202 protein-coding genes, 7 tRNA genes and 3 pseudogenes (1 of these 212 only partly in view) are annotated in these 228249 nt (G+C 70.9%); 65 read left to right on the forward strand and 147 right to left on the reverse strand.

The features are described 5' to 3' along the window. Window positions 1-218 precede the first annotated feature (218 nt). From nusB to ACFYWX_RS20405, 20 genes and pseudogenes are all read right to left on the reverse strand, one after another. Entirely contained in the window at window positions 219-653 is a 435-nt protein-coding gene (nusB, locus tag ACFYWX_RS20310) for a transcription antitermination factor NusB (protein WP_389425443.1), read from the reverse strand. A 2-nt stretch (window positions 654-655) separates the two neighbouring features. Next, window positions 656-1222, reverse strand: coding sequence for an elongation factor P (efp, locus tag ACFYWX_RS20315; protein ID WP_033532566.1), 567 nt, complete (start codon window positions 1220-1222; stop codon window positions 656-658). A 51-nt stretch (window positions 1223-1273) separates the two neighbouring features. Continuing rightward, complete coding sequence (locus ACFYWX_RS20320; RefSeq protein WP_389425444.1) at window positions 1274-2380, reverse strand: aminopeptidase P family protein; 1107 nt, start codon at window positions 2378-2380, stop codon at window positions 1274-1276. A gap of 135 nt (window positions 2381-2515) precedes the next feature. Then, on the reverse strand, window positions 2516-3370 hold the full coding sequence (locus tag ACFYWX_RS20325) for a Pro-rich N-terminal domain-containing protein (RefSeq protein WP_389425445.1): 855 nt from the start codon (window positions 3368-3370) through the stop codon (window positions 2516-2518). Between the two features lie 215 nt (window positions 3371-3585). Beyond that, the gene (gene aroB / locus ACFYWX_RS20330; protein WP_389425446.1) at window positions 3586-5232 is read right to left on the reverse strand and encodes a 3-dehydroquinate synthase; all 1647 of its coding nucleotides are present in this window, start codon (window positions 5230-5232) and stop codon (window positions 3586-3588) included. Continuing rightward, the gene (gene aroC, locus ACFYWX_RS20335) at window positions 5229-6413 is read right to left on the reverse strand and encodes a chorismate synthase (protein WP_389425447.1); all 1185 of its coding nucleotides are present in this window, start codon (window positions 6411-6413) and stop codon (window positions 5229-5231) included. Before aroC ends, aroB begins: the two co-directional genes overlap by 4 nt. Before the next feature lie 207 nt (window positions 6414-6620). Further along, window positions 6621-6974, reverse strand: a complete 354-nt coding sequence (locus tag ACFYWX_RS20340) for a hypothetical protein (protein ID WP_389425448.1) — start codon at window positions 6972-6974, stop codon at window positions 6621-6623. Window positions 6975-7063: 89 nt separating this feature from the next. Beyond that, window positions 7064-7170, reverse strand: a pseudogene (locus tag ACFYWX_RS20345) (IS5/IS1182 family transposase); the annotation flags it as partial. 1118 nt (window positions 7171-8288) lie between these two features. Then, window positions 8289-9137, reverse strand: coding sequence for a shikimate dehydrogenase (locus tag ACFYWX_RS20350; RefSeq protein ID WP_389425449.1), 849 nt, complete (start codon window positions 9135-9137; stop codon window positions 8289-8291). 18 nt (window positions 9138-9155) lie between these two features. Beyond that, window positions 9156-9350: a hypothetical protein gene (locus ACFYWX_RS20355; protein ID WP_389425450.1), complete on the reverse strand. Its 195-nt coding sequence runs from the start codon at window positions 9348-9350 to the stop codon at window positions 9156-9158. Window positions 9351-9369: 19 nt separating this feature from the next. After that, window positions 9370-11097: an endolytic transglycosylase MltG gene (gene mltG, locus ACFYWX_RS20360; RefSeq protein ID WP_389425669.1), complete on the reverse strand. Its 1728-nt coding sequence runs from the start codon at window positions 11095-11097 to the stop codon at window positions 9370-9372. Window positions 11098-11220: 123 nt separating this feature from the next. Next, complete coding sequence (gene ruvX, locus ACFYWX_RS20365; RefSeq protein ID WP_389425451.1) at window positions 11221-11685, reverse strand: Holliday junction resolvase RuvX; 465 nt, start codon at window positions 11683-11685, stop codon at window positions 11221-11223. A gap of 8 nt (window positions 11686-11693) precedes the next feature. After that, window positions 11694-14366, reverse strand: coding sequence for an alanine--tRNA ligase (gene alaS, locus ACFYWX_RS20370; RefSeq protein WP_389425452.1), 2673 nt, complete (start codon window positions 14364-14366; stop codon window positions 11694-11696). Continuing rightward, the gene (locus tag ACFYWX_RS20375) at window positions 14366-14710 is read right to left on the reverse strand and encodes a hypothetical protein (protein WP_389425453.1); all 345 of its coding nucleotides are present in this window, start codon (window positions 14708-14710) and stop codon (window positions 14366-14368) included. Before ACFYWX_RS20375 ends, alaS begins: the two co-directional genes overlap by 1 nt. An 8-nt stretch (window positions 14711-14718) precedes the next feature. Next, window positions 14719-15153 (reverse strand): DUF948 domain-containing protein, encoded by a 435-nt coding sequence (locus tag ACFYWX_RS20380; protein WP_389425454.1) that lies wholly within the window; start codon window positions 15151-15153, stop codon window positions 14719-14721. Between the two features lie 203 nt (window positions 15154-15356). After that, window positions 15357-15971, reverse strand: a complete 615-nt coding sequence (gene rpsD, locus ACFYWX_RS20385; protein WP_351919125.1) for a 30S ribosomal protein S4 — start codon at window positions 15969-15971, stop codon at window positions 15357-15359. A gap of 302 nt (window positions 15972-16273) precedes the next feature. Beyond that, a complete protein-coding gene (locus ACFYWX_RS20390; protein WP_389425455.1) occupies window positions 16274-17629 on the reverse strand; it encodes a replication-associated recombination protein A in 1356 nt (451 codons plus the stop codon). Window positions 17630-17703: 74 nt separating this feature from the next. Next, window positions 17704-18360: a vitamin K epoxide reductase family protein gene (locus ACFYWX_RS20395; protein ID WP_389425456.1), complete on the reverse strand. Its 657-nt coding sequence runs from the start codon at window positions 18358-18360 to the stop codon at window positions 17704-17706. A gap of 163 nt (window positions 18361-18523) precedes the next feature. Next, the gene (gene hisS / locus ACFYWX_RS20400; RefSeq protein ID WP_389425457.1) at window positions 18524-19786 is read right to left on the reverse strand and encodes a histidine--tRNA ligase; all 1263 of its coding nucleotides are present in this window, start codon (window positions 19784-19786) and stop codon (window positions 18524-18526) included. Window positions 19787-19797: 11 nt separating this feature from the next. Further along, on the reverse strand, window positions 19798-20511 hold the full coding sequence (locus ACFYWX_RS20405) for an MBL fold metallo-hydrolase (RefSeq protein WP_389425458.1): 714 nt from the start codon (window positions 20509-20511) through the stop codon (window positions 19798-19800). A 200-nt stretch (window positions 20512-20711) separates the two neighbouring features. On the opposite strand from ACFYWX_RS20405, the gene ACFYWX_RS20410 reads away from it, so the two are divergent. Further along, window positions 20712-21539 (forward strand): peptidylprolyl isomerase, encoded by an 828-nt coding sequence (locus ACFYWX_RS20410; RefSeq protein ID WP_389425459.1) that lies wholly within the window; start codon window positions 20712-20714, stop codon window positions 21537-21539. Between the two features lie 144 nt (window positions 21540-21683). After that, window positions 21684-22913 (forward strand): DUF349 domain-containing protein, encoded by a 1230-nt coding sequence (locus ACFYWX_RS20415; RefSeq protein ID WP_389425460.1) that lies wholly within the window; start codon window positions 21684-21686, stop codon window positions 22911-22913. Window positions 22914-22991: 78 nt separating this feature from the next. Here the strand turns inward: ACFYWX_RS20415 and relA are convergent, their stop codons facing one another. From relA to pgsA, 15 genes are all read right to left on the reverse strand, one after another. Continuing rightward, on the reverse strand, window positions 22992-25535 hold the full coding sequence (gene relA, locus ACFYWX_RS20420) for a GTP pyrophosphokinase (RefSeq protein WP_389425461.1): 2544 nt from the start codon (window positions 25533-25535) through the stop codon (window positions 22992-22994). 172 nt (window positions 25536-25707) lie between these two features. Then, window positions 25708-26247, reverse strand: coding sequence for an adenine phosphoribosyltransferase (locus ACFYWX_RS20425; RefSeq protein ID WP_389425462.1), 540 nt, complete (start codon window positions 26245-26247; stop codon window positions 25708-25710). Next, window positions 26244-27347: a protein translocase subunit SecF gene (secF, locus tag ACFYWX_RS20430; protein ID WP_389425670.1), complete on the reverse strand. Its 1104-nt coding sequence runs from the start codon at window positions 27345-27347 to the stop codon at window positions 26244-26246. Before secF ends, ACFYWX_RS20425 begins: the two co-directional genes overlap by 4 nt. Window positions 27348-27349: 2 nt before the next feature. Then, window positions 27350-29125, reverse strand: a complete 1776-nt coding sequence (secD, locus tag ACFYWX_RS20435; RefSeq protein WP_389425463.1) for a protein translocase subunit SecD — start codon at window positions 29123-29125, stop codon at window positions 27350-27352. A gap of 130 nt (window positions 29126-29255) precedes the next feature. Then, window positions 29256-29744 carry a preprotein translocase subunit YajC gene (gene yajC, locus ACFYWX_RS20440; RefSeq protein WP_389425464.1) on the reverse strand — a complete coding sequence of 163 codons (489 nt, stop codon included), beginning with the start codon at window positions 29742-29744 and terminating at the stop codon, window positions 29256-29258. Between the two features lie 244 nt (window positions 29745-29988). Beyond that, window positions 29989-31059 (reverse strand): Holliday junction branch migration DNA helicase RuvB, encoded by a 1071-nt coding sequence (ruvB, locus tag ACFYWX_RS20445; RefSeq protein WP_389425465.1) that lies wholly within the window; start codon window positions 31057-31059, stop codon window positions 29989-29991. Between the two features lie 25 nt (window positions 31060-31084). Further along, window positions 31085-31690: a Holliday junction branch migration protein RuvA gene (ruvA, locus tag ACFYWX_RS20450; RefSeq protein WP_389425466.1), complete on the reverse strand. Its 606-nt coding sequence runs from the start codon at window positions 31688-31690 to the stop codon at window positions 31085-31087. Next, entirely contained in the window at window positions 31687-32226 is a 540-nt protein-coding gene (gene ruvC / locus ACFYWX_RS20455; protein ID WP_389425467.1) for a crossover junction endodeoxyribonuclease RuvC, read from the reverse strand. Before ruvC ends, ruvA begins: the two co-directional genes overlap by 4 nt. A gap of 204 nt (window positions 32227-32430) precedes the next feature. Continuing rightward, complete coding sequence (locus ACFYWX_RS20460; protein WP_389425468.1) at window positions 32431-33183, reverse strand: YebC/PmpR family DNA-binding transcriptional regulator; 753 nt, start codon at window positions 33181-33183, stop codon at window positions 32431-32433. 48 nt (window positions 33184-33231) lie between these two features. Next, a complete protein-coding gene (gene pdxT / locus ACFYWX_RS20465; protein WP_389425469.1) occupies window positions 33232-33840 on the reverse strand; it encodes a pyridoxal 5'-phosphate synthase glutaminase subunit PdxT in 609 nt (202 codons plus the stop codon). Between the two features lie 14 nt (window positions 33841-33854). Beyond that, window positions 33855-34766 carry a pyridoxal 5'-phosphate synthase lyase subunit PdxS gene (gene pdxS, locus ACFYWX_RS20470; RefSeq protein ID WP_389425470.1) on the reverse strand — a complete coding sequence of 304 codons (912 nt, stop codon included), beginning with the start codon at window positions 34764-34766 and terminating at the stop codon, window positions 33855-33857. Window positions 34767-34927: 161 nt separating this feature from the next. After that, window positions 34928-35470: a hypothetical protein gene (locus tag ACFYWX_RS20475; RefSeq protein ID WP_389425471.1), complete on the reverse strand. Its 543-nt coding sequence runs from the start codon at window positions 35468-35470 to the stop codon at window positions 34928-34930. A 172-nt stretch (window positions 35471-35642) separates the two neighbouring features. Further along, a complete protein-coding gene (locus tag ACFYWX_RS20480; RefSeq protein ID WP_389425472.1) occupies window positions 35643-36812 on the reverse strand; it encodes a glycosyltransferase family 4 protein in 1170 nt (389 codons plus the stop codon). Next, entirely contained in the window at window positions 36809-37717 is a 909-nt protein-coding gene (locus ACFYWX_RS20485; RefSeq protein WP_389425473.1) for a phosphatidylinositol mannoside acyltransferase, read from the reverse strand. The genes ACFYWX_RS20480 and ACFYWX_RS20485 overlap by 4 nt, the downstream gene beginning before the upstream one ends. Beyond that, on the reverse strand, window positions 37714-38538 hold the full coding sequence (gene pgsA / locus ACFYWX_RS20490) for a phosphatidylinositol phosphate synthase (RefSeq protein ID WP_389425671.1): 825 nt from the start codon (window positions 38536-38538) through the stop codon (window positions 37714-37716). Before pgsA ends, ACFYWX_RS20485 begins: the two co-directional genes overlap by 4 nt. Window positions 38539-38783: 245 nt before the next feature. Here pgsA and ACFYWX_RS20495 point away from each other — a divergent pair, with 245 nt between their 5' ends. Continuing rightward, complete coding sequence (locus ACFYWX_RS20495; protein ID WP_389425474.1) at window positions 38784-40982, forward strand: elongation factor G-like protein EF-G2; 2199 nt, start codon at window positions 38784-38786, stop codon at window positions 40980-40982. A 240-nt stretch (window positions 40983-41222) separates the two neighbouring features. Next, window positions 41223-42884 (forward strand): hypothetical protein, encoded by a 1662-nt coding sequence (locus tag ACFYWX_RS20500; RefSeq protein ID WP_389425475.1) that lies wholly within the window; start codon window positions 41223-41225, stop codon window positions 42882-42884. Window positions 42885-42902: 18 nt separating this feature from the next. On the opposite strand, the gene ACFYWX_RS20505 is transcribed toward ACFYWX_RS20500, so the two are convergent. The 4 genes from ACFYWX_RS20505 to ACFYWX_RS20520 form a co-directional block, all read right to left on the reverse strand. After that, a complete protein-coding gene (locus tag ACFYWX_RS20505) occupies window positions 42903-43448 on the reverse strand; it encodes an HIT family protein (protein ID WP_389425476.1) in 546 nt (181 codons plus the stop codon). A 126-nt stretch (window positions 43449-43574) separates the two neighbouring features. Further along, window positions 43575-45551, reverse strand: coding sequence for a threonine--tRNA ligase (gene thrS / locus ACFYWX_RS20510; RefSeq protein ID WP_389425477.1), 1977 nt, complete (start codon window positions 45549-45551; stop codon window positions 43575-43577). A 91-nt stretch (window positions 45552-45642) separates the two neighbouring features. After that, window positions 45643-46869 carry a hypothetical protein gene (locus tag ACFYWX_RS20515; RefSeq protein WP_389425478.1) on the reverse strand — a complete coding sequence of 409 codons (1227 nt, stop codon included), beginning with the start codon at window positions 46867-46869 and terminating at the stop codon, window positions 45643-45645. After that, on the reverse strand, window positions 46866-47489 hold the full coding sequence (locus tag ACFYWX_RS20520; protein ID WP_389425479.1) for a DUF4365 domain-containing protein: 624 nt from the start codon (window positions 47487-47489) through the stop codon (window positions 46866-46868). Before ACFYWX_RS20520 ends, ACFYWX_RS20515 begins: the two co-directional genes overlap by 4 nt. A gap of 170 nt (window positions 47490-47659) precedes the next feature. Between ACFYWX_RS20520 and ACFYWX_RS20525 the strand changes: the two genes are divergently transcribed. Then, a complete protein-coding gene (locus ACFYWX_RS20525) occupies window positions 47660-48385 on the forward strand; it encodes an exonuclease domain-containing protein (RefSeq protein ID WP_389425480.1) in 726 nt (241 codons plus the stop codon). Window positions 48386-48474: 89 nt separating this feature from the next. Here ACFYWX_RS20525 and ACFYWX_RS20530 read toward each other — a convergent pair whose 3' ends face one another. From ACFYWX_RS20530 to ACFYWX_RS20540, 3 genes are all read right to left on the reverse strand, one after another. After that, the gene (locus ACFYWX_RS20530) at window positions 48475-48849 is read right to left on the reverse strand and encodes a hypothetical protein (RefSeq protein WP_389425481.1); all 375 of its coding nucleotides are present in this window, start codon (window positions 48847-48849) and stop codon (window positions 48475-48477) included. Window positions 48850-48899: 50 nt separating this feature from the next. Next, window positions 48900-48971: transfer RNA gene (locus ACFYWX_RS20535), tRNA-Val, on the reverse strand. A 39-nt stretch (window positions 48972-49010) separates the two neighbouring features. Further along, a complete protein-coding gene (locus ACFYWX_RS20540; RefSeq protein ID WP_389425482.1) occupies window positions 49011-49457 on the reverse strand; it encodes an SRPBCC family protein in 447 nt (148 codons plus the stop codon). A gap of 94 nt (window positions 49458-49551) precedes the next feature. Between ACFYWX_RS20540 and ACFYWX_RS20545 the strand changes: the two genes are divergently transcribed. From ACFYWX_RS20545 to ACFYWX_RS20560, 4 genes are all read left to right on the forward strand, one after another. Further along, window positions 49552-51954, forward strand: a complete 2403-nt coding sequence (locus ACFYWX_RS20545) for an SCO7613 C-terminal domain-containing membrane protein (RefSeq protein ID WP_389425483.1) — start codon at window positions 49552-49554, stop codon at window positions 51952-51954. Between the two features lie 302 nt (window positions 51955-52256). Further along, entirely contained in the window at window positions 52257-53918 is a 1662-nt protein-coding gene (locus ACFYWX_RS20550; protein WP_389425484.1) for a helix-turn-helix domain-containing protein, read from the forward strand. A gap of 225 nt (window positions 53919-54143) precedes the next feature. Continuing rightward, window positions 54144-55460: a diaminopimelate decarboxylase gene (locus ACFYWX_RS20555; RefSeq protein WP_389425485.1), complete on the forward strand. Its 1317-nt coding sequence runs from the start codon at window positions 54144-54146 to the stop codon at window positions 55458-55460. Between the two features lie 11 nt (window positions 55461-55471). Continuing rightward, a complete protein-coding gene (locus ACFYWX_RS20560; RefSeq protein ID WP_389425486.1) occupies window positions 55472-55678 on the forward strand; it encodes a hypothetical protein in 207 nt (68 codons plus the stop codon). 58 nt (window positions 55679-55736) lie between these two features. Here the strand turns inward: ACFYWX_RS20560 and ACFYWX_RS20565 are convergent, their stop codons facing one another. The 7 genes from ACFYWX_RS20565 to ACFYWX_RS20595 form a co-directional block, all read right to left on the reverse strand. After that, window positions 55737-58472, reverse strand: a complete 2736-nt coding sequence (locus ACFYWX_RS20565) for a Tat pathway signal sequence domain protein (RefSeq protein ID WP_389425487.1) — start codon at window positions 58470-58472, stop codon at window positions 55737-55739. A gap of 106 nt (window positions 58473-58578) precedes the next feature. Then, window positions 58579-59169 (reverse strand): hypothetical protein, encoded by a 591-nt coding sequence (locus tag ACFYWX_RS20570; protein ID WP_389425488.1) that lies wholly within the window; start codon window positions 59167-59169, stop codon window positions 58579-58581. A 10-nt stretch (window positions 59170-59179) separates the two neighbouring features. Continuing rightward, the gene (locus ACFYWX_RS20575; protein WP_389425489.1) at window positions 59180-60073 is read right to left on the reverse strand and encodes a carbohydrate ABC transporter permease; all 894 of its coding nucleotides are present in this window, start codon (window positions 60071-60073) and stop codon (window positions 59180-59182) included. Beyond that, window positions 60073-61068: a carbohydrate ABC transporter permease gene (locus ACFYWX_RS20580; RefSeq protein ID WP_389425490.1), complete on the reverse strand. Its 996-nt coding sequence runs from the start codon at window positions 61066-61068 to the stop codon at window positions 60073-60075. Before ACFYWX_RS20580 ends, ACFYWX_RS20575 begins: the two co-directional genes overlap by 1 nt. After that, window positions 61068-62357, reverse strand: a complete 1290-nt coding sequence (locus ACFYWX_RS20585) for an ABC transporter substrate-binding protein (protein WP_389425491.1) — start codon at window positions 62355-62357, stop codon at window positions 61068-61070. Before ACFYWX_RS20585 ends, ACFYWX_RS20580 begins: the two co-directional genes overlap by 1 nt. 672 nt (window positions 62358-63029) lie before the next feature. Next, window positions 63030-63101 (reverse strand) — tRNA-Val (locus tag ACFYWX_RS20590). 88 nt (window positions 63102-63189) lie between these two features. Next, window positions 63190-63648 carry a TIGR02611 family protein gene (locus ACFYWX_RS20595; protein ID WP_389425492.1) on the reverse strand — a complete coding sequence of 153 codons (459 nt, stop codon included), beginning with the start codon at window positions 63646-63648 and terminating at the stop codon, window positions 63190-63192. Window positions 63649-63839: 191 nt separating this feature from the next. On the opposite strand from ACFYWX_RS20595, the gene ACFYWX_RS20600 reads away from it, so the two are divergent. Both ACFYWX_RS20600 and ACFYWX_RS20605 read left to right on the forward strand, forming a co-directional pair. Further along, a complete protein-coding gene (locus ACFYWX_RS20600; RefSeq protein WP_004002642.1) occupies window positions 63840-64253 on the forward strand; it encodes an SsgA family sporulation/cell division regulator in 414 nt (137 codons plus the stop codon). Between the two features lie 251 nt (window positions 64254-64504). After that, window positions 64505-65065, forward strand: coding sequence for a CGNR zinc finger domain-containing protein (locus ACFYWX_RS20605; RefSeq protein WP_389425493.1), 561 nt, complete (start codon window positions 64505-64507; stop codon window positions 65063-65065). 98 nt (window positions 65066-65163) lie between these two features. Here the strand turns inward: ACFYWX_RS20605 and ACFYWX_RS20610 are convergent, their stop codons facing one another. Beyond that, window positions 65164-65316 (reverse strand): hypothetical protein, encoded by a 153-nt coding sequence (locus tag ACFYWX_RS20610; protein WP_166662397.1) that lies wholly within the window; start codon window positions 65314-65316, stop codon window positions 65164-65166. A gap of 152 nt (window positions 65317-65468) precedes the next feature. Continuing rightward, entirely contained in the window at window positions 65469-65915 is a 447-nt protein-coding gene (locus ACFYWX_RS20615; protein ID WP_389425672.1) for a hypothetical protein, read from the reverse strand. Window positions 65916-66137: 222 nt separating this feature from the next. Here ACFYWX_RS20615 and ACFYWX_RS20620 point away from each other — a divergent pair, with 222 nt between their 5' ends. Beyond that, window positions 66138-66665 carry a DsbA family protein gene (locus ACFYWX_RS20620; protein WP_389425494.1) on the forward strand — a complete coding sequence of 176 codons (528 nt, stop codon included), beginning with the start codon at window positions 66138-66140 and terminating at the stop codon, window positions 66663-66665. Window positions 66666-66831: 166 nt separating this feature from the next. Here ACFYWX_RS20620 and ACFYWX_RS20625 read toward each other — a convergent pair whose 3' ends face one another. Genes ACFYWX_RS20625 through ACFYWX_RS20635 form a run of 3 tightly spaced genes read right to left on the reverse strand, consistent with a single transcriptional unit; the run spans window position 66832 to window position 69652 of the window. Further along, on the reverse strand, window positions 66832-67656 hold the full coding sequence (locus ACFYWX_RS20625) for a GNAT family N-acetyltransferase (RefSeq protein ID WP_389425495.1): 825 nt from the start codon (window positions 67654-67656) through the stop codon (window positions 66832-66834). Window positions 67657-67709: 53 nt separating this feature from the next. Continuing rightward, complete coding sequence (locus ACFYWX_RS20630; protein WP_389425496.1) at window positions 67710-68531, reverse strand: aminotransferase class IV; 822 nt, start codon at window positions 68529-68531, stop codon at window positions 67710-67712. Beyond that, window positions 68528-69652, reverse strand: a complete 1125-nt coding sequence (locus tag ACFYWX_RS20635; protein ID WP_389425497.1) for a chorismate-binding protein — start codon at window positions 69650-69652, stop codon at window positions 68528-68530. Before ACFYWX_RS20635 ends, ACFYWX_RS20630 begins: the two co-directional genes overlap by 4 nt. A 222-nt stretch (window positions 69653-69874) precedes the next feature. Here ACFYWX_RS20635 and ACFYWX_RS20640 point away from each other — a divergent pair. From ACFYWX_RS20640 to ACFYWX_RS20660, 5 genes are all read left to right on the forward strand, one after another. Beyond that, window positions 69875-69947: transfer RNA gene (locus ACFYWX_RS20640), tRNA-Gly, on the forward strand. Window positions 69948-69987: 40 nt separating this feature from the next. Continuing rightward, window positions 69988-70061: transfer RNA gene (locus ACFYWX_RS20645), tRNA-Cys, on the forward strand. 1 nt (window position 70062) lies between these two features. Next, window positions 70063-70134, forward strand: a tRNA-Val gene (locus ACFYWX_RS20650). A gap of 23 nt (window positions 70135-70157) precedes the next feature. Beyond that, a tRNA-Val gene (locus ACFYWX_RS20655) sits at window positions 70158-70229 on the forward strand. Window positions 70230-70240: 11 nt separating this feature from the next. Continuing rightward, window positions 70241-70312, forward strand: a tRNA-Val gene (locus ACFYWX_RS20660). 54 nt (window positions 70313-70366) lie between these two features. Here the strand turns inward: ACFYWX_RS20660 and ACFYWX_RS20665 are convergent. The 3 genes from ACFYWX_RS20665 to ACFYWX_RS20675 all read right to left on the reverse strand — a co-directional run bounded on the left by ACFYWX_RS20665 (window position 70367) and on the right by ACFYWX_RS20675 (window position 72165). After that, window positions 70367-70672, reverse strand: a complete 306-nt coding sequence (locus ACFYWX_RS20665) for a zf-TFIIB domain-containing protein (protein ID WP_389425498.1) — start codon at window positions 70670-70672, stop codon at window positions 70367-70369. Between the two features lie 80 nt (window positions 70673-70752). Then, complete coding sequence (locus tag ACFYWX_RS20670) at window positions 70753-71748, reverse strand: phosphotransferase (RefSeq protein ID WP_389425499.1); 996 nt, start codon at window positions 71746-71748, stop codon at window positions 70753-70755. A 291-nt stretch (window positions 71749-72039) separates the two neighbouring features. Continuing rightward, entirely contained in the window at window positions 72040-72165 is a 126-nt protein-coding gene (locus tag ACFYWX_RS20675) for a hypothetical protein (RefSeq protein ID WP_389425500.1), read from the reverse strand. A gap of 127 nt (window positions 72166-72292) precedes the next feature. Between ACFYWX_RS20675 and ACFYWX_RS20680 the strand changes: the two genes are divergently transcribed. Further along, a complete protein-coding gene (locus ACFYWX_RS20680) occupies window positions 72293-74806 on the forward strand; it encodes an NACHT domain-containing protein (RefSeq protein WP_389425501.1) in 2514 nt (837 codons plus the stop codon). A 174-nt stretch (window positions 74807-74980) separates the two neighbouring features. On the opposite strand, the gene ACFYWX_RS20685 is transcribed toward ACFYWX_RS20680, so the two are convergent. Both ACFYWX_RS20685 and ACFYWX_RS20690 read right to left on the reverse strand, forming a co-directional pair. Further along, the gene (locus ACFYWX_RS20685) at window positions 74981-75172 is read right to left on the reverse strand and encodes a hypothetical protein (RefSeq protein WP_389425502.1); all 192 of its coding nucleotides are present in this window, start codon (window positions 75170-75172) and stop codon (window positions 74981-74983) included. Window positions 75173-75371: 199 nt separating this feature from the next. Beyond that, on the reverse strand, window positions 75372-75647 hold the full coding sequence (locus tag ACFYWX_RS20690; RefSeq protein WP_389425503.1) for a hypothetical protein: 276 nt from the start codon (window positions 75645-75647) through the stop codon (window positions 75372-75374). A 196-nt stretch (window positions 75648-75843) separates the two neighbouring features. On the opposite strand from ACFYWX_RS20690, the gene ACFYWX_RS20695 reads away from it, so the two are divergent. After that, on the forward strand, window positions 75844-77346 hold the full coding sequence (locus ACFYWX_RS20695) for a protein kinase (RefSeq protein ID WP_389425673.1): 1503 nt from the start codon (window positions 75844-75846) through the stop codon (window positions 77344-77346). A gap of 221 nt (window positions 77347-77567) precedes the next feature. On the opposite strand, the gene ACFYWX_RS20700 is transcribed toward ACFYWX_RS20695, so the two are convergent. From ACFYWX_RS20700 to ACFYWX_RS20735, 8 genes are all read right to left on the reverse strand, one after another. Continuing rightward, window positions 77568-78386, reverse strand: a complete 819-nt coding sequence (locus ACFYWX_RS20700; protein WP_389425504.1) for a TrmH family RNA methyltransferase — start codon at window positions 78384-78386, stop codon at window positions 77568-77570. Window positions 78387-78449: 63 nt separating this feature from the next. Further along, a complete protein-coding gene (cobA, locus tag ACFYWX_RS20705) occupies window positions 78450-79682 on the reverse strand; it encodes a uroporphyrinogen-III C-methyltransferase (protein WP_389425505.1) in 1233 nt (410 codons plus the stop codon). A 173-nt stretch (window positions 79683-79855) separates the two neighbouring features. Further along, window positions 79856-84367 (reverse strand): nicotinate-nucleotide--dimethylbenzimidazole phosphoribosyltransferase, encoded by a 4512-nt coding sequence (gene cobT, locus ACFYWX_RS20710; protein ID WP_389425506.1) that lies wholly within the window; start codon window positions 84365-84367, stop codon window positions 79856-79858. Between the two features lie 345 nt (window positions 84368-84712). After that, window positions 84713-85924, reverse strand: coding sequence for a precorrin-6y C5,15-methyltransferase (decarboxylating) subunit CbiE (gene cbiE, locus ACFYWX_RS20715; RefSeq protein WP_389425507.1), 1212 nt, complete (start codon window positions 85922-85924; stop codon window positions 84713-84715). A gap of 129 nt (window positions 85925-86053) precedes the next feature. Beyond that, window positions 86054-86692 (reverse strand): GNAT family N-acetyltransferase, encoded by a 639-nt coding sequence (locus ACFYWX_RS20720; protein ID WP_389425508.1) that lies wholly within the window; start codon window positions 86690-86692, stop codon window positions 86054-86056. A gap of 140 nt (window positions 86693-86832) precedes the next feature. After that, the gene (locus ACFYWX_RS20725) at window positions 86833-87657 is read right to left on the reverse strand and encodes a MetQ/NlpA family ABC transporter substrate-binding protein (RefSeq protein WP_389425509.1); all 825 of its coding nucleotides are present in this window, start codon (window positions 87655-87657) and stop codon (window positions 86833-86835) included. Between the two features lie 95 nt (window positions 87658-87752). Next, window positions 87753-88490, reverse strand: coding sequence for a methionine ABC transporter permease (locus tag ACFYWX_RS20730; protein ID WP_389425510.1), 738 nt, complete (start codon window positions 88488-88490; stop codon window positions 87753-87755). Beyond that, window positions 88487-89530, reverse strand: a complete 1044-nt coding sequence (locus ACFYWX_RS20735; RefSeq protein WP_389425511.1) for a methionine ABC transporter ATP-binding protein — start codon at window positions 89528-89530, stop codon at window positions 88487-88489. The genes ACFYWX_RS20730 and ACFYWX_RS20735 overlap by 4 nt, the downstream gene beginning before the upstream one ends. Before the next feature lie 535 nt (window positions 89531-90065). On the opposite strand from ACFYWX_RS20735, the gene ACFYWX_RS20740 reads away from it, so the two are divergent. Further along, window positions 90066-90425, forward strand: a complete 360-nt coding sequence (locus ACFYWX_RS20740; RefSeq protein ID WP_389425512.1) for a hypothetical protein — start codon at window positions 90066-90068, stop codon at window positions 90423-90425. Next, a complete protein-coding gene (locus tag ACFYWX_RS20745) occupies window positions 90406-90840 on the forward strand; it encodes a hypothetical protein (RefSeq protein ID WP_389425513.1) in 435 nt (144 codons plus the stop codon). Before ACFYWX_RS20740 ends, ACFYWX_RS20745 begins: the two co-directional genes overlap by 20 nt. Window positions 90841-90938: 98 nt before the next feature. On the opposite strand, the gene ACFYWX_RS20750 is transcribed toward ACFYWX_RS20745, so the two are convergent. The 3 genes from ACFYWX_RS20750 to ACFYWX_RS20760 form a co-directional block, all read right to left on the reverse strand. Next, window positions 90939-91436: a GNAT family N-acetyltransferase gene (locus ACFYWX_RS20750; protein ID WP_389425514.1), complete on the reverse strand. Its 498-nt coding sequence runs from the start codon at window positions 91434-91436 to the stop codon at window positions 90939-90941. Between the two features lie 45 nt (window positions 91437-91481). Then, window positions 91482-91988, reverse strand: coding sequence for an RNA polymerase sigma factor (locus ACFYWX_RS20755; protein ID WP_389425515.1), 507 nt, complete (start codon window positions 91986-91988; stop codon window positions 91482-91484). Window positions 91989-92056: 68 nt separating this feature from the next. Further along, entirely contained in the window at window positions 92057-93223 is a 1167-nt protein-coding gene (locus ACFYWX_RS20760) for a glycerophosphodiester phosphodiesterase (protein ID WP_389425516.1), read from the reverse strand. 367 nt (window positions 93224-93590) lie between these two features. Here ACFYWX_RS20760 and ACFYWX_RS20765 point away from each other — a divergent pair, with 367 nt between their 5' ends. Then, window positions 93591-94262: a lysophospholipid acyltransferase family protein gene (locus tag ACFYWX_RS20765; protein ID WP_389425517.1), complete on the forward strand. Its 672-nt coding sequence runs from the start codon at window positions 93591-93593 to the stop codon at window positions 94260-94262. A gap of 81 nt (window positions 94263-94343) precedes the next feature. On the opposite strand, the gene ACFYWX_RS20770 is transcribed toward ACFYWX_RS20765, so the two are convergent. From ACFYWX_RS20770 to argH, 4 genes are all read right to left on the reverse strand, one after another. Further along, window positions 94344-95867: an MFS transporter gene (locus ACFYWX_RS20770; RefSeq protein WP_389425518.1), complete on the reverse strand. Its 1524-nt coding sequence runs from the start codon at window positions 95865-95867 to the stop codon at window positions 94344-94346. Beyond that, window positions 95864-96415, reverse strand: coding sequence for a TetR/AcrR family transcriptional regulator (locus ACFYWX_RS20775; protein ID WP_389425519.1), 552 nt, complete (start codon window positions 96413-96415; stop codon window positions 95864-95866). The genes ACFYWX_RS20770 and ACFYWX_RS20775 overlap by 4 nt, the downstream gene beginning before the upstream one ends. 112 nt (window positions 96416-96527) lie before the next feature. After that, window positions 96528-97499 carry an aldo/keto reductase gene (locus ACFYWX_RS20780; RefSeq protein WP_389425520.1) on the reverse strand — a complete coding sequence of 324 codons (972 nt, stop codon included), beginning with the start codon at window positions 97497-97499 and terminating at the stop codon, window positions 96528-96530. A 245-nt stretch (window positions 97500-97744) separates the two neighbouring features. After that, entirely contained in the window at window positions 97745-99178 is a 1434-nt protein-coding gene (gene argH, locus ACFYWX_RS20785) for an argininosuccinate lyase (RefSeq protein ID WP_389425521.1), read from the reverse strand. A 284-nt stretch (window positions 99179-99462) separates the two neighbouring features. Between argH and ACFYWX_RS20790 the strand changes: the two genes are divergently transcribed. From ACFYWX_RS20790 to ACFYWX_RS20835, 10 genes are all read left to right on the forward strand, one after another. Beyond that, window positions 99463-100395, forward strand: a complete 933-nt coding sequence (locus ACFYWX_RS20790) for a hypothetical protein (protein ID WP_389425522.1) — start codon at window positions 99463-99465, stop codon at window positions 100393-100395. Window positions 100396-100503: 108 nt separating this feature from the next. Continuing rightward, window positions 100504-101094 (forward strand): pyridoxamine 5'-phosphate oxidase family protein, encoded by a 591-nt coding sequence (locus tag ACFYWX_RS20795; RefSeq protein WP_389425523.1) that lies wholly within the window; start codon window positions 100504-100506, stop codon window positions 101092-101094. After that, window positions 101091-101798 (forward strand): hypothetical protein, encoded by a 708-nt coding sequence (locus ACFYWX_RS20800; RefSeq protein ID WP_389425524.1) that lies wholly within the window; start codon window positions 101091-101093, stop codon window positions 101796-101798. The genes ACFYWX_RS20795 and ACFYWX_RS20800 overlap by 4 nt, the downstream gene beginning before the upstream one ends. A gap of 289 nt (window positions 101799-102087) precedes the next feature. Then, entirely contained in the window at window positions 102088-102786 is a 699-nt protein-coding gene (locus tag ACFYWX_RS20805) for a L,D-transpeptidase (RefSeq protein ID WP_389425525.1), read from the forward strand. A 120-nt stretch (window positions 102787-102906) separates the two neighbouring features. After that, complete coding sequence (locus ACFYWX_RS20810) at window positions 102907-107838, forward strand: caspase family protein (RefSeq protein ID WP_389425526.1); 4932 nt, start codon at window positions 102907-102909, stop codon at window positions 107836-107838. After that, entirely contained in the window at window positions 107831-108214 is a 384-nt protein-coding gene (locus ACFYWX_RS20815; RefSeq protein WP_389425527.1) for a hypothetical protein, read from the forward strand. Before ACFYWX_RS20810 ends, ACFYWX_RS20815 begins: the two co-directional genes overlap by 8 nt. Then, a complete protein-coding gene (locus ACFYWX_RS20820; protein WP_389425528.1) occupies window positions 108211-108810 on the forward strand; it encodes a hypothetical protein in 600 nt (199 codons plus the stop codon). The genes ACFYWX_RS20815 and ACFYWX_RS20820 overlap by 4 nt, the downstream gene beginning before the upstream one ends. A gap of 108 nt (window positions 108811-108918) precedes the next feature. Beyond that, the gene (locus ACFYWX_RS20825; RefSeq protein WP_389425529.1) at window positions 108919-110301 is read left to right on the forward strand and encodes a ferric reductase-like transmembrane domain-containing protein; all 1383 of its coding nucleotides are present in this window, start codon (window positions 108919-108921) and stop codon (window positions 110299-110301) included. A 48-nt stretch (window positions 110302-110349) separates the two neighbouring features. Continuing rightward, window positions 110350-111447, forward strand: coding sequence for an FMN-binding protein (locus ACFYWX_RS20830; protein ID WP_389425530.1), 1098 nt, complete (start codon window positions 110350-110352; stop codon window positions 111445-111447). Beyond that, window positions 111440-112243, forward strand: coding sequence for an FAD:protein FMN transferase (locus tag ACFYWX_RS20835; RefSeq protein ID WP_389425531.1), 804 nt, complete (start codon window positions 111440-111442; stop codon window positions 112241-112243). Before ACFYWX_RS20830 ends, ACFYWX_RS20835 begins: the two co-directional genes overlap by 8 nt. On the opposite strand, the gene ACFYWX_RS20840 is transcribed toward ACFYWX_RS20835, so the two are convergent. From ACFYWX_RS20840 to argC, 7 genes are all read right to left on the reverse strand, one after another. After that, window positions 112188-112520 carry a hypothetical protein gene (locus tag ACFYWX_RS20840; protein ID WP_389425532.1) on the reverse strand — a complete coding sequence of 111 codons (333 nt, stop codon included), beginning with the start codon at window positions 112518-112520 and terminating at the stop codon, window positions 112188-112190. The genes ACFYWX_RS20835 and ACFYWX_RS20840 overlap by 56 nt on opposite strands. Before the next feature lie 26 nt (window positions 112521-112546). Then, a complete protein-coding gene (locus ACFYWX_RS20845; RefSeq protein ID WP_389425533.1) occupies window positions 112547-112858 on the reverse strand; it encodes a hypothetical protein in 312 nt (103 codons plus the stop codon). A gap of 94 nt (window positions 112859-112952) precedes the next feature. Next, window positions 112953-113498 (reverse strand): arginine repressor, encoded by a 546-nt coding sequence (locus ACFYWX_RS20850; RefSeq protein WP_389425534.1) that lies wholly within the window; start codon window positions 113496-113498, stop codon window positions 112953-112955. Between the two features lie 7 nt (window positions 113499-113505). Beyond that, entirely contained in the window at window positions 113506-114705 is a 1200-nt protein-coding gene (locus ACFYWX_RS20855) for an acetylornithine transaminase (RefSeq protein WP_389425535.1), read from the reverse strand. Then, window positions 114702-115613, reverse strand: coding sequence for an acetylglutamate kinase (argB, locus tag ACFYWX_RS20860; RefSeq protein WP_389425536.1), 912 nt, complete (start codon window positions 115611-115613; stop codon window positions 114702-114704). Before argB ends, ACFYWX_RS20855 begins: the two co-directional genes overlap by 4 nt. Beyond that, window positions 115610-116761: a bifunctional glutamate N-acetyltransferase/amino-acid acetyltransferase ArgJ gene (argJ, locus tag ACFYWX_RS20865; RefSeq protein WP_389425537.1), complete on the reverse strand. Its 1152-nt coding sequence runs from the start codon at window positions 116759-116761 to the stop codon at window positions 115610-115612. The genes argB and argJ overlap by 4 nt, the downstream gene beginning before the upstream one ends. After that, a complete protein-coding gene (gene argC / locus ACFYWX_RS20870) occupies window positions 116758-117786 on the reverse strand; it encodes an N-acetyl-gamma-glutamyl-phosphate reductase (protein WP_389425538.1) in 1029 nt (342 codons plus the stop codon). The genes argJ and argC overlap by 4 nt, the downstream gene beginning before the upstream one ends. 158 nt (window positions 117787-117944) lie before the next feature. Between argC and ACFYWX_RS20875 the strand changes: the two genes are divergently transcribed. After that, complete coding sequence (locus ACFYWX_RS20875; RefSeq protein WP_389425539.1) at window positions 117945-118382, forward strand: ATP-binding protein; 438 nt, start codon at window positions 117945-117947, stop codon at window positions 118380-118382. Window positions 118383-118439: 57 nt separating this feature from the next. Here the strand turns inward: ACFYWX_RS20875 and ACFYWX_RS20880 are convergent, their stop codons facing one another. The 4 genes from ACFYWX_RS20880 to ACFYWX_RS20895 form a co-directional block, all read right to left on the reverse strand. Then, a complete protein-coding gene (locus ACFYWX_RS20880) occupies window positions 118440-121112 on the reverse strand; it encodes a YfhO family protein (protein ID WP_389425540.1) in 2673 nt (890 codons plus the stop codon). A gap of 135 nt (window positions 121113-121247) precedes the next feature. Continuing rightward, entirely contained in the window at window positions 121248-121700 is a 453-nt protein-coding gene (locus ACFYWX_RS20885) for a hypothetical protein (protein WP_389425541.1), read from the reverse strand. A gap of 82 nt (window positions 121701-121782) precedes the next feature. Beyond that, window positions 121783-122994 (reverse strand): DUF6745 domain-containing protein, encoded by a 1212-nt coding sequence (locus tag ACFYWX_RS20890; RefSeq protein ID WP_389425542.1) that lies wholly within the window; start codon window positions 122992-122994, stop codon window positions 121783-121785. Window positions 122995-123144: 150 nt separating this feature from the next. Next, window positions 123145-125637, reverse strand: coding sequence for an alpha-L-arabinofuranosidase C-terminal domain-containing protein (locus ACFYWX_RS20895; RefSeq protein WP_389425543.1), 2493 nt, complete (start codon window positions 125635-125637; stop codon window positions 123145-123147). Window positions 125638-125782: 145 nt separating this feature from the next. Between ACFYWX_RS20895 and ACFYWX_RS20900 the strand changes: the two genes are divergently transcribed. Then, window positions 125783-126226, forward strand: coding sequence for a DUF6314 family protein (locus ACFYWX_RS20900; RefSeq protein WP_389425544.1), 444 nt, complete (start codon window positions 125783-125785; stop codon window positions 126224-126226). Here the strand turns inward: ACFYWX_RS20900 and ACFYWX_RS20905 are convergent. The 3 genes from ACFYWX_RS20905 to ACFYWX_RS20915 all read right to left on the reverse strand — a co-directional run bounded on the left by ACFYWX_RS20905 (window position 126208) and on the right by ACFYWX_RS20915 (window position 128821). Then, a complete protein-coding gene (locus ACFYWX_RS20905) occupies window positions 126208-126801 on the reverse strand; it encodes a histidine phosphatase family protein (protein WP_389425545.1) in 594 nt (197 codons plus the stop codon). The two genes, ACFYWX_RS20900 and ACFYWX_RS20905, sit on opposite strands and share 19 nt — an antisense overlap. A 104-nt stretch (window positions 126802-126905) precedes the next feature. Continuing rightward, the gene (locus tag ACFYWX_RS20910; protein WP_389425546.1) at window positions 126906-127343 is read right to left on the reverse strand and encodes a GNAT family N-acetyltransferase; all 438 of its coding nucleotides are present in this window, start codon (window positions 127341-127343) and stop codon (window positions 126906-126908) included. Between the two features lie 26 nt (window positions 127344-127369). Further along, entirely contained in the window at window positions 127370-128821 is a 1452-nt protein-coding gene (locus ACFYWX_RS20915) for a PLP-dependent aminotransferase family protein (protein WP_389425547.1), read from the reverse strand. On the opposite strand from ACFYWX_RS20915, the gene ACFYWX_RS20920 reads away from it, so the two are divergent. Next, window positions 128820-129761, forward strand: coding sequence for a DMT family transporter (locus tag ACFYWX_RS20920; protein WP_389425548.1), 942 nt, complete (start codon window positions 128820-128822; stop codon window positions 129759-129761). The two genes, ACFYWX_RS20915 and ACFYWX_RS20920, sit on opposite strands and share 2 nt — an antisense overlap. Window positions 129762-129852: 91 nt before the next feature. Then, window positions 129853-130059, forward strand: coding sequence for a DUF1918 domain-containing protein (locus ACFYWX_RS20925; protein ID WP_389425549.1), 207 nt, complete (start codon window positions 129853-129855; stop codon window positions 130057-130059). 22 nt (window positions 130060-130081) lie between these two features. Here the strand turns inward: ACFYWX_RS20925 and ACFYWX_RS20930 are convergent, their stop codons facing one another. Then, window positions 130082-131296 carry a glycoside hydrolase family 10 protein gene (locus ACFYWX_RS20930; protein ID WP_389425550.1) on the reverse strand — a complete coding sequence of 405 codons (1215 nt, stop codon included), beginning with the start codon at window positions 131294-131296 and terminating at the stop codon, window positions 130082-130084. Window positions 131297-131473: 177 nt separating this feature from the next. On the opposite strand from ACFYWX_RS20930, the gene ACFYWX_RS20935 reads away from it, so the two are divergent. Continuing rightward, window positions 131474-132349 carry a 3-hydroxybutyryl-CoA dehydrogenase gene (locus ACFYWX_RS20935; RefSeq protein ID WP_389425551.1) on the forward strand — a complete coding sequence of 292 codons (876 nt, stop codon included), beginning with the start codon at window positions 131474-131476 and terminating at the stop codon, window positions 132347-132349. Between the two features lie 183 nt (window positions 132350-132532). Next, window positions 132533-132790: a hypothetical protein gene (locus ACFYWX_RS20940; protein WP_389425552.1), complete on the forward strand. Its 258-nt coding sequence runs from the start codon at window positions 132533-132535 to the stop codon at window positions 132788-132790. Between the two features lie 31 nt (window positions 132791-132821). Here the strand turns inward: ACFYWX_RS20940 and ACFYWX_RS20945 are convergent, their stop codons facing one another. From ACFYWX_RS20945 to infC, 10 genes and pseudogenes are all read right to left on the reverse strand, one after another. Next, window positions 132822-133367 carry an NUDIX hydrolase gene (locus tag ACFYWX_RS20945; protein WP_389425553.1) on the reverse strand — a complete coding sequence of 182 codons (546 nt, stop codon included), beginning with the start codon at window positions 133365-133367 and terminating at the stop codon, window positions 132822-132824. A 76-nt stretch (window positions 133368-133443) separates the two neighbouring features. Next, entirely contained in the window at window positions 133444-134784 is a 1341-nt protein-coding gene (locus ACFYWX_RS20950; protein WP_389425554.1) for a transcriptional regulator, read from the reverse strand. A gap of 215 nt (window positions 134785-134999) precedes the next feature. Continuing rightward, window positions 135000-136079, reverse strand: a complete 1080-nt coding sequence (locus ACFYWX_RS20955; RefSeq protein WP_389425555.1) for a PP2C family protein-serine/threonine phosphatase — start codon at window positions 136077-136079, stop codon at window positions 135000-135002. A 187-nt stretch (window positions 136080-136266) separates the two neighbouring features. Continuing rightward, window positions 136267-138780, reverse strand: coding sequence for a phenylalanine--tRNA ligase subunit beta (pheT, locus tag ACFYWX_RS20960; protein ID WP_389425556.1), 2514 nt, complete (start codon window positions 138778-138780; stop codon window positions 136267-136269). After that, the gene (gene pheS / locus ACFYWX_RS20965) at window positions 138780-139901 is read right to left on the reverse strand and encodes a phenylalanine--tRNA ligase subunit alpha (RefSeq protein ID WP_389425557.1); all 1122 of its coding nucleotides are present in this window, start codon (window positions 139899-139901) and stop codon (window positions 138780-138782) included. Before pheS ends, pheT begins: the two co-directional genes overlap by 1 nt. 140 nt (window positions 139902-140041) lie before the next feature. After that, window positions 140042-141181, reverse strand: a complete 1140-nt coding sequence (locus ACFYWX_RS20970) for an ATP-binding protein (RefSeq protein WP_389425558.1) — start codon at window positions 141179-141181, stop codon at window positions 140042-140044. Window positions 141182-141234: 53 nt separating this feature from the next. After that, the gene (locus ACFYWX_RS20975; RefSeq protein WP_389425559.1) at window positions 141235-142083 is read right to left on the reverse strand and encodes a TrmH family RNA methyltransferase; all 849 of its coding nucleotides are present in this window, start codon (window positions 142081-142083) and stop codon (window positions 141235-141237) included. 95 nt (window positions 142084-142178) lie between these two features. Next, on the reverse strand, window positions 142179-142562 hold the full coding sequence (gene rplT, locus ACFYWX_RS20980) for a 50S ribosomal protein L20 (RefSeq protein WP_007380809.1): 384 nt from the start codon (window positions 142560-142562) through the stop codon (window positions 142179-142181). A 111-nt stretch (window positions 142563-142673) separates the two neighbouring features. Next, window positions 142674-142868, reverse strand: coding sequence for a 50S ribosomal protein L35 (gene rpmI, locus ACFYWX_RS20985; protein ID WP_004933563.1), 195 nt, complete (start codon window positions 142866-142868; stop codon window positions 142674-142676). Between the two features lie 110 nt (window positions 142869-142978). After that, a pseudogene (infC, locus tag ACFYWX_RS20990) lies at window positions 142979-143687 on the reverse strand (translation initiation factor IF-3). A 349-nt stretch (window positions 143688-144036) separates the two neighbouring features. Here infC and ACFYWX_RS20995 point away from each other — a divergent pair. Further along, entirely contained in the window at window positions 144037-144393 is a 357-nt protein-coding gene (locus ACFYWX_RS20995) for a DUF1844 domain-containing protein (protein WP_389425560.1), read from the forward strand. Between the two features lie 15 nt (window positions 144394-144408). On the opposite strand, the gene ACFYWX_RS21000 is transcribed toward ACFYWX_RS20995, so the two are convergent. Then, window positions 144409-145137, reverse strand: a complete 729-nt coding sequence (locus ACFYWX_RS21000) for an SseB family protein (RefSeq protein ID WP_389425561.1) — start codon at window positions 145135-145137, stop codon at window positions 144409-144411. 150 nt (window positions 145138-145287) lie between these two features. On the opposite strand from ACFYWX_RS21000, the gene ACFYWX_RS21005 reads away from it, so the two are divergent. Then, the gene (locus ACFYWX_RS21005; RefSeq protein WP_389425562.1) at window positions 145288-146409 is read left to right on the forward strand and encodes a serine hydrolase; all 1122 of its coding nucleotides are present in this window, start codon (window positions 145288-145290) and stop codon (window positions 146407-146409) included. A 14-nt stretch (window positions 146410-146423) separates the two neighbouring features. On the opposite strand, the gene mycP is transcribed toward ACFYWX_RS21005, so the two are convergent. Continuing rightward, on the reverse strand, window positions 146424-147731 hold the full coding sequence (mycP, locus tag ACFYWX_RS21010) for a type VII secretion-associated serine protease mycosin (RefSeq protein ID WP_389425563.1): 1308 nt from the start codon (window positions 147729-147731) through the stop codon (window positions 146424-146426). Next, the gene (locus ACFYWX_RS21015; RefSeq protein ID WP_389425564.1) at window positions 147728-148555 is read right to left on the reverse strand and encodes a hypothetical protein; all 828 of its coding nucleotides are present in this window, start codon (window positions 148553-148555) and stop codon (window positions 147728-147730) included. Before ACFYWX_RS21015 ends, mycP begins: the two co-directional genes overlap by 4 nt. Before the next feature lie 1920 nt (window positions 148556-150475). Here ACFYWX_RS21015 and ACFYWX_RS21020 point away from each other — a divergent pair. Next, window positions 150476-151678, forward strand: a complete 1203-nt coding sequence (locus ACFYWX_RS21020; protein ID WP_389425565.1) for an amino acid deaminase/aldolase — start codon at window positions 150476-150478, stop codon at window positions 151676-151678. A gap of 110 nt (window positions 151679-151788) precedes the next feature. Here ACFYWX_RS21020 and ACFYWX_RS21025 read toward each other — a convergent pair whose 3' ends face one another. Genes ACFYWX_RS21025 through ACFYWX_RS21035 form a run of 3 tightly spaced genes read right to left on the reverse strand, consistent with a single transcriptional unit; the run spans window position 151789 to window position 155349 of the window. Next, window positions 151789-152568, reverse strand: a complete 780-nt coding sequence (locus tag ACFYWX_RS21025) for a 3-oxoacyl-ACP reductase (RefSeq protein ID WP_389425566.1) — start codon at window positions 152566-152568, stop codon at window positions 151789-151791. A gap of 7 nt (window positions 152569-152575) precedes the next feature. Beyond that, window positions 152576-153973, reverse strand: a complete 1398-nt coding sequence (locus tag ACFYWX_RS21030) for an aldehyde dehydrogenase family protein (protein ID WP_389425567.1) — start codon at window positions 153971-153973, stop codon at window positions 152576-152578. A gap of 8 nt (window positions 153974-153981) precedes the next feature. After that, a complete protein-coding gene (locus ACFYWX_RS21035) occupies window positions 153982-155349 on the reverse strand; it encodes a glutamine synthetase family protein (RefSeq protein ID WP_389425568.1) in 1368 nt (455 codons plus the stop codon). Window positions 155350-155434: 85 nt separating this feature from the next. Between ACFYWX_RS21035 and ACFYWX_RS21040 the strand changes: the two genes are divergently transcribed. Together ACFYWX_RS21040 and ACFYWX_RS21045 are read left to right on the forward strand one after the other, a co-directional pair. Next, on the forward strand, window positions 155435-156169 hold the full coding sequence (locus ACFYWX_RS21040; RefSeq protein ID WP_389425569.1) for a FadR/GntR family transcriptional regulator: 735 nt from the start codon (window positions 155435-155437) through the stop codon (window positions 156167-156169). Between the two features lie 61 nt (window positions 156170-156230). After that, the gene (locus tag ACFYWX_RS21045; RefSeq protein WP_389425570.1) at window positions 156231-156929 is read left to right on the forward strand and encodes a gamma-glutamyl-gamma-aminobutyrate hydrolase family protein; all 699 of its coding nucleotides are present in this window, start codon (window positions 156231-156233) and stop codon (window positions 156927-156929) included. Window positions 156930-156978: 49 nt separating this feature from the next. Here the strand turns inward: ACFYWX_RS21045 and ACFYWX_RS21050 are convergent, their stop codons facing one another. After that, the gene (locus ACFYWX_RS21050) at window positions 156979-157824 is read right to left on the reverse strand and encodes a siderophore-interacting protein (RefSeq protein ID WP_389425571.1); all 846 of its coding nucleotides are present in this window, start codon (window positions 157822-157824) and stop codon (window positions 156979-156981) included. A 124-nt stretch (window positions 157825-157948) separates the two neighbouring features. After that, window positions 157949-158878 (reverse strand): 5'-3' exonuclease H3TH domain-containing protein, encoded by a 930-nt coding sequence (locus tag ACFYWX_RS21055; RefSeq protein ID WP_389425674.1) that lies wholly within the window; start codon window positions 158876-158878, stop codon window positions 157949-157951. Between the two features lie 218 nt (window positions 158879-159096). Here ACFYWX_RS21055 and ACFYWX_RS21060 point away from each other — a divergent pair, with 218 nt between their 5' ends. From ACFYWX_RS21060 to ACFYWX_RS21075, 4 genes are all read left to right on the forward strand, one after another. Further along, window positions 159097-160179 carry a glycine betaine/L-proline ABC transporter ATP-binding protein gene (locus ACFYWX_RS21060; RefSeq protein WP_389425572.1) on the forward strand — a complete coding sequence of 361 codons (1083 nt, stop codon included), beginning with the start codon at window positions 159097-159099 and terminating at the stop codon, window positions 160177-160179. Next, complete coding sequence (locus tag ACFYWX_RS21065) at window positions 160172-161998, forward strand: ABC transporter permease/substrate binding protein (protein ID WP_389425573.1); 1827 nt, start codon at window positions 160172-160174, stop codon at window positions 161996-161998. Before ACFYWX_RS21060 ends, ACFYWX_RS21065 begins: the two co-directional genes overlap by 8 nt. Before the next feature lie 489 nt (window positions 161999-162487). Further along, complete coding sequence (locus ACFYWX_RS21070) at window positions 162488-163057, forward strand: helix-turn-helix domain-containing protein (protein ID WP_389425574.1); 570 nt, start codon at window positions 162488-162490, stop codon at window positions 163055-163057. 49 nt (window positions 163058-163106) lie between these two features. Further along, complete coding sequence (locus ACFYWX_RS21075) at window positions 163107-163826, forward strand: helical backbone metal receptor (protein WP_389425575.1); 720 nt, start codon at window positions 163107-163109, stop codon at window positions 163824-163826. On the opposite strand, the gene ACFYWX_RS21080 is transcribed toward ACFYWX_RS21075, so the two are convergent. Then, on the reverse strand, window positions 163738-164889 hold the full coding sequence (locus ACFYWX_RS21080) for a TDT family transporter (RefSeq protein ID WP_389425576.1): 1152 nt from the start codon (window positions 164887-164889) through the stop codon (window positions 163738-163740). The genes ACFYWX_RS21075 and ACFYWX_RS21080 overlap by 89 nt on opposite strands. A 70-nt stretch (window positions 164890-164959) precedes the next feature. On the opposite strand from ACFYWX_RS21080, the gene ACFYWX_RS21085 reads away from it, so the two are divergent. Together ACFYWX_RS21085 and ACFYWX_RS21090 are read left to right on the forward strand one after the other, a co-directional pair. Then, window positions 164960-165895, forward strand: a complete 936-nt coding sequence (locus ACFYWX_RS21085) for a LysR family transcriptional regulator (RefSeq protein ID WP_389425577.1) — start codon at window positions 164960-164962, stop codon at window positions 165893-165895. A 59-nt stretch (window positions 165896-165954) separates the two neighbouring features. Continuing rightward, the gene (locus ACFYWX_RS21090; RefSeq protein WP_389425578.1) at window positions 165955-166455 is read left to right on the forward strand and encodes a GNAT family N-acetyltransferase; all 501 of its coding nucleotides are present in this window, start codon (window positions 165955-165957) and stop codon (window positions 166453-166455) included. Between the two features lies 1 nt (window position 166456). Here ACFYWX_RS21090 and ACFYWX_RS21095 read toward each other — a convergent pair whose 3' ends face one another. Continuing rightward, a complete protein-coding gene (locus ACFYWX_RS21095) occupies window positions 166457-167038 on the reverse strand; it encodes a GNAT family N-acetyltransferase (RefSeq protein ID WP_389425579.1) in 582 nt (193 codons plus the stop codon). Window positions 167039-167124: 86 nt separating this feature from the next. Between ACFYWX_RS21095 and ACFYWX_RS21100 the strand changes: the two genes are divergently transcribed. Continuing rightward, window positions 167125-168075 carry an RluA family pseudouridine synthase gene (locus tag ACFYWX_RS21100; protein WP_389425580.1) on the forward strand — a complete coding sequence of 317 codons (951 nt, stop codon included), beginning with the start codon at window positions 167125-167127 and terminating at the stop codon, window positions 168073-168075. Here ACFYWX_RS21100 and ACFYWX_RS21105 read toward each other — a convergent pair. From ACFYWX_RS21105 to ACFYWX_RS21180, 16 genes are all read right to left on the reverse strand, one after another. After that, complete coding sequence (locus ACFYWX_RS21105) at window positions 168069-169592, reverse strand: cytochrome P450 (RefSeq protein WP_389425581.1); 1524 nt, start codon at window positions 169590-169592, stop codon at window positions 168069-168071. The genes ACFYWX_RS21100 and ACFYWX_RS21105 overlap by 7 nt on opposite strands. 49 nt (window positions 169593-169641) lie before the next feature. Continuing rightward, window positions 169642-170262: an ATP/GTP-binding protein gene (locus tag ACFYWX_RS21110; protein WP_389425582.1), complete on the reverse strand. Its 621-nt coding sequence runs from the start codon at window positions 170260-170262 to the stop codon at window positions 169642-169644. Further along, window positions 170243-170638 (reverse strand): DUF742 domain-containing protein, encoded by a 396-nt coding sequence (locus ACFYWX_RS21115; protein WP_389425583.1) that lies wholly within the window; start codon window positions 170636-170638, stop codon window positions 170243-170245. The genes ACFYWX_RS21110 and ACFYWX_RS21115 overlap by 20 nt, the downstream gene beginning before the upstream one ends. Further along, window positions 170635-171042 carry a roadblock/LC7 domain-containing protein gene (locus ACFYWX_RS21120; protein WP_389425584.1) on the reverse strand — a complete coding sequence of 136 codons (408 nt, stop codon included), beginning with the start codon at window positions 171040-171042 and terminating at the stop codon, window positions 170635-170637. Before ACFYWX_RS21120 ends, ACFYWX_RS21115 begins: the two co-directional genes overlap by 4 nt. Continuing rightward, window positions 171039-172673, reverse strand: a complete 1635-nt coding sequence (locus ACFYWX_RS21125) for an ATP-binding protein (protein WP_389425585.1) — start codon at window positions 172671-172673, stop codon at window positions 171039-171041. The genes ACFYWX_RS21120 and ACFYWX_RS21125 overlap by 4 nt, the downstream gene beginning before the upstream one ends. Before the next feature lie 340 nt (window positions 172674-173013). Next, entirely contained in the window at window positions 173014-175869 is a 2856-nt protein-coding gene (locus ACFYWX_RS21130; protein WP_389425586.1) for a DEAD/DEAH box helicase, read from the reverse strand. 187 nt (window positions 175870-176056) lie between these two features. Beyond that, window positions 176057-177016 carry a twin-arginine translocase subunit TatC gene (gene tatC, locus ACFYWX_RS21135; protein ID WP_389425587.1) on the reverse strand — a complete coding sequence of 320 codons (960 nt, stop codon included), beginning with the start codon at window positions 177014-177016 and terminating at the stop codon, window positions 176057-176059. Window positions 177017-177063: 47 nt separating this feature from the next. Beyond that, window positions 177064-177351 carry a Sec-independent protein translocase subunit TatA gene (gene tatA, locus ACFYWX_RS21140; RefSeq protein WP_133929367.1) on the reverse strand — a complete coding sequence of 96 codons (288 nt, stop codon included), beginning with the start codon at window positions 177349-177351 and terminating at the stop codon, window positions 177064-177066. A gap of 259 nt (window positions 177352-177610) precedes the next feature. Then, the gene (locus ACFYWX_RS21145) at window positions 177611-177805 is read right to left on the reverse strand and encodes a hypothetical protein (protein WP_389425588.1); all 195 of its coding nucleotides are present in this window, start codon (window positions 177803-177805) and stop codon (window positions 177611-177613) included. Between the two features lie 20 nt (window positions 177806-177825). Then, window positions 177826-178116: a hypothetical protein gene (locus tag ACFYWX_RS21150; protein WP_389425589.1), complete on the reverse strand. Its 291-nt coding sequence runs from the start codon at window positions 178114-178116 to the stop codon at window positions 177826-177828. After that, window positions 178113-179189: a helix-turn-helix transcriptional regulator gene (locus tag ACFYWX_RS21155; protein WP_389425590.1), complete on the reverse strand. Its 1077-nt coding sequence runs from the start codon at window positions 179187-179189 to the stop codon at window positions 178113-178115. The genes ACFYWX_RS21150 and ACFYWX_RS21155 overlap by 4 nt, the downstream gene beginning before the upstream one ends. Window positions 179190-179207: 18 nt before the next feature. Next, window positions 179208-180161, reverse strand: a complete 954-nt coding sequence (locus ACFYWX_RS21160) for a helix-turn-helix transcriptional regulator (RefSeq protein WP_389425591.1) — start codon at window positions 180159-180161, stop codon at window positions 179208-179210. Between the two features lie 130 nt (window positions 180162-180291). Next, entirely contained in the window at window positions 180292-180663 is a 372-nt protein-coding gene (locus tag ACFYWX_RS21165) for an FKBP-type peptidyl-prolyl cis-trans isomerase (RefSeq protein ID WP_142150777.1), read from the reverse strand. A gap of 60 nt (window positions 180664-180723) precedes the next feature. Beyond that, window positions 180724-181734 carry an FKBP-type peptidyl-prolyl cis-trans isomerase gene (locus ACFYWX_RS21170; RefSeq protein ID WP_389425592.1) on the reverse strand — a complete coding sequence of 337 codons (1011 nt, stop codon included), beginning with the start codon at window positions 181732-181734 and terminating at the stop codon, window positions 180724-180726. 129 nt (window positions 181735-181863) lie between these two features. Continuing rightward, window positions 181864-183225, reverse strand: coding sequence for a Pup--protein ligase (gene pafA, locus ACFYWX_RS21175; RefSeq protein WP_028801611.1), 1362 nt, complete (start codon window positions 183223-183225; stop codon window positions 181864-181866). A 9-nt stretch (window positions 183226-183234) separates the two neighbouring features. Then, window positions 183235-184494, reverse strand: coding sequence for an MFS transporter (locus tag ACFYWX_RS21180; protein WP_389425593.1), 1260 nt, complete (start codon window positions 184492-184494; stop codon window positions 183235-183237). Between the two features lie 121 nt (window positions 184495-184615). Here ACFYWX_RS21180 and ACFYWX_RS21185 point away from each other — a divergent pair, with 121 nt between their 5' ends. After that, window positions 184616-185632: a LacI family DNA-binding transcriptional regulator gene (locus ACFYWX_RS21185; protein ID WP_389425594.1), complete on the forward strand. Its 1017-nt coding sequence runs from the start codon at window positions 184616-184618 to the stop codon at window positions 185630-185632. Window positions 185633-185970: 338 nt separating this feature from the next. Here the strand turns inward: ACFYWX_RS21185 and prcA are convergent, their stop codons facing one another. From prcA to arc, 6 genes and pseudogenes are all read right to left on the reverse strand, one after another. Next, window positions 185971-186729, reverse strand: a complete 759-nt coding sequence (gene prcA, locus ACFYWX_RS21190) for a proteasome subunit alpha (RefSeq protein ID WP_389425595.1) — start codon at window positions 186727-186729, stop codon at window positions 185971-185973. A gap of 60 nt (window positions 186730-186789) precedes the next feature. Further along, the gene (gene prcB, locus ACFYWX_RS21195; protein WP_389425596.1) at window positions 186790-187635 is read right to left on the reverse strand and encodes a proteasome subunit beta; all 846 of its coding nucleotides are present in this window, start codon (window positions 187633-187635) and stop codon (window positions 186790-186792) included. After that, window positions 187587-188100: pseudogene (locus tag ACFYWX_RS21200) on the reverse strand (endonuclease VII domain-containing protein). Before ACFYWX_RS21200 ends, prcB begins: the two are co-directional and overlap by 49 nt. A 114-nt stretch (window positions 188101-188214) precedes the next feature. Continuing rightward, the gene (locus tag ACFYWX_RS21205; RefSeq protein ID WP_389147815.1) at window positions 188215-188433 is read right to left on the reverse strand and encodes a ubiquitin-like protein Pup; all 219 of its coding nucleotides are present in this window, start codon (window positions 188431-188433) and stop codon (window positions 188215-188217) included. A 186-nt stretch (window positions 188434-188619) separates the two neighbouring features. Beyond that, the gene (dop, locus tag ACFYWX_RS21210; RefSeq protein WP_389425597.1) at window positions 188620-190131 is read right to left on the reverse strand and encodes a depupylase/deamidase Dop; all 1512 of its coding nucleotides are present in this window, start codon (window positions 190129-190131) and stop codon (window positions 188620-188622) included. 233 nt (window positions 190132-190364) lie between these two features. After that, window positions 190365-192131 (reverse strand): proteasome ATPase, encoded by a 1767-nt coding sequence (gene arc, locus ACFYWX_RS21215; protein WP_389425598.1) that lies wholly within the window; start codon window positions 192129-192131, stop codon window positions 190365-190367. Between the two features lie 405 nt (window positions 192132-192536). Between arc and ACFYWX_RS21220 the strand changes: the two genes are divergently transcribed. Then, on the forward strand, window positions 192537-192842 hold the full coding sequence (locus tag ACFYWX_RS21220; protein WP_389425599.1) for a ferredoxin: 306 nt from the start codon (window positions 192537-192539) through the stop codon (window positions 192840-192842). 40 nt (window positions 192843-192882) lie between these two features. Here ACFYWX_RS21220 and ACFYWX_RS21225 read toward each other — a convergent pair whose 3' ends face one another. The 3 genes from ACFYWX_RS21225 to ACFYWX_RS21235 form a co-directional block, all read right to left on the reverse strand. Beyond that, window positions 192883-193461: a hypothetical protein gene (locus ACFYWX_RS21225; protein WP_389425600.1), complete on the reverse strand. Its 579-nt coding sequence runs from the start codon at window positions 193459-193461 to the stop codon at window positions 192883-192885. Between the two features lie 265 nt (window positions 193462-193726). Further along, entirely contained in the window at window positions 193727-194629 is a 903-nt protein-coding gene (locus tag ACFYWX_RS21230) for a tRNA (adenine-N1)-methyltransferase (RefSeq protein ID WP_389425601.1), read from the reverse strand. Between the two features lie 53 nt (window positions 194630-194682). Next, the gene (locus ACFYWX_RS21235) at window positions 194683-196350 is read right to left on the reverse strand and encodes a site-2 protease family protein (protein ID WP_389425602.1); all 1668 of its coding nucleotides are present in this window, start codon (window positions 196348-196350) and stop codon (window positions 194683-194685) included. 175 nt (window positions 196351-196525) lie between these two features. On the opposite strand from ACFYWX_RS21235, the gene ACFYWX_RS21240 reads away from it, so the two are divergent. Both ACFYWX_RS21240 and ACFYWX_RS21245 read left to right on the forward strand, forming a co-directional pair. Continuing rightward, window positions 196526-197470 carry a RecB family exonuclease gene (locus ACFYWX_RS21240; RefSeq protein ID WP_389425603.1) on the forward strand — a complete coding sequence of 315 codons (945 nt, stop codon included), beginning with the start codon at window positions 196526-196528 and terminating at the stop codon, window positions 197468-197470. Window positions 197471-197484: 14 nt separating this feature from the next. Beyond that, the gene (locus ACFYWX_RS21245) at window positions 197485-198156 is read left to right on the forward strand and encodes a response regulator transcription factor (protein WP_037670515.1); all 672 of its coding nucleotides are present in this window, start codon (window positions 197485-197487) and stop codon (window positions 198154-198156) included. 116 nt (window positions 198157-198272) lie between these two features. Here the strand turns inward: ACFYWX_RS21245 and ACFYWX_RS21250 are convergent, their stop codons facing one another. The 4 genes from ACFYWX_RS21250 to metH form a co-directional block, all read right to left on the reverse strand. Beyond that, entirely contained in the window at window positions 198273-199859 is a 1587-nt protein-coding gene (locus ACFYWX_RS21250; protein WP_389425604.1) for an ABC transporter substrate-binding protein, read from the reverse strand. A gap of 73 nt (window positions 199860-199932) precedes the next feature. After that, window positions 199933-201534 carry an ABC transporter substrate-binding protein gene (locus ACFYWX_RS21255; RefSeq protein WP_389425605.1) on the reverse strand — a complete coding sequence of 534 codons (1602 nt, stop codon included), beginning with the start codon at window positions 201532-201534 and terminating at the stop codon, window positions 199933-199935. Between the two features lie 434 nt (window positions 201535-201968). Beyond that, the gene (locus ACFYWX_RS21260; RefSeq protein WP_389425606.1) at window positions 201969-202664 is read right to left on the reverse strand and encodes an HAD family hydrolase; all 696 of its coding nucleotides are present in this window, start codon (window positions 202662-202664) and stop codon (window positions 201969-201971) included. 143 nt (window positions 202665-202807) lie between these two features. Then, complete coding sequence (metH, locus tag ACFYWX_RS21265) at window positions 202808-206326, reverse strand: methionine synthase (RefSeq protein ID WP_389425607.1); 3519 nt, start codon at window positions 206324-206326, stop codon at window positions 202808-202810. A gap of 366 nt (window positions 206327-206692) precedes the next feature. Between metH and ACFYWX_RS21270 the strand changes: the two genes are divergently transcribed. From ACFYWX_RS21270 to ACFYWX_RS21300, 7 genes are all read left to right on the forward strand, one after another. Beyond that, window positions 206693-207457: an IclR family transcriptional regulator gene (locus tag ACFYWX_RS21270; RefSeq protein WP_389425608.1), complete on the forward strand. Its 765-nt coding sequence runs from the start codon at window positions 206693-206695 to the stop codon at window positions 207455-207457. A 359-nt stretch (window positions 207458-207816) separates the two neighbouring features. Continuing rightward, complete coding sequence (locus ACFYWX_RS21275; RefSeq protein ID WP_389425609.1) at window positions 207817-208611, forward strand: MIP/aquaporin family protein; 795 nt, start codon at window positions 207817-207819, stop codon at window positions 208609-208611. A 98-nt stretch (window positions 208612-208709) separates the two neighbouring features. After that, window positions 208710-210248, forward strand: coding sequence for a glycerol kinase GlpK (gene glpK, locus ACFYWX_RS21280; protein ID WP_389425610.1), 1539 nt, complete (start codon window positions 208710-208712; stop codon window positions 210246-210248). An 8-nt stretch (window positions 210249-210256) separates the two neighbouring features. Further along, window positions 210257-211873 carry an FAD-dependent oxidoreductase gene (locus tag ACFYWX_RS21285; RefSeq protein WP_389425611.1) on the forward strand — a complete coding sequence of 539 codons (1617 nt, stop codon included), beginning with the start codon at window positions 210257-210259 and terminating at the stop codon, window positions 211871-211873. A 156-nt stretch (window positions 211874-212029) separates the two neighbouring features. After that, the gene (locus ACFYWX_RS21290) at window positions 212030-212590 is read left to right on the forward strand and encodes an SMI1/KNR4 family protein (protein WP_389425612.1); all 561 of its coding nucleotides are present in this window, start codon (window positions 212030-212032) and stop codon (window positions 212588-212590) included. Window positions 212591-212751: 161 nt separating this feature from the next. Continuing rightward, window positions 212752-213423: a FadR/GntR family transcriptional regulator gene (locus ACFYWX_RS21295; protein WP_389425613.1), complete on the forward strand. Its 672-nt coding sequence runs from the start codon at window positions 212752-212754 to the stop codon at window positions 213421-213423. Window positions 213424-213604: 181 nt separating this feature from the next. Then, a complete protein-coding gene (locus tag ACFYWX_RS21300) occupies window positions 213605-214579 on the forward strand; it encodes a PAC2 family protein (RefSeq protein ID WP_389425614.1) in 975 nt (324 codons plus the stop codon). A 56-nt stretch (window positions 214580-214635) separates the two neighbouring features. On the opposite strand, the gene ACFYWX_RS21305 is transcribed toward ACFYWX_RS21300, so the two are convergent. From ACFYWX_RS21305 to ACFYWX_RS21325, 5 genes are all read right to left on the reverse strand, one after another. Further along, a complete protein-coding gene (locus tag ACFYWX_RS21305; RefSeq protein WP_389425615.1) occupies window positions 214636-215586 on the reverse strand; it encodes an SMP-30/gluconolactonase/LRE family protein in 951 nt (316 codons plus the stop codon). 182 nt (window positions 215587-215768) lie between these two features. Further along, complete coding sequence (mshC, locus tag ACFYWX_RS21310; protein WP_389425616.1) at window positions 215769-216998, reverse strand: cysteine--1-D-myo-inosityl 2-amino-2-deoxy-alpha-D-glucopyranoside ligase; 1230 nt, start codon at window positions 216996-216998, stop codon at window positions 215769-215771. A 102-nt stretch (window positions 216999-217100) separates the two neighbouring features. Continuing rightward, window positions 217101-217931, reverse strand: a complete 831-nt coding sequence (locus tag ACFYWX_RS21315) for an SCO1664 family protein (protein ID WP_389425617.1) — start codon at window positions 217929-217931, stop codon at window positions 217101-217103. Continuing rightward, complete coding sequence (locus tag ACFYWX_RS21320; RefSeq protein WP_389425618.1) at window positions 217895-218485, reverse strand: DUF3090 domain-containing protein; 591 nt, start codon at window positions 218483-218485, stop codon at window positions 217895-217897. Before ACFYWX_RS21320 ends, ACFYWX_RS21315 begins: the two co-directional genes overlap by 37 nt. 112 nt (window positions 218486-218597) lie before the next feature. Then, a complete protein-coding gene (locus tag ACFYWX_RS21325; protein ID WP_389425619.1) occupies window positions 218598-219284 on the reverse strand; it encodes a histidine phosphatase family protein in 687 nt (228 codons plus the stop codon). A gap of 62 nt (window positions 219285-219346) precedes the next feature. On the opposite strand from ACFYWX_RS21325, the gene corA reads away from it, so the two are divergent. Beyond that, on the forward strand, window positions 219347-220342 hold the full coding sequence (gene corA / locus ACFYWX_RS21330; protein ID WP_389425675.1) for a magnesium/cobalt transporter CorA: 996 nt from the start codon (window positions 219347-219349) through the stop codon (window positions 220340-220342). A 2-nt stretch (window positions 220343-220344) separates the two neighbouring features. On the opposite strand, the gene ACFYWX_RS21335 is transcribed toward corA, so the two are convergent. Together ACFYWX_RS21335 and ACFYWX_RS21340 are read right to left on the reverse strand one after the other, a co-directional pair. After that, window positions 220345-221133 carry a ferritin-like domain-containing protein gene (locus ACFYWX_RS21335; protein WP_389425620.1) on the reverse strand — a complete coding sequence of 263 codons (789 nt, stop codon included), beginning with the start codon at window positions 221131-221133 and terminating at the stop codon, window positions 220345-220347. A gap of 227 nt (window positions 221134-221360) precedes the next feature. Beyond that, window positions 221361-222416, reverse strand: a complete 1056-nt coding sequence (locus ACFYWX_RS21340) for an LLM class F420-dependent oxidoreductase (RefSeq protein WP_389425621.1) — start codon at window positions 222414-222416, stop codon at window positions 221361-221363. Between the two features lie 141 nt (window positions 222417-222557). On the opposite strand from ACFYWX_RS21340, the gene ACFYWX_RS21345 reads away from it, so the two are divergent. After that, the gene (locus ACFYWX_RS21345) at window positions 222558-223541 is read left to right on the forward strand and encodes an aldo/keto reductase (protein WP_389425622.1); all 984 of its coding nucleotides are present in this window, start codon (window positions 222558-222560) and stop codon (window positions 223539-223541) included. Then, entirely contained in the window at window positions 223538-226192 is a 2655-nt protein-coding gene (locus tag ACFYWX_RS21350; protein ID WP_389425623.1) for a helix-hairpin-helix domain-containing protein, read from the forward strand. Before ACFYWX_RS21345 ends, ACFYWX_RS21350 begins: the two co-directional genes overlap by 4 nt. A gap of 104 nt (window positions 226193-226296) precedes the next feature. On the opposite strand, the gene ACFYWX_RS21355 is transcribed toward ACFYWX_RS21350, so the two are convergent. After that, window positions 226297-227007 (reverse strand): hypothetical protein, encoded by a 711-nt coding sequence (locus ACFYWX_RS21355; RefSeq protein WP_389425624.1) that lies wholly within the window; start codon window positions 227005-227007, stop codon window positions 226297-226299. A 47-nt stretch (window positions 227008-227054) separates the two neighbouring features. Between ACFYWX_RS21355 and ACFYWX_RS21360 the strand changes: the two genes are divergently transcribed. Beyond that, a complete protein-coding gene (locus ACFYWX_RS21360) occupies window positions 227055-227243 on the forward strand; it encodes a DUF5703 family protein (RefSeq protein ID WP_389425625.1) in 189 nt (62 codons plus the stop codon). A 99-nt stretch (window positions 227244-227342) separates the two neighbouring features. Here ACFYWX_RS21360 and ACFYWX_RS21365 read toward each other — a convergent pair whose 3' ends face one another. Then, window positions 227343-228249, reverse strand: the 3' portion of a protein-coding gene (locus ACFYWX_RS21365) for a chaplin (protein WP_389425626.1). It continues 131 nt past the right edge of the window; the window shows 907 of its 1038 coding nt (coding positions 132-1038); its start codon lies off the right edge, out of view; it ends in the stop codon at window positions 227343-227345.

Below are 228249 nucleotides of genomic sequence, written 5' to 3' on the forward strand. Positions count from 1 at the left end.
CCCGCCGCGCCCCCCCCCCCCACCCCCCCCCCCCCCCCCCCCCCCGGCCGCGGGGCCCCCCCCCCCCCCCCCCCCCCCCCCCCCCCCCCGGCGGCGTTCTGCGGGCCTGTGGGGCCCCAGGGGTACGGGAGTGACACGGGAACACCGGAGGGCCCGCAGACGTGACGCTGCGGGCCCTCCGGCATTCTTGTCGTACCGCTGGGCTGCTGTACCGCTACCTATGCCTCATCTCGGCGCAGCGAGGGCTTGAGCTCCTTGAGACGGCCGAGCAGGCCGTTGACGAACGAGGGCGACTCGTCCGTGGAGAACTCCTTCGCCAGCTGCACCATCTCGTCGAGGACGACGGCGTCCGGGGTCTCGTCGGCCCAGATCAGCTCGTAGGCGCCCAGGCGCAGGATGTTGCGGTCGACGACCGGCATCCGGTCGAGCGTCCAGCCGACCGAGTACTGCGCGATCAGCTCGTCGATGCGCTTCGCGTGTGCCGCGTAGCCCTCGACCAGCTGCATCGTGTACTCGCTCACGGGCGGCTGCCGGGTGTCGGCCCGGGAGAGCCGGATCCAGTCCGCGAGGACCGTCAGGACGTCGGCCCCGCGCTGGTCGCCCTCGAAAAGGATCTGGAAGGCACGCTTGCGGGCCGTGTTGCGGGCAGCCACGGTTAGCTGTTCACCCGGCCGAGGTAGTCGCTCGTGCGGGTGTCGACCTTGATCTTCTCACCGGTGGTGATGAAGAGCGGGACCTGGATCTGGTGGCCGGTCTCCAGGGTGGCGGGCTTGGTGCCACCGGTGGAGCGGTCGCCCTGGACACCCGGCTCGGTCTCCTGGATCACGAGCTCGACGGCGGCGGGCAGCTCGACGAAGAGCACCTCGCCCTCGTGCTGCGCGACGGTGGCCGTGAAGCCCTCGATAAGGAAGTTGGCGGCGTCGCCCACGGCCTTGCGGTCGACCATGAGCTGGTCGTAGGTCTCCATGTCCATGAAGACGAAGTACTCGCCGTCCATGTACGAGAACTGCATGTCGCGCTTGTCGACAGTGGCCGTCTCGACCTTGACGCCGGCGTTGAACGTCTTGTCGACGACCTTGCCGGAAAGCACGTTCTTCAGCTTGGTGCGCACGAAGGCCGGGCCCTTGCCGGGCTTGACGTGCTGGAACTCGACGACGGACCAGAGCTGGCCGCCTTCGAGCTTGAGCACCAGGCCGTTCTTGAGGTCGTTCGTGGAAGCCACGGTTGCGGAATCTCCTGGACTGACGTGGACGACCCCGGGGCACGCACCTGCCTATAGTGCGAGCAGCTCCTTGGTCGTGATGGTGAGTAGCTCGGGTCCGCCGTCCGCCTCGGGGCGTACGACGAGCGTGTCATCGATCCGGACACCGCCCCGGCCCGGGAGGTGGACTCCCGGTTCGACGGTGACAGGCACGCAAGCGTCCAGTTTACCCATGGCCGCGGGACCCAACTGCGGGTCCTCGTCGATTTCGAGTCCGACGCCGTGACCAGTCAGTTCGGGGAGGCCCTCCACGTACCCCGCCGAGTCCAGCACCTGGCGCGCCGCGCGGTCCACGTCACGGTAGGCGGCGCCGGGTGCGAGGGACTCCCGTCCGGCGCGCTGGGCAGCGAAGACGAGGTCGTACAGCTCGATCTGCCAGTCCGCGGGCGACGTACCGATGACGAAGGTACGGCCGATCTCGCAGCGGTAGCCGCGATAGGTCGCCCCCAGGCAGACGGAGAGAAAGTCGCCCTCCTCGACCCGGCGGTCGGTGGGGCGGTGGCCCCGGCGGCCGGAGTTCGGGCCGGTCGCGACGGAGGTGGGGAAGGCGGGCCCGTCGGCGCCGTGGTCGACGAGACGGCGCTCCAGTTCCAGGGCGAGGTGCCGTTCGGTACGGCCGACGAGGATGGATTCGAGCAGCTCCCCGAGGGCCTGGTCGGCGATCTCGGCGCCGATGCGCAGGCAGGAGATCTCCTCCTCGTCCTTCACCACCCTCAGCTGCTCGGCCGCACCGCCCAGGTCGGCGAGACGCAGCCCGGGGACGACGGAGCGGATGGCCCGGTGGCGGGCCACCGTCAGGTGGTGTTCCTCCAGGGCCAGGGAGTCGGCGCCCTGGGCCACGACGAGGTCGGCGGCCGCGACGGCCGCGTCACCTCCGGCTCGGGGCAGGCTGTGGACTCGTAGCGCCTCGTCGAGGCGACCTTCGGCGGGCCGGTCGTTCGGCGGGCCCGCGCTCACCAGCAGATCCTCGCGCTTTCCCAGCAGCAGGACGGCACCGCGCGGGGCAATGCCCGCGAGGTACCGCACGTTGGCGGGACGGGAGACCAGCGCCGCCGCGCTGCCGCCCGCGTTGCAGCGCTCCCGTAGCCGCGTCCGGCGGGCCGCGTACACCTCTGACATGAGCCGAGCGTATGAGCTCCGCGGGGGAAGCGCCGGTCGAGGGGGCCGAGTGGGGCAACTGTTGATCGTCGGCTGTCCGCCGGTGGGGGCGTTCGCGCAGTTCCCCGCGCCCCTGGGGGCTGCAGTTCCCTGTGCCTACCAGTTTGGGGGGCTTGCGATCGATCTTGCCAGGACGTCGTTCAGGATCTGGGCCGTTTGTGGGACGTCCAGCTGGGAGTTGTCGATGATGGGGAGGCCGGAGCCGTACCAGCCGGCCATGCGGCCGTGGATGCGGGCGACCTCCTCGTCGGTGAGGCGGCGGTTGCCGGAGCGTTCCGCGTTGCGTTCCAGGACGATTTCGAGGCCCGGCAGGAGGACGACGGGGAGGAGGCCGGGGCCGACGTGTCGCTTCCAGCCGCCGAGGCCGACCACGGGGCGGTCGGGGAAGACGGCGTCGTCGAGGATGCAGGAGATGCCGTTGGCGAGGAAGTTGCGGGCGGCGAAGCCGCAGGTGCGGCGGGCGAGGCGGTACTGCGCCTCGGAGTGGTCGTTCCAGCCCGTCTGGGGGTCGGCGAAGCCGGAGCGGACCCATTCGCGGACGTCGTCGAGGCTGATGTGCGCGGTGGGGACGCGTCGGTGGTCGGCCCAGTACTTGGCGACGCTCGTCTTGCCGGCGCCCGCGGGGCCGATCAGGAGGACGGCCAGGGTGGTGGTCGTCGGGTCGGGCGCGGCCGGGGTGGGCGGTGCGCTGGGCGCTGCCACCGGGCCGCCCGGCGGGAGCGGGACGTGGCCCGTGGTGTCGGGGGCCGGGGGGTGCGGGGCGGGGGGCACGGGCGGCGCGGTGGGCGGCGGTCCGGTGAAGCCCGGGGGCGGCGGGGGCACGGGGGCGGGCCCTTGGGGCGGGCCCGGGTGGTGCGAACCCGGGTGGTGTGCGGCCGGCGACCAACCGGCGGCCGGACCGTGCCCCGGCTGAGGGGGCTGCGGCAGCGGAGACCCCACTGCGTGCTGCATCCGGTGCCACTCCGTCTCGTTCTTCTGGGCTCGGTTCGCCGCAGGCCATTGACGCCGGCAGCGGGGGTGAACCCGCTTGCTGCCACACCCTAAAGGGCGTGGCAGGGGCCTCGTCCGAACGGTACCGCCCCCGGCCGTTGTTTTGAGAACGGTCGAGGGCGGCACCAAGTGCCCGTGGTGGGAGGCGAGTCGGGCGGAAGCCCGCGTGAGGGGACTTACTGGCCGACTTCGCCGTAGGCGGCCAGCAGGACCGCCGGGTCGGGGCCCTCCAGGACGGTCGGCTTGGCGAGACCGTCGAGGACGATGAAGCGGAGCATGTTGCCGCGGGACTTCTTGTCGACCTTCATGGCCTCCAGGAGCTTGGGCCACTGGTCGTAGCGGTAGTGCAGGGGCAGGCCCACCGACTCCAGGACCGTGCGGTGGCGGTCGGCCGTGGCGTCGTCCAACCGACCCGCGAGGCGGCCCAGTTCGGCGGCGAAGTGCATCCCGACCGAGACCGCGGCGCCGTGCCGCCACTGGTAGCGCTCGTTCTTCTCGATGGCGTGGGCGAGCGTGTGGCCGTAGTTGAGGATCTCCCGCAGGCCGGACTCCTTCAGGTCGGAGGAGACGACGTCCGCCTTGACCTTGATGGAGCGCTCGATGAGCTCGGCGGTGTGCCGGCCGGCCGGGGTGCGGGCGGCCTCGGGGTCGGCCTCGATGAGGTCGAGGATCACCGGGTCGGCGATGAAGCCGGCCTTGATGATCTCCGCCAGACCGGACACGTAGTCGTTGACCGGCAGCGACTCCAGCGCGGCCAGGTCGCACAGCACGCCGGCGGGCGGGTGGAAGGCGCCCACCAGGTTCTTGCCCTCGGCGGTGTTGATACCGGTCTTGCCACCGACGGCCGCGTCGACCATGGCCAGGACGGTGGTGGGGACGGCGATCCAGCGCACGCCCCGCAGCCAGGTCGCGGCGACGAAGCCGGCGAGGTCTGTGGTCGCACCGCCGCCGACGCCCACGACGACGTCCGTGCGCGTGAAGCCGGACTGGCCGAGCGCCTTCCAGCAGTAGGCGGCGACCTCGGCGGTCTTGGCCTCCTCCGCGTTCGGCACCTGGATGGCGACGGCCTCGTAGCCCTGCTCGGCCAGGTCGGCGCGGAGCGCGTCGCCGGTCTCCGCGAGCGACTCCGGGTGGATGACGGCGACCCGCTGGGCCTTGTCACCGATCAGCCCGCCGAGTTCACCGAGCAGCTGACGGCCGACCAGAACCTCGTAGGGCTCGGAGCCCGCGCTGCCGCCTACCCTGATCCTTGTCACCTGCTGAGCCATGATGTCCTCCGGCCGGGGGTCCGGGGGTTGTCCCCCGGGAAATGCAGTCTTCAACTCCAGTGCGTCCAGGGCGGCTTGGGTGACCTCTTCGGGCGTCCGGCCATCCGTCGGTACGACAGCCGTGGCGACCTCCTCGTAGAGGTGCCGCCTCGCCTCCATCAGCTCGCGCCACTGCTTGCGCGGGTTGACGGCGAGCAGCGGCCGGGCCGCGTTGAGGCCGGTGCGCTTGACCGCCTCCTCGACGTCCATCGAGAGGTAGACGACGCGCCGGCCGACGAGCAACTCCCGCGTGTCGGCGTCGAGGATGGCACCGCCGCCGAGGGCGAGGACGCCGTCGTGCCCGGCGAGGGCCTGCCGTACGGCCTCCTTCTCCAGCGCGCGGAAGGCGGGCTCGCCCTCCTCGACGAAGATGTCGGCGATGGGCCGGCCCTGCGCGGCGACGATGTCGGCGTCGCTGTCCCGGTAGCCGACGCCGAGCCGCTCGGCCAGCAGCTCGCCCACGGTGGACTTGCCGACCCCCATGGGGCCGACCAGCACGACCAGGGGAGCGCTCATCGGACGGTGAGGTTGTCGAGGTAGGACCGTACGTTGCGGCCGGTCTCGGTGACGCTGTCACCGCCGAACTTCTCCGCGACCGCGTCGGCGAGGACGAGGGCGACCATGGCCTCGGCGACGATCCCGGCCGCGGGCACGGCGCAGACGTCGGAGCGCTGGTGGTGGGCCTGCGCGGGCTCGCCCGTGGCGACGTCGACCGTCTGCAGGGCGCGGGGCACGGTGGCGATCGGCTTCATCGCGGCCCGGACGCGCAGCAGCTCACCGGTGGTGAGTCCGCCCTCGGTGCCGCCGGAGCGGCCGGTCGCCCGCTTGATGCCCTCGGGTGTGGTGAGGATCTCGTCGTGGGCCTTCGAGCCGGGCACCCGCGCCAGGCCGAAGCCGTCGCCGAGTTCGACGCCCTTGATCGCCTGGATGCCCATGAGGGCGGCGGCCAGCCGGGCGTCCAGCTTCCGGTCCCAGTGCACGTGCGAGCCGAGGCCCACCGGCACGCCGTACGCCAGCACCTCGACCACGCCGCCGAGGGTGTCGCCGTCCTTGTGGGCCTGGTCGATCTCCGCGACCATCGCCTTCGACGCGTCGGCGTCCAGGCAGCGCACCGGGTCGGCGTCGAGCTTCTCGACGTCGGCGGGGGTCGGGTACACGCCGTACGGCGCCTTCGCGGCAGCCAGTTCGACGACGTGCGAGACGATCTCGATCCCGGCCGTCTCCTTCAGGTACGAACGGGCCACCGCGCCGAGCGCCACCCGGGCCGCGGTCTCCCGGGCCGAGGCGCGCTCGAGGATCGGCCGGGCCTCGTCGAAGCCGTACTTCTGCATACCGGCGAGGTCGGCGTGGCCGGGCCGGGGCCGGGTCAGCGGCGCGTTGCGGGCGAGGCCCGCGAGCACGTCGGGGTCGACGGGGTCGGCCGCCATGACCTGCTCCCACTTGGGCCACTCGGTGTTGCCCACCATGATCGCGACCGGCGATCCCATGGTGAGGCCGTGCCGCACCCCGCCGAGGAAGGTGACCTCGTCCTGCTCGAACTTCATCCGCGCACCGCGACCGTAGCCGAGCCGCCGCCGTGCCAGATGGTCGGCGACCATCTCCGTGGTGATCGGCACGCCGGCGGGAAGGCCCTCCAGCGTCGCCACGAGTGCGGGACCGTGGGACTCCCCCGCGGTCAGCCAGCGCAACCTGCTCAACGGTGCTCCTCAGTATCCGCGCCCTGCTGCTGCCCTGCGTACGCGCGTCATCGCGTACGGCGACGGCGCGACCGGGTGCGCGACCCTGGCCCGCCACCTCCGATCCTCCCACGTCCGTCCCGCGGAACCGGCCGCCGGTCCACAGGGCGGACGCGCGGACGGACACGAGGGGCTCACGGCGGGACGACTGCGAGCCGGTCACGCGGATCAGGCGGAACCGTCGCGCTGGGGCTGCTGCTGCGGCGCGTACGAGCCGAGGAAGTCGGCACCACTCGGCTCCCGAGACTGCTGGGGCTGCTGGGGCTGCTGCGGGGCGTACTGGCCGAGATAGTCCGCGCCCCGTCCCTGTCCGTGCCCCTGCTGCGCCACCGCGACGGCCGACGCACCGGACCGCACCGCGCGCCGGCGGGAGATCCAGCGCTTCAGCTTGAGGAGCCACGACAGGACGACGATCCCGATGATCAGGCACAGCACGGGCACCTGAATCCAGTCCGGCATGAATTTCAGGACGATCTCGAAGATCTCGCCCTTTCCGGACGCGAGTGGCACAGCTGTGGTCATGAGTGGTTACCCCCCTGGTATGGCCCCCGCTACAGTTCCGCCCCCTGCGGAACAGCAGCGGATCCTACCGGGCCTCGAGCGCGTGTTCGCCCGGTGTGCAGCACATACAGGATCCCGCACAGCACCTCCCGGTTCGGCAACGGCTTCCGGCCCAATACCGGAAGCGTCGTTCACGCCGTGGTAGCAGCGGCTCGAGCGCGGTGAACCCGCGCCCTGGACACGGCCCCCCAGAACCAACCCACCTCATTGCGTGAGGCGGCTGCAAGACCGCGTCCCCTCTAGTGAAGCGGAGGAGTCACTTGTAGCAGCACAGGACTGCAGCGAGACCCGTGGTAGCCAGACATCCACGGGATCGTGCACTCGATCACCCGCGGCGGCGGCCCAATCGTTGGGCGACGACGGCATCAATCCCGCGCCGCACGCCTTCCACCGCAACTGGACCGCGGTTACGGCGGCAAAATTGCGACGAACTGCACCTTAAGCACCGAACTAACTATTTCATCACCCATAACCCCAATGCCTCGATAAAGCACAGACGCAATAGAGTCCTTATGTACGAGACGCAAATCTGACGTTGCAGAGCAGGAAGCCATCATTTAGGGTTACATATGACCGTCCACCGACAGAACCGAGGAAGTTCACATGAATTTGTCCCGCAAGGTCACCCACGCCGCCATAGCCTCATTCATCTCCGTAACTGGGATCGTCGCCCTAAGCGCTCCCGCCAGCGCCTACGATGTACAGAAGTGCGGATCTACGCAGCATTTAAGTCCCGACACTCCTGGTGTCAATGTTGACCTCTGGGTGACGCCCTGCGTACAGCGTACCGGTAGCTCCAGCCGTGCGGTGCTCACTTTTGAATGGCTTCACGGGAACGGAGAGGTTAATGACTACGACTGGCTCGAGGTAATTGCGCGACTTGAGAGAAATGACGCATGGATCGAAACAAGTGCCTGCAATATCACAGGGCCAGTTAACAATAATTACAGCGGGACATATAACTGCATCACCGCATACCACTCCGGCACCGGATACACGGCCGACGGAAAAGTAAACTATGACATCAATAACGACGGTAAGGGAATGCGGAGCCCTTGGGAGCTGTCAGGATCGCCGACGCTCTAACTATCGCGTGAGGGCTGGGGAGAGGAGTGTCCACTCCTCTCCCCAGCCCATAAAAATGCAAGACAATATTTCGCGCTAGAGAATTCCTGCCTGGCTTACATGCACCGATACGCTACTGATCGGCAAGAGAGACCCCACTCACCTGACGCTCCGCCGAGAAGTCTATTGCCCTGTGTTGGGCTTACCCCCTCAGCCCTTTTCGTTCAGTCGCAATGCACGGCGCATGGCTGTCGACGAAACCGACGGACATCCCGTCATCTGCTCGACCTGCAGCACCGCCTGGTGCACCAGCAGGTCGAAGCCGCTGATGACGGCCCCGCCAGTCATCGACCAGCGAGCGGCGAGCTCGGTCGGCCAGGGGTCGTATAGCACGTCGAAGAGCGCCGCGGGCTTCTCAGGCACGACACGGGCTAGCGCGTCTGTCGTACCGGCAGGAGTGGTGGCAACGACAAGTGGGAAGTTCAAGGCCTCGGCCGCGTCTGCCCAGTCAGCCATGCTCACCTCGACCTCGAGCCGCTCGCCCCACTGCCGCATCTCGGCGGCGCGGGCCTCGCTGCGGACGTAGGCGACAACCTCGCCGGTGCAGATCCTGGCCAGCGCGGCCAGGGCTGAGGAGGCGGTGGCGCCGGCGCCGAGGATCGCCGCCGTGTCGACCTGTTCGATGCCGCGCTCGCGCAGGGCGGCCACCATGCCGGGGATGTCGGTGTTGTCTCCGACGCGGCGGCCGTCCTCGGTGAACACGACCGTGTTGACCGCCTCGACGGAGGTCGCCGTCTCACTGATCTCGTCGAGCAGCGGAATCACGGCCCGCTTCAGAGGCATCGTCAGCGACAGTCCCGCCCACGTGTCGTCCAGCCGCTCGAAGAACCCGGGCAGGGCAGCCTCGTCGACTTCGAAGCGGTCGTACGACCAGTCCACGAGCCCCAGTTCCCGGTACGCGGCACGGTGCAGCACCGGGGAGAGGGAGTGGGCGATGGGGCTGCCGAGCACGGCGGCCCGGCGCCGCCCGGCACGCTCCATGTGCGCTGTGTCGCTCATTGATTCTCACCCTTCGTCTCAGGGCGACGCGGGCGGCGGCGAAGCGCTCCGCGTCGCGCCCGGTGTGGTCCGCGAGGGCTTGCTCCCCGGTATCGTGCCCTCCGGCGAGCCGATTTCGATCATCGCCCACACGACCAACGCCAGCGCCGCGAACGCCACCACGGCCAGGACTTTCGCCCAGGTCGCGGTGGTCCCTCGGTGTTCGGATGTCATGATCGCAGACCGGCTGGACTCAGTTCGCGGCCGCTTCGTTGAACTTGTCCTTGAGCCGCTGGAATTCCGCGTACGTCTTGGCGAATTCGGTCTTGTTCTCGCCGTCGGTTGCCACGAAGTAGATCCAGCCGTCGTTCGTCGGATTCAGTGTCGCCTTCAGCGCGTCGTCACCGGGATTGCCGATGGGCCCGGGCGGGAGCCCCTTCTGCGTGTACGTGTTGTACGGGTCCTGATTGCTGTTGATCTCGGACTCGCTGATGTTGATGTTGCTCTCGTTCTTCAGGTAGTTGAAGGTCGAGTCGAACTGCAGCTTCTGGTTGGTCTCGGTGTTCGTGGGCTTGAGCCGGTTGTAGACCACCTCCGCCATCTTGCGGAAGTCGTCGTGGGTCTTACCCTCGGCCTGGACGAGGCTGGCGACCGTGATGACCTGCAGCGGACTCTCCAGCTTGAGTTCCCGGGCCTTCGCCTCAAGGTCGTACTTGCCGTACGCCTCGTTGGCACGCGACACCATCTCCTTCAGGACCGTCTCGGGCTTCATTCCCTTGGCGGCGGGATAGGTGCCCGGGCAGAGGAAGCCCTCCAGCGGCTCCTTTATGTCCTTGTTGTCGTTCGCCCAATTCGGCAGACCGAGGCTTTTGTACTCCTTCTCGGCGACCTTCTGGGTGGTGCCCGAGGCAAGTTCGAGTTTCTCGTCGATCACCTTGTACACCTGAACGTTGCGCCACCCCGGAGCGACCAGCACATTGGCCTGGCTCTTACCGTCGAGCATCATTGCGACGGCACTGGCGGCGGACATGTGCTTCTTGAGGATATAGGCACCCGCCTGAATCTTGTCCCCATCGGGATTCTGCGACTGCGCGGAAACGAAGGCGTCGACGCTCTTGACGACGCCAGCCGCCTTCAACTTCCGGCCGATTACAGAGCCAAAAGCGCCTTCCGGAATGTTGATCGTCACCTTTTCGCCGGTACCGGTGCCCGCGTAGTCGGGCGCCGGGGCAAAACGATTTTTGTAGAACTGGTAGCCGAAGTAGCCGACGCCGGCGATGCCGCCGCCGAAGACGAGCACGACCACCAGGCAGGCAACCCCGTTGCGACCCTTCTTGCCCTTGCCCTTGCCCTTCCCTTTGCCGCCTTTGCCGGCCTTGTCACCGCGACCGCGCCGGTCGCCGCGCCCTCGGCGGTCCCCCGGCTCGTCGCTCTCGTCGTCCTCGTCGCCGCCCGCGAAGAAGGCGTGCTCGCCCTGGTCGGGCCCCGGGTCCCAGTCGGTCTCGGGCTCCGGCTCGGCGCGGCGGCGGCCGGGCGGCTCCGGCGGTGGATACGCGTCCTGTGTGCCGTAGAAGTCGGACTGCTCGGCGCCGTGGCCGACGGGCTGCTGTCCGTAGGGGTCCACCGGGTCGGCGGGGTACGGGACGTGCGGCTGCGCGCCGGTGCCGTCACCCCAGCCACCCTGGTCGTAGGGCTGCTGTCCCTGTCCCTGAGCCGCGTAGTGCTGGGGGTCGTAGTGCTGCTGGTGGTGCTGCGGGTCGTACTGGTGCTGCTGCGCCTGACCGTAGGCGGCCTGCTGGCCGTCGCCCCAGTCGCCGTATCCCGGCTGCTGCGGCTGCTGCGGATAGTGGTGCTGCTGCTGGCCGCCGTAGGCAGGCTGTTGACCCATGTGGGCCTGCTGCCCTTCCCATCCGCCGTCCCCGTACAACGGGTCCTCCGGATGCCACGGTTCGGAGCCTGGGCCCCGGCCATACTCAGTCATCGATCCCCTAGAGCCGCGAGGCGGCGGTCGCTCGGCATTCACGCCCCGGCTCCCGTCTCGCCTCTCTTTGTGCGGCGGCTGTTCGAACACCACCGCATCGCGCGGAACGTTACCGTATCGCGATCAGATGACCACTTCGACGCCCTCTCCGGGTGCTTTACCTGACACCCGTTCGGATTCGAGCGCCTGCTGAAGGATGATCACAGCGGCTGCCTGGTCGATGACCGACCGGCCCTTCTTCGTCTTCACCCCTGAGGCGCGCAGTCCCTGACTGGCCGTCACGGTCGTCATCCGCTCGTCGACGAGGCGGACCGGGACCGGTGCGATGCCCCTCGCCAGCTCCTGCGCGAAGCCACGAACCTTTACCGCGGCCGGGCCCTCGCCCCCCTTGAGGGAGCGAGGCAGACCGACGACGACCTCGATCGGCTCGTACTCCTCGACGAGCTGCTTCAGCCGACGGTGAGCAGCGGGAACGTCCCGTCCCGGGACCGTCTCCACCGGGGTGGCGAGGATCCCGTCGGGGTCGCACGAGGCGACCCCGACACGGGCGTCCCCGACGTCGATCGCGAGCCGACGGCCCTTCCTCATCGGCTGGCTCACTTGGCCGTTTCCGCCACGAGACGCTCGACGGCCTCGACGGCCTCGCCGACGGCGGTCGGGTTCTGGCCACCGCCCTGGGCGACGTCCGGCTTGCCGCCACCACCGCCGCCGAGGGTCTTGGCGGCCGTGCGGACCAGGTCGCCGGCCTTGAGACCGCGCTCACGGGCGGCCTCGTTGGTGGCGATGACCGTCAGCGGCTTGCCGTTGTTCACGGTGAACAGGGCCACCACGGCGGCCCGGCCGCCCTGGATGCGGCCGCGCACGTCGAGGACCAGCTTGCGCAGGTCGTCGGGGGTCGTACCGTCCGGGACCTGGCCGGTGACGAGGGCGACACCGCGGACGTCCTGGGCGGACTCGACGAGCCCGGCGGCGGCCTGGAGCACCTTCTCGGCGCGGAACTTCTCGATCTCCTTCTCGGCGTCCTTCAGCTTGCCGAGCATGGCCGAAACCTTCTCCGGGAGCTCCTCCGGGCGGCCCTTGATCAGCTCCTGGAGCTGGGCGACGACCGTGTGCTCACGGGCCAGGAAGTTGTAGGCGTCGACACCGACCAGGGCCTCGATACGGCGCACACCGGAGCCGATGGAGGACTCGCCGAGCAGCTTCACCAGGCCCAGCTGGGCGGTGTTGTGCACGTGCGTGCCACCGCACAGCTCCTTGGAGAAGTCGCCGATGGTGACCACCCGGACGCGCTCGCCGTACTTCTCGCCGAACTCGGCGATGGCGCCCTGCTTCTTGGCCTCGTCGATGCCCATGACGTCGGCGCGGACGTCGAGGTCGCGGGCGAGCACCTCGTTGATCTTCTGCTCGACGTCGGTCATCACGGCCGTCGGAACGGCGGACGGCGAGCCGAAGTCGAAGCGGAAGCGGCCGGGCTGGTTCTCGGAGCCGGCCTGGGCGGCCGTCGGGCCGAGGGCGTCGCGCAGGGCCTGGTGCGTGAGGTGCGTGGCCGAGTGGGCGCGGGCGATGGCCGTGCGGCGACGGGAGTCGATCGAGGCTTGGGCCGTGGCACCGACGGTGACCTCGCCGACCTGGACGACGCCCTTGTGGACGTACACCCCGGGGACCGGCTTCTGGCAGTCGCGGATCTCGATGACGGCACCCGTGTCGACCTTGATACGGCCGGTGTCGCCGATCTGGCCGCCGCCCTCGGCGTAGAACGGGGTGCGGTCGAGGACGATCTCGACCTCGTCGCCCTCGGTGGCGGCCGGGGAGGAGACGCCGTCGACGAGGATGCCGACGATCGTGGTCTCGCCCTCGGTGTTCGAGTAGCCGATGAAGTCGGTGGCACCGGCCTTGTCGGCGATCTCGCGGTAGGCACCGGCACCGGCGTGGCCGGTCTTCTTGGCCTGGGCGTCGGCCTTGGCGCGTTCCCGCTGCTCCTTCATCAGGCGGCGGAAGCCCTCCTCGTCCACGGACAGCCCCTGCTCGGCGGCCATCTCGAGGGTGAGGTCGATCGGGAAGCCCCAGGTGTCGTGGAGCAGGAAGGCCTTCTCGCCGGCGAGGACCGTGCCGCCGGACTGCTTGGTGTCGGTGACGGCGGTGTCGAGGATGTTGGTGCCGGCCTTCAGCGTCTTGAGGAAGGCGTTCTCCTCGGCGAGGGCGACCTTCTCGATGCGCTCGCGGTCGGTGACCAGCTCCGGGTACTGCTGCCCCATCATCCCGATGACGGTGTCGATGAGGTCCTTGACGACCGGGCCGGTGGCGCCGAGCAGACGCATGTTGCGGATGGCGCGGCGCATGATGCGGCGCAGCACGTAGCCGCGGCCCTCGTTGCCCGGGGTGACGCCGTCACCGATGAGCATCACGGAGGTGCGCATGTGGTCGGTGACCACCCGCAGGGAGACGTCCGAGTCGTGGGCTTCGCCGTAGGCCACGCCGGTCAGCTCGGTGGCCTTCTTGATGACGGCCATGGAGGTGTCGATCTCGTACATGTTCTGCACGCCCTGCAGAATCATGGCGAGGCGCTCCATGCCGAGGCCCGTGTCGATGTTCTTGCTCGGGAGCTCGCCGAGGATCTCGAAGTTGTCCTTGCCGATGCCCTCACCCCGCTCGTACTGCATGAAGACGAGGTTCCAGATCTCCACGTACCGCTCGTCGTTGACGGCGGGGCCGCCCTCGACGCCGAACTCGGGGCCGCGGTCGTAGTTGATCTCGGAGCAGGGGCCGCAGGGGCCGGGGACGCCCATGGACCAGTAGTTGTCCTTCATGCCGAGGCGCTGGATGCGCTCCTGCGGCACACCGACCACCTCGTGCCAGATGCGCTCGGCCTCGTCGTCGTCCTTGTAGACGGTGATCCAGAGCTTCTCCGGCTCCAGGCCGTAACCACCCTTGTCCTGGGGCGTGGTGAGCAGCTCCCAGGCGTGCTTGATGGCGCCTTCCTTGAAGTAGTCGCCGAAGGAGAAGTTGCCGCACATCTGGAAGAACGTGCCGTGGCGGGTGGTCTTGCCGACCTCTTCGATGTCGGGCGTGCGCACGCACTTCTGCACGCTGGTGGCGCGCGCGAAGGGCGGCTTGACCTCGCCCAGGAAGTAGGGCTTGAAGGGCACCATGCCGGCCGGGACGAGGAGCAGAGTCGGGTCGTCCGCGATGAGCGACGCCGAAGGGACGACGGTGTGCCCGCGCTCCTCGAAGAAGCTCAGCCAGCGGCGGCGGATCTCAGCCGACTCCATCAGTGGTCCTCATTCCGGTTGTACGAGTACGTCGTGTCGTCGATGTACTTCGGGTCGTTGCGGTTCTCGATGGCGGCGTACCGCCGCGGCGCCGGGAGTTCGGGGTCGTTGGTGATCCCGAGCGCGTCCCCCAGCTCGGCCTCCCGCTGGGCCATGTTGTCGCGGACGTCGAGCGCGAAGCCCACCGCGCGGTCCTTGAGCCGGTGACCCGTCTCGAGCGCCTTGTTGGCCGCCGTCGCGGCGAGACTCTCGGGGGTCAGCTGCCTCAGCTTGCGGTTGACCTTGGTGGTGGCCCACACACCGGCGGCGACGCCCGTGGTGAACCAGAACGTACGGCGGAACATCGGTTCGCTCAGTCCTTCTTCCGCTTGCCCCACCGCGAGGCCGTGACCGTGCGGCCCACGATCACGGTGCTGCGGGGCGCCTTGGCGGGCACGTCGTCCTTGCGGCCGCCGAGGGCCCGGCGCACGCCGTAGCCGAAGGCGGCGACCTTGACCAGGGGGCCGCCGAAGGTGGAGGCGACGGTCGTCGACAGCGCGGACGCGTTCGACGTGACCTCCTGGACGTCCGACGCGATCGCGTCGACCCGGTCGATCTGGGTCTGCGCGGAGCGCACCGCCGCGGAGGCGTCGGCCAGCAGCGGGACGGCCTGGTCGGTCACGTCCGCCACGAGCTTGGTGGTCGCCCTGAGCGTCTGGGCCAGCCTCGCGAGGGCCACCGCGAGGAAGGAGACCAGGATCGCCCAGAAGACGGCCACCAGGATCCCGGCCACCTCTCCACCGGACACTGCGCACCCGCTCCCTGAAACGTGCCTCTACATCGGTCTACTTCGAGAAAGTCGTGCACCGAGCCTATCGCGCCGGGGGTGCGGCTCCGTACCGGATTAGGCGCCCGCGCGGCGGGTACGCACAAGCCCGCCGCCTCGCCCGCCCGGGAAGGGCGGGGAGACGGCGGGCCGAGGTGGTGCGTGGTGCTACGTCCGGCTGGTGATCAGCGGGCGTAGTACTCGACGACGAGCTGCTCGTCGCAGATCACCGGGATCTCCTTGCGGTTCGGCTCACGGTCCAGGCGGAAGGCCAGGGCGCGGAGGTTCACCTGGAGGTAGCGCGGGGTCTCGCCGTCGGGGGCGAAGCCACCCTCACGGGAGATGGAGAAGAGGGTCTTCTCGCGGCTGCGCTCGCGGACCATCACGACGTCGTCGGGCTTGACGCGGAAGGACGGCTTGTCGACCTTCTGGCCGTTGACCTCGATGTGGCCGTGGACGACCATCTGACGGGCCTGGTAGATGGTGCGGGCGATGCCCGAACGCAGGACCAGCGCGTCGAGACGGCGCTCGAGCTCGATGATCAGGGCCTCACCGGTCTTGCCCTGGACCTTGGAGGCACGCTCGTAGGCGCGGACGAGCTGACGCTCGGACACGTCGTACTGCGCGCGCAGACGCTGCTTCTCAAGCAGACGGACCTTGTAGTCCGAGTTCTGCTTGCGGCCGCGGCCGTGCTCACCCGGCGGGTAGGGGCGGGCCTCGAAGTACTTGACGGCCTTCGGGGTCAGCGCGATGCCGAGGGCACGCGACTTCTTGACCTTGGGGCGGGACTGGTTCGCCACTGTCCTGTCTCATTTCCTTGTTACGGCTTGTCAGGGTTGAGGGAGGTCGCATCCGCAGCCGGGGAATTCCCGCCGGGTCCGCATGGGACCTGTCGGGCAGCCGCTCCCCTGGTCTGGGCACATACGTGCAGCACGCGAGTGGCCCACCGACCGCTCCCGGAACCTCGGGTGGTGGTGGGCTGCCCGCGACACCGTTCGACGGTGCGCGACGCTCCTGGAGCCGATCCGAGGACCGGAGCTCCGGCTGTCTGTCCCGTTCTGACTGCACAGGACTCAGCACTTCGGGTGAGTCTACAGGGTGCTCAGGACCGCCTGCGACCGAGGTGCTTCCTGGTCCACTCCACGGCGTCCGCGTACCGCGCCTCGGCGCCGTGCCGGGTCGGGGCGTAGTACTCGCGCTCCTTGATGGCGTCCGGCGCGTACTGCTGGGAGGCGATCCCCTCGGGCAGGTCGTGCGGATACACGTACCCCTGCGCGTGCCCCAGCTTGGCGGCGCCCTGGTAGTGCCCGTCGCGCAGGTGTGCCGGAACGGGTCCGGCCAGTCCCTTGCGTACGTCGTCCATGGCGGCGCCGATCGCCGTGGTCGCGGAGTTGGACTTGGGCGCCAGGGCGAGGGCGATGGTGGCGTGGCTGAGGGTCAACGCGGCCTCGGGGAAGCCGATCATGGCGACGGCCTGGGCGGCGGCGACCGCGATGGGCAGCGCGTTCGGGTCGGCGAGGCCGATGTCCTCGCTGGCGGAGATCATCAGGCGGCGGGCGATGAAGCGGGGGTCCTCGCCGGCTTCGATCATCCGGGCCAGGTAGTGCAGGGCGGCGTCCACGTCGGAGCCGCGGATGGACTTGATCAGGGCGCTGGCCACGTCGTAGTGCTGGTCGCCGTCGCGGTCGTACTTCACGGCGGCCCGGTCGACGGTCTCCTCCAGCGTCGTCAGGCCGATCTCGGTCTCGCCCTTGTCGAGCGCGGCCCCGGCGGCGGCCTCCAGCGCGGTCAGGGCGCGGCGGGCGTCGCCGCCGGCGATGCGCAGCAGGTGGTGCTCGGTGTCCTCGGGGAGGGTGACGGCGCCGGCGAGTCCGCGTTCGTCGGCCAGGGCCCGGTGCAGCAGGCCGCGCAGGTCGTCGTCGGTGAGGAGTTCGAGGGTGAGGAGGAGGGAGCGGGAGAGCAGGGGCGAGATGACGGAGAAGTACGGGTTCTCCGTGGTCGCCGCGATCAGCGTCACCCAGCGGTTCTCGACGGCCGGGAGGAGGGAGTCCTGCTGGGCCTTGCTGAAGCGGTGGATCTCGTCCAGGAAGAGGACCGTCTCCTTGCCGTAGCCACCGGTGGCGCGGCGGGCGCCTTCGATGACCGCGCGGACCTCCTTGACGCCGGCGGTGATCGCGGAGAGTTCGACGAAGCGCTTGTTGGTGGCCTTGGAGACGACGTACGCCAGGGTCGTCTTGCCGGTGCCGGGCGGGCCCCAGAGGATCACCGAGGAGGGACCCGCGGGACCCTTGGCGCCCTCGCCGACCAGACGGCGCAGGGGTGAGCCCGGCTTCAGCAGGTGCTGCTGGCCCACCACCTCGTCGAGGGTGCGCGGGCGCATCCGGACCGCCAGGGGGCTGCCGGTCGGGTCCTTCTCCTGGCGTTCTTCTGCTGCGGCGGTGAACAGGTCGGGCTCCACGCTGAAACCCTAAAACACCGCACTGACAATCCGGTCCGGGCCGGATGGTCGGTGCGTACGGCCGAATCCGGGCGTCAGCTGGTCCAGAAGTCCCACCAGCGGGTGAGGATCAGCATGCCGATGATGCCGATGTGCAGCACCGGCATGACCCAGGTGAACTCGCCGAAGAAGCTCTTCAGCCAGCGCGGCGCGGGGAGGAAGCCGTTGCGGACGTTGAACGACGTCACGTACCAGAACATGATGATCGTCGCGACCCACGCCAGGGAGCACCACAGGCACAGGGCGTTGATCCGGTACAGGGACTGGAACATCAGCCAGGCGCAGAAGCTCACGCCGAAGAGCGTGCCGGCGTTGAAGGTGAGCCAGTACCAGCGCGGGAAGCGGGCGCGGGCGAGCAGGCTCATGCCGACGCAGATGACGATGCCGTAGCAGACCAGGCCGAGCATCGGGTTCGGGAAGCCGAAGGCGGCGGCCTGCTTGCTCTCCATCACGCTGCCGCAGGAGACCACGGGGTTCAGGCTGCAGCCCGGAATGAAGCTCTTGCCCTCGACCTTGGCCTCGAGCAGCTTGAACTTGTCGATCGTGATGACCCACGCGGCGAGCAGGCCGGCCGCGCCGGTGATCACCAGCATCAGCGCGAAGGCACGGCTGCCGCCCACCGTCCGCGGCGCCGCGGGCGCACGTTCCGGCTCCGGCTCGGTGGAGACGTCTTTGACTGTCGTCTTGCTCATCACGCCGATTCCGTCGCTTGCGAGTGGACCTTCTCCGGACAGGGCCATTGTGCCGCACGCGCGCGTGCGCTCACCGTTCGCTCGGCATAAATACCGGGCCGGAGAACGCCGAAGGCGCCGGGTACCAGCAAGGCACCCGGCGCCCTGTCACCCGGAGGAGCGACTAGCCCAGACGGGATTCCAGTTCCGCCACGATCTCGTTGACGCCGACCGCCGTCTGCTCGCCGGACTCCATGTCCTTGAGCTGGACGACGCCCTCGGCGAGGTCGCGCTCGCCGGCGACGATCGTGAAGCGGGCCCCGCTGCGGTTGGCGTTCTTCATGGCGCCCTTGAGGCCCTTGGCGCCGTAGGAGAAGTCCGCCGCGATACCGAGCTTGCGCAGCTCGGTGACCTTGGCGAACAGGATGCGGCGGGCTTCCTCGCCCAGCGGGACGGCGAACACCGTGGTGGACGCGGGGAGTTCGAGCTCGACGCCCTCCGCCTCCAGGGCCAGGACCGTGCGGTCGACGCCCAGCGCCCAGCCCACCGACGGCAGTGCCGGGCCGCCGAGCATCTCCGACAGGCCGTCGTAGCGGCCGCCGCCGCCCACCGCGGACTGGGAGCCCAGGCCGTCGTGGACGAACTCGAAGGTGGTGCGGGTGTAGTAGTCCAGGCCGCGGACCAGCTTCGGGTCGTTCTCGAAGGCGACGCCCGCCGCGGTGATCAGCTCGCGGACCTCCTCGTGGTACGTCTTGCAGGCGTCGCAGAGGTAGTCGCGCAGCAGCGGGGCGTCCCCGAGCTGCTTCTGGACCGACTCGCGCTTGTCGTCCAGGACCCGCAGAGGGTTGATCTCCGCCCGGCGCAGCGTGTCCTCGTCGAGGTCCAGGCCGCGCAGGAAGTCCTGGAGAGCGGCCCGGTAGACCGGACGGCACTCCTTGTCGCCCAGGCTGTTCAGCAGGATCCGGAAGTTGCGCAGGCCCAGCGAGCGGTACGCCTGGTCGGCCAGGATGATCAACTCGGCGTCCAGGGCCGGGTCCTCGGCACCGATGGCCTCGGCACCGACCTGGGAGAAGTGGCGGTAGCGGCCCTTCTGCGGGCGCTCATAGCGGTAGTACGAGCCGGAGTACCAGAGCTTGACCGGCAGGTTGCCCGCCTTGTGCAGGTTGGCCTCCAGAGCCGCGCGCAGCACGGAGGCCGTGCCCTCGGGACGCAGGGCCAGCTTGTCGCCGCCCTTGGTCTCGAAGGCGTACATCTCCTTGGTCACGATGTCGGTCGACTCGCCGACACCGCGCGCGAACAACTCGACGCTCTCGAAGCCGGGCGTCTCGACGTAGCCGTAACCGGAGTTGCGCAGCGGCGAGGCGATCGCCTCGCGGACGGCGAGGAACTTGGCGGAATCGGGCGGCAGAAGGTCGTACGTGCCCTTGGGGGCCTTGAAGGTGCTCACGGGAAGTCTCGTCACATTCCTCGTCGGGGAGGGGTGTTCGTACCCGCTCCCTGGCCGGCGGCCACCTGCCGCAGATACGGGTTGGTGGCGCGCTCCTGGCCGATGGTCGTCTGGGGGCCGTGGCCGGACAGCACCACGGTCGAGTCGTCGAGCGGCAGGCACACGCGGGCCAGCGAGTCGAGCATCTCGGCCATGTCACCGCCGGGCAGGTCGGTGCGTCCGATGGAGCCGGCGAAGAGCAGATCGCCCGAGAAGAAGACCGACGGGATCTCCGCCGTCTCGGGCATCCGGAACGTCACCGACCCCTTGGTATGGCCGGGCGAGTGCGCGACGGACAGTTCCAGACCGGCCAGTTCCAGCCGCGCGCCGTCGGTCAGCTCCTTGACGTCGTCCGGCTCCCCCACGGTGAGTTCACCCATCAGCGGCATCCCGATGGACCGGCCGAGCGCCTTCTCGGGGTCGCTCATCATGTAGCGGTCCTCGGGGTGGATCCAGGCCGGTACGTCGTGCGCGCCGCACACCGGGACGACCGAGGCCACGTGGTCGATGTGGCCGTGGCTGAGGACGACGGCGACGGGCTTGAGCCGATGCTTCCTGATCGCTTCCTCGACTCCGGGGGCCGCCTGGTGGCCCGGGTCGATGATCACGCACTCCTCACCGGCGGCGGGGGCGACGAGATAACAGTTCGTCCCCCAGGCCCCGGCGGGGAACCCGGCAATGAGCACGATCGTCCTTCGTTGTGTCGATACGGGAGGGCTTGTCGATGCCCTCGCAGGGGCTCCGACGGGCTTCGCCTGTGGTCAGAGACTACCGGCGCTGCCGATTCCTCAGCGAACCCATATACGGTACGGGGCACACGTAGGCGGTCGGCTCACAAGACGCGCGCGTCCCAGTCGACGTACGAGACGCATGAGGAGAGAACCCGGTGGTCACCCAGGAACAGCGGAAGCGTCAGCTCGCGCGGGAGAAGTTCTTGCGGCAGCAGCAGCGGCGCACTTCCGCGCGGCGCAAGGCGCGCGTGCGCAACTCGGTGATCGCGTCGGTGCTCGGCGTGATCCTGATCGGAAGCCTGGCGCTGTACACGACCGGGGTCCTCAAGGACGACGGCGACGACAAGGCCAACGCGAGCGCCAGCGCCAGTCCGAGCGCGGAGCCCTCCCCCAGCGCCGCGAAGGACCCGTGCGAGAAGCCCGCCGCCGGCAAGGTCAAGACGCAGAGCTGGAAGAAGGAGCCGGCGCTCACCATCGACAAGTCGGCGAAGTACACGATGAAGCTGGCCACGACGTGCGGTGACATAGACATCGCGCTGAAGACGTCGGCGGCCCCGCACACGGTGAACTCGTTCGACTTCCTGGCGAACAAGGGCTACTTCGACCACACGAAGTGCCACCGGCTCACCACGAACAACATTTATGTGCTGCAGTGCGGCGACCCGACGGGCAGCGGCAGCGGCGGTCCCGGCTACACGCTTCCGGACGAGAACCTGAAGGACAAGAGCCTCAAGGACAACGTCTACCCGGCAGGCACGATCGCGATGGCGAACACCGGGCAGGCGCACACCGGAGGCAGCCAGTTCTTCCTCGTGTTCCAGGACAGTCAGCTTCCGCCCAGCTACACACCGTTCGGTACCGTTTCCGAATCGGGTATGACCGTCCTGAAGAAGATCGCCGCCGCGGGCGAGAGCACCGGCGCCGGTGACGGGGCCCCGAACGCGACGGTCGTGATCAACAAGGCGACGGTCAAGAAGTCCTGACGCCCAGGACGGCCGACCGCGCAATTTCGGTCGCGCTGGATGCGGACAGGCAACCCGCTGGTCGCCTATGTTGGCCGTGACGAAACTGTGGACGATGCCGGGGGCGCCGAAGCCCCTTCGCAGGCATCATGTGGAGGAGGCGCTGTGAGCAGCGACCCGTGGGGCCGCGTCGACGAGACGGGGACCGTGTACGTGCGTACGGCCGACGGCGAGCAGGTCGTCGGCTCCTGGCAGGCAGGCTCCCCCGAGGAAGCGCTGGCCTACTTCGAGCGCAAGTACGAGGGCCTGGTTGTCGAGATCGGCCTCCTCGAGAAGCGAGTGCAGACCACCGACCTGTCGGCGAAGGACGCCCAGGCCGCCATCGACCATATTCGCGAGCAGGTGGACGCCCACCACGTGGTCGGTGACCTGGACGCGCTGCGCAAGCGGCTGGACAAGCTCGTCGAGACGGTCGCATCGCGGCGCGAGGAGCGCAAGGCTCAGCGGGCGAAGCAGTCCGACGAGGCGCGGCAGGCCAAGGAGGACCTCGTCACCGAGGCGGAGCAGCTGGCCCAGTCCGACCAGTGGCGGGCGGCCGGCGAGCGGCTGCGTGCCCTGGTGGACACCTGGAAGGGGCTGCCGCGGCTCGACCGCAAGTCGGACGACGATCTGTGGCACCGCTTCTCGCACGCGCGGTCGGCGTTCTCCAAGCGCCGCAAGGCGCACTTCGCGCAGCTGGACGCGCAGCGCGAGGAGGCCCGCAAGACGAAGGAGCGGCTGGTCGCCGAGGCCGAGTCGCTGTCGAACTCGACGGACTGGGGCCCGACGGCCGCCCGCTACCGCGAGCTGATGGCGGAGTGGAAGGCGGCGGGCCGCGCCCAGCGCGAGCACGAGGACGACCTGTGGAACCGCTTTCGCGGCGCCCAGGACGTCTTCTTCGCCGCCCGCAGCTCGGTCTTCGCCGAGCGGGACGCCGAGCAGGCCGAGAACCTGAAGCTGAAGGAGGAGCTGGCCGAGGAGGCCGAGAAGATCCTCCCGGTCACGGACCTCAAGGCCGCCCGTGCCGCCTTCCGCTCGGTCAACGAGCGCTGGGAGGCCATCGGTCATGTCCCGAGGGACGCCCGGCCGAAGGTCGAGGGCCGGATGCACTCCGTCGAGCGGGCCATCCAGGAGGCCGAGGAGGGCGAGTGGCGCCGGACGAACCCGGAGGCACGCGCGCGTGCCGCGGGGCTGACCGGCCAGCTCCAGGCCGCCGTGGACAAGCTGCGGGGCCAGATCGAGACCGCGCGGGCGCAGGGCAACACCGCGCGGGCCGAGAAGCTGGAGCGTGAGCTCGAGGGCCGTCAGGCGCTTCTCGACCAGGCGCTGAAGGGCCTGCACGAGTTCGGCGGCTGACACCTGCCCCAGCCGTCGAGGCCGACGAAGAGGCCCCCGTACCTCGTGTACGGGGGCCTCTCGCGTGTGTGGGGCCCGCTACGACGGCCTGCGCGCCGATGTCACGCGGTACACGTCGTAGACGCCCTCCACGCCCCGCACGGCCTTCAGCACATGGCCGAGGTGCTTCGGGTCGCCCATCTCGAAGGTGAAGCGGGAGGTGGCGACGCGGTCGCGGGAGGTCTGGACGGCCGCGGAGAGGATGTTGACGTGCTGGTCGGACAGGACGCGGGTGACGTCCGAGAGGAGCCGGGAGCGGTCCAGGGCCTCGACCTGGATGGCGACCAGGAAGACCGAGGACTGGGTGGGCGCCCATTCGACGTCGAGGATGCGCTCGGGTTCGCGGGACAGTGACTCCACGTTGACGCAGTCGCTGCGGTGAACCGATACTCCGCTACCGCGCGTGACGAATCCGATGATCGGGTCGCCGGGGACGGGCGTACAACAGCGGGCCAGTTTGACCCACACGTCGTCGACGCCCTTGACCACGACGCCGGGGTCCTGGTTGCTGCGCCGCTTGCGGCCGCGGGTGCGGGACGGCGGGACCGCCTCGTCCATCTCCTCGGTGGCCGCCTCCTCGCCGCCGAGAGCCTGCACCAGCTTCTGCACGACGTTCTGCGCGGCCACATGGCCCTCGCCGATCGCCGCGTACAGGGAGGAGATGTCCGGGTAGCGCATCTCGTGCGCGAGCGTGACCAGCGAGTCACCGGTGAGGATGCGCTGGATCGGCAGGTTCTGCTTGCGCATCGCCCGGGCGATCGCGTCCTTGCCCTGCTCGATCGCCTCGTCGCGGCGCTCCTTGGAGAACCAGGCACGGATCTTGTTGCGGGCGCGCGGTGACTTGACGAAGCCCAGCCAGTCGCGGGACGGGCCCGCGCCGGCCGCCTTGGAGGTGAAGACCTCCACCAGGTCTCCGTTGTCCAGGGTGGACTCGAGCGGGACGAGCCTGCCGTTGACCCGCGCTCCTATGGTCCGGTGGCCGACCTCCGTGTGAACCGCGTAGGCGAAGTCCACCGGCGTGGCCCCGGCCGGCAGGGCTATGACGTCGCCCTTCGGCGTGAAGACGAAGACCTCGTTGCGGGACAGGTCGAAGCGCAGGGACTCCAGGAACTCGCCCGGGTCCTCGGTCTCCTTCTGCCAGTCGAGCAACTGGCGCAGCCACGCCATGTCGTTGAGGTGGTCGTCCTTGCCCTTGCCGGACGTCTTCGGCGCGTCGGTACGGATCTTGGAGGCGCCGGCGACGGCCTCCTGCTTGTACTTCCAGTGCGCGGCGATGCCGTACTCGGCGCGGCGGTGCATGTCGAACGTGCGGATCTGGAGTTCGACGGGCTTGCCGTTGGGGCCGATGACCGTCGTGTGCAGCGACTGGTACATGTTGAACTTGGGCATCGCGATGTAGTCCTTGAACCGGCCGGGGACCGGGTTCCATCGCGCGTGCACCGTGCCGAGGGCCGCGTAGCAGTCGCGGACGGTGTCGACGAGGACGCGGATGCCCACCAGGTCGTAGATCTCCGCGAAGTCACGGCCGCGGACGATCATCTTCTGGTAGACGCTGTAGTAGTGCTTGGGCCGGCCGGTGACGGTCGCCTTGATGCGGGCGGCGCGCAGGTCGGCCTGGACCTCGTCGGTCACTACGGCCAGGTACTCGTCACGCTTCGGTGCCCTTTCGGCCACCAGCCGGACGATCTCGTCGTACATCTTGGGGTAGAGGATCGCGAAGGCGAGGTCCTCCAGTTCCCACTTGATGGTGTTCATGCCCAGTCGGTGGGCGAGCGGCGCGTAGATCTCGAGGGTCTCGCGCGCCTTCTTCTCCTGCTTCTCGCGCTTGAGGTAGCGCATGGTGCGCATGTTGTGCAGGCGGTCGGCGAGCTTGATGACCAGGACACGCGGGTCCTTGGCCATGGCCACGACCATCTTGCGGACGGTCTCGGCCTGGGCGGCCTCGCCGAACTTGACCTTGTCCAGCTTGGTGACACCGTCGACGAGCAGGGCGACCTGGTCGCCGAAGTCGCGACGCAGGTCCTCCAGGCCGTACTCGGTGTCCTCGACGGTGTCGTGGAGCAGGCCCGCCATGAGGGTGGCCGGATCCATGCCCAGTTCGGCGAGGATCGTGGTCACCGCGAGGGGGTGCGTGATGTACGGGTCGCCGCTCTTGCGCTTCTGACCGCGATGCCAGCGCTCGGCGACCTGGTAGGCGCGCTCGATCTGGCGCAGCGTCGCCGTCTCGATCTTGGGGTCGTTGCTGCGCACTATCCGCAGCAGCGGTTCCAGCACCGGGTTGTAGGGGTTGGTGCGCTGGACGCCGAGCCGTGCCAGACGGGCGCGTACGCGGTTGGAGGAGCCGGAGCGGGCGGGCTGGCCGGTGTTCGGACGCGCGGCGGGCGGCGCGGGCGTGGAGCGCTCGGGCGGGGCCGGCTTGGGACGCGTCTGCTCGGCCGGCTTGTCGACGGGCGCGGACTGGGCATGCTCGACCGGCCCGCGGCTGTCGTTCTTCGCGTGCGGCGCGTTCGGCGCGGGCTTGGCCGCGGGTCCCGGGGCGGGCTCGGGCTTGGCGGCGGTCAGGTGCTGGGCCTCGTCTGGCAAGAGGACTCCTCGTGCGCGATCCGGGTCCCCCGGTCAGGCTCCGGAGACCCCATCGTAGCGATCCTGGGCTCAAGGATCGCCTTCAGGCCGATGTGAGGGCTGTCTACCCGAGAAACACAAGAGGCGGACGCCGGATTCCTCCGGGTCCGCCTCCGTGGCGCAGGGCGCCTGGTCAGACCGTGAGCAGCGACTCCAGCGGCGCCCCGTCGAGGGCCGCCTCCAGCCGGGCCCGCCCGTCGAGGAAGCTGAGCTCCATCAGGACGGCTACGCCCGCGACCTGCGCGCCCGCACGGTGGATGAGCTGGATCGAGGCCTCCGCGGTGCCACCGGTGGCGAGGACATCGTCGACCACCAACACGCGGTCGTCCCCCGAGAGGTCCTCCGCGTGTACCTCGATCTCGGCCGAGCCGTACTCCAGGTCGTACGCCTGACCGAGGGTGGCTCCGGGGAGCTTGCCCGCCTTGCGTACGGGGATGAAGCCGAGGCCCGCGCGGACGGCGACCGGGGCGCCGAGGATGAAGCCGCGGGCCTCCAGGCCGACGACCTTGGTGGCGCCGGTGCGCTCGGCGATCTCCGCGAACGCGTCGGTGAGAGCGGTGAACGCTCCCGGGTCCGCCAGGAGCGGGGTGATGTCCTTGAACATCACGCCCGGCTCCGGGTAGTCCGCGACGTCACGGATGCGGCTGAGCAGCAGTTCCTTGATGTCGGTCATCGGCGCTTCCCCGAGGGTCGGCCGCGGCCGCGGTTGCGGGCGGCGGGCTGGTTGCGGGGCCCGACGACCGCGGGAGTGGTGTCCTCGGGCTCCTCGCCGTAGGACCGGGACTCCGCGACCTCCTCGTCGACCGCGGCCTGGGCACGCTTGGCCAGGACACGCTTCTTGAGGGCCTTCATCTGCGGCTCGCGCTCCTTGAGGTCGGCGACGAGCGGCGTGGCGATGAAGATCGAGGAGTAGGCACCGGCCGCGAGACCGACGAACAGCGACAGGGAGATGTCGTTGAGCGTGCCCGCTCCGAGGACGCCGCCACCGATGAACAGCAGGCCCGCCACCGGCAGCAGCGCGACCACCGTGGTGTTGATGGAGCGGACCAGGGTGCCGTTGATCGAGCGGTTGGCGACGTCGCTGTAGGTGAAGCGGGTCTGCTTGGTGAGGTCCTTCGTCTGCTCCTTGAGGCTGTCGAAGACGACCACCGTGTCGTAGAGCGAGTAACCGAGGATCGTCAGCAGACCGATCACCGTGCCGGGCGTGACCTCGAAACCGACGAGGGCGTAGATGCCGACGGTGATGGTGATGTCGTGGATCAGGGCGACGAGCGCGGCGATGGCCATGCGCCACTCGAACGCGATCGCCAGATAGATCACGACCAGGACCATGAAGATCGCCAGGCCCTGCCACGCCTTGTTGGCGATCTGGTCGCCCCAGCTGGGACCGACGAGGTCGGCGGCGATCTTCTCGGAATCGACCTTGAAGTCCTCGGCGAGCTTGTTCTTGATCTCGTCGGACTGCTGGGTGTCCATGCCGGCGATCTGGATGCGCAGCGTGTCGTTGCCGAGCTTCTGCACGACGGCCTCATGGCCGGAGGCTTCCCGCGCGTAGTCCTCCGCCTGGGCGACGGAGACGCTGGTCTTCGGGGTGGTGAAGACGGCGCCGCCCTGGAAGTCGATGCCCATGTTCAGGCCGCGCACCGTCAGGCCGAGGATGGCCGTGATGGTGATCAGGATCGAGATGCCGTACCAGAGCTTGCGGTGGCCGATGAAGTCGTAGCTGACCTCGCCACGGTGCAGTCGGGCGCCGAGGTTGCCGAGTTTCGACACGCTCACGCCTCCTTCGTCTCGACGGGGCCGGCGGCAGGACCGGCTGGACGGCGGGTGCGGCGCAGCGGCGGCTTGGCACCCAGGCTCTTCGGGTCGAGGCCGGACCACTTGTGGCCGTCCGCGAAGAACTTGCGGCGGGCGAGGAGCGTCATCAGCGGCTTGGTGAAGAAGAAGACCACGACGACGTCGAGGACGGTGGTCAGACCCAGCGTGAACGCGAAGCCCTGGACCTTGCCGACGGTGACGATGAACAGCACCGCGGCGGCGAGGAACGACACGAAGTCGGAGACCAGGATGGTGCGCCGGGCGCGCGGCCAGGCCCGCTCGACGGCGGGACGCAGGGTGCGGCCCTCACGGATCTCGTCGCGGATGCGTTCGAAGTACACGATGAACGAGTCCGCGGTGATACCGATGGCAACGATCGCACCACACACCGCGGGCAGGTTCAGCGCGAAGTTGATGGCGGGGCCGAGCAGCGACATGATCACGTAGGTGAGGGCCGCGGAGACCAGCAGCGAGGCGATCGCGATGAGCGACAGGCCGCGGTAGTAGGCCACCAGGTAGATGACGACCAGGGCGAGACCGATCGCGCCGGCGAGGAGACCGGCGTGCAGCTGCTCACCGCCGAGGGCGGCGGTCACGGTGGTCACGCTCTGCTCCTGGAAGGAGAGCGGGAGCGCGCCGTACGACAGCATGTTGGCGAGGTTCTGGGCCTCCTCCTGCGTGAAGCTGCCGGAGATCTGGGCCTCGCCGCCGGTGATGGCCGTCTTGACGTACGGGCTGGAGACGACCTCGCCGTCGAGGACGATGCCGAACTCGTTCTGCGGCTCCTGGTTCTTCGCGAGCTCGCCGGTGATGTCGCCGAACTTCTTCGCACCCTTGTTGGTGAAGGTCATGTTGACCTGCCAGCCGGCGGCGGTCTGGGTGTCGTAGACCGCCTGGGCCTTCTTCACCTCGGTGCCGTCGACGGCGGCCGGGCCGAGCACGAACTTGTACCAGACCTTGTTGATCTCGCCGCAGGCCACGGTCGGGTCGGCCGACTTGGCCTTCTTGCCGGCGGTGGCGCGGACCGACTCCTTGGAGCAGTCCAGGGCGGCGTACTGGGCCTGGAGCTTGGCGGCCTCGTCGGTGGCGGCGCCGCCGCTCGCCGAGGCGGAGGGGCTCGCGGAGGCCTTGTCACTGGCGGACGCGGACGCCGACGGAGTGGAGTCGGCCTTCAGCGCGTCGGTGACGGAGCGGCCCTGCGAGGTGGCGGAGGCCGACGGGGAGGCGGACTCGGACGCCTTCTCCTTCGACGAGGAGCTGGCGGAGGGGCTCGGGGACCCACTGGACGACCCGCTCGCGGAGGGGCTCGGCGAGGCGCCCGCCGCCGGACCGCTCGCCTCGGAGGCGAGGACCGGACGGAAGTACAGCTTCGCGGTGGTGCCGACCTGGTCCCGGGCTTCCCTGGAGTTGGTGCCCTTGGGGATGTTCACGATGATGTTGCGCTCGCCCTGGGTCTGCACCTCCGCCTCGGAGACGCCCAGGCCGTTGACACGGCGGTTCATGATCTCGACCGCGGTGTCCATGTTGGCCTTGTTGATCGCGGACCCCTGGTCGGCCTTCGCCTCCAGCGTGATGCTGGTACCACCGGCGAGGTCGATGCCGAGACGCGGAGTCGTGTGCCCGGCGGCGAACATGCCTCCGGTGAGCGCCGCGATGGCGATCAGGATCAGGACCAGTGAGCGCCCTGGCTTGCTCTGGGCGCTCGCGCTCCGGCCCTTCTTGGGTGCTGCCACCTTCTCGTACTCCCTCTCGGGCCGCCCGGCGCCGGGTCAGCGCGGTGGCGGCCATGACATGGTGTCGGGATCCCCTGCGGGAGGCACGTCATGGGGCGCGCGAGACCGGCCCGCGCGCCCCGGGACATGACTACTTCACGTCGGAGTCGCCGTCGGTCTTCTTCGGCTCTTCGTCGGCCTTGGCCTCGGCGGGCGTCTCCTCGGCCTCGTCCTTCTTGCCGAGGTCGACGGGCTTGTCGTCGGAGGCGGCGGCAGCTTCGTCGGCGGAGCCGTCGGTCTCGGTGAGGGAGGAGGCGTCGTCCGGGACGACGTCGGTGTCGGACTTCAGGTCGTGCTCGATGCCGTGGACGATGCGGTTGTACTCGTCGTCGGACAGGACGGCGCCGATCGCGTTCTTCGCGAAGAGCAGTTCCACACCCGGACCGGCGTCGACGAGGACCGTTTCCTCGCTGACCTCCTTGACCGTCGCGTAGATGCCCCCGATGGTGCGGACTCCGCTGCCGGGCTGCATCTGGTTGCGCATGTCGGCGGCCTGCTGCTGCTTCTTCTTCGCCGACCGGGTCATCAGGAACATGGCCCCGATGAGCACGATGAACGGGAGGAGGGTCACGAGACTCACGGGTCGGTACTTCCTTCGCGTGACCGCGATGGTGAGCGGCCTGATGGTTGGGGGTGTGTGCGCCGCCGACAAAGGCGGCATCGGCGGAGTCTAAGCGAGTCCGCGTGCAAGGAACAACGCTCAGCATGGCACCCGGGTTCCTGACCCGGCCAATGTCCCGCCAATGGGTTGCCCATGTCCCGGCCACTGTACGGCCAAGGCCTCCGTCGGCGGCCGGGCTGCCCAGCGGACCGGCAGCGGACTGTCATGTCCCGAACAGGTCCTGTTGTCCGTTCCCCGCGGCGGCGGAGCCGGGCGGGGTGAGGCCGAGATGCGCCCATGCGGCCGGGGTCGCGACCCGCCCGCGTGGTGTACGGGCGAGCAGGCCCTCCCGGACGAGGAAGGGCTCGGCGACCTCCTCGACCGTCTCGCGCTCCTCCCCCACCGCGACGGCGAGCGTCGACAGGCCGACCGGGCCGCCGCCGAACAGTTTCAGCAGGGCCTGCAGGACGGCGCGGTCCAGGCGGTCGAGACCGCGGGCGTCGACCTCGTAGACGGCGAGGGCGGCCCCGGCGATCTCGCGGGTGATGACGCCGTCGGCCTTGACCTGGGCGTAGTCGCGCACCCGGCGCAACAGGCGGTTGGCGATGCGGGGCGTACCGCGCGAGCGGCCGGCGATCTCGGCGGCGCCGTCGGTGTCGATCTCGACGTCGAGCAGATGGGCCGAACGGTGGATGACGCGCTCCAGCTCGGCGGGCTCGTAGAACTCCATGTGGGCGGTGAAGCCGAAACGGTCGCGCAGCGGGGGCGGCAGCAGGCCCGCGCGCGTGGTGGCGCCGACCAGGGTGAAGGGGGGCAGTTCGAGGGGGATGGCGGTGGCGCCTGGGCCCTTGCCGACGATGACGTCGACGCGGAAGTCCTCCATCGCCATGTAGAGCATCTCCTCGGCGGGCCGCGACATGCGGTGGATCTCGTCGAGGAAGAGCACCTCGCCCTCCTGGAGGGAGGAGAGGATCGCCGCGAGGTCTCCGGCGTGCTGGATGGCGGGGCCGGAGGTGATACGGATGGGGGCGCCCATCTCGGCCGCGATGATCATCGAGAGGGTGGTCTTGCCGAGGCCCGGGGCACCGGAGAGCAGCACGTGGTCGGCGGTGGCGCCCCGCGCGCGTGCGGCCCGCAGGACGAGGTCGAGCTGCTCGCGGACCTTCTCCTGACCGATGAACTCGTCCAGGTCCTTGGGGCGCAGGGCGGCCTCGACGGCCTGGTCCTCACCGTCGGCGACGGAGCCCACCAGCCGCTCGGTGGCGGGGGCGTCGGTCGGGTCGTCCCAGTTCATGTTCTTTGCCTCAACAGTGGTGGGGTCAGCGGGCTCGGTTCAGCGTCTGCAGGGCGGCCTTGAGCAACTGCCCCACCTGCGGGGTGCCTTCGACGGCCTCGGCCTGTGGTGCCACGGCGGCCACGGCCTCGTCGGCCTCGCGGGTGGCGTACCCAAGACCGATCAGGGCGGCGTGCAACTGGTCGCGCCAGCCCTGGGTGATCGGAGCGCCGACCACGGGAGCACCGATCGGCTCGCCCAGGCGGTCCTTCAGCTCCAGCAGCAGCTTCTGGGCGCCCTTCTTGCCGATACCGGGGACGGCGATCAGCGCCTTCTCGTCCCCCGTGGCGACGGCCCGGCGCAGGGCGTCCGGCGTGTGCACGGCCAGCATCGCCTGGGCCAGCCGCGGACCGACCCCGCTCGCGGTCTGCAGCAGCTCGAAGACCTGACGCTCGTCGTCGTCCACGAAGCCGTACAAGGTCAGGGAATCCTCCCGTACGACAAGGGAGGTGGCGAGCTTGGCCGGCTGGCCCAGGCGGAGCGTGGACAGTGTGTTCGGCGTGCACTGCAGGGCCATGCCGACACCGCCGACCTCGACGACGGCTGCGTCGGGGGCGAGTGCGGCGACTGTGCCGCTCACGAAGGCGATCATGCCGTACGGCCTTTCGTTGCGTTGGCTGCGTGCAGGGCGACCGCCTGCTGGAGTCGGTTCTGCGCGGGGGCGCGCCAGATGTGGCAGATGGCGAGCGCGAGGGCGTCGGCGGCGTCGGCCGGCTTCGGGGGCGCGTCGAGCCGGAGCAGGCGGGTGACCATGGCGCCGACCTGGGCCTTGTCGGCGCGGCCGCTGCCGGTGACGGCGGCCTTGACCTCGCTGGGCGTGTGCAGGGCGACGGGGATGCCGCGGCGGGCGGCGCAGAGCATGGCGACGGCGCTGGCCTGGGCGGTGCCCATCACCGTACGCACGTTGTGCTGACTGAACACCCGCTCCACGGCGACGAATTCGGGCCGGTGCTCGTCCAGCCACTGTTCGATGCCCTGCTCGATCGCGACGAGGCGCTGCCCCAACTCGGCGTCCGCGGGCGTGCGTACGACGCCGACGCCGCGCATGGTCAGCGGCCGCCCCGCGACACCCTCGACGACACCGACCCCGCATCGCGTCAGACCGGGGTCCACCCCGAGTACGCGCACGCGCCCCTCCCCATCTTTGCGGCTGAACCGCCGCCGCTCTCGCGGACCTGGCTGAGCACCGTCGGGGTTCCTCAATCGTCGGTCGCGGTCCGTGGACGGTGATCTTTGACTTCCCGCCAGGCTATCCGCTGCCACTGACAACGGCGGCGGGCCGGTGGACGTGTGTCCTACCGGCCCGCTGAAACCAAGACATACGCAGCAGCGCTACGCATCCACCTTCGCCATGACCTCGTCGCTGACGTCGAAGTTGGCGAAGACGTTCTGCACGTCGTCGCTGTCCTCGAGGGCGTCGATCAGCTTGAAGATCTTCTTGGCGCCCTCCTCGTCCAGCTCGATCTGCATGGTCGGGACGAAGTTGGCCTCGGCGGAGTCGTAGTCGACCCCGGCGTCCTGCAGGGCGGTGCGGACCGCGACGAGGTCGGTGGCCTCGCTGAGCACCTCGAAGGACTCACCGAGGTCGTTGACCTCCTCGGCGCCCGCGTCCAGGACGGCGCCCAGGACATCGTCCTCGGTCAGCTCGCCCTTGGGGACGATGACGACGCCCTTGCGGTTGAAGAGGTACGACACCGAACCGGGGTCGGCCATGGAGCCGCCGTTGCGGGTCATCGCGACGCGGACGTCGGAGGCGGCACGGTTGCGGTTGTCGGTGAGGCACTCGATGAGCACCGCGACGCCGTTCGGGCCGTAGCCCTCGTACATGATCGTCTCGTAGTCGGCGCCACCGGCTTCGAGACCGCCGCCGCGCTTGACCGCGGAGTCGATGTTCTTGTTCGGGACCGACTGCTTCTTCGCCTTCTGGATGGCGTCGTACAGGGTCGGGTTGCCCTCGATGTCGACGCCGCCCATCCGGGCCGCGACCTCGATGTTCTTGATCAGCTTCGCGAAGAGCTTGCCGCGTTTGGCATCGATCACGGCCTTCTTGTGCTTCGTCGTAGCCCATTTAGAGTGGCCGGACATCTGCCTGTCTCCTTCGCGTAACCCAACTCCGTACGAACCCCAGAGATCCTACAAGGAGTCCGCTGCACGGTTGGCGCGCACCATGTCGACGAACAGGGAGTGCACGCGGTGGTCACCGGTCAGTTCCGGGTGGAACGACGTGGCCAGCGCGTTGCCCTGGCGGACCGCGACGATGTGGCCGCCGTGCTCGGCGAGCACCTCGGCCCCGGCACCGACGGACTCGACCCAGGGGGCGCGGATGAAGACGCCCTCCACGGGATCGCCGTCGACGCCGCGGACGTCGACCGCCGCCTCGAAGGACTCGTTCTGCCGTCCGAAGGCGTTGCGGCGCACGATCATGTCGATACCGCCGACGGTCTCCTGGCCCGAGCGCGGGTCGAGGATCTTGTCAGCGAGCATGATCATGCCCGCGCAGGTGCCGTAGACCGGCATTCCGGCCCGCACGCGCGCGCGGAGGGGGTCCATCACTCCGAAGAGGACGGCCAGCTTGGAGATCGTGGTGGACTCACCGCCGGGGAGGACGAGTCCGTCGACCTCGGCGAGCTCCTCGGGGCGCCGCACCGGCCTGGCCACGGCATCGGCCGCGGCCAGGGCGACGAGGTGCTCCCGTACGTCGCCCTGGAGGGCCAGGACGCCTATGACAGGGACTTCGGTCATGTTTCTGACGTGCCTTACCAGCCGCGGTTGGCGTAGCGCTCGGTCTCGGGCAGGGTGTCGCAGTTGATGCCGACCATGGCCTCGCCCAGGTTGCGGGAGGCGTCCGCGATGATCTTCGGGTCGTCGTAGAAGGTGGTCGCCTTCACGATGGCGGCGGCGCGCTTGGCCGGGTCGCCGGACTTGAAGATGCCGGAGCCGACGAAGACGCCCTCGGCGCCGAGCTGACGCATCAGGGCGGCGTCGGCCGGGGTGGCCACACCACCGGCGGAGAAGAGCACCACCGGGAGCTTGCCCAGCTCGGCGACCTCCCTGACCAGCTCGTACGGGGCGCGCAGCTCCTTGGCGGCGGCGTACAGCTCGTTGTTGTCGAAGCCGCGCAGCTTGGCGATCTCGTTCTTGATCTGGCGCAGGTGACGCACGGCCTCGACGACGTTGCCGGTGCCGGCCTCGCCCTTGGAGCGGATCATCGCGGCGCCCTCGGCGATGCGGCGCAGGGCCTCGCCCAGGTTGGTGGCACCACAGACGAAGGGGGTGGTGAACGCCCACTTGTCGGAGTGGTTGACCTCGTCGGCCGGAGTGAGGACCTCGGACTCGTCGATGTAGTCGACGCCGAGGGACTGCAGGACCTGGGCCTCGACGATGTGGCCGATGCGGGACTTGGCCATGACCGGGATGGAGACGGCGTCGATGATGCCCTCGATCATGTCCGGGTCGGACATGCGGGCGACGCCGCCGTCCTTGCGGATGTCGGCGGGGACCCGCTCCAGGGCCATGACGGCGACGGCGCCCGCGTCCTCGGCGATCTTGGCCTGCTCCGGCGTGACGACGTCCATGATCACGCCGCCCTTGAGCTGCTCGGCCATGCCGCGCTTCACACGCGCGGTGCCGGTCTCGGGGGTCTGGTTTTCGGAGAGCGTGCTGGACACGGGGTGACCTCACTGAATGGAAGAGGGTTTCTGCAGACACCGAGGAAACGCGAGGGGACCAGGCCACAGCAAGGGCCAATGGTGACCCGGTGGATCGTTTTCCGGCCGAGGGCCGCCCGTACGGCCGCGGCCGTACGGCCACTGCGGCCGCGGCCATCGGCCTAGGCGGCCCGGTCCGCCAGGGCCGTCGGCGGCTCGTCGTCCATCTCGAAGGCCAGCGGGAAGGGGGCGTGTCCGGCCAGCCGGAACCAGCGCACCTTGCGGTGCTCCCGCAGCCTGCGGGCCGCCCCCACCGCGTCGTTGTGGAAGCGCCGGGCCATCGGGACCCGACGTACGGCCTCCGTGAGCTCGCGGGCCGCCGCCTCTCCGCCGGGCGCCTCGCGCACCGCCTCCACCGGCTGGGGATCCGCGAAGACCGCCCGCAGCGCCTGGCTCAGTTCGCTCTCGGCGACCTCCCGTTGCTCCTCCTCGGCCTGCCGGGCGGCGTGCGCGGCCTCGTACAGCACGATCGAGGCGGCCGGGTCGAGCACCCCTGAGGTGGCCAGTTCCTGGATCACGGAGGCCCGGCGCAGCAGTTGTGCGTCCAGGGCGGCACGGGCGGCGTCGATCCGGGCGTGCAGCCGGTCCAGCCGCCCCGCCGTCCAGCTGAGGTACAGGCCGATCGCGACGAGGACGACGAGGATCCAGATGAGGGTTGCGGTCACGGGCGGCAAGGCTACCGGGGCGCTCCGCCGGGGTGGCCGTGGGTTGTGCGGGGCGTTGGTGCCGACCTCGCCGGGGGCTGCCGCCCCCAGACCCCCGCTTCGGCCTGAACGGCCTCGTCCTCAAGCGCCGGACGGGCTGAGTGCACCGGACCTGGGCTGAAAGGGGCCGTCCTCAGTCCCTTGCCAGGCCGAACCGCCCCCGCAGCCCCGGCGGTGTGCGGTCGTCGTCCGCCGCCACCGCGGCCGCTCCGGCCGTCACCGTCTCGTACACCGACAGGATGTCCGCGCCGACCGTCGACCAGTCGAACCGCCGTACGTGCGCGCTCCCCCGTTCCCGCAGCTCGGCCCGTCTCTGGGGGTCCCCCAGCAGCCGTACCGCCGCCGCGGCCAGCGCGTCCGCGTCCTCGTTGGCGAACAGTTCGCCCGCCGCGCCCTGGTCGAGCACCTGGGCGAAGGCGTCGAGGTCGGAGGCGAGTACGGGGGCGCCCGCGGACATGGCCTCGACGAGGATGATCCCGAAGCTCTCGCCGCCGGTGTTGGGCGCCACGTAGAGGTCGACGCTGCGCAGGAAGCGGGCCTTGTCCTCGTCGCTGATCATGCCGAGGAACTCCACGCGGGGGCGCAGTTCGGCGGGGAGGGACTCCACGGCCTCCTCCTCGTCTCCGCGCCCGGCGACGAGGAGCCGGGCCCGGGGGCGCTCGGCGAGGATTTTGGGCAGGGCCCTCATCAGGACGGGCAGGCCCTTGCGGGGCTCATCGATGCGGCCGATGAAGCCGATGGTCTCGCCCTGCCACTCGGACCTGGGCTCGGCCTCGGCGAAGAAGCCGACGTCCACTCCGTTGGGGATGACGACCGCGTCGCCGCCGAGGTGCTCGACCAGGGTGCGGCGGGCGTACTCGCTCACCGCGATCCGCGCGTTGATCTTCTCCAGCGCCGCCTGGAGGATGGCGTACGCGGCGATCATGGCGCGCGAGCGCGGGTTGGAGGTGTGGAACGTGGCCACGATCGGTCCCTGGGCCGCCCAGCAGGTCAGCAGGCCGAGGGACGGCGACGTCGGCTCGTGGATGTGGATCACGTCGAACTTGCCGTCGTGCAGCCAGCGCCGCACCCGCGCGGCACTCAGGAAGCCGAAGTTCAGGCGGGCGACGGAGCCGTTGTACGGCACCGGCACGGCACGGCCCGCGGAGACGACGTACGGCGGGAGCGGGGTGTCGTCGTCGGCGGGCGCGAGGACGGACACCTCGTGGCCGAGGCGGATGAAGTAAGCGGCGAGGTCGCGGATGTGGAACTGGACGCCGCCCGGGACGTCCCAGGAGTACGGGCAGACGATGCCGATTCTCACGCGGGCCCCTTCTCGGGGTCGAGATCAGCGAGCCACAAGCGCTGGAGCATGTGCCAGTCCTCCGGATGGTCGGCGATCCCCGTGGCGAAGGCGTCTGCCAGCGCCTGTGTCATGACAGACGTCTTCTCGGCCCGCGTACCTGCCTCGGGTACCTCGATCGGGGCATGCACGCGACCTCGCATGACGGGCGAGTCGTCGTACCAGAGCGTGACGGGAAGCAGGAGCGCCCCCGTCTGCTGGGCGAGAAGGGCGGGCCCCGCGGGCATCCGGGCCGTCGCGCCGAAGAACTTCACCTCGACGCCCGAGGCGGACAGGTCACGGTCGGCGACCAGACAGACCAGGCCGCCGGCGCGCAGCCGCTGGGCCAGCGTGCCGAAGGCGGTGCCGCCGCTGTGCGGGAGGACCTCCATGCCCAGGCCCTCGCGGTAGGCGACGAAGCGGTCGTACAGGGTCTCCGGCTTCAGCCGCTCGGCGACCGTCGTGAAGGGCGTCTGGAGCTTGGTGGTGACCCAGGCGCCGGCCAGGTCCCAGTTGGCCAGGTGCGGCAGCGCGAGGATCACGCCACGGTCGGAGGCGAGACCGTCCGTCAGGTGGTGCACGTCCTTGACTTCAAAGCCGCCCCTGACCCGCTCGGCGCTCCAGGCCGGGAGCCGGAAGGACTCCATCCAGTAGCGCAGGTAGGAGCGCATGCCCGCGCGGGACAGCTCGGCGAGGCGCTGAGGGGTGGCGCCGGGCACCACGCGCGCGTAGTTGCTCTCCAGCCGTCGTACGCCCTTGCCGCGCCGCTTCCAGACGAGGTCCGCGATGGACTGGCCGAGCCGTGCGGCGAGCGGTTCGGGGAGCTTCTTGACCACGCCCCAGCCGACGCCGTACAGGGCGTCGGTGAGCCGATCCTTCGCACTCACTTCGCTGCCTCACTCCCCTGGGAGGCGTTCTCCTGGGAGCTGTTCTCCTGAGCCTGGGCATTCTCCTGAGCCTGGGCATTCTCCTGGGCGGGGGCGTTCTCCTGGGCCGGCGCGTTCTCCTGGGCGGCCGCCGCGGCCTCCGCCTCCGCCGACTCGCGACGGACCGTGACGACCCGCTGGATCAGCGTGACCAGGCTGCCGACGGCCACGATCCACAGGGCGACCGGCAGCAGGTACTGGATGCCGGGTACCCCGAACTTGTGCAGGCCCGCGAACCCGGCGGCGACCAGCGAGACCACCAGCCGCTCGGCACGCTCGACGAGCCCGTTGACGGCGACCGGCAGTCCGATCGACTCGCCGCGCGCCTTGGTGTACGACACCACCTGACCGCTGGCCAGGCAGAAGATCGAGACGGCGCACAGGATGTTGTCGTTCCCGCCGCCCGCGTACCAGAGGGCGAAGCCGCCGAAGATGGCGCTGTCGGCGACCCGGTCGAGCGTGGAGTCCAGGAACGCGCCCCAGCGGCTGGAGCGGCCGAGCTGGCGGGCCATGTTTCCGTCGACCAGGTCGGAGAACACGAAGAGCGTGATCACGACCGTGCCCCAGAAGAACTCGCCCCTGGGGTAGAAGACCAGTGCCCCCGCGATGACTCCGGCGGTGCCGATGAGCGTGACCGCGTCGGGGCTGACGCCCCGCCGGATGAGAAACGCGGCGAACGGTGTGAGGACACGCGTGAAGAATGCACGCGCGTACTTGTTCAGCATGGCCTTCCCGACGGTCGGTGTCGCCGGTCGGCCCCTGCTGGCCCCCGGCTGGCCCATCGTAGTCACGCGCCCGCCCATGCGACCGTCGGGCACCCGCGCCCCCGGGTCACGGCCTGACGGCATCCGGGTCACGGCGCGATCGCTTCCTTCGTATGGACGCACCGTGACGACAGTGGAAAGCTCGAAGGACCGCGGGCGTCACCGGAGCCGCCAATCGCTGGGGGCACCTCCCAGGCGGAGCCTGGGGGAGGATCCGTATGTCCGCGCCCACAGTGACCTCACCGTGCACGGGAGGCAGGACCATGGGCGACAAGGCGAACGCACATCCCGGAGCCGCCGGCAGGGCTACGGCGGCCGACCATCCCGCGTCCGTACGGAATGTGGTGCTGGTCGGCCACAGCGGATCGGGCAAGACGACTCTGGTGGAGGCTCTCGCGCTCACGGCGGGAGCGGTGAACCGGGCGGGTCGCGTGGAGGACGGCGGCACCGTCTCCGACTACGACGACATCGAGCACCGCCAGCAGCGGTCGGTGCAGCTGTCCCTGGTGCCCGTCGAATGGGACGGCATCAAGATCAATCTGCTCGACACCCCCGGATACGCCGACTTCGTCGGTGAGCTCAGGGCCGGTCTGCGCGCCGCGGACGCGGCCCTTTTCGTCGTCTCGGCGTCGGACGGCGTGGACGGCTCGACCCGCATGGTGTGGGAGGAGTGCGCGGCCGTCGGCATGCCCCGCGCGATCGTCGTCACGCACCTGGAGTCCGCGCGGGCGGACTTCGAGGAGATGACACGGATCTGCGCCGAGGCCTTCGGCGGCGACGACCCCGACGCCGTGCTGCCCCTGTACCTGCCGCTGCGCGCACCGCAGGGGCCCGACGGGCACGCGCCCGTGACCGGCCTGACCGGGCTCCTGTCGCAGAAGCTGTTCGACTACTCGTCCGGCGAGCGCAAGGATTCCGAACCCGGCGAGGACCAGCTGCCGGGCATCGAGGAGGCCCGTAACCGGCTCATCGAGGGGATCATCGCCGAGAGCGAGGACGAGACCCTGATGGACCGCTACCTCGGCGGCGAGCAGATCGACTTCAAGTCGCTCGTGGAGGACCTGGAGCGGGCCGTCGCGCGCGGCACCTTCTTCCCGGTCCTGGCCGCCGCCCCCGCGGTTGACGGCGCCCGCCAGGGCCTCGGCACGGTCGAGGTGCTCGAACTGGTCACCAGGGGCTTCCCGACCCCGCTGGAGCGCGAGGCACCCCAGGTCACCACGGTCGACGGCAGGCCGCGCGAGCTGAAGCTCTGCGACCCGGCGGGGCCGCTCGTCGCGGAGGTCGTGAAGACCTCCTCCGACCCGTACGTCGGCCGCGTCTCCCTCGTCCGCGTCTTCTCCGGCACCCTGCACCCCGACGAGACGGTCCACGTCTCCGGGCACGGTCTCGCCGACCGCGGCCACGAGGACCACGACGTCGACGAACGCATCGGCGCCCTGTCCGCGCCCTTCGGCAAGCAGCAGCGGCCGCTGACGCACTGCATCGCGGGCGACCTGGCGTGCGTGGCGAAACTGGGCCGCGCGGAGACCGGCGACACCCTCTCCGGCAAGGACGACCCGCTCCTCATGGAACCCTGGCAGATGCCCGACCCGCTGCTGCCGCTCGCCATCCAGGCGCACAGCAAGCCGGACGAGGACAAGCTCTCGCAGGGCCTGAGCCGACTGGTCGCCGAGGACCCGACGATGCGGCTCGAACAGAACCAGCACACCCACCAGGTGGTTCTGTGGTGCCTGGGCGAGGCGCATGCGGACGTCGCCCTGGAACGGCTGCGCAGTCGCTACGGCGTCCAGGTCGACGTCGTCCCGCACAAGGTGTCCCTCCGGGAGACGTTCGCGGGCCGGTCCACCGGGCGCGGCCGGCACGTCAAGCAGTCCGGCGGGCACGGCCAGTACGCCATCTGCGAGATCGAGGTGGAGCCACTGCCGGGCGGCTCGGGCATCGAGTTCGTGGACAAGGTCGTCGGCGGCGCGGTGCCCCGGCAGTTCATCCCGTCGGTCGAGAAGGGCGTAAGGACCCAGGCGGCCAGGGGAGTTGCCGCGGGACACCCGCTGGTCGATGTGCGGATCACGCTGCTGGACGGCAAGGCGCACTCCGTGGACTCCTCCGACGCCGCGTTCCAGACGGCCGGCGCGCTGGCCCTGCGGGAGGCCGCGACCGACGCGAGGATCCATCTGCTGGAGCCTGTCGCCGAGGTGAGCGTCCTCGTCGGGGACGACTACGTGGGCGCCGTGATGAGCGACCTGTCCGGGCGGCGCGGCCGGGTGCTCGGCACCGAGCAGACGAGCGGCGGCCGCACCCTCGTCCGCGCCGAGGTGCCCGAGATCGAGATCGGCCGGTACGCCGTCGACCTGCGCTCCCTCTCCCACGGCACCGCCCGCTTCCACCGCGCGTACGCACGGCACGAGCCGATGCCCCCGCAGATCGCCGAGAGGCTCCGCGACGACGCACGCGCGGCCTCGTAGAGGAGGAGATCAGCAGCGCGCGCCCCTCGTTGTAAAGGGGCGCGCGCCGCCGCGCAGTTGGCGCCCGGCGCGCGCAAGTCGCCCGCGGGGAACGCTCCCTTCCGTCTCTGTGGACGGCTTGGACCGCCCGCAGACGGATGTCGGTGCCTGCGGATACGCTGATGACCTGATCAACAGGTGTGCGAAGCACGGAAGTCGGGAAGGCCGCAGGAGCGAGCATGGCGGCGATCGGGGGCGGTAATGACCGTTGACGGCGGTTACGGGGACATCTTCGGACCTCAGGTGCCGCGTACGGGCGACGAGGGGCAGACGGCGACGTTCGCGCTGGCCTCGGCGGCCTACCGGGACGGCCCCGTCGAGGAGATCAAGAAGGCCGACAACGAGTGGCACCAGTCGGCCGTGAGCACGGGCCGCAAGTGGGCCTCGATCTTCCGGCCCAACCTCGGCGAGGCCTTCTCGGGCGCGGTGGTGGGCCGGATGCTGGGCGGTGGCCGCAAGCCGCTCATCCAGTCCTTCGGCACCGAACCCCAGGTGGTCGTCGAGCACTGTCTCGCCGCCAACAACATCCGCCGGGACCGCGACAACAGGCTCATCGTCGTCATGGTGCTGTGCGGGCTGCTGTTCCTGCCCGGATTCCTCGTCTGGCTGCTCGTCTTCACCGCGCGGACCCAGATCGACCGGCGTGACGACAAGCGGGCCTCCGCGCTCGGCACCACCCTGCTCGTCGCCGTCGGCGCACTCGCCGTGCTCTTCCTGCTCAAGATGCCGTTCACCGGCTTCTGGGCCTGGTATGCGCGCGCGTCCGTCGTCCTGCCCGTCATCGGCTGGTTCTGGGCCCGCCAGATCTGCGAGCGCACCGCCAGGGACCTGCGCGGGCGCTGGGACAGCCTCCTGTCGGGCAGCAGCGTCGGCGCCAAGGTCCCCGAGGCCGTGCCCACCGGCCCCCGCGAGACCGCCGCCGAGCAGCTGCGTCAGTCCCTCGCCAAACTCAGCGCCGAGCAGCAGTCCAACTCCGTCTTCTACGCCGGCCCCAAGGGCATACTCGGCATGGGCACCCGCTGGGGCGCCTGGCAGCTCGCCGAGGACCTGGTGCCGGCCGACCCCACCCGGGAGATCCACCCCTTCCGCAGCTGGGACGTCGTGCGCTCCATCCACGACCAACTGCGCATGCTGGAACGCGGCCCGCTGAACACCGGCGGTTTCCCCAAGGCCTCGATACGGCACTGGGTCGTCACGCCGATCGGAGAGGGCGCGACGGCGGTCTCCCGCCCGGAGGGCACCGACGTCGAGGCCTACCAGGTCAAGTCGCACGCCATACAGGACATCTGCAACAAGCAGCAGTTCGGCGCCGGCGACCGCCACTACCTGGGCGTGCAGTGGACGCTGTGGGACGGCCAGCTCGTCATCACCATGATGATCACGGTGACCGTGCTGCACGCGACCCTGCGCATCGAGGTCACCGGTCACGCGCTGGGCCCGGTGAACTCCTTGTTCACCACCAAGCCGGAGGCGCCGACCAGGGAGGTCGCCAAACAGCTGAAGCCGTGGGAGAACCGCACGATCAAGCTTCCGCTGGTCAGCACCAACGAGGTGGTGCGCCTGGCCGTCCGCGCGCCGCTCACCTGGTACCCGCCGCTGCTGAACTGGCTCGGTGGCTCCATAGGTCTGCCCGAGCCGTTCGGCCTGCGGCACGCCTGGGCCGATCAGCCCTGGCGGCACCGCTTCATGGCCGACGACGCCCTGCGCGCCGCGACGCCCGTGCTGCGGGTCGTGCACTCGGCGGCGATCAAGGTGCTGGAGGAGAACGGCGTGAACACCGAGAAGTTCGGCACGCGCTCGGCCTTCCTCAGCACGGCGGTGCAGGACGTGTCGCCCAGGAAGGCCGACCTGTACGACGCGTGACGCCCTCTGCGGGGAGCGTTACGCGGGCCAGGCCTCCGCCAGCATCTTGCGGGTGTCCGCGAGCAGCTGCGGAAGCACCCGCGTGTGACCGACGACCGGCATGAAGTTCGTGTCGCCGCCCCACCGCGGGACGATGTGCTGGTGGAGGTGGGCGGCGATGCCCGCACCGGCCACCGCGCCCTGGTTCATGCCGATGTTGAACCCGTGGGCGCCGGAGGCCGTGCGCAGGGCCGTCATCGCCTGCTTGGTCAGCTCCGCGAGCTCCGTGGTCTCCGCCGCGGTCAGATCGGTGTAGTCGGCGACGTGGCGGTACGGCACGGTCATCAGGTGACCGCCGTTGTAGGGGTACAGGTTCAGGACCGCGTACACCTGCTCACCGCGCCTGACGACCAGCCCGTCCTCGTCGGACTTGGCCGGGATGGAGCAGAAGGGGCAGCCGTCGTCGGCGCCCGGGCCGGTCGGCTTGTTCTCGCCCTGGATGTAGGCCATCCGATGGGGCGTCCACAGACGCTGGAACGCGTCCTGGGTCCCCACTCCCCACTGCTGTTCCGGCTCACTCGTCATGCGTGCAGCATATGGCTTCGCCCATTCGCGACGTGTCGCCGGGGCTCGGCGGGTGATGCCGTACGCGGGGACGCGAAGAGGCCCCCGGGGAGGTGAACTCCCCGAGGGCCCCGGAAACGCGGTTGATCAGATCTGCGTCCGCTCCTCGACGACCTTCGCGATCTTCTCGATGGCCTCGTCGAACGGGATGCCGTTCTCCTGCGAGCCGTCGCGGTAGCGGAAGGACACCGAACCGCCCGACATGTCCTCGTCGCCCGCGATGACCATGAAGGGCACCTTCTGCTTCTGGGCGTTGCGGATCTTCTTCTGCATGCGGTCGGAGGAGGAGTCCACCTCGACGCGCAGGCCCTTCTTCTTCGCCGCGGCCGCGAACTTCTCCAGGTACTCGACGTGCCCGTCGCCGATCGGGATGCCGATCGCCTGGACCGGCGCCAGCCACGCCGGGAAGGCGCCCGCGTAGTGCTCCAGGAGCACAGCGAAGAAGCGCTCGATGGAGCCGAACAGCGCGCGGTGGATCATGACCGGGCGCTGCTTGGAGCCGTCCGCGGACGTGTACTCGAGGTCGAAGCGCTCCGGCAGGTTGAAGTCGAGCTGGATGGTCGACATCTGCCAGGTGCGGCCGATCGCGTCCTTGGTCTGGACGGAGATCTTCGGGCCGTAGAAGGCGGCGCCGCCCGGGTCCGGGACCAGCGGCAGGCCCTGCTTCTCGGCGACCTGGCGCAGCGTCTCGGTCGCCTCCTCCCAGGCCTCGTCCGAGCCGACGAACTTCTCCGGGTCCTTGGTGGACAGTTCCAGGTAGAAGTCGGTCAGGCCGTAGTCGCGCAGCAGGCCGAGGACGAAGGTGAGCGTCTTGTCGAGCTCCTCCGACATCTGCTCACGCGTGCAGTAGATGTGCGCGTCGTCCTGCGTGAAGCCGCGGGCCCGGGTCAGGCCGTGCACGACGCCGGACTTCTCGTACCGGTACACGGTCCCGAACTCGAAGAGGCGCAGCGGCAGTTCACGGTACGAGCGGCCGCGCGCGTCGAAGATCAGGTTGTGCATCGGGCAGTTCATGGGCTTGAGGTAGTAGTCCACGCCCTCGTCGAGCTGCATGGGCGGGTACATGCCGTCGGCGTACCAGTCCAGGTGGCCCGAGGTCTCGAAGAGCTTCCCCTTCGTCGCGTGCGGGGTGTAGACGAACTCGTAGCCCTCCTCCTCGTGGCGACGCCGCGAGTAGTCCTCCATGACCCGGCGGATGATGCCGCCCTTGGGGTGGAAGACCGCGAGGCCGGAACCGATCTGCTCCGGGACGGAGAACAGGTCGAGCTCGGAGCCCAGCTTGCGGTGGTCGCGCTTCTCGGCCTCGGCGAGGAAGTCCAGGTGCGCCTTCAGCTCGTCCTTGGTCGGCCAGGCGGTGCCGTAGATGCGCTGGAGCATCGGGTTCTTCTCGCTGCCGCGCCAGTAGGCGGCCGCGTTGCGCATCAGCTTGAACGCCGGGATGTTGCGGGTGGAGGGCAGGTGGGGACCGCGGCAGAGGTCCTTCCAGCACAGGTCGCCGGTCTTGGCGTCCAGGTTGTCGTAGATCGTCAGCTCACCGGCGCCGACCTCGACGTCCGCGCCGTCGTCCGAGGAGGCCGAGCCCTTGAGGCCGATCAGCTCCAGCTTGTACGGCTCGCCCGCGAGCTCCTCGCGGGCGGCGTCGTCGGTGACGACCCGGCGTGCGAACTTCTGGCCCCGCTTCTGGATCTCCTGCATCTTCTTCTCGATGGCCTTGAGATCCTCGGGCGTGAACGGCTTCTCCACGTCGAAGTCGTAGTAGAAGCCGTCCTTGACCGGCGGGCCGATGCCCAGCTTGGCCTCGGGGAAGAGCTCCTGCACGGCCTGCGCCATGACGTGCGCGGTGGAGTGGCGCAGGATGTTCAGGCCGTCCTCGGAGGAGATCTCGACGCCCTCGACCTCGTCACCTTCGGAGACCACGTGCTGCAGGTCCTTCAGCTCACCGGCCACTCGCGCGGCGATGATCGAGCGCTCACCGGCGAAGAGGTCGGCGGCCGTGGTGCCCGTCGTCACCGTGCGCTCTTCCCGCTCGGAATCGCGTTGGATGATCACACGGACGTCTGACACCGGTCTCTCCTGACTGAAGGTGGAAGCGCACCCTGAACGTATTGCGTACGCAATAGGCGATCGTACCGACCCCGGACCACCCTCCGCGAAATCACTCCCCTCCGCAGGCCTCCTCGAAGAAGGCCGCGATCTCCGAGTTCTCCTGGACCGACTTCATCAGCCGGTCCCGCTCCGCCTCGTCCACCTGCACCGGTACGACCCCGGTGACGCCGGTGAGCCTGCGGAAGCCGCCCCTGCGCTCCAGCCGCCCCTGCACGCGCACCGGCAGCCCGACGAGGTGGGCGTGGCCGGCGATCCGGTACGCCTCCTCGTCGAGGGTCAGGCGTATGTACGGCACCTCGGCCCCGGCAAGCACCCGCAGCCGTACGGAGCCCTCACCGCGGGGCCCCGACCTGCGCATCCGTACCACCGTGCCCGTGATCCGCACCGGCACGGACGGCTCGTCGCGCAGATAGCGGGCCCCGGCCTCGCGCAGCACGGGGAGGTCGCCGGGTGAGAACTCGACGGGGTCGGCGGTGGCCGCGCAGTCCTCGGGGACGCCGGCGGCGGGCGCCCACTCGACGGCGATCCGGGCGCCCTCGGTGCCGCGCACGAGGGCGATGAGCGCGTCGGTGAGCTCGCGGCTGACGCCGGCCTCGACGGCGCCGTCGAAGGCGTCCATGGCGCCGGTGGCCCGCTGGTAGTCGACGGCCTCGCGGGCCGCGTAGAGGGCCTGCTGGAGGCGGACGGCGAGCGGGCGCCCGGTGTCGACGGGCACGAGGGCGGTCAGGCGGCGGCCGCCGGCCGCGGACCCGACGAGGACGTCGTCCAGCATGGCGGCGGCGGAGCGCCGGTGGCGGGCGCCGTAGTAGCCCGCACGCGCGCGGGTGGCGAGCGCCCCGGCGAGCAGCATCTGGCGGGCGGCGGCGCGCAGTTGTTCCTCGACGGTCCAGGGCGCGGCGCCGGCGGGGCCGTCCGGCGCGTCCCGCCACCAGTGGATCTCGTCGCTCGGCACGGACAGCGCGACGAGCACCTCGCGCGCGGAGGGCGTGCCACTGCGGGACAGGGCGAGGAGTGCCTCGCCGAGCAGGTCGTCGCTGTCGGGGAAAGCGCGGCTCTCGGGCACGAGGAGGCTGGTGCCGCTGTTGCCGGGCCCGGGCGGGGTCCAGCGGCCGTAGCGTCCGGCGGCGCCGCCGCGTCGCTGCCAGCCGTGGCGGTGGAGCAGGGTGCTCAGGACGGCGGGGTCGACCTCGCCGGGCTCGGGGGGACGGTGCCACTGGTCCTCGTCGGGGTGCCGGCGGACCGGCCACAGCGGTTCGTCGACCGGGCGGTGGGTCATGGTCTGCCTCCCGTCCCGGCCCGCGTCATGATCTCGCACAGCGCCCGGTCGTCGAAGATGCGTGAGGTCGGTATCCGCACGGTGGTCCGGTGCCGGCCGGTGATCGGGTGTCCGGCGAGGTTGATCCAGTAGCAGCAGTGGCGGAGGTCGAGCCGGTCGTGGCCGGCGCGCAGCCACTGGTCCTGGGACCGGGGGACGATCATCACGACAAGGATCTTGTGCACGGAGACCGGGGTGCGGGCGAGCTTCCTGAGGTGGTCGTTGTCGAGCGTGAAGGAGAAGAAGCGGCGAGTAGAGAGGGGCGGGGCCGCAGGTCCCTCGGTTGAGGGTGGTGGTGGGAGACGGGCGGGCGGGTTCGGCGGGATCTGGTAGGTGCACTTCAGCTGCACCTTGATGGTGACCTCGTCGTCGACCGTGTGTCCGGGCGCGCTGTGGCTGACGTGCCAGTCGATGCCGTTGTCCGGGAACGGCTGGGACAGCGAGCATCCCGCGGCCGCCGCGACGGCGTGCAGGTAGCCCACCTGAAGTGTCTCCATGCAGGCGGTGGTGGCGAGTGTGCCGCGATGAGGGCCCATGCTCTCGGGCAGCAGCCCGCCCCGCTCGGGCTGCGCTATCGCCATGACGGAACAGCCTTTCCAGCCGGATGAATCCCCGAGCCGGGCCGCTGAACTGCAAAGACCCGTACTCCTGTTGTGTCCTTCCGGCGTACGGCGCAAACAGCCCGGGTATCACCAAACAGGCAGAAGACGGTGCGTCAGCTGCCGTGGCTGAACGAGGGGTTGGTGTTGGTATGACGTGCTGGTACGAAGGCCCATTGGCCGCGTTCGACACGGAGACGACAGGCGTGGACGTCGAGACCGACCGGATCGTGTCGGCTGCCCTGGTCGTCCAGGATGCCGCGGGCACCCGGCCTCGGGTGAGCCGCTGGCTGGTGAATCCGGGTGTGCCGGTGCCCGCCGAGGCGACGGCGGTGCACGGGCTGACGGAGGATCATCTGCACCGCAACGGCCGCTGGCCCGCGCCGGTGATGTACGAGATAGCCGAGCTGCTGGCCGAACAGGCCACCGCGGGCCGCCCGCTGGTGGTGATGAACGCGCCGTTCGACCTGACGCTCCTGGACCGCGAGTTGCGTCGGCACCGGGCTTCGTCGCTGAGCCACTGGTTCGAGGCGTCGCCGCTGCTGGTGCTGGACCCGCGGGTGCTGGACAAGCACCTGGACCGGTACCGCAAGGGCCGCCGCACGCTCACCGATCTGTGCGCGCACTACGAGGTCACCCTCGACGAGGCGCACGACGCGGCCGCGGACGCGAAGGCCGCGATGGACGTCGTGCGTGCGGTGGCCCGGCGCTTCGCGGCCCGGCTGGAACGTCTCTCCCCCGCCGAGTTGCACACCCTTCAGGCGGTGTGGCACGCGGCGCAGGCACGCGGCCTTCAGGCGTGGTTCGCGCGCAGCGGCACGGAGGAGACGGTGGACCCGTCGTGGCCGTTGCGCGGGGAACTGCCGGCGGCGGCGTAGGAACGAGCACCGCGCGGCAGCGGTGCCCCGGGCCGCGGGTCACCACGGGCCCCCCTCCGCCGGCGGAGCCGGCCGTGCCCCCGGCCACGTCACCAGGAGCCGCCGCCTCCCCCGCCGGAGCCTCCGCCGACGTCTCCGCCGCCACCGCCCCCTCCGCCGCTGGAGGCCTGGGCGGCGCTGGAGGTCAGGGTGGCGGCGACCAGGCCCACGGCGAGGGCGGGCCCGATCCGGGAGGCGAGGGTGGAGCGATGGCGGGGGGCGGTCGTGGTGTCGGTGATCGCCCGCTCCCAGGAGTGGGCCGCGTCGAGGGCCACGGCCCAGGCCGTGTACAGCTCCAGGTGTTCCTCGTCGAGGGGTTCGTCTGCCGGGTGCGCGGACGGGTCGAGGAGGTTAGCGGCGGAAGGACTTGGCCTGGAGCCAGAGAGCGGCGCCGCGGGGGGGTGCGGGTCTGCGGTTCCCGCCACGGGCGAACAAAAAGAGCCGGTCCGCGGAATGCGGGCCGGCTCTTTCCCGGTGGGCGATACTGGGTTCGAACCAGTGACCTCTTCGGTGTGAACGAAGCGCTCTCCCACTGAGCTAATCGCCCGGGAACGGACTGAACAATACAGGCCCCCGCGCGTTTCCTTCAAACCGCTTGCAGGTACGCGGCCAGACCCCGCCGACCGGCGCGCATCATCAGCCGGTGGTTGGCGCGGAAGACCGCCCGCCCTGGTACGGCGAACCTCCTGAGCAGCGGCTTGTTGACGTCGACGACCTGCTCGTAGCGGGCGAGGGTGCCGGCGTCGGCCGGGGTGACCGTCCAGCGTGCCCAGCCGTCGATGTCGCCGGACATGGCGATCTCCAGGACTCCGGCGGCGGGGTCGCGGCGCCCTTCGCGGGCGGTGAAGGTCATGTCGTACGGGAGGAGCGAGCGAATGCGGATGACGCCGGTGGTGTCGTCGAGCCGGGTCACCTCGCGGACCTGGCGCCACCAGCGGGGGTAGTCCTCGACGCGCTCCAGCGCCTCGTACACGGTTGCGGGTGGTGCGGGCAGGGTCCACACGCTGCGGAAGCGGTAGTGCGTCCAGTCCATATGCAGAGTCTGCCCGTACCCGGGCGGGTATCTGAGTACGGCCTGAGTACGCGCACTCATGCCGGGTGACGTGACTCAGACCACACTCCGAGGCATGACGCACATTCCGCCTCCGGCCGAGGAGTTGCGGCTCCTCGACGCCGAGCTGTGGCAACTGGACGCCCGCCGGGCCCAGTTGCTGGCTCGCCGCGCCTGGCTGGTCGCCCACCTCCATCCGCCGCGACAGGCCCCTTCCCACCAGCCGGCATCCCCAGGGCCCGGCCCCGAGACCAGCGCCCCGGGCGTGCAGAACCTGCTGCTCCTGCTCGGCGGCGTCCTGCTCACCATCGCGGCCATGGCCTTCACGCTGGTCAGCTGGGGGCACATGGGCATCGCCGGACGCGCCCTGGTGCTCGGCACGGTCACGGCGGTCGCGCTTGCCGCGCCGGTGCCGCTGCTGAGGCGCGGGCTGCGGTCGACCGCCGAGTCGGTGGCTGGCCTCGGGATCGCGCTGACCGTGCTGGACGCCTATGCCCTGCACGAGGTCGCGCTCACGGACGCGGACGGTACGGCCTACGCGGCGTTCGCGTCGGCGGTGCTGGCGCTGCTGTGGACCGGGTACGGGCTCGGGCTCGGAGCGGTCACGGCCGAACAGCCCGCGGCGGAACCCACTGGGCGACCCCGCCCGGCAGGGCTCCGGCTTCCCCTCCCCTTCGCGCTGGTGGCGGCCCAACTGCCGCTCCCGCTCTGGGCGATCGCGGCCTCCGCGGGGACGTACGGCGTGGCGGCCGCCCTGCTGGTGACAGCCGGGTTCGACACGGCTGTGGTGCTCCTGCGTACGACGGCCGCCAGGTCCGTGCGGGTCACCGCCGCCGTGGGCGCGTACGGCATGGGCGGTGGGGGCGTGTTGGCGGCCGGCTGGCTGTCGTGGACAGCGGCCGGTCCGGGCGCCGCCGCCCGTGCGGCGGCGCTCCTGGTCCTCGCGGCGGCGACCGCCCTGGTCGCCGCCTGGCGGCTCGCGAAGCCGGAGACCAGGGCGGGCCACGCGCTCGCGGGCGGTGTGCTGCTGGTGGCGGCGTTCGGAGCCGTCCTGAGCGTGGCCCTGCCCGGCGGCTGGGCAGTGCCCGCCCATCTGGCCTGCGGTGTCGCGCTGTTGGCGGCGATACGGGACCCGCTGCCGGAGCCCGTGCAGCGCGGCCTCGCCTGGGCCGCCGGCTCGGTGCAGGCGCTGGCGCTGCTCTGGACGGTGCCGCTGGTCGCCGTCGCGCTGCTGGGTCCGGTCGGCTGGGTCGAGCGGCCCTGGTCGGGGGTGCCGTCGGACGCCCGCGCCGCGGTGACCGTGCACGCCCCGTGGCCGCCGTACCCGGCCCAGGCGCTCCTCGTCCTGGTGGCCGTCGCCGGTGTGCTCGCCCTGGTGGTCCGGAACGCGACGTGGCGTCCGAGGGCCCTGACCGGCGCGCTGGTCCTGGCCTGCGCGGCGGCGGTCGCGCTTCCTTCGGCGCTGGAACTGCCCTACCTCGCGGGTCTGTCGGTGCTGGGAACCCTCACGGCGGCAGCGGCGTTCACCTCGCGGTCCCTCACCACGACCCTGCTCTCCCTGATCGGCTCCCTGAACCTCGCCTTCCTGTCCCTGGCCTCGCAAACCGCCACCCTGGCCGTGCTGTCCGCCCTGACCGTCCTGTTCGCCGCGGCCTCGTGGCGGCCACGCGTGGCCCCCTTCACCGCCCCGGCCGCGTTCGTGTACGCGACCGCGCTGGCCTGCGCGACGGGCGCGGCGGCGGGCTGGCAGCCGCAGTACACGGCCCTGTTGGTCCTCGTGGTCCCCGCTGTCGCGGCCCTGCTCGCCGCGCGTCTCGGCGGCTCCCCGGCGACCGTGCCGGTGGAGGCGACGGGCGCCGCCGCCGGACTGCTCGCCGTGCAGCTCTCGGTCACCGATGTGCCGATGCTGGCCCTGGTCCTCGCCCTGTGCGGCGTGATCACGGCGGGCACGGCGGTGCGGGCCGAGCGCCGGCCGGTCGGCTACACGGCCGCCGCCCTGTTCCTGCTGGCCGCCTGGGTCAGGCTCGCCGCCTGGGACGTCACCACCCCGGAGGCGTACACGCTCCCGGTGACCGTCCCGGCTCTGCTCGTCGGTGCGCTGCGGCGCCGACGCGATCCAGGGGCCTCGTCCTGGACGGCGTACGGCCCCGGTCTCGCCGCCACGCTGGTGCCGAGCCTCGTCGCCACCTGGGGCGACCAGCACGGGACGCGCCCGCTGCTGCTGGGCGCGGCCGCCCTGCTGGTCACCCTGCTGGGCGCCCGGCACCGGCTGCGGGCTCTGCTCGTACTGGGCGGCTCGGTGCTGGTCCTGGACGCGGTGCACGAGCTGGCCCCGTACCTGGTCCAGGTCGCCGACGCGCTCCCCCGCTGGGTGCCTCCCGCGCTCGCCGGACTCCTGCTGCTCGCCCTCGGTGCGACGTACGAACAGCGGATCCGGGACGTCCGGCGGGTACGGGAGGTCCTGGGGAGGATGAACTAGTGCCCCGGCAGGCAACGTTTGCCCGTCAAGGAGCGGCGTCCGGTGCGTGCTCTCGGCGTGCCGGGTGCACGTCCTCGTACTGGATGTACTTGGGCTTGTGCCCGGTGCGGCGAGAGGGCGTGCCGGGCGTCGCGACGGGGCGAACGTTGCCTGGTGGGGCACTAGACCCCGTGTCGGTGTCGCGGGCGCCTTCGCGCACCGTTTGTGCGATATCGACTGCGGGCGAGTCCCGTGCTGTCATACGTTGTCCGATTGGTGCCGGCGACGGCAGGCGGCTGGGCCGGGCGGGGGACGGGGGAGGCATGGCAGACCTGGAGGAAGCGGCGGGCCGGGGCACGGGCGACGAGGCCCGGGTGACACTGGAGCGCCTGCTGTCCGTGGTGGGAGCGGGGGCCCTGGAGTTGTACACGGCCCCCGAGGGCCTGCGGGCGAGCGTCACCGGTGTCAACGTGCTGGACGTCCTGGAGCCCGTGATCAGACCGCGGGAGTTGCTGCTCGCGGTCGGCGTCGACCCGCGCTCGGTGCATGCGGTCGATGTGGTGCGCCGGGCGGGTGAGGCGGGTGCCGCGGGTGTGGTGTTCGGCCCGGGGAAGCCGGAGCCCACCGCGCGGGCCTTGCAGGCGGCCGCGGAGGAGGGCGGCACGGCGGTGCTCTTCCGTACGGCCTGGTGCACCTGGGCACACCTTGTGGGGGTGCTGCGGGCCGGGCTGGCCTCGGCGGGCGTCCCCTCGGTGCCCGGGACCGGCGGTGTGCGCCTGGGTGATCTCGATTCCCTGGCCGATGCGGTGGCGGCCCTGGTGGGAGGCTCGGTCACCATCGAGGACACGGAGTCGCGGGTGCTGGCCTACTCCTCCACCGAGGAGAACGTGGACGAGATGCGACGGCTGACCATCCTCGGTCGGCGGGTGCCGCCGTGGCGTGTGGCGGCCATGCGGGAGGCCGGGTTCTTCCAGGCTCTGTGGGGTGCGGGGGACGTACTGCACCGGCCGGCCCACGGCCAGGATCCGGAGCGTCTGGTCGGCGCCGTGCGGGCGGGCGGAGAGGCCCTGGGGTCCATCTGGGTGGCGGCGGTCGCCGGCCGCCCGCTGGCCCCGAACGCCTCGGAGGCGCTGCGTGCGGCGACCCGGGCCGCCGCCGCCCATCTACTGCATCACCGCACCCACAGTTCGGACAGCCGCCTCGTGGAGGACGCGGCCCGCGCGCTGCTGGAGGACCGCGGATCCGTCGAGGTGCTCGCCGAGCGCGCCTCGCTGCCGCCGGGGGAACCCTGTGCCGTCCTGGCGGTCGGAACCGGCTCCGCTCGCCACGGGGACGACGACCCCTCCGGGCTCCACGGGCTGCTGACCCTGCACTGCGCGGCTCTGGGTCACCGGGTCGTGGTGGTCCCCGCGGGCGGCAGGACCCTGGTGCTGGTGGGCTCGCTGGACCGTGACCCGGGACGAGCCGACGGTCAAGTGACGCGGCTGGGGGAATCGCTGGCCAAGCAGCTGTCGGCGACCACCGGTACGCCGGTGAAGGTGGGGCTCGGTGACGTGGCCCCGGGGCTGGCGCGGGCGCCCGAGTCCCGCCGGTCGGCCGAGTCGGCCTTCCAGGCGCTCGTCGAGGCCGCCGGGCCTCGCACCGTCGCACGGATCGAGGACGTCGCGGACACGGTGGGCATCCTGCAGGTCGTCGGCGCCCTGCGCGGGGTGGCATTGCCACCGCAGACCTCGGTGGCCCGGCTGAGGGCGTTCGACGCCGAGCACAGCGGCAGTTGTCTGGTGGAGACCCTGCGCGCCTACCTCGACCACTTCGGCGACGTGTCCGCCGCTTCGCCCACGCTGGGGGTGCACCCCAACAGCCTGCGCTACCGGTTGCGCCGGATCGCGCAGGTGTCGAAGCTTGACCTGGAGAACCCCGACGCCCGCCTGCTCGCCCAGCTGGAGTTACGTCTCGGCGTTCCCTCCGACGGCACGCCCCGCTGAGCGACGGGCGGCAGCCGCTTGGCCGAGGCCACCAAGCAAGGGCCTCTCCTTCGTCGTCCCGCACAACACCCTGGCGCGTCACGGTGGTTGTTGCACCCCGCCGCCCCGGTGAGGCCCGCGTCTTTGACGACTCGACGAAGACGCCGCCCCGGTGCGGACAGCAGCCTGGTGTTCCACCCCGGGGGACGTCCCGGGCGCTGCGCACACGACACCGGAAGGCTCATCATGACCGGACTGACCTCTGCCGCCGAGCGGCGCGAACGGATCCTGCGGGAAGCGGTGCGGCAGCAACTGCTGGACGCCGAGCAGGCCCAGCTGGCCGCCTTCGTCGACCTCGACGGCGTCGCCGCGACCGTCGAGTCCCTGCACCGCGCCTTTCCCTCCTCACCGCGTGTGCTGCACGCGTTCGCCGCCAAGGCGAACTGCCTGGTGCCGGTGCTGGCGGAGCTGCGGCGGCTCGGCATGGGCTGCGAGGTGGCCACCGCGGGTGAGCTGGCCCGCGCGTCGGCCGCCGGGTTCGCGCCGGAGCGGATCGTCTTCGACTCGCCGGCCAAGACGGAGGCCGAACTGCGGCGCGCCCTGGACCTGGGCGTGGCCGTCAACGCCGACAACTACCAGGAACTCGCCAGGATCGACCGGGCGCTGGGCGACCGCGTCCCGGTGTCGAGGATCGGCGTGCGGGTCAACTCCCAGATCGGCGGCGGCAGCATCGCCGCGATGAGCACGGCGACGAGCACCTCGAAGTTCGGCGTGCCCCTGGCGGACCCGGGCAGCCGACGGCAGTTGCTGCGCGCCTACCACGACCACCCCTGGCTGACCTGGGTGCACACGCACGCCGGGTCGCAGGGCTGCCCGCTCGACCTCATGGCCCGCGGGATCGCGCAGGCCGTGGATTTCGCCGAGGAGGTCAACGCCTCCCTCGGACGGCGCCAGGTCGTCGGCATCGACATCGGCGGCGGACTGCCCGTCAACTTCGCCGACGACGAGACCACGCCGAGCTTCGACACGTACGTCCAGCAGCTGCGCGCCCAGGCGCCCGCGCTGTTCTCCGGCCGGTACGAGATCGTCACCGAGTTCGGGCGTTCCGTCCTCGCCAAGAACGGTTTCACCGCCGCGTACGTCGAGTACACGAAGAGTGTGGGCGGCCGGCCGATCGCGGTCACCCACGCCGGAGTGCAGGTGGCCACCCGGACCGTGTTCAATCCGGACGCCTGGCCCCTGCGGATCGAGGCGCACGACACGAGCGGCAGGGCCAAGCGGGGCGGGCCGGTCCGTCAGGACATCGCGGGCCCCGCCTGCTTCGCCGGTGACCTGCTGGCGCGCGACCGCGCGATGCCGCTCCTGGAGCCCGGCGACATCATCGCCGTCCCGGACACCGGCGCCTACTACTTCTCGACGCCGTTCCACTACAACAGCCTGCCCGAACCGGCGGTGCACGGGGTTCGCACCGGTGATGACGGCCGCGTCGACTTCGAGCTCCTGCGTCCCGCGCAGGACCCGTGGGACGTGCCCGTGCACGAGCCCGCTCTCGGAGTCGGGTAAGGAGCACTCAGGTGGCACAGGCCAACCGTCGGCGCACCGGCCGGGACGGGCCGCTCCTCAGTCAGCGCGCCGCCATCGTCTTCCTGCTGGCAGCCCTGGTCGGCATCGGTGCCACTGTTCTGGCGGCGCTGGCCGGCAACGCGTGGCCCGTCGCGGTGAGCGTGGGCGGCGGGGTGGTGGCCCCGGCCGTCCTGTTCTTCAACCAGATCATCGACTAGGACCTGGACGAGCGGATCCCCGTGTGGCGCCGTGGGATCCGCTCGTCCATGCGTCCCGCTACGGCATCCTGTCGCCGAGCAGCGCCAGGTTCTCGATGGCGGCGAGGCCGTAGAGAGCGGTGTCGTTGGTGGACACCCAGGCGGCCTCGCTGCCCGCGACCAGGGTGGCGGGGCCGCTCAGCCGCTCCGTCTTCCAGGGAGCGGACTCCTTGTAGCCGTCGGAGTTGTAGAACTTGTCCCACGCGCGCGTGGCGAGCTTCGCGTCCCCGGTCTGCACGGCCGCGTACGCGTCGAGGCGCGAGTGGCCCTGGAAGAGCAGGAGGGAGCCGAAGTTGGAGCCGTAGCGCGCGGCCTGCTCCGCCTTGGTGGCGTTGAAGTAGCGGCAGTAGTCGAAGTAGGCCTCGTTGAACTTCGGCATGTCGACGAGGTGGATGAGCTCGGCGCACAGTTCGTTGAGGCCGAAGACCGCGGAGAGGTGGGAGACACCGACGACGGGGCTCGCGGCGACGGCGAACTTGCCCGTGTCGAGGTCGTAGAGGCCGCTGCCCTGCACGAAGCCGTTGGGCTGGGCGGCGATCGTCTCCATAGTCGACAGGACGCGCGCCTTGGCCTTCTCCCACTTGGGGCCCTTGCGCTCCCACTCCGTGAGCCACGCCGAGACCAGGCCGCTCCAGTCCGTGCCGAAACCGATCGACAGGGCATGCCGGTCGGGTGTGTACGGCTCGGTGCGGATCTTGCGGATGGGGTCGAGGACGAGGAACGTCTCGTCGGAGTCGACGTTGGCGTGCATGAGGTCGCCGACGCGTTCGTCGGCGGTGAGGAAGTAGTAGTAGCGGCGGTAGGTGGTGTTGGCGATGCGCTGCTGCTTGGCGCTGTCGGCGTAGTGCTGGACGCCGTGCCGGGTGCCGAGGCCCGCCCACTGCCCGATGTGGTAGACGTCGACCTCGCCGGTGTGCCGGGTCATCGCCTCGGCGAAGCGGAAGATGTCCGCGCGGCCGCTGCGGACGTAGGCGTACCAGAGCCAGAGGTCCGGCGACAGCTCGGAGTTGTCCCAGGCGTAGCCGCCGATGTCGTACCGCCACTGGTGTCTGACGGTGTCGTAGGTGTGCATGATGTCGCCGTAGTCCCAGAAGCCGTACCAGCGGCGCTGCTCCACCTGGTCCTTGTAATAGGTGAAGAGGAAGTCGAGGTGGTCCTCGATCTTGGCCTTGGCGGGCGTGGAGCGGTCGGGCTCGGAGTAGAGGCCGGGGCCGAAGACCTTGGCCTTGATGAGCTGCCTGGGCGGGGCGGCGAGCTGGGGCAGCACGCGGACGGCCTCGACCTGTTCGGCGAGCTTCTCGGGGCTCGGGGTCGACTCGTTGGCCCAGAAGAGGAGTTCGGAGGTGCGGGCGATGCCGTACGGGGTGCCGAAGCCGGGCTCGTAGTCCTCGTAGGTGATGTTGAGGCCCTCGAGCTGCTCGGGGAAGGTGTCCTGACCCATGCCGTCGTGGTAGAAGCGCAGGTCCATGGGCTGCGCCTCGGGCGACCAGAGCCAGAGGGTGACCTCGGCCTCGTCGGTGTGGGCGTCGCGGATGTCGAGCTGGGCGGGGTGCTTCTCCCAGAAGTCCCGCAGGCCGAAGGAGAATCCGCCGCTGACGCCACCGACGTAACCGAACCCGGACGCCCGCTTGCCGCCACCGGCGCCGATCCAGCCGTACCCCTTCTTGGTGCGCTTGCGCAGGGTGAAGCCGTCGGCGGAGAGCTGGGAGAGGGTGTAGTCGCCCCACTCGGGGATGTACTGGAGCCGGGTGGTGACCCGCTGGTCCCAGGTGGACGGGTCGGGCAGCTTCTCGCCCGCGTACTGGGCCGCCTGGACGGCCGCGCCAGGGTCGCGGCGCAGTCCGGTGATGCCCTTGACGGCCTCGCGCAGCAGTCCGGTGCCCTCGCCGCCGATGCGGATGTGACGGTCGTACGACGTGTCGCGCATCGGCACGCTGAAGCGGACGCCGAGGCCGCGGATGAAGTCGCCGCTCGCCTTGCCGGGCTCCTGCTTCCCGTCGTAGGTGATGGTGTGCACCATGCGGAAGGAGTCGGCGCCCGCGTAGAAGTAGAGGCGGATGGAGAACGGGAGCCAGCTGCGGCTGCCCTTGCGGTGTTTGCCGTCGATGCGGACGACCGCGCGGACCGGCCCCTCCTGTTCGACGGTGACGTCGCCGATGGCACCGTCGAAGCGCTCGGTCTTGACGGTGCCCTGGTCCTCGTCCTCGATCTCGGGCTGGCGGATCAGGACCAGCCGCCCGTTCTTGGCGATCTCGGTCGAGCCGCGCTTGACGGACTTGATCAGTGTGGCGCCGTCCCTGCCGATCCTGACCGTGATGACGCCGGTCGAGACGTCGATGGTGCCGCCGCTCTTGTCGACGGTGACCTTCTTGGCGGGCGCGGCGGGGCTGCCGACGGCGAGGGTGAGCTTCCCGTTGCCCGAACTGACGGCGTGCGCGGTCCACTTGAGGGAGCCGTCCGGCCAGTACGCGATCGGCCAGGACTGTACGGGCACGTCCTTGCCGTCGGCGTCGGTCAGGGCGAACTTCTGGTCCTCCGGGTAGACGCCCATGGGCCAGGGCACGCCGAGGGTGGAGCCGGGTGCGGCGCCGAGACCACCGTCCTCCAGCCAGTCCAGGGTCACCGGGTCCGCGTTCGCGGTCTCGGCTCTCGGTGCGGCCTGGGCCTCGGTGGCCCCCAGCGCCCAGCTGAACTGGGCGGCGGCTCCGGCCACGGCGGCCGCCTTGAGGAGGGACCTGCGGGGGATGGGGGACATGGCCTTTCCTTTCCGTGCGGGAAGCATTTCCGTGCAGCTGGTCAGGGACATGACAGAGAGAGGTGCGACGCCCGGGGCGCCGACCTTCGTACGAGGGCACCGCCCGTCAGCGGTGCCGGTACCGCTCCTCCACGGCGACGGCCGCCGCCGCGACGGCTCCCAGGACGGGAACCGCCAGCGGCGCGATGAACCAGGCGGACAGGGCTACGACGGCCAGCCCGGCGATGATCAGGAAGGACCCGGCGGGGTCCAGGACGGTGCGACGGCCGGCCTGGGCGAGCAGGGCGCGCCAGGTGGCGCCGGGCGTCCAGACCGCTGCCGCGCGCAGCCCGGCCACCACGAGCCCGATCAGCGCGAACAGGCCGACGGCTCCGACGAGCGGCCCACCGGGAATCCCCGCCCGCGCGGCCTGGACGTCCACCCAGACCGCGGCAGCCGCCGCCCACCCCGCGAGACCAGCCAGCCAGCCAGCGCGCACGGCCACTCGGAAGTCGGCGACGAACTCCCGCCAGCCGCCGCCCTCATGAGCCGTGCGACGGCGCAGATGCCGGGAGCCGGCGGCGAAGGCGGCCGGGTAGGTGACCACGCCCAGTGAGGCCACCGCGATCCACACGCCGGTGAGCAGGCACTCGGCGAACACGGCGAACCGCTCGGCGAGGACCGACTCCTTGCGCGCCTTCACGCGTGCTTGGGCCATCGTGACCGCCTCAGCCCTTCAGCCCGGACGTCGCCATGCCGTCGATGAGATAGCGCTGGAAGGCGAGGAAGAAGGCCAGCACCGGCAGCAGCGCCACCAGCGACATGGCGATCATGCCGCCGTAGTCGGCCACGCCCTCCTGGTCCACGAACATCTTCAGACCGAGGGAGACCGTGTACTTGTCGGGCTCGTTGAGGTAGATCAGCGGGCCCATGAAGTCGTTCCAGGAGTTGATGAAGGTGAAGATCGCGCTGGTGATCAGGGCCGGGCGGCACAGCGGGAGCACGATCGACCAGTAGATGCGCAGGTGTCCGCAGCCGTCGAGGCGGGCCGCCTCGTCGAGTTCCTTGGGCAGGTTGCGCATGAACTGCATCATCAGGAAGACGAAGAACGCCTCCGTGGCCAGGTACTTCCCGAGCAGGAGCGGGGTGTACGTGTTGATCATCTCCATGTTGCGGAACAACACGTACTGCGGGATCAGCAGCACGTGGTAAGGCAACAGGAGCGTGCCGATCATCAGCGTGAAGAGCAGGTTGCGGCCGGCGAACCTGATCTTCGCGAAGGCGTACGCCGTCAGTGAGCAGGACAGCAGGATCCCGATCACGGAACCGATCGCGAGCGTGAGCGAGTTGACGAAGAAGGTGGAGATCGAGATGTCCGCGATGCCCTCGGTGAGCCGCGTGTAGTTCGAGGTGGTCGGGGAGCCCGGGAAGAGGTCAAGGCTGCCGACGATGTCCTCGCTCTTCTTGAGGGAACCGCCGATGACCCAGAGCACCGGATAGAGGATCACCGCGAGGATCGCGAGGGCCCCGAGGTGCCAGGCGAGGGAACCGGGCAGCCTGCGACGGAGCCTGCCCGCCTGCGTAGCCCGGGCCGGGGTGATGTCGGTGGCCTGCGCGCTCATCAGGCGCCCTCCTCGTAGTGCACCCAGCGCTTCTGGGACCAGAACAACACCGCCGTCACCAGGGCGACCGCGAGGAGCAGCATCCAGGCCATGGCGGAGGCCAGGCCCATCCGGCTGTTCTCGAAGCCCTGGACATAGAGGTAGCAGGTGTAGACCATCGAACCGTCCGCGGGACCACAGGCGTTGCCTCCGGCGCCGCCGCCGACGATGTACGCCGAGCTGAAGATCTGGAAGGAGTGGATCGTCTCCAGCAGGACGTTGAAGAAGAGGACCGGGGAGATCATCGGCAGCGTGATGTTCCAGAACCGCCGCATCTTGCCGGCCCCGTCGACCTCGGCCGCCTCGTACAGCTCGCGCGGGACCTGCTTGAGGCCGGCGAGGAAAATGACCATGGGGGCGCCGAACTGCCAGACGGTGAGCGCCACCAGGCTGTAGATGATCATCTCCGGGTCGCCGGTCCAGCCGCCCACGTCTATCCCGAAGAGCTTCTGCGTACGGTCGACGACCGCGTCGTCCGAGAAGATCGCCTTCCAGACGATGGCGACGGAGACGCTCGCCCCGATCAGCGACGGCGCGTAGAAGGCGGCCCGATAGAAGGCCTGTCCCCGCCGCTTCTGTGCCAGGAGCAGCGCCACGCCGAGGGCCGCGAGCAGCTTGAGCGGCGTGCCGACGACCACGTACCACATCGTCACCTGCACCGAGTGGCGCCAGCGCGGGTCGCCGAACATCTCGGAGAAGTTGCCGAGTCCGATCCACTTGGGCGTGTCGAACAGGTTGTAGTCGGTGAACGCGAAGTAGAGCGAGGCGATCATCGGACCCGCTGTCAGCAGCAGGAAGCCGGCGATCCACGGAGACATGAAGAGATAGCCGGCCAGGTTCTCCCGGCGGCCCCGCCGCTTGAGCTCGGCGGGGCGCGAGGACACCGGACCGTGCCGCGGCTCGGAGTCCTTGGTCAGGCCCTCCATCGCAGGGGCGTGTGTCACGGTGGTTCCCATCAGCTGCCGAGAGCCGTCTTCGACTCGGTGAAGAACTGCTTGACGGCGTCGTCCACCGAGCGCGTACCGAGGGCGAGCTCCTCGGCGATGCGCAGGAACGCGGACTCACAGATGTCCGCGCCGTTCGGGTGCGGGGTGATGGGCTCCAGGACGCCCGCCTTGACGAGGGACTCCTCGTAGGCGGCGATCGCCTTGTTGACCTCGTCGGTCGGCTTGAACGCGTCGAACTGGGCCTGCGTCGCCGGCACACCGCGGTCGTAGCCCATGATCTTGGCGACCTCGGGGTCGTGCACCATGAAAGAGATGAACTGGGCGACTTCCTTGGGGTGCTTGGTGCGCTTGGAGGCGCTGAGCATGAGAGAGCCGAGGTACTGGCCGGTCTTCTTGCCGTCCGTGGTCGGGATGGGCGCCAGTCCGTACTCGCTCTTGCCCTCGGCGGTGTAGCGGACGGTGAAGTTGTCCCACGTGAACTCACCTGCGGCGAGTTCCGCGGAGACCGCCGACTTGGGCTTGATCTGGGCGACCTTCTTGGCGTCGGCGTAGACGCCCTCCTCGACGCCCTTCTTGGCCTTGGTCCACCAGTCCTTCAGATCGGCCTCGGCGAAGCCGAGTCCGTCCTCGGTGAAGAAGGCCTTGCCGTTCTGACGCAGGTACAGGTCGTAGAGGTACATGACGCCGTACATGCCGCTGTCGCCCGCACGCCCCGTCTTGTCGCGGATCTTCTTCATCGCCGCGTCGAAGTCGTCCCAGGTCCAGCCCTGCACCGGCTTCACACCCGCTCGGGTGTAGACGGGCTTGTCGATCACCAGGGCCATCGAGTTGGAGCCGACCGGAACGCCGAGAAGCTTTCCGTCGATCTCACCGAACTTGTCCAGACCGGCCCGGAAGCCGTCCATGGAGAGATTGCCCGCCTTGACCTGCTCACTGAGATCGAGCAGCACGTTCTTCGCGTCGTATTTCCGCAGGAATCCAATGGCATTCTGGAAGACGTCCGGCGGATTGCCGCCGGAGGCCTGGGTGTTGAACTTCTTCCAGAAGTCGAGGTAGGGCTGGAAGTCCGTTTTCACCTTGATCTTCGGGTACTTCTTCTCGAAGAGCGCGATGGTCTTGTTGATGCGCTCGGCGCGGTCCTCGGCCCCCCACCACGCATAACGGATCGTCACCGTCCCGTCCGCGGAGGTGCCGCCGTCGCCACCACAACCGGTCGTCGCGGCCAGCCCGAGCGTGGCCGCCGTGGCACCGGCGGCCTTCAGGATCGTACGCCTCTCAACATTCCTGCTGGTTCCCACAGTCGGGCCCTCCCCGCAGCGTTGCCGCCTGTATGAATCGTTTCAAGTAAGCGCTTGCTGGCACAAGCTACGGAGGGCTTGAGGGTGCGTCAATGATTCGGACAGGAATTTCTTGGGGGGCCGGTGGGCGGCTGGACGGGGCGGCCGGGCGGGTTGGCTCGGCGGGCGGTGCAATACCGCAGGTGAGGGGTGCGTGACCGGGGGGCCGAACATACGAACGGCCGAGGAAGGGCTTGCCTTCCGGCTGAAAGTCGCCTGTGGGGTGGGGACTTGGGGGGCGGGAGGGGGTGGTGGGGCTGGAGGTCTGGAGGTGCGCGCGGGCGGAGGTGAGGGGTCGGCAGGCTGCGCGGCAGACGCTGGGGGTGCTTGGCCGGGGCAGTGGGTGGGGTCCGTGTCAGCGCGTGAACCCGGGTCAGGGTCGGCAGGTGACCGAGAAGCGCGCCGGCCGGCACTCGGGCCACCCCGGTCAGCGCTCGCCCCAGGTTGCTCAGCAAGCGCCACCGCCACAGGTGAGGCGCCTCCGGGGCCGCCGCCCGGGCTCGCCGGCCCCTGCGCCGCCGGCGGCCTTGTGGAGCCCAGCAGCCGATGTGAAGGCGACCGGATGCCGTCGCGCGCCCCGCGCACACGACAGCGGCCCACCTGCTGTCTCGCAGGTGGGCCACTGTTTCCGGGTGGGCGATACTGGGTTCGAACCAGTGACCTCTTCGGTGTGAACGAAGCGCTCTCCCACTGAGCTAATCGCCCGGGCGCAGGGAGAACATTACCCCATGTCAGGGGGTGGCCGTGACCATGGCCGACCGCCGACGACCGGCTCCCGCACCCGCGTTGCGGATCACTGGTCCTTGATCTTCCAGGGCATCACGAGGCCGAACTTCCAGAGGTAGAAGCCGACGATGGCGGCGACGATCACCAGACCGATCGCGGTCAGCGTGATGTTGCGGCGCCGCACCTTCGGATCGAGGGCCCGATGGGCCGCCTCGGTGACCTTGCGCTTGGTCCAGCGAAGCACCAGCTGGGCCCAGACGAACTCGGTCGCCCAGATCGCCATGCCACCGAAGATCACGACCCAGCCCGGTCCGGGCAGCGGCAGCATGATGATGCCGGCGACGACGACCGCGAGCCCGATGACGAAGACGCCCACCTGCCAGCTGAGGTGCAGCATGCGGCGCGCCTTGATGAATTCCGGCGCCTTGGAGCCGAGCCCCTGCTCGCGCCCCTCGGGCGCCCCGTCGGTCTTCGTCTCGTCCGCCGCCACGGCCACCTCGCCAGGCCCGTTACTCCCCGTGTTCATACAGCCAAACCCTACCGGAGAGAAACCGGTCACCGGAATGGCGGTACCGTGCCAAGGCGCTCTCGGCCGGAAGAGTTACGTAAACACACGCAAAACACTCAGAGGGGTTTACAACGGCACCGTAGGTGGCATGTCGATTTCGCCGACGTGCGAATCCCCGAGCGCACACTGAGCGAAAGGCCCTGGCGCTTATGAACACCACGGTCAGCTGCGAGCTGCACCTGCGCCTCGTTGTGTCGAGCGAGTCCTCCCTGCCTGTCCCCGCAGGCCTGCGGTACGACACGGCCGACCCCTACGCCGTGCACGCCACCTTCCACACCGGAGCCGAGGAGACCGTCGAGTGGGTGTTCGCCCGCGACCTCCTCGCCGAGGGTCTCCACCGGCCCACCGGCACCGGCGACGTCCGTGTCTGGCCGTCGCGCAGCCATGGCCAGGGCGTCGTGTGCATCGCCCTGAGTTCGCCCGAGGGCGAGGCCCTGCTCGAGGCCCCGGCGCGGGCCCTGGAGTCCTTCCTGAAGCGGACGGACGCCGCCGTGCCTCCCGGCACGGAGCACCGCCACTTCGATCTCGATCAGGAGCTCTCGCACATCCTGGCGGAGAGCTAGGGCGAGGCCCCCTCTGAGCCGCCCGGCGCCGTCCACTCGGGGAGACGGCTCGGGCCGGGACAACCGCATACGGCATGCGCAGGCGTCGTCACCGTGGGAGACCGCGGTGACGGCGCCTGTCGTTCGTGCGGCTGCCGAACGCCGGTGAGGCGGGTCGGCGCCCCGCCTGGAGGGTGGTCCGGCTCGCCAAGCCATTACCATCGGCCAGCATCGGCGGGCACCCGCCCGACCCCCAGGCCAGGGAGCGCAACGTGCTGATCACCCACGACACCCGGTGTGCGCTCGACGCCGTGGTGGATCTGGTGAACACCGCCCCGGAGGACGACACGACCCCTGAGGGGCTGCCGGATGTCGCGGCCCTCGCGGAATTCGTGAAAGGCCACGACATCAGCGATGTCGGGGTGCTCTCGGAGTTCGACCTGTCGGCGGTGCACAAGATCCGGGGGCGGTTCGCCACGGTCTTCGCGGCCCAGGACGTTCGCAACGCGGCCACGGTGATCAACGAGCTGGTCGCCGCCGCGGGCACCACGCCCCGGCTCACGGACCACGACGGCTACGACTGGCATGTGCACTACTTCGCCCCCGGCGCCTCCGTCGCCGACCACCTGGCGGCCGACTGCGGGATGGCGCTGGCCTTCTTCGTGGTGGCCGGGGAGCAGGAACGGCTGCGGCGCTGCGAGGCCCCCGACTGCCGGCGCGCCTTCGTCGACCTCTCGCGCAACCGCTCACGCCGGTACTGCGACAGCCGCACCTGCGGCAACCGGCTGCACGTGGCCGCGTACCGGGCGCGGCGCAAGGAGGCGGCGGGCTGAGAGAGCCCGGCCAGGACTGTATGCGGTGTCCCCGGTGGGGTCCGGGGGGTGATGTGGACGCGGCCCCGGCGGGTGGCGCCGGGGACCGCGGGTTGGGCTCACAGCAACAGCAGATCGTGCAGCGAAGCGATGAGCAGCAGACACCCGATCACCGCAAGGAAGATCATCAGCGGTGGCTGGGAAAGGGCGAAAAGGCATCCGCGAGGCTCGTCCTGAGGCGGCGCGGCATCGCTCTGTGTCGTGTCCAGCATCTCGCGGCGATGATGGCGCAGGTGACGCGCTCGGCGCGATCCGGGCCCCCGAATGAACGGGAGTGCGCCGAATTCCGCGCGTTGGCTTTCAGGCCGAGATCATTTCCGCGCGGGCCGACGCGTTCTGTGTCGTTTCAGCGGTCATGCGCGGGTCATATGCCGTGCTTCTTCAGAATGGCCTCGATGTCGCTGAAGTCGTCCGACGAGCCCGCGCGAGGTGCGGAGGCGGGCTTGGCCGCCGGGCGGGCGCCCTGCCCCAGGGAGGGCGCCGAGGCCGTCGGGGCCACCGCCTCGCCGCGGGTCTCGGCCCGGGCGGCCCTGCGCTCCCGGCGAGTCCCACCGCCACGGCGGCGCTCCACGGCTCGGGTGGTCGTGAACAGCACCCAGGCCCCGCCGAGCACGACGAAGCCGGCCCACGCCGTGGGGCTGAAGGCGGTTTCGGCGGCCCATTCCACGGCGCCGGTCATCACCAGGCCGAGCGGCACGAGGGCGTAGGCCGCGATACGGGCGGCCGCGAGGTAACGCTTGCGCCAGGCCGTGACCACCGCGATGCCCAGACCGGCGGCGGAGACGGCGGCACAGACGGTCTCGGCAATCATCCGGTCCTCCAGGCGGGGCGCGATCGGGCAGGCGTCGCTTTCGTCCTCTCCATCCTGCACCTCCCGCACCCCGGCAAGCCATGCCCCGGCCTGACATCAGGGACATCTCCGGGTCGGCTCCTCCGCAGGTGCCGGTCGGTCGTACGACCCCTGCGGGCACCGGAGCGGACGCCGTGGCCGTCCCGGTTGGGGTGGCCGAGCCGGGGCTGGGAGACTGTGGCCATGAGCGACTCCCCCGCATCCGCACCCGTACGTCCGGCCGCCGTTCTCGACGTGTGGTGCGAACTCCAGTGCCCGGACTGCCGCAGCGCCCTGGCCGACCTCCGCGCCCTGCGCGAGCGCTACGGCGACCGGCTGGAGCTGCGGCTGCGGCACTTCCCGCTGGAGAAGCACAAGCACGCCTTCGCCGCCGCGCAGGCCGCCGAGGAGGCCGTGGAGCAGGGGAAGGGATGGCCGTACGTCGAGGCGGTGCTCGGCCGGGTCGAGGAGCTGGACCGTGAGGGGGAACCCTTCCTGGTCGCGGTGGCCCGTGAAATCGGCCTGGACGCGGAGGAGTTCGACACCGCGCTGATCGACGGCCGGCACATCCTGATCGTGGACGCCGACCAGGCCGAGGGCAAGGCGATCGGCGTGACCGGGACCCCGACGTACGTCATCGACGGCGAACGCCTCGACGGCGGCAAGAGCCAGGAGGGCCTGCGCGAGCGCATCGAGCAGATCGCGGACCGGCTGCTCGCCGAACAGAGGTGAGACGGCCCCGGCGGCTGTTCGGTCGACGACCACCGCGGCATGATCCCCAGCCTCGCGGCCGCCCGGGAGACGCCCGCTCACCCGGAACCCGCGCATGCTGGAGCGCAACGGCCTGATCGAGCGGACCGCGCGCCCCACGGTTCGACGCATGAGGCGAAATGGCAGGTCACAGAAGGTTCTTGTACAGCGAGTACCCCGTCGGCACATACCCGAGTGACGCGTAGAGCCGCTCGGCCGGAGTGTTGCCCGCGAAGACGTTGAGGCCGATCGCGTGCTTTCCGGCGGCCACGGCCTGGGCCTCGGCGAGCAGCATGAGGGAGCGGCCGTGCCCCTGGCCGCGGTGGCGCTCGTCGGTCTCGACATCGAAGACGTACGCCTTGTCCCCGGTGAGCGACACCCACAGGGCGCCGACCCGGGTGCCCTCGTGTTCCAGGACGCTGATCAGCACGTTCTCGGTCGCCAGGCCCTGCGGCAGCAACTGGGCGTGGTCCCGCTCCGACCTGGCCCGTGCCTCGTCCCCGGGCACTCCGCGGTCGATCCAGCTCTGGGCGTAGTCCGCGACTCCGTGATCCAGCCAGGGTCCGAACTCGGTCTCCGTCATGGGTCTGCCCAGGGTGCCCGCGGGCAGTTCGGGCGCGACGGCACCGAGTTGCTTCTCCATGCCGTAGTTGCGGCGGACGTAACCGAGTGCGGTCACCAGCCGCAGCGCGGTCTCGGCGTCGGCCGGCACTCTGAGCTCGATGCGCTTGCAGCCCCAGCCCCGCGCCACTTCCTCGGCGGCGAGCGCGGCCACGGTGCCCCGGCCGCGCCGGCGGTCCGGTTCCTCGATGCGCAGGTCGTCGATCAGAGCGACCGAGGGGCCGAAGACAGGAGACGTCGAGAGGTGTATCGCTCCGACGGGACGGCTGTTCACGCACACCTGGTAGTGGCGGGACAGCGCCCCGTCGGCGGCACGCTGAAGCGGCTCGGTCGGCCGCAGGGTCGTGGTCATCAATGGGTTTCTACCCGCCGCGACGACCTGCGTCAGCCCCATGTGCGAGGCTTTCAGGGATCTTGGTCGTGGCCGGACCGCTCGTCGAAGATCCGCATGGCCTTGGCGGTCACCGGACCCGGCGCGCCGGGCAGTTCACGGTCGTCGACGCGGTGCACGGCCTGGATGTCCCGCAGGGTGGACGTGAGGAAGACCTCCTCGGCCCGCTCGAGCACGTCCAGCGGCAGGTCGGTCTCCCTGGCTCCGGTCCACTCGACGGCCAGGGCGCGCGTGATGCCCGCGAGGCAGCCGGAGCCGAGCGGCGGGGTGTGGATCTCGCCGTCGAGGACGACGAAGACGTTCGAGCCGGTGCCCTCGCAGAGCTGTCCGACGGTGTTGGCGAACAGCGCCTCGGAGGCGCCGTGTTGGTGCGCGCGGGCCAGGGCGACGACGTTCTCGGCGTACGAGGTGGTCTTCAGGCCGGTGAGCGCGCCGCGCTCGTTGCGGGTCCAGGGGACGGTGATCACGGCTGTGGAGTCGGGGCGGCGGGTGGTCTCGCCGAGGGCCACCACGAGCGTCGGGCCGTGCTCGCCGCGGTCGGAGCCGAGCGGGCCGTGGCCGCCGGTGTAGGTGATGCGCAGCCGGCCGAGCGGCATCGGGTTGGCCTCCAGGACGGCGGCGCAGGCGCGGCGGACCTCGTCGAGATCGGGGTCGGTCAGGCCGAGGCCGCGTGCGGAGCGGGTGAGCCGGTCGAGGTGGCGGGTGAGCGCGAACGGCTTCCCGTCGGTCGCCTTCACCGTCTCGAAGATGCCGTCGCCCACGGTCAGCCCGTGGTCGAAGACGGAGACACGGGCGGACTCGGTGTCCTGCAGCCCGCCGTCGAGCCAAAGCTTCACTGCTCTCCACCTCGCAAGGATGTACCGGGTACCTGCCGTCGGCTGGGGGTCCGGGGGGTTCCCCCCGGGTCGGCACAGCACGTCAGTCCCTCTCCACTCACCTCGTACGTTCCCGACGCTACCGCGAGCAGCCGGGACGCCTTCAGTTCGGTCTCCCGCCACTCCCCCTCGGGGTCCGAGCCCCAGGTGATGCCGGCGCCCGTGCCGAAGCGCAGCATCCCTTCCGCGCGGTCGATCCAGAAGGTGCGGATGCCGACGGCCAGCTCCCCGGTACCCCGGTCGGCGTCGACCCAGCCGATTCCGCCGCAGTACGGGCCCCGCGGTGCCGTCTCCAGCGCGTCGAGGATCCGCAGCGCGCTCGACTTGGGCGCGCCGGTGACCGAGCCGGGCGGGAAGGCGGCGTCGATGAGCTCCGGCCAGCCCGCGCCGTCGCGCAGCTCACCGCGGACCGTCGACACGAGGTGGACGAGGCCGGGGTGCTTCTCGACGACGCAGAGGTCCGGGACGCTCACGCTGCCGGTGGCGCAGACACGCCCGATGTCGTTGCGGACGAGATCCACGATCATCACATTCTCGGCGTAGTCCTTCTCGAGGAGATCCGCCTCGGTGCGCCCGGTGCCCTTGATGGGTCCCGACTCGACGACCCGGCCGTCGCGGCGCAGGAAGAGTTCCGGTGACGCGGTGGCCGTCTCGACGCCGTGGACGGGCAGCCGGATCGTTCCTGCATACGGTGCCGGATTGCCTCGGGCCAGCAGGGCCGTGAGCGCGTCCACGTCCGCGTCGGGCCGGATCGGTGCGGACAGGACGCGGCAGAGGTTCGCCTGGTACACCTCGCCGGCCGCGATGTGCTCGCGGATGCGCCGCACCCCCGCCGTGTACGCGGCGCGGTCGAGCGACGACGTCCAGTCACCCTGAGCCGGCCCCCGCCAACGCCCCGGCACCGGCGCGGGAACGGGCTCTTCCCGCACGTCCCGGAAGCGGGCGCAGGTCAGACGGCCTTCGTAGTCCGCGCAGACGGCCCAGAAACCGGCGGAGTCGAGGGCCGCGGGGTCACTGGTGACGTCGAGGAGACCGGTGGCGACACGGTCGCCGAAGCGGGCGAGCGGAGGGAGGTGGGGCACGATGTCGAGTCTAGGGCGGGTGTCCTGGCGGTGACCTCGGGACGGCTTCCGGCGGCCGCTTCGGGTGCGCTATGGGGTCGCTTCGGGCGCACGTAGGGTGCGCTGACCTCGTCGTCGAGGGGACGTAGCGCAGCACGCTGCACAAACGCGTTTTTGTGCTGGCCCGGGAATCCGCTAGAGTTCATCACGTCGCCGGGACGCGGGAGCGGACCGAAACGACAGGCGGACGTAGCTCAGTTGGTAGAGCGCAACCTTGCCAAGGTTGAGGTCGCGAGTTCGAGCCTCGTCGTCCGCTCGTAGGAAACCAGGGGATCTTCCCGAACCCCTGCACTCCTGGTGGAGTGGCCGAGAGGCGAGGCAACGGCCTGCAAAGCCGTCTACACGGGTTCAAATCCCGTCTCCACCTCCAAGGACGATTAGCTCAGCGGGAGAGCGCTTCCCTGACACGGAAGAGGTCACTGGTTCAATCCCAGTATCGTCCACTGGAGCCTCACGGCTTCGATCCGCGCGATTAGCTCAGCGGGAGAGCGCTTCCCTGACACGGAAGAGGTCACTGGTTCAATCCCAGTATCGCGCACGCAGTCCCGAGGACGATTAGCTCAGCGGGAGAGCGCTTCCCTGACACGGAAGAGGTCACTGGTTCAATCCCAGTATCGTCCACACACCGAAGCCCCCAGCCCTGCGGCTGGGGGCTTCTTCGTGTGCCGGTCGACCTCAGCTGGAGAACAGCATGTGCCCGAAGCTCTTGTGGCGCTGATGGCCGTAGTGACCACCATGTCCGCCGTGTCCCCCGTGTCCACCATGCGGGGCACCCCACGCGGGAGCCTGCGGGGCGGCCGGGTACGCCTGCGGGGCCGCCGGGGGCGGTGGGGCGGGCTGGGACCACTGGGACTCGAGGCGGGTGAGCGCCTCCAGCTCGCCGTAGTCGAGGAAGATCCCTCGGCAGTTGCTGCACTGCTCGATCTGGACGCCGTTGCGGTTGTACGTGTGCATCGGCGCGTGACACTTCGGACACTGCATCGTGGGCTCAACTCCTAGCCGGTCGGTCCTGCTTCGCACGTTGCCAGGACAGACTCTGTCCGGCTGCGGTCGGTTGCACCCTACTTCGCGGAGTTCGGGACCAACTGCGGGGGGACGGGACGCATTCGGGAGCAGGCGTCCACGAGGGCCTGCTCGACCTCGTCCAGCGGCCGGTCCTGAGCGATCGCCTTCGTGAGAGCGCGGGCCGCGGTCTGCACGGTGAGGGCACGGGCCGGCACGTCCAGAGCGGGCCAGGGGTCGCCGTCTGCGGGCACGGCGGGGCCGTGTGCCTCCCGGTATGCGGTGAGGAACCGGGTCCACTCGTCGGGCGGGAGCAGCCCGCAGGCGTACCAGGCGGCGGGCCGTGCGAGGTCCCAGGCCGGGACGCCCACGCCCAGGTCGTCGACGTCGATGAGGCGCCAGGGTCCGTCGGGGGCGGGGTGGCGGACGAGCTGGCCGAGGTGGAGGTCGCCGTGGCAGAGGGTGGTGGTGTCGGGCATGGGGGCTTCCGCGCGGGCCCAGGCGGGCAGCTGGTCCCAGGCGTGCAGGATCGGTACGGCGGCGGGGTGGGGGCCTGCTTCGCGGAGGCGGGCGACGGCGAGCGCGGCTTTGAGGGGGCCGCGCATCGGGGGAAGCGGGGCCGGGGCGGGGCCGCGCACCGCGGGAAGCGGGGTCGGGGTGTCTCTCGGGGGAAGCGGGACCGCGGTGGGACCGCGGTGGAGGTGGGCAAGGAGGGTGGCCGCCGCTTCCCAGGGGGCGGCGTCCGGATCCTGGGGATCCACCGGGGCGCCGTAAGGCCAGCAGGTGACGAGACGGCCGTGGAGGACGGTCGGGGTCGGGGTGAGTGGGGGGAGGAGGATGTCGGGGAGGCCGACGGCCGTGGCGAGGCGGAGGGCGAGGTCGGCGGGGCTCGTGTCCGGGGCGTGGGCCTTGGCGACGATGTCGGCGTGGCGGACCACGGTGGCGTCGGGGCGGTCGGCGAGGGTGTCGGTCCCACAGGCGCAGTGGTCCAGGGAAGGGTGCGCGGTGCTGCGCACGCGGGCGGAGAGGGCCGGGAGCAGGGGGGTGACGGGCATGGGGCTCCCTCGGCGGCGCGTGCGGTGGACTCGTTGGTGAGGGTACGGGCAGCGGCGGGCCGTTGGGCGAAGAGGCCACGGCGCCCTCTCCCCCAGCGCCCCCGGCATCTCGCCCGGGACCCTGCCGGCGCCCGCCGGGCGTGTCCTTGATCAGCGGTCCGTCGGTGCCTCCGGAGCCCATGCCGCCCACCCTGGTCACGTCTCTCGTCAGGGGGAGCACCATGCCCGGCCCCGGAGGCCGGGCCCCCTCGCGGGGGCCCGGGGGAGAAGCCGGATACATCGTGGTGACCGCTACAGCAGGTCGCGCAGCCAGTCGATGACGGCGCGCACGACTCCCGCGACGGTGCCGCTCACGGTGGCGTTACGAAGGTCTTTGTCGGAGCGGCGGGCGCGGCGCGCCTTGCGCTTGCGGGGCATAGTCTGGGTACTTTTTCTCGTCGGTCGACTACGGGGCGACCGGCCGGTCGAGCACCAGCAAAGGTGTGGGGAGCGTTCACCGGGATCAGGTGAACAAGAAGGAACAGCACGTCGGGGGGCGGTGCGGGTGACGGACGGGGATCTGCTGGAGCCGGAACGGGCACGTGCCGAGCTGAAGCGCCTGCTGAACGACTTACTGGGGCGCAAGGGGTGGGACCAGGCCGAGCTGTGCAGGCAGTTGGAGCTCAAGGGCACTCCGCTGGCGAAGGCGACCATCAGCAACGCCCTGAATTCGAAGAAGGGGCCACCCGCCCGGGCGACCCTCGATGCCGTCGTCGCTGTGCTCGGGCCCTCGGCCGAGGAGGCCGAGACCCTGAACCGGCTGCGGATCCTGGCGGCCCGTACCCCGGATCTGCTGGACCGGTATCTGCGGGCGGCTCGGCGTGCCGCACGTGAGCACCCCTATGCCGGCGTCCTCCCCGGGACGACCCCTCCGTTGGCCTCCGTCTACATGCGCCAGCGGGCGCACCCCGACGGCGACGGGAGTCCTCGGCGACCGTTGCCGGATCCGGCCGTGCCGGGTGCTGATCAGTGGGTGCCCGGGGAGCGGATCCTGGCGAGGGACGGCAACTGCGTGGTGCTGGCAGGGCCGGGCGGCGGCAAGTCCAGCCTGCTGCGGATCGGCATGGCGGCCTCACTGGACCGCTGGCTGGGCGGTGGCACCGACGTCACCGTTCCGGTCCTGGTGCCCGCCGCCGAACTGGCCGTCGGCCGTCCGTTGCCGGAGGCGATCGCGGACTCGGCGACCTCCGAACTCAGCGCGTTCGGACTGCTGGAGAGCATCCCCGCGGAGTTCTTCCGCACCGCCCCGCGCCCGGGTGTGCGATGGCTCGTCCTGGTCGACGGGCTGGACGAGGTCACCGACCCCGAGGCGAGACAACGCGTTTTGAACGCCCTGCAGTCGATCGCGCAGGACACCGATGCCTCCCCGTACAGGTTCGTGGTGGCGACCAGGCCCCTGCCGGCCGGATCGCTCCGCACGCTGGGCAAGGCGGTGCCGCTGTTCGAGTTGCGGCCTTTCGAACCGGACGAACTCGTCGTCTTCGCCGAGCAGTGGTTCCGTCAACTCGGGCTGCCCGACCCACCCGCGCTCGCGACGGCGTTCGTGACCACCGCGAAGGACGCCGGCCTGCTCGAACTGGCCCGCACACCGCTGATGGCCACCATGCTGTGCCAGTTGCACGCGATCGATCCGGACGGGCCGTTGCCCTTCGGACGGGGCGAGGTGTACGAGCGTTTCGTGGATCTGCTGCACGGACGCCAGCACGCGGCCGGCAAGGGCGGCATCAGCGCCCAGACCGAGGCCGCCCTGGGACGGTACGGGCCCAAGGCGCTCTCCCGGGCCCACCACACGATCGACCAGCTCGTCCGCATCGCCGCACATGCGGCCGCCGAGCGGCACGGCGGCAACGAGGAGGACGTCCTTGCCATCGTCTCCTCACACGCCGACGCCGCCCGTCCCACCCGGGTCCCGCGCAGCACCTGGGACGGCTTCGTGATCGAGGTGCTGCACCGCAGTGGCCTGCTGACGGCGCACGCGGGTGAGCTCGTCTTCCTCCACCAGACCCTGCTGGAGCACCTCGCCGCCCGTCACACCGCGCACGACGACACGGCGAGCGAACGTGCCTTTCACGAGCTGTTCGAAGCCTCGTGGTCCCGGCGTCCCGCGCCGTGGTCACGCAAGAAATGGTCGCGTCCTCAGCAGGAACCCTCCTACCTCGGCTTCCTCATCGACGCATGGCGTACTCGGGGCAAGGACGTCGACCGGAGCCTGCGACGACTGGCGACGGACGGAGGGCTTGAGGGCTGCGGGTTCATCGCCGACCTCAAGGCGCTCGGTACGACCCTGCCGGACGGTGTGGTCGACGCGGCGGTCGGCACCCTCCAGGCGCTGGCCCGACGCTCCGATCCGCACGACGGCCGACGGGTGGACGCCGCGTTGTGTCTGGAGGACCTCGGGCACCAGAGCGGCCTGGACATCCTGGCCGGCCTGGCCGGCGGGTCCACCCTGCGTGGGGACCACAGGGTGGAGGCGGCCCGCAGGCTCGCCGTCCTGGGCGATCCACGCGGCCTCGACCTGTTGGCGGACCTCGCCGCGAGCTCCGCGCAGCTGACGCCGAAGGAAGCCAGGCAACGTGCCCGGGTGGCACATACCATGTTCCATTTGCTGTACGACCACCCCTTCCGCCACCAGGAGGCCGTCTTCGCCTATGGAACGCAGGTGTGCGGCATGCAACGTGTGGAAGCGGCCGCGACGCTGAGCCTGCTCGGAGACGCACGCGCCGAGGAGATTCTGGCCGACCTTGCCGCGGGATCCGGTCTCGACCTCCTCCCGGAGCACCGGGTGATCGCGGCCGGGTTCCTGGCTCCCCTCGATCGCTCACGCGCCTGCGACGCGCTGGTGGACATCGCGACCACCTCGGGGCACTGGGACCACTCACGCGTCGACGCGGGCAAGGCCCTCATGAAACTCCAAGACCCGCGAGGGCCCGGCATCCTGGAGGATCTCGCCGTCGATCCGGAGCTGGAGGAGTCCCAGCGGGCGCGAGCGGTCAAGCATCGCAAACGGTATGCGTGGTGAGCCGGGCGTTGCCGTGCGGACCGACCGTGGGCCGGGAGAATCGGGGAAAAGCAATGCCGGCGCAGCTCCCCAGCTGCGCCGGCATTTTTTGCCGTCCGCCGCACCCCCGTCCCCACGGGGTTTCATGGATGGATGTCCCCGCCCGGACCGCTCTTCCGGGCCTGGGGTCGCCGCTCAGCGCCCCAGCATCACACCCACGGACGACGCCTGTGTGGCCACTGCCTCCCAGCCGTCGAAGACGAAGAGGAGAAGGGCCGCCAGGGGAAGAGCCATGACTGTCGCCACCAGTGGGTGGCGGCGGCCCGTGCGGCGGGGGCGCGTGCGCTCCTGCGTGCGGATCATTGTCCGCGGTGCCGTGTGGGCCATGGTCCCTCTCCTGACCGTTCTTCCGTTGTGGTTGGCAGCGGCGGGTGTCTGACCTCGGGGGACGAGTGCTGCACCCGCCGCTTGACCTCAAATCTAGGCGCGGGGGGCTCCCGGGTCGTCATGCCCTCGTACCGATTGCCGGGCCTCCCGGAGGATGAGCCGTGACCTGCGGAGTACTCCTCTGGGTGGAGACGCGGTCCTAGGTCTCGGGGTCTTCCCGGAGGGGCTGTCCGGTCCGGCCCGCTTTTTCCGAGCTGTCCTCGCGGGGGACCGGCTGCTCGACCAGTGCCAGGACCCGGTTCGCCATGAAGCGCGCCGTTCGCACGACGGATCCGTTCCGGGTGACTTCGCTCACTTCCACGACACCTCGGCGTACCGCCGTCTCCACTCGGCGGCCGGCCCGGCTCGCCACCACCTCGTACGTACGTGTTGTGTCCCCTGCGTCCACGACTATCTCCACGCGGTCACCCTTCACGCGTCCAATCCCCCTTCTTCGACGAGTGGTTGGGGTCAGCGGCAGGGCAAAGCAACCCGGATCGCCCCTCCTTTGACCACCCTTCGAGTTTCCCACCCGGCACTGACAATCGACCGGGCCGAGAGGGCGCGGCCTCTGCGCGCGAGCGGCTGTGGAAACGTAAGCTGTGCCACGTCACACGGACCGGGCAGCGGGGATGAACATGGCGATGATGCGCCTGAGGCGCGAGGACCCGCGCGTCGTCGGCTCGTTCAAGCTTCACCGACGGCTCGGCGCCGGCGGGATGGGCGTTGTCTATCTGGGCTCCGACAAGAAGGGACAGCGGGTCGCCCTGAAGGTGATCCGGCCCGATCTGGCGGAGGATCAGGAGTTCCGTTCGCGGTTCGCGCGTGAGGTCTCGGCGGCGCGACGGATCAGGGGTGGGTGCACCGCCCGGCTGGTGGCGGCGGATCTGGACGCCGACCGGCCGTGGTTCGCCACACAGTACGTGCCCGGGCCCTCGCTGCACGACAAGGTCATGGAGGAAGGGCCGCTGGGGGCCGCGCAGGTCGCCGCCATCGGGGCCGCCCTGTCCGAGGGGCTGGTCGCCGTCCACGAGGCCGGGGTCGTCCACCGGGATCTGAAGCCGTCCAACATCCTGCTCTCCCCGAAGGGCCCGCGGATCATCGACTTCGGTATCGCCTGGGCCACCGGCGCCTCCACGCTCACCCACGTCGGTACGGCCGTGGGCTCCCCCGGCTTTCTCGCGCCGGAGCAGGTGCGCGGTGCCGCGGTCACCCCGGCGACGGACGTGTTCTCGCTCGGCGCCACGCTCGCCTACGCCTCGATGGCCGACTCCCCCTTCGGGCACGGCAGTTCCGAGGTGATGCTGTACCGCGTCGTGCACGAGGAGGCGCATCTGAACGGCGTGCCGGACGCCCTGGCCCCGCTCGTCCGGGCGTGTCTGGCCAAGGATCCGGAGGAACGGCCCAGCACCCTCGACCTCTCCCTGCGCCTGAAGGAGATCGCCGCCCGCGAGGCCCAGGGCACGACGGACGGGCGGCCGCCCGCGCCGCGCGCCGGTGAGGCGGACCGGCCCACCGGGCGGCTCCACGACACCACCTACCCCGACCGCACGCAGCGGCGACCGCAGGGACAGCCGGGCGCGCCGGGAACTCCGGCCCCCCGCGGTGCGGCCACCCCCTCGCGCGGACCGGCGCCGGTGCGTGGCGGCGGGGCTCCCTCACGCGGGGGCGGTCCCTCGCAGGGCACCGCTCCGTCACGCGGTGGCAGCGCCTCGCGGGGCGGCAGTGCCCCACGGGGTGGGGGTGCCGCGTCGTCCCGGTCGGGGGCACGGCCCTCGCCCGCCTCACGGAACACACCTCTCCCCCGCTCCCGTACCGGAGGCACGGGGGGCCGTCCCATGCCACGCAGCGGTACCGGTCGTCCGGCTCCCAGGACCACGGGGACCGGGCGGCGCCCGGCCAATCCGCGCCTGCTCCGGCAGCGGCTGTTCGTCTTCGTCGTGGTGACGCTGCTCGTCGCGCTCGGCATCGGCGTGGTGCAGGGCTGTCAGGGGCCGGCCCGAGGGCTCGGGGGCGGCGGTGTCGGTGGCGGTGACGTCGTACGCCAGGGGCAGGCGGAGCACGTACAGGGGGAGCAGGCGCGGCAGGACGCCGTACCGCAGAAGCACGCGCAGCAGGACGGCGTACGACCATGAACGGCCGGAGCCTGCGGGGCTAGTGCCCCGACAGGCAACGTTCGCCCCGTCGCGACACCCGGCACGCCCTCTCGCCGCACCGGCCGAAAACCCAAGTACATCCAGTACGAGGGCTTCCGGCCGACACGCCGAGAGCACGCTCCCCCACTCTCGGCTTCGCTCGAGCGGGAGGGACCCCCACGACGCCGCTCCTTGACGGGCAAACGTTGCCTGCCGGGGCCCTAGCCCATGGGGCGGCCCGTCGCCACCGCGTAGAAGGCGACCGCTGCCGCGGCGCCGACGTTGAGGGAGTCGACGCCGTGGGACATGGGGATGCGGACCCATTCGTCGGCGGCGACCAGGGCCTGGGTGGACAGGCCGTCGCCCTCGGCGCCGAGCATGAGGGCGACCCGGTCCATCCTGTGGGGGGCCGCCTCGTCGAGGGACCTGGCCTTGTCGTCGGGGGTGAGGGCGAGCAGGGTGAAGCCCGCCTCGCGGACGGAGTCGAGGCCCTTGGGCCAGGTGTCGAGGCGGGCGTACGGGACGGAGAAGACCGCGCCCATCGAGACCTTCACGCTGCGGCGGTAGAGAGGGTCCGCGCAGTCCGGGGAGAGCAGGACCGCGTCCATGCCCAGGGCGGCCGCGGAGCGGAAGATCGCGCCGATGTTGGTGTGGTCGTTGACCGACTCCATGACGACGACGCGGCGGGTGGTCCGCAGGAGTTCGGCCGCCGTAGGCAGCGGCTTGCGCTGCATGGACGCCAGGGCGCCGCGGTGCACGTGGTAGCCGGTGACCTGCTCGGCCAGTTCGGGGCTGACCGCGTAGACGGGGGCCGGGAGCTCGTCGATGACGTCGCGCATGACGTCGACCCACTTGGCGGAGAGCAGCATCGAGCGCATCTCGTAGCCCGCTTCCTTGGCCCTTCTGATGACCTTCTCGCCCTCGGCGATGAACAGGCCCTCGGCGGGCTCGCGCTTGCGGCGCAGCTCGACGTCGGTCAGGCCCGTGTAGTCGCGCAGGCGCGGGTCGTCGGGATCCTCAACGGTGATGAGATCGGCCACAGGGTGATACTGCCTTGTCCTGGGTGCGGTGCCAACGGCTTGGTACGGACTGGTTACCCGGGGTTACTCGGTGGTCCGCGGCCCCACCGTGACGACCTCGCCGATGACGATGACCGCCGGGGGTTTCACGTCCTCGGTGCGGACCGTCTCCGCGACCGTCGCGAGGGTCGCGTCGACCCGGCGCTGGGCGGCCGTCGTGCCCTCCTGGACGAGGGCGACGGGGGTGTCGGCCGGCTTTCCGTGCGCGACGAGCGTCTCCGCGATCTTGCCGATCTTGTCGACGCCCATGAGGACCACCAGCGTGCCGGTGAGCTTGGCCAGGGACGGCCAGTCGACCAGCGAACGCTCGTCGTCGGGGGCGACATGGCCGCTGACCACAGTGAACTCGTGCGCGACGCCGCGGTGGGTGACCGGGATGCCGGCCGCGCCCGGGACCGAGATCGAGCTGGAGATGCCCGGGACGACCGTGCAGGTGATGCCGGCCTCGGCGAGGGCCTGGAGCTCCTCCATGCCGCGGCCGAAGACGTACGGGTCGCCGCCCTTCAGCCGTACGACGGACTTGCCCTGCTTGGCGTGCTCGATCAGCGCGTTGTTGATGGCCTCCTGGGCCATGTAGCGGCCGTACGGGATCTTCGCCGCGTCGATCACCTCGACGTGGGGCGGGAGTTCGGCGAGGAGGTCGCGCGGGCCGAGGCGGTCCGCGATGACGACGTCCGCCTCGGCGAGGAGGCGGCGGCCGCGGACCGTGATCAGGTCAGGGTCACCGGGGCCGCCGCCGACGAGGGCGACGCCCGGGGTGCGGGTGCGGTGGTGGGGGGCGACGAGGGTGCCGTCGCGCAGGCCCTCGACGACGGCGTCGCGGATGGCGGCGGTGTGGCGGGGGTCGCGGCCGCGGGCGTCGGAGGTGAGCACGGCGACCGTGACTCCCTCGGAGGTCCCGGTGGCGGGGGTCCAGGCGGTTGCCTGGTCGGCGTCGTCGGAGCGGACGCACCAGACACGGTGGCGCTCCGCTTCGGCCGAGGCGTGGGTGTTGGCTTCGGTGTCGCTGGTGGCGATCAGGGCGTACCAGGCGTCGGCGAGGTCGCCTTCGGCGTAGGGGCGCCGGTGCCAGGTGATCTCGCCTGAATCGGCCATGGCCTCGACGGAGGGGGTCGCTTCGGGGGACACGAGGTGGATGTCGGCGCCGGCTGCGATCAGTGCGGGGAGGCGGCGCTGGGCTACCTGGCCGCCGCCGAGGACGACTACTCGGCGGCCGGTGAGGCGGAGGCCCACGGGGTAGGCGGGGTGTTCGGCCATGAGGTGCGGCTCCTGTTGCGGCGGCGGTGCGGTAGCCCTGACGTGCGGATTTTACGGCGTGGGTGGGTCGGGCGGTTCAGGTGTCCGGTGGCTGGGCGTCGTTGCCGGGTGCACAACCGCGGCGCGTGGCACAGGGGAGCCGGGGTTGCAGTTCCCGGGTCCCCACCCACCGCCTACTTCTCCGTGACCCCCGCCGAGTCGAACGTCGCCACCTCGTGCATCGCTCTCGCCGTGCTCTGGACCAACGGGAGGGCCAGGAGGGCGCCGGTGCCCTCGCCGAGGCGGAGGTCGAGGTCGACCAGAGGGCGGAGGCCGAGTTTGTTGAGGGCGGCCACGTGGCCGGGTTCGGCGCTGCGGTGGCCTGCGATGCAGGCGGCGAGGACCTCGGGAGCGATGGCGCGGGCCACCAGGGCCGCGGCGCCGGCGCTGACGCCGTCGAGGATCACCGGCGTACGCAGGGAGGCGCCGCCGAGGAGGAGGCCGACCATCGCCGCGTGTTCGAAGCCGCCGATCGCGGCGAGGACGCCGATGGGGTCGGCCGGGTCCGGCTGGTGGACGTCGAGGGCGCGGCGGACGACCTCGGTCTTGCGGGCGAGGGTCTCGTCGTTGATGCCGGTGCCGCGGCCGGTGACCTCGGCGGGGTCGGCGCCGGTGAAGACCGAGATGAGCGCAGCGGACGCCGTGGTGTTGGCGATGCCCATCTCACCCGTGAGCAGCGCCTTGTTGCCGGCCGCCACCAGGTCGCGGGCCGTCTCGATGCCCACCTCGATGGCCTGCTTGGCCTCCTCGCGGGTCATCGCGGGTCCGGTGGTCATGTCGGACGTGCCCGCGCGGACCTTGCGGGGCAGCAGGCCGGGGGTCGCGGGGAGGTCCGCCGCCACGCCCACGTCCACGACGCAGACCTCGGCGCCGACCTGCGTGGCGAACGCGTTGCAGACCGCGCCGCCGCCGAGGAAGTTGGCGACCATCTGGGCCGTCACCTCCTGCGGCCACGGGGTGACACCCTGCGCGTGCACGCCGTGGTCACCGGCGAAGATCGCGACGGCCGCGGGCTCCGGGATCGGCGGCGGGCACTGGCGGGACAGGCCGGACAGCTGAGCGGAGATGATCTCCAGCATGCCGAGCGCGCCGGCCGGCTTGGTCATGCGCTTCTGCCGCTCCCAGGCCTCGCCGAGCGCCTTGGCGTCCAGCGGGCGGATCTGCGCGACGGTCTCCGCGAGCAGGTCGTGCGGCTCCTCGCCGGGCAGCGCGCGACGGCCGTACGTCTCCTCGTGGACCACCCACGACAGCGGACGGCGCTTGGACCAGCCCGCCTGGAGCAGCTCGGGCTCGTCCGGGAACTCGTCGACGTAACCCACGCAGAGGTAGGCGACGACCTCGAGGTGCTCGGGCAGGCCGAGGGCGCGGACCATCTCGCGCTCGTCGAAGAAGCTGACCCAGCCGACGCCGAGGCCCTCGGCACGGGCCGCGAGCCACAGGTTCTCCACCGCGAGCGCGGAGGAGTACGGGGCCATCTGCGGCTGGGTGTGACGGCCGAGGGTGTGGCGGCCGCCGCGGGTGGGGTCGGCGGTGACGACGATGTTCACCGGGGTGTCGAGGATGGCCTCGATCTTCAGTTCCTTGAACTGCTTCGCCCGGCCCTTGGGGAGGGACTTCGCGTAGGCCTCGCGCTGGCGCATGGCCAGTTCGTGCATCGTGCGCCGGGTCTCGGCGGAGCGGATGACGACGAAGTCCCAGGGCTGGGAGTGGCCCACGGAGGGTGCGGTGTGGGCCGCCTCCAGGACGCGGAGCAGCACCTCGTGCGGGATGGGGTCACTGCGGAAGCCGTTGCGGATGTCTCGGCGCTCACGCATGACCTTCAGGACGGCCTCGCGCTCGGCCTCGTCGTAGGCGGGCGCGGCCGGGCCGGTGGACTGAGTTGTTTCTTCCACTGCGGCCTTGCTCTCTTCCTGGTCGGCGGCCCTGGTGTCCAGGTCCTCCGCGTTCTGTACGACGTCGGGGTCGGGCTCCGGGTCGGCCGCGCGAGGGGCGGGGACCGTGGCCACGTGTCCCTCCGGGGGGAGGGTGATGGGGTGGGGCGGGGTCGGGGCCAGGTGCGGGGTCGTCGGCACGGAGCCCTCGACCGGGACGAACTGGCCCAGGGGCTGCTCCTGTTCGGGACCTGCGGGGACGGCGCCGGGGAGGACGAATGCGTTCTCGCCGGTGCCGGGGCCGGTGACCTGGTCGGGTGCCGCTTCCGTGGGGTGGTCGGGCGCCGTGCCGGTGACGTCGGTGGCGTCGGCCGGGGGGTGCGGCTGGTGGGGCTGGTGGGGCTGCGCAGCTTCGGCGTCCGTGGCGGGCTCCGTCACATGGGTGGGCGCCTGTTCTACGCCTTCCACGTCGGCGGCTTCCGCGCTGGTCGGCTGCGCGAGCTGCTCCGGCTGCGGTACGAGCTGCGGGTCCGTCTCCGGGAGAGAGGCAGTGACCGGCACCGGCATCTGCTGCGGGCCCTGGCCGGGATGCGGGGGCGGGGCGTCCGGGAGGAGTTGTCCGTCCGGGGCCGACTGCATTCCCTGGTCCGGCGCGGCTTGGTCCTCAGTGGCCTGGGCCTGCGTGGCCTGGGCGGCCTCCGTCGGCTGAGGGGACGGCTCGGCGGGGGCAGCGAGGGGGGCGGCTGCGGCGGGGAGCACGGAGCCGTCCGCGGGGTGCGGCGGGTCGGCCGTTCCGGCTGCCGCCGGGAAGAGCGTGGCCTCGGGCGTGGGGAGCGCGGGCGCGTCCGGGGCGGGGGCGACCGTCTCCGGCGCGGGGGCGGTGGCCTCGGGCGCGGGGATACTGGCTTCAGGCGTGGGGGTGACGGCTTCAGGCCCGGGGGTTGCGGCTTCAGGGGCGGGTGCGGTCGCGGCGGGCACTGCTTCTTCGGCAGTGGTCACGCCGAGTGCGGTCGCCTCGGACGCGGGAATGGCTGCGTCGGGTGCGGTCGCCTCGGACGCAGGGGTGGCTGCGTCGGGTGCGGTCACCTCCGGCGCAGGCCCGGCTGCATCAGGTGCGGTCGCCTCCGGCGCAGCCGCGACACCGCCCGGTTCGGACGGCTCAGCTTCAAGCGTGGCTGCGCCTGGTGCGGACAGCTCAGGAGCAGCCCCTTCCGCACCGGCTGCGGCCACCTCAGGTGCGGGCGCTGTCCCCGGTGTGGTCGGCTCAGGAGCAGACACCGCTGCTCCCGCTTCCTCCGCGGCCTCCTGAACGACGGCGTCAAGGGCAGACCCTGTGTCCGCCGCACCGCCCTGCTCGGATACCTCCGCCGCCTCGGGTACGGCCGACTCTGCCGCCGGAGCGTTCTCGGGGACGACGGCTCCCTCAGCAGCGTGCGGAGCCTCCGGAACAGCTCCTTCAGCAGCGTGCGGGTTCTCCGCCCCTACCGTTGCAGGGGCAGGCGCGGTCTCGGCAACGGTTCCTTCAGGGCCCTGCCCGGTCTCCGGTACGGCGTTCCCGGCGTCGTCCGCCGAGGTGTGCACGGGCTCGGGGGTCTGTTCCGCCTCGGGCGCCTGCGCGGCTTCCTGGTGGACGTCGGAGATGGGTCCGGCGTCAACGGGTGTGGCGGGCCAGGGCACGTCCGCCGCAACAGCCGCAGCCTCGCCGGGCACCTGGACGCCCTCAGCGACGGCGGCGTCCCCGGGCACCTGCCCGGACTCACCGTCAGAAGCACCTTCGGCCGCCTCGGTCTCGGCCTCGGCCTCGCCGGTCACGGCACCACCGTCGGCAGCAGGCGCAGCCTCTGGAGCGGCACCCTCAGCCACCTGACCGGCGCCTTCGACGACCGGCCCGTCCGGAACAGCGCCCTCGGCAAGCGCCTCGGCACTCCCGGTCGTCTCGCCGGCGCCCTCTGCGACCGGCCCGGCCGCCGACGCACCGTCGGCGACGTCCCCGGCCGTCTCCCCCGGCTCGGCAACCGCCGCAGGCCCGGCAACGGCGTCCGCCACCCGGGCCTCGGCAGCTCCGGCAGCTCCGGCAGCTCCGGCAGCCACATCGTCTCCGGCAACCGGCGCCGCGGCGGCCCCCGCCTCCGCCGCGTACGCCGACTGCGGAGCCGTAGCGGCCACCGCCTCCGTCGCGACCCGGGTCACGAGCGCCTGGGCCGCGCCCACCGGCTCGACCGCGGGCTCCGCTGCCGGAACAACCGTTTCGGCAGGCGTGGCCCCCGCGCTCACCTGGGCCTGCGCCACGGCCTGCGCGCCCCACGGCGCCGCGCCCTGAGGGGGCACGTCGAGGTACTCGGGGCCGGTCGTCGGCGGGCCCGGGTGGCGCACCGGGGCGCCCGCGGGGCCGCGGTCGGCGAGGGAGCGGACCGGGCTGGCGGAGGCGTCGGGGATGGCCGGCCCGAGGTGCAGGGGGCGGCGGGGCGGGACCGGGGCCGAGGGAGGCGTCGGGCCCGGCAGGCGGACGGCGCTGAGGTCCACGGCGCCGCTGTCACGGCCGGACATCTCGTGCGGGCCGGGTTCGTGGACGGCCTCGACCACCGGCTCGGGAGCCGGCGGGGCGACCTCGTTGCCCCAGGCGCTCTGGGCGCCCGGCAGCAGCAACAGGTCCTCGTCCTCGGCGGTGGTCTCGGAGAGGTAGGCATACGCGCCGGGTGCGGAGACGCCCGGCTGTTCCACCGTGCCTGCGCTCTCCGGCAGTCCCTCGCCCGGGACCTGGCCGGTGTCCGTCATGCGTACCCCTCGCCCATCGGTTAGTGCTCCTACGACCAGCTCACCCGGAACGGCGCACCGACCGCCCCGTAGTGAAGAACGAGCGTGCGTGCCCAGCGGCACGAACGACCCGCCCGGAAAAGGCGACAAAGCCATTCAGTGGCATTGTCCCGGTCGTCCCCCCGTCACGACAGCTTGATCCGCAACGGCCCGCTGTGGACTGCGCCACGTTGCGCGTCCTCCGGTTCTGCCGTACCACACCCACCCCAAAAGGGGCGTGTTTTCCGGACATTGGCGAACGAAGTTCCGGACGCCCGGTGCGGTACAACGATCGGCCAGCCTACCGCGCGCGGTACGACAACAGGATCACGGGGCGCGATCCGGCAGTACCCCGCTGAGCAGGAACGAGACGCTCCGCTCCTTCTCCGTCCAGGCCCTGATGTCGAGTTCCACGGACTGCAGCAGGGCGCACTCGGCGACGTAACCGTGCTCGGTCAGGGTGCGGCCGACGAGTTCGGCGGAGTCGCGGCTCACGGCGTGCGCGACGATGCGCTGGGGGCGCCGGTCGGCGACCGCGGAGACCACCGCCGCTCCCCCGCCGCCGACGCGGACGACGTCCGGTTCGGGCAGGTTCTCCAGGATGTGCGGGGCGGCGCCGTGGACGATCTGGAGCTGGACGCCGAAACGGCGTGCGGCGGCGTCGGTTCGGGCGCAGGCGCGCGGGTCGAGGTCGACGGCGAGGACGGCGGCGCCGGCCCGGGCGGCCTCGACGGCGAAGGCACCGCCGCCGCAGCCGATGTCCCACACGAGGTCGCCGACGCGCGGTCCGAGACGGGCGAGTTGGGCGGCGCGGAGCAGGTCCGTCTCGCCCTCGCCGAGCTGTCCGCCGTACGCCTCGGCGGGGAGGGCCCAGCCGCGCGGGCCGGTGCCGGGGTCGCGTCCGGAGATCCAGCCGCCGTCCCCGCCGACGCCGACGGGGCCGCCGATGACGATGACGACGTTGGGGTCGCGCCAGGTGTGGTCGGCGGCCTTGTCGGAGGTGACGACGGTGACCTGTTCGCGCGAGGTGCCGAGTTCCTCGCAGATGACGAAGGTGCGGTGGACGCCCTCCAGGAGCAGGCCGAGTTCGGCGGGGCCCGCGCCGGGTGAGGTGAGGACGGCGACTTTGGTGTGGGCCCGGCATACGTTCACCGCGCGTCGCAGGGTGCGGCGGTGTGCGACGACCACCTGGGCGTCGTCCCAGGGCATGCCGGCCCGGGCGAAGGCGGCGGCGACGGAGGAGACGGCGGGGACGACCTCGACCTCGAGGCCGAACTCGGGCGCGCGCAGGGTCCGTACGACACCGAAGAAGCCGGGGTCGCCGTCGGCGAGCACGACCGTGCTGCCGCGGTGGGCGGCGATACGGCGGGCGGCGAGGGAGACGCTGCCGAGGCGGATGCGTTCGGCGGCGGGCGGCACCTCGGGCAGCGTCAGGTGATGGGCTGCGCCGGCCACGAGCGTGGCGGCGCCCAGGGCGGCGCGTGCCGCGGCGGTCAGCGGCGAGCCGTCCCAGCCGATCACCGTGACCCGGTCGGCCATCGTCGTCAGTCTCCTGGAGGTTTCACGCAGGTCGTCAGCGGCCGGCCCGTGGGCGGGCGGGCTCCGTGAGACTACCTGGTCGCGCCGGGAGCGAGCGGACGCGGTGGTGCCCGCCTCGGTCCAGCTGGGTCAGTTCCAGTCGGAGTAGGTCGTGAATCCGCCGCTGTCGGCGAGCTGCTCCCCCGCGCCCTCCAGATCCTCCGGCAGGAGGCTCCACACGATGAAGTCGGTGCGTACGTCGATCCACGTGTCGTCCTCGGCACGGGTGCGGGCTATACAGGCGTTACGCAGCACGCCCTCGCTGATACAGCCGATCTTCTGGGCGACCTGCTGGGAGGCGGTGTTGTCGGCCGCCGTGCGCAGTTCGATGCGTTCGAACTTCTGGTCCGTGAAGAGCCACTGGGCGGTGGCGAGGGCGGCCTCGGAGGCGTAGCCCTCGCCGCGGGCCCAGGGGGCGACGATGTACGACAGCTCGGTGGAGCGTACGTGCCAGTTGGTCTTGCCGAGTTGGATGATGCCGACCAGGCGCTGGGTGAGGAACTCGGTGACCGCGAGGTCGAGGCCGCGTCCCGCGGTGCGCTCGGTGGGCGCGTACTCGGTGATCCAGGTGAGGGCGCCGTCCTCGGTGAAGGGCTGCGGGACGTCGGTCCAGGCCGCGACCTGCTCGTCGTTCATCATCGCGGTCAGGGCGGCGACGTCGTCCTCGTCAAGGGGACGCAGCACCAACCGCTCCGTGCTGATGGAGATGTTGGGGAAGGTGCTCGTCATGCGCCGCTCCGTAAACTTCGAAACCTTCAGGGCCTGCTGAACTGCCCAGCATGCAGCATGAAAGCACCGAACCGCACCCCTGGGGTCCACTCCCGGTGAGGGAGCGGACCCCGTGAGTGGCCGAGCGGGGGGCCGACGGCTCAGAAGGACGGAAGGACCGAGCCGGCGTACTTGTCCTCGATGAACTTCTTCACCTCGGGCGAGGTGAGGAGCTTGGCGAGCTTCTTGACGCGCGGGTCCTTCTCCTGGCCCTCCTTGACGGCGAGGAAGTTGCCGTAGGGGTTGTCCTTGGGGGACTCCAGGACGAGGGCGTCCTTCGAGGGCTTCAGGTCGGCCTCGATGGCGTAGTTGCCGTTGACGACGGCGGCGTCCACGTCGTTCAGGGAGCGCGGGGTCTGGGCCGCCTCCAGCTCCTTGAACTTGAGCTTCTTGGGGTTCTTGGCGATGTCCGCGGGGGTCGCCGAGTTGCCCGCGCCGTCCTTGAGGGTGATGAGGCCGTGGGCCGCCAGCAGCTTCAGGGCGCGCACCTCGTTGACGGTGTCGTTGGGGACGGCGACGGTGGCACCGCTCTTGAGTTCGTCGACCTTCTTGAACTTGTTCGAGTAGAGGCCGAGGGGCTCCAGGTGGACCGTCACGACGGGCACGATGTGGGTGCCGTTCTTCTTGTTGAAGTCGTCGAGGTACGGCTGGTTCTGGAAGTAGTTGGCGCCCACGGAGCCGTCCTCCGTCGCCGTGTTCGGCGTGACGTAGTCGGTGAACTCCTTGACCTCCAGATCGAGGCCCGCCTTCTTCGCCAGGTTGTCCTTGACGAAGTTGAGGATCTCGGCGTGCGGCGTGGGGCTCGCGGCGACGATCAGCGGGCCGTCGGTGGAGGCGGAGTCCTTGTCCCCGCCGCAGCCGGTGAGCCCGAGGGTGAGGGCTCCGGCGGCGAGGACGGCAGTGGTGAGCTTGGCGGTGTTACGCACGAAAAGTGCCTTTCCTTATGGGTGGTACGGCCCCGTGTGGGGTGAACGGGGAGTCTGGGGGGGCGGGCCGAGCGCTCGGGCGGCAGGCCGTGCGCTCAGGCGACCTTGCTGATGTCCGCGGCCGCGGACTCCTGGGCCTTGAGCAGCCGCAGCTTCGGCGCGGGACCCGAACGGCCGCCGCGGTGGTGCAGGGAGCGGGCCGCGTAGTCGCCGGCGAACTGGATGACCGAGATGACGACGGCGAGGATCGCGACGGTGATCCACATGAGGTCGGCCTCGAAGCGCTGGTAGCCGTAGCGGATGGCGATGTCGCCGAGGCCGCCGGCGCCGACCGTGCCGGCCATCGCGGAGTAGCCGATGAGGGCGACGATCGTGGTGGTGGTGCTGGCGATCAGCGAGGGCAGAGCCTCGGGGACGAGGACCTTGCGGACGATGGTCCAGGTGTTGCCGCCCATCGACTGCACGGCTTCGACGAGCCCGCCGTCCACTTCGCGGACAGCCGTCTCGACGAGGCGCGCGAAGAACGGGATGGCTCCGACCGCGAGCGGCACGATGGCGGCCTCGCGGCCGATGGTCGTCCCGGTGATGGAGCGCGTGAAGTCCATCAGCGCGACCATCAGGATGATGAACGGCAGCGAGCGGGCGACGTTCACGATCTGCCCGATGACCTTGTTGGCGACGACGTTCTGCAGCAGTCCACCCCGGTCGGTGAGGACGAGCAGGACGCCGAGCGGAAGCCCGCCGACGACGGCGATGAGTGTGGACCAGCCCACCATGTAGAGCGTGTCCCAACAGGCCTGGGACAGCAGGGGCTGCATCTGGGACCAGGTCACTTGGCGCCCTCCTTCACCAGCACGGGCTCCTGGGCCGCGTTGTCGACGACGTCGATCTGCAGGCCCTGTTCGCGCAGGAAGCCGATGGGCACGACGTTGTCCTCGTAGTGGCCGGGCAGTTCGATGCGCATCCGGCCGACCTGGAGGCCGCCGACGGTGTCGATGGCGGCGCCGAGGATCGATATGTCGATGTTGTAGGTGCGCGAGAGCTGGGAGATGACGGGCTGGGTGGCGGCCTCGCCCTGGAAGGTGACGTCGACGACGGTGCGGTCGTCACCGGTGGCGTCGCCGGCGACGGGGAAGAGGGCGGAGGCCAGTTCGGAGCCCGGGGTGGCGAGCAGCTCGCTGACCGTGCCGGACTCGACGATGCGGCCCCGCTCCATGAGGGCGGCCGAGTCGCAGATGCTCTTGACGACGTCCATCTCGTGGGTGATGAGCAGGACGGTCAGGCCCAGTTGCCGGTTCAGGTCGCGCAGCAGCTGGAGTATGGAGCGGGTGGTCTCCGGGTCGAGGGCGCTGGTGGCCTCGTCGGAGAGCAGCACCTTGGGGTCGCCGGCGAGGGCGCGGGCGATGCCGACGCGCTGCTTCTGGCCGCCGGACAGCTGGGCCGGGTAGGCCTTGGCCTTGTCGGCGAGACCCACCAGGTCGAGGAGTTCGAGCGCCTTGCGGGAACGTTCCTTCCCCGACTTGCCGAGGATCTCCAGCGGCAGCTCGACGTTGTCCTGCACGGTCCGCGTGGAGAGCAGGTTGAAGTGCTGGAAGACCATGCCGATCCGGCTGCGCGCCTGCCGCAGCTCGCGGCCGGCGCGGGGTCCGCGGCCGGCGAGCGCGGTGAGGTCCTGGCCGGCGACGGAGACCGTGCCGGAGGTGGGGCGCTCCAGGAGGTTGACGCAGCGGATGAGCGAGGACTTGCCGGCGCCGGACTGGCCGATGACGCCGTACACCTCACCCTCGCGGACGTGCAGATCGACGCCGTCGAGGGCGGTGACCTCGCGTCCGCGTGAGCGGTAGACCTTGGTGAGGCCCGATGTGGTGATCACTGGGGGTTTCCGTCACTGTCGAGTGGGCGGGCGTGGGTGTGCCCGCGCATGGGGGCATACGGACCGCGCACGGTTCTCGTATGTGCCGTGCTACCGGGGAGAACGTGTGCGCGGGGCGGCTTCAGTCACGTACGGCATACGCGCACGGACATGCCACAGCGGCTCGCTTCGGGGCGCGAGGCTCGGGGGTGGTGCAGGGGCCCTCTAGAAGGCGCACATTCGACACATACAACGAGCACCGGGCGTCAGGGTCGCCTCGGTCGCAGGGATGCGGCAGCTCGTGGTGGTCATGCGATCAGTAAAGCAGACGTATGGTCCTGACCGAGCACGGCTGTCCGCATCTTGGACGGTGGTGGACAGGGGGCGGCTACGTGCGGCGGGCCCGGTGTGCGTAGCCGGTGACCAGTGCCGACAAGACGTGCAGGTTCTTGATCGACAGGGCCGGTCGGCGGCCGTGGACCCGGTGCGCTGTGGTCAATGCCACGGCCGTGGGCCCGGCCGCAGGGGTCCGTTTCGGCCGTAATAAGGTCACTGCATGCTTGATGCCCTGACGCTGGTGACCGGCGTCGCCGCGCTGCTGCTGGCCGCCTGGTGCGGCTGGGCGGCCTACCGCGACCAGTCGACGAAGGACTGGCACTTCATCGGGATGGCCGTGGTCACGTTGCTGGCGCTGGTCCAGCTGGTGATCGGGATCGTGCAGCTGGCGCGGGGCGAGAAGCCTGAGCAGGGTACGACGATCTTCGTGTCCTATCTCCTGGGCGCGTTCTTCTGCATCCCGGCGGCGGGGTTCATGTCACTGGTCGAGCGGACGCGGTGGGGATCGGTGACGGCCGCCGCCGGCGGTGTGGTGCTCGCGGTGCTGGAGGTGCGGCTCTATGACATCTGGGGTGGGTGAGATGGAGGCAGCCAGGACGCGGTTGATCGGCGGGCCGGGCATCGTGCTGGTGTGGCTGTACGGCGTGATGGTCGTCGGTGCGGTGTCGCGGTCGGTGTACCAGATCGCGACGGAGTTCGACCGGGCGCCGCTGGCCTATTCGCTGTCTGCGGTCGCGGGTGTGGTGTACGGGTTCATCACGTACACCTTGGTGCGGGGCGGGGAGACTGCGCGGAAGGCGGCACAGGTCTGCTGCGCGGCTGAGCTGCTGGGCGTGCTGGTCGTGGGTACGTGGACCCTGGTTGAGCCGTCCGCCTTTCCCGACGCGACCGTCTGGTCCAAGTACGGGATGGGGTACGTCTTCATTCCCGTGCTGTTGCCTTTGTCCGCGCTGTATTGGCTGCGGAAGGCTCGCGGGCAGCAAGAGGGTGCCTGAGGGGCGTCGGCGAGTGCGGGCCGCATGTTGCTGGTCGCGCCCACGCGGCGGAGCCGCACGTTGATACAGCCCCGCGCCCCTTTCGGGGCGCGTTTCGCTCAGGCCGTTTGTGCGTATGCTCCCGCCGGCTTCTCCAGGACGATCATCGGGACTCCGTCCGCGCCCTTTGACGTGCCGACCGTTTCGTAGCCCACGCGGCGGTACAGGCGGAGGTTGCCCTCGCTGCGGTGGCCCGTGTGGAGGCGGAACTTCGTGGCGCCGCGTTCCTCGGCGAGGGCCGACTCGGCGGCGCGCAGGAGCCTCGCGCCGATGCCGTGGTGCTGGAGGCGGGGGTGGACGCAGAGCTTGCCGATGGAGGCGGCGCCGTCCTCGGTGACGCTGCCACGGACCGAGCCGACGACCTCCTCGCCGAGCCGGGCGACGAAGACGCAGTCGGAGACGACCTCCTGGCGGACCGAGTCCAGGGTTTGAACGAGCGGGTCGATGCGGTAATTGCCGTACAGCGCCGCTTCGCTCTGGAAGCACAGGTACTGCAGCCTGAAGATCTGCTCGGCATCCTGCTCGGTCGCCACCGAGATGGTCACGCTCATGCCCATGTGCGCACGCCTCCCGCTCACCTGATCACCGGTCGTCCTTCACTCCTATCCCCGCGCTTCGCGGGCCGCAACCTCCGATGTGAGCAAACGACGCAGACATCCCAGACATCTGGAGCGTTCCGGTCCGAGACTTCCCTGTGAGATACCCAACTCCCCCGCGATCTCCCGGTATGTGAGGTCCTTGGACGACAGCAGGGCCTCCATCAGACGGGGGCAGCGGCCGGGCAGACGGCGCACCGCCTCGCGCAGGGCGCGGCGGCGGGCGGCGGTGAGGGCGAGTTGCTCGGGACCGCGGTCGGTCTCCTCGGCGGGCTCGGTGCCGTACGGCAGTTCGAGGCGGGTGGTGCGGCGGGTGCGGCGCGACTCGGAACGGACGGCCTTGCGCAGCCACCCGTGCGGGTCGGGCGGCGGGCCGTCGGTGTCCAGGCGCTCCAGGAGGCGGAGCCAGACCGCCTGTTCCAGGTCGCCCGGTTCGGTGCCGGTGGCGTGGGCCTCCGCGGAGGCCTCCGCGGCGAGCAGGGGGTGCAGGGTGGCGAGCAGGTCGTGCTTCATGTGCGGCACGACGCGGCCGCCCGGGCGGAGGTTGCCCGGGCGGGCCGACTGTCACCCCAATGAGTCGATCAGCTGTTGACGTAGTCCTCGCGGGCCAGCACGCCCGTGTCCGGGTTGTCGGTGAAGACGCCGTCGATGCCCGTGGCGAAGTAGGTCCGGAAGGCGCCGAACGCGTCACCGTAGGCGTCCGCGTCCGTGCCCTTGCGGAAGTTCGCGGGCAGGAAGGGGTTCTCGTTGCGCATGGTGTACGGATGCAGGATCAGGCCCCGCTTGTGCGCGTCGGCCACGAGCGTGGTCGGCGTGGTGAGGTTGCCGCCGGCGTCCTTCGGGATGATCAGGTCCAGGGTCGGGCCGATGCCCTGCGCGTAGCCGGCGATCTCCCTGAGACCCTTGGGCGTGATCAGGTCGGCGACCGTGCGCGGGTCGCCCGCCTCGACGAAGTCCCAGGGGCGGCTGCTTGCGCTGGAGAGCAGGACGACCAGGGGGTTGTCGACCAGCTTGTTCAGGCGCTGGATGCTGGTCGGTTCGAAGGACTGCAGGATGACCGGCGAGTTCCGCCTGTCCTTGCCGTACTTGTGGAGCAGCTTGGCGACCCGCTCCTCGATGCCCAGGCCCAGCTTGCGGAAGTAGGTGGGGTGCTTGGTCTCGGGGTAGATCCAGACCTGCTTGCCGCGCTTGCGGGTCTGCTCGTCCTGCCACTTCAGGACCTCTTCGAAGGTGGGGATCTCCCAGCGGCCGTTGTAGAGGGTGTTGTGCGGGCGGTTGGCCGCGATGCGCTCGATCGCGCGCAGGGTCTTCAGCTCGGCGAGGGTGAAGTCCTCGGTGAACCAGCCGGTGATGGAGACGCCGTCGAGGACCTTGGTGGTCTTCCGGTCGGCGAACTCGGGGTGGTCGGCGACGTTCGTGGTGCCGCCGATCTCCGGTTCGTGCCGGCAGACGAGGTGGCCGTCCCTGGTGGGGACGAGGTCGCCGGCCTCGACGATGTCGGCGCCGAGGTCGAGGGCGAGCTGGTAGGAGCCGAAGGTGTGCTCCGGCCGGTAGCCGCTGGCCCCGCGGTGTCCGATGACCGTCGGCACGGGCAGGCTCTTCAGCCCGCCGTCCGTGTGCGGCGCACCCACGGCTCTCGCCGGGCCGGCCATCCCGAGGACCGCTCCGCCGGCGCCGAGCACCGCCGCGCCGAGGAGTGCCCGTCGCCCGGTTGTGCCCGTTTGTCCGTTCGACTCCTGCGTTCCCATGAGCGCCCTCCCTGGCGTCTACTCGTCAGTGCGCGCTGATCGTAGGGGCGTGCACATGACGGAAGGGAGGCCTCGGACGGAACACGCGGGTGACGTGTGATGTCGTACGGGAGGCGAGTGATGACGGTCCGTCGGTTCGGGCGGGCCACCAGGGGTACGCGGAGGTGAGAGGCGGTCGGACCGGCGGAGGGGCGATGTCCGTCACATCGTCGCGTCCCGGTTACACGCGGGCGACGTAAGTGCGCCGCAGGTAAACGTACGTCAACACTGCGTAAGACCTCGGTGTCCCGATGTGCGCCACCCGGGGAACCGCGAGTATCGTCCTCACCTGCACAGACTCATACTGCTCTCGGCATCGGAGGAACCGTTGTCCCGCTTCGCGCTCATCAAGGCAGTGCTCGGACCGATCATGCGCCTGATGTTCCGCCCCCGGGTGGAAGGCGTGGAGCACATCCCGGGGGAGGGTCCGGTGATCCTCGCGGGGAACCACCTGACGTTCATCGACTCGATGATCCTTCCGCTGGTGTGCGACCGGCAGGTCTTCTTCATCGGCAAGGACGAGTACGTCACCGGCAAGAGCCTCAAGGGCAGGCTGATGGCCTGGTTCTTCACCGGCGTCGGCATGATTCCCGTGGACCGCGACGGCGGCCGGGGCGGTGTGGCCGCGCTCATGACCGGCCGCCGGGTCCTGGAGGAGGGCAAGGTCTTCGGCATCTACCCGGAGGGCACCCGCTCCCCCGACGGCCGTCTCTACCGCGGCCGCACCGGCATCGCCCGCCTCACCCTGATGACGGGGGCGCCCGTCGTCCCGTTCGCCATGATCGGCACCGACAAGCTCCAGCCGGGCGGCGCCGGCATGCCGCGCCCCGGCCGGGTCACGGTCCGCTTCGGCGAGGCGATGGAGTTCTCCCGCTACGACGGCATGGACCGCGACCGCTATGTCCTGCGGGCGGTGACGGACTCCGTGATGGCGGAGGTCATGCGGTTGTCGGGGCAGGAGTACGTGGACATGTATGCGACGAAGGCGAAAGCGGCGTAGGGGTCGTTTTTTCGGGTGCGGGTGCGTTGTGGTTGTCCGCGCGCACGCGGCGGAGCCGCACAAAGTCACAGCCCCGCGCCTCTAAGGTCGGCTGTCCAGCCGTTCGTTGCGCAGTAGGAACCATGCTGCTGTAGCCGTCGCCAGGAGGACTGCTGCTCCCGCGCCCGCTGCGATCGCGAGGCCGTCGACGAAGGCCTCGCGGGCTGCGGACAGCATCGCGTGGGCCGCGTCCGTCGGCATTCCCGCTGCCACCTCCATCGCCCCGCCCAGTGACTCGTGGGCCTGGGTCGGTGTGCCCGTCGGGGCCGGGAAGCCTCGGTAGACGCTCGTCACGATCGAGCCGAGCAGGGCGATGCCCAAAGCGGCGCCGAGTTCGTAGGCCGTCTCGGAGACGGCCGAGGCGGCTCCTGCCTGCTCCTTGGGGACCGAGGAGAGGATGACGTCGGCGGTGACGGTGAAGGAGAAGCCGGCGCCCACGCCGACGACCAGGAGGGCGGCTCCCAGGATCGGGTAGCCGGTGGATTCGTCGATCACCGTCAGGGCGGCCAGGGCCAGGCCGATGGCCGCGAGGCCGCCGGAGACCACGGCGCGCACCGAGAAGCGGCGGGCCGCGCGGCCCGCGATCAGACCTGCCGCCACGGCGCCGACGGCGGCGGGGAGTTCGGCCAGGCCCGCCTCCAAGGGGCGGCGGCCCTGGACGAGTTGCAGGTACTGGGAGAGGAAGAACACCAGGCCGGACATGCCGAGGATGGTCAGCAGGTCGGCCAGGACGGCCGCGCTGAGGCCGCGGTTGCGGAACAGGCGCATGTCCAGCAGCGGGATGGGCAGGGTGAGCTGGCGGTGTACGAAGCCGTACAGCGCGGCCGCGCCCAGCAGGGCCGCGGCCAGGGTCTCCCACGTGAGGCCATGGGTGGCGGCCTCCTTCACGGCGTAGACGACGCCGATCATGCCGACCAGGGACAGGACAACGCTGCGCATGTCCCACGGGCCGGGGTTCGGGTTGCGGGACTCCGGCAGCAGGCGGATGCCGACGAGGACGAGGACCGCCATCACGGGCAGGTTGATGAGGAAGACCGAGCCCCACCAGAAGTGTTCGAGCAGGAAACCACCGGTGATCGGGCCGACGGCCGTGCCCGCGGAGGCAGTGGCACCCCAGATCCCGATGGCGAGGCTGCGCTCGCGCGGGTCGTGGAAGAGGTTGCGGATCAGGGCGAGCGTGGCGGGCATCAGGGTGGCGCCCGCGACGCCGAGCAGGGCCCGGGCCAGGATCAGCAGCTCAGGGGTGAAGGCGTAGGCGTTGAGGACCGACACCGCGCCGAACGCCGTGGCGCCGACGAGCAGGATCCGCTTGCGGCCGATGCGGTCGCCGAGGCTGCCCATCGACACCAGGAGGCCGGCGATGACGAACGAGTAGACGTCGCCGATCCACAGGAGCTGGGTGCCGGTCGGCTCCAGGTCCTCGCTGATGTAGGGGGTCGCGAGGCCGAGGACGGTCGCGTCGACGGCCACCAGCAGCACGGCGAACACGAGGACGCAGAGCGCGAGCCAGCGGCCCGGGCGCTTCACCGCCTCGATCGTGCTCGCTGGCTGCAGGGTGCTGGTCATGATTCCTCTCTCCGGAGTGCGCCGCCGAGCAGCAGCTCGACGATCATGTGGGTGAAGTCCTTGGGGGCGACCCGCCCTTCCGACACCGCCCAGGCGCCGGAGGCCAGCAGGCCGTACAGCGCCTCGGTGAGCCAGACCGGGGTGAGGTCGATGCGGAACTCGCCGGCCGCCTGGCCGCGTCGGAACAGGGCCGCGATGCGGTCGTCGATCCGGGTCCAGCCCGTGTTCTGCTCCTCGCCCTCGAACAGCTGGTTCTCGCTGTAGAGGAAGGCGAGGAGTCCGGCGGACGGTTCGATCGCCCGCACCAGACGCCGTACGGCATCGGTCGCCGGCCCGTCGTCCAGGCGGGCCGCGTCGAGCGCCGCCTCGCACTCCGCGATGCCGAGCGACTCCAGGGCCCTGACGAGCGCGTCGCGCCCGGCGAAGTGGCGGTGGAGCGTGGCACGGCTGATGCCGACGGCCTTGGCGACCTCGTCCATCGTGGCGGTGGACTTGCGGGTCAGCAGGGCCGCGGCGGTGCGGAGGACGTGGTCACGGTCGACAGGCATGAGACGACTGTAGCGCAGGTGAGACATGAATGTCTCACCATGGGCATACGTGACTCATAGGTAAGGGTCGATGGAGGTGCGGCAGCAGCTCAGCCGGTCGTGACGGGTGTGCTCAGTGCCAGGGCAGTTCCCCGCGCCGCTCCCAGTAGGCGCGGGGGTCCTCGACGAGTGTGGCGAGGCGGGTGAGCTGGTCGTCGTCCAGGTCTACGACCGCCGCGTGCAGGTTGGAGGCGAGCTGGGTGACGGTCGCGGCGCCGGAGAGGACGACGCCGGCCCAGGGCTGGCGAAGGATCAGGGCGAGGGCGACAGCGTCACAGCCGAGGCCCGTCCGCGCGGCGACGGTCTTCAGCGCGTCCGGCGCGTGCGACTCCGCCAGCCGTCCGTTGGCCATGCCCTCCTTGATGATCACCGTGAGTCCGGCGTCGTGGGCCTCGGCGAGGGCGGGGGCGGCGGAGGTCTCCAGGGCGTTGTACGTCGACTGGACGGTACGGAAGAGGGGCTCGCCGTCGACCGTCACGGCGAGTGCGGCGCGGATGGCGTCGGCCTGGGCGGGGCCGCTGGTGGAGAAGCCGATGGTGACGCCCCGGGCGGCGGCTTCCGCGAGCTGCGTGTGAAGTTCCTTGTCGGTGAGGGCCGGGCTGTCCGGGGTCACCGAGTGGATCTGGTAGAGGTCGAGCCGGTCGCCGAGCAGGGCGTCGGTCTCGGCGCGCTGGCGCTCGAAGGTGGCGAGCCCGTGGTCCTTGACCTCGTGCTTCTCGGCGTCGGTCGTCCAGTCCGCGGTGTAGGTGTAGCCCCACTTGCTGCCCACGACGACGTCGTCGACGTCCGGGCGGGACTTCAGCCAGTCGGCGAGGAACTCCTCGGAACGGCCGTAGGAGCGGGCGGCGTCGAAGTAGCGCACGCCCTGGGCGTAGGCCGCGTCGAGGAGTTCATGGGTGCGCTCGCGCAGGGCGTCGGCACTGCGGTCGGCCGGGAGGTCCTGTTCGCGGCCCAGGTTGATGTAGCCGGGGCGGCCGACGGCGGCGAGCCCCAGGCCGATGTGGCAGGTGGGGGTCGTGGCTGAGGCCAGTCGGGCGAAGGGCATCGCGGACTCCGTTCGGTCGGCTCCTTGCGGCTCATGACCAACGTAACCGCGATACCCGTGCTTCACGCGTGGGTGGAGCCACCAGAGCGGCAAGCGGGGAGTCATGTGAACGGCATGTGCGCATGGAGTCGTGTGAACGGCACGCGCGTCGGCTCCATGTGTACCCCGCGGACCCCACGCTCACGTCGAGCCACCTGAACCGCACCCGCGCGTGGAGCCCTGCGCTTTCCACGCGCGCGTGCGCCCTACTTCGTGTTCTTCGCGGTGGCCCAGGCGTGCTGCGCCACCACGTCCGTCTTGACCTCGGTGAGCTGGACGGCGACCGCGCTGGGTGCCGTGCCGCCGCGGCCGTTGCGGGAGGCGAGGGCGCCGGGGACGTTGAGGACGGAGCGCACCTCGGGGGTGAGGTGTGCGGAGATCTTCGCGAACTGCTCGTCGGTGAGCTCGTCGAGCTCCTTGTCCTCGCCCTCGGCGACCTTCACGCACTCGCCCGCGACCTCGTGCGCGACGCGGAAGGGCACACCCTGCTTGACCAGCCACTCCGCGATGTCGGTGGCGAGCGAGAAGCCGGCCGGGGCCAGTTCCTCCATGCGCTCGCGGTGGACGGTGAGGGTCGCCATCATGCCGGTGAAGGCGGGGAGCAGGACCTCCAGCTGGTCGCAGGAGTCGAAGACCGGCTCCTTGTCCTCCTGAAGGTCGCGGTTGTAGGCGAGGGGCAGGGCCTTGAGCGTGGCCAGGAGACCCGTCAGGTTGCCGATCAGGCGGCCGCTCTTGCCGCGCGCCAGCTCCGCGATGTCCGGGTTCTTCTTCTGCGGCATGATCGACGAGCCGGTGGAGAAGGCGTCGTGCAGGGTCACGAAGGAGAACTCCTTCGTGTTCCAGATGATGACCTCCTCGGCGATCCGGGAGAGGTTGACGCCGATCATCGCGGTGATGAAGGCGAACTCGGCGACGAAGTCGCGGGACGCCGTGCCGTCGATCGAGTTGCCGACGCTGCCGTGCTCGAAGCCGAGGTCCTTGGCCACCGCCTCGGGGTCGAGGCCGAGGGAGGAACCCGCCAGCGCACCGGAGCCGTACGGCGAGACGGCCGTGCGGTCGTCCCACTGGCGCAGGCGCTCGGCATCCCGGGACAGGGACTGCACGTGCGCGAGGACGTGGTGGGCGAAGAGGACCGGCTGGGCGTGCTGGAGGTGGGTGCGGCCGGGCATCGCCACGTCCGGGTGGGCCTCCGCGAGGCCGATCAGGGCGTCCTGGAGGTCGGCGATCAGGCCGCCGATGATGCGGGCGTGGTCGCGCAGGTACATGCGGAAGAGGGTCGCGACCTGGTCGTTTCGCGACCGTCCCGCGCGCAGCTTGCCGCCGAGGTCGGGGCCGAGGTGCTCCAGGAGGCCGCGCTCCAGTGCGGTGTGGACGTCCTCGTCGGCGATGGTGCCGGTGAAGGAGCCGTCCGCCACGTCCGCCTCGAGCCGGTCCAGGCCCGCGAGCATGTTCGTCAGCTCGTCGTCCGTGAGGAGGCCGGCCTTGTGCAGCACGCGCGCGTGGGCACGCGAACCTGCGATGTCGTAGGGCGCCAGCCGCCAGTCGAAGTGGACGGACGCGGACAGCTTCGCCAGGGCCTCGGCAGGACCGTCGGCGAAACGGCCGCCCCAGAGCCGGACGTCACCGCTGTTGCTGCTCACTTGCGTTGCTCCTAGGGGGAGTTGGTCGGGGGTGCGCCTGCGCGAGGACCTCGGCGCCCGTCTCCTCGGCGATCCAACCGCCGTCATGCATGAGTATGCAGCACTCTGCATGATTCGTCAATCAAGCCGCTCCGGAGAAAGCCCTGCCCGCCCCGGTCGGGCCAGTGGAGGTCCGGGGAATTTTTTGAAGATGCTTTGAACAACGGCAACCGCTTACTCGTACTCAACACCGAACGCTGGCGCCGCGTTTGTAAACCCACTCCTGACCCAAGTGAGGCATCCGCATGTCCAGGGCTCTTCCGAAGTACAACAAGCGTCGTGTGGCGATCATCGGCGGCGCCGCCGCTCTGGCCCTGACCGGTGCTGTGGTCGTGAACCAGGCCCTCGCCGGGGAATCGTCCAAGAGCACCACGACCAACGCCAACACGCTCGCCGCCGGTCCCGGAACCATCACGTGCCCGGACGTCGCCTCGCAGCTGCCCGCGATCCCCGCCACCGCGCAGGCCGAGGTCGACCGCAACCTCACGCTGCTCAACACGCAGATCGCGGAGGCCAACAAGCGGCTGGTCGACACCGTGGGCCAGGGCGGACCGAACTTCGTCCAGAACGCCATCCTCGGCCCCCTGGAGGACAAGCGCGTCTCCACCGTCAACCGCATCGCGACGGCGATCGGCCGTACGGCGGAGAAGCCGCAGGGACTCGACGCCCTCGCGCCGTGCACCCTCAACGCGGAAGGCGCAGCCAACGGCGGCGACGCGGCGGCCACCCCGAGCGCGCCCGCGGACGAGCAGGCGGGCGGCAACGCTGGTGACGCAGGTGAGGCCGCTGGTGACGCGGGCGAGGCTGCGGGTGACGCGGGCAATGCCGCCGGAGACGCGGGCAACGCGGGTGACGCCGCTGGTGACGCCGGCAACGCCGGTGCCGCCGGCACGATCTCCTGCCCTGACGTGGCCTCGCAGCTGCCCGCGATCCCGGCCACCGCGCAGGCCGAGGTCGACCGCAACCTCGCCCTGCTCGACACCCAGCTCGCCGAGGCCAACAAGCGCCTGGTCGACACCGTGGGCCAGGGCGGCCCCAACTTCGTCCAGAACGCCATCCTCGGCCCGCTGGCGGACAAGCGGAACTCCACGATCGACCGCATCGCCATCTCCATCGGCCGCAAGGGGGAGAAGCCGCAGGGCCTGAACGCCCTGGCCACGTGCACGCTCAACAAGTGATGTGACCACTGCCGTGGCTGCCCCGGGAGAATGCCGACCGGGGCGGCCACGCAGGCGTTCCCGCAATTCATCGGACAAGTGAACGACTTCCGTCCATAATCGTCAGACATGGGAAAGACCTACGAACGCATTGACGGAAGGCTCCGTACGTTCATCGAGGAGCAGCCCGTCTTCTTCACCGCGACCGCACCCCTCTCCGGCGAGGGCACGGTCAACCTCTCCCCCAAGGGCCTCAAAGGCTCCTTCGTGGTGCTCGACGAGCACACCGTGGCCTATCTGGACTTCGCCGGGTCCAACGCCGAGACGATCGCGCACCTGCGCGAGAACGGGCGCATCACCCTGATGTGGTGCGCGTTCCAGGGACCGCCGAACATCGTGCGGGTCCACGGCCAAGGGGAGCCGGTCTTCCGTGACGACCCGCGCTTCACGGAGCTCCTCGCCCACTTCCCGGACATCGACACGACCCAGCACGGCTTGCGCGCGATCATCGTGGTGCGGGCCGAACTCGTCCGGGACACCTGCGGGTACGCGGTGCCCTTCATGACATACGACGCGGACCGCGATCTGCACAGCAAGCGCTTCGCGCGTGAGGACGACGCCTCGCTGAGCGCGTACTTCAGCAAGAAGGACCACGTGGCGAGCAGCCTGGACGGACTGCCCGGACTGCCGTTGCCACTCCCTCCCACACCTGCCGAATGACCGATTTGCCGGACTTCTCCCCGCGCCCCGAGGACCTCGGCAACCCCGAGGCCGGCACGCTCGAGACGCTGCCCACCAACTGGATCGCGGACTTCCGGCGCCTGTTCGACTTCGGTGCGGCGGGCCGGGCCGACCTCGCCGTGGACGACGCGCGGTTCAACGTCGCCAAGCGCATCGACACCCTGCTGGTGAACCCCCTCGCCGACCTGCCGCTCGGCACCTTCGGCGGGCGCGGGCGGCCCGCGCCCCCGGCCGTCGAGCTGAACCTGGCGTTCCGCAACCTCACCCGGGCGAACATGGTGAGTCTGGCCTCCGGCCAGCAGCTGGTGGAGCACCTCAGGAAGAAGAGGGTCAACGTCAAGGAGCTGCCCGCCTCCGCGTTCGACAACCGCCCGGGCGGGGCCCAGCTCGGCGACGAGCTGCGCAGGAAGCTCGTCCGCAACTGCCCGCTGTGGTTCTACATCCTCCGCGAGGCCGAGCTGAACCCCGGGGAACGGCTGACCGGCCTGGGCGGGCGCATCGTCGCCGAGGTGTTCCACCGCGCCATCGAGGGCAGCCGGCACTCCATCGTCCGGGACCCGTTCTGGCGGCCGTTCCTCAGCCCGGTCGAGGCCCGCCGCAAGGCCGGCACCTTCGAGATGACCGACCTGCTGCTGTACGCGTTCGAGGAGAACGCCGACCTGCTCAACCCGGTGGGCGTGTGAGGCGCGGGCAGCGCGGGCTCAGGGGTCCTTGCACTATGAGCGCCCGATCAGGTCGCGTGGTCTGGTGCCGTGCATCGCAAGGCGCCGGAGAGCCCTTGATGGGGGTCCCCCCGCTCGAGCGAAGCCGAGAGTGGGGGAGGAGCTACTAGGGCTCTTCGGCAACGCGGCGAGGTGCGGTGCCAGGCCGCGAGACCCGGGCGGGCATAGTGCAAGGACCCCTTAGGGGTCCTTACGCCTGATGGCCCCGCTCAGGCTGCCCCCACCGTCTTCCTCCCCTAGCGTCTGGCACATGCGCCACCGCCGTGCTGCCGCCCTGGCCCTCGCGTCCGTGCCCCTGCTCGCGTCCACCCCGGACGCGGCGGTTCCGCTGCCCGCGCGCATGGCCGACACCGGCGGCGGCACCCAGCTGATCACCGCGCTCGCACCCGGCACCGCTTCCACCTCGGGCACCGTCACCTGGTGGGACCTGCAAAACGGGCGATGGACGAAGGCCGGTTCCGCGCAGGCCCGCTTCGGGGCGAACGGGCTCGTGGAGGGCGCCTCGCGCAGACAGGGGACGAACACGACGCCGACCGGCCTGTACGACCTTCCGTTCGCGTTCGGCATCAAGGCGGCGCCGGGCGGAACGACGTACAAGTACCATCCCGTGCATAGGGATTCCTGGTGGTGCCAGGACAACCGCTCCCGCTCCTACAACCGCTGGACCGAGCCCCGCCCCGCCGACTGCCGCGCCGCCGAGTCCGAGCACCTGGTCGCGTACCGCACGCAGTACGCGCACGCGCTCGTCATCGGCTTCAACTACCGCAATCCGGTGCACGGGCGTGGGGCCGGGATCTTTCTCCACGTCAACGGGCGGGGCCCGACGGCCGGTTGTGTATCGGTGCCCGTCGACGTCATGCGGCGGATCGTGGCGTGGGCCGACCCGGCGGCGAAGCCGCACATCGCGATCGGCACGGCGAGCGGGACGACGACGATCGTCCGCTACTGAGACTGGTCACCGAGCACCCTCCCGCTGCGCCACCGGCGTTCGTCGCCCGGCACGATCCCGCCCCCACTGTCCGCACCCGATGCCATCATGTTCTCCTGCTCAGCGAGGGGGACGGGGAACATGGACGAGGCGCGCAGGGCCCTGCTCATCGGAATCGGGCAGGTTCCCGCGGTCGGCGACGCGCTGGAACGGCTGGACGAGGCGGTCGAGGCGGACCTGCGGCTGATGAACACGGCACTGCACGCCTCGGGCTACGAGGTGGACATCCTCCACAACCCCGGCCTGAGCCGGCTCAGGTCGAAGATCTACGAGGTGGCCTGTGACACCCCGGCGGACGGCACCCTCCTGCTCTACTTCACGGGTCACGGCCTGCGGATCGACCGCACCGACTACCTCGTCCCGGCCGATGCCGTCCCACCGGCCGACGGAAACTGGCGTGACCCGTATCTGGACTCGCTGCTCCCGGCCAACATCAGTCCCCTGCTGAGGGACTGTCCGGCAGGCACGGTGCTGTGGCTCATCGACGCCTGCCGTACGGACACCGCGAGTTCCGGCGAAGCGTTCGGCAACAGTGTCGAGAACGGTCCCTCAGGCGGTGGCTTCGCCGTGCTGACCGGGTGCTCGGCGGGCGAACACGGTGGCTACACGGGCGAGGGAAGCTTCTTCACCCGCGGAATGGCGGACGCGCTGGGGCCGTTGACGCCCGCGCGAACGATTCAGGACGTGTTCGCCACCGCGTGCGCCCGGACCCGGGAAGCGGCCCGGCGTCACGGGATGACCCAGACTCCGCGGATCCGGTACGGCACCCATGCCGAGTCCGAGACCCGGCAGAAGGAGATCTGTGGCGGCCGCCCCCTGCTGGAAGCCTGGCTCGAGGCGGTTGGGTCCACCCCGCTGTGGCAGCACGTCACCGAAGAGGGTGTGGAGAGCGTTCCCGCCTTCCAGGGGGCCTTACGCGTGTTCGTCGAGCAGTGCGCGCGCACGGTCCACCTCGCACAGCAGCGGCTGCCCCATCCCGACCAGTGGGTCGACGACGACTTCCCGGTCAGGCTGCTGTGCGACCGGTTGCCCTCGCTGCTGCCCGACGACGCACGGCTCTCGGCCGTCGAGGTGGCCACGCTCGTCGCCGCTCCGTTCCTGCACGAGACGGCCTGGGCCGAGCGGCTCAGCCAGGCCGCGGAGATCGACCCGTACGCCCTGGCCCGGCACACACCCGCCGGCGCTCATCGCCGGCACTACGAACAGACCGTCGAGCAGTACGGGCGCGTCGCGCGCAAGCTGGCCGACTGCCAGAGCCGCGAACGCGTCGGAGACACGGCCACGATCACGATGTGGCTCGTGCACCGCTGGATCGAGGACCGCTTCCAGACCGACGACGAGGCGGTGTCCGCGGGCCCGGCCGAGGCCCTGGCGGCGAAACTCGGCGTGGCCGACGGCAGAGTGCACGAGCTGTCGGAACTGCTCAGGGCGGCGGCCTCGGGCATCGGCGTGGAGGAGCCGTTCGAGGCGCCACGCACCTGGGCATCCCGCAAGGTGCTCCTGCCCGGCGGCCACCAGCGGCTCCGCGCCCGCCCTCTCACCGCCCTGCTCCGGCTCGCCGCACTGCTGGCCGTCGACGTCCGCGTCCTCCCGGACGTCGTGGCCGAGCACCTGGCTGTCACCGACCCCGTCCTGCCCGAGCAGATCGTTTCCATGGCGCGCGGCCTGAGCTGGCACCGGGACGGCAACGCCCTGCACCTGGACGCGCCATGCCCGCACCAGGCCGTGCACGCGGCGCTCACGGAGATCGCCGAGGAGGCCGACCAACTGGCCGCCCGGACCTGGGAACTGGCTGGCGAGATGAGGGAGTCTGAGGCCGCTCTCCTGGCGGCCGTGCCCCATCGCATCACGGACCGGGACCTGCGCCCCCTGCGGGTGGGCAACCAGGTCGCCTACGAAGTTCCGCTCCTGCACTTCCACCTCGCGCAGACCGAGGTGCGCGATCTGCTGATGGGCGAACAACTCTACGGCGGTGAACCGGAGTTGGCGCTTCGCGAGATGTACCAGAACGCCATGGACGCGTGCCGCTACCGCGCGATGCGCTGGGACTACCTGCGCAGCACCGGCACCCGGCCCGCCGACTGGTCCGGCCGGATCGTCTTCACGCAGGGCCGGGACGAGCGCGGCCGGTACGTCGAGTGCCGGGACAACGGCGTGGGCATGGGCGCGGAACAGCTCAAGCAGACCTTCACCCGTGCCGGCAGCCGCTTCGAGCGGTCGAAGTCGTTCCGCAAGGAGCAGTCCCGGTGGCTGCGCCACGACCCGGCGCTGCGGCTGTATCCCAACAGCCGTTTCGGCATCGGGGTGTTCAGCTACTTCATGCTGGCCGACGAGATGACCATCGTGACCCGCCAGGTCAGCCCGGACGGCATTCCGGCGGAGCACGCGCTGCGCGTCGAAATCCCGAGCAGCGGAAGCCTGTTCCGCATCCAGCGCCACGACGGCTCGGACGACGGCCTCGCCGAGGGCGGCACCCGCGTGAGGCTGTATCTGCGCGAGAACGCGGCGGGCCGGGAGCTGTCGTGCGTTCCCGTGCTGCGGCAGCTGGTCAGGGTGAGTGACTTCGCTCTGGAGGCACGCGAGGACTCGGGGCAGGAGCACGTCTGGGTACCGCACGAGTTGCAGCCCCTGCCGGACCAGGACCCGGACGAGTTGCTGACGGCGGTTCCGGGCCTGCTCTGGTGGGTGCTGGGAAAAGGCGCGATTCTCTGTGACGGCATCGCCACGGACCAGAAGCCCCTCGGCTACGTGGTGAACCTGACGGGACCGCACGCGGGGAAACTCAGCGTGAGCCGGAAGGAACTGCAGGAATTCGACACGGACTGGATCGAGGCGCTGTGGCGCCAGGGAGCCAAGGAACTCACCGGCTGGTCCGAACTGTCGCTGTACTGGCTGGCGCGACTCGACAAGGAGAGCAACTCCCTGGCCCGGGTGCTGGACAGGGAGTGGAGAGGGAAGGGAATCGTCACGTCGGGACCGGATGGAAGACCGGCGGCTCTGGATCGCGTGGGCTGGTTCCACCTCGACCGCGAGGTCATGGGCGAGAGGAGTTCGAGCGCCCTCAGCGGCTTCCGTCCCTGGCGGGCCGCCGCGCTGGGGCTGCCTCGTCGTCACAACGGGCAGGCCATGCCCTCGGACCTCGTGGGACATCCGGTACCGGCGCCGGGGGATGCCGATCTCGCCTTCGCCGAGCTGAACTCCTGGTTCCATGTGATCCACAGGGCGGCAGAGTGGGGAATGCCCCTGGCTGAGCTCCTGCGCCGGCGAAGGAGCCTGCGGATCGCGGAGACGAGTTTTGCGGCCGTTCCCGTCCGGGGTGGCGGACTGGACTGGATTCCCGATGCCACCGACGGACGGCTCGCGAAGGCGATGTTCGAGAGCAAGCTGGGCACCGTGGCTGCGGGCGCCGGCTCCGGCCACTGGGGTGCCCTGATTCTGGCATCGGCGGAGCTGGCCATGCCCTTGGGCAGCCTGGTGCGGCAACTGGCTCGGTTCGCTCCCCTGCTGCCACGCCCCCTTCCCACGGTCCCTTTGCACCATGAGGACCGCGTGTGCACCGAGGAGGATCTCAAGTGCCTCTTCCTCCATTCGTCCAGAGCACAGGGCGCCACGTGGAGGCTGCCGAGCGATGCCGAGCGTGTGAAGCGGCTCGCCGAGCGGACCGACCGACCGGCAAAGGACGTGCTCGCCCGGTTGGCCGACTTCTCCTGGCTGGGCTGGACTGTTCCGTCTCGCGACGACGTGTCCCGCTGGGCCGACCTCGACAGCGAGATCTCCGACGTCGTAAGCCTCTTCACCACCGAGCGCCCGGAGGGCGGCCGGATGCTCCACTGGGCAGCCACCGTGGACTGCGCCGACACCCTGGAGTCCGACCTGGGGGAAGCCGAGGAACGGTTGGCCGTGGTGGCCGCGAGACTCGGCCTGCACTACGAGCGCCGCTACGCCCACGACTCCGCGTCGGCGCGCCACATGCCGTCACTGGACGCGGCCAACCTGGTACGGCACCTGAGGTCGCTGGAGCGGCATCTCGAGCAGGGAGTGGACCTGGAGGGCCTGGCGCTGGCCGCCTTCAAGTACGAGGACGAGTTCGACTTGGAGACAGCCGTCGAGGATCTGCGGGTCGCGGGCGTGGCCGTGCCGGACGACATCGGCCTCGTGTTCGCGTGGGACAGCCTTCCGCTGCGCGACCGGTACGTCCTGTCGGGCAAGGAACCCTCCCTGGAGGAAGAGGACTACCTGGCCCCGGAGCTGACCTCCGCCGTGCTGTTCAGCGCGGCGGAGCGCCTCAACGAACCGCTGCGTGAGGTGTGGGACCTGGCCGCGAAGTACGCTGAAGACTACGGACTCACGGTGCCGCCGCTTCCCTCCTCCCTCGCCGAGTTCCGTCCCACCGGGGACATGTGCTCCGCCCTCATCGAGCACCCGGGCGACGGGTACAGCGACTTCGGCACCGCGGTGTGGACCCGGCTGACCCCCGTCGCCCTGGCCAGGTACGCCCGCCACACGGCCATTGACACGGCCACGGCCTACGAGCGCCTGTGGCCGCTGCGCGCGATCGGCGCTCCGGTTCCCGACCTCTCCGAGGCCGCGCTGGCGGCGCTCGGGGACCATGTGCCGGATCCTCACGACCTCGTCGCGCTGGACACCGACCACCGGGTGGCGCCGGAGGACGCCCCCTACTGCCCGCTCGACCTGGTGAGCATCGCCGGCCGACTGGGCGAGCCCCTCCCCCGTACCGTCGGCCGTATCGCCCCCTACCTGCCCCTGTGCCGGGCCACGACCGTCCTTCCCCCCGTTCCGGACGTCATCCCCCGCTGGCAGGACCTCGCCCTGCTCACGCAGGCCTTCGACGGCATGCTGCCCGCCCTCGAAGGCCGGGTGAGCGAACGGCACATCGGGCTCGCCGCCGAGGCCACCGATGAGAGCGAGGAATGGATCACGGACCGGCTGCGTCTGTACGCGACGATGTTCGGGCTGGTCCTCGACGAGAACGGGGGCGACGACGATGAGTGAGTCACCACCCGCGCCCCACGACTTCGGCACGGCGTACGTGGAAACGTATGTGGGCGTGGCCACCGGTGTCTTCGTCCGGCAAACCGTCGACGACGGGCCGGGTCTGCGGGTGGAGGGCACCTGTCCGCGCTGTCACGGCCGCACCGCTTCCGAGTACCGCTACGGCCTTCCCGGCACCGGTACGAAAGGGCTGCTCGACCGGATGAGGGGAGGGCCCCCGGCGGCCCCGCAGGGAGATGCGGACGACGCCTTGCTGCGCGAGGTGCACTTCTGCGAGTGCGGGCACCCGCACCCCGAACTGCCCGCCGACGCGCCCTTCGTGGGCTGCGGGGCGAGTTGGCGGGTGGCGGCCCTGGGCACGTGGGACGCGCAATGAGCGCCCAGTCGGACCGGCGTTGGGCGCAGCTCGCCCGGGAGCTGGAGTTCACCCAGCTCCCCGAGCTGAGGCGCCAGGCCGAAGGCTGGCGTACGGGACTCACCGGCCTCACCGCGCTCCTCACCGTCCTCGTGACCCTCAAGGGGCGGGACGATCTCGCCCGGATCCCGCCCGCGGCCCGGCACACGGCGGGCGTCCTGGTCGGTCTCGCCTTCGTGCTCCTGCTGCTGGGTTCGGTCCTGGCCGTCCGCGCCGCGCATGGAAGCCCTGGCGAGCGAGTGCTCCTGGCGGGTCAGGCGCTGCGCGACTGGACACGGCAGGAGATCGCCCGGGTCACCCGGTCACTGCGGCACGCCGCCGTGTGCTGCGTGACCGGGGTGGTCCTGATCGCCGCGGCGGTCACCGTCGTCTGGACGACGACCGGTTCGTCGCCGGACCACCTCGTGCGGGTGGTGACGACGCGTGGCGAACGCTGCGGGGAGCTCTTGGGCTCCGGCCCGGACGGCGTGACGCTCAGGACCGAAGCGGAGGGCAGGGCTCTGGTGCCGCAGCGCACGGTGCAGTCGATGGTTCCGGTCGCCACCTGCACCGGCTGACGGTTACCACCGGTCACTTCAGTCCGTGCCGGACTCTTCGGGACACTGAACACTCGGGTGGTTCGGCACGTATCTGTGGGCCAAGGGTCCCGTACCCACGGAGGAACCGTGACCACCACGCTCGCAGGCGGACGTGCCGCCCGCCGCCAGACGATGCGCCGCATCCGCCCGCGCCGCTCCCCCGCCGTCCCGCTGCTGCTCGCCGTGTGGGCGGGCGCGGTGGGCGTGCTGTGGTTGTGGTGGAACAACACGCCGTCCATCGCGGACCAGGCCGGGAAGATCATCAACGCGGGGCGGATCACCGGTCTGCTCGCCGGATACCTGATGGCGCTCGTCGTCCTTCAGATGGCGCGCGTGCCCGCCCTGGAGCGGCGGGTCGGCTCCGACCGGGTCGCCCGCTGGCACGCGATGAGCGGTCGCTACACGATCTGCCTGGTCCTGGCGCACATCTTCCTCACCATGTGGGGCTACGCGCTGCAGGCCGGCAAGACGCTCGGCGACATCGTCCAGCAGACGATCGACTCCATCAACCAGCTGCCGGACATGGGCAAGGCCGCCATCGGCACCGGTCTGCTGCTGCTGATCGGCCTGGTGTCTGCGGGCGGGATCCGCAAGCGGATGCCGTACGACACCTGGTACCACATCCACCTGATGACGTACGCCGCGGTGTTCCTGACCTTCTGGCACCAGATCACCACCGGCAACGACTTCGCCGTCGAGCCCACCGCGAAGACCGTCTGGTACGCGCTGTACGGCTCCGTCACGGCGCTGGTGATCTGGTACCGCGTCATCACGCCGGTGCGGCTGAACCTCCGTCACCGGATGCGCGTCGAGGCCGTGATCGAGGAGGCTCCCGGCATCGTGTCGGTGCTGATCAGCGGGCGGAAGCTGCACCGGATGGGCGCGGAGGCGGGGCACTTCTTCCGCTGGCGGTTCCTCGCGCCGGGGATGCGTTTCAGCTCCCACCCGTACTCGCTGTCGGCGGCGCCGCGCCCCAACACGCTCCGGATCACGGTGAAGGCGAACGGCGACCACAGCTCGGCCCTGCGCGAGCTGGCGCCCGGCACCCGGGTGTGGGCCGAGGGTCCGTACGGGGCCATGACGGCCTCCCGGCGCAGCCGCGGCAAGGTGCTGCTGGTCGCGGGCGGTGTCGGCATCACCCCGATGCGCGCGCTGTTCGAGACGCTGCCCGGCGCGGCCGGCGACATCACGCTGCTCTACCGGGCCAACAGCACCCAGGACCTGGCGCTCTGGGACGAGCTGGCCACCATCGCCGACGAGCGGGGCGCGCGGCTGATGTACGCCGTCAACAGCCCGGACGGGGAGCGGCCGGACATCTCCGCGGAGAGCCTGCGCCGCAAGATCCCGGACATCGACAGCCACGACGTCTTCATGTGCGGGCCGAACGGCTTCGCCCAGTCGGTCTACGAGGCACTGCGCGGCGCGGGGGTCCCCGCCCGCCGTATCCATCACGAGTCGTTCGAGATGTGAGCGACGGGACCTCACGGGAATGACCTCAACTCACGGGAATCAGGAGCGATGAAGAAAAGCCACCCCATCCGACGCGTCGTGCTCGCCACCGCCGCCACCGTGTCCGGAGTCGTGCTGCTGCTGTCGCTGAAGCCGGCGTCGGATCCGGCCGGCGCGGCCGCGGCACCGCAGCAGACGGCGGGGGCGTCGGCCCAGGGCGGCGCCGCGGCCGCCGGGTCCGGAACGGTCACCGGAAGCGCGGAGCAGACCCAGTACGGGGTCGTGCAGGTGCGGCTGACCGTGAGCAACGGGAAGATCACCCAGGCGGAGACGGTCCAGGCGCCCAAGGGCGGCCGCAGCGACCAGATCACCGCGGACTCGGTGCCCAAGCTGAACCAGGCGGCTGTCGCGGCGCAGAGCGCGCAGATCGACGCGGTGTCCGGGGCGACGTACACGAGCGCCGGCTACAAGAAGTCGTTGCAGTCGGCGCTGGACCAGATGAAGGCGGGCGGTGGCGGTTCCGCGGGCGGCGGTGCGGCCCAGGCGGGCACCTTCACCGGTGGCGCCGTCCAGACGCAGTACGGGCCGGTCCAGGTCCGTATCACCGTCAGCGGCGGAAAGATCACCAAGGCGGAGACCGTCCAGGCGCCCAAGGGCGGCCGCAGCGACCAGATCACCGCGGATTCCGTACCGAAGCTCAACCAGGCGGCCGTGGCGGCCGGCAGCGCGGAGATCGACGCGGTGTCCGGGGCGACCTACACGAGCGCCGGCTACAAGCAGTCGCTGCAGGCGGCGCTGGACCAGGCGAAGGCGGGCGGTGGCGGTTCCGCGGGCGCGGGTGCCGGTTCCGCGGACTCGGGTGCCGGTGCCGGTTCCGGTTCAGGTGCGGCTCAGGCTCGTACGGTGACCGGTGGCGCCGTCCAGACCCAGTACGGGCCGGTCCAGGTGCGCATCACCGTCAGCGGCGGAAAGATCACCAAGGCGGAGACCGTCCAGGCGCCCAAGGGCGGCCGCAGCGACCAGATCACCGCGGATTCCGTACCGAAGCTCAACCAGGCGGCCGTGGCGGCCGGCAGCGCGGAGATCGACGCGGTGTCCGGGGCGACCTACACGAGCGCCGGCTACAAGCAGTCGCTGCAGGCGGCGCTGGACCAGGCCGGTGGCTGACACGGTGGCCGAGTCCGCGGAAGCTCCCGCCGCGGTACGTCATGCGGAGGAGGTCATGGGGACGGTCTTCTCCTTCGACGTCCGCGGCGGGGATCCCGGGGCGGTGAAGGCGGCGCTGGAGGAGGCGGTCGCCGGGCTGCACCGGGTCAACGAGGTGTTCAGCACGTACCGGGACGACAGTCAGGTCTCCCGGCTGGGGCGCGGTGAGCTGACCCTCGAGGAGTGCGATCCCGAGGTCGCCGAGGTGCTGGAGCTGGGCGCCGAGGCGGAGCGGGCGAGCGAGGGCTGGTTCAGCACGTCGTACGAGGGGCGCGTCGACCCGACCGGGATCGTCAAGGGCTGGGCCGCCGAGCGGGCGGCCCGGCGGATCGCCGCGGCGACGGGCGTGAGCGGGGTGAGCGTCAACGGGGGTGGGGACGTTCAGCTGCTGGGTGTGCCCGGGCCGGCGCGGCCGTGGCGGGTGGGGGTGTCGGATCCGTTGCGGCCGGGCGGGCTGGCGGCGGTGATCTCCGCGGCCGGGGCCGACGAACTGGCGGTGGCCACCTCGGGGACGGTCGAGCGGGGCGCGCACATCGTGGACCCGCGCACCGGCAGGTCGGCGGTGACGGACCTGGTCGCCGTGACGGTCGTCGCCCCCAGCCTGACCTGGGCGGACTGCTGGGCCACAGCGGCGTTCGCCATGGGTTCACGGGAGGCGCTGGCCTGGTTGGAGGCCCTGCCGGACGTCGAGGCGCTGCTGATCACGGCCGGCGACGAGGTGCGGTGCACGGACGGCTTGGCGGCACGGCTCGGCTGACCGGCGTCAGCGGTTCAGCGGTCGCCGGGGCGGACGCGGCGACGGCGGTACCGCACGCCGCTCCGGCCAGGCCACCGACCACCACACCGGCGACGTCGCCCCACAGGGCTTTGGCGTCGCCCTGGAAGAGGTGCGCCGTGCCGGTCGTGAGGTCGCCGGCCGGGCCCAGGGCGTCGGCGACTGCGTTGGGGCTGCGGGTGCCCTTCGGGTCGATGCGGTTGACGGGGTCGCCCGCCGCGTAGAGGTAGGGGTTCTTCTTGCCGTTCTCGTCCGCCAAGCCGACCACGCTGCCGATCGCGTCGGTCAGGCAGTAGTGGTGAAGCGGTGCCAGGGGACGTCGCCCTGGCCTTCCAGCACCAGGTTGGTCAGCGAGGCGGCAGGGGCGGAAGGACGTGACGCCACGGGCTTGTTCGGGCCGGCCTTCATGGCCGGCATGGCGAAGTCCGGGCTGTGCGGGCCCCACGTCGAGGTGGGTCTCGTCTCGTCGGCGACCGCGCTCGCGGCCGGCAGCAGACTGACGGCCAGTGCGGCCGCCGTCGCCAGGGCCAGGCCTGGCAGACGGGTCGATCTCGTTCGGGCACGCCGCGACGGCATGCCGAGGGCACGCGTGTGCATGGCTTCCCCCCAGCTTCCCCCCGCAGGAAGACGGACCCCAGCAACCCCAGCGGTCACCGGGCGCCCACAACCTGGCACAGGCAGCCCAAAAAGGTCAGTGCCCGTTCTGAGCCAGCCGCAGCAGATGGTCCGCCAGTGCCTGTCCCCCCACCGGATCCCGGCTGATCAGCAACAGTGTGTCGTCGCCGGCGATCGTGCCCAGGATGTCGTGCAGTTCGGCCTGGTCGATGGCGGAGGCGAGGAACTGGGCCGCGCCCGGCGGGGTGCGCAGGACCACGAGGTTCGCCGAGGCCTCCGCGGAGATCAGCAGCTCCTGGGACAGGCGCCGCATCCGCTCCTCCTTCGCCGACTCCCCCAGCGGCGCGCGGGGCGTACGGAAACCGCCTTCGCTCGGCACCGCGTAGATCAGGTCGCCGTCGGTGTTGCGGATCTTCACCGCGTTCAGCTCGTCCAGATCCCGGGAGAGCGTCGCCTGGGTGACGCTCAGCCCGTCGTCGGACAGCAGCTTCGCCAACTGGCTCTGCGAGCGCACCGGCTGCCGGTTGAGGATGTCCACGATCCGGCGGTGGCGGGCGGTGCGGGTCTGCGGAAGGGCAGGCCCGTTGACCCCGGCCTGCTCATGGTCCTGCGCCTGGCTCATCGTCGTCTCATTCTCCGGATCGTCCGTCCCCGTTCGCTGCCCCGAGGATGCCGGGCAGCGCCCCGAGGAAGGCGTCCACCTCGTCGTCGCCGAGATTCAGCGCCGGCATCAGCCGTACGACGTCGGGAGCGGGCGCGTTCACGAGGAAGCCGGCCTCCTGAGCCGCCTGCTGCACCTGGGGCGCGAGCGGCTCGGTGAGCACGATACCCAGGAGGAGGCCCGCACCCCGGACATAATCGATCAACGGGTGGCCGAGGCCCTCGATTCCGTCCCGCAGCTTCTCGCTCTGCCGCTTGACGTTCTCCAGCAGCCCCTCGTTCTCGATGGTGTCGAGGACGGCGAGCCCGGCGGCGCAGGCGACGGGGTTGCCGCCGAACGTCGTGCCGTGCTGGCCGGGCTGGAGCAGCTCCGCGGCGCGCCCGAAGGCGACCGTCGCCCCGAGGGGCAGCCCGCCGCCGAGGCCCTTGGCGAGGGTGACGACGTCGGGCAGGACGCCCTCGTGCGCCTGGTACTCGAACCAGTGGCCGGTGCGGCCGATGCCGGTCTGCACCTCGTCCAGGACCAGCAGGGAGCCGGTGGAGGCGGTGATCGCGCGGGCCGCCTTGAGGTATCCGGCCGGGGGCACCACGACCCCGTTCTCACCCTGGACCGGCTCGATGATCACCAGAGCCGTCTCCTCGGTGACCGCGGCCGCCAGCGCCTGCGCGTCGCCGTACGGGACGTGCGTGACATCGCCGGGCAGTGGCAGGAACGGGCCCTGCTTGCCGGGCTGGCCGGTCAGCGCGAGGGCGCCCATCGTGCGGCCGTGGAAACCGCCGTGGGTGGCGACCATGTGGGTGCGCCCGGTCAGCCGGCCGATCTTGAAGGCGCCCTCGTTGGCCTCGGCGCCCGAGTTGCAGAAGAAGACCTTGCCGTCGCGGCCGAAGTGCTGCAGGAGCCGTTCGGCGAGCGCGACGGGCGGTTCGGCGATGAAGAGGTTGGAGACGTGGCCGAGGGAGGCGATCTGCCGGCTCACGGCCTCCACGACCGCCGGGTGCGCGTGGCCGAGCGCGTTGACCGCGATGCCGCCGACGAAGTCGACGTACTCCTTGCCCTCGGCGTCCCACAGCCTGCTGCCCTCGCCGCGTACGAGGGGGAGCTTCGGGGTGCCGTAGTTGTTCATGAGCGCGCCCTGCCACCGCTGGGTCAGCTCCTCGTTGGCGGTCATACGGCATCCCCCTCTTCCGCATCCGGCACGACCATCGTGCCGATGCCCTCGTCGGTGAAGATCTCCAGCAGGATCGAGTGCTGGACCCGCCCGTCGATGACCCGGGCGGTCGTCACGCCGCCCCGCACGGCGTGCAGGCAGCCCTCCATCTTCGGGACCATGCCGGAGCTCAACTCCGGCAGCAGCTGCTCCAGTTGGGAAGCGGTGAGGCGGCTGATCACCTCGTCGGAGTTGGGCCAGTCCTCGTAGAGGCCCTCGACGTCCGTGAGGACCATGAGGGTTTCGGCGCCAAGTGCCGCAGCGAGTGCCGCAGCCGCCGTATCAGCATTGACGTTGTAGACATGTCCGTCGTCCTGGGAGCGGGCGATCGACGAGACGACCGGGATGCGGCCGTCGGCGAGCAGGGCCTCGATCACGCCCGTGTCGATCGCGGTGATCTCGCCCACCCGCCCGATGTCGACCAACTCGCCGTCGATCTCGGGCTGGTGCTTGGTGGCGGTGATGGTGTGCGCGTCCTCGCCCGTGAGCCCCACGGCCAGCGGACCGTGCTCGTTGAGCAGGCCGACCAGTTCGCGCTGCACCTGCCCGGCGAGCACCATGCGTACGACGTCCATGGCGTCCTCGGTGGTGACGCGCAGGCCGGCCTTGAACTCGCTGACGATGCCGTGCTGGTCGAGGGCTGCGCTGATCTGCGGGCCGCCGCCGTGCACGACGACGGGCTTGAGGCCGGCGTGGTGCAGGAAGACGACGTCCTGCGCGAAGGCGGCCTTCAGGTCCTCGTCGATCATGGCGTTGCCGCCGAACTTGATGACGACCGTCTTGCCGTTGTGCCGGACCAGCCAGGGCAGTGCCTCGATGAGGATCTGCGCCTTGGGAAGCGCGGTGTGTTTGCGGGTCACGTTGCTCATGACGAGTAGGCGCTGTTCTCGTGGACGTAGTCGGCGGTGAGGTCGTTGGTCCAGATGGTGGCGGCCTCGGAGCCGGCGGCGAGGTCGGCGACGATGTGCACCTCGCGGTAGCGCATGTCGACCTTCTCGCGGTCCTCGCCGACTCCGCCGTTCTTGCACACCCAGACACCGTTGATGGCGACGTTGAGCCGGTCGGGCTCGAAGGCGGCCTTCGTGGTGCCGATCGCGGAGAGCACGCGGCCCCAGTTGGGGTCCTCGCCGTGGATGGCGCACTTGAGGAGGTTGTTGCGGGCGATGGAGCGGCCCACCTCGACGGCGTCGTCCTCGGTCGCGGCGTTGACCACCTCGACCTTGATGTCCTTGCTGGCGCCCTCGGCGTCCCGGATGAGCTGCTGGCCCAGGTCGTCGCAGACGGTCCGTACGGCCTCGGCGAACTCCGCGTACTCCGGGGTGGCCTCGGAGGCGCCGGAGGCGAGCAGCAGCACGGTGTCGTTGGTCGACATGCAGCCGTCGGAGTCCACACGGTCGAAGGTGACCCTGGTGGCGGCGCGCAGCGCCTTGTCCAGGGTCGCGCTGTCGAGGTCGGCGTCGGTGGTGAGGACGACCAGCATGGTGGCGAGGCCGGGGGCGAGCATGCCGGCGCCCTTGGCCATGCCGCCGACGGTCCAGCCGTCCTTGGTGACGACGGACGTCTTGTGGACGGTGTCGGTGGTCTTGATGGCGATGGCGGCCTTCTCGCCGCCGTGCTCGCTCAGGGACTCGGCGGCCGTCTCGACTCCGGGCAGCAGCTTGTCCATGGGCAACAGGACGCCGATGAGGCCCGTGGAGCACACGGCCACGTCGCCGGCACCCACGCCGAGCACGTCCGCGGCCTTCTCGGCGGTCGCGTGCGTGTCCTGGAAGCCCTTCGGTCCGGTACAGGCGTTGGCGCCACCGGAGTTGAGGACGACAGCGGCCAGCTCACCGCTCTTGAGGACCTGCTCCGACCACAGCACCGGCGCGGCCTTGACACGGTTGGAGGTGAAGACGCCCGCGGCGGCGCGGCGGGGCCCGGTGTTGACCACGAGGGCCAGGTCCGGGTTGCCGTTCTCCTTGATTCCGGCGGCGATGCCCGCCGCCGTGAACCCCTTGGCTGCCGTGACGCTCACGGTGCGACTCCGATCGTGGAAAGTCCGGTGGTCTCGTCGAGACCCAGGGCGATGTTCATGCTCTGGACGGCACCGCCCGCGGTGCCCTTGGTCAGGTTGTCGATGGCGCTGATCACGATGATGCGGCCGGCGGCCTCGTCGTACGCGACCTGCACCTGAACGGCGTTGGAACCGTAGACGGACGCCGTCGCGGGCCACTGCCCCTCGGGCAGGAGGTGGACGAACGGTTCGTCGGCGAACGCCTTCTCGTAGGCGGCGCGCAGCGAGTCGCCGGTGACGCCGTCGGTGGCCTTGGCACTGCACGTGGCGAGGATGCCCCGGGGCATCGGCGCGAGGGTCGGCGTGAAGGAGACGGTGACGGGCTCGCCCGCGGCCGCGGAGAGGTTCTGGATCATCTCGGGCGTGTGCCGGTGGCCACCGCCGACGCCGTACGGCGACATGGAGCCCATGACCTCGCTGCCCAGCAGGTGCGGCTTGGGCGCCTTGCCCGCGCCGGAGGTGCCGGAAGCGGCGACGATCACGGCCTCGTGGGCGGCCAGCCCCGCCGCGTACGCCGGGAACAGCGCGAGCGTGGCGGCCGTCGGGTAGCAACCGGGCACCGCGATGCGCCTGGACCCCTCCAGCGCGGCGCGGGCGCCCGGCAGTTCGGGGAGGCCGTAGGGCCAGGTCCCGGCGTGTGCGGAGCCGTAGAACCTCTCCCAGTCGGCCGCGTCCTTCAGCCGGAAGTCGGCGCCCATGTCGACGACGAGGACGTCCGGGCCGAGCTGCTCGGCGACGGCGGCGGACTGTCCGTGGGGCAGCGCGAGGAAGACGACGTCGTGTCCGGCGAGGACCTCGGGCGCGGTCTCCTGGAGCACCCGGTCGGCCAGCGGCAGCAGATGCGGCTGGAGCGCGCCGAGCCTCTGACCGGCGTTGGAATGGCCGGTCAGGGCGCCGATCTCGACCTCGGGGTGCGTCATGAGCAGCCGCAGCAGCTCCCCGCCCGCATATCCACTCGCTCCGGCGACCGCCACACGTACAGCCATGAACCCTCCTCTTGGATGGCATGACTATACGCAGCAATGCACGGTTATGCAATCTTGGGGCGCGCGGGCCGGTGCGACTTTGCGAGATACCGGTGCGACGTTACGAGACAGGTGACGCGCCCGCTCCCGCGGCCCGCACGGCGCTTGCGTTGGGGCCCATGACCGTATGGCTGAACGGCACCCACGGCGCAGGCAAGACGACCAGTGCACTCGTGCAGCAGCTGATCCCGGATTCACGGGTGTTCGACGCCGAGAAGGTCGGCGAGACACTCATGGACATCACGCCGGGGCTGCCCGGGCCCGGGGCGGACAACTTCCAGCACTGGCCGCCGTGGCGGCCGCTCGTCGTCGAGACCGCCCGCCGCGTACTCGACTACACCGGCGGCACCCCGGTGATGCCCATGACCGTCCTGGTCGAGCAGTACTGGCGCGAGATCAGCACGGGCCTCGCCCACCATGCCGTTCCGGTACGGCACTTCGTCCTCCACGCCGACCAGGACACCCTCCGCGGGCGCATCGAGGGGGCCCCTCCCGCCCCCTCCCCGTTCCGGCCCGCCCAGGCCGCCCTGCAGATCGCGGAGGCCGTCAAGAGTTGAGTTCCACCCGCCACCCGGGAAGAAAAAACATTCGGAAAACAACAGGTGAATGGAGAGTCACGGAACAAGGTCTTTCGTTCGTTCCACATTGCTCGCGACGAGCGTGCTTTTCCTCCTGAGAACAGCACCGCGTCGGCGGAAAGCCGGAATGGCACCGAACAGAATCAGGCCCAGCAGTGCGGCAGAACCGACCACCGTGCCCAGCCGTAGACCGGGCGGATGGAACGTGCACGTGAGGCTTGTCGAGGAGCCGTCGAGCGGCATGGCGATCAGCCCGTGGAACTCCCCGGCGGGTACGACCGGAGTGTCCCCCGTGGCGCAGCGCCAGCCGGCGATCCGGGGCGCCGCGACGACGGCGGTCCCCACGCTGCCGGCCGGCAGTTCGGCCCGGACGGTGCCGTCCGACACGGACACCTTCGTGGCGCCGGTGGCCTTGAGCCGTTCGGCGGCGGTGTGCAGCCGGGCGGTGTCCAGGCAGCCGACCGCCCCGTCCGGGACGAAGCCCGTGCGGTCGGGGGACAGCTCGATCAGCAGGCGGCCGGAGACCGGAACCCTGCCGAGCCGCTGCATGGCGGCGATCTTGGTGCCGTGGTCGGACCTGAAGCGTCCGGTCGGGCCGGCCGAGTCACCGGCGACCCGCGCGGTGCCCGAGAAGTACGGCGCCCACAGGTACACCTCGCTGCCGGCCGCGCAGCGGGCCGTGATCGTCGGCTTCCGTGTGTTTCCGGGAGCGGGAGTGCCGATGCGCAGGCCGGGCCGATCGTCGTCGCTGCGGGACGGCTGCCGGCCGGCGCTCGTGCGGACCGTGAGCCGGGGTGTGTCGTACACCCGGGTGCCCAGCAGCAGTTCCTGGTTGCGGTACGGCGACGAGCCGAAGCCGGAGCGGTTCCCGGGCGTGTGAGCGGGGGTGCCGGACGGCCGTACCGTCACCAGGGGCGGCACGTCCTGCCGGGTCACGGTCACCCGGCTGCCGTCCTGCGGGAACCAGTTCTGGTGCGGGTCCGGCGGGGAGTGCACCCGCGCGCCGACGGAGAAGATCACGTCCGTCACGGCGTTGTCCAGGCTCTGGAGGTTGCGGCCCCGCGAGGTCCAGCCGCCCCCGAGGGCGGGCAGCGTACGGCTGAGGACGTCGGAGGTGTGGCTGCTGTAGTACTGGGCGCCCTGGCCGCCCACCAGCATCGGGTCGTTGGCCACGGTCTGTTCCCGGCCCGGGTCGGTACGGTACCGGGGCCAGCCGTCGGCCTGGTCGATCGCCCGCGCCTGGCTCGCCTGCCGCTCCCCCCAGGGCGCATAGTCGTCCATGTGGCCGAACCGCAGCCGGGTGGCCACGGCCGAGGTGGCGGTGGCCTCGCCGAGCTGCGCCCCGAGGAGCAGCGTCACGGCGATCACGGCCGGGGCGGTGAACCGGAGGCCGCCGACGAGCGGCCCGCGGTCCGGGCGGCCGAGCAGGGCCAGCCCGCCCAGCGCGCCCAATGCGGCGAGCAGCAGGATCGGCCAGGCGACGGGGCGCACCAGATCGCTGCGGCTCGCGACCGCGGCGATCAGCGCGAGCAGCGCGCCCGCCGCGCCCAGCGCACGCCGGTCGGGCGGGCCGTACGAGAGCGAGTACCAGGCGGCGATCACCAGCAGCCCGCACAGGACGAAGGTCTGGCGGTACGAGCTGCCCTGGGGGGTGGCGAAGGCGTGCCAGGCCAGCTGGGTCGGCTCCCACTGCATCGACAGCACCATCCCGGCCACGAGCAGCGTCCACGCGGCGCGCACCCGCGAAGGCACCGCCCGTTGGAACGGCAGGGCGAGGGCGAGCAGCAGCGCCGTCGTGCCCACGTACACGCCCGGCGTACCGAACCCGTACGTCGTCGGCAGCAACCGGGCCAGCAAGTCCTCCCCCGCCACCGGGACGAACCCCCGGAAGCGGCCCGGGGAGGCGTGCTCGCTGCCGAAGTACACCACCGCGACCAGCGGTGCGGCCAGGCCCACGCCGAGGGCGACGGTCAGCCCGGCCCGGCCCGCCGCCGCGAGCGCCTGCCGGCGGGAGGGGCGGGCGAGAACGAGCCTGACCAGCAGCACCAGACCGGCGCCGATGGTGGCCATGTACGCCGTGTAGAAGTTGGCGATCCAGGCGAGGGTCACGACCAGCACGCCGAGGACGCGGTTCCGTCCGTGCAGGATCCACTCCCCGACCAGGCACAGCAGCGGCAGGGCGATGAGACCGTCGAGCCACATCGGGTTGTACGCGGCGTCCCCCACGCTCCAGCCGCACAGCGCGTACGAGGCGCCCAGCAGTCCCGCGGCCCACCAGCGGCCCGGGCGCAGGGTGAGCAGCAGCCAGGCCATGACGGCGCCCGCGGTCGCCGTCTTCAGCACGGTGATCACATACACCGCGAGGTCGATCTCGTCCCGCGGGAACACCGCCACGAGCAGGGCGAACGGGCTGGTGACGTAGGTGCCGAGGTCGGGGAGGAAGCCGGCGCCGTACCCGGACTGCCAGTTGACGAGGAGTCCGCCGTCGGCCCTTCCGTGGAGGAGGTCCCACAGGTGGGCGTGGAAGGGCACGTACTGGTTGCCCAGGTCGTTGACGCTCCGGGTGCGCGGGCCGAAGGGGTAGCTGCGGGCGACGGCGTCGGCGGCGCAGAACACGATGACGGTGACGGCCGCCGCCAGCAGGGCCGCCAAGCGCCGAGCAATGCCACTTCCGCGTAATGCGGATGTGGGCAGGGTCGGGCTGGGCATTTTCGGGAGTCCCCCCGTCCGTGGTCGATTTCGCCGACTTAGACGAGCATTTCTTCCGGACGGTTGTGCCGCCCCCGGAAAGTGACGGGAGGAATTCCGAATTCGCGCGAGGAGTGTTAAATGGGGTGGCCGTTTTCAGTCGGCGATCATGCGGTTGCCGAACCATGCCGTCCGGTCGGTGGCCCGCTCCCGCTGGCGGCGCACGACGTACCGTCCGGGCGCGATTCCGGTGCCGCCGTGCTCGGGGTGGATGAGGTAGGCGACGGCCGAGGTCTCGAGCATGCCGAGAGCGAGCCGCACGGTGTCGCGCACGTCGGTGGTCCAGCGGCAGGTGCCCGGATCGGCGACGAGCGTGTGCGGGTTGCCGCCGGCCGCGCTGCGCAACAGCTCGATCCCGGCGGCGGGCACGTCCTGCCAGCGGGCGTCCGCGTGGTCGTCCATGCTGTGCTCGACGTACGCGTACGGGACGACGATCAGATCGCCCTGGGCCTGGAGGCCGTCGACGACGGGGATGGTGACCTGGCGCTCGAGATGGTCGAGGACGTCGAGGCCGGTGCGGGCGGTCAGCTCGGACAGGGTCATGGTCATGGGTGTCACCTCAGGGGTCGGGAAGCATGGGTCGGAAGGTCCGGGGTCGCGTGCGGCGGCATGAGCGCGCCGAGGCCCCGCGTCAGGTCCGGCGGACGAGCCGTGCGTAGTGCTCGCCGGACAGGCCGTACGTCCAGCCGGCGGCCGCCACCGGGTCGTCGAAGTACGGCGGCACGCTCAGGCCGTAGCGGCGCTGGGTGCCGTCGGGCTCGACGGAGCCGTTGACGACGAGCAGGAGGCGCGCGGGGCGGCCCCACAGTTCACGGGGTACGTCGTAGAGGTGCAGGGCCGAGCCGGAGTTGCCGGGGTCCGGGGCCGTGGCGACGTGGCCGAGGCGGGCCTGCTCGATGTAGGCGCCCCAGCCGATGCGTTCGATGGCGCTGCGGCGCACCTCGACGTTGCGCTCGGCGTGGATGCGTTCGACGGTGGGGGCGTTGATCACCCAGGCCGGGACGTGCGTGCCGTGCAGGGCGTGGACCCCGGAGTCGTCGGCGAAGCGGACGGCCGGGCCGTCGTCGCGGTGCAGCCGGCGTTCGCCGGCGAGGGCGCCTGGCAGGGGCTCGGTGTGGATCTCGACGGGCCGCTCCGCCATGACGCACCGGCCCCGGCCCGGCCACCACCAGCCCGTGGCACGGGCGAGCCGGCCCAGCAGGCGGAGCAGGTCGGTGTCCCGGCGGTCGTAGACCTCCAGGCCGGTGCGGGCGTAGACGTCGTAGTGGGCGATCCAGTGGGCGTCGTGCTGGCCGTACCAGGTGGTGCCGTCGAGACCGGGGGTCGTGGGCAGGAACTCGGAGCGGACGGGGGCCCGTACGCAGTCGTGCAGGGTGGTGCGCAGCGCGTCGTGGACGAGGGAGCTCACCACGGACCGCAGCGGGACGCCGGCGGCGAGAGCCGCTTCGGGTTCCATGGTGAGTGGTTGCCGCCACGAGAGCGCCGTCACACCGCGGCCGATACGGGCGTCGAGGCGGTCGCGCGTCTCGTGCACGAGCGAGGCCAGTCGCGCGGCGAGGGACAACTTCCTTGGCTGCGGGTGCAGTTCGGTGCCCCTCAGCCGCAGGGGCGGGAAGGTGACGTGGTCGTCGAGGACGAGCGACAGCGCCGCGGTGGGCGAGGGCACCCAGGTGAACTCGGGCGCCGGTTCGTCGATCAGTCGGTACAGGGCGGTGACGGCGGCTTCGGCGTCGGCGCGGTCGGCCGGGCCCGTGGCCAGCCCGTGCGCTCGCCACTCGGCACTCAGGGAACGGGCCAGTGCGATGCGGTCTGCTCCCCCTCGGGGAGAGGTAGCGGGGCTCACCGGAGGACTTCGAGGTCCGCCTTTCGGATCATCATGGGTCGGATGATGACAGGAACTTCAAGGACGGGCAACCGAGTTGTCGAGCATCCGGCGGTGGTGACGCCGGGCGGGCGTGGGGAATGGTCACCCACGCCCGCCCGGCGGGTCCGGCTACCTCTGCTTGATGCGCAGGAAGGTGATCGAGTTCGCCGGGAAGGTGTACGTGAACTTGTCGGCGACCCCGGTGAGGGTCGAGGAGACGGGCGCGACCGGTGTCTCGGTCTCGCTGTTCACGGCGCCCGGCGCTGCGGCCAGCGTGGTCACCCTGGCCTTGGAGGAGACTTTGGCGCCGCCCAGGTCGATCGCGGTACGGGCCGCCGAGTCCTGCGCGTTGACGACCTTGACGATCAGCTCACCGGTCTTGGCGTCGCGCGTGACGACCTGGCGGAACGGCTCGGCCGGCTTGTCGTCGGTGAAGCTGCCCCACTCCTGGCCGTCGAGGTAGAGGGTCACCTGACGGCCGCGCACCTTGATGTCGATGTCGTAGGCACGGCCAGTCTCTACGCTCCCCGCCTTGGAGAGCAGCGTCGACTTGCCGCCGTCCACGGCCTGCTCGACGGCGGACTGGGTGTTGTTCCAGCCGCCCAGGTTCCACCAGTAGTAGTTGCCGGTGTCCTTGACGCCGAAGGCGACGAGGAAGCCCTCCTTGCCGGACTTCTTGGTGGCCTTCACGTGCACGTCGTAGTCGCGCCAGTTCACGTCACCGGCCGAGACCATGGTGTTCTCGGCGGCCGCGTCGCTCTGCACGTACTGCCCGTCCTGCACGCTCCAGCTGCCGCCACCGGTGTGGGTCCACTGCGAGGCGTCACCGGAGAAGTCGTCGCCGAGCAGCGTCCCGCCGTCCGCGTCCGTGACCTTCACGTCGTCGTACGCGGCGCTGGTCGCCCAGGTGGAGAGGCCGACGGCGCCCGTGATCGGTCCCTGCAGCGACGGTGTCCCGGTGGCCGTCGAGGGCACCACCCGGCTGCCGGTGTTGTTCATGAACAGCTTCTGGACCTCGTAGTTGGCGGAGTTCCAGGAGGCGTGGTTGTTGAACCACACCAGGTCCGGGCGCCACTGCACATAGTCCTCGTTGGCGAACAGCGGGGCGTAGGAGGCGAGCTTGACGACGTCCGCGTTGCGTTCCAGGCCGGTCATGAACGCGGCTTCGGAGAGGCCGTTCTTGAAGGCGTTGCCCTGGGACGCGTACTCGCCGAGGAAGACCTTGGGGCCGCTGCGGTCGTAGGAGTCGTAGCGGTTGTTGTTCTGCAGGAACCACTGCGGGCTGTTGTAGTAGTGCTCGTCGACCATGGCGACGTCGGCGTCCCGGTTGAGCTGCCAGGCCGTGTCGAAGGTCGAACCCGCGTCGTCCGGGCCGGAGTTGGAGATGACGGTGATGTTCGGGTACTTGGCCTCGATGGCCGCCCGGAACTGCTTGAAGCGCGCGAAGAACTCGTTGGGCAGGTTCTCCTCGTTGCCGACCTCGATGTGCGTGAGGTGGAACGGCTTGGGGTGGCCCATCTGGGCGCGCTTCTTGCCCCATGTCGACGTCACCGGGCCGTTGGCGAACTCGATGAGGTCGAGGGTGTCCTGGATGTGCCGCTTGAGCAGCGCGTCGTCGACAACGGCCTTGTTCTGGCCGCAGCCGGTCACCAGCGCCGGGACGACGGGCAGCGGCATCGCGCCGATGTCCTCGGAGAGACGGAAGTACTCGTAGTAGCCGAGGCCGTAACTCTGGTTGTAGCCCCAGAAGTTGGAGTTGGTGGCGCGCTGCTCGACCGGTCCGATCGTGTCCTTCCACTGGTAGGACCGGGCGCGCTGCCAGCCGGAGGCCTCGCTGTAGTCCTGCATGGAGCCGGTGTTGACCAGGCAGCCGCCAGGGAAGCGCACGAAGCCCGGGTGCAGGGCGGCGACCTTCTCGGCGAGGTCCTTGCGCAGGCCGTTGGGCTCGTTCCTGTAGGTGTCGCGGGGGAACAGCGACACCATGTCGAGGGCGGTCGCGGCGGAGGAGGCCACGGTCAGACGGCCGTTGCTGCTGGTGCGGGTGGCGGTGAAGGTCGCCTTGTACTTCGCCCAGCCGCCCGCGCGCACGGCCACCGGGCGGGCCGCGGCCAGCGTGCCGTCGGCGTCCTGCAACGAGACCGTCAGGGTCGTGCCGCTCGCGGCGCGCGCCCACACGGAGAAGTCGTACTTCTTGCCCTGCTCGACATGGATGCCGGTGTTGTAGCCCGCGTTCGTGACGGACGAGGCGGCACCCAGGGAGAGGTAGGTGCGGTTGCGGTCGCCCAGGCGGCCGTCGTCGTTCACGACCTGCGCGGTGCCGTCGACCGCCCAGGAGGTCAGCGGGGTGTACGACTTGTTGTCGACGGTGGAGTACTCGAAGGACCGGTTCTGCACGAGCTCGGCGTACAGACCGCCGTCGGCGGCGCGGTTGATGTCCTCGAAGAAGACGCCGTACATCGTGTTGTCGATCTTCGCGCCCTTGGCGGTGGGGTCGACGTTGATGGCGTAGTCGGTGACGGAGTCGGCGTGCGCGGGGACCGGGACGAGTGCGGTGGCCGCCAGGACGGCGGTGGCGGTGAGACCTAGTCTCCAGCGGGTGGTGGGGGTGGTGCTGCGTGACATGGATACTCCGCGGCTCAGTGATATCGCTGTATGTCGCTGTTCGAAATATCGGACCTTGATCAGCACTTCGAACGGCAAGATAGGGAGGGGGCAGGAATGCGTCAATGGGTCGCGCAACAACGGATGCGACGGAGGGTGGTACGAGATGGGCGAATTCTGGCCAGTACCCGACGTCCTGACCTATCTCGCCGGGAGGTGGCGGGTGGCACGGTCGGTGCGGGATCTCGCAGGCGGGGACGGGGGCCGCTTCGACGGGACCACGGGTTTCGGCCCACTCGCCGAAGGGGGTCTGCTGCACCGGGAAGCCGGCACGTTCGTCTGGCAGGGCGTGGCCCGCCCCGCCGAGCGGACCCTGCGCTTCCTGCCGGGCCCGACGCCCGGCACGGCGGACGTCCGCTTCGCCGACGGGCGGCCCTTCCACGACCTGGACCTGACGTCCGGGCGGCACGTCGCCGACCACCCTTGCGCGGCCGACCTCTACCGGGGCGAGTTCATCGTCCTGGACGCGGACCACTGGCGGTCGGTCTGGCGGGTGGGCGGGCCCGCGAAGGACCTCGTCCTGACCACCGACTACGCGCGCGAGGGCTGAGTGGACGCCCCGTCGAAACGGAGGTACCAGCGGCCCGCCCGGCCCGTGACGGTGGTCGTCGACAGCGGGCGGACGTCGATGTTCCAGTACGACGACGGCGGCGCCTTGAGGGCGTACACCAGGGCGGCCCGGATCACCGCGGGCTCGGCCACGGCGACGATGCGGCCGCCGTCCTCGAGGGGCCGGGTGTCGAGCCAGCCACCGACCCGGGCGATGAAGGCCAGCAGCGACTCGCCGCCGTGCGGGGTGGCGCGCGGGTCGGCGAGCCAGGCGTCCACCGCCGCCGGCTCCCGGGCCATCGCCTCGCCGAGGGTCAGCCCGCGCCAGCGGCCCATGTCGCAGTCCCGCAGAGCCGGTTGCCCGAGCGGGGCGTAACCGAGGGCGTCCCCGGTGGCGCGACTGCGTGGTGTCGGCGAGCAGTAGCGCAACTCGGCGACCGCGAGGAGCAGCAGGCCACCGGCGGCATGCTGCACCTCGTCCCAGCCGGCCTGGTCCAACGGCCGGTCGTCCTCGAAACGCTCCGCGAGCAGCGGGGCGCTGCGCGCGGCGGCGACGAACGTGACGCGAAGCGACATGCGGCGATGGTGAGCCGCCGAAGTGCGCAGGTCAAGAGGCGTTACCAGCGAGTTGCTCAGGGTGCGCCAAACCTTGCCGAAATGTCAGGACGGGCCCGGGCAAGTCACTCGAAAACGAGCGCCATCCACTGGTCGGGGCGCTCCAACGACCGGAAGCCGACCTTCTCGTACACCCCATGCGCGTCGTGCGTGGCGAGCAGGATGCGCCGCAGCCCGTACGGGAGCAGGTGCGCGCGCACCGCCTCGACCATGGCCGTCCCGATCCGCTTGCCCCGCACGGACGGATCCACGTAGACGTCGCACAGCCACGCGAAGGTGGCCTGATCCGTCACCACTCGCGCATAGGCGACCTGCTCCCCCGAAGCCGTGTCGAACACGCCGAAGTTGAGCGACCCGGCGATCGCCCGCTCCTGCTTCTCCCGCGCCCGCCCGATCGCCCAGTACGCGTCGGTCGACAGCCAGCGATGCACCCGCTCGAGGTCGATGCGCTCGGGGTCGGTGGAGATCTCGTAGCCGTCGGCGAGGCCCGGGGTATCTGTCATGGCGGGATCCTCACAGCGGCGATGCCTCATGTCGAACGGTTTCCGGGGAGCACCTCGTCGCAGGCGGTACGCAGCCGTCGTACGCCCTCAGCGATCTCCCCCGTCCCCGCGACCGCCGCGAAGCTCAGGCGGACGTGTCCAGCCGGCGGTTCGGCGCTGAAGTAGGGGCGGCCGGGGTTGATCGCGACGCCGGCGCGGAGGGCGGCGGCCGTGAGGGCGACCTCGTCCGTGCCGTCGGGCAGGCGCAGCCAGAGGTGGTAGCCGCCGGACGGGATGTGCGGAAGGGCGAGTTCGGGGAGGTCCAGGCTCAGGGCGGTCGTCAGGGCGTCGCGCCGCGCCTTCAACTCGGTGGCCAGCGCCCGGAGGTGGCGGGACCAGGCCGGGGAGCCGACCAGTTCGAGTGCCGCCTCCTGGAGGGGGCGGGGGACGAAGAAGGTGTCGACGACCTGGATGGCGCGCAGCCGTTCCAGCACGGGACCGCGCGCGGCCAGGGCGCTCACCCGGAAGCTGGGCGAGGTCGCCTTGGTCAGCGAGCCGACGTGCACGACGACTCCGTCGGGGTCGTCGGCGGCGAGCGGACGCGGCAGCTGCCCGGCGTCCTCGTGCACGAGCCGTCGTACGAAGTCGTCCTCGACGACGAACGCGCCCGCCTCCCGCGCGATCCGCAGCACCTCGCCGCGCCGCTCGGGGGCGAGGACGGCGCCCGTCGGGTTCTGGAAGAGCGGCTGGCAGACGAAGACCCGGGCGCCGGTCGCCCGGAACGCGTCGGCGAGCAGCGCGGGCCGCACGCCGTCCGCGTCGACCGGCACGGGCACCGGGCGCAGTCCCGCCGCCCGGGCGATCGCCAGCATGCCGGGGTACGTGGGCGACTCCACGAGGACGGGCGCGCCGGGCGGCGCCACCGCCCTGAGCGCCGTCGTCAGGGCCGACTGCCCGCCCGCGGTGACCAGCACCTCAGCCGCGGTCACCGCGCCGCCGATGCCGCGCGCGAACCACTCGCGCAGCTCCGGCAGCCCCTCCAGCGGCGGCCGCCCCCAGGCGCCGGGCCGCCGCCCCGCCCGCGCCAGAGCCGCGGACATGGCCCGCTCGGGCTGCAACGAGGGGTGCAGATAGCCGCCGTTGAACTCCAGGACCCCGGGCGGCGGGGCCGCGAGCGAGACCGTCACCCCGGAGGCGTCCACGGTGCGCGGCACGAGGTCGGCAATGCCGTCCGCGCTGAGCGCGACCTCCTGCCAGGAGGTGTCCCCGGCGGGAGCGCTCGCCGCCCGGGGCCGCGCCCGGAACGCGCCGGCGCCCGGCCGCGTGACCACCAGCCCCTCGGCGACCAGCTGCGCGAGGGCCCGCGACACGGTCACCGGACTGACCCGGAACCGCTCGACCAGGGACCGGCTCGACGGGAGCTTTCCACCAGGAGAGTAGCGGTCGAGCTCTCGCCGCAACTGATCCGCCAGCTCACCCACACTGCTACGCTCTTGCATGAAACAGCAGAGTAGCGCTACTGCCCCGCCCCGGATAGCAGTCACCACCCCGAGCACCACTGCGGGGGCCGCCCCGCGCGACCGCCGCGGCCTCGGCACCCTTCAGGCCGGGCTCGGGGTTGTCGCCTTCTCGCTCACCTTTCCGGCCACCGCATGGGGTCTGGAGGGGTTCGGGCCCTGGGCGCTGGTCGCCGTGCGCAGCGTCCTCGCGGCGCTGATCGCGGGCGTCTGCCTGCTGGCTCGGCGGGTGCCGCCGCCCGCACGCCGGCACTGGCCCGGGCTCGCGGTCGTCGCCGGCGGAGTGGTTGTGGGCTTCCCGCTGCTGTCGACGCTCGCCCTGGAGACCTCGACCACCGCCCATGCCGCCGTCGTGGTCGGCCTGCTGCCCCTGACGACCGCCGTCTTCTCCGCGCTGCGCGTCGGCACCCGGCCCTCCCGCACCTTCTGGGCGGCCGCGCTCGCGGGCGCGGCCGCGGTGCTCGCGTTCACCGTGCAGCAGAGCGGCGGCGCCCTCACCAGCGCCGACCTGTACCTGTTCGCCGCCCTGCTGGTGTGCGCGGCCGGCTACACCGAGGGCGGCCGACTGGCCCGGGTCATGCCGGGCTGGCAGGTGATCGGCTGGGCGCTGGTGCTGTGCCTGCCGCTGGCCGTGCCCGCCGCCGCGCTCGCGCTGGCACACCAGCCCGCGCAGCTCACCGCGCACAGCGTGGCCGGGGTGCTGTGGGTGGCGGCGGGCTCGCAGTTCCTCGGGCTGGTCGTCTGGTACCGGGGCATGGCGGCCATCGGCATCCCGAAGGCCAGCCAGTTGCAGTTGGCCCAGCCGCTGCTCACACTGGTGTGGTCGGTGCTGCTGCTGGGCGAGCACCTGACAGCGGCCGCCCCCCTGACGGCCGCTGCCGTACTGGTCTGCATTGCGGTCACCCAGCGGGCGCGGGGTTGAGCGGGCCGCACGGTCCCCTCTCCGCCGGCGCCCTCCGCCGTAGACTCAAAGCCACGGACCGCCGCTCCCGCAGGCGTGAGGAGGCCCCCAGATGCACGCAACCGTGGGCGACCAGCTTGTCCAGCACGGCAGGGTGGTCGGTCAGCACGACAAGGTAGGCGAGATCGTCGAAGTGATGGGCCGGGAGGGCACCCCTCCGTACCGCGTCCGCTTCGAGGACGGGCACGTGGGTGTGTGCTCGCCCGGTCCCGACACCGAGATCCGTCACAAGGAGACCGGCCCGTCGATGGGCCGGTAGCGGCCCGCCCTCGGGCGGTGGATCACCGCGGGGGTTTCGCCGGCTGCTCGTAGTGGTCGGCGACCACCCGCGCCATCGCCCCGATCCGGTCCGCCGCCACGTCCTTGGCGGCGAAGAACACATGCCCACGCACCTGCGGATGTCCGTCGGCGAGCGTGAGATGCCGGGACAGCTCGGCCGGGTCCTGCCAGGCCGCCGCCTGCGCCGGGTCCCCCGCCCGGTACAGCGCCTCACCGACGTACAGCTTCGTCCTCGTACCCCGCGCCACCTCGGCCCACCAGGGCACGAGTGTGGCGTAGTCGGCGGCGGCGAAGCCGATGTGCCAGTACAACTGCGGGCAGATGTAGTCGATCCAGCCCTCGCGCACCCACTTCCGGGTGTCGGCGTGGATGTCGTCGTACGACTGCAGCGCCCTCGTTTCCGAGCCTCGCGTGTCGCTGGAGGCGTTGCGCCACACCCCGAACGGGCTGATCCCGAACTGGGTGCCGGGCCGGATCGTCTTGATGCGCGCGGCGGTCTCGCGCACCAGCCGGTCGATGTTGTCCCGCCGCCAGGCGGCCCGGTTCGGGAAGGCGCCGCCGTAGGTGTCGTAGGCCGCGTCGTCGTCGAAGGTCTGGCCCGCCACGGGATACGGGTAGAAGTAGTCGTCGAAGTGCACGGCGTCCACCGGGTACTTCTTCACCGCGTCGAGCATCGCGTCCTGCACGAAGGCGCGGACCTTCGGCAGCCCGGGGTTGTAGTACAGCTTCCCGCCGAACGTCACCACCCAGTCCGGGTGCCGGCGGGCGGGGTGGGAGGCGACGAGTTTCGACGGGTCGGCGTGCAGGGCGATGCGGTACGGGTTGAACCAGGCGTGCAGTTGGAGCCCGCGCGCGTGCGCCTGAGCGACGGCCGTGCCGAGCGGGTCCCAGCCCGGGTCCGCGCCCTGGGTGCCGGTGAGGACCTGGGACCACGGCTCGTGGGGCGAGGGCCACAGCGCGTCGGCGGTGGGCCGCACCTGGAACATCACCGTGTTGAGACGGTTGCGGACCGCCAGGTCGAGAAGAGCGATCAGCTCGGTGCGCTGCTGGGCGGCGGTCAGGCCGGGCCGGGACGGCCAGTCCCGGTTGGCCACGGTCGCCAGCCACATCCCCCGCATCTCGCTCACCGCACGCCGGTGTCCGGGTGCGGGCGCCGAGCCCATCGCCAGCATCGACATCGCGGCCAGTGCGAACGCCCGCCGAGTCGGTCGCCTCATGCCCCCACACCCCCGCACACCGTGGATCCGCGCCGTCACGGACCGTCTCCGTGCCCCAAGGATGCCGTACCCAGGCGATCGATCATCGATACTTGGGAGTAACGTGCACGATCGGAGCAGGCACCGAACCACGGCGTACTGCCGGAGCCGAAGATCAGCAGCAGCGAAAGGGACGATGTGACGGGCATCCCAGCGGGAGACATTGCACGCGTCGGCGTGGTGGGCTGCGGTCAGATGGGCGCGGGCATCGCCGAGGTGTGCGCCCGCGCCGGACTGGACGTGATGGTCGCCGAAACCACTGGCGAGGCCCTGGAGATCGGCCGTACCCGGCTGTACAACTCCCTGGCCAAGGCGGCCGAGCGCGGCAAGATCACCGAGGAGGAGCGGGACGAGACGCAGGCGCGCCTCGGCTTCACCACCGACCTCGGCGAGTTCGCCGACCGGGATCTGGTGATCGAGGCCGTCGTCGAGAACGAGCAGGTCAAGACCGAGATCTTCCAGGTGCTGGACCATGTGGTGACCCGGGCGGACGCCATCCTGGCCTCCAACACCTCCTCGATCCCGCTGGTGAAGCTGGCGGTGGCCACCTCGCGGCCCGACCACGTCATCGGCATCCACTTCTTCAACCCGGCCCCGGTGCAGCAGCTCGTCGAACTGATCCCGGCGCTCACCACCTCCGAGGGCACGCTCGGCCGGGCGCAGCTGTTCACCGAGAAGCTGCTCGGCAAGCACGCCATCCGCGCCCAGGACCGCTCGGGCTTCGTGGTCAACGCGCTGCTGATCCCGTACCTGCTCTCCGCGATCCGGATGTTCGAGTCGGGCATCGCCAGCCGCGAGGACATCGACAACGGCATGGAGATGGGCTGCGCCCACCCCATGGGCCCGCTGAAGCTGTCGGACCTGATCGGCCTGGACACGGTCGCCTCGGTGGCGCACAGCATGTACGAGGAGTACAAGGAGCCGCTGTACGCCGCTCCCCCGCTGCTCCAGCGCATGGTCGACGCGGGTCGGCTGGGCCGGAAGTCGGGTTCGGGCTTCTACACCTACGGCTGATCACGTTCGGTGACGACCACGGGCCCGGCACTCTTCGGAGTGCCGGGCCCGCGCCATTCACACACCGTGTGCGCTCCGGACCCGCATATGCCCCTCGCACACTCTCCCCACCTGTCCCACAGGCGAGTTCACTCTTCATGCGCATGCAAGGGATGTGAGACGACTACGGAAAGGAGTGGACACGTGACCGCCGATCCCGAGCATCCCGTGGTCCATGGTGAACTCGCAGAGTTACGGCGCCGCCTCGACGTGGCGTACGCCCGCGTCGAGGGAGGGCTGGCCCTGCTGTCCCACCGCACCGAGGAGACCGCCAAGGAAGTGGACGAACTGAGCACCCGCCTCGTCACGTTGGAACACGCGCGATGGCCGCTGCCCTCGCTCGCGGCCCTGACGGCCGTCGGAGCGCTGGTGGTGACGGTCTGGCAGGCCTTCGGCCGCTAGTGCCCCTGGCGACCGGGACGCGGTGGGGGGTTCAGGTTTTCGCGTCCTGCCCGAGCCTGAGGTGATGCAGCAGCAGTAACGCGGCCGCCATGTTGGCGGCCGGGACCTCCCCACGGGCGACCATGTCGGGGACGAGCTTGAGGGGGACCCATTCCCGGCGGTCCGACTCGAAGTCGTCCACGGGGTGTCCGACGTACTCGCCCTCGTCCGACCAGAAGATGTGGTGCCGGGCGTCGGTGAGGCCGTTGGACGGCTCCACGCTCATGAGGTGGCGCAGGGGCCCCGGCCGCCAGCCGGTCTCCTCCTCGAGTTCCCTGGCGGCGGCGCGGGCGATGTCCTCGCCGTCCTCGACGACGCCCGCCGCGAGTTCCCACCCCCAGCTGTCCGTGATGAAGCGGTGGCGCCACAGGAGGAGGATCTCGTTGGCCTCGTTCACCACCGTGGCCACGGCGACGGGCCGCAGCCGTATGAGGAAGTGATCGAGGTGCCGACCGTCCGGTAGTGCGACGTCCGCGAGGTTGACGCTGAACCAGCGGTTTTCATACACCGTTTGTTCGTTCTGTTTCGTCCACTGCACGGTTGTGCCACCTTCCGTCGAGTAAGTGGCAATATCGCAGCAGGGAGTGTGAGGGTGTCGGTGCTCAGGAACCGGCCTACAGCGGCACGCGCAGCGCCCCGTCGATGAGTTCGGCGGCCTCGGCCGTGCCCGCGCCGCCGCTGCGGACGAGGTGCTCGCGCACCGCCCGGAGTCTGTCCCGCAGGCGCTGGGACTCCATTCCCCGGGCCGCCTCGGCCATCCGCACCGCCGTGGCCACCGCCTTGTCGGCGTTGCCCTGACGCAGTTCGATCGTGCTGAGCATGGCCAGCCGGTGCACCCGCCCCCGGTCGTGCGCGGGGTTGTCGACGGCCGCGGCGGCATGCTCTCCGGCGGCCACCAGCTCGCCGAGGCTGAGCAGCGCCTCGGCCACCTGCACGTTGACCAGACCGGGTTGGACATAGCCGGTCTCGTCGGGTTCGTATCCGCGCCGGATGCGTTCGGCGGCCGTCTCCGCCCGCCGGATGCAGGACAGCGCGCTCGTGCCGTCACCGAGGTGGGCGTACGCCTTCGCCTGCATCGCGTACAGGTCGGAGGCCAGCGCGGGCGTGATGTGCTTGCCGGCGGCGCGCAGCGCGGCCTCGGCGAAGGCGACGGCCTGCCGGTACTCCCGCATGAACAGCGCCTGATTGACCAACAGCGCGATGACGTACGCGCCGAGTCCCCGGTCCCCGCTGGCCTTCGCGAGCCGCAGCGCCTGGTGGAAGTAGCGCTGGGCGAGGCCGTGCGCGTCGGAGTCGTACGCGCAGATGCCCGCGATCGCCACCAACCCGCCCGTCGCGCGGTGGAGCTGACGGCCCGTCGCGTCGGTGTAGCTGCCGCGCAGCAGCGGGGCCGCCTCCGCGTTGAGGAAGCCGACGATGCGGGCGCGGGTCGCTATGCCGCCGGCCTTGCGGTACATCTGCTCGTAGTGGGTGCGGGCGGCCCGCAGCATCTCGAGGTCGGCCGCCGTGACCCGGTGCCGGCCGCCGCGCGAGACGTCCACGTCCTCGGGCGGGTTCTCCCACTCCCACACCGGCATCACGGCGGGGGTACCGGTGACGGCGGGCGCGCACAGTATGTGCGGGCGCTGCTGCTCGTCGGAGCGCCACAGGGCGGTGGCCCGTTCGACGAAGCCGGAGAGCGAGGTGCCGAGGGGGGTGGACGGCTCTCCCGGGACGCCGAGGCCGATGTCGTCGAGCGTGACCGGCCGGCGCAGACGCCCGGCGAGCACCTCGCAGATCAGGTCGGGCACCTGGCCCCGCGGCCGCTGCCCCTTCAACCACCGTGCCACGGCGGTGTGTTCGTATCTCAGGGCGAGACCGCGTGCCCGTCCCGCCTGGTTGACATGTGCGGCCAGCCCCGCGTGCGAGATCCCGGCCTCGTCCAGGATCGCGTCGAGCAAGGTGTTGGGCTGCATGAGTGCCCCCCGGGTGGCTCGGTGCCGTCAGGGTAGTGCGTCCGGCTTCACACGGGGTGTGAACGGAGTACGCGGATCCGGACTGTGTGCGCGCTGTTGCGGAGAGTTTCCAACCGGTTGACTGAAATGCCTCGCAAGAGGCCGGCCGGGCCGCCGGCTCCCCCTCGTACAGTACGGCGGCCCGCCGCGGCGTCGCGCTTGCTGTGCCGGGGAGTTCAGAGGTGGTTCGTCGGGTGCGGGTACGTGGGGGCTGGTCGCGCCCGCGCGGCGGAGCCGCATGTGTCACTGTCCCGCGCGCCTGGGGGCGCGCCGCACTGGACCGTGCTGCGCTCGTTCCGTAGGACCAGTAGGGCGATGTCGTCGGTCGGCCTGCCCGCTGTGTGGCGGAGCAGTGCGTCGAAGACCGTGCGCAGGATCGTCTGCGGGGTCACCGGCTGGCCACGGACCGCACCCGCGATCGCGTCCGGCAGGGAGAAGAACCGGCCATGACCGTCTCGTGCGTCCTCGGCACCGTCCGTGTGGAGGATGAGGGACTCACCGGTGAGCAGGTGGCCGACAGACTGGGCGGGGAGTTCGCGCGGCAGCGGGAACGGGCCGAGAGGTGGCAGGGGGTCGGTGGCGGCGAGGGCCTCGACGCGGGTGCCGGCCAGCCGGTAGGGCCAGGGGTGACCGCAGTTCAGGCACAACAGCTCACCGTCCGGGCGGATCTCCAGCAGCAGTACGGTGACGAACTCCTCGGCGACCGCGTGGTCGTCGCGGGCCCGCTCGGCCAGATGCCGGGCGAGGGCCCGGTCGAGGCGGCGCAGGACGGAACCGAGCTCGGGCTCGTCGTGCACCGCCTCCCGGAAGCTGCCCAGGACGGCGGCGACGGTGCCGAGGGCGGCGAGCCCGTGCCCGCGTACGTCACCCATCACCACCCGCACGCCGTGCTCGGTGGCGATCACCTCGTACAGGTCACCGCCGACCCGGGCGCCGTGGTCGGCGGAGAGCTGCGCGACGGCGGTGTGCAGTCCCCCGACACGCGACGGCAACGGCCGCAACAGGGCGTTCTGAGCGGCGCGCGCGACCCGGCGGGCCTGCTTGAGCTCCTGCAACAGGGCCCGGCGGACTTGCAGGATCAGCCCGGCGCCGGCGGCGAAGAAGACGGCCGTGGTGACGATCCGCGTCCCGAGGTCGTGCTGCTGGGCGAGCGGGCAGACCAGCCTGTACGTGATCGCCAGCGCGCCCCACATGATCGGCAGCCCGAACACGAAGGGCCGCACCCCACGGGGAACCCCAGCCTTGATGCGGATCATGCCGATGGCCCCCCAGTCAGGCCCTGACAACGCAGATCGGACCGGCCCAGAAGGGCCGGTCCGATTCTGTCGCCAGCTGGCCCAAAAGGGCCAGATCACCCACACTTCTCACTCGATCGAGTGAGGTGACCACCAGTGCCCCAACAGGCAACGTTCGCCCCCGTCGCAAACATTGCCTGCCGAGGCGCTAGCCCCTCAGAGCCGCCCCGGACCGCTCACCCGCAAGCGCGACCGCCGCATCCCTCGCTGCCGATGCCTCGTCAACCGTCAGCGTCCGATCCACCGCCCGGAACCGCAGCGCGTACGCCAGCGACTTCTTGCCCTCGCCCAGCTGTTCCGCGTTCTCGTACACGTCGAACAGCCGGATTCCCTCCAGCAGTTCACCCGCACCCTCACGCAGCGCGGCCTCGACCTCCGCGTGCGGCACGGACTTCTCGACGACGAGGGCGACGTCCTGCGTGGCCACGGGGAACGTGGAGATGCTCGGCGCCCGGGGCGTGTCGTCACCGACCTGCTCCAGGGCGTCCAGGTTCAGCTCCATCGCGCTGGTGCGCTCCGGCAGCCCCAGGGCCTTCACGACCCGCGGATGCAGCTCGCCCGCGTGCCCGACAACCCGCTCGGCACCATCCACGACGACCACGAGTTCGGCGCACCGGCCCGGGTGCCACGGCCCGTACTGCCCGCTCCGCACGGTCAGCTCCGCGCCGGTCTCACGGGCGACGGCGCGCGCCGCCTCGACCGCGTCGGCCCAGTCGGCCGGACGGCCCTTGCCCCACCAGCCGGCCTGCTCGCGGGCGCCCGCGAGGACGACGGCGACATGGCGCGGCTGCTCGGGCAGCGCAGCGTTCAGCTCCGCGAGCTCCGCGTCGGTCGGACGCCTGTCGACGGGCAGGTGCCCGGCGGCGCGCTGCTCCTCACGCGGATGGAAGACCAGCCCGGTCTCGAACAACGCGAGGTCATGGGTGCCCCGGCCGTCGTTGCGCCGCAAGGCACCCAGCAGGCCCGGCAGCAGCGACGTACGAAGCGCGGGCTCCTCGTCGTTGAGCGGGTTGACCAGCTTGACGACGCGGCGGGCCGGGTCGTCGGCGTCCAGCAGGAGCTGGTCGAAGACCTGCTCGCTGACGAAGGGGTAGTTCGGCGCCTCGACGTAGCCCGCTCCGGCCAGCGCGCGGCCGACGCGGCGGTGCAGCCGCTGGCGGTGGGTGAGGCCGCGGCCCGAGGGGGGCTTGGGCAGCGTGGAGGGCAGGTTCTCGTAACCCTCCAGCCGGATGACCTCCTCGGCGAGGTCGTTCGCCTCGGCGAGGTCGGGCCGCCAGGACGGCACGGTGACGATCAGCTCGTCCTGCCCGTACACGTCGCAGCCGATGTCCTGCAGCCGCCGCACGACGGTCTCGCGGCCGTAGACGACACCCGCGACCTTGTCCGGGTGGTCGGCCGGGGCGGTGATGGTGTGCGGTGCGGACGGCGCGGTGATCTCGGTGACACCGGCCTCGGCGGTGCCGCCCGCGAGCAGCACCAGCAGGTCGACCGTGCGCTGGGCGGCGGCGGCCGCGGCCTGCGGGTCGACGCCGCGCTCGAAGCGGCGGGACGCCTCGGAGGACAGCTTGTGGCGGCGGGCCGTGCGCGCGACGGCGACCGCGTCGAAGTGGGCGGCCTCGATGACCACGTCGGTCGTGGCGTTCTGGAGGTCCTCGTGGTCCGCGATCTCGGTGTTCGCGCCGCCCATGACGCCGGCGAGGCCGATCGGGCCACGGTCGTCGGTGATGACGAGGTCCTCGGCGTGCAGGGTGCGGGTGACGCCGTCGAGGGTGACGATCTTCTCGCCCTCCTGCGCGCGGCGCACGCCGATGGGGCCCTGGACCAGCCCCCGGTCGTAGGCGTGCAGCGGCTGGCCGAGCTCCATCATCACGTAGTTGGTGATGTCGACGGCGAGCGAGATCGGGCGCATGCCGACCTTCTGCAGGCGGCGCTGCAGCCAGATCGGGGAGCGCGCCTCGGGGTCCAGACCGGCGACGGTGCGGGCGGTGAAGCGGTCGCAGCCGATCGGGTCGGAGACCTTCACCTGGTAGCCGAAGGCGTTGGGGCCGGGGACGTCGAGCAGCGCCGGGTCGCGCAGCGGCAGGCCGTAGGCGATGGCGGTCTCACGGGCGACGCCCCGGATCGACAGGCAGTCGCCGCGGTTGGCGGTGACGGCGATGTCGAGGACCTCGTCGACCAGTTCGAGCAGCTCGATGGCGTCCTTGCCGACCTCGGTCTCGGGCGGCAGCACGATGATGCCGTGGGTGCCGTCGTCGCCCATGCCCAGCTCGCCGCCGGAGCAGATCATGCCGTGGGACGTCTTGCCGTAGGTCTTGCGCGCGGAGATCGAGAAGCCGCCCGGCAGCGTGGCGCCGGGCAGCACCACGACGACCTTGTCGCCGACGGAGAAGTTGCGGGCGCCGCAGACGATCTCCTGGGGCTCACCGGTGCCGTTGGCCTGGCCGACGTCGACGGTGCAGAAGCGGATCGGCTTCTTGAAGCCCTCCAGCTCCTCGATGGTCAGCACCTGGCCGACGACCAGCGGACCCTTGAGGTCGGCGCCGAGGTGCTCGACACTCTCGACCTCCAGACCGGCCGAAATGAGCTTGGCCTGGACGTCACGGCCGGTTTCGGTCGCCGGCAGGTCGACGTACTCCCGCAGCCAAGAAAGCGGGACCCGCATCAGATCTCCATCCCGAACGGCCGGGTGAACCGGACGTCACCCTCGACCATGTCTCGCATGTCTTCGACGTTGTGGCGGAACATCAGCATCCGCTCGATGCCGAACCCGAAGGCGAAGCCGCTGTACTTCTCCGGGTCTACGCCGCAGGCGGTCAGCACCTTCGGGTTGACCATGCCGCAGCCGCCGAGCTCGATCCAGCCCTCGCTGGAGCAGGTGCGGCAGGGGCGGTCGGGGTTGCCGACGGACTCGCCACGGCAGACGTAGCACACCATGTCCATCTCGGCGGACGGCTCGGTGAAGGGGAAGAAGTTCGGGCGCAGCCGGGTCTTCATGCCCTCGCCGAACAGCGCCTGGACCATGTGGTCCATCGTGCCCTTGAGGTCGGCCATGGTCAGGCCCTCGTCGACGGCCAGCAGCTCGACCTGGCGGAAGACCGGGGTGTGCGTGGCGTCCAGCTCGTCGGTGCGGTAGACGACGCCGGGACAGATCACGTACACCGGCAGCTCACGGTCGAGCAGCGAGCGGATCTGCACGGGCGAGGTGTGGGTGCGCAGGACGACGCCGGACTCGGTGCCGCCCTGGGGGCCCTCGACGAAGAAGGTGTCCTGCTCGCCGCGGGCCGGATGGTCCGGGCCGATGTTGAGGGCGTCGAAGTTGAACCACTCGGCCTCGACCTGGGGGCCCTCGGCGACCTCGTAGCCCATGGCCACGAAGACATCCTCGATGCGCTCCGAGAGCGTGGTGAGGGGGTGGCGGGCGCCGGCCGGTACGCGGTCGTGGGGCAGCGTGACGTCCACCGCCTCCTCGACCAGCACGCGCGTGTCGCGCTCGGCCTCCAGCTCGCCCTGGCGGGCGGCCAGCGCCTTGTTCACGGCGCCGCGGGCCTGGCCCACCAGTTTGCCGGCGGCTGCCTTCGCGTGCGGGGGCAGGGCGCCGATCTCGCGGTTGGCGAGGGCCAGCGGGGAGGTGCCGCCGGTGTGGGCGACCTTGGCCTCCTGGAGCGCGTCGAGGGAGTCCGCGGCGGCGAAGGCGGCGAGCGCCTCGTCCCGCATGCGCTCGATCTCTTCCGGTTTCAACGCCTCGACCTCGACAGGGTCGTACGACTTATTCGGTGCCGACATCTCTTCCCGTGCTTCCGATTGGCTGGCTGAAGGTCCCCGTCACCGACTCACGCAGAGGTCAGAGGGCCGTCCATGGGACACAAAGGTGCCAAAGGCCGAGTCTAACGGGGTGGAGGTGTGCGAATGCGCCCGCGGGCTGCTCAGGCGAGATAGGCCGGAACGCTCACGGGCAACGTAAATCGGAACTCCGCGCCGCCGTCGGAGGCGCGGCCGACCGTGATGGCGCCGCCGTGGGCCTCGACGATGCCCTTGACGATGTAGAGCCCGAGGCCGGTGCCGCCGCGCTTGCTGCCCCGCCAGAAGCGGGTGAAGACGCGGTTCATGGACTCCTCCGGGATGCCGGTGCCTTCGTCGCTCACGATGACCGACGTGCCGACGTCCTCTCCTTCGCGCGGGGACGGGGCGGGCGTGACGTCAATGGTGACGGTTCCCTCGCCGTGGCGCACGGCATTTTCGAGGAGGTTGCTGAGCACCTGGTCGATCTTGTCGGGGTCCGCCCACAGCGCGGGCAGCGGCTGCTCGATGCGCAGCAGGAACCGGTCGGCGGGCTGGCCGGCGGCGACGTACGCCTGGATGTGCCGTCCGACGGCGGCGCCGATGTCGACGGGCTGGCGGCGCAGCTCCAGCCGGCCCGAGTCGATCCTGGAGATGTCGAGCAGTTCGGCGATGAGGCGGGTGACGCGGTCGGCGTCGGCGTCGACGGTCTCCAGCATCAGCCGTTTCTGGTCGTCGGTGAAGCGTTCCCACTTGGCGAGCAGGGTGGCGGTGAAGCCCTTGACGGAGGTGAGCGGCGAGCGCAGCTCGTGGGCGACGGTGGCGATCAGCTCGGCGTGGCTGCGCTCGGTGCGGCGGCGGGCCTCGGTGTCCCGGAGGGAGACGACGACGCGGTGGACGGGGCCGGTGGGCCGCGTACGGACGTACCGCGCGGAGACGAGGACTTCGCGGCCGCCCGGCAGCAGCAGGTTCCGTTCCGGCTGGCGGACGCGGATGGCGAGGCCGCCGTAGGGATCGGTCAGCTGCCACCAGCGCCGGCCCTCCAGGTCCTCTAATGGCAGGGCTTTTTCCAGCCGTTGTCCGAGGGCGTCCGCGGCGGCCGTGGCGGTGATGCGCTCGGCGGCGGCGTTGAAGCAGACGACCCGGCCGTGTTCGTCGGCGACGACCAGGCCGTCGGGCAGGGCGTCGGGGTCGATGCCGAGTTCGGCGAGGTCACCGGCCGACTGGGGCGCGGAGGCGTTCGGCACGGCTCGTGCTTCCCGTGTACTGCTCATGCCGACGCTCATTCCCCGTCCCCCACCTCTCAGACGACTGAGGGGCCCCCGAGCTGGTCACCCTACTAGCTGTCGGTGACGGAGCGGCACCCTCCGGAGGCGCGCTGTGCACGGGCCGACGCGTAGAGACATACGGCTGCGGCGGTGGCGAGGTTCAGGCTCTCGGCCTTTCCGTGGATCGGGACGCGCACGACGGCGTCCGTGAGCGCGCGGGTCTCCTCCGGGAGCCCCCAGGCCTCGTTCCCGAAGACCCAGGCGGTGGGGCCGCCCATCGTCCCCTTGTCGAGCTCCTCGTCCAGGTCGTGCGCGCCGGCGCCGTCCGCGGCGAGGATGCGCACGCCGGCGTCCTTCAGTCCGGCCACGGCCCGTTCGACGGGCACTCCGACGGCGACGGGCAGATGGAACAGCGATCCGACGGAGGCCCTGACCGCCTTCGGGTTGTACAGGTCCACGGACGCGTCGGTCAGTACGACGGCCTCGGCGCCGGCGGCGTCGGCGCAGCGCAGGACGGTGCCGGCGTTTCCGGGGTCGCGCACGTTGGCGAGCACGGCGACGAGCTTGGGCCGGGCGGCGAGGATCTCCTCGAAGGGCATGTCGAGGAACCGGCAGATCCCGACGAGCCCCTGCGGCGTGACGGTCGTCGAGATGTCGGCGATCACGTCGTCGTCCGCAAGATGGACACGGACCCCGGTGGCTCGCGCCTCCCCGATGATGTCGGCGTACCGCTCGGCGGCCTCGACGGTGGCGAACAACTCGACGAGCGTCTCCCCGTACGCCGCCGCCTCCCGCACGGCCTGCGGCCCCTCGGCCAGGAACAGCCGCTCCTTGCCCCGGAAGTTCCGCCTGGCGAGCCGCCGGGCGGCCGAGACGCGTGGGGAGCGGGGGGAGATCAGCTCGGGGGTGGCGGGGGCCATGGGGGCTCTCTTTCAAAAACTCGCTGACACAGCAGAACCCGCAGGCCGTCGGCCTGCGGGTCCTTCAGTCACGTCGGCCTAAAGCCAACGCAGCGTCACGCGGCCTTCGGCGCGTTGACGTCGGCCGGCAGAGCCTTCTGCGCGACCTCGACCAGCGCGGCGAACGCGGTGGCGTCGTTGACGGCCAGCTCGGCCAGGATCTTGCGGTCGACCTCGATGTTCGCGGCCTTCAGACCCTGGATGAAGCGGTTGTACGTGATGCCGTTGGCGCGGGCAGCGGCGTTGATGCGCTGGATCCACAGCTGGCGGAAGTCACCCTTGCGCTTCTTGCGGTCGTTGTAGTTGTAGACCAGCGAGTGGGTGACCTGCTCCTTGGCCTTGCGGTACAGGCGCGAACGCTGACCGCGGTAGCCGGAGGCCGCCTCGAGAATCGCCCGGCGCTTCTTGTGGGCGTTGACTGCCCGCTTGACGCGTGCCACTTTTTAACTCCTTGTAGCGGGGCCGTGGTTGGACTCACACGGCCCGGAATCGATTGGGTCCCGGTCCAGACGTACGGCGCGCGGCGATCGATTGATCACGCGCCGCTCACGTCACTTGCCGAGAAGCTTCTTGATCTTCGCGGCGTCGCCCGGGGCCATCTCGGCGTTGCCGGTGAGGCGACGCGTCACGCGGGACGACTTGTGCTCGAGCAGGTGGCGCTTGCCGGCGCGCTCACGGAGCACCTTGCCGGAGCCGGTGACCTTGAAGCGCTTGCTGGCACCGCTGTGCGACTTGTTCTTCGGCATAGCGCCGTTCTCTCCTCGTCGGTGGCGCTCCGGTGCCCGGTCGTGAAACCGGGCACGGTGGAGCGTCGCTGTTGTATCGGTTACGTCCTGGGGACTCACGTCCCCCGGGATCACGCCTCGGCGGAAGCCTCGGCAGGTGCCTCGGTCTCCACGACGCTCTCGGTGTCCGCGGCGTCCTCGTCGTGCTCGGTCTCCGCGACGTTCTGCGACTTGCCGGGGTTGGCCTTCGCGTCGGCCTTGCGGGCTTCCTGCGCCTGGCGGGCCTCGGCCATCGCCTCGGTCTTCTTCTTGTGCGGACCGAGAACCATGATCATGTTCCGGCCGTCCTGCTTCGGATTCGACTCGACGAAACCGAGGTCCTGGACGTCCTCCGCGAGACGCTGCAGCAGTCGGTAGCCCAGTTCGGGCCGGGACTGCTCGCGACCACGGAACATGATCGTGATCTTGACCTTGTCGCCCTGCTTGAGGAACCGAACGACGTGACCCTTCTTGGTGTCATAGTCGTGCGGGTCGATCTTCGGCCGGAGCTTCATCTCCTTGATGACCGTGTGCGCCTGGTTCTTGCGCGCCTCACGGGCCTTCATGGCCGACTCGTACTTGAACTTCCCGTAGTCCATGAGCTTGCACACGGGCGGACGGGCGTTCGCCGCGACCTCGACCAGGTCCAGGTCGTACTCCTGCGCAAGCTCCAGTGCCTTGGCCAGCGGGACAATGCCCACCTGCTCGCCACTGGGACCGACAAGTCGCACCTCGGGAACGCGAATCCGGTCGTTGATGCGGGGCTCGGCGCTGATGGATCCTCCTCGGTTAGCACCACACGGCCATCTGGCGGACGGCCGCGTTTGTCTCTTTTCGACAGACCTAACCGCGCCGAAGCACAAAAAATGCCCCGGACGATCACAAGACGGGGCTCCAAAGCACTGCCGGAGCACCGCCGCGATGATCGCGGGGCGCGCTTTCGGGCGACTCCATCGTCCGTACGGAACGATGGTGGCCGCCTGACCGGGGTGACCCGCCGTCCCGGAGGACAGTCAGGTGGGAGATCGGAGCCTCCACTTGTGGGCCAGTCACACTTACACACACGCGTGTCCGGCCGGTCGTCACACAAGGTTAGCAGCAACCGGGGGGTGGTGCGAACCGTCGCACCACGGGCTCTATCGTGTGGGGCATGAGTGACACCCCTCCTGAGTCCCCCGACTTCGACGCCATGGCCCGCGACATCGCCGAGGTCCCCGCCGTCGAGGTGATCGTGACGGTCGCCGTCAACCTGATGAGCGCCGCCGCCGTGAAGCTCGGGCTGACCGAGGAGGGCGACAAGTTCAAGGACCTGGACGAGGCCCGCAAGCTGGTGCACGCCCTCGCGGGTCTGCTGGACGCGAGCACGACCGAGATCAGCTCGTTCCACGCGGCCCCGCTGCGCGACGGCCTCAAGTCGCTCCAGCTGGCGTTCCGCGAGGCGTCGATCGTCCCGGACGAGCCGGGCCAGGGGCCGGGCGAGAAGTACACCGGCCCGATCTACGGCTAGTCCGGATCTAGTCCGTCACCGTACGAACAGGGGCTCGCCCGGCGGCGTCGCCTCGGCCGGCAGCAGTGCCAGGTCGAGGCCGCGTACCAGGCGGGCCCTGAGTGTTTCGTCGGCGGCGAGGCGTTCGGCGACCGACCGCGCGGCCTCGGCCGGGGGCGCGGCCGGATCCAGGACGAGCGCGAGGGTGCCGTCGGCCCGCCCGGGGCCGAGGTGGGCGCGGAGCACGGCGGACTCGGCGGCCACCGCGGCGCGCACCGCCTCGACCACCGCGGGGTCGGCGAGCGGATCGGACGTCGTCCGTCCCTCGGCGAGCGCGAGCAGCGCGGACCCCGTCAGCTCGAACGGCACCGGCCCCGCCAGGTCCAGTACGACCGTGTCGGCCTTCTCGTGGGCGGCCGCCTGGAGTGCCTGGTGCAGGGGTACGGCGACGGGGCGCGCCGCCGGGTCCCAGCGGGCCAGGGAGTCCGTGGACGTGAAGGCGGGCAGGGCGGTCCGGGTTCCCGCCTTCAGGGTGGGTACGGCCATGTCGCTGGTCTTCTCGCGGCGCAGCCCGTTCTCGTCCTCCTCCACCTCGCCGAGCACGGCCACGACGGGGACGAGCAGCCGGGCGCCCTTGAGCGCCTCCAGGACGGGCCCCACGGCGGTGCGGTCCTCGGCCCAGGCGGCCAGCGCCGCGCTCAGCCGGGGATCGGCACAGCCGTCGTCGTCGGAGAAGCCGGGGTCGGGAATGTTCTTGTTCGCCACGGTCACCGACCCTATAGGGGGGATGCTGCTGGGCTTGTGCGGGCCCGGAAACCTGGCGGTGACCGCTTTCACAGCTTTCTCAGCTTTCGCTGACGTACATCTAACGCCCGTCTAACGGCGCGCACAGTCACCACCACCACGATCGCGGGCATGGAGTCTTCCAGAGCCCGTCGAAGCCGCCTCGCTCGTCCCTCCCGGCGCCGTCCCCTGCTCGCCAGCGCCCTCGCCTGTGCGGCCTTCGTCGGGGCGACGGCCGCGGGGACCGTGTATGTGAAGGCGCAGGCGCACTCCGGGTCGGGTGCCGCGTCCTCGGCCGCCTCCTCGCCCTCGCCCTCGCCCTCGGCGGACGCGGAGGCATCGGTGGAACCCGTGGCGGATCCGGTCGTCGACCACGACGCCCTGCTGGCGGAGGCCATGAAGGCCGTGACCGTCGAGGACGGTGCGGAGGTGTCCGTGGAGGTGCTCGCTTCGGACTCCGGCGCGAGCGCCTCGTACGGCGACGGCACCTTCGACACGGCGAGCATCGTCAAGGTCGACATCCTGGCCGCGCTGCTGCTCCAGGCGCAGGACGCGGACCGGCATCTGACGGCGACCGAGAAGTCGTACGCCACCGCGATGATCGAGAACAGCGACAACGTCTCCGCGTCGGCGCTGTGGCGGGCCATCGGCAAGGCGGAAGGGCTCGACGCGGCGAACGAGCGCTTCGGGCTCACGGACACCGAGGGCGGCGACGACATGCTGTGGGGCCTGACCCGGACCACGGCGGCCGACCAGCTCACCCTGCTCCGGCAGGTGTTCGGGGACGACTCGGAGCTGAGCGAGTCGTCGCGGGCGTATCTGCGAGGGCTGATGGGGCGGATAGCCGTCGACCAGCGCTGGGGGGTGTCGGCCGCGGCCGACGGCTCCGCGTGGGCGCTGAAGAACGGTTGGCTGGCGCGGAGTGCGACCGGGCTGTGGGACGTCAACAGCATCGGGCGCGTCACGGTCGACGGCCATGACTACCTGGTGGCGACGCTGTCCCACGGCAACACCACGATGGAGAAGGGGATCACGCTGGTGGAGGCGGCGGCGAAGGCGGCGGTGGGGGTGTTCGCTGAGGAGAGCGCGTCCGGAGCGGCGTCTGCGTCTCCGTCCGTCTCTGCGTCTGCGTCCGTCTCTGCGTCTGCGTCCGTCTCTGCGTCTGCGTCCGTCCCTGCGTCTGCGTCCGTCCCTGCGTCTCCGTCCGTCTCTGCGTCGCCGAGGTCACCGATGTCGGCGTCCGTGTACGGCTGACCGGGCCGGGTCGCCTACACGGAGTCGTAGGAGTCGTAGGAGTCGAGCGACGCGTGGTGCTCCGGGCGGCGGCGGCCGCGCCACACGCCGACCGCCGTCACCAGCAGCACTCCCCCGGCGCCGCCGGCGAGCGGGCCCGCCCAGCTGGACGTGGAGTCGTCCTCCTTGGCGGCGTCCGGGCCGGAGCCGAAGTACCGGTTGCCGTACGCCGCCGACTGCAGGCCCTCCGGTTTGAGACGGCCGGCGGCCTTGATGGCGGCGGCCGGGTCGATGAAGCCGTAGCCGCGGGAGTCGTCGCGACCGCTGTTGGGGGCGTCGCGGGCGGTGTCCTCCAGGAGCTTCTTGATCTGGGCGGGGGTGAGCCCGGGGTGGGCGGCCTTGACGAGCGCGACCGCGCCGGAGACGAAGGCGGAGGCGGCGGAGGTCCCCCATCCCTCGTAGTACTTGTGGTCGGGGTCGGCGATGACGACGCCGACGCCCGGGGCGCTGACCGTGGCGTACCAGCGGCGGGTGGAGAAGGAGGCGCGGGTCCCGTACTCGTCGACGGCGGTCGCGGCGATGACGCCCGGGTAGGCGGCCGGGTAGGAGATGTGGTCGCCCTTCTCGCCGCCATTGCCCGCCGAGGCGACGACGACGGAGCCCTTCTTCAGGGCGTACTGGACGGCGTCGTCCTCGGCGGCTTCGGGGTGCGCGGAGGCGGAGTCGTCGCCGAGGGAGAGGTTGATGACGTCGGCGCCCTGGTCGGCGGCCCAGCGGATGCCCTCGGCGAGGGCGTTGCCCCGGGTGCGGCGGGCCTCGGCGCGGGAGGAGTCGCCGTCCTCGAGGATCACGCGGACGGGGAGGATCTTCGCCTCCGGGGCGATGCCCATGACGCCGTCTGCGTCGCCGGGGCCGTGTCCGTGGCCCGCGATGATGCCGGCCATCGCGGTGCCGTGACGGGCCCAGGCGCGGTCACCTGGCCCGGCGCCGAAGCCGATCATGTCCTTGCCGGTGAGGACGTTGCCGGTCAGGTCGGGGTGGTCGGCCTCGACGCCGGTGTCCAGGACGGCGACGGTGATGCCCCGCCCCTTGGTGGTCTGCCAGGCCTCCTGCGTGTGCATGGCGCCCAGGGCCCACTGCTGGCCGCGCAGGCTGTCGGCCTGCGCGGGAGTGGCGGGGACGAGGGCGACGGTGGCCGCGAGGAGACAGCCGAGCAGCCCGGCACGGCGGGTGGTGCGGCCGCGAGGGGGGCGGTGGGCGCTGGCGAGGCCGGTCGTGGGGGGCGCAGCGGTGCCGCTCGGGAGACCGACGTCGGTCCTGGGCGTCGTACGGCTGCTGCTCATGAGGGCTGCTCCGTGGGCGAGGTGGCCGTCTTACGGAAGCCGCGTTCGATGCGGTCGGCGAGGCCCTGGGCCTCGTTGCCGAGGCCGGCCTGGGAGGGGGCCGTGGTGGAGTCGGACTCCATGGCCTCCTCGGCGGGTTGCGGGGCGTCGACGGTGCGGCCGTCGGCCCAGCCGGAGACGGCGTAGACGACGACGGGGGCGTCGGTGAGGACGGAGACGGTCCAGGAGGCGCGCTGTCTCTCGCCGAACGCGGCGGCGACGGTGCCCTTGGCCGCGTACGGGCGAGGCATGAGGTCGCTACGGCGGGCGAGGCCCTCCTTCTCGAACCTGGTGGCCAGGGAGCGCATGGCGGTCGTGTCGCCGTCGGTGAAGAGGAGGCCGACGGTGGTGACGTAGCTCTGGGTGGCGTCGGTGTAGGTGGCGCGCAGGAGGCGTTCGCAGCCGACAGGGGCGAGTGTCTTGCTCAGCAGCGGGTCGAAGGCGCCGGTGCAGCCGCTGTCCGGGGCGACGGCGATCCGCGTCCAGGTCCGGTCGGCGCCGCCGGGGCCGGCCCCTCGCCCCGCCACGGTGGGCGGGAACAGCTGATCCACGGGCACGTTGTGCCACAGGCTCCCGGCCGTGACGTACGCGCTGCGCTCACCGTCCTCCCCGGAATCCCCGACGAGCCAACTCCCGGTCGCGGCACCGCCGATGAGCCCCAGCCCGAGCACCAGGCACGCCCCCGCGGCGACAGCCCGCGACCGCACGCGCAGCCCCCTGGGCCTGTCGCCGTACAGCTCGGGCTCCCCGAGACTCACCACCGGCCGCCCTGTCTTGGGCGCCATGGGGGCACTCCAGGAGAGGGCGGGATCGGGGAACACCCCGACGGACTCCGGGGCACCTGCGGGGCGGGGCGGGGTGTCGGGCCAGGGGGCGGGGCTCTGCCGGTGTGCGGTGTTGGGCCTGGGTGCCATGGTCGGCCGGGGCGGGGTGCCGGGCCGGGGTGGCACGACGGGGCCGGGGCTGTGCTCGGGCGTCCGGGGCTCGCCGGTCGGGCGGGGCACGGAGACGGGCGGGCGGGCGGCGGCGGCCTCGGATGCGGCAGCCGGGCGGCGCGCGGAGCCGGGTCCGTCGGAGGCCGGGCCGGTGCCGGGGGCGGAGGAGGGTGAGCGGCTGTCCCGGACCGACGAGGAGGCGGAGACCGGCTGCCCGTCCGGGGTCGACGACGAGCCGGAGGCCGGGCGACGGGCAGAAGGTACGGACGCCGAAGCGGACGGCGGGGCACCAGGGCCTGACCGATGCGCCGACGCGGGCGGCACATCAGCCGGACGGGCATTCGGGGCAGGCGCACCCCCGGCGCCAGGGCGGCCCCCCGACGTGGGCTGCTCGGAAGCCCGGCGGGCGTCCTGGACCGACGGCTGTGACGCCCCAGTGCGGCGTACGGCACCGGTGCCGATGCGGGTCTCGGGGGCGGGCGGTGCGTCGGGGCGACGAGTCGGTGCCGCGGGCGTGGCACCCCGGCGAGCGGCCTCCGGCTCAGGGGCCGGACCCCCGGCGTAGGGCACAGCGTCGGGGCGACGAGTCGGTGCCGCGGGCGTGGCACCCCGGCGAGCGGTGTCCGAGGCGCCGTCCCCGGGGATGGGGCGCAAGGGTGCCGTGGTCTCCGGCGCGGTTTCGGTGCGCGTGCCGGTGTCACGGGGCGGCGCGGCGGCGGGCCGGTACCCCGGCCTCGGCGGCACGCCACGCGTTGCGGGGCCGTCGGCACCGCCCGAGGAGGCTCCCTCCTGACCACCTGCCGCGTGTATCCCGGTGCTACCCGGCTCACGCGACCACGCATCGCCCGGCGCGGGCATACCCGTGCCGTCCGCCGCAGGCATCCCGGCGCGCTTGCTCTGCTGCTCGTCCCGGTCGGCGGCGATGCGGCCGGCAGTCGGTGGGGTGTCGGGGAAGCGGGCCGAGGCGGGCGGCGGGGGTGGGGCCGTGCGGTGTGGGGGCGCGGTGCGGAAGTTCGGGAGGCGGGGTCCGGGGTCCGGGGAACCGGACGCGGAACGGGTCTCGCCGGCGTCGTCACGGCGACTGTCGTTCCAGGAGGACGGCACAGACGACGGCACAGCGGAACCCCACACAGGCGGCGCAGCAGCCGAACCACCGGTCGAGCCACCGGTCGACGACGCGTCCCCGGCAGCCGGGCGAGCCCCGTCCCTGCCGTCGCCGGACGCCGGCGCACGCGAGCCCTGAAGACCGTCCGCGCCCGTCACCCGGGAGGCGAAGAAACCGCCCCAGCCCCCCACACGCGAACCCGCACCCGCATCAAGCTCCGTCGGCAGGCCGCCCTGCGCTCCGCTGCCCTCCGGTACCCCGCCCTGCGAGCCCGCCGAGTCGTCCGGCGTGTCCGTGTCGGCAGGCCGGGTCGGAGGATGGGGTGGTGGGAGTGGCGGGGTCGTGGGGCGCGGGGGGGAAGAGGCGCGGCGCGCTTCCGTGCTCATGCACCCCCCGTTTCCTCGTGCCCGGGCCGTCTTCCAACAGTGCGGGCCGTAAGTTTTTTCGTGCCCGGGGCGGCCCGGCGCGGAGTCCGTACCGGGCACGCATACCCGCACGGGAGGACCCGCATCCCGGCGCGGGCGTCCCACCGGCGTCGATCCTCCGTGCGTGCGCGTCACTCTACGGGTTGTTCCTGCGCAAACGGGAACCAGTCCGCGCCCCCTGGGGCATCTGCCCGGATCGTCCCCCTACCCTGCGGTAATCCAGTCTGGCAGGCTGCGTTCATGACTGTGCGTGCCGCCGACCGGGCCCGTTACGACCGGGCCACCGCCCACCTCGACGCCCCTCTCGCGATCGTGGATCTGGACGCTTTCGACGCCAACGCGGACGACCTGGTCCGCAGGGCCGGCGGGAAGCCGATCCGCGTCGCCAGCAAGTCCGTACGCTGCCGGACCCTGCTGGAGAGGGTCCTGGCGAAGGACGGGTTCGCGGGCCTCATGTCCTTCACCCTCGACGAGTCCCTGTGGCTGGCGCGCTCGGGGTTCGAGGACGTCCTCCTCGCCTACCCGTCGGCCGACCGCACCGGTTTCGCCGAACTCGCCGGCGACCCCAAGCTCGCCTCCGCCGTCACCGTCATGGTCGACGACACCTCCCAGCTCGACCTCATCGACGCCTCCCGCGCCGGTGGACGCGAAGTCGTGCGTGTGTGCCTGGAGTTGGACACCTCTCTCAAGCTGCTCGGCGGACGCGTGCGCGTCGGTGCCCTGCGCTCCCCGCTGCACTCCCCGGCCCAGGTCGCCGACCTGGCGCGCGCGGTGGCGCGGCGGCCCGGTTTCAAGGTCGTCGGGATCATGGCGTACGAGGGTCACATCGCCGGTGTCGGCGACGCGATCACCGGGCGGCCGCTGCGCTCGAGGGCGATCAGGCTGATGCAGGCCACCGCGCGCCGGGAACTCGCCGAGCGGCGCGCCGCGGTGGTGCGGGCGGTGCGGGCCGTCGTCCCCGAACTGGAGTACGTCAACGGCGGCGGCACCGGCAGTGTGCAGACCACCGCCGCGGAGGACTCGGTCACCGAGATCGCGGCGGGCTCGGGGCTGTACGTGCCGCGGCTGTTCGACAACTACACCTCCTTCAGCGGGCGCCCGGCCGCGCTGTTCGCCCAGCCCGTCGTGCGGCGGCCGGGCGTCGGTGTCGTGACGGTGCTCGGCGGCGGCTACCCCGCCTCCGGTGCGCCGGGGCGCGACCGGCTCCCGGTGCCGTACCTGCCGGAGGGGCTGCGCTACGACCCCCAGGAGGGGCCCGGCGAGGTGCAGACCCCGCTGCTCGGCTCACCCGCCGACGACCTGCTGATCGGCGACAAGGTGTGGTTCCGGCACGCCAAGGCCGGTGAGCTGTGCGAGCGGTTCGACGTGTTGCACCTGATCGAGGGGGACGCGGTGACGGCGACCGTCCCGACGTACCGGGGCGAGGGGCAGACGTTCCTCTAGGACCTGTCCTGGCGCCCGGCCCACGCCCACGCCTCGCCCCCGCGAGGACCGCCCGGGCCGTGGGGCGGGGGCGGTCGTCCGCGACCGCCCCCGCCCTGCCTCGGCGCGCTCTACAGCGGCGTGACGTACGCCCCCGAGATGCCGCCGTCGACCAGGAAGTCGGTGGCGTTGACGAAGGAGGAGTCGTCGCTGGCCAGGAAGGCGACGGCGGCGGCGATCTCCTCGGCCTCGGCGAAACGGCCGACGGGGATGTGCACCAGACGGCGTGCGGCCCGCTCCGGGTCCTTCGCGAACAGTTCCTGGAGCAGCGGGGTGTTGACCGGGCCGGGGCACAGGGCGTTGACGCGGATGCCCTCCCGGGCGAACTGCACGCCCAGTTCACGGGACATGGCGAGCACGCCGCCCTTGGAGGCCGTGTACGAGATCTGGGACGTGGCGGCGCCCATCCTCGCCACGAAGGACGCCGTGTTGATGATCGAGCCCTTGCCCTGGCGCCGCATGTAGGGGATGGCGGCCTTGCAGCACAGGTAGACGGAGGTCAGGTTGACCTCCTGGACGCGCTTCCAGGCCTCCAGGCCGGTCTCCAGGATGGAGTCGTCGTCGGGTGGGGAGATGCCGGCGTTGTTGAAGGCGATGTCGACGCTGCCGTAGGTGTCGTAGGCCGTCCGGAAGAGGCCCTCGACCTGCTCGGGGTCGGTGACGTCGACCTTCACGAAGATGCCGTCGACGTCGTCGGCGGCTGCCTTGCCGCGGACCTCGTCGACGTCGCCGCAGACGACGTGCGCGCCCTCGGAGGCGAGCCGGCGCGTGGCGGCGAGGCCGATGCCGCTGCCGGCTCCGGTGATGACGGCGGTACGGCCGACGAGACGGCGGCAGATGTTCTCGGTCATGTGCGGCTCAGGCCTCCGTGCTGATGAAGACGTTCTTGGTTTCGGTGAAGGCGGTCAGGGCGTCCGGGCCGAGTTCGCGGCCGATGCCGGACTGCTTGTAGCCGCCGAAGGGGGTCCAGTAGCGGACGCTGGAGTGGGAGTTGACGGACAGGTTGCCCGCGCGGACTGCCTGCGAGACGCGCAGGGCACGGCCCACGTCCCGGGTCCAGATGGAGCCGGAAAGGCCGTAGTCGGTGGCGTTGGCGAGTGCCACGGCGTCCGCCTCGTCGTCGAAGGGCAGGACGACGGCGACGGGGCCGAAGACCTCCTCGACGGCCACGCGCGCGCGGGGGTCGACGCCGGTGAGGACGGTGGGCGGGAACCAGAAGCCGGCGCCTTCGGGGGCCTTGCCGCGGATGCCGTCCAGATCGTCCGTGACGTACGAACGCACCCGTTCCAGCTGGACCTTGGAGATGAGCGGGCCCATGTCCGTCTGTTCGTCCGCGGGATCGCCGACCCGGACCGACTCGATCGCCGGGGCGAGGAGGTCGAGGAAGCGGTCGTAGGCGGTGCGCTGGACGAGGATGCGGGTGCGGGCGCAGCAGTCCTGGCCGGAGTTGTCGAGGAAGGACATGGGTGCGGCGGCCGCGGCGGCTTCCAGGTCGGCGTCGGCGAAGACGATGTTGGGGCTCTTGCCGCCGAGTTCGAGGGTGACGCGCTTGAGGAGGGCCGAGCCCTTCGCCAGCACCTGCTTGCCCACGGCCGTCGACCCGGTGAAGACGATCTTGGCGACTCCGGGGTGTCGGACCAGTGCGTCCCCGGCGACCGGGCCGTGGCCGGGCAGTACCTGGAACAGGCCCTCCGGCAGCCCGGCCTCCAGGGCGAGTTCGGCCAGACGCAGGGCGGTCAGCGGGGTCGTCTCGGCGGGCTTGAGGAGGACCGCGTTGCCCGCGGCGAGCGCGGGGGCGGTGCCCCAGGCCGCGATGGGCATGGGGAAGTTCCAGGGCGCGATGACGCCGACGACGCCGAGCGGTTCGAGGATCGTGACGTCCAGGCCGCCGGCGACCGGGATCTGGTGGCCCGTCAGCCGCTCCACTCCCCCAGCCGCGTAGTCGAGCAGGTCTCGGACGTTGCCGGCCTCCCAGCGGGCGTTGCCGATGGTGTGTCCGGCCTCGCGGACCTCCAGCCGGGCCAGCTCTTCGAGGTGGTCGTCGACGGTGGCGGCGAAGCGGCGCAGCAGCCGGGCGCGGTCGCCGGGCGCGAGGGCGGCCCAGGCGGACTGGGCCCGCGCGGCCCGTACCACCGCCGCGTCCACGTCGGCCGCGGTGGCGGCCGCGACCGTGGCGACGACCTCCTCGGTCGCCGGGTTCAGCACTTCCAGCGCGGACTCGGAGGACGACGCGTACGCGGAGTACTCGGAAGACAAAGGGGGCCTCACATGCGTTCGAAGGAGCGGCGCAGCTCCCAGTCGGTCACCGCGGCGTCGAAGGCTTCCACCTCGACGCGCGCCATGTTGCGGTAGTGCGCGACGACCTCGTCGCCGAAGGCCGCCTTGGCGATCGGGCTGTTCTCCCAGAGTTCGGCGGCCTCGCGGAGCGTGGTGGGGACGTGCGCGTACTCGGCGGTGTAGGCGTTGCCGGGGCAGGGCTCGGGCAGCTCCAGCTTGTGCTCGATGCCGTACAGGCCGGCGGCGACGAGACCGGCGACCGCGAGGTGCGGGTTGACGTCGCCGCCGGGCAGCCGGTTCTCGAAGCGCAGGGAGCGGCCGTGGCCGACGACGCGCAGGGCGCAGGTGCGGTTGTCGTGGCCCCAGGCGACGGCGGTGGGGGCGAAGGAGCCGGGCTGGAACCGCTTGTAGGAGTTGATGTGGGGGGCGTAGAGGAGTGAGAAGTCCCGGAGCGCGGCCAGTTGTCCGGCGAGGAAGTGGCGCATGGTGTCGGACATGCCGTGCGGGTCGTCGGACGCGGCCATGGCGTTGGTGCCGTCGGCGTCCGCGAGCGAGAGGTGGATGTGGCAGGAGTTGCCCTCACGCTCGTTGTACTTGGCCATGAAGGTCAGCGAGACGCCCTCCTGGGCGGCGATCTCCTTGGCGCCGGTCTTGTAGATGGCGTGCTGGTCGCAGGTGACGAGGGCCTCGTCGTAGCGGAAGGCGATCTCGTGCTGGCCGGGGTTGCACTCGCCCTTGGCGGACTCGACGGTGAGGCCGGCGCCGGCCATCTCGTTGCGGATGCGGCGCAGCAGGGGTTCGATGCGGCCGGTGCCGAGCACCGAGTAGTCGATGTTGTACTGGTTCGCCGGGGTCAGCCCCCGGTAGTTCGCGTCCCAGGCGTGTTCGTAGGTGTCCTTGAAGACGATGAACTCCAGCTCGGTGCCGACCTGGGCGGTGAAGCCGTGCTCGGCGAGGCGTTCCAGCTGGCGGCGCAGGATCTGGCGGGGCGCGGCGACGACCGGGGAGCCGTCGCTCCAGGCCAGGTCGGCGATCAGCATCGCGGTACCGGCGTTCCAGGGCACGCGGCGGAGCGTGGAGAGGTCCGGGTGCATGGCGAAGTCGCCGTAGCCACGGTCCCAGGACGACATGGCGTAGCCGTCGACGGTGTTCATCTCGGTGTCGACGGCGAGGAGGTAGTTGCAGCCCTCGGTGCCGTGGTGGAGTACCTCGTCGAGGAAGAAGCGGGCGGCGAACCGCTTGCCCTGGAGACGCCCTTGCATGTCGGGGAAGGCCAGGACGACAGTGTCGATCTCACCGCTTGCGACGAGGGTGTGCAGTTCCTCGACACTGAGCGGGGGTGTGCGGTCTGCCACGGGAGAGCCTCCTTCGGCTTCTTCTGTCAGCCGGGAGCCATAAGGTATTGCGGAGAACCATTGCTTGGGAAGGGGGCGCGGGCGGATGCCGGAGGAACCTGGGGGCGCGGTGTCGGACCGGCTGGCTCCGGTGCTGCGGCCGGTGCGGGCGGGCAACGGCTTCGAGGAGGCACTGGAGCAGATCCTGCAGGTGGTTCGGCTGGGCCTGGTGCCCGGGGGCGAGCGGCTGCCGGCCGAGCGGGAGCTGGCGGAGCGGCTCGGGATCAGCCGGGTGACCCTGCGCGAGGTGCTGAAGGTGCTCCAGGACCAGGGGCTGGTGGAGTCGCGGCGCGGGCGGTACGGCGGAACGTTCGTGCTGCCCCGTGCGGACGCCGGCGGCGAGGACGAGCTGCGGCGCCGGATCGCCGAGGTCGACGTCGAGGACGTGCTGCGTTTCCGTGAGGTGCTGGAGGTGGGCGCGGCGGGGCTGTGCGCGGCGCACGGGCTGACGGACGAGCAGGCGGGGCGGCTGCGCGAGGCGCTGGCCCGTACGCACGACGCGCCGCTGGCGGACTACCGGCGCCTGGACACGATGCTCCACCTCACCCTGGCCAAGCTGTGCGGCTCGCCGTCGCTCACGGCGCAGTACGCGGCGGTCCGGGCGACGGTGAACGACTTGCTCGATTGCATCCCGCTCCTGGTGCGCAACCTGGAGCACTCGCAGCGCCAGCACATCGCGCTGGTGGAGGCGGTGCTCGACGGGGACGCGGACGGCGCGCGTGAGATGACGCGCGAGCACTGCGCGGGAACCGCGGCCCTGCTGAGGGGGTTCCTCACGTGATGGCCCTCGTGATTACCCTGGAAAGGTATGCGAGTGGTCCATTGAGGGGGCGGAGGAGCACATGGGCGGCAGGCCGCTGATCGGCGTCAGTACGTACCTGGAGTCCGGCGCGCGCTGGGGTGTGTGGGAGCTGGAGGCGGCGCTGCTTCCAGCGGGGTATCCGCGGCTGGTGCAGCGGGCGGGCGGGCTGGCCGCCATGCTCCCGCCGGACGCTCCGGAGCACGCCGCCGCGACCGTGGCCCGCCTCGACGGCCTCGTGATCGCGGGCGGCCCGGACGTCGAGCCCGTGCGCTACGGCGCCGAGCGCGATCCTCGGACGGGGCCGCCGGCGCGGGAGCGGGACGTGTGGGAGCTGGCTCTGATCGATGCGGCGCTGGCGGCGGACGTACCGCTGCTGGGCATCTGCCGGGGCATGCAGCTGCTGAACGTCGCCGTCGGCGGCACGCTCGTCCAGCACCTCGACGGGCACGTGGAGGCGGTCGGCGTCTTCGGCCGCCATCCGGTCAAGCCGGTCCCGGGCACGCTCTACGAGGAGGTCGTCCCGGAGGAGACGTCCGTGCCGACGTACCACCACCAGGCGGTGGACGGGCTCGGCGCAGGTCTGGTCCCGTCGGCGCACGCGGCGGACGGGACGGTGGAGGCCGTGGAGCTGCCGCCGGGGGCCGGCTGGGTGCTGGGGGTGCAGTGGCATCCGGAGATGGGCGAGGACGTACGGGTGATGCGGGCCCTGGTCAGAGCCGCTTCCCGGCCCGCTTCCTGAGCCGGCCCAGCGCGGCCTCGCCCTGGGCCCGCCGGAAGCCGAGTGCGGGTCACGCGGCCGGTGCCGTGCCCTCCTGTTCCGCCTCCACGCGCGCGTTCCACTCCCGCTTGGCCGCCTGCCACCCGTCCTCGTTGTGGCCGAGCCGCCAGTAGCCGGAGATCGACAGGTCCTCACGCGGCATCGCGTGCTCGACCCGCAGCAGCTTGCGCAGCTCCTTCACGGCGGCGGCCTCGCCGTGCACGAACGCGTGCACGCGGCCTTCGGGGAACTCCAGCGCCCGGACGGCCTCGGCCAGCGCCTCACCCACGGGCCGCTCGCCCCGGTGCAGCCAGACGACCTCAGCGTCGGAGTCGATCTTCTGCTCCTCCTCGGGGCCGGCCACCTCCACGAAGGCGCGCACCACGGCGCCGGGGGGCAGCGCCTCCAGGGAGCGGGCGATCGCGGGCAGGGCGCTCTCGTCCCCGGCCAACAGGTGCCAGTCGGCGTCCGGATCGGGGGCGTAGGCGCCGCCGGGGCCCATGAAGTGGACGGTCTCGCCCGGCTGTACGCGCACCGCCCACGGCCCGGCCAGGCCCTCGTCGCCATGGATCACGAAGTCCAGGGTCAGCTCGCGGTGTATGGGGTCCCAGGCGCGCACCGTGTAGGTACGGGTCACCGGCCACTGCTCGCGCGGGAACTCCGCACGGATGCGCTCGACGTCGAAGGGCTCGGGATACACCGCGCCCTCGGCGGGGAACAGCAGCTTCACATAGTGGTCGGTGGAGGTGTCCGCGGAGAACTCCGCCAGACCCGCGCCCCCGAGGACCACGCGCTGCATGTGCGGAGTCAGCCGTTCAGTGCGGACGACCTGCGCGGAATGGGGTTTCCGCGGCTTTCGAGCCGGACGTTCTGCCATGACGGCCTCCCATACGCCTAAGTTCCACACGCCTTTGGTTAGGTTTACCTAAGTTAGCATTCCTTTCTCCTTCAACGCCTCTCCCGTGAGAGATTGCCGAGTGCCTTTTGCGATCTCTTGGCGTTCAGGCGGCGAGCGTCGTCAGCAGCCGGTGCAACGACCCACCCAGCCCCCAGCGGGCCGCCAGCTCCTCCAGCCCCGCCTGGTCGCGCGGCGCCTTCGGCAGCGCCGTGTCCACGTCCGGCAGGGGCACGTCACCGGCGACCCGGACAACCTTCGGCGCGACGGCGACGTACGGCCGCGCCTCGTCGAGCCGCTTGCGCTGCGACGGCGTGAGCTTCGACCTCGGGTCGCCGACCGCCGCCATGATCCCGGCCAGGTCGCCGAACTCGGCCAGCAGCTTGGCCGCCGTCTTCTCCCCGATACCGGGCACGCCCGGCAGGCCGTCGCTCGGGTCGCCGCGCAACAGCGCAAGATCCGCGTACCCGCTGCCGTCGACCCCATACTTCTCACGCAGCGCGGCCTCATCGGTGAGCGCCAGCGAGCCCACGCCCTTCAGCGGGTACAGCACCCTCACCCCGCGCGCGTCGTCCACCAGTTGGTAGAGGTCCCGGTCACCCGTGACGATGTCGACCGGGCCCTTCGCGCGCGCCGTGAACGTGCCGATCACATCGTCGGCCTCGTATCCCTCGACGCCCACGCGCGCGATGCCGACGGCGTCCAGGACGGCCTCGATGACCGGCACCTGCGGCGAGAGCGTGTCCGGCACCTCCTCCTCGTCCGGACCCACCGCGCGCTCCTCGGCGACGCGATGCGCCTTGTAGGAGGGGATCAGGTCGACCCGCCACTGCGGGCGCCAGTCGGCGTCCATGCACGCCACGAGATGAGTCGGCCGGTGGTCCCGGACCAGGCGGTCGATGAACTCCAGCAGCCCGCGCACCGCGTTCACCGGTGTGCCGTCCGGTGCCTTAACGGACTCCGGGACGCCGAAGTAGGCGCGGAAGTAGAGGGAAGCGGTGTCGAGAAGCATCAGTCGTCCGGTCACGCCCCGCATCATGCCGTACGGCACCGACAGTCACCGGCGGCGTTCACTCGCGTGGCACGTGTGAACGACCTGTGAACTGGGACACGCGCGCGTTTGGCCTGCGGCGCCGGGGGCAGGCGCCGCCTCGGAGCGGCGCCGGTTGCATTTTTCAACCTTTTACCGGCGCGGATCACCGTAGATCACCACACATCGCTCCCTACCCTTGCCCCCGAGAAGAGAAGGTACGCGTGTCATCCAGGCTTGAGGCCGAACATCTCTACAAGGTGTTCGGCAGACGACCGGACGAGGCAGTGGAGCGGCTCCGCCAGGGAGCCGACCGGGAGGAGCTGCGCGCAGACGGCACCACGGCCGCCGTCATCGATGCCTCCTTCACCGTGGACCCGGGCCAGATCTTCGTCGTCATGGGCCTGTCCGGCTCCGGCAAGTCCACCCTGCTGCGCATGCTCAACGGCCTGCTGGAGCCGACCGCCGGACGCGTCCTCTTCGACGGGCAGGACCTGACCGCGCTCGGCGACCGCGAGCTGCGCGAGGTCCGCGCGAAGAAGATCAGCATGGTCTTCCAGCACTTCGCGCTCTTCCCGCACCGCAGCGTCCTGGAGAACGCCGCCTACGGCCTCTGCGTCCAGGGCGTGCCCCGCGCGCAGCGCGAGAAGCGCGCCGCCGAGGCCCTCGCCCTGGTCGGCCTGGACGGCTGGGAGAAGTCCTGGCCCGACGAGCTCTCCGGCGGCATGCAGCAGCGCGTGGGCCTCGCCCGCGCCCTCGCCACCGACGCCGACCTGCTGCTGATGGACGAGTCCTTCAGCGCGCTGGACCCGCTGATCCGCCGTGACATGCAGGACCAGCTGCTGACCCTGCAGCAGAAGCTGAAGAAGACGATCGTCTTCATCACCCACGACCTCAACGAGGCCATGCGCCTGGGCGACCGCATCGCCGTCATGCGCGACGGCCGCATCGTGCAGACCGGCACCGCGGAGGACATCCTCGTGCGCCCGGCCAACGACTATGTCGCCTCCTTCATCCAGGACGTCGACCGTTCCCGTGTCCTGACCGCCTCCGCCGTCATGAACACGGACCTCCGCGGTGACGAGGCCGACTGCGCCTGCGAGACCGCGACCCCCGACACCCCTTTCACCGAGCTGTGCGCGATCAGCGCGCGCGTGGCGCACCCGGTCGCCGTCCTCGACGGGAAACAAAAGCTCGTCGGCGTCGTACCGAAACAGCGCCTCGTCGGCTTCATCGGCGACCAGCAGGGGGAGCCCGCGCCGTGCGGTGACCCGCGCGACGAGGGAAAGGTGATCGCCCGTGCCTAGGCTGCACCTCGGTGACTGGGTCGACTCCGGCGTCGACTGGCTCGTCACGCACATGTCCTGGCTCTTCGACGCGATCAAGACGGTCGTCGAAGGCATGTACGACGGCATCGACACCGTCCTCACCGCACCCCAGCCCCTGCTGCTGGCGGGCATCCTCGCGGTGCTCGCCTGGTGGCTGCGCGGCCTGGTCGCGGGTGTCCTCGCGTTCGCCGGATTCGCGCTGATCGACTCGCTCGACCTGTGGGACAAGGCGATGTCGACCCTGTCCCTGGTGCTCGTGGCGACCATCATCGCCCTGGTGATCTCCCTCCCGCTGGGCATCTGGGCGGCCCGCTCCAAGACCGTCAGCGCGGCCGTGCGCCCCGTCCTGGACCTGCTCCAGACGATGCCGTCGATGGTCCTGCTGATCCCGGCGATCCTGTTCTTCGGCATGGGCGTCCCGGCCGGCGTCGTCGCCACCCTGATCTTCGCGCTCGCCCCCGGCGTCCGCATGACCGAACTCGGCATCCGCCAGGTCGACGCCGAGCTCGTGGAGGCCGCCGAGGCGTTCGGTACGACACCCCGGGACACCCTGCTGCGCGTTCAGCTGCCGCTGGCCCTGCCGACGATCATGGCGGGCGTCAACCAGGTCATCATGCTGGGCCTGTCGATGGTCGTCATCGCCGGCATGGTCGGCACCGGCGGCCTCGGCGGCGCCGTCAACGAGGCCATCGGCCAGCTCGACATCGGCCTCGGCTTCGAGGCGGGGCTCGGCATCGTCGTCCTCGCCATCTATCTGGACCGCATGACGGGCGCGCTGGGCACGCACATCTCGCCGCTCGGCCGCCGTGCCGCCGCCAAGGCCCGCGCCACCAGCGGCCCGAAGCTGTGGAACCACCGCCCCCGCCCCGTCGTCGCGGTCGTCGGCGTGGCCGTCCTCGCCCTGGTCGCCGGCGGCCTGGGGGTCTTCGGCACCTCCTCCGGCACCGCGGAGGCCTCCGCCACGGACGTCGGCAAGGGCAAGGAGATCAAGATCGGCTACATCCCGTGGGACGAGGGCATCGCCTCCACGTACCTCTGGAAGGAGCTCCTGGAGGAGCGCGGCTTCAAGGTCACCACCAGCCAGTACGCGGCCGGCCCCCTCTACACCGGCGTCGCCACCGGTCAGATCGACTTCCAGACCGACGCCTGGCTGCCCACCACCCACGCCGAGTACTGGAAGAAGTACGGCAAGCAGCTCGACGACCTCGGCTCCTGGTACGGCCCCACCTCCCTGGAGCTCTCCGTTCCGTCGTATGTCAAGGACGTGAACTCCCTGGCGGACCTCAAGAACCACGCCTCCGAGTTCGACGGCAAGATCGTCGGCATCGAGCCGAGCGCCGGCATGATGGGCCTGCTCAAGGACAAGGTCCTGAAGGAGTACGGCCTCGACGGCTCCTACGACGTCGTCGACGGCTCGACCCCCGCGATGCTCGCCGAGCTCAAGCGTGCCTACGCCAAGAAGCAGCCGATCGCCGTCACACTCTGGTCGCCGCACTGGGCCTACAGCGACTACGACCTGAAGAAGCTCAAGGACCCCAAGGGCGCCTGGGGCAAGGGCGACGGCGTGCACACCCTCGCCCGCAAGGACTTCGCCGCCGACAACCCCGAGGTCGGCAAGTGGCTCAAGAACTTCTCGATGACCGAGGAGCAGCTCACCGGCCTGGAGGCACAGATCCAGAAGGCCGGCAAGGGCAAGGAACAGGACGCCGTCCGCACCTGGCTGCGGCAGCACCCGGGCCTGACCGACAAGTGGGCCCCGGTCGCCAAGTCGGTCGGAAAGAGCCAGGCGGCCGGGTGACCTGACACACCCGGACCGCCGGCCGAGGGGCGGGCTTCCCCCTACGTCTTCCACACGTAGGGCGAAGCCCGCCCCTTCTGGCGTGCCGGGATGCCTACTGGCGGGATCCGGACAACCACGGAACGTCAAGCCGTTGCCCGAACTCACCCGTCTCCGCAGGGAACCCCGACCACCGCGGCCATGACGACGGCCCCGTCGCGCGGCTCGGGCGCGGCCGCCGGCCCTCCGCTGCCCCTCCTGGTCAGCCTCTTCGTCCCGAAGGAGGGAGGAAGGGCGACCGAAGGCGGAAATCCGCTGCCGACGAGGCCGGGGAGCTGATCTACTGGCGCGATCCAGCAGGTCCGGGCAACCCCCACGTGACGTCGATGTGACGGGCGCATGAAACGGTTTGCCGAACATGCGTAGGGTGCAGAGAACTCCTCAGGAGGAGTGCGCCCGCAGCGGGACGCGCGGACGGCGGACCGACGAGCGAAGCAGGGAGCCGGAGCGATGGGCGACCACAAAGAACAGCCCTTGCGGGTCGGCGCGGCCGTGCGGCGACGGCGCCGGGCCCTGCAGCTCACCCTGGCCGTCGTCGCCGAGCGCAGTGGCCTGTCGGTCCCCTTCCTGAGCCAGGTCGAGAACGACCGGGCGCGGCCCAGCCGCAGTTCCCTGGAGCGGGTCGCCGATGCGCTGCGCACCACCGCCGTGGAACTCCTCGCGGCCGCCGACCCGGCGTGCAGTGTCGATGTCGTCCGCGCCGAGGTGACCGAGCCGGGCCCCGGGCCCCGGACCCGCGCCCTGGTGCGCGGTCACCACCAGATGCACGCCTCGGAGTTCACCGGTGACCACGAGGCGGGTCGCGAATTCCAGTACCGCAACGACCAGTTGATGTACGTCGCCGACGGAGCCGTCGAGATCGAGGCGGAGGGGCGCGCCTACCGGCTCGGCCGCGGCGACACCCTGTACCTCACCGGCGGGGTGCGCCACCGCTGGCGGGCGACCGTGCCGGACACACGCGTGGTCGTCGTCGCGGTGGCCGAGCACGTCGAGGCGGTGCAGAACCGCTCGCGGCGGTGAGGTCGGATGCGGTCCACGTGAGGGCGGGTGAGACCGGGATGCGGTCGGGATGAGAGTCGTCTCGCTGGTGCCGTCGCTGACCGAGGCGGTCGCGGTGTCCGTGCCCGGTGTCCTCGTCGGTGCCACGGACTGGTGCACGCATCCGGAGGACCTCGACGTCACCCGCGTCGGCGGCACCAAGAACCCGAAGCCCGAGCGGATCGTCGCCCTCGCCCCGGACCTGGTGATCGCCAACGAGGAGGAGAACCGCGAGCCGGACCTCGCCGCCCTGCGCGCGGCGGGCGTGACCGTGCTGCTGACCGAGGTGCGCGACGTGCCGCAGGCCTTCCGGGAACTGGCCCGGGTGCTGGAGGCGTGCGGTGCCGTCTCCCGGCCGCGCTGGCTGGACGAGGCCGAGGAGGCCTGGTCGGCGCCGCCGGTGGCGCGGCCCCGCAGGACGGCGGTCGTGCCGATCTGGCGCCGGCCCTGGATGGTGCTGGGCCGGGACACCTTCGCCGGTGACGTCCTGGCCCGCCTGGGCGTCGACCACCTGTACGCCGGGCACCAGGAGCGCTACCCCCGTATCCCGCCGGCTGCCCTGCGCGCGGCGGCGCCGGACCTGGTCGTCCTGCCGGACGAGCCGTACCGCTTCACCGGCGACGACGGGCCGGAGGCCTTTCCCGGCCTGAGCTGCGCACTTGTCAGCGGACGGCACCTGACGTGGTACGGACCGTCACTGGCCGAGGCGCCACGGGTACTGGGGGCGGCCCTGCGAGCAGCTCACCGCTGAGCAGTCCGCGCGCGGTGTGCGCGGCCGCGGTGACCCAGGCCGCCACCAGCACGCCGTACAACGCCACCGCGAGCCCCTCGAAGGCCACCAGACCGGTGTGCCGGGCGAGCGCCGCGGCGCCGGTGACGCAGGTGCCGACCGGGAAGGTGAACGCCCACCACGTCATCGCGAAGCCCATGCCGTGCCGGCGGGCGCGCCGCACATGGGCGGCGGCGAGGCAGAACCACAGCAGCGCGAAGCCCATGACCGGCACCCCGTACAGCACCGCGAGCACACCGAAGCCGTCGCTGTACGGCGCCGGGACCACACCCGGCGCCACGTCCGCGAAGGTGCCGACGGCGGTCGTGGACTGCCCGAGCGGGCCCAGGACGAGGAACAGGGTCGGGGTGAGCGCGAGAGGCAGCGGTCCGCCGGTGAGCAGCCGCGCGTAGATCACCGGCAGCGTGACCAGCGTCGCGAGCAGACTCAGCCCGAACATCGCGACGCAGGCGAACAGCAGGGTCTCCCGGGGCTGCCCGGGCGGCAGGTGCGGCACCAGCAGCGGCCCGAGGGCCGCAGACACCATGGGCGCGACGAGCGGCAGCAGCCACACGGCCGTCGCCTGCCCCGGCTCCACGCGGTGGCGTACGGCCATCAGGTAGGGGACGGCGACGGCGGCCGCGAGCCCGACGGCCGTACCGGCGGTGAACAGCACGGCGTCGAGGGCGACCGCGGCTCGGGTGCCGGTCCAGTCCCGGCCGACGGTGAGCGCGCCGCCGCCGACCGCGAGCAGGGCCATGGACAGGCAACCGTAGAAAGGAGCCGTCGCCGGGTCGAGGAGGTGGGCGCGGGCCTGGTCGCGGTGGTGGGTCCAGTGCAGGGCGCGGGCGGCGAGCAGGGCGAGCAGCAGGGCGAGGGAGAGGGCCCAGATCGCGGTGCAGGCGGTGCGCAGGGCGGGCAGGCGGAGGGGGAGCGCGGTACCGGCGAGGGCGACGGCGGCGGTGCCCATGACGGTGGCGTACCAGTGGGGTCCGAGGTGTCGGACCGCCATGGCGCGCGGCAGGGGGTGGGCGGCGGTGACCATGCGTCCACCGTGCCCCGGGCCCGGGGACACGACCAGGGAGGATGTTCCTATGAGGGCATAAGCTGTGTTTATGGGCAAGACGGAGGGGCAGGCGGAGGGCCGGTCGGCGCCCGGGGGCTCGCTGGCGCACCGGGTGCCGGATCTCGGGGCGCTGGAACTGCTGCTGGCGGTGGCGCGGCTGGGCAGTCTCGGCGGGGCCGCGCGCGAGCTCGGCATCACCCAGCCGGCGGCGAGCAGCCGGATCCGCTCCATGGAACGGCAGTTGGGCGTGGCCCTGGTCGACCGGTCGCCGCGCGGCTCCCGGCTCACCGACGCGGGTGCCCTGGTGACGGACTGGGCGGGGCGGATCGTCGAGGCGGCGGCGGCGTTCGACGTGGGCGCGCAGGCGCTGCGGGACCGACGGGACTCGCGGCTGCGGGTGGCCGCGAGCATGACCATCGCCGAGTACCTGCTGCCGGGCTGGCTCCTCGCGCTGCGCGCCCAGCGGCCCGACACGGCCGTGTCGCTGCTCGCGGGCAACTCCGCGGCGGTGGCGGAGCGGCTGCTGGCCGACGAGGCGGACCTGGGCTTCGTCGAGGGGCTGACCGTGCCGCCGGGCCTCGACTCCGCGGTCATCGCCCACGACCGGCTGATCGTCGTCACCGCCCCCGCCCACCCCTGGGCCCGCCGCCGACGCCCCCTGGCCGGCGACGAGCTCGCCACGACCCCGCTCATCCTCCGCGAGAAGGGCTCCGGCACCCGCCAGGTCCTCGACGTCGCCCTCGGCGGACTGGCCCGCCCCCTGATCGAGCTCTCCTCCACCACCGCCGTCAAGGCCGCCGCGGTCAGCGGTGCGGGCCCGGCCGTCCTGAGCGAACTCGCCGTCGGCGAGGAACTGGCGATGCGCCGCCTGGTGAGCATCCCCCTCGACGGCGTCCGGCTCCACCGCTCCCTGCGCGCGGTGTGGCCGGTGGGCCATCGGCCTACCGGCCCGGCGCGGGAGTTGTTGTCGTTGACGCGCGGATAGGCCCCCGGGCAGGAAAAGTGGTTGGAGGCCCGGGTGTCCCGTCGGTAGCGTCGCCGCTCGTGACTTCGACTCTGCGTACCAAGCGTCTGCTCCTCGAGCGGTACGTCCCCGAGGACGAGGAGAGCTTCGTCGCTCTGTTCCAGGACACGAGGGTGTCCCGATGGATGGGTGACGGCCCCTCTTCCGAAGCGGAGGACAGGGCCCTGTTCGGGCGGGTCTTCACGAAGGTGTACGCAAAGGATCTGTTCGACGTCTGGGCCGTTCGTCGGGACGGACGTCTGATCGGGCATGCCGAGATCAAGCGGACCGATGTGGTCGAGGGCCATGAGATCGTCTATGCCCTGGCCCCCGAGGCGTGGGGGTCCGGCCTGGGCCGCGAGGTGGCGGAGGCGATCGTCGCGTACGGCTTCGGCACCCTGGGGCTGACCGAGGTGCACGCCACCGTGGCCGCGGCGAACAAGGCGTCACTGGCCCTGCTGGACAAGATCGGTTTCGAGCACGTCCGGTCCCTCACCGAGGACGACGGCAGCACGACCCTGGTGCTGACCCGCGCCGCCTGATTCAGTCGCCCTGGAGCCGGGCGTGCAGGTGCATGTCGTGCCAGCCGTCCGGGTGGAGGAGGGCGCTGCGCTTGACGCCCTCCAGGGCGAAGCCGGTCTTGCCTGCGACGCGGCAGGAGGCCTCGTTGGCGACGGCGTGCATGAGCTCCAGGCGGTGGAAGCCGATCTCGTGGAGGGCCCAGTCGGCGAGGGCGGTCGTGGCGCGCGCGGCGACGCCCTGGCCGCGGGCCGCCGCAGCGGTCCAGTAGGCGACCTCGGCGACACCGTCGGCGAGCACTATCTCGCGCAGCGCGACCCGGCCCAGGAGCCGGTCGGACTCCGCGTCGGTCACCGCCCACTGGGCGTCACGCTCCCCTTCCCAGGTCTTGCGCCACCCCTCGATCCAGGCCGCGACCTCGTCCTCCGATTCGGCGGCGCGGACGTGCCACTGGTGCATGAGCGGGTCCTGGAAGGCCCGGTGCACGGCGGGCGCGTCCCCGGCCCGCCACGGGCGCAGCACCAGTCCGTCGCCGGTCGGTATCACGGGCTGCGGGGCGCGGTTGAGGGTTCCCGGCGGCAGGACCGGGCTGGTGAGATAGGGCATGCCCGCATCCTGCCAAGGGAGCAGGCCCCGGCCAACGGGTTTTTCCATGCCGGACGCCTCCCCGCCCGCGCCGTACGCTTGCCCTGATGAGACGTCGTACCCCTCCCCCGCCCTCCCCGCTGCCGCAGCGCGACGGGATCGATCCGGTGCGGGTGCGGTTGCCCGGGGAGGGGGCGTGGGCCACGGTGCGGGAGCATCTGGTGGAGAGGCTCACGGGGGCGGGGCCCGGGGTGGTCGACGCGATGTTCGACGCGGGGCTGGTCGTTGGTGCGGACGGGCGGGCGGTGGCGCCGGACGCGGCGTACGTGCCGGGGATGTTCGTGTGGTTCCACCGGGAGCTGCCCCCCGAGGTGCCGGTGCCGTTCCCCCTTGAGGTGGTGCACCGCGACGAGCACATCGTCGTCGTCGACAAGCCGCACTTCCTGGCCACCACCCCGCGCGGTGGCCACGTCACCGAGACCGCCCTCGCCCGGCTGCGCCGCGAGCTGGTCATCCCCACGCTCGGCGCGGCGCACCGGCTGGACCGGCTCACCGCCGGTCTCGTGCTGTTCACGGTGCGGCCCGAGGAACGCGGCGCCTACCAGACGCTGTTCCGCGACCGGCGGGTGCGCAAGGAGTACGAGGCCGTCGCCCCGTACGATCCCGCGCTCGCCCTGCCCCGGACCGTGCGCAGCCGGATCGTGAAGGAGCGCGGCACACTGACCGCGCGCGAGGTCGAGGGCGAGCCGAACGCGGTCAGCCGCGTCGAGCTGATCGAGCATCGGGCGGACGGCCTCGCGCACTACCGCCTGGTGCCGGCCACGGGGCAGACCCACCAGCTCCGTGTGCATCTGAACGCGCTGGGCGTGCCGATCCTCGGCGATCCGCTGTATCCCGTGGTGACCGACCCCGTGCCGGCCGGTGACTTCCGGCGCCCCCTGCAACTGCTGGCGCGGGCGCTGGAGTTCACCGATCCGGTCACGGGGGTGGCCCACCGCTTCCGGAGCGGGCGGACGCTGCGGGCCTGGTCGTCGTACGCGACCTGGTCCGGTCAGTAGCCGCGCCACCAGCGCACGAGGCGGCGCCAGGCGCCCGGCCTGCGGGCCGGCTCCGCGTCCCCGGCCTGCACGGGCTGCGGCGGGGCCACCTGCGCGGGCGCCGGTGCGGGCATGGACACCGGCATGGGCATGGACGCCGGTGCCGGGATGGGCGCCGGCTGCGGGTCCGTGGTCACCTGCCAGGCGGGGCGCGGCGGCGGGACCGCCGCGCCGTGGGTCGGCTTCTGCATGATGTCCTGCGGCGGCTGCGGCGCGAACCGCGCCGGCAGCTCCACCAGATGGCGCGAGGCGATCGAGGTGGTCCAGCGCAACTCGTCCTGGTCGCAGTCGAGCCGGACGTCCGGCAGCCGCATCAGCAGCGCGTCGACGCCGACCTCGGTGATGGCACGGCCGATGTCCTGGCCGGGGCACTCGTGCGGTCCGGCGCCGAAGGCGAGGTGGGAGCGGTTGCCCATCATGCTGGCGGACAGGTCGGGCCGTACGCGGGGGTCGATGTTGCCCGGAGCGGGGGCGAAGAGCAGTCCGTCGCCCTTGCGGATGCGCTTGCCGCCCAACTCCGTCTCCTGTTTGGCGAAGTAGCCCAGGATCGCGCTGAACGGCGGTTCGTCCCACAGGGTCTGCTCCACGGCCTCCCCCACGGTCATCTGCCCGCCGTTGAGCCGGGCGACGAAGCCCGGGTGGGTGAGGACCATGCGCAGGGTGTTGGACAGGAGGTTGACGGTGGCCTCGTAGGCGGCGAAGAGCACCAGGCGCAGGTGCTCCCTGACCTCGTCGTCGGTGAGGCGGGCCGGGTGGGCGATGAGGTGGCTGGTGAAGTCCTCGCCGGGTTGGGCGCGGCGGCGGGCGGCGGCCCGGCTCAGCGCCTCCATGACGTAGCCGTGGCTGGCGATCGCGGTCTCGGTGCCCTTGAGCGCGTCGCGGGCGGCCTGCACGAGCCGGTCGTTGTACTCGTCGGACATGCCGAGGATCTCGCACATGATGGCCATCGGCAGGTGCTCGGCGAACTGGCCGACCAGGTCGGCATGGCCCTTCTCGCAGAACTCGTTGACCAGGAGCTGGGTGTAGCGGTTGATGTGGCGGCGCACGCTGCGGTGGTCGATCGTCGACATGGCGCCGAGGACCGCGCCGCGCAGCCGCAGGTGTTCGTCGCCCTCGGCGTGGGAGCAGATGGGCTGCCAGGCGATGTGCGGCATGAGGGGGTGGTCGGGCTTCACGGCGCCGTCGCGCAGCGGGGTCCACACGCGGCTGTCGCGGGTGTACACCGAGGGCGTGCGCAGCATCTGGAGGTTCTCGGAGTGGCCGAGGACCACCCACATCGGCACGTCGTCGTGGAGCAGGGCGGGCGCCACCGGCCCGTGCTCGTCGCGGAGTTCCTCGTACAGCTCCCCCAGGTCCTCCGCCTCGGGGCCGTAGAGCCGCCTGAGTCCACCGGGGCCGCGGTCGTGGGCGGGGCAGCCGGGGGGCGGATCGAGAGTGAGGTCGTCCGTACCGGTCGAGGAGTGGTGTTCAGGCGTCACGAGGAATCGCTTTCGAAGCTGAGTGGATCTGGGGGAGGGCGTACGGGTTTCAGGTGAGGCTGCCGGACAGCGCCAGGGAGTGCAGGAAGCGCATCAGGGTCATCAGGACGTCTCGGCTGGAGGCGCGGCGGCGGGCGTCGCACTCCACGATCGGGACCTCCGGCGGCAGGTCGAGCGCCGCGCGGAGGTCCTCGACGGGGTAATGGGGGCCGTCGGGGAAGGTGTTGACGGCGACCACGAAGGGCACTCCGCGCTCCTCCAGCCGGCCCATGACGTCGAAGCTGACCTCCAGACGGCGGGTGTCGAGCAGGACGACCGCGCCGAGCGCGCCCTCGAACAGCCCGTTCCACAGGAACCAGAAGCGTTCCTGGCCGGGGGTGCCGAAGAGGTACAGCACGAGTTGTTCGGTGATGCGGATGCGGCCGAAGTCCATGGCCACGGTGGTGGCGGTCTTGGATTCGGAGCCGTAGTTGTCGTCGACCCCGATCCCGGCCTCCGTCATGGTCTCCTCGGTGGTCAGCGGCCTGATCTCGCTGACCGAACCGACCATGGTCGTCTTGCCGACTCCGAAGCCGCCCACGATGACGATCTTCGCCGCGGCCTGGGTCGACTGCGGCAGATGGTCCTCGGTCCGCGGGCCGGGGATGGTGTCAGAGCCTTTGAAGTCCATGCATCACCGCTTCGAGGAGGGAACGGTCGGGGATTTTCTGGCGGACGATGGGGGCGCGCGCGTAAACCAGTTCCGTCGCCAGCATCTCGGTGAGCAGCACGGTCACCACGCTGAACGGCAGCTTGAGGTAGGCGGACACCTCGGCCACGGACAGCGGGTTGGCGCACAGCCGCAGGACGGCCGCCTGCTCGGGAGTGACGGAGGAGGGCGGGTCGGCGTGCGCCACCATTAACGTCACCAGGTCCATGGGCGCGCGCTCGCCGTCCGGGCCGGTGATGACGTAGAGCCGCTCCGGCTGTTTGCCCTCACCCTCCTCGGGGGGCTGCGGCGGGGGCTCTTCGACGGGTTGTCGCCGCTGGCGCTGTGGAGGCGTCATACGGTCTGCCCGTTGCGTCGGGGCGGGCTGGTGAGGTGGCTGCCGATGCGGACGACGAGGTCGCGCATCATCTCGCCCATCCGGCCGGGCTCGCACGTCACGTCGGAGAGGACCGCGAGGTAGGCGTTGGCGCCGGCCGACATCAGGTAGAAGTAGCCGCCCTTCATCTCGATGACGACCAGGCTCATGTCGCCGGTGACGGTGGGGATCTCGTCGGAGACGGCGCTCGCCAGGCTCTGCAGGCCCGCGCAGGCCGCGGCGACCCGGTCGGCGGCGTCGGGGTCGCCCCCGTAGCGGGCGATGCGCAGTCCGTCGGCCGACAGCACCACGATCATGTGGATGCCCGGCACACCGTCGTCGAGCTGCTTGAGAATCCAGTCCAGGTTGCCTCGCTGCTGGATCACTTGAGGTCCCCCTCGTCATCGGTGTCGGTCTTGCCAAGAGGCGAGTCTTTGAGCAGGTGCGTGTACGCGGTCGGGTTGCGCGTGAAGTCGGTGGGGTGGACGCCCGGGTTGTTCTTCTTGAGGCCCTCCCAGAAGGACTCGACCCACAGGCCGGGGGGCGGGGCGTCGTCCTCGGGCTCGGGCTCTTCGGCCTTGCGCTGGTGCTTGGTCCAGATGTCCTCCTTGCCCTCGCGCTCGAGCCGCTCGGCCTCGGCCATCTCGGCGTACCGCTGGGAGAGCGGGGTCTTCATGCGGCTGCGGCGCTGCGGCAGGCCCTTGTCGGTCCACTCGGTGACCTCGGGGATCTCGTCCTCCATGGACACCGAGGCGGGGATCTTCGGGCTGGTGGGGCGGCGCTTCTTCGGCCGGCGCTTGGGGCCCTCGACCGCGTCGGGGCCGACCGTGGGCAGGGAGGTGGCGCCGATGCCGTGGGCGTAGCCGGAGGCCGGGGCGTCGGTGAGCATCACGCTCGGGATGACCAGGACGGCGCGGACACCGCCGTACGCCGAGACGCGCAGCGAGCACTGCATGTCGAACTGCGTGCACAGGCGGCCGACGATCGCGAGGCCGAGACGCGGGGTGCTGTCGTTCATGTCCTGGATGGCGACGCCGGCCTTGGCCGCCTCCAGCATGCCCTCGACCTTGATGCGGGACTCGTCGGTGAGGCTGACGCCGGCGTCCTCGATCTCGATCGCGATGCCGGTCTGCACCTCGGTCGCGTTGACGTGCACCTTGCTCGTCGGCGGCGAGTAGCGGGTGGCGTTGTCGAGGAGTTCGGCGGCCGCGTGGATGACCGGCTCGACGGAGATGCCACGGACGTTGACCTTGGCGATGGAGTCCAGCGAGATGCGGGGGTACTCCAGGATCCGGGACATGGCGCCGCGCAGCACGCTGTACAGCGGCACGGGCTCGGGCCACTGGCGGCCGGGGCGGCCGCCGCCCAGCACGGCGACGGAGTCGGCGAGACGGCCGATCAGGGCATTGCCGTGGTCGATGCGCAGGAGGTCGTCGAAGACCTCGGGGTTGCGGCCGTGGTCCTCCTCCATCTCCCGGAGTTCCTTGGCCTGCTGGTGGACGATCGCCTGGACGCGGCGGGCGATGCTGACGAAGGAGCTCAGCGCGGAGTCGCGCACGTTCTCCTCCTCGTCGACGATCCCGAGGACGGACCTGATCACCTCGCGGTGCCCGTCGGGCAGGTCCTGGAAGGAGGGCTCGAACTCCTGCAGTTGCAGCATCACCTCCCTGGGTGAAAACCCGCGGCGCATCCGCTGCAGCGCGTTGGGCAGCAGTTCGTGTCCGAGGAGGTGACTCTCCGACTCACGGGCGGCGATGCGCTGCTGGAAGTACGCGGTGTGCTGGGCGTGCTCCGCGCGGAGCCTGCGCATCTGTCGGCCTCGGCGCACCGCCTCGGCCGCCGTCGCGATCACCAGGACGGTGGCCACGGCTCCGCACACGCCGACGGCGATCCGGGCCGGCCCCGTCACGAGGGCGACGGCGGCCCCGGTGGCCGCGGCCATCAGTATCGCGGGGAACAACAGCACGCGCGCGTAGGGAAGTTCACGGCGTACGGGTGGGGATTGAACACTCACCATGTGGGCCCTCTGAAACGAGTCGGCTGGGGATCGGTGGAGCTTGCAGGGGGTGTGTCATACAAACGCTCCGGATCTTCGGGAAGATTCGGGAACAAACGCACGAATACTCTCAACTCGGTGCGCTGCGGGCGAGCTTAGTCCGACCGGATCAACGCTGTGTCATATTCGGCAAGCACCTGAAACGGGGCGCGCACGAGTAGTACGCTCGGCCGTTTTACACTCAGCGCCTTCGTTCGAATACACAGAGTCATGGCACACAGGCATACGAAAGCCGCCCACCCTGACGAGTGAGCGGCTTTGCGGTAAGGGGACTACAACCTCCTCGCCCGCCGACCGGAGATCACCCCACCGACGAGTAGGCGACCACTCCCCGCAGCAACTGATCAACAGCCTTGCGCGCGGCCTTCGCCACGGTCGACCCCTCTCGCGAAGGCGCCGCCGCGGAAATCTGCCCGAGCACATCGATCACCTGCTTGCACCACCGCACAAAGTCCCCCGCAGGCATCTCCGCCTCCCGAAGCACCTCGTCAAGCCCCGTCCCGGACGCCCACATGTACGCGGCCCAGGCAAACCCGAGATCGGGCTCGCGCTGCCCGACCCCCTCGGTCTGGCTGATCCGGAAGTCCTCTTCCAGCGCGTCCAACCGCCCCCAGATCCGCACCATCTCCCCCAGCGCGGCCTTCGCCTTGCCGGAAGGCAGCTTCGGCGCCATCGCGTCGTCGGCGACCCGCGCCTCGTACACCAAAGCAGAGACACACGCCGCCAGTTCAGCGGGAGCAAGCCCCTCCCAGACGCCGGCCCGCAGGCACTCACTGGCCAGCAGATCAAGCTCGCCGTACAGCCGCGCGAGCCGCTTGCCGTGCTCGGTGACCTCGTCGGCGCGCAGATAGTCCAGCTCGGTCAGCAGCGCCACGATCCGGTCGAAGGTCCGGGCGATCGTGTTCGTCCGTCCCTCGATGCGCCGCTCCAGCTGCGAGGTGTCCCTCAGCAGCCGGTGATACCGCTCGGCCCACCGCGCGTGGTCCTCCCGGTCGTTGCACCCATGGCACGGATGCGCCCGGATCGCCGTACGCAGCCGGGCGATCTCGCGGTCGTCGGCGGCCTGCGACCGCTTCTTGCGGGCCCGCTCCGGCGGAATGTGCCCGGCCTTGGTGCGCAGCGCGGAGGCGAGGTCCCGACGGGACTGCGGAGAACGGGGGTTGAAGGACTTCGGGATCCGCATCCGCTCCAACGGCTCGACGGGCACGGGGAAGTCCATCGCCGCGAGCCGCTTGACCTGCCGCTCGGCGGTCAGCACCAGCGGGCGCGGCCCGTCGTGCTGCTCGAACCCGCGGTGTCCGTTGGAGCGCCCCGCGGGCAGCCCCGGGTCCAGCACCAGCGCCAGACCCGCGTACTTGCCGGTCGGGACATGGATGACGTCGCCGGGCTTCAGCTTCTCCAGCGCGACGGCGGCCTCGGCGCGCCGCTCGCTGGCACCCTGCCGGGCCAGCTCGGTCTCGCGGTCCTTGAGCTCGCGGCGCAGCAGCGCGTACGCGTCGAAGTCGCCCAGATGACAGGTCATCGAGGCCTTGTAGCCCTCGAGGCCCTCCTCGTTGCGCTGCACCTGCCGGGAGATCCCGACGACCGACTTGTCGGCCTGGAACTGCGCGAAGGACGTCTCCAGCAGCTCGCGCGAGCGGTGCCGGCCGAACTGCTCGACCAGGTTGACCGCCATGTTGTACGACGGCTTGAAGCTGGAGCGCAGCGGATAGGTACGCGTCCCGGCGAGCCCGGCGAGGTGGTCGGGGTTCATCGCGCGCTGCCACAGGACCACGGCGTGGCCCTCGACGTCGATGCCGCGCCGTCCGGCACGCCCGGTCAACTGGGTGTACTCACCAGGGGTGATGTCGGCGTGCTGCTCGCCGTTCCACTTGACGAGCTTCTCCAACACCACGGAGCGGGCGGGCATGTTGATGCCCAGCGCGAGCGTCTCGGTCGCGAACACGGCCTTGACCAGGCCGCGTACGAAGAGTTCCTCGACGACCTCCTTGAACGTCGGCAGCATGCCCGCGTGGTGGGCGGCGATGCCGCGCTCCAGGCCCTCCAGCCACTCGTAGTAACCGAGGACGTGCAGGTCCTCGGACGGGATGGAGGCGGTGCGCTCCTCGACGAGCGCGCGCACCTTCTCGCGTGCCTCGTCGTCGTTGAGCCGCAGCCCGGCATACAGGCACTGTTCGACGGCGGCCTCGCAGGCGGCGCGGCTGAAGATGAACGTGATGGCGGGCAGCAGGCCCTCGGCGTCGAGCCGTTCGATGACCTCGGGCCGGCTCGGCGTCCACACGCGTGAGCGCTGCCTGCGCTCACGCTCGCGGTCGGCCTCGCGCATCGCGCGGCCGCGCCGGCGGTCCTGGTACGACGGGCGGCTGGCCTCCATGCGGGCCAGGCGCGCGAGATCGGGGTTGACGGCCTTCTTGTGGCCCTCGCCCTCCTCGAACAGGTCGTACATCCGGCGCCCGGCGAGCACGTGCTGGAACAGCGGAACGGGCCGGTGCTCGGAGACGATCACCTCGGTGTCGCCGCGGACGGTGTCGAGCCAGTCGCCGAACTCCTCGGCGTTGGACACGGTCGCCGACAGCGACACGAGCGTCACCGACTCGGGCAGGTGAATGATCACTTCTTCCCAGACCGCGCCGCGGAAGCGGTCGGAGAGGTAGTGCACCTCGTCCATGACCACGTGACCGAGGCCGAGGAGGGTCTGCGAGCCCGCGTACAGCATGTTCCTCAGCACCTCGGTGGTCATCACGACCACCGGCGCGTCGGAGTTGACGCTGTTGTCGCCGGTGAGCAGACCGACCTTGTCGCTGCCGTAACGGCGGCACAGGTCGGCGTACTTCTGGTTCGACAGCGCCTTGATGGGCGTCGTGTAGAAGCACTTCTTGCCCTGCTGGAGGGCGAGATGCACGGCGAACTCGCCCACGATCGTCTTGCCCGAGCCGGTGGGGGCGGCCACCAGCACGCCCTTGCCCGCCTCAAGTGCCTGGCAGGCCTCGATCTGGAAGGGGTCGAGGCCGAAGTCGTACATCTCGCGGAAGGACGCGAGTGCGGTGGCCTGCTCGGCAGCGCGCCTACGGGCTGCCGCGTACCGCTCGGCCGGGGAGAGGTCCTCTGTCATCGTGCTTTCGAGCGTACCGGGCCGCGCTGACAACAGGACGATCATTATCCGGATCGATAGCTGTGAGACCGGGGGTTCACGCAGCTCACGGCCCTGCGCCGAGAGCGCAGCGAGCGCCTGCGGGCCCCCGCGCGCGCTCCCCCAACACGCTCGCCCGTGACGCGAAAGCGGCCGACGGCGCCACGAGGGCGCCCCGGCCGCGATCCGCGGTGAGTGGTGAGGGTTGGCGGTCTCAGGTCACGTCGTCGTAGCCGTTGACCCGGTCCGTGCTCGCCTGCTCGGGCAGTGCCCGGCTGGACGAGACGGTCTCGACCTCGCCGATGTCCTCGGGGGTGAGGTCCAGTTCGGAGGCTTCGTCGTCGGCGGGCCCCAACGCATCGCGGCGGCTGCGGCGCCGGTCGTTGGCCAGCGAGAAGGCGACCGCGCCGAAATACAGCACCCAGATCGGTCCGGCGAGCGCCATCATGGAGAGCGGGTCGGTGCTGGGCGTCGCGACGGCCGCGAAGACCGTGATGCCCATGATCATGCCGCGCCACCAGCCGAGCATGCGCTTGCCGGTGATGATCCCGGTGAGATTGAGCATGATCAACAGGAGCGGCAGCTCGAAGGAGAGACCGAACACCACGACCATGCGCGTGACCAGCTGCAGCAGGTCGTCCAGCGGCAGCAGGTTGGTGACCCGGCCCGGGGTGAATTCGATCAGCACCTTCGCGGTGGTCGGCAGCACGCTGTAGGCGAAGTAGCCGCCACCGAGGAAGAGCGGGACACCCACGCCGACGAACGCGTAGGCGTACTTCCGCTCGTGCTTGTGCAGGCCGGGCGCGACGAAGGCCCACAGCTGGTAGAGCCAGACCGGCGAGGCGAACACGATACCGGCCATCAGGGAGACCTGGAGGGCCAGCGTGAAGGGGGCGAGCAGACCGTTGATCGTGATGCTCGCGCACTTGTTCGTGGCGTCGCCCGACTTCAGCTGGTTCGCGATCTCCTCGAATGTCTTCCCACAGCCGACCGAGTCGAGGATCGGCTTGGTGAGGAAGTTGATGATGTCGTTGTAGAAGAAGGCGGCGACCACCGTGACGATGACGATGGCCAGCATGGCCTTCGCGAGCCGGTTGCGGAGCTCACGAAGGTGCTCCGCGAGGGGCATCCGCCCCTCCGGATCCTTCTCCTGCTGGCGGGCAGACTTCAGCAACCCACGTTCCCATCTCGTGCGGCGGGCCGGAGGTCACCGGCCCTGCGTCAGCGCTTGGTCGTGTCCGTCGGCTCGGAGACCGGGCGCGAGCTGGTCACGTCGCCGGGGGCGGCCTGGATGGTGCGCTGAGCCGGGGGCTGCTCGCCGTCGTTGGGCGGGCCGGCCGGGGTGGAGGAGTTGCTGCCCTCGTCCTTCATCGCCTTGGCCTCGCTCTTGAGGATGCGCGCGGACTTGCCGAGCGAGCGAGCCATGTCGGGAAGCTTCTTCGCGCCGAACAGCAGGATGATGACGACGAGGATGAGAATGATCTCGGGGGCGCCGAGCCTTCCGAACATAAGTCTTTACCTTCTCACCGAGGCGGCTGGGTGGGGTGCTGTCCGACCGGTCGGACAAATGTCCGAACGATCGTGTTGGCAGCGATCGTAACGCTCAGGGGTAAACGTGAGGCAATCCCCGTGCGTACTCCCGGTCAGCGGAACGGGCCTCGTTTTCCGTGCCGCGATCAGCAGCGTACCTGGAGGGGCCGTCAAGGTGACAGGGCGAAGTGGCCCAAAACGCATCGATCACCGGACTCACAGCCGGCCGCGGCCGGTATCACAGGGAATCGACAGCGCGGGCGGCGCCCACCGTCGCCCGTTCCAGGTCCTCCGCCGCCCTGTTGATGCGCCGCGCGGATTCGGTCACCTGCCGCCCCAGCCGTTGTGCCTCCACGAAGACCCGCACCGCGAGCACACCGAGAACGGCGAGACCCAGGAAACCCACAGCTACCGCGAACATCGGCCAGAACATGACGCCGAGCCTAGACGTTGTTACAGCGTGGAGTGCAGGCGCAGGGTCCGGACGCCGCCGCCGGTGAGCAGCTCCACGACCCGCTCCCCGGCCGGCTTGCGGACGGACGCGCCGCAGTCGGGGCAGGTGAAGGAGTAGAAGGTGGTGCGGCTCGTGGCACCGATGGCCAGGCGCAGGGCGCTCGCGGCGAGCTCGAAGCGGCCCCGGCAGTCCGGGCAGCCGGCCTTGAACACCACGGGAGCCACGCTCCTCATCCCCGCGAACGCGGAGGCCACCGACATACCCACACCGGACGACGCCGACTCGCTCAAAGCCCCTGCTCCTGCCTGTCGAACTGCCTGTCCAGCTCACCGTCGCGCTGCTCGCCGGGCCCCTCGCGGCCGGCGTACGGCTCCTGCGCCTCGACCCCGTCGTACGCCGCAAGCGCCTCGCGGGCGGCCTGCCGGGCGCTGTCGGCCAGGTCCTGCGGCGAGACGATCCGGCCGTCGCGCCCGAGCCGCAGCGCCAGGCGCCTGAGCGACGCGGGGTCGGGGGTGCGCAGGGAAATACGCAGCCCGCCGTCGGAAAGCTCATCCGCGCTGTCGTGCGGGTAGTACTCGGCGACCCAGCGCCCGCCCGGGCCCACCTCGACGACCACCTCCGGGTCCTCGGCGGCGGGCTGCACCAGCGCCTCCGACAGGTCCCGCAGCTCGATCTCCGGCGGCGCGGACGGCTCGTCGAGGACCTTGATCTCGGCGACCCGGTCGAGGCGGAAGGTGCGGCGCGCCTCGGAGCGGTAGCACCAGCCCTCCACGTACGTGTGGCCGACGCTGACCAGGCGGATCGGGTCGATCTCGCGCTCGGTGACCTCGTCGCGGGCGGGTGAGTAGTAGCGGATCCACAGCCGGCGGCGCTCGGAGATCGCCCGGTCCACGTCGGCGAAGACGCCGCCCTCGGACTCGAACGTCACCGACAGACGGGCGCTGGCGCCGGCCGCCTCACCGGCCGCCGTCTCCACCTTGGCGGTGGCCCGCAGCAGGGCCTGCCGGTCACTCTCGCGCAGGCCCGGCAGGGTCGACACGGCCCGGGCCGCCACCAGCAGCGCGGTCGCCTCGTCGGCGGCCAGCCGCAGCGGCTCGGCCGCCTCGGCCGCGAGGGCGGCCGGGTTGTGCCACCAGATGCGCTCGCCGTCGGTGTCGATGTCGAGCAGGTCGCCCCCGCGGAAACTGGTGCCGCACATGGGCAGCACGTCGAGGTCCGAGACCAGTTCGTCCTCGGTGATCCCGAAGGCGCGCGCGACGTCCTCGATCCGGGCTCCGGGGCGCTCCCTGAGATACGTCACCAGGGAGAGCATCCGTCGGGTCTGGTCGATGGCGTTCGCGGGCCTGACCGGTTTGCCTGCCACTGTCTTGTCCGCTCCCCCTCAGCCTTTGGACACGGCCCGTAGCCGGTCCACCACGTCCGCCCGCAGCTCCGCCGGCTCCACGACCACCGCGTCCGGCCCGAACTCCACCAGCCACGCGTCCAGGCCGTGCCCGTACGGAATCTCCAACTCGTCCCAGCCGTTCCCGAGTTCCCGCACCGCGGTGGCTTTCGCCCGCAAGGGGTAACCGGCGTCGGCACGCAGCCGGATCAACGCGCTGCGGTCGGCGGTCTCTCCCGCCCAACTCGCGACGGTCTCACGGACAGTGACGACGTCGGGCACCTCGGCGGTGACCCGGGCGCCGCGCGAACGTACCTTGCCGGTGATCCGGGAGAGCCGGAACACGCGCTCGGCGCCCCGGTCGCGGTCCCAGCCCGCCAGGTACCAGTGGCCGCGCCAGCACTCCAGCGCCCAGGGCTCCACATGACGGGGCTCGGGCTGGGCGGCGTTGGCCTTGCGGTAGTCGAAGACGACCGGCCGCCGGTCGCGACAGGCCAGCATCAGCGGCTCGAAGGCGGCCTCGTGCACCGGGATACGGGGCTCCAGCGCGCCGTGCGCCTCATAGGGGTCGACGTCCTCGGGCAGTCCCGCCGCGCGCAGCTTCTGCAGAGCGCCGCTGGCGGCGCCGGCCAGCCGGGCCTGCTGCCACACCTTGGCGGCCAGCCCCAGGGCGGCGGCCTCCTCGGCGTCAAGGGTGATGGGCGGGAGACGGTTGCTGTCCCGGCGGGCCATGTACCCGACCTCGCCGTCGAGGTTCTCGACGGTCTCGATGACCAGGCCCAGCTCGCGCAGGTCGTCCTTGTCCCGCTCGAACATCCGGTTGAAGGAGTCGTCACTGCCCGCTTCGAGATAGGCCTCGATGGACTCACGCAGCTCGCGCTTGCTCAGCGGCCGCCGGGTCCCGAGCAGACACAGCGCCAGATTCATCAGCCGCTCTGCCTTGGCAATGGCCATCGACGCCCTTCGCCTTCCCTATGGTGCTTACGAGCGACGACCGTACCGCTCCCCGGTACCGAGACAAAAGCCGAGGGCCCACGCCCGGACAGGCATGGGCCCCAGGTGGTCGGGTCCGGTCGGGTGACGATCAGACTCCGAGCAGGTCCACGACGAAGATCAGCGTCTCGCCGGGCTTGATCGCCGGGGTGGGGCTCTGGTTGCCGTAGGCGAGGTGGGCGGGGATGGTCAGCTGGCGGCGGCCGCCGACCTTCATGCCCTGCACGCCCTGGTCCCAGCCCTTGATGACACGGCCGCCGCCCAGCGGGAAGCGGAACGGGGTGCCACGGTTCCAGCTGGCGTCGAACTCCTCACCCGTGCTGAAGGCGACACCCACGTAGTGGACGGTGACGGTCTGACCCGCCTGCGCCACCGCTCCGTCGCCCTCCCAGATGTCCTTGATCTCGAGGTCGGCCGGGGGCTCGCCACCCGGGAAGTCGATCTCGGGCTTCTCGATGCTCACGTCTTCAGCTCCTGCTTCTTTGCGGAAAGGCAACAAGCACAGTCTTACATCTCCGGGCGATCACATCTTGGCGAGGATGTCCACGCTGAAGACCAGTGTCGAGTCCTTGCTGATGCCGCTGCCGGCCGGCGGGTTGTCGCCGTAGCCCAGGTCCGGCGGGATGACGATGAGGACCCGGCTGCCGACCTTCTTTCCGGTCAGACCCTGCGCCCAGCCCTTGACGACCTGCTGCAGGGAGAACGACGTCAGCGCCTTGCGGCTGTACGTGGAGTCGAACTCCTTGCCGCTGTCCCACAGCACGCCCTTGTACTGGACGAGGACGCTGCTCTCCGCCTTCACCTCTTCGCCGTCGCCCTCGATGACGTAGTTCGCCACGAGCTTCTTCGGCGGGTCGGCCTTGGGCACCTCGATGGAGGGCGCCTTGCCGTCGGTGTTCGTGCCGACCTTGGGCAGATCCGCGTCGTCCTGGGCGGTGTCGGTGCCCTTGGCCGAGCTCTTGGCGCTGAAGGTGTTCTGCAGGTCGACCACGAACACCAGCGTGTCGGTGCCCTTGATCCCCGCCTGGGCGTTGCCGTTCTTGCCGTACCCCCAGGTCGGCGGCACGGAGAACTCGACCCGGCTGCCGACCTTCTTCCCCGTGAGGGCGTAGCGCCAGCCGTCGATGATGCTGCCCGCGGCGAGCTGGATGACCAGCGGCGTCTTGCGGTCGTAGGAGTTGTCGAAGACCTTTCCGCTGGCCCACACCTGGCCCAGGTAGTTCGCCTGGATGTAGTCGTTCTCCGCGACCGTCTGGCCGTTGCCCGCGATCACCGTCTTCACCGCGAGCTGGTCGGAGGGCTCGCCGCTGCCCTTGGCCACCGTCGGCTTCTCGTTCAGCTTGGTGCCCGCCGTGATGGCCGGCAGCGGACCGTCGACGATCTTCGGCGGCGGCGCGGCCGAGGTCTCCGCGGCGGATGGGGACGGCGACGCGCTGTCGCTGGCCTTGCTCGAGTCGGACTTGTCGTCTCCGCAACCGGCCAGAGTGACCAGTCCTGCGGGTACGGCGGCAAGGATGAGAGAGCGTCGGCGCACGGTGGGGGCCTCGTAATCGGTCGATCTTGTGATGGCGTGCGCGCAACTCTACGGCGTGAGAAGGGCGCCGTACGGGAAACGTACGGCGCCCGTGTTGCGTTCCGACAGGTTCTCGCGGAACGCGTTCACTCACATTCCGGCGATGAGCTTCTCCACGCGATCGTCGACCGAACGGAACGGGTCCTTGCACAACACGGTGCGCTGTGCCTGGTCATTGAGCTTGAGGTGCACCCAGTCGACCGTGAAGTCCCGGCGCTGTTCCTGGGCCCTGCGGATGAAGTCACCGCGCAGCCGCGCCCGAGTGGTCTGCGGCGGAACCGACTTGCCCTCGAAGATCTTCAAGTCGTTGCAGATCCGGGCGGCCTGACCCTTCTTCTCCAGCAGGTAGTACAGGCCACGACGACGGTGGATGTCGTGGTAGGCGAGGTCTATCTGCGCCACGCGCGGATGCGACATGGTCATGTTGTGCTTGGCCCGGTAGCGCTCGATGAGCTTGTACTTCATCACCCAGTCGATCTCGGTGCCGATGCGGTCGAGGTCCTCGGCCTCGATCGCGTCCAGCGTGCGGCCCCACAGCTCCAGCACCTGCTCCACCGTGCCGGTGCGGATACCGCGGCGCTCGCAGAAGTCCACGGCCTTCTCGTAGTACTCCCGCTGCACCTCCAGCGCCGAGGCCTCCCGGCCGCTGGCCAGGCGCACCTTTCGGCGGCCCGTGATGTCGTGACTGACCTCGCGGATCGCCCGGATGGGGTTCTCCAGAGTGAGGTCGCGCATCACCGTGCCCGCCTCGATCATGCGCAGCACCAGGTCGGTCGCGCCGACCTTCAGCAGCATGGTCGTCTCGGACATGTTCGAGTCGCCCACGATGACGTGCAGGCGGCGGTAACGCTCAGCGTCCGCGTGCGGCTCGTCGCGCGTGTTGATGATCGGCCGGGAACGGGTCGTCGCCGAGGAGACGCCCTCCCAGATGTGCTCGGCCCGCTGGCTCACGCAGTACACGGCGCCACGCGGGGTCTGCAGGACTTTCCCGGCCCCACAGAGCAGTTGCCTTGTGACCAGGAACGGAATGAGGATGTCCGCGAGCCGGGAGAACTCCCCGTGCCGCGCCACCAGATAGTTTTCATGGCAACCGTATGAGTTGCCCGCCGAGTCCGTGTTGTTCTTGAAGAGGTAGACGTCGCCCGCGATTCCCTCCTCGTGCAGGCGTCGTTCGGCGTCCACCAGGAGTCCTTCGAGAATGCGCTCGCCAGCTTTGTCGTGGGTGACCAGTTCGGTCACATTGTCACATTCGGGTGTCGCGTATTCCGGATGTGATCCCACGTCGAGATAGAGGCGGGCGCCGTTCCGCAGAAAGACATTACTGCTGCGGCCCCATGACACGACACGGCGGAAGAGGTACCGCGCCACCTCGTCAGGAGACAGGCGGCGCTGTCCCCTGAACGTGCACGTGACGCCGTACTCGTTCTCCAGCCCGAAAATGCGGCGGTCCATGACTGAACATTACGCCCGATCCCCTGAACTGAAACGGGGTTCGGCAGCACGGTTTGGATCATTTTCCGATGAAGCCGCAACCACCGGACCCCCGGCGGGAGCTGCGAGTACCCGCCCGGTGGCCAGCAACACCAGCAGCGACACGGCCCCCGCCATGCTCGGCACCGCGAACCCCCACAGCGCGCCACCGGCCTGGACCACGGGCCCAGCCAGGCCCGTTCCGACCGACGCGCCCACGGTGAACGTCGTCACGAGCCAGGAGAACGCCTCGGTGACCGTTCCGCGCGGAGCGTGTCGGTCGACGATCACGAACGCACAGGCGATGCAGGGCGCCAGGAAGACACCGGCGAGGGCCGTCAACGCCGTCATGGCGACCGCGCCCGGCATCAGCATCAGCGGCAGGTAACACACCGCCAGAAACGCCACCAGCACCCGCAGTCGCCGCTCCGGCGCGCCGGGCCACTGCCGCGCGCCGTAGACCGTGCCGCCGACGAGCGCCCCCAGCCCCACGCCCGCCATCAGCCAGCCGTACACCGCGTCGCCGCCGTGGTCGTCCGCATACGGTACGGAGGCGACCGTGATGGAGCCGAGCGCCACCCCCACGAAAAGGAAGGCGCCAAGGAGAGCCAGCAGCCCGGGCGACCGCAGCGCCCCGAGCCAGTGCGCCTCGCGCGGCGCCGACCGCCACGCGCGCGAGGGCGGCGAGACGACCACGGAGAGCGCCCCGAGGACCCCGACGACGTTCAGCACGAGCAGGGCGGCCTGCGCCGACCACAGCGCCATGCACAGGGTCACCAGCAGGGGCCCGACCGCGAACATGACTTCCTGGGCCACCGCGTCCATGGCGTACGCCGTGTGCACCTGGTCCTCCCTGCGCAGGACGGTGGGCCACAGCGCCCGCAGTCCGCCCTCCAGGGGTGGCGTGAACAGGCCGGCCACCCCGATCGCGGCGTAGGCGAGGGGCAGCGGGTCCGTGCCCGACAAGGCGAACACGGCCGTCGCCAGGGCCGACACGGCGGCGGCGGGCAGCTGGACGCGCGGCTGTCCGCACAGGTCGACCAGGCGCCCGAGCACCGGCTGGCCGATGGCGTTGGCGACCCCGTAGACGGCCGCCAGGGCCCCCGCGAGGCTGTACGTGCCGCCCTCCGCGCGCACGAACAGGACGATCGCGATCGCGGCGGTCGCGTTGGGCAGCCGGCCCACGAGGGTGCCGACGAGCAGCCGCACGGCATGCCTCGCCCTGAGGATCTCCAGGTATCCCGCGGCCATGTACTGCCCTCCGTCGGCTTCCCGAGGCTCGGCGCCCGCCCCTAAGTTTTACGTATAACTCCCTCTCTTCATACGTACCATGTGCGCTGTTCGCCAGTCCAGACGAAAGCGCAGGCCCACGGTGGCACCAGGTAGCACCCGCCCCACCAGCCGGGACGTGGCCCAGGCCGCGGGGGTCTCCCAGGCCGCGGTCTCCCTGGTCCTGGGCGACAAGTGGCGCGGGCGGGTCTCCGAGCCGACGGCCGAGCGGGTACGGGAGGCGGCCCGTGAGCTCGGCTACCGCCCCAATCTGGCCGCGCGCAATCTCCGCCTGGGCCGCACCCGGACCGTGCTGCTCGTCGTCCCCGTCCTGACGACGGAGTTCTTCGCCGGCGTCTACACCGGCGCCGCGCGGGTCGCCGCCGACCACGGCTTCGGTGTGGTCCTCTACCCCTCCCCCGAGGGCATCGGCCCCGCCCCCGACCCCTTCGCCTCCGCCCAGGCGGCCCTCGACGGCGTCATCGCCTCCTCCATGGCCGCCGACGCCCTCACCGCCATCCGCGGCGACCAGCTCCCGCTGGTCATGCTCGACAGCGACCCCCAGGGCAGCCTCGGCGCGGCCACGGTCAACCTCGACATCGCCGACGGCGCCCGACAGGTCGCCGACCACCTCCTGGGCCTGGGCCACCGCAGCTTCCTGCACCTCGCGGCCGACGTGGCCTCCTGGACCTTCGAGGTACGCGCGCGTGAGCTGGCCGAACGACTCGCCGCGGTCCCGGGAACCTCCTTGCGAACGGTTCACGCCCCGATCTCCATCGACGGCGCCCGCACGGCCGCGGAGGCCGCCCTGACCGCATCCGGCCCCCGCCCCACCGCCCTGGTCTGCGACGACGACAAGCTGGCGGCCGGCGCCTACAAGGCCATCCGCCGCCTCGGCCTGCGCATCCCGGACGACATCTCCGTCACCGGCGTCGACGACCTCGCCCTGGCCACCGCCCTCGACCCCGAGCTCACCACCGTCCGCCTCGACGCGGAGCTCTTCGGCGAACGCGGCATGCAGGCCCTCCTGGCGGTCCTGGAGGCCCGCGCCCCCACCGGCGGCGACATCCCGGTCGAGCTGGTCCTACGAGCCTCCACGGCCCCGCCCAGCCCCTCCTGAGCCCCTGCGGGCCGCCACATGCTCGGACGCCCGGGTACGCGGGGGCGCCCCGGTAGGCCGGCCACGCCTCGGCGCACCCTCTTCGCCAGGCCGGAGGGCACCCCGTACGCCGACGGGGTCCGGAGGGCTCCAGGTACCTCCGCATGGGCCTCAGGCCACTCCACAGCCCCGCCCAGCCGCCCGAGAGGGCCCTTGTGCCCTGCCCCGCCCCACGGAGCCCCGCAAAGCCCCGCCCAGGCTCCTGGGACGCGCCCCGCACCACACCGCGCCCCAGAAACGCCCTGCGCCCCGGCCGTTTCCTCGGCCGGGGCGCAGGTACAGGGCAGGGTGAGGTGGGTCTACTCGTCCTCGGTGTTCTCGTCGTTCTCGTCGGAGCTCTCCGCCTCCGTCGCGGCGCCACCGCTCTCCAACAGGCGACCGAGCTGGCGGCCGACGATGCGCTTGAACTTGCGCTGCTGGGGGCGGGTGCGGTCGAGGACCGCGACCTCCAGGCGCTCGGCGGGGATCTCCCGCTCGCCGCCGTTCGGCTCGCGCGACAGCGCCTGAACGGCCAGCTTCAGGGCCTCGGCGAGGCTCATGCCGTCCTGATGCTGCTGGTCGAGGTAGCTGCTGATCTGCTCGGCGTTGCCGCCGACCGCGACCGAGCCGTGCTCGTCCACGATCGACCCGTCGTGCGGCAGCCGGTAGATCTGGTCGCCGTCCGGCGTCTCACCGACCTCGGCCACGACCAGCTCCACCTCGTACGGCTTCTCGCCGGCCGAGGAGAAGATCGTGCCCAGCGTCTGGGCATAGACGTTGGCCAGACCGCGCGCGGTCACGTCGTCACGGTCGTAGGTGTAACCGCGCAGGTCGGCGTAGCGGACGCCGCCGATCCGCAGGTTCTCGTACTCGTTGTACTTGCCGGCCGCGGCGAAGCCGATCCGGTCGTAGATCTCGCTGAACTTGTGCAGCGCGCGGGAGGGGTTCTCGCCGACGAAGACGATGCCGTCGGCGTACTGCAGCACAACCAGGCTGCGGCCACGGGCGATGCCCTTGCGGGCGTACTCCGCGCGGTCGGCCATCGCCTGCTGGGGTGAGACATAGAACGGCGTCGACACCGGTTATCCGTCCCTTTCTGTGGAAGTCACTGGATCACCTTGGCAAGAGAGACCGGCCGGCTACAGCAGCGCGGCCCGCGGACCGTCGGGCTGCTCGAGACGCCGCGCCAGGATCGAGCGGGCGATCTCGGAGGACTCGTCCTCGGTGAGACGGCGGAAGCCGTCGTCGGTGATCACGGTGACGATCGGGTAGATCCGGCGGGCGACATCGGGACCACCGGTCGCCGAGTCGTCGTCTGCCGCGTCATAGAGCGCCTGCACCACAAGGGTCGTGGCCTCGGCCTCGCTCAGGTCGTCACGGAAGAGCTTCTTCATGGCGCCGCGCGCGAAGATCGAGCCGGAGCCCGTGGCCGCGTAGCCCCGCTCCTCGGAGCGGCCGCCCGTCACGTCGTAGGAGAAGATCCGGCCCTTGTCGCGGTCCACGTCGTACCCCGCGAAGAGCGGGACCACGGCCAGACCCTGCATCGCCATGCCCAGGTTGGAGCGAATCATGGTCGACAGCCGGTTCGCCTTGCCCTCCAGGGACAGCTGGGCGCCCTCGACCTTCTCGAAGTGCTCCAGCTCCAGCTGAAACAGCTTGACCATCTCGACGGCCAGACCCGCGGTGCCGGCGATACCGACGGCCGAGTACTCGTCCGCCGGGAAGACCTTCTCGATGTCCCGCTGCGCGATGACGTTGCCCATCGTGGCTCGCCGGTCACCGGCGAGGACCACACCGCCCGGGAACGACACGGCGACGATCGTCGTGCCGTGCGGTGCCTCGATCACGCCCTGGGTGGGCGGGAGCTGCCGGTTGCCCGGGAGCATCTCCGGCTGGTGGTCGGACAGGAAGTCCATGAAGGACGACGACCCAGGCGTCAGGAAGGCAGCTGGTAGACGCCCGGTGCTACGAGTGTTGGCTTCCACGAAGTTCCCTCCAGGTAGGCGGCTGCCCGACGAACAGCGTCGGGGTCGTCTCCCAACTTGCCGATGGCCGAATTACAGTTGAAGCACAGTACGCCACGGACCTTACCCGTCTTGTGGCAGTGATCCACATGTACCGCAGGAGCATTCAGGCAGATCACGCAGAGCCCCTTTTGAGAGGCGAGCATTCCGTCACGCTCGGCTTCGGTGAGGCCGTGGTTGCGCTTGAGATGCCCTTGGCGCCCCTTCACCGCCGTGCACGACTTGCAGAGCGTCACGAGACCGTCTGAGGCACTGCGATTCCGCGTCCACTCACTATGCGGCTTGATCTCACCGCACGTTCGGCAGTACGTGTGCCCCTCGGGCACATCGACCCTCGGTCGAACGTTGCACCCCCTTGGCTACCTGCCGTGCCTGGTGGTACGCGGCCGCGCACTCCCGACAGTAGGCCTGCAAACCATCACGCATCGGCTTGTTGCTTGCGAACGCTGCTCGAGGCTTGTGGTTCTTGCACCTTGAGCAGCGCCGCGCCCTTGCTTCACGCGCCAACCCTCGAACCCCCCGATACCTTCGATTCGAAGGCTACTCGCCGCCTTTCTGAACGAAGCTTCGAACGAAGTCCTCTGCGTTCTCCTCGAGTACGTCGTCGATCTCGTCCAGGACAGAGTCCACGTCGTCGCTCAGCTTCTCCTGGCGCTCCTTGAGGTCCTCCGAGCCTTGCGCTTCCTGCGCCTGCTCCTCGACCTCCTCGGTGGACCGCGTCGCCTTCTGCTGGCCGCCGCCGGTGTCCTTGGTCGCCATAACCCTCACCCCGCTCAGTTGCCCGACATGGTCGACAGGTCGGCTTTCCTGCCGATCGGTGATGATCAGACCCTACAAGCCGGGTCTGACATCGGCCCCGCAGTTCCATAACGTACGGGGGCCAATTCGATGATTCCCTGGCGGCGGGCTTTCCACCCTGCCCGCCCGCTGCCGTCCGGTACCCGCTCAGCTGCCGGACAACACCCTGACCAGGTCTTCTGCCGTGCGGCAGCGGTCGAGAAGCTCCTTGACGTGATTTCGCGTTCCGCGTAGCGGTTCCAGGGTTGGGACCCGCTGGAGACTGTCCCGGCCGGGCAGGTCGAAGATGACCGAGTCCCAGGAGGCGGCGGCGACGTCGTCGGCGTACTGCTCCAGGCAGCGGCCGCGGAAGTACGCGCGCGTGTCCTCCGGTGGCTTCGTCATCGCCCGGTCGATGTCCGCCTCAGTCAGCAGGCGCTTCATGCGCCCGCGGGCCACGAGACGGTTGTAGAGGCCCTTCTCGGGCCGTACGTCGGCGTACTGGAGGTCGACGAGGTGGAGCCTCGCCGCGTCCCAGTCGAGGCCGTCACGGCGCCTGTAGCCCTCCATGAGCTCCCGCTTGGCGACCCAGTCCAGCTCTCCGGCGAGACTCATCGGGTCGCGCTCCAGGCGGTTCAGGGTGTCCTCCCAGCGGGCCAGGACGTCCTTGGTCTGCTCGTCGACGTCCGCGCCGAACCGCTCCTCCACGTACTTGCGTGACAGCTCGTAGTACTCCATCTGGAGCTGGACCGCGGTGAGTGTGCGGCCGCTGCGCAGGGTGACCAGGCGCTTGAGCGACGGGTCGTGCGAGACCTGGTGGAGGGTGCGTACGGGCTGGTCGACGGCCAGGTCGACGGCGATGAAGCCGTCCTCGATCATGGAGAGGACCAGGGCCGTGGTGCCCAGCTTGAGGTAGGTGGAGATCTCCGAGAGGTTCGCGTCGCCGATGATCACGTGCAGGCGGCGGTACTTCTCGGCGTCGGCGTGCGGCTCGTCGCGCGTGTTGATGATCGGGCGCTTGAGCGTCGTCTCGAGGCCCACCTCGACCTCGAAGTAGTCGGCGCGCTGGCTCAGCTGGAAGCCGTGTTCGTGGCCGTCCTGGCCGATGCCCACGCGGCCGGCGCCGGCGAAGACCTGGCGGGAGACGAAGAACGGCGTGAGGTGGCGCACGATGTCCGAGAAAGCGGTTTCCCGCTTCATCAGATAGTTCTCGTGCATGCCGTAGGAGGCGCCCTTGTTGTCGGTGTTGTTCTTGTAGAGGTGGATCGGCTGGGCGCCGGGAAGCTGGGCCGCCCGCTCGGCGGCCTCGGCCATGATCCGCTCGCCGGCCTTGTCCCAGAGGACGGCGTCCCGGGGGTTGGTGACCTCGGGGGCGCTGTACTCGGGGTGTGCGTGGTCGACGTAGAGGCGCGCGCCGTTGGTCAGGATGACATTGGCGAGGCCGATGTCCTCGTCGGTGAGCTGGCTGGCGTCGGCGGCCTCGCGGGCGAGGTCGAAGCCTCGTGCGTCCCGCAGCGGGTTCTCCTCCTCGAAGTCCCAGCGGGCCCGGCGTGCCCGGTGCATCGCCGCCGCGTAGGCGTTGACGATCTGGGACGAGGTGAGCATGGCATTGGCATTGGGGTGGCCGGGGACGGAGATCCCGTACTCCGTCTCGATGCCCATTACTCGCCGTACGGTCATGCGGCCCTCCTTGCCCGGCGGCGTCCTCGGTCGGGGACGCTGCTCAAGTACCGCTGGCGCTCCGGTGCGTGTGCGGTGCCCGTCCCCGCACTGCGCGACTCGGCGGTACCGAAGAGCCTAGAACGCCTATGCGCTGGTGGGGAGATCATTTGCGTCATTGCCTGCTCCAGCCGTGGCCTGAAAAACAGTCGGCTGCGGGTACCCGGTGAGGGAACCCGCAGCCGCCCTGTCTTTTACAGGTACTGCCCGGTGTTCGCCACCGTGTCGATGGAGCGTCCGGTGTCCGCGCCCTGCTTTCCGGTGATGAGGGTGCGGATGTAGACGATCCGCTCGCCCTTCTTTCCGGAGATCCGGGCCCAGTCGTCGGGGTTGGTGGTGTTCGGCAGGTCCTCATTCTCCTTGAACTCGTCCACGCAGGCCTGGAGGAGGTGGGAGACGCGCAGACCCTTCTGGTTCTTCTCGAGGAAGTCCTTGATCGCCATCTTCTTGGCACGGCCAACGATGTTCTCGATCATGGCGCCGGAATTGAAGTCCTTGAAGTAAAGGACTTCCTTGTCACCGTTGGCGTAGGTGACCTCCAGGAAGCGGTTTTCCTCGGATTCTGCGTACATGTGTTCCACAGCCGTCTGAATCATGCTCTGGACGGTCGTGGTCCTGTCGCTGCCGTGCTCGCCGAGGTCGTCCGCGTGGAGCGGAAGACGTTCGGTGAGGTACTTGCCGAAGATGTCCTTGGCCGCCTCGGCGTCCGGACGCTCGATCTTGATCTTCACGTCGAGTCGGCCGGGCCGCAGGATGGCGGGGTCGATCATGTCCTCGCGGTTGGAGGCGCCGATCACGACCACGTTCTGCAGGCCTTCCACGCCGTCGATCTCGGCGAGCAGCTGCGGGACGATCGTGTTCTCGACGTCCGAGCTGACACCCGAGCCGCGGGTGCGGAAGAGGGACTCCATCTCGTCGAAGAAGACGATGACGGGGGTGCCCTCGCTGGCCTTCTCACGAGCACGCTGGAAGACGAGGCGGATCTGCCGCTCGGTCTCGCCGACGTACTTGTTCAGGAGCTCGGGGCCCTTGATGTTGAGGAAGAAGCTCTTGCCGGCGGCCACTCCGGTCACCTCGGCGACCTTCTTGGCCAGCGAGTTGGCGACGGCCTTGGCGATGAGCGTCTTACCGCATCCGGGAGGCCCGTAGAGCAGGACGCCCTTGGGGGGACGCAGCTCGTGCTCCTTGAACAGGTCCGGGTAGAGGTACGGAAGCTCGACCGCGTCGCGGATCGCCTCGATCTGGCCGCCCAGACCGCCGATCTGCTCGTAGCCGATGTCCGGGACCTCTTCGAGGACGAGTTCCTCGACCTCGCTCTTCGGTACGACTTCGTAGACGTAGCCGGACCTGGGTTCGAGCAGGAGGGCGTCGCCGGGACGGATGGTGACGTCCAGCAGCGGCTCGGCGAGCCGCACCACCCGTTCCTCGTCGGTGTGCCCGAGCACCAGGGCGCGCTCGCCGTCCTCGAGGATCTCCTTGAGGGTGACGATGTCCCCGACGCGCTCGAATTCCATGGCGTCGACCACGTTGAGCGCTTCGTTGAGCATTACTTCCTGGCCGCGCCGGAGCTCTTCGAGCTCGACGCTGGGGCTGACGTTCACCCGGAGCTTGCGGCCCCCGGTGAAGATGTCGGCGGTGCCGTCCTCGTTCGCCGTGAGGAAGACACCGAAGCCGGCCGGCGGCTGGGCGAGCCGGTCGACTTCCTCCTTGAGGGCCACGATCTGGTCGCGGGCCTCACGGAGCGTGTTGGCGAGTCGCTCGTTCTGGGCGGACACACCGGCCAGGTTGGTCTGCAGCTCGACGATCCGCTCTTCGAGAATCCTCGTGTGTCGCGGAGAGTCGGCGAGCTTACGTCGCAGGACGGCGATCTCCTGCTCAAGATAGGCAATCTGCCCGGCCGGGTCGTCGGACCCGCGTCCCGGGCGGATGCCGCGGTTCATGTCGTCGTCGTGGGCTGCCACGGTCCTCACCTCCTCCAAGGGGAGCTGGACGCTTCCAGACCCTACCTGGGTGGGTGTCGATTGAAACCCCTAGATCACAAAGACTGTCAAGGTGTGTCGTCGGTCACCCTGCGCTCTCCCTCGTGCCGTGTGAATACCCACTCAACGGGATTCAGAAGCCGAGTGTTCCAACGCCGGAGGGGTCAAAGTCTTCGAAGGGAGCGCGAGTTGTCCGACAGGCCCGAGCGAGGTGCCCGTCGCGCGGGTGTGCCGCGATCCGCACGGGGTGCCGGGCGGCCGGACGCGTTCTGGGCCCTTCCCGGGCGGTTACGGACGGGAGCGGGTGGGCACCCATCGCACACACTCCGAGAGGGGCCGGAGGTAGGGTCGAGGCGTTCCGTAACCGCTCAGGAGACCGCAGGAGACATGACCGTGCAGCAGGAGGCAGAAGTCGGCGGCGACACGCTCGAGGTCTGGATCGACCAGGACCTGTGCACCGGCGACGGCATCTGTGCCCAGTACGCGCCGGAGGTGTTCGAGCTGGACATCGACGGGCTGGCCTATGTGAAGGGTGCGGACGAGGAGCTGCTGCAGGACAAGGGGGCCACGACGCGCGTGCCGCTGCCGCTGCTGACCGATGTCGTGGACTCGGTGAAGGAGTGTCCCGGCGAGTGCATCCATGTGCGTCGTGTCGTGGACCAGGTCGAGGTGTACGGCCCGGACGCCGAGTGAGCGTCCGGACACGTTGCATCACCGGGCCCGCGCGCGGCGCTCAGACGCTGTGCGCCCCCGCCGGCGTGGAGCGTACGAACGCGCCGTTCTTCCACTGCCACTTCGCGCTGTCCTTCACGTCGGGGCAGCAACTGGGCACGTCGGCCGTGGAGTAGCCGAGGAGTGAGGCGAGGACGGCTCCGCCGCGCACGGCGACAGTGGTGACGGTCTGACGGTCCTTGGGGTCGACGAGGGTGGCCACCACCCGCGGACGCGCGGCGTCCTCGGCCTGGGTGAGGACGTAGACGCCGTCGGGCGGGGTTCCCATGGGTGCGTCGCAGTGGACGACCGCCACCGTTTCGGGGCGGCCGTCGCCGTCGAGGTCCCCGGTGGCCTTCTTCTGCACGAGGGCCTTGACCGGCCCGCAGTCGAGCGGGAAGTCGACGCCGGTGGCCGACGGGGGCGCGGCCGCGGCGGGAGCGGTCTTCGCTTCGGTGCCGGAGGCCTGGGCGGCCGTCGCCGAGCCCGGCTGGAGGAGTGAGGAGAGGGCCACGACACCGGCGAGTGCCGTCGCGGTGGCGAGCCAGTGGATCGGGCGGGTGTGCGTGTGTGCCAGTTCCGGGACGGCGGGTTGCTGCACTAGGAGCGTCTCCTGTGAAGGGCTGTGCCGGTGGGGTGGCCAGCATGGTGCCACACGTCACAGTGCGAGGGAACGGCGGGGGCGAGGTCGGGGCCGTTCTGGAGCAGACACGGGCGCGGGGGGCATCAGATCCGGCGTCAACAAAAAGACGCCGTGGTCGAGTTCCCGTTGTGTTCCGGGAACTCCACCACGGCGTGATGACGTTGACTGCGGCACAGGGCCGCCACGGCGGCCCGCGCCGCAAGGTCGGGGCCGCAGGGCCGGCTCAGCGGCCGGCGCCTCCGTCGGCGTTGGGGCCGCTGTAGTCCTCGCCGTAGGCGCCCTTGGCGGGGCGGCGGCGGCGCATGGGCGGTTCGACGCCGTCGGCGAGGCGACGGGCGGTCAGGAGGAAGCCGGTGTGGCCGATCATCCGGTGGTCCGGGCGGACAGCCAGGCCCTCGATGTGCCAGTTGCGGATCATCGACTCCCACGCGGTCGGCTCGTTGAAGCCGCCGATCTCGCGGATGGACTCGACGGTCCGGGCGAGCTGGGTGGTGGTGGCGACGTAGCAGCACAGGATGCCACCGGGCACGAGCGCCTTGGAGACGGCCTCCAGGCACTCCCAGGGGGCGAGCATGTCGAGGATGACCCGGTCGACTTCGGTGTCGCTCAGGTTGTCCTGGAGGTCGCCGACGGTGAGCTGCCAGGCGGGGTGCGGGCCGCCGAAGTAGCGCTCCACGTTCTGCTGGGCGATTTCGGCGAAGTCCTCGCGGCGCTCGTAGGAGTGCAGCATGCCCTGGTCGCCGATGGCGCGCAGCAGGAAGCTGCTGAGCGAGCCGGAGCCGACGCCGGCCTCGACGACGCGGGCGCCGGGGAAGATGTCGGCGAAGGCGAGGATCTGCCCCGCGTCCTTGGGGTAGACGACGGCTGCCCCGCGGGGCATGGACAGGACGTAGTCGGGGAGCAGGGGGCGCAGCGCGAGGTAGGCGACGTTCCCGGTGGTGCGGACGACGCTGCCCTCGGGAGCACCGATCAGTTCGTCGTGCGGGAAGGAACCCTTGTGGGTGTGGAAGTTCTTCCCGGCCTCGAGCGTGAACGTGTAGTGGCGGCCCTTGGGGTCGGTCAGCTGTACCTGGTCCCCGACCTTGAAGGGCCCGCGCCTGCGGGCGGCACCGGTCGGTTCGGACATGTGAACAGCCTACCGGGGTTTACGGGGGCCGCCGACCACGGGGACGGGCGGTCCTAGGACGGCCTGGCCATCGCTTTGACGAAGGCGCGCTCGACGTCGGCCGCGGACAGCACGCCGTAGATCTCGCCGGTCTCCTCGACCACCAGGTACTCGGTGGCGGGTGTGGCGCGCAGGGCGTCCAGGAGATCCTCGCCGGAGAGCTCCGCGGAGACACGCATGCCGTCCGTGAGGTCGTGGGCGAGGCTGCTGACGGGGACCCAGGGGCGGCGGTGTTCGGGTACGCCGACGATGGCGGCCTCGCGGACGAGGGAGACGGGTTCGCCGTGGGCATCGACGACGACCAGGGCGCGGGCTCCGGCGTCGTTGGCGCGGCGCAGGGCCTCGGAGAGGGGGGTGTCGGTCTCTACGGGGACCGCGCGGCGGGTGAGGGTGCGGGCGCGCAGGTCGGGGAGGTGTTCGCGCAGGCGGGCCATGCGCAGGCTGTTGCCGGCGCCGGTCCAGATGATCGCGGCGAGGATGGCGGCGAGCAGGGCGTCCATGACCGTGTCCATGCCGACGCTGTCCTCGGCGGCGGAGCCGAGGGCTCCGGACTGGGTCAGCAGCGGCAGTCCGATCAGGACGGAGACGGCGAGGGCGCGGCCGACCCAGGCGGCGGCGATGGTGCCGGCCATGGGCTTGCCGGTGATCTTCCAGACGACGGCGCGGAGCATGCGGCCGCCGTCGAGGGGGAGGCCGGGCAGGAGGTTGAAGGCGGCCACGATGAGGTTGGAGATCATCAGGCCGGCCAGCAGGACGCCGGGGACGGTGCCGGGCTCCACGGGCTGCATGGCGAGGTAGAAGAGGCCGGAGAGGACGAGGGAGAGCAGCGGGCCGACGAAGGCGAGCACGAACTCGCGGCCGGGGGTCTCGGCCTCCTTCTCGATCTCGGAGACGCCGCCGAAGAACTGGAGCTGGATGCGGCGGACGGGGAGCTTGAAGCGGAGGGCGGCGACCGTGTGGGCCAGCTCGTGGACGAGGACGGAGGCGTAGAAGGCGATCGCGAAGAAGAGGGAGACGAGGTAGCGCAGGGCGCCGAGTTCGGGCAGGACGCGGTCGAGTTGGCCGCCGAAGACCCAGGTGATCAGGATCGCGACGAGGAACCAGCTGGGCGCGACGTACACGGGGACCCCGAACGGCCGCCCCATCAGCAGCCCGCCGCGCGTGCTCTCCGGGGGCCGCGGGGGGCGCCTCTTGCTGCCGGAGTGCGCGTGGGGGTGGCCGGGGTGGGTGTCGGCGTGGTGCCCGGCGGGGCTTCCGGGCTGACCGGCGGTCGCACCGGGCACGGCCTCGGTCTCCGAGGGCTCGGCGGGGGTGTTCTTCTCGTGTGCGGGGTCCTCGGGCTCGTCGGGTGCCGTGCTCGCCGAGGGGGTACGGTGCTCGGTCGCGTCCGGTGTGGGTGCCGCACCGTAGCTGTGTTCCTCGGCGGCTTCGCCCGGGCTCTCCGTGGCGTCGGCCGCCGTGCCCTCGGGCTGTGCTGCCGCGCCCTCCGCCGGTCCGTTCACGGCGTCGGGGGTGGTCGAACCGTGGGGGTCCGCACCGTTGGATTCCGAGGGCGTGGTGTCGTCGTGCGGGGCCGGGTCGGGGCGTGTGGGGTCGGCGGCCCGGGCCGTGGGCCCTGCCTGCTGCTCGGCCGCCTCGTCGTTGCCCGGGCGCGGCTGCCCGCTCCCGCCGCTTTCCACCACGGTGTCCCCTCGTTCGCAGCGTGTTCCGCGCCTGCCGGGCGGAAGGTCTCTGGTCGATGGTATGCGGCCGTGGCGGCGCGTTCCGCCCCGGCACCCCCTGTGTTTCCCGTGCGGTCGTGGGTGTCACGGCCCGCGTCTGGGTCACTGTCAGTGGCGGGCCGTATGGTCTGTGGTCATGGAGACCAGCACCGAGGGCGTCGACCCGTCCCCCAGCGAAGGTGTCGTACCGGACCAGGCACAGGCCGTGGCGCCGAAGGCCGTCGCCAAAGCACCCGCCTCCCTCTCGCCCTCGCGTGCCAGTGACTTCATGCAGTGTCCCCTGCTGTACAGATTCCGGGTGATCGACCGGCTGCCGGAGAAGCCGAGTGAGGCGGCGACCAGGGGCACCCTGGTGCACGCGGTCCTCGAGCGGCTCTTCGACGCCCCGGCGGCCGAGCGCACGGCGCCGCGCGCCAAGTCGCTGATCCCAGGTCAGTGGGACCGGTTGCGGGAGAGCCGGCCGGAGGTGGTGGAGCTGTTCGCCGACGATCCGGAGGGCGAGCGGCTGGCGCGCTGGCTGGGCGAGGCGGAGCTGCTCGTGGAGCGCTGGTTCACCCTTGAGGACCCCACGCGGCTGGAGCCCGCCGAGCGGGAGCTGTTCATCGAGGCCGAGCTGGAGTCCGGGCTGACGCTGCGCGGGATCATCGACCGCGTCGACGTGGCACCCACCGGTGAGGTGCGGATCGTCGACTACAAGACGGGCAAGGCGCCGAGGCCGCAGTACGCGGAGGGCGCCCTGTTCCAGATGAAGTTCTACGCCCTCGTCGTCTGGCGGCTGAAGCAGGTGGTCCCGCGCCGGCTCCAGCTCGTCTATCTCGGCAGTGGTGATGTGCTGACGTACGACCCGGTCATCGCCGACCTGGAGCGGGTGGAGCGCAAACTGCTCGCGCTGTGGGAGGCGATTCGGCTGGCCACGGAGACAGGTGAATGGCGGCCGCGGCCCACGAAGCTGTGCGGCTGGTGCGACCACCAGGCGCACTGCCCGGAGTTCGGCGGCACTCCCCCGCCGTATCCGCTGCCCCTGCAGGTGAGGGCGGCCGAGTCCGGCGAGGTGACGCAGGGCAGAATGGGGCCGGACTAGCGAAGGAGACTTACGTGGCCATCCGCGTCCTACTGGTCGACGACCAACCGCTGCTGCGTACGGGCTTCCGGATGATCCTGGAGGCCGAGCAGGACATCGCGGTGGTGGGCGAGGCCGGAGACGGCCTTCAGGCACTCGACCAGGTGCGGGCCCTTCAGCCCGATGTGGTTCTGATGGACATCCGCATGCCGCGGATGGACGGTGTGGAGGCGACCCGGCAGATCACCGGGCCGGGGCGGGACGGCCCGGCGAAGGTGCTGGTGCTGACGACGTTCGACCTCGACGAGTACGTGGTGGAGGCGCTGCGCGCCGGCGCCAGCGGCTTCCTGCTGAAGGACGCGCCTGCCAACGAGCTGGTGCAGGCGATCCGGGTGGTGGCCGCCGGTGAGGCGCTGCTCGCGCCGAGCATCACGAGGCGGCTGCTCGACAAGTACGCCACGCATCTACCCTCGGGCGACGAGCCGGTGCCGGACACCCTGCACACGCTGACCGACCGTGAGGTGGAGGTGCTGAAGCTGGTGGCGCGCGGGTTGTCGAACGCGGAGATCGCCGCCGACCTGTTCGTCAGTGAGACGACCGTCAAGACGCACGTGGGTCACGTCCTGACCAAGCTGGGGCTGCGCGACCGGGTGCAGGCCGCGGTGTACGCGTACGAGAGCGGTCTGGTGCGCCCCGGGGCGCAGTAGCGGACGTTCGGCCGGCCTACGGCTGTTGGACATGCGTAGGGCGCCCCCTCCATCACAGGGGGCGCCCTACGTGTGTCCATCGATCCGTCGTCGATCCGTCGTGGATCAGGCGCGGATCAGTCGTCGCTCTTGCTGAGTTCCCAGAACCGGAAGACGGTCGAGGCGTCGAGGCAGTACTGCAGGCCGTAGACGTTGTCGCGGACGACCGCGTACTGCTTGGCCTGCCAGACCGGCAGGACGGGCAGCTGGTCGGCGACGATGTCCTGGAGCCGGCCGAAGTCCCCGTCGGTGTTGGCGCGTTCGCTCTGGGCGGCGGTGCGGGGGATGAGGGTGTCGGTGATGGTGCTGTTGGCGTAGTTGTTGCTCAGCACGTTGCCCTCGCCGAAGAAGGGGGCGGTGAAGTTGTCGGCGTCGGGGTAGTCGGGCACCCAGCCCTTGACGTACACGCCGTACTTGCCGGCCTCGATGTCCTTCTCGTACTGGCCGTAGGCGACGGACTTCACGTCGGCGTCGAACAGGCCGCTGGCGTTGAGCTGGCCGGCTATGGCCTTGAGTTCCTGGTCGGTGGCGGGGCCGTAGCGGGAGGGGGTCGACCAGAGGGTGAGCTTGACCTTGCCGTTGACGCCCTCGTCCTTGAGCGCGGCGGCGGCCTTGGCCTTGGAGGGGCTGGCGCCGTAGCGGTCGAAGAAGGCGGTGTTGTGGCCGGCGATACCGGCCGGGATGATCGAGTACAGCGGGGTCGCGGTGCCCTGGTAGACGTTCTTGATGAGGGCGTCGCGGTCGATCAGGTATGCGATGGCTTTGCGGACGCCGAGCTTGCCGGCGACCGGGTGGTCCACGTTGAAGACCAGGTGCTGGACCTCGGCGCTGGTGCCTTCGACGGCCTCGACGCCCGAGTCGGGGTCGCCCTCCTGGATGTCGGTGACGTCGCCCGCGGTGAGACCGCGGTAGGCGATGTCGACCTTGTCGTCGAGGAGGGCCTGCTTCAGGGCGGACTGGTCGCCGTGGAAGAACTTCAGCGTGACGCCGGAGTTCTTCACCTCGGCGGTTCCCTTGTAGTTCTCGTTGACCGAGAAGACGGCCTCGTCGTCGCCGAAGGAGTCCAGCTTGTACGGGCCGGAGCCGACGGCATCGCCGTCCTTGCGCAGCCCGTCGGCGTCGTACTGCCCGTGGTCGACGATGGAGCCGGCGCCGGAGGCGAGCTTGCTGGGGAAGGTGGCGTCGGGGACCTTCAGCTTGAAGACGACCGTCTTGTCGTCCGGCGTCTCGACCTCGTCGAGCATGGGGAACATGATCGCCGGGCCGGCCTCGTCGTTGATCTTCAGCATGCGGTCGAACGAGAACTTCACGTCCTCGGACGTGAGGGAGTCACCGTTGCTGAACTTCAGCCCGTCCTTCAGCGTGCACGAGTACTCCTTGGTCTCGGTGTCCGTGAAGGAGCACTCCTCGGCGGCCTCCGGCTGCGGCTCGGTGCCTCCGTTGGGGAAGCTGAGGAGCGACTGGAAGACGTTGTTGAACAACAGCCAGGAGCCGGGGTCGTACCCGGAGGCGGGGTCGGTGGCCAGGACGTCGTCCGACATCCCCATCACCACCGTGGAGCCGTTGCCCCCGTTGTCGCCGCTGTTCGTGCCGCATCCGGCCAACAGGCCGGAGGCCAGCCCTGCCGTGATCGGCAGGACCAGCCACTGGTTGCGCATCTTCACTTGGGTGTGCCTTGTCGTCGGGTTCTCGTCACCCCGGGGTCGTGGTCATGGGCCCCGGGCACTATCGGGAGTGTCAGCCGCTCACACCGCGGCCGAGCTCCCACAGCTGAAGTGTGGAGGCGGAGTTGAGCGCGTACGCCGTGCCCGTGATGTCGTCGCGGGCGGCGACGTACTGCTTGCCCTGCCACAGGGGCAGTACGGGAACGTCCTGGGCGACGGCGTCCTGAATTTCCGTCAGGGTGCCGGCGGCGGCGAGGCGGTCGGCCTCGCGGCGGGACTCCGGAATCAGGGTGTTGATGATCCGGCTGTCCGTGTACGGCGACTTGAGGAAGTTGTCCTTGTCGAGGAAGGGGGCGAGGAAGTTGTCGGCGTCGGGGAAGTCGGGGAACCAACCCATGCCGTACACCGCGTACTCGCCCTTGCGCTCCGCCGGGACGTAGGTGTCCCAGGGGGTGCCCTTGATGGTGACGTCGAAGAGGCCGCTGTCGTTGAGCTGCTTCTGCAGGATCTGGAACTCCTGCTTGGTGGCCGGGCCGTAGTGGTCGGTCGTGTAGTTCAGCGTCAGCTTCACCGGGGTGGTGACGCCGGCCTTCTGCAGCAGCGACCCGGCCTTGGCGGCGCTGGGGTCGCCGTACTTGTTGAAGAACGAGTTGGAGTGGCCGGTGACGGAGGCCGGGACCAGCGAGTACAGCGGCTCGGCCTGGGTGCCGTACACCTGGGAGACCAGTTCGCTGCGGTTGACGACCTGGGCCATGGCCTGGCGGACGGCCTTGGTCTTCACGGCAGGGGCGTCGGTGTTGAAGCCCAGGTAGCGGATCTCGAGGCCGTCCAGCTCGACCATGTCGACGTCGCCGGAGTTGTTGGTCAGCTTCTTGATCTGCTCCGGCGACATGGTGCGGGACATGACGTCGATGTCACCCTTTTCCAGGGCGGCGCCCATGGCGTCGGCATCGGCGTAGGAGACCATGTCGACCTCGTCGTTGTTCACCTTCAGCGTCCCCTTGTAGTCGGGGTTCTTGGTGAACACCCCCTTGACCATCTCGTCGTCCTTGGTCTCGGCCTTGAGGGTGTACGGGCCGGAACCGTCCACGGCGAAGCCGTCGCGCAGCTTGCCCTTGTCGTAGTCGTCGGGGTTGACGATGCCGGCGACCGGGGTGGACAGCTTGAACGGGAAGGTGGCGTCCGCGGTCTTCAGGTGGAAGATGACGTCGCGGTCGCCCTTGGTCTCGACGGTGTCGATGGTGGACAGCAGCGCGAACACGCCGGAGTCGGCCTTGATGGCGCGGGCGCGGTCGATGGAGAACTTCACGTCCTCGGCGGTGACGGCGTCTCCGTTGGAGAACTTCAGGTTCGGGCGCAGCTTGCACTCGTAGCGCTCGTTGCCGCTGTCGGTGAAGACGCAGCTCTCGGCGGCCTCCGGGACCGGGTCGCCCTCGCCCTTGGGCTGGATCATCAGGGTCTGCACGGTCTGGCGCAGGATGTTCCAGGTGCCGACGTCGTAGGCGTAGGCGGGGTCGAGGGGGGCGGGGACGTCCTTGGTGGCGATGAACCGGTCCGTGGTGCCCACCATGATGGCGTCGCCGCCGCCACTCCCGCTGTCGGACCCTCCGCAGGCGGCGAGCACGGGCGCGATCAGGCCGACGACGGCCGGCAGCACCAGGGTCTTGCGGTTCATGCTCGAGTTTCTCCAGAGTCGAATCCGTGTACCCGGCATGCATGGGTGGTGCGGCGGATCACGGGGGTGGGGCGATGTTCTCGCGACGAGATTAGTCCGCACCTGCACGAGGGCCCGCAGTCAGCGGAGTTGAGCGCCCATCACACAGCGAAACCGGGCGTGGACGCACCGAAAACCCGACAGGGGAAGGATTCGTGCACGCTCCCACCAATCGGGACACAAGGGCGCGTCAGGTCCCCCCGAACGGGGGTGCAAAGCACATGCACAACCTCGTGTCGACCCCCTACGAAGTGACGAAGGTCACACTCTCAAAAGAGGTCACCCCGCCTGGAATTCGATCGCCCCAGGGCCGTTAATTCCCCTGGTCGGATGCGCGTCGAATTCCCAGGCTATCGCCTCCGCACGCTGGGTGAACACCCGGCGCATTTCTGTCATCAGAGGGACAACAACCCGCGCAGAAATGTCAGGTCGACCTCTTCCAGCGAGGTCACGACGGTGCGTCGGGCGGCCGGTGCGATGGGCGCGACCGACGGCACGGCCACGACATGGCAGCCCGCCGCCTCCGCCGAGGCGACACCGGTCGCGGTGTCCTCGACCACCGCGCATCTCGCCGGATCCACACCGAGCCCGGAGGCGGCGAACAGGTAGGGGTCGGGGTGCGGCTTGGTGCGGGGCACCTCGTCACCGGCCACGCTCAGGGCGAAGTACTGGGGGCCGAGCGAGGTCAGGACGCGGTCGATGATGCGCCGGTGCGAGGCCGAGACCAGGGCCGTGGGGATCTCGTACGCGGCGAGCTCGGCCAGCAGCCGGGCGGCTCCGGGCATCAGCGGCAGGGCCCGTGCGATGCGCTTCTCGAAGCCCTGGTTCAGCAGGACCGTGAGCTCGCCGAGGGTGATGTCGGCGCCGGTGGCCTCGATGAGGAAACCCGCGCTGCGGGTCATGGGGCCGCCGACCACGACATGACGCCAGGACTCGTCCAGGGCGTGCCCCAGACCGGCGAAGATCTCGCACTCGACGTCCCACCAGAAGCCCTCGGTGTCCACGAGGGTGCCGTCCATGTCCAGGAGCACGGCCTGAAGCGCGGAGCCTTCGGCCGTACGGGTTCCGAGTGCGGGGACCGTACTGGTCATCCACGTACCTCCTTGGGGGACGAGCAGGCCGGTTCCCGCGCGGGAAACCGGCCTGCAGTGGACCGACCAGTGTACGACTTATCGGATCAGCGTGCTCTGTGAGACGCGCTGCACCGGGCGGGGCGCCACACCACTCCCCGGTGTCACCGTGCGTTGAAGTACTTCGCCTCCGGGTGGTGGATCACGATGGCGTCGGTGGACTGCTCGGGGTGGAGCTGGAACTCCTCCGACAGGTGGACGCCGATCCGCTCGGGCTGGAGGAGTTCGGCGATCTTGGCGCGGTCCTCCAGGTTCGGGCAGGCGCCATAGCCCAGGGAGAAGCGGGCGCCGCGGTACTTCAGCTCGAACATGCCCTCGATCTCCGTCGGGTCCTCGCCCGCGAAGCCGAGCTCCGAACGGACCCTCGCGTGCCAGTACTCGGCGAGGGCCTCCGCCAGCTGCACGGACAGGCCGTGCAGCTCGAGGTAGTCGCGGTAGGAGTTCGACTCGAAGAGGCGGGCGGTCTCCTCGCCGATGCGCGAGCCGACGGTGACGACCTGGAGGCCGACGACGTCCGTCTCCCCCGACTCCTCCGGGCGGAAGAAGTCGGCGAGGCAGAGACGGCGGCCGCGGCGCTGGCGCGGGAAGGTGAACCGGGTGCGCTCGTTGCCGCGTTCGTCCAGGAGGATCAGGTCGTCGTCCTTGGACACGCAGGGGAAGTAGCCGTGGACCACGGCGGCCTCGAGGAGGTTCTCGGTCTGGAGCCTGTCCAGCAGGCCGCGCAGCCGGGGCCGGCCTTCGCTCTCGACCAGTTCCTCGTACGACGGCCCCTCGCCGGTGCGGGTCTGCTTCAGGCCCCACTGGCCCTTGAACAGGGCGCCCTCGTCGAGCCAGCTCGCGTATTCCTTGAGCGGGATGCCCTTGACGACGCGGGTGCCCCAGAACGGCGGGGTGGGCAGCGGATTGTCGGTGGCGACGTCGGACCGGACGTGCCCCTCGTCCGGCCGCTCCTCGACCTCCACGGCGGCCGCACGGACCCGGCGCTGCTTCAGCTCCGGCAGCTTCGCGCCCGGCACGCCCCGCTTGACACCGATCAGGGCGTCCATGAGGCGCAGGCCCTCGAAGGCGTCGCGGGCGTAGCGGACCTCGCCCTCGTAGATCTCGTGCAGGTCCTGCTCGACGTAGGCCCGGGTCAGGGCCGCGCCGCCGAGGATGACGGGGAAGTTCGCCGCCAGGCCGCGCTGGTTCAGCTCCTCCAGGTTCTCCTTCATGATCACCGTGGACTTGACCAGGAGTCCCGACATGCCGATGACGTCGGCGCGGTGCTCCTCGGCGGCGTCCAGGATCGCGGAGACCGGCTGCTTGATGCCCAGGTTGACGACGTTGTAGCCGTTGTTGGACAGGATGATGTCGACGAGGTTCTTGCCGATGTCGTGGACGTCGCCGCGGACGGTGGCCAGGACGATGGTGCCCTTGCCGGCCTCGTCGCCCTCGACCTTCTCCATGTGCGGTTCGAGGTGGGCGACCGCGGTCTTCATCACCTCGGCGGACTGCAGGACGAACGGCAGCTGCATCTGGCCGGAGCCGAACAGCTCACCGACGACCTTCATGCCGTCCAGCAGGGTCTCGTTGACGATGTCGAGGGCGGAGCGTTCCCGCAGCGCCTCGTCGAGGTCGGCCTCCAGGCCGTTGCGCTCGCCGTCGATGATGCGGCGCTTGAGGCGCTCGTCCAGCGGCAGCGCGGCCAGTTCCTCGGCCTTGCCGGCCTTCAGGGACTTGGCGGTGGCGCCCTCGAAGAGCTGCATGAGCTTCTGGAGGGGGTCGTACCCCTCGGACCTGCGGTCGTGGATCAGGTCGAGGGCCGTGCGGACCTCTTCCTCGCTGAAGCGGGCGATCGGGAGGATCTTCGACGCGTGGACGATCGCCGAGTCCAGGCCCGCCTTGACGCACTCGTCGAGGAAGACGGAGTTGAGCAGGATGCGGGCGGCCGGGTTGAGGCCGAAGGAGATGTTCGACAGGCCCAGGGTGGTCTGCACGTCCGGGTGGCGCCGCTTGAGCTCGCGGATCGCCTCGATGGTGGAGATGCCGTCCCCGCGGGACTCCTCCTGGCCGGTGCAGATGGTGAAGGTCAGGCAGTCGATGAGGATGTCCGACTCGTGGATGCCCCAGTTGCCGGTAAGGTCGTCGATGAGCCGTTCGGCGATCTCGACCTTCTTCTCGGCCGTGCGGGCCTGGCCCTCCTCGTCGATGGTCAGCGCGATCAGCGCGGCGCCGTGCTCCTGGGCCAGTCGGGTGACCTTCGCGAACCGTGACTCGGGGCCGTCGCCGTCCTCGTAGTTCACGGAGTTGATCACCGCGCGGCCGCCGAGCTTCTCCAGACCCGCCTGGATGACGTCGACCTCGGTGGAGTCCAGGACGACCGGCAGGGTGGAGGCGGTGGCGAGGCGGCCGGCCAGTTCCTCCATGTCGGCGACGCCGTTACGGCCGACGTAGTCCACGCAGAGGTCCAGCATGTGGGCGCCCTCGCGGATCTGCTCGCGGGCGATCTCCACGCAGTCGTCCCAGCGGGCCTCCAGCATGGCCTCGCGGAACTTCTTCGAGCCGTTGGCGTTGGTGCGCTCGCCGATGGCCAGGTACGACGTGTCCTGACGGAAGGACACCGACTGGTAGAGGGAGGCCGCGCCGGGCTCGGGCCGGGGGTTGCGCTCGACGGGCGTGAGGTCGCGGACCCGGTCGACGACCTGGCGCAGGTGCTCGGGGGTCGTACCGCAGCAGCCGCCGATGAGGGACAGGCCGTAGTCGCGGACGAAGTTCTCCTGCGCGTCCGCCAGGCCCTCGGCGTCGAGCGGGAAGTGGGCGCCGTCCTTGGTGAGGATGGGCAGGCCCGCGTTCGGCATGCACAGCAGCGGGATGCGGGAGTGGCGCGTGAGATAGCGCAGGTGCTCGCTCATCTCGGCCGGGCCGGTGGAACAGTTCAGGCCGATCATGTCGATGCCGAGCGGCTCGAGCGCGGTGAGCGCGGCGCCGATCTCGGAGCCGAGCAGCATGGTGCCGGTGGTCTCGAACGCCATCGAGACCAGCAGGGGCACCTGGGTGCCGGTCGCCTCCAGCGCGCGGCGGGCGCCCAGGACGGAGGCCTTGGTCTGGAGCAGGTCCTGGGTGGTCTCGACGATCAGGGCGTCGGCGCCGCCGGCGAGCAGACCCTCGGCGTTGGCCTGGAAGCCGTCGCGGATCGTGCCGTACGGGACGTGACCGAGGGTGGGCAGCTTGGTGCCGGGGCCGATGGAGCCGAGGACCCAGCGCTGCCGTCCGTCGCGGGCGCCGTACGCGTCCGCGGTCTCGCGGGCGATACGCGCACCGGACTCGGACAGTTCGAACACGCGGTCGGCGATGTCGTACTCGGCCATGGCCGCGTGGTTGGCGCCGAAGGTATTGGTCTCGACGCAGTCCACACCGGCGTCGAAGTACGCCTCGTGGACGGAGCGGACGATGTCCGGGCGGGTGACGTTCAGGATCTCGTTGCAGCCCTCGAGGTTCTCGAAGTCCTCGAGGGTGGGCTCCTGCTCCTGGAGCATGGTGCCCATCGCTCCATCGGCTACGACCACACGGGTGGCCAGCGCCTCGCGGAGCGCGGACACGCGGGCCCGGCTGTCGGCGGAAGGGGTCGGCGGCACTGAGGCCATGAAGGGGCTCCCTTTGATGCGACGGCTGTCGGCTTTGCGCGTTCCCCCGACGAGCCCGCACAGAGCTCACCCGAGGAGGGCGCACGCCGCCAGGGTAGCCGGGACGGTGGGCTTATGGTCGGGGCGTCCACGGGACGGACGAGGCTGGCGGCCGGGCCACGTCCGGGGTCAGGCTCGGGCCACCCCCTGGGGTCAGGCTCGGGCCACCGCCGGATCGCTTCCGGAAGACGCGTGGTGGAACACGTATTGACCGACCATTAGCGGGAGGTCGGCATGGACCGGTAGTGTTCGACATTGCCGAACGACGGCAGCGCTGTCGCGCTGTGGGCAGTGAAAGCGGTCGATGGGGACGGAGGCAGGACGGCGATGGCACGGAACATCCAGTCGCTCGAACGGGCGGCCGCGATGCTGCGGCTGCTCGCGGGCGGTGAGCGGCGACTCGGCCTCTCGGACATCGCCTCGTCGCTGGGACTGGCCAAGGGCACCGCCCACGGCATTCTTCGCACCCTGCAGCAGGAGGGCTTCGTCGAGCAGGACGACGCCTCCGGGCGCTACCAGCTGGGTGCGGAGCTGCTGCGCCTGGGCACCACCTATCTCGACGTCCACGAGTTGCGGGCACGGGCCCTGGTGTGGACGGACGACCTGGCCCGCTCCAGCGGGGAGAGCGTCCATCTGGGTGTGCTGCACCAGCAGGGCGTGCTGGTCGTGCACCACGTCTTCCGCCCCGACGACAGCCGGCAGGTCCTGGAGATCGGGGCCATGCAGCCGCTGCACTCCACCGCCCTGGGCAAGGTGCTGTCGGCCTACGACCCCGTCGCGCACAGCGAGGCCCTGGAGGCCGACCGCAAACCCTTCACGGACCGCACGGTGTGCGAGCCGGAGGCGTTCGAGCAGCTCCTCGACATCACGCGCGCGCGTGGGTACGCCGCCGACGTCGAGGAGACCTGGGAGGGCGTCGCCTCCATCGCCGCCCCCATCCACGACCGACGCCGCATGCCGGTCGGCGCGGTCGACATCACCGGCGCGGTCGAACGCATCTGCCGGGACGGGGAGCTCCGCCCCGAGCTCATCGCAGCGGTCCGCGACTGCGCCCGCGCGGTCTCCCGCGACCTCGGCGCCGGACGGTTCTGAGGCAGCGCGCAGCAGCACACCAGCAGGCCGGGACGCCGTCATGGCGTACCCGGCCTCAGTCGTCGGCGCCGCTTCGCCCTCCGGAGACCCGGCTCGCCGCCCGGCGCTCCTGCCTGGGGAGATCGATAACCCACGGGCGATCAGTAACGATCAGGTTTTCGATAACAGAACTCTTGACGCACGTGTGACGCCGGGACAAGACTCCCGTCCATCGGTCGGCATTGTCGAACACCTACCGGCAATACGCGCTAGAGTGTGACAACGCCAAGGACCGACATCGCTCTCACCCCCGAGGGCGCGGAACCCCCGGTGGGACCCGGGGTTCGGCTTCCCCTGGACGAAGGACAAAGGAGTCGCGGGTGTCCAGCTCCGACATCTTCATCGGCGAGACCATCGGTACCGCCATACTCATCCTGCTCGGCGGCGGCGTCTGCGCCGCCGTCACGCTGAAGGCCTCCAAGGCCCGCAACGCCGGCTGGCTCGCCATCACCTTCGGGTGGGGCTTCGCAGTGCTCACGGCGGTCTACACCTCGGCGCCGCTGTCCGGCGCCCACCTCAACCCGGCCGTGACCGTCGCGCTCGCCATCAAGGACAGTGACTGGAGCAACGTTCCGACGTACTTCGCGGGACAGCTGCTCGGCGCCATGATCGGTGCGGCCCTGGTCTGGGTCGCCTACTACGGCCAGTTCCACGCGCACCTCACCGACAAGGAGATCGTCGGCGGCCCGGGTGCGCAGGCCACGGCGGCCAAGGCCGTCGAGGCCCAGGAGAAGGGCGCCGGCCCGGTCCTGGGCATCTTCTCCACCGGCCCGGAGATCCGGGTCGTCTGGCAGAACCTCGCCACGGAGATCATCGGCACGATCGTGCTGGTGCTCGCCATCCTCACGCAGGGCCTCAACGACAAGGGCAACGGCCTGGGCACCCTGGGCGCCCTGGTCACCGCACTCGTCGTCGTCTCGATCGGTCTGTCCCTCGGTGGCCCGACCGGCTACGCGATCAACCCGGCCCGTGACCTCGGTCCGCGTATCGTGCACGCGCTCCTGCCCCTGCCCAACAAGGGCGGCTCCGACTGGGGCTACGCCTGGATCCCGGTGGTCGGTCCGCTGATCGGCGGCGCGATCGCTGCAGGCATCTACAACGTCGCATTCGCTTAAAAGGGCCCCGGGCTCGTCGTCCGCCGAGCCCGGCTCAGGGAACTTCACAGCACGCGCCGTACGTAAAGCCCCATAACCACGGATTTCAGGAGCTCACAGTGACCGACGCCCACACCGCCGGCCCCTTCATCGCAGCCATCGACCAGGGCACCACCTCCTCCCGCTGCATCGTCTTCGACCGCGACGGCCGCATCGTCTCCGTCGACCAGAAGGAGCACGAGCAGATCTTCCCGAAGCCGGGCTGGGTGGAGCACAACGCCAACGAGATCTGGACGAACGTCCAGGAGGTCGTGGCCGGTGCCATCGCCAAGGCCGGCATCACCCGCGACGACATCAAGGCCATCGGCATCACCAACCAGCGCGAGACCACGCTGCTCTGGGACAAGAACACCGGTGAGCCCGTCCACAACGCCATCGTCTGGCAGGACACCCGCACCGACGCCCTGTGCAAGGAGCTCGGCCGCAACGTCGGCCAGGACCGCTTCCGCCGCGAGACCGGCCTGCCGCTGGCCTCGTACTTCGCAGGGCCCAAGGCCCGCTGGCTGCTCGACAACGTCGAGGGCCTGCGCGAGCGCGCCGAGGCGGGCGACATCCTCTTCGGCACCATGGACACCTGGGTCATCTGGAACCTGACGGGCGGTGTCAACGGCGGCAAGCACTACACCGACGTCACCAACGCCTCCCGCACCATGCTGATGAACCTGCACACGCTGGAGTGGGACGAGAAGATCGCCGAGTCCATCGGCGTCCCGCTGTCGATGCTCCCGGAGATCCGCTCCTCCGCCGAGGTGTACGGCGAGATCACCGGCGGCAAGCTCGGTGACCTGCTCGGCGGCATCCCGGTCGCCTCCGCGCTCGGCGACCAGCAGGCGGCCCTGTTCGGCCAGACCTGTTTCGCCGAGGGCGAGGCCAAGTCCACGTACGGCACCGGCACGTTCATGCTGATGAACACCGGCGAGAAGATCATCAACTCCTACAGCGGCCTGCTGACCACCGTGGGCTACCGGATCGGCGACGAGACGCCGGTCTACGCCCTGGAGGGCTCGATCGCCGTCACCGGTTCGCTGGTGCAGTGGATGCGCGACCAGATGGGCCTGATCTCCACCGCCGCCGAGATCGAGACGCTGGCGCTCTCGGTCGAGGACAACGGCGGCGCCTACTTCGTGCCGGCCTTCTCCGGCCTGTTCGCCCCGTACTGGCGCTCCGACGCCCGCGGTGTGATCGCCGGCCTCACCCGGTACGTCACCAAGGCGCACCTCGCGCGCGCCGTCCTGGAGGCCACGGCCTGGCAGACCCGTGAGATCACCGACGCCATGACGAAGGACTCCGGCGTCGAGCTCTCCGCGCTCAAGGTCGACGGCGGCATGACCTCCAACAACCTGCTGATGCAGACCCTCTCGGACTTCCTGGACGCACCCGTGGTGCGCCCGATGGTCGCCGAGACGACCTGCCTCGGTGCCGCCTACGCCGCCGGTCTCGCCGTCGGCTTCTGGACCAGCACCGACGACCTGCGCGCCAACTGGCGCCGGGCCGCCGAGTGGACACCCCGCATGGACGCGGACACCCGCGACCGTGAGTACAAGAGCTGGCTCAAGGCCGTCGAGCGGACCATGGGCTGGCTCGAGGACGAGGAGTAAGAAACCGCATGACCAGTCAGTCCACCCTGCAGTCCGTGCCTGCCCTGGGGACCCACCCGGCGTCCGGCTCCAACCCGAGCCGCGCCGAGACCCGGGAGCAGCTTTCCAGGGCGTCGTACGACCTTCTCGTGATCGGCGGCGGCATCCTGGGCATCTCCACCGCCTGGCACGCCGCGCAGTCCGGCCTCAGGGTGGCCCTGGTCGACGCCGGCGACTTCGCCGGTGCCACCTCCTCCGCCTCCTCCAAGCTGCTCCACGGCGGTCTGCGCTACCTGCAGACCGGCGCGGTGAAGCTGGTGGCGGAGAACCACTTCGAGCGCCGTGCGGTCTCCCGCCAGGTGGCCCCCCACCTGGCGAACCCGCTCACGTTCTACCTCCCCGTGTACAAGGGCGGGCCGCACGGCGCGGCGAAGCTCGGGGCGGGCGTCTTCGCCTACTCCGCGCTGTCGGCGTTCGGTGACGGTGTCGGACACCTGCTCTCGCCGGCCAAGGCGGCGCAGGACGTGCCGGAGCTGCGCACCGACAACCTCAAGGCCGTGGCCGTCTACGGCGACGACCAGATGAACGACGCCCGTATGGCGCTGATGACGGTCCGCGCGGCGGTCGACGCGGGCGCGGTGGTCCTCAACCACGCCGAGGTGAGCGGTCTGCGCTTCACCAACGGCCGGGTGACGGGCGCCGACCTCAAGGACCGCACGTCCGGCGACGAGTTCGGCGTGAACGCCCGTCTCGTCCTGAACGCGACCGGCCCGTGGGTCGACCACCTGCGCCGGATGGAGGACCCGAACGCGGCGCCGTCGATCCGGCTGTCGAAGGGCGCGCACCTGGTCCTGAAGCGGACGTCCCCGTGGCGGGCCGCCCTCGCCACCCCCATCGACAAGTACCGCATCACCTTCGCCCTCCCCTGGGAGGACATGCTGCTGCTCGGCACGACCGACGAGGAGTACGAGGGCGACCCGGCGGACGTCGCGGTCACCGAGAAGGACACGGCCCAGATACTCGACGAGGCCGCGTTCTCCATCCGCGACCAGCAGCTCGACCGTGACCTGATCACATACGCCTTCGCGGGGCTGCGGGTGCTTCCGGGCGGGCCCGGCAACACGGCGAAGGCCAAGCGCGAAACGGTGGTCACGGAGGGCCGCGGCGGCATGCTGTCCGTCGCGGGCGGCAAGTGGACGACCTTCCGGCACATCGGCCGCACGGTGATGCAGAAGCTGGAGTCGCTGCCGGGCCACCCGCTGGGCGACGACTTCGAGCCGATCTCCTCGCTGCCGAAGAAGCTGCCGCTGCCGGGTGTCGCCAACCCGCGCGCGGTCGCCCACCGGCTGCTGGTCGACGGCCCGGCGCCCGGCCCGCGCATGGCGGCCGACACCGCCAGGCACCTGGCCACGCATTACGGTTCGCTGGCCTTCGACATCGCCCGCCTCGCCAACGACAACCCGGAGCTGGGCGAGCGCGTCCACCCCGACGCTCCCGAGATCTGGGCCCAGGTCGTCTACGCCCGGGACAACGAGTGGGCCGAGACGCCGGACGACGTGCTGCGCCGCCGTACGACGCTGACGATCCGGGGCCTGGCCACGGACGAGGTCCGCTCGAAGGTCCAGGACCTGCTCGACAAGAAGTAGACCTCGGCGTCGGCCCTCTCCCCCGACCAGGGCCGACACCACCGAGGAACGGCCCCCTCCGCACCGGGGCCGGGCCCACGAAGGGGGCGGCTCCCGCCGACGGAGCCGCCCCTTTCGCATGCGGTCGTTGTCAGTGGCGGGTGCTTCCATGGACGCATGAACATCGATCGGGCCGCCCTCGAGGATCTCGCCGCCTTGCGGGCGGCGTTCACCGTGGACGACGGCGGCGCCTCCGCCCTGGGCTGGGAGACGGTGCGTGCCTTCGAGGCGGAACACGGGGTCGTGCTGCCGGAGCCGTACCGGACGTTCGTGGCGGAGATGTCGGACGGCTCGTTCCGGGGACCGCCGTCATACGGCCTCGTGGGTCTGACCGAACTGCCCTCCGACTGGAATGACGACGGGGAGGAGCGCGACCTGGCAAAGCCGTTCCCGCTCACGCAGTCGTGGCTGTGGGAGGAGGACGACGGGCCGTACGACGACCCCGAGACCGTCATCGACCAGGTACTCAACCACGGTTCGATCGTGCTGGGGACGGACGGGTGCGCCATGAACTGGCACCTCGTCGTCACCGGCCCCCAGCGGGGACAGATCTGGCACGTGACCGACGTGGGCGCCATGCCGTTCGGCGCGGAGTTCGGGTTCACGACCGCCGCGCGCGGCTTCGCCGGCTGGGTCGCCCACTGGGCGGCCGGCAAGGAGTGGTTCGACGTGACATGACACCGTGATCGCGGGCCGGCCGAGGACGGCAGGACTCAGCGAGGCTCGCGGGCCTCGGCGAGGGGGCGGTGATCGCGGGTCTGGAGGCACTTCTGGGGCCTGCCCGCATAATGGCGCCTAGACGTCCGATGTCTGGGCGAGGAATGACAGGGAGGCCGGTCATGGCAGTCACCGACGAGGCGATCGAGAAGATCAAGGGCATGATCGTCTCCGGCGCGCTGCGCCCCGGCGACCGCCTGCCCAAGGAGAGCGAGCTCGCCGCCGAGCTCGGCCTGTCCCGCAACTCGCTGCGGGAGGCGGTGCGGGCGCTGTCGCTGATCCGGATCCTGGACGTGCGCCAGGGCGACGGCACGTACGTCACCAGCCTCGACCCGCAGTTGCTGCTGGAGGCGCTGAGCTTCGTCGTGGACTTCCACCGCGACGACACGGTTCTGGAGTTCCTGGCCGTGCGCCGCATCCTGGAGCCCGCGGCGACGGCGATGGCGGCCTCCCGTATCAGCGAGCAGCAGCTGGACGCGCTCACCGCCCAGCTGGACAAGCTCGGCACGACCCCGTCGGTGGAGGAACTCGTCGCCTGCGACCTGGAGTTCCACCGGGGCATCGTGCAGAGCGCCGGCAACTCGGTGCTGTGCTCGCTGCTCGACGGCCTGTCCGGGCCGACCACCCGGGCCCGGATCTGGCGCGGGCTGACGCAGGAGGACGCGGTCACCGGCACCCTGCGCGAGCACCGCGCGATCCTGGCGGCCCTGCGCGACCGGGACGCGGAGGCGGCGCGCTCGTGGGCGACCGTGCACATCGCGAGCGTGGAGCAGTGGCTGCGCTCGACGCTGTGAGGGCCCCCTGGTGGTGCCGGGGCCGGAAGTGCCGGAACGGGCTCGCGGCAGCGGGGGTGTTCGGGGGTGCCGATCGGGGCAGTGATCCGAGCACCGCCCCGTGCAAGGGGGCTGCGGGCGCCCCCGCCGCACGCCGTAAGGTTGGGTGGTCAAGCGAGGGCACGTCGGAAGGAGGCGCTGGGTGATCGAGCTCGAGGGGGTTCCCGAGCTGATCGACCCGGTCATGGTGGCCGCGTTCGAGGGCTGGAACGATGCCGGCGACGCCGCCTCCACCGCGGTCGCGCATCTGGAGAGGGAGTGGAAGGGCGAGGTGTTCGCGGCGCTGGACGCCGAGGACTACTACGACTTCCAGGTGAACCGCCCCACGGTGTTCATGGACGCGGGCGTGCGCAAGATCACATGGCCGACGACGAGGTTGTCGGTGGTGCGGGTCGGCGGCGAGAAGCCGCGTGACCTGGTGCTCGTGCGCGGTATCGAACCGTCCATGCGCTGGCGCTCGTTCTGCAACGAGCTCCTCGGCTTCGCGCACGAACTCGGTGTGGAGCTGGTGGTGGTCCTGGGCGCCCTGCTCGGCGACACCCCGCACACACGTCCGGTTCCGATCAGCGGGACCACGTCCGACTCGGACCTGGCACAGCGGATGGACCTGGAGGAGACCAAGTACGAGGGCCCCACGGGCATCGTCGGCGTCCTTCAGGAGGCGTGCACGCACGCGGGTGTGCCGGCGGTGTCCCTGTGGGCCGCGGTTCCCCACTACGTGTCGCAGCCGCCGAACCCGAAGGCGACGCTGGCCCTCCTCAACCGCCTGGAGGACCTGATCGACGTACGCATCCCGCTGGGCGAGCTGCCCGAGGACGCGCGCGCCTGGCAGGTGGGCGTGGACCAGCTGGCCGCCGAGGACAGCGAGGTCGCCGAGTACGTCCAGACGCTGGAGGAGGCACGGGACACCGCGGAGCTGCCGGAGGCGTCGGGCGAGGCGATCGCCCGCGAGTTCGAGCGCTATCTGCGGCGCCGGGACGGCGGCAGCCCCGGCGGACACGCCACGGCGGACGGCGGCGAGGGCACGCCGTACAAGCGGGACAGCCCCGGGGAGCGCACCCGGCCTCCGAAGCCACCGAAGCCCAGTGCGGACGACGAGGATTCGTCGGAGGAGTGAGCTCGCAGGAGTGAGGGCGGTGCACCTGAGGTGCACCGCCCTCTTCCGTACGGGGGTCAGACCTGTCGTACGGCCACCGCGTCGTACTCGGTGTCCGGCTGGGGCTGCTCGACGTCGAAGCGCGCGTTGGGCAGGTAGATGCGGTTGCCCCAGGCCGCGGCCGTCGTCGGGATGCGGAAGCGGGGGTCGGTGATGCGGGCGATCGCGGTGCCCCGGGTGCCGGACGCGTTCAGCCGGAACACGTCGATCGCGTTCTGCGCCTGCTGAACGGCGTAGAGGGTACGGCCGAGCAGGAGCAGGCCGTCGCCGGCGGGGAGGCGGGCCGTGCCGAGGTCGACGGCGCGGGCGGCCCCGGTGCGCGGGTCGACACGCATCAGACCTCCGCCGTCGGCGACGGTGTCGACCACGAGCAGCGCGCTCCCGTCGGGCGTGCGCTCGATGCCGTTGGCGGCGAAGTCGTCGCCCTGCACCCAGTCGCCGCTCAACGGCACGCTCTCCACGCCCTGGGGCGCACCGTGCCGGCCCAGCACGAGCTTGTACAGCCGCGCCTGGTAGGAGTCCGTGAACCAGGCGGCTCCCGGCGTGAGGACGACGTCGTTCACGAACGTGGCGCCTACGGCGTAGACCTTCTCGACCTCTCCCGTCCGGGCGTCGGCCGTGCGCAGTTCGCCGCTGTCACCGCCGGCGAGGAAGAGCCTGCCGTAGGGGTCGGCCTTCAGGCCCACGGTGGGGTGCCCCGCGCCGAGGCCCGTGCTCAGCACGGTGCCGCGGCCGGTGGCGAGGCTCGCCCGGTAGAGGTCGCCGTGGGCGAGCGAGCCGAAGTAGGCGTACGGCCGGGAGCCGATGGCGATGCCCTCGGGCTGCCAGCCGTTCGGCAGCGGGAAGGCGTCCGGCCACGCCGTTTCCTCGGCCGCGTGGGCAGTGCCGCCGAGGAGCGCCGCTCCGCAGAGTGCGGCGGTCGCGGTGAGGAGTCTGCGTCGTGCGAAGGAACGGTGCGCGGGTGCCACTGTGCGTCCTTCCGCGTGAGGTCGGCCCGGAACCGACCGACGGGTCAACAGTCGCCCCACCCCATCACAGGACCGCCCTCGCCACAGGATCACTTCCGGGCGCATCGCACACATGAACGAGGGGCGGTTCCCTCCGAGAGGAAACCGCCCCTGTCGTACGTGGCCGTACGTGGCGTCCGTGCTTACAGGGCCACGCCCAGCAGGGCGTCCACGGCCCGGGAGACGACGCCCGGGGCGCCGATGTCGGTGCCGCCCTGTTCGTGCTGGAGGGCGGCCCAGCGGTCCACGGCGGCGAGGGCGGTCGGGGCGTCGAGGTCGTCGGCGAGGGCCTCGCGGATCTCCTCGACCAGCGCTTCGGCGGGCGGCCCGTCGGGCCGGGAGACCGCCGCGCGCCACCGTGCGAGCCGTGCCACCGCGTCCTGGAGCACCTGGTCGGTCCACTCCCAGTCGGAGCGGTAGTGGTGCGCGAGGAGCGCGAGCCGGATGGCGGCGGGGTCGACGCCGTCGCGCCGCAGCTGGGACACGAAGACGAGATTGCCCTTGGACTTGGACATCTTCTCGCCGTCGAGGGCGACCATGCCCGCGTGGACGTACGCCTTGGCCATGGGGAACTCGCCGGTCAGTGCCTGGGCGTGGGAGGCGCCCATCTCGTGGTGCGGGAAGGCGAGGTCGGAGCCGCCGCCCTGGATGTCGAAGCCCATGCCCAGGTGGTCGAGGGCGATGGCGACGCACTCGATGTGCCAGCCGGGGCGGCCGCGGCCCAGCGAGCCGCCGTCCCAGCTGGGCTCGCCCTCGCGGGCGGCCATCCACAGCATGGGGTCGAGCGGGTTCTTCTTGCCGGGGCGGTCGGGGTCTCCGCCGCGCTCGGCGGACAGCAGCCGCATGGCGGCGGCGTCCAGGCGCGAGACCTTGCCGAAGTTCGGGTCGGACTCGACGGAGAAGTAGGTGTCGCCTTCGAGTTCGTAGGCTGCGCCGACGTCGCGCAGTCGTTCGACGAGCGGGACGATGCCGGGTATCGCCTCGACCGCGCCTATGTACTCCTTCGGCGGGAGCACGCGCAGGGCGATCATGTCCTCGCGGAAGAGGGCCGTCTCCTTCTCGGCGAGGGCGACCCAGTCGACGCCGTCGCGCTGCGCGCGCTCGAGCAGCGGGTCGTCGACGTCGGTGACGTTCTGGACGTAGTGAACCTGCCGCTTGGTGTCGAGCCACACGCGCTGCACGAGGTCGAACGCGTTGTACGTCGCCGCGTGTCCGATGTGGGTGGCGTCGTACGGGGTGATGCCGCAGACGTAGATTCGGGCGACGGGACCGGGGTCGAGGGTGACCGAACCGCCGGTCGCGGTGTCGTGGATCCTCAGGTCGCGGCCCTGACCGGGCAGGGCGGGGACCTCGGAAGCGGGCCAGGCATGCATGTCATGAGCCTAACCGGAGGGAACTTCCGCATACGAACCGGAGCGGTCCGTATGGCCGGTTAGGCGGTCTTGTGGGAAGCGGTCGGATGTGCAAGGCGGCGGTTACACCGGTGGCCAGGGGATCGCCGGCCACTCGCCGCTCGGTTCCGGGTGCGTTCCTGCGGTCAGCAGCGCCTCGACGCGCGCGTGTGTGGCTTCGAGTTCCGCAGGGGTGATGAGGGGGGTCAGTCGGGCTGCCAGCGCGCCACCCTCCTCCAGTGCCGCCTTCAGGCCCTTGAGGACCTCCACGGCCTCCCCGGTCAGGGGCTCCCCCGCCCAGCCCCACAGGAGCGTGCGGAGCTTGTTCTCGGCGTTGAAGGTGACGCCGTGGTCGATGCCGTAGAGGTGGCCGTCCGGGGTGGGGAGCAGGTGGCCGCCCTTGCGGTCGGCGTTGTTGATCACGGCGTCGAGGACGGCGAGGCGGCGCAGGCGGTCGTCGTCGGTGTGGACGAGGAGGGCGGTTCTGCCCTCGCCGACCTCCGCGAAGCCGATCGCCTTCCAGCCCGGCTCGGGCTGCTCGCCGTCCACGAGGGCGAGCAGCTCGGCCTCGGGCGTCGCCTCGATCCACAGCTGGCACATGCCCTCGCCGTACGGCCCGTCACGCAGCACGGTCGGCGGGACGAGCCCCCAGCCGGTCGCCTCGGAGACCTCGTACGCGGCGACCTCCCGCTGGGCGAGCGTCCCGTCGGGGAAGTCCCACAGCGGCCGCTCCCCGGCGACCGGCTTGTAGACGCAGGTCGCCTCCCGGCCCTCGTGGCTCACCGTGCAGTACAGCGCCGCGTTGGAGGCGTCACGGATGCGTCCGCGCACGGTCAGCTCGCCTCGCGCGAGCAGCTCGGCGGGCTTCTCCTCGGCCGTCACGCTCCGCGGCGGTATCCGTTCTGGCGCGGACATACGTGTCCCTCCGGGTCGAGCGGCAGACTGCACAGCGGGCAGGGCGGACGGCCGGCGTTGACGACGTCGAGGGCACGCTTGGCGAAGGCCCGGGCCTGGGCACCGGTGAGCCGGACCCGCAGCATCGGGGGCCCGTTCTCCTCGTCCTGAAGGAGCCGCTCCTCGGCCTCGGCGAGGTCCTCCTCGGTGTCGGCGTCGAGTTCGACAAGGGCCTGTGCCTCGACGATCATGCGCTGCTCCTCGCCGTCCCAGGCGAGGGCCATGGTGCCGACCCGGAACTCCTCCTCGACGGGGGTGTCGAGGGGCTCCGTGTCGGCGACTTCGGTGGGCGCCACGGCGGGCACGGCGGCACTTCCGCCACTACGGCGTACGACCTCGTCCAGCAGCTCGTCCATGCGCTCGGCGAGCGCGGCGACCTGGGTCTTCTCCAGCGCCACGCTGGTCACCCGGGGGCCGGCGATGGCCTGGAGGAAGAAGGTACGGCGCCCGGGCAGTCCGACCGTACCGGCCACGAAGCGCTCCGGTGGGTCGTAGAGGAACACCTGACGGGACACGTCCTGTCTCCATGGGAATCGTGGGTCGACATCGACATCGGGACCGACTGGCCGCGGGGGCCGCGTTCGGGTGCGGCGTGTTGCGACCGCTTCACCCTACTGCGGCGAACGATCACGGTGCGCCCGCACCGCCCCCCACTGGTGCGTCTTCGGACGGGGGCTCCTCGCGCGGCACCAGGGACGCGAAGTCGCCCGTGTCCCCGAGGCGCACGAGAAAGGGCCGCAGTCGGGTGTAACGGATCGCGGTGATGGAACACGGTTCAACGGAAATCCGCTGGAAGAGGTCGAGATGAAGTCCGAGTGCATCCGCCACGAGCGACTTGATGACGTCGCCGTGCGAACACATCAGGTACACGGCGTCGGGGCCGTGATCGCGCTCCACGCGCGCGTTCCACTCGCGTACCGCTTCGGCGGCGCGCGTCTGCATGGCCCGCATGGACTCCCCGCCGGGGAAGGCGGCCGCGGACGGGTGCGCCTGGACGACCTCCATCAGGGGCTCGTCCATGAGCTCGGCGAGCTTGCGTCCGGACCAGTCGCCGTACTGGCACTCCCCGATGCGTTCGTCGGTGTGCGCCCGCAGTCCGGGGCGGGCGTCGAGCAAGGGCTGGATGGTTTCCTGGCACCTCTGCAGGGGACTGGCGACGACCTCGGCGAGCGGCAGCTCGGCGAGCCGCTCGGGCAGCGCGGCGGCCTGCGCCGCCCCGCGCTCGTCGAGGGCGATGCCGGGCGTCCAGCCCGCGAGCACGCCCGAGGTGTTGGCGGTGGAACGTCCGTGCCGGACGAGGATCAGCGTGGGCATGCGGCCCAGCGTAGGCGTAGGCACGCATGCGGCGGTGGACGGGTGAAGGGAGAATGCGCTCTGTGATCGTCGACTGCGCCATCTATCGCGACGGGCATCGCGCGGAGGGGCCCGAGGACTTCTCGGACGCGCTGGCGGAGGCGCGGGCCGGGGGCGGGTTCGTGTGGATAGGGCTGCACGAGCCCAGCGAGGAGGAGTTCGAGCACGTCACCCAGGAGTTCCAACTGCACCCGCTGGCGGTCGAGGACGCCCTGAAAGCCCATCAGCGGCCCAAGCTGGAGGTGTACGACGACTCGCTGTTCCTGGTGCTGAAGCCGGTCGTGTACGAGCCGGAGAGCGACGCCGTCTCCACCGGCGAGGTCATGGTCTTCCTCGGCGACGGCTTCGTGGTGACCGTCCGGCACGGCGAGGGAACGCCGCTCGCGGCCGTACGGCGTCGGCTGGAGCAGGAGCCCGAGCTGCTGGCGAAGGGCCCGACGTCGGTGCTGTACGCGCTCAGTGACGCATCCGTCGACCACTATCTGGAGGTGGCCGACGAGTTGCAGACCGACCTGGAGGAGCTGGAGGCGGAGGTGTTCTCCCCCGACAGCGGCGGCTCACGGCACATCGCGTCCCGGATCTACACCTTCAAGCGGCAGGTCCTGGAGTTCCGCAGGGCGACGGGCCCGCTGGCACTGCCCATGTCCCGGCTCGCGGGCACCGGCTCGTTCGGCGGGTCGGTGCCGTTCGTGGACGACAAGGCGCGGCCCTTCTTCCGGGACGTCAGCGACCACCTCACGCGCGTGAACGAGTCGGTGGAGGGTCTGGACCGGCTGGTGTCGGACATCCTGTCGGCGCATCTGGCGCAGATGAGCGTCCGCCAGAACGACGACATGCGGAAGATCTCCTCGTGGGCGGCCATGGCGGCGATCCCCACGATGATCGCGGGGGTCTACGGCATGAACTTCGAACACATGCCGGAGCTGCGCTGGGTGTGGTCGTACCCGGCGGTGATCGCGCTGATGGCCGCCCTGGAGGTGCTGCTGTACCGGATGTTCAAGCAGCGGGGCTGGCTCTGACGTCAGGCGAACTCGGGAGCGGTGGTGGCGGACGCGCCGAGGGCGTCACGGCGCTCCGGCGCCTTCAGCATGACCATGCGCCGCCAGCCCGCGAACCGCTCCCACGCGTACACGCCGTGGATGCCGGCCGCGAGGGCCGCCGACTTGGCCTTGGGCCAGCCGAGGATGCGGCCCATGTGGTCCATGACGGCGAGGCTGACGTCCCGGTAGACGCGGATCTCGGCGAGCGCGCACTCGCGCAGCGTCCGCTGGATGAACCGGCCGTGTCCGGCGGCCGCGAAGCGCAGCAGTTCCTCGTGGGTGTAGGCGAGGTGGTTGTCCTCGTCGTGGGAGATCATCCTGACGGCCTTGCCGATCACCGGGTGGTCCGCGAAGTGCTTGCGCAGCATCACCATCTGCTCGGAGGCGCGCTGTTCGGTGACCCGGCTGTGGGACAGGTAGATGATGACGTCCTGCACCGTGAGCGGTCGGTCGGCCCTGAGCTTCTCGTGGGCGAGCCCGATGCCGTGCTTCTCCAGGAGCATCGTGTAGTCGGTCTCGTGCGGGACGGGCACGGGGTGCAGACCGCGCTTCTTCAGCAGGGCGTTGAAGAGGCGCCCGTGCTTGTCCTCGTCCGCGCCGTGACGGGTGATCTTGGGGGCGAGCGCGCGTTCGCTCTCCGGGACGAGCGCGGCGATCCGGGCGTTCTCCCAGCCGCCCTGGCTCTCCCCGCTGGCCGCGATGGAGCAGAAGAGCCGGAAGGACTCGTCGTCGTCGAGGATTTCCTGGAACAGACTCTTGGCCGAAAGCATCGTGGGCACCTCTCCGCAGGATCCGCAGCACTCCGCAGAGAACGAGTCAAATGCCGCGCGAGGGACGCTGCAACAGCTGTGTCGGACAACTCGGCCAAAAGGAGGACCACCGGGGTCACGACGGGGCCGTAACCGGGCGCGCCGCGGCGCGTTGTTCCTCGCGACGGCCGTGGCGGGGAAGACCCCCGAGCCCCCACCACGGCCGCTGAAAGCCTCCGGAGTGTTCGCTACGCCAGCCCGGCCCGCTCCAGGGCCTCCGCGCCGGCGCGCAGGGACGTGAGCCGCTCGTCGAGAGTGAAGCCCGCGGGGGCGAGGCTGAGGGTGGTGACCCCGGCGGCGGCGTAGGCCTTCATCCGGTCGGCGATGCGGTCCACGGAACCGAGCAGCGTGGTGCTGTCGATGAGATCCTGCGGAATGGCGGCCGCGGCACCCTGCTTGTCGCCGGAGAGGTACTTCTCCTGGATCTCGGCGGCCTCCCGCTCGTACCCCATGCGCCGGGCGAGCTGGTTGTAGAAGTTCTGCTTGCTGCTGCCCATGCCGCCGACGTACAGCGCGGTGTAGGGGCGGAAGGTGTCGGCGAGCCGGGTGACGTCCTTGTCGTCGCCGACGGCGAGGGGCAGCGTCGGGCAGACGTCGAACCCGTCGAGGGTCTTGCCGGCCTTCTCACGGCCGGCCCGCAGGTACTTGATCGCGGTGTCCTCGAGGTGGTCGGCCGAGGGGAAGATGAGCAGCGCGCCGTCGGCGATCTCGCCGGTCTGCTCCAGGTTCTTCGGCCCGATGGCGGCGATGTACAGCGGGATGTGCTCGCGCTGCGGATGCACGGTCAGCTTGATGGGCTTGCCGGGGCCGCCGGGCAGCGGCAGCGTCCAGTGCTCGCCCTCGTACGACAGGCGTTCCCGCGTCATCGCCTTGCGCACGATCTCGACGTACTCGCGCGTGCGGGACAGCGGCTTGTCGAACTTGACGCCGTACCAGCCCTCGGAGACCTGCGGTCCGGAGACACCGAGGCCGAGGCGGAAACGGCCGCCGGAGAGCGAGTCCAGGGTCGCGGCGGTCATCGCGGTCATCGCGGGCTGCCGGGCCGGGATCTGGAAGATCGCCGAGCCGACGTCGATCCGTTCGGTCTGCGCGGCGACCCACGTGAGTACGGTGGCCGCGTCGGACCCGTAGGCCTCGGCGGCCCAGCACACGGCGTACCCGAGCCGGTCGGCCTCCTGGGCCACGGCGAGGTTGTCCGCGTCCATTCCAGCGCCCCAGTAGCCGAGGTTGATCCCGAGCTGCATGGCTCATTCCCCTTTTACTGCTCAGTAACGTCCCTTTGCGGAGACCATAGCGCGCCACGTCCGTGGGGTGCCGCCGGCGTCGGGGAATCGGCTGTCCACAGCCAACGCACGTCTCAGCCATGGCCAGTAGTGTCGGCTGACATGGAGCAGAGGCATCTCGGCCGTACCGGCCTGCGTGTGTCCCGCATCGGGCTCGGCACCCTGATGTGGGGCCGTGACACGGACGAGCACGACGCGGCGGACCTCTTGAAGACGTTCTGGGAAGCCGGCGGGACCCTCGTCGACACGGCGGACGCGTACGGCGACGGCGAGGCCGAGTATCTGCTCGGACGCCTCATAGAAGGCCTCGTACCCCGGCGCGACCTGGTCATCTCCACCAAGGCGGGCAGCGTGCCCGATCCGGACCGGCGCTTCGACGGCTCGCGCGGACATCTGCTCGCCGCGCTCGACGCCTCGCTGGCCCGCCTCGGCACGGACTACGTCGACCTGTGGCAGTTGCACGTCTACGACCCCGAGACCCCGTTGGAGGAGAGCCTCGAGGCCCTCGACCTGGCGGTCTCCAGCGGCCGCGCGCGTTACGCGGGCGTCTCCAACTTCTCCGGCTGGCAGCTCGCCAAGGCGGCGACCTGGCAGCTGGCGGCGCCGGGGGTACGGACCCGGCTGGCGGGGACGCAGATGGAGTACTCGCTGCTGCAGCGCGGGGTGGAGCGCGAGGTGCTGCCCGCCGCGCTTGACCTGGGCATGGGGCTGCTGCCCTCCTCGCCGCTGGGCCGCGGGGTCCTCACCGGCAAGTACCGCAACGCGACGCCGGCCGACTCCCGCGGTGCCTCCGAGCACTTCGCGCCGTTCGTCGCGCCGTACCTCGACGACACCGCGAGCCGGATCGTGGACGCGGTCACGACCGCCGCCGACGGGCTCGCGGTGACGCCGCTGCAGGTGGCCCTCGCGTGGGTCCGCGACCGGCCCGGGGTGGCCGCGCCCGTCGTCGGCGCGCGCAACACCCAGCAGCTCACGGCGGCGTTGTCAGTGGAGGCCCTTAGTCTTCCTGACGAGATCTGCCGGGCGCTCGACGACGTGTCGGCGCCCGTGCACCGCTATCCCGATCACGACTGGAGCACGCTGTGAGCACGGAGCCGGAGACCACGGAGAACACCGAGCCGGGGGCCCCGGACACGGACGGCTCCGCCGCCGAGGAGCCTACGGCGACCGGCGGGGGGCCAGGCCCGGAGGCCGGGGGGACGGCCGATGCCGGGGACGCGGCGCAGGGCGCCGACGAGGTAGCGGGCCCGGGCCCGGAGGCCGCGGGCACGGCCGATGCCGGGGACTCGGTGGGCGACGCCGAGGAGGGCGTAGGCGCGGGGGCCGAAGGGGAGGCCGCTGAGTCTGTGGAAGCCGAGGGCGAGGCCACCGCGAGCGAGTCCGTCGACGGCGGTGACGCAGCGGCCGGTGCGCGGACGGCGGAGGCCGGGGCTGCCGACGGCGGCGACGCAGCGGCCCGGGCGCACACGGCGGAGGCCGAGGTGGGCGACGGCGATGGCGACACGGACCTGGCGCAAGCTGCCGAGTCGGGCAACGGCAATGGCGAGACAGCAGGGGCGCGGGCGGCCGAGGCAAGCGACGGTGATGACGACACGGCCCGGGCGCAGGCCGCCGAGGCGAGCGACGGTGATGACGAGACAGCAGGGGCGCAGGCGGGCGACGGTGAGGCGGGTGGGGCGGGGCAGTCCGAGGCTGAGGCTGAGCTTACGGCGCAGCGGGTGGAGCGGGAGCGGATCGAGCGGCGGAAGGCGGAGCGGAAGGGGCCCATCGAGGCCGGCACCAAGCTGAGCGGCAAGGCCGCCGACCTGCTCGCGGCGGTTCGGGCCGTGGAGAGCGGTGAGAAGCCCGAGGCCACCGTCTTCGCCGAGCCGGCGCCCGCTCCGCGCCGCCCCGCCCCCGAGTCCGTACGGCGCCCGCAGCCCCTGCCCGCCCCAGCTGCCGGAGTGCCTGCCGCTCCCGCCCCGGAGACGGTCGGGGCCGTCCGGAGCGTGCTGGTCGGCGGCGGTGCGCCCGAGGCGCTGGCCCCGCAGGTCGCCGCGGTGCTCGGCGAGGGCGCGGAGGAAATGCTGCGCGCGGACCCCTGGCAGTTGCTGCGGGTCGGCGGGGTGCGGCCCGAGCAGGCCGACGGGTTCGCGCGGGCGCTGCTCGGCGCGGAGTGCGGCCCGGACGACGAACGGCGCGGCCGCGCGGTCACGGTCTGGCTCCTGGAACAGGCGGCGCTGGCCGGGCACACCGCCCTGGAGATGCCGGCGCTCGCCGCGGCACTGACCCGGCGGGGCGTTCCCGATCCGGACGCGGCCGTGCAGAGCACGATCGCCGAGGGGGAGGCGCTGGTCTTCCAGGACGCCCTGGAGGAGTCGGGGGCGCCCACACCGGCGCCGGACCCGCAGCAGGAGGGCGCGGAGGAGGACGAGGGGGACGAGGAGAGTGCCCGCCCGGTGCGTGTCCTCGTCGGTCTGGAGCGGTACGCGCTCGCCGAGGAGAGCCTCGCCGACGGTCTGGCCCGCGTGGTCAACTCCCTGACCAAGGAGGCCTCGACGCCGTGGGAGTCGGCCGTCTCCTCCGCGTCGGGCAGCGCGGCCGAGCTGATCCGTGCCGTCGCCGGACACGGCCTCGTGCTGCACACCGGCGGCGAGGCGGCCCGCGCGGAACCGGCGGCCCTGCTCGCCGCGGCCCGCACCCTGGGCCTGCGCGGCGTCGCGGCCACCCACACCCCCGACGGACAGCGCCGCTTCGCGCAGCTGCTCGGTACCGCCGACGCCTCCTCCCCCGATCCGGACTCCGCCGTCGTCACCGTCTCCGGGCTGCTCTCCGGTGCCGAAGGGCCCGGCCGGGATGCCGACGGGGCGTTGGCTCTGGATCTGCTGGTCGTGTTGGACGCGCCGCAGTGGGACGTCGAGAGCGCGGCGATGGTCGTGGAGTCGTTGCCGGACGGGGCGCGGCTGGTGCTGAGCGGGGACCCGGCTGTGCTGTGGTCGGCAGGTCCGGGGCGGGTCTTCGCCGACCTGCTGGCCGCGCGGGTGTGCCCGCAGGTCGCCTCGCGCACCCCCGACCCGGGGCCGCTCGGCGAGCTCGTCTCGGGTGTCGGCGCGGGCGAGCTGAACCAGGTCGACGCCCCGGGCAAGGAGATCGTGATCGTGCCGGTGCGGGACCCGGGCGAGGCCGTGCACCGCACCGTGCAGCTCGTCGCGGACTCGGTGCCGCGGGCCCTCGGCGTCCCGCCCGAGCAGACGGTGGTGATCACCCCGGCCCACGGCGGCGCGGCCGGCACGCGCGCTCTGAACACCGCCCTCAAGGAACGGCTCAACCCTGGCCCCGGCCGCTTCGGCGGCTTCGACCCCGGCGACCGGATCGCCCACTCCCCCGCATCGGGACGTACGCTCCCCGGCCACGTGGTGAAGGCCGACGCCGACGGGCTGCACCTGTCGTGCGGGGGCGCCGCCGTCGTCGTACCGAGGGAGCGGGTGGAGCAGTCCGTGCGGCACGGGTGGGCGCTGACCGCGCACCAGGCGGTGGGCAACCGGTGGCCCGCGGCGGTCGTGGTGCTCCCCGGTGACGCGGCGCAGACGCTCAGCCGCCCCTGGGTGTACACGGCGTTCGGCCGGGCGGAGCGCCATCTGTCCGTCGTCCACGGCGTGGAACAGGCCCTGCCGAGGGCCGTCGCCGAGATCACGGCGAAACCCCGCACGACCCGCCTGCCCGTACTGCTCAGGACGCAGGTGCCGACGGCCGGCTGAGCGCGCGCACGACGACGACGGCGGCACGGAGAGCCCAGCTCCCGTCCCGCCGCCGTCGTCGTCGTCACGACATTCCCGGTTCCGGCCGACGCCGGCGGCCCGTGCTAGCGGTCCGCCGCGTCCAGTGGTTCCAGGTCCTCGTCCTCGTCTTCCAGCTCCGTGTCGAGCTCCGCTTCCAGGTCGTCCTCGAGGTCGTCGGCATCGTCGTCGAGCTCGTCGTCGAAGACCGCGCTGACGTCGAAGCGGCAGACCACCTGCTGCGGGTCGACCTGGTCGAACGGCGCCTCCAGCCACTCTCCGGGGTCGGTCGATTCGTCCCCGGCCGTCACCCAGAGCGTGGAGTCGCCCTCCTCCAGGCCGAACTCCTTGTGCCGGGAGGCGATCTCGTCCGGTTCGAACTCGCCGAACAGGATGCCCAGCGCACCGTGCACCGTGCCGGAGACCTCCGCCCCCCTGCCCTCGTCGTCCGCCGCCTCGATCCGCTGCGCCTGCGCCTGCAGCCGCTGCGGCTCCACCACGGAGTAGTCGCGGCGGATCAGCACGCTCAGCGCGTTCGGTTCCTCGGGGCCCGCGTACGGCGGCAGTGAATCCTCCGCACCGGGGATCTCGAAGGGGGTGACCTCGTCGTAGCGGTCGTAGAGCAGTTCGTCGTACACCTCTGCGGCCGCGGCCAGCTGGTTGAACGCCTCGTAGACGGCCGGGTCGTCCTCCCCCGACCTGCGTTCGACCGCGGCCAGGTGGCGGTCGAGCGCGGTCTTGACCGCCTCGGCGGCGGCTCGTACCTCGGCAGCGGTGGGCTGCGCAGCATCAGACATAGTGCAGACGCTATCCGTACCAAGCCCCAGCCCGCACAATAGATGCGATGCCGGAATACGAATTTGTCGACGTGTACGTACCGCGCGGGGTCTCCCGCAAGGACACGGCACGTCTGCTGACGGACCACGCAGAGTACGGAAACTGGGAGTTGTACCGTCTGAGCCTGCTGCGCGACGGAAGCCGCAGGGTGCGGTTGCGCCGGAGGATCATCCGCCAGGTGCGCGCCACGTGGTGAGGTGAGATCGGCGGAAACGGAGCGGGCCCCGCGTCGTCGGGGCCCGCTCCGTTGTGCGCGTCAACGGTGTGCGCCTGCTGGTGTGCGCACCCGACGCCGTTACGCCGAGGCCCGGGCCTTGCGGTAGAGGACCGCGCCCGCGAGAAGCGCTCCCGCGCCCGCCGGCAGGGCGATGCCGAGCGGCAGTTCGCTGCCGGTCTCCGCGAGCTGCGCGGCGCCGTGGGGCTGGGTGACGGTCTGGGCACCCGGCTGGTTGGCGTGCGAGGAGCCACCGGGGCCCTCACCGCCCGCGGCGGGCGGCGTGCCGGGCTCCCCCGGGTTGCCGGGCTGACCCGGCTGACCCGGCTGACCCGGCTGACCCGGCTGACCCGGCTGACCCGGCTGGCCCGGCTGGCCGGGCTTCCCGGGCGGGGTGGTCTCGTGACCGCCGCCCGGCGGGTTGGTGTGCCCGCCGCCGTTGGCACAGTCGTCGCCCACGGCTGTGTTGCCGACCCCGATGGCGTTGACGCTGTTGCCACAGACGTTCACCGGCACGTCGACCGGCGCTTCGACGTGATTGCCCGAGCCGACACCGGGCGAACCCCCGGTGTGCCCGCCCGCGTGCGAGCCGCCGGAGCCACCGTGACCACCCGAGCCCCCGTGACCGCCCGAGTCGCCGTACCCGCCCGACGCGCCGCCGGTGTTGGCGCACGCGTTGCCCGTAGCGGGGTTGCCGACCCCGATGACGTTGACGCTGTTGCCGCAGGCGTTCACCGGCACGTGTACCGGCGCCTGGACGTGGTTGCCCGAGGCGACGCCGGGCGAGCCCCCGCTGTGCCCGCTCGCGTGCGAGCCGCTGTGGCCACCGTGGCCACCGGAGTCCCCGTACCCGCCCGACGCGCCGCCGCCCCCACCGGTGTTGGCGCACTTGTTGCCCGCCGCGGGGTTGAGGAGCCCGACCACGTCGACGGTGTTGCCGCAGACGTTGACCGGCACGTGCACCGGCGCCTGCACCGTGTTGCCGGAC

It is taken from the genome of Streptomyces sp. NPDC002888, from assembly GCF_042888465.1.
Taxonomy (GTDB): Bacteria; Actinomycetota; Actinomycetes; order Streptomycetales; family Streptomycetaceae; genus Streptomyces.

Bases quoted from the DNA above. Each gene is read 5' to 3' on its own strand.
- ACFYWX_RS20320 (WP_389425444.1), bottom strand. From the start codon at position 2,380: ATGTCAGAGGTGTACGCGGCCCGCCGGACGCGGCTACGGGAGCGCTGC.
- ACFYWX_RS20325 (WP_389425445.1), bottom strand. From the start codon at position 3,370: ATGCAGCACGCAGTGGGGTCTCCGCTGCCGCAGCCCCCTCAGCCGGGG.
- aroB (WP_389425446.1), bottom strand. From the start codon at position 5,232: ATGAGCGCTCCCCTGGTCGTGCTGGTCGGCCCCATGGGGGTCGGCAAG.
- ACFYWX_RS20340 (WP_389425448.1), bottom strand. From the start codon at position 6,974: ATGACCACAGCTGTGCCACTCGCGTCCGGAAAGGGCGAGATCTTCGAG.
- ACFYWX_RS20350 (WP_389425449.1), bottom strand. From the start codon at position 9,137: ATGAGCGACACAGCGCACATGGAGCGTGCCGGGCGGCGCCGGGCCGCC.
- ACFYWX_RS20355 (WP_389425450.1), bottom strand. From the start codon at position 9,350: ATGACATCCGAACACCGAGGGACCACCGCGACCTGGGCGAAAGTCCTG.
- mltG (WP_389425669.1), bottom strand. From the start codon at position 11,097: ATGACTGAGTATGGCCGGGGCCCAGGCTCCGAACCGTGGCATCCGGAG.
- ruvX (WP_389425451.1), bottom strand. From the start codon at position 11,685: ATGAGGAAGGGCCGTCGGCTCGCGATCGACGTCGGGGACGCCCGTGTC.
- alaS (WP_389425452.1), bottom strand. From the start codon at position 14,366: ATGGAGTCGGCTGAGATCCGCCGCCGCTGGCTGAGCTTCTTCGAGGAG.
- ACFYWX_RS20375 (WP_389425453.1), bottom strand. From the start codon at position 14,710: ATGTTCCGCCGTACGTTCTGGTTCACCACGGGCGTCGCCGCCGGTGTG.
- ACFYWX_RS20395 (WP_389425456.1), bottom strand. From the start codon at position 18,360: ATGAGCAAGACGACAGTCAAAGACGTCTCCACCGAGCCGGAGCCGGAA.
- ACFYWX_RS20425 (WP_389425462.1), bottom strand. From the start codon at position 26,247: ATGACCGACATCAAGGAACTGCTGCTCAGCCGCATCCGTGACGTCGCG.
- ruvB (WP_389425465.1), bottom strand. From the start codon at position 31,059: ATGAACTGGGACGACCCGACCGACGCCCCCGCCACCGAGCGGCTGGTG.
- ruvA (WP_389425466.1), bottom strand. From the start codon at position 31,690: ATGATCGCCTTCGTGAGCGGCACAGTCGCCGCACTCGCCCCCGACGCA.
- ACFYWX_RS20460 (WP_389425468.1), bottom strand. From the start codon at position 33,183: ATGTCCGGCCACTCTAAATGGGCTACGACGAAGCACAAGAAGGCCGTG.
- pdxT (WP_389425469.1), bottom strand. From the start codon at position 33,840: ATGACCGAAGTCCCTGTCATAGGCGTCCTGGCCCTCCAGGGCGACGTA.
- pgsA (WP_389425671.1), bottom strand. From the start codon at position 38,538: ATGGGCCAGCCGGGGGCCAGCAGGGGCCGACCGGCGACACCGACCGTC.
- ACFYWX_RS20495 (WP_389425474.1), top strand. From the start codon at position 38,784: ATGGGCGACAAGGCGAACGCACATCCCGGAGCCGCCGGCAGGGCTACG.
- ACFYWX_RS20500 (WP_389425475.1), top strand. From the start codon at position 41,223: ATGACCGTTGACGGCGGTTACGGGGACATCTTCGGACCTCAGGTGCCG.
- ACFYWX_RS20505 (WP_389425476.1), bottom strand. From the start codon at position 43,448: ATGACGAGTGAGCCGGAACAGCAGTGGGGAGTGGGGACCCAGGACGCG.
- ACFYWX_RS20515 (WP_389425478.1), bottom strand. From the start codon at position 46,869: ATGACCCACCGCCCGGTCGACGAACCGCTGTGGCCGGTCCGCCGGCAC.
- ACFYWX_RS20520 (WP_389425479.1), bottom strand. From the start codon at position 47,489: ATGGCGATAGCGCAGCCCGAGCGGGGCGGGCTGCTGCCCGAGAGCATG.
- ACFYWX_RS20525 (WP_389425480.1), top strand. From the start codon at position 47,660: ATGACGTGCTGGTACGAAGGCCCATTGGCCGCGTTCGACACGGAGACG.
- ACFYWX_RS20540 (WP_389425482.1), bottom strand. From the start codon at position 49,457: ATGGACTGGACGCACTACCGCTTCCGCAGCGTGTGGACCCTGCCCGCA.
- ACFYWX_RS20545 (WP_389425483.1), top strand. From the start codon at position 49,552: ATGACGCACATTCCGCCTCCGGCCGAGGAGTTGCGGCTCCTCGACGCC.
- ACFYWX_RS20550 (WP_389425484.1), top strand. From the start codon at position 52,257: ATGGCAGACCTGGAGGAAGCGGCGGGCCGGGGCACGGGCGACGAGGCC.
- ACFYWX_RS20555 (WP_389425485.1), top strand. From the start codon at position 54,144: ATGACCGGACTGACCTCTGCCGCCGAGCGGCGCGAACGGATCCTGCGG.
- ACFYWX_RS20565 (WP_389425487.1), bottom strand. From the start codon at position 58,472: ATGTCCCCCATCCCCCGCAGGTCCCTCCTCAAGGCGGCCGCCGTGGCC.
- ACFYWX_RS20570 (WP_389425488.1), bottom strand. From the start codon at position 59,169: ATGGCCCAAGCACGCGTGAAGGCGCGCAAGGAGTCGGTCCTCGCCGAG.
- ACFYWX_RS20575 (WP_389425489.1), bottom strand. From the start codon at position 60,073: ATGAGCGCGCAGGCCACCGACATCACCCCGGCCCGGGCTACGCAGGCG.
- ACFYWX_RS20580 (WP_389425490.1), bottom strand. From the start codon at position 61,068: ATGGGAACCACCGTGACACACGCCCCTGCGATGGAGGGCCTGACCAAG.
- ACFYWX_RS20595 (WP_389425492.1), bottom strand. From the start codon at position 63,648: ATGAACACGGGGAGTAACGGGCCTGGCGAGGTGGCCGTGGCGGCGGAC.
- ACFYWX_RS20600 (WP_004002642.1), top strand. From the start codon at position 63,840: ATGAACACCACGGTCAGCTGCGAGCTGCACCTGCGCCTCGTTGTGTCG.
- ACFYWX_RS20610 (WP_166662397.1), bottom strand. From the start codon at position 65,316: ATGCTGGACACGACACAGAGCGATGCCGCGCCGCCTCAGGACGAGCCT.
- ACFYWX_RS20615 (WP_389425672.1), bottom strand. From the start codon at position 65,915: ATGATTGCCGAGACCGTCTGTGCCGCCGTCTCCGCCGCCGGTCTGGGC.
- ACFYWX_RS20620 (WP_389425494.1), top strand. From the start codon at position 66,138: ATGAGCGACTCCCCCGCATCCGCACCCGTACGTCCGGCCGCCGTTCTC.
- ACFYWX_RS20625 (WP_389425495.1), bottom strand. From the start codon at position 67,656: ATGACCACGACCCTGCGGCCGACCGAGCCGCTTCAGCGTGCCGCCGAC.
- ACFYWX_RS20665 (WP_389425498.1), bottom strand. From the start codon at position 70,672: ATGCAGTGTCCGAAGTGTCACGCGCCGATGCACACGTACAACCGCAAC.
- ACFYWX_RS20670 (WP_389425499.1), bottom strand. From the start codon at position 71,748: ATGCCCGTCACCCCCCTGCTCCCGGCCCTCTCCGCCCGCGTGCGCAGC.
- ACFYWX_RS20675 (WP_389425500.1), bottom strand. From the start codon at position 72,165: ATGCCCCGCAAGCGCAAGGCGCGCCGCGCCCGCCGCTCCGACAAAGAC.
- ACFYWX_RS20685 (WP_389425502.1), bottom strand. From the start codon at position 75,172: ATGGCCCACACGGCACCGCGGACAATGATCCGCACGCAGGAGCGCACG.
- ACFYWX_RS20695 (WP_389425673.1), top strand. From the start codon at position 75,844: ATGAACATGGCGATGATGCGCCTGAGGCGCGAGGACCCGCGCGTCGTC.
- cobA (WP_389425505.1), bottom strand. From the start codon at position 79,682: ATGGCCGAACACCCCGCCTACCCCGTGGGCCTCCGCCTCACCGGCCGC.
- cobT (WP_389425506.1), bottom strand. From the start codon at position 84,367: ATGACGGACACCGGCCAGGTCCCGGGCGAGGGACTGCCGGAGAGCGCA.
- cbiE (WP_389425507.1), bottom strand. From the start codon at position 85,924: ATGGCCGACCGGGTCACGGTGATCGGCTGGGACGGCTCGCCGCTGACC.
- ACFYWX_RS20720 (WP_389425508.1), bottom strand. From the start codon at position 86,692: ATGACGAGCACCTTCCCCAACATCTCCATCAGCACGGAGCGGTTGGTG.
- ACFYWX_RS20740 (WP_389425512.1), top strand. From the start codon at position 90,066: ATGCTTGATGCCCTGACGCTGGTGACCGGCGTCGCCGCGCTGCTGCTG.
- ACFYWX_RS20745 (WP_389425513.1), top strand. From the start codon at position 90,406: ATGACATCTGGGGTGGGTGAGATGGAGGCAGCCAGGACGCGGTTGATC.
- ACFYWX_RS20750 (WP_389425514.1), bottom strand. From the start codon at position 91,436: ATGGGCATGAGCGTGACCATCTCGGTGGCGACCGAGCAGGATGCCGAG.
- ACFYWX_RS20755 (WP_389425515.1), bottom strand. From the start codon at position 91,988: ATGAAGCACGACCTGCTCGCCACCCTGCACCCCCTGCTCGCCGCGGAG.
- ACFYWX_RS20760 (WP_389425516.1), bottom strand. From the start codon at position 93,223: ATGGGAACGCAGGAGTCGAACGGACAAACGGGCACAACCGGGCGACGG.
- ACFYWX_RS20770 (WP_389425518.1), bottom strand. From the start codon at position 95,867: ATGACCAGCACCCTGCAGCCAGCGAGCACGATCGAGGCGGTGAAGCGC.
- ACFYWX_RS20775 (WP_389425519.1), bottom strand. From the start codon at position 96,415: ATGCCTGTCGACCGTGACCACGTCCTCCGCACCGCCGCGGCCCTGCTG.
- ACFYWX_RS20780 (WP_389425520.1), bottom strand. From the start codon at position 97,499: ATGCCCTTCGCCCGACTGGCCTCAGCCACGACCCCCACCTGCCACATC.
- ACFYWX_RS20790 (WP_389425522.1), top strand. From the start codon at position 99,463: ATGTCCAGGGCTCTTCCGAAGTACAACAAGCGTCGTGTGGCGATCATC.
- ACFYWX_RS20795 (WP_389425523.1), top strand. From the start codon at position 100,504: ATGGGAAAGACCTACGAACGCATTGACGGAAGGCTCCGTACGTTCATC.
- ACFYWX_RS20800 (WP_389425524.1), top strand. From the start codon at position 101,091: ATGACCGATTTGCCGGACTTCTCCCCGCGCCCCGAGGACCTCGGCAAC.
- ACFYWX_RS20805 (WP_389425525.1), top strand. From the start codon at position 102,088: ATGCGCCACCGCCGTGCTGCCGCCCTGGCCCTCGCGTCCGTGCCCCTG.
- ACFYWX_RS20810 (WP_389425526.1), top strand. From the start codon at position 102,907: ATGGACGAGGCGCGCAGGGCCCTGCTCATCGGAATCGGGCAGGTTCCC.
- ACFYWX_RS20815 (WP_389425527.1), top strand. From the start codon at position 107,831: ATGAGTGAGTCACCACCCGCGCCCCACGACTTCGGCACGGCGTACGTG.
- ACFYWX_RS20820 (WP_389425528.1), top strand. From the start codon at position 108,211: ATGAGCGCCCAGTCGGACCGGCGTTGGGCGCAGCTCGCCCGGGAGCTG.
- ACFYWX_RS20830 (WP_389425530.1), top strand. From the start codon at position 110,350: ATGAAGAAAAGCCACCCCATCCGACGCGTCGTGCTCGCCACCGCCGCC.
- ACFYWX_RS20845 (WP_389425533.1), bottom strand. From the start codon at position 112,858: ATGCACACGCGTGCCCTCGGCATGCCGTCGCGGCGTGCCCGAACGAGA.
- ACFYWX_RS20850 (WP_389425534.1), bottom strand. From the start codon at position 113,498: ATGAGCCAGGCGCAGGACCATGAGCAGGCCGGGGTCAACGGGCCTGCC.
- ACFYWX_RS20855 (WP_389425535.1), bottom strand. From the start codon at position 114,705: ATGACCGCCAACGAGGAGCTGACCCAGCGGTGGCAGGGCGCGCTCATG.
- argB (WP_389425536.1), bottom strand. From the start codon at position 115,613: ATGAGCAACGTGACCCGCAAACACACCGCGCTTCCCAAGGCGCAGATC.
- argC (WP_389425538.1), bottom strand. From the start codon at position 117,786: ATGGCTGTACGTGTGGCGGTCGCCGGAGCGAGTGGATATGCGGGCGGG.
- ACFYWX_RS20875 (WP_389425539.1), top strand. From the start codon at position 117,945: ATGACCGTATGGCTGAACGGCACCCACGGCGCAGGCAAGACGACCAGT.
- ACFYWX_RS20880 (WP_389425540.1), bottom strand. From the start codon at position 121,112: ATGCCCAGCCCGACCCTGCCCACATCCGCATTACGCGGAAGTGGCATT.
- ACFYWX_RS20885 (WP_389425541.1), bottom strand. From the start codon at position 121,700: ATGACCATGACCCTGTCCGAGCTGACCGCCCGCACCGGCCTCGACGTC.
- ACFYWX_RS20895 (WP_389425543.1), bottom strand. From the start codon at position 125,637: ATGTCACGCAGCACCACCCCCACCACCCGCTGGAGACTAGGTCTCACC.
- ACFYWX_RS20900 (WP_389425544.1), top strand. From the start codon at position 125,783: ATGGGCGAATTCTGGCCAGTACCCGACGTCCTGACCTATCTCGCCGGG.
- ACFYWX_RS20905 (WP_389425545.1), bottom strand. From the start codon at position 126,801: ATGTCGCTTCGCGTCACGTTCGTCGCCGCCGCGCGCAGCGCCCCGCTG.
- ACFYWX_RS20910 (WP_389425546.1), bottom strand. From the start codon at position 127,343: ATGACAGATACCCCGGGCCTCGCCGACGGCTACGAGATCTCCACCGAC.
- ACFYWX_RS20920 (WP_389425548.1), top strand. From the start codon at position 128,820: ATGAAACAGCAGAGTAGCGCTACTGCCCCGCCCCGGATAGCAGTCACC.
- ACFYWX_RS20915 (WP_389425547.1), bottom strand. From the start codon at position 128,821: ATGCAAGAGCGTAGCAGTGTGGGTGAGCTGGCGGATCAGTTGCGGCGA.
- ACFYWX_RS20925 (WP_389425549.1), top strand. From the start codon at position 129,853: ATGCACGCAACCGTGGGCGACCAGCTTGTCCAGCACGGCAGGGTGGTC.
- ACFYWX_RS20930 (WP_389425550.1), bottom strand. From the start codon at position 131,296: ATGAGGCGACCGACTCGGCGGGCGTTCGCACTGGCCGCGATGTCGATG.
- ACFYWX_RS20950 (WP_389425554.1), bottom strand. From the start codon at position 134,784: ATGCAGCCCAACACCTTGCTCGACGCGATCCTGGACGAGGCCGGGATC.
- ACFYWX_RS20955 (WP_389425555.1), bottom strand. From the start codon at position 136,079: ATGATCCGCATCAAGGCTGGGGTTCCCCGTGGGGTGCGGCCCTTCGTG.
- pheT (WP_389425556.1), bottom strand. From the start codon at position 138,780: ATGCGGGTCCCGCTTTCTTGGCTGCGGGAGTACGTCGACCTGCCGGCG.
- pheS (WP_389425557.1), bottom strand. From the start codon at position 139,901: ATGTCGGCACCGAATAAGTCGTACGACCCTGTCGAGGTCGAGGCGTTG.
- ACFYWX_RS20970 (WP_389425558.1), bottom strand. From the start codon at position 141,181: ATGAGCGTCGGCATGAGCAGTACACGGGAAGCACGAGCCGTGCCGAAC.
- ACFYWX_RS20975 (WP_389425559.1), bottom strand. From the start codon at position 142,083: ATGGCCCCCGCCACCCCCGAGCTGATCTCCCCCCGCTCCCCACGCGTC.
- rpmI (WP_004933563.1), bottom strand. From the start codon at position 142,868: ATGCCGAAGAACAAGTCGCACAGCGGTGCCAGCAAGCGCTTCAAGGTC.
- ACFYWX_RS20995 (WP_389425560.1), top strand. From the start codon at position 144,037: ATGAGTGACACCCCTCCTGAGTCCCCCGACTTCGACGCCATGGCCCGC.
- ACFYWX_RS21005 (WP_389425562.1), top strand. From the start codon at position 145,288: ATGGAGTCTTCCAGAGCCCGTCGAAGCCGCCTCGCTCGTCCCTCCCGG.
- mycP (WP_389425563.1), bottom strand. From the start codon at position 147,731: ATGAGCAGCAGCCGTACGACGCCCAGGACCGACGTCGGTCTCCCGAGC.
- ACFYWX_RS21015 (WP_389425564.1), bottom strand. From the start codon at position 148,555: ATGGCGCCCAAGACAGGGCGGCCGGTGGTGAGTCTCGGGGAGCCCGAG.
- ACFYWX_RS21020 (WP_389425565.1), top strand. From the start codon at position 150,476: ATGACTGTGCGTGCCGCCGACCGGGCCCGTTACGACCGGGCCACCGCC.
- ACFYWX_RS21025 (WP_389425566.1), bottom strand. From the start codon at position 152,568: ATGACCGAGAACATCTGCCGCCGTCTCGTCGGCCGTACCGCCGTCATC.
- ACFYWX_RS21040 (WP_389425569.1), top strand. From the start codon at position 155,435: ATGCCGGAGGAACCTGGGGGCGCGGTGTCGGACCGGCTGGCTCCGGTG.
- ACFYWX_RS21045 (WP_389425570.1), top strand. From the start codon at position 156,231: ATGGGCGGCAGGCCGCTGATCGGCGTCAGTACGTACCTGGAGTCCGGC.
- ACFYWX_RS21050 (WP_389425571.1), bottom strand. From the start codon at position 157,824: ATGGCAGAACGTCCGGCTCGAAAGCCGCGGAAACCCCATTCCGCGCAG.
- ACFYWX_RS21055 (WP_389425674.1), bottom strand. From the start codon at position 158,878: ATGCGGGGCGTGACCGGACGACTGATGCTTCTCGACACCGCTTCCCTC.
- ACFYWX_RS21070 (WP_389425574.1), top strand. From the start codon at position 162,488: ATGGGCGACCACAAAGAACAGCCCTTGCGGGTCGGCGCGGCCGTGCGG.
- ACFYWX_RS21075 (WP_389425575.1), top strand. From the start codon at position 163,107: ATGAGAGTCGTCTCGCTGGTGCCGTCGCTGACCGAGGCGGTCGCGGTG.
- ACFYWX_RS21080 (WP_389425576.1), bottom strand. From the start codon at position 164,889: ATGGTCACCGCCGCCCACCCCCTGCCGCGCGCCATGGCGGTCCGACAC.
- ACFYWX_RS21085 (WP_389425577.1), top strand. From the start codon at position 164,960: ATGGGCAAGACGGAGGGGCAGGCGGAGGGCCGGTCGGCGCCCGGGGGC.
- ACFYWX_RS21095 (WP_389425579.1), bottom strand. From the start codon at position 167,038: ATGCCCTATCTCACCAGCCCGGTCCTGCCGCCGGGAACCCTCAACCGC.
- ACFYWX_RS21100 (WP_389425580.1), top strand. From the start codon at position 167,125: ATGAGACGTCGTACCCCTCCCCCGCCCTCCCCGCTGCCGCAGCGCGAC.
- ACFYWX_RS21110 (WP_389425582.1), bottom strand. From the start codon at position 170,262: ATGGACTTCAAAGGCTCTGACACCATCCCCGGCCCGCGGACCGAGGAC.
- ACFYWX_RS21115 (WP_389425583.1), bottom strand. From the start codon at position 170,638: ATGACGCCTCCACAGCGCCAGCGGCGACAACCCGTCGAAGAGCCCCCG.
- ACFYWX_RS21125 (WP_389425585.1), bottom strand. From the start codon at position 172,673: ATGGTGAGTGTTCAATCCCCACCCGTACGCCGTGAACTTCCCTACGCG.
- ACFYWX_RS21130 (WP_389425586.1), bottom strand. From the start codon at position 175,869: ATGATCGTCCTGTTGTCAGCGCGGCCCGGTACGCTCGAAAGCACGATG.
- tatA (WP_133929367.1), bottom strand. From the start codon at position 177,351: ATGTTCGGAAGGCTCGGCGCCCCCGAGATCATTCTCATCCTCGTCGTC.
- ACFYWX_RS21145 (WP_389425588.1), bottom strand. From the start codon at position 177,805: ATGTTCTGGCCGATGTTCGCGGTAGCTGTGGGTTTCCTGGGTCTCGCC.
- ACFYWX_RS21160 (WP_389425591.1), bottom strand. From the start codon at position 180,161: ATGGCCATTGCCAAGGCAGAGCGGCTGATGAATCTGGCGCTGTGTCTG.
- pafA (WP_028801611.1), bottom strand. From the start codon at position 183,225: ATGGACCGCCGCATTTTCGGGCTGGAGAACGAGTACGGCGTCACGTGC.
- ACFYWX_RS21180 (WP_389425593.1), bottom strand. From the start codon at position 184,494: ATGGCCGCGGGATACCTGGAGATCCTCAGGGCGAGGCATGCCGTGCGG.
- ACFYWX_RS21205 (WP_389147815.1), bottom strand. From the start codon at position 188,433: ATGGCGACCAAGGACACCGGCGGCGGCCAGCAGAAGGCGACGCGGTCC.
- dop (WP_389425597.1), bottom strand. From the start codon at position 190,131: ATGACCGTACGGCGAGTAATGGGCATCGAGACGGAGTACGGGATCTCC.
- ACFYWX_RS21220 (WP_389425599.1), top strand. From the start codon at position 192,537: ATGACCGTGCAGCAGGAGGCAGAAGTCGGCGGCGACACGCTCGAGGTC.
- ACFYWX_RS21230 (WP_389425601.1), bottom strand. From the start codon at position 194,629: ATGTCCGAACCGACCGGTGCCGCCCGCAGGCGCGGGCCCTTCAAGGTC.
- ACFYWX_RS21240 (WP_389425603.1), top strand. From the start codon at position 196,526: ATGGAGACCAGCACCGAGGGCGTCGACCCGTCCCCCAGCGAAGGTGTC.
- ACFYWX_RS21255 (WP_389425605.1), bottom strand. From the start codon at position 201,534: ATGAACCGCAAGACCCTGGTGCTGCCGGCCGTCGTCGGCCTGATCGCG.
- ACFYWX_RS21260 (WP_389425606.1), bottom strand. From the start codon at position 202,664: ATGACCAGTACGGTCCCCGCACTCGGAACCCGTACGGCCGAAGGCTCC.
- metH (WP_389425607.1), bottom strand. From the start codon at position 206,326: ATGGCCTCAGTGCCGCCGACCCCTTCCGCCGACAGCCGGGCCCGCGTG.
- ACFYWX_RS21270 (WP_389425608.1), top strand. From the start codon at position 206,693: ATGGCACGGAACATCCAGTCGCTCGAACGGGCGGCCGCGATGCTGCGG.
- ACFYWX_RS21285 (WP_389425611.1), top strand. From the start codon at position 210,257: ATGACCAGTCAGTCCACCCTGCAGTCCGTGCCTGCCCTGGGGACCCAC.
- ACFYWX_RS21290 (WP_389425612.1), top strand. From the start codon at position 212,030: ATGAACATCGATCGGGCCGCCCTCGAGGATCTCGCCGCCTTGCGGGCG.
- ACFYWX_RS21295 (WP_389425613.1), top strand. From the start codon at position 212,752: ATGGCAGTCACCGACGAGGCGATCGAGAAGATCAAGGGCATGATCGTC.
- mshC (WP_389425616.1), bottom strand. From the start codon at position 216,998: ATGCATGCCTGGCCCGCTTCCGAGGTCCCCGCCCTGCCCGGTCAGGGC.
- ACFYWX_RS21315 (WP_389425617.1), bottom strand. From the start codon at position 217,931: ATGTCCGCGCCAGAACGGATACCGCCGCGGAGCGTGACGGCCGAGGAG.
- ACFYWX_RS21325 (WP_389425619.1), bottom strand. From the start codon at position 219,284: ATGCCCACGCTGATCCTCGTCCGGCACGGACGTTCCACCGCCAACACC.
- ACFYWX_RS21335 (WP_389425620.1), bottom strand. From the start codon at position 221,133: ATGCTTTCGGCCAAGAGTCTGTTCCAGGAAATCCTCGACGACGACGAG.
- ACFYWX_RS21340 (WP_389425621.1), bottom strand. From the start codon at position 222,416: ATGCAGCTCGGGATCAACCTCGGCTACTGGGGCGCTGGAATGGACGCG.
- ACFYWX_RS21345 (WP_389425622.1), top strand. From the start codon at position 222,558: ATGGAGCAGAGGCATCTCGGCCGTACCGGCCTGCGTGTGTCCCGCATC.
- ACFYWX_RS21355 (WP_389425624.1), bottom strand. From the start codon at position 227,007: ATGTCTGATGCTGCGCAGCCCACCGCTGCCGAGGTACGAGCCGCCGCC.
- ACFYWX_RS21360 (WP_389425625.1), top strand. From the start codon at position 227,055: ATGCCGGAATACGAATTTGTCGACGTGTACGTACCGCGCGGGGTCTCC.